Source organism: Mesorhizobium sp. M0563 (assembly GCF_040321065.1).
In the GTDB taxonomy this organism is placed as follows: domain Bacteria; phylum Pseudomonadota; class Alphaproteobacteria; order Rhizobiales; family Rhizobiaceae; genus Mesorhizobium.
Map to the genome: position 1 here is coordinate 57,672 of NZ_JAMYQV010000004.1, position 230,686 is coordinate 288,357.

Sequence of the window (230,686 nt, forward strand, 5' to 3'; positions counted from 1 at the left end):
GGATCAAGGCAGGCACGGTCTGGCTGAACTGCTGGCACAAGTACCATCCTAATGCGCCGTTCGGAGGCTTCAAGATGAGCGGCTATGGCCGCGAGCAGGGCCGCGAGGCGTGGGAAAGCTACACCCAATACAAGACGATTTGGGCGAATCTTGGCGAACCAGTCGAGATGGCGCGATGAGCGTGCGTGATCCCAACCCACTCGACCCGCTGCATCCAAAGCGGGTCGCGATGGTCCTTTCAAACCCGGCTGTATCAACCACCACAGGCTGGCCGGTCGGGTTTTGGTGGAGCGAGTTAACTCATCCCTGGCTCGCCTTCACGGAGCGCGGATACGAAGTCGCGATCTTCTCGCCTGAGGGCGGCAAATGCGAGGCGGATGCGTTGAGCGACCCGCGTGATCCGTCCGGCTATTCGGATACGGATCTGATCTCGCTCGGTTTCCTGTCGACGCCGAAACTGGCGGCGCTGGTGGAGACGACCCGGCCCATCGCAGAGCTGTCGTTCGACGCGTTCGACGCGATCGTCGTCGCTGGCGGCCAGGCGCCGATGTTCACCTTCCAAGGCGCGACTGAGTTGCAGCGGCTGTTCGTCGCCTTTTTTGCGGCCGGCAAGGTCGCGGCCGCCTTGTGTCATGGCGTCGCGCTGCTGCGCTACGCGCGCCTCTCAACCGGCGAGCTGCTGGCCAAAGGGCGCACTGTCACAGGTTTCGCCAATGTCGAGGAAGACTTCGCCGATAATGCCGTCTGGGAGATGGGCGCGCTGCCGCACGGTACGCATCTGATGCCATGGCGGATCGAGGATGAGATGCGTGCGCTCGGCGCGAACTATATTCAGGCCGGGCTGTGGCGCGATTTTGCCGTGCGCGACGGCAATTTGATCACCGGCCAGCAGAACTTCTCCGGAGCGGCGACCGCCCGTCTTGTCATCGAGGCGCTCGGTGGCTGAGGACCAAAGGCCGCTCCTGTGGGTGAACTTCGGGAGTCAAACTCGCGGTCAGGACAGCGATGCCAAACGACATCGGCCCAATAGATTCGGGGCCCGTCCAAGAACTCCACTTCAAACAACCACTATCAGCAGCGAGGATGACCCATGGCCGTAGTGACGACACTTGATATTGCCGGCCTGACGGCCGAAGATTATAGCCGCATCCTCGATCGGATCGGCGTGGAGAAACGGCCCGCTGGCGGCATCTACCAGCACATCGCGCATGCCACCGACGATGGCTATCGCATCATCGAGATATGGGACGACAAGGCAGGCCTGGAACTCTTCTTGCAGGACACATTGTTTCCCGCCGCACAGGAACTGCAAATTCAGCGTGAAATGACCATTATGACCCAGACACTGCACAACATCTTTGTGCCCCGGATCGGTGACCTGACTGCCCTGGCAAATGATGCCCCTGGTGGACCAGTCAAACGGGCAAAAGTGTAGGCGTCAAGGATCGAGGATGCGGCGATCGATCATCGAAGTCCTGGAGGAACTTGCGTCCGGACGCCCGGTACAACGATGGTGACCGCGGCAAGTGCAAAGAGGTTGTTCTTTCCTGCCGGCGACTATCGCCATGCACCGGCCGGAGTCGTCAGCTGCGTGTGATTCGCAGCGGTTCATCCTATGCAGAGATCGATCTTGGCCGCGGGCTGCGGCGCGTCTTCACGCGCCCCGGTGATCTGCTGCTCAGTCTTCCCGAGCGGGCCACGCGGTTCAAGATCGAGGAGCCGCGAGAGCTGACGATGATCACCGTTGACTCCGCGCTGGCGTCAAGGCTCCTGGTATCCGCAGCCGGACCCTTGAGGACCTGGTGATCCTGACCGATCGACCGATACGCGATTCGCTGGTGGCCGAGTTGTGCCGACGCCTCGAAGGCGACCCGCCAGCCAATGCCATCGTCCGTGAATGGACTCTGGGCCTGATTTTCGTGAACCTGCTCCGTCTCGGGCATGCACGCCAGCGGCGGCAGAAATCTCCGCTCCTGACCTCGCAGCGGTTTGACCGGATCCTCGCTGCGATTGACGGCGATCTGGAAAAGGGGGTCTCGATCGACCATCTTGCCGGAATCTCGGGAATGCCACGACGCGCCTTCACCGCCGCCTTTCGCGAGGCGACGCAATTGCCGGTACATCAATTCATTTTACGCCGCCGCGTTGATCGCGCGGTCGAGCTTTTGGAAAATAGCGATCTGCCGCTGGCCGAGATTGCTCAACATGCGGGTTTCACTCACCAGGCCCATATGAATCGCGTCGTGACCCGATTGAAAGGGCTGTCGCCAGGCCGGCTGCGGTCTCGCAGGCGCGAGGGCTGACTTGTGATCTATTCCATCATCAGAATTCGAATAGCGGAGACGTGATTTGCTGAAACGTCCGTTGGCTAAAATGCCCGACAGTTTGCGTGCAGAGCTCGAGGCCGCAAATCTGATGCCTGCTTTCAAGCAACGGCCTCCCTATCAGCGCAATGATTACTTGCACTGGATCGCGCGCGCCCGTCACCCGGAAACACGCCGAAAGCGCATAAATCAGATGATTGAAGAGCTTACGAAGGGAGGATCTACATGGGCATGCAATAAGAGCTGGCATCGCCACGAAGCTAGCAGGTCGGTCAACGATCATTTTCCAATCCGTCGCTTATCGAGATCTGATGCTTTCCGGATTGATCTTCACCGGTTTCCCCACGACTTTGCGTAGAGGGTGCAGAGAGCCAATAGTGACAATCGAACCTATCCTCCATTTTCGTTTGCGGCAGGTGGCCTTAATGATCGTGACATCGCAAAGCAGCAACGTGCTTGGCAGCACGTCGGGAAGGTGGCGCGTCTGGTCGCTCTCGGACGGTTACATCGAGATGCCGGCGGACCTTCTGCGGGATCCGCAGGATAATCCGGTGCCGCAAGCTGCGCAGGCAGGGGCGCTTCGCCTGTCTGTCAATTGCTTCGCCCTTGCAGGTCCAGGCGTTGACGGCGTTCTTATCGACAGCGGAGGAGGGGGCTGGGCCCCGACAGTGGGGCGTCTTGAGCAGGCCATGGCGGAAGCCAGGATTGACCCGGCTTCGATCACGGTCTTGGCGCTCACCCACGCCCATCAGGATCATGTGCACGGACTTTTGACCCCCGACGGCCGAGCGCTCTTTCCAAACTTGAAGGCGATCGTAATTCCCGAGGCGGCTGTGGAGAGCTTTTTCGCTTACGCGCACCTTGCGCAGTTCCGGCCCCTGCTGAAGCGCGTCCAGAATGGCGACCAGGTGGGTGAGCGATTGAGGGCGGTCGCCCTGCCCGGTCATGCTGCCGGCCATACCGGCTACGCGTTCGACGCGGACGAGGACCGTTTCCTATTCTTCGGGGACATCGTTCATGTGCCGGCCTTGCAGTTCGGCAATCCCGCGTTCAGTTGGGGCTATGACGACGATCAGCTGACCGCGCGCGCAACCCGCCTAAAGGTTTTCAGTGACGCGGCCGAGGCGGGGACGTGGATCGCCGGCGCGCACCTTGGCTGGCCGGGCATCGGTCGCGTGGCGCGTAAGGGCGAAGCATACGGCTATGAGCCGGCTCGAGCGATGCCGCCGCGTTCAAAGTGATACCGCATCTTTCCCGTCGCGCTGTGCCTTGGCTAAACCTCGATCCCTGGCCATGAAATGCTCTATCACGGAGGAATGCGCTTTATGGGACGGGAGACGTGTTTGCCTGGCTCCAGCGCAGGACTTCAGCATAAGTGACCAACGCCCGATGCACCGCCGCCGAAAGCTCTTGCGTCACCTTCATTTTGGCACACGAAAAGATCAATTGCATCAACGGCAGCGGCATCTCGTCCGGCCCACCAAAGTATTCTTGATCCACTGCGGCCGATCGACACCTGAGGCTTACCGGAACGGCGTCTCGCCACGAAACAGCGGCTGGTGCGCCCGCATCAAGGCGACAATCCGGTCGGCGACTTTTCGTACCGGCGGCGAGTGACGTTCCTCGTGATGGGTGACGATCCATTGGTCGGTTTCGAGTTCGGGGATAGGCTGAGCGACGCGAACCAGCCGCGGATCACTGTCACCGACGAAGCACGGAAAGATCGAAAGGCCGGCGCCGGCGGCTACCAGTTCGCGCACCGAATGGGTGTTGTTGCCGCGAACGGCGATGCGGTCGCCGTGGTGGGCTTGCAGCCAGCGCGCCGAGGCAATGTTTGCCCCTTCGCCGGTGACGCCGACGAACAATCCGGCGGCGATGCCGTTGATCAGGTGGCGTCCGGAATAAATGGCGTGGGCGACCTTGCCGCTCAGACGGCCGGCCAGCCACTGCTCGGTCGGGCGCTCGCTGCGGATGCCGATGTCGGCGGCGCGGCGGCCGATGTCGACCCGGTCGGTGGTGGTGACGAGTTCCACCCTTATGCCATCATCGACCGTCCAGATCTCGCCGATATGGGCGGAAACGAAGGCCGAGGTCCATGGCCCAGCCGAGACGCGGACAATGCGGTCGGGCAGGTTTCCCTCGCGCCAGCGGGTCAGCGACTGCATTGCTACCTCGACGTCTTCGGCGCGCCGCAGCAGTTCTTCCCCGACCGGGGTCAGCCGGTAGCCGGTCTGCTGGCGCACGAACAGCGGTTCGCCAATCTGCTTTTCGAGCGCGGTGACGCGTCGTCCAAGGGTGGCTGCGCTGAGGCGCGTGGTTCCCGTCGCTGCGCTCAAGCCACCCAGCCGCGCAACGTCGAGAAACAACCTCAGATCGTCCCAGCCAATATCCATTTTGCAGAAATGAAAAACTCCTTGCGACCGTGGCTGTAGCGCGAAGCGGGCATCGCGCGCAAGTATGCAGGAATTGGAGGCGTTGGATAATCTTGCCTGACGGGACAGGGATAAGCGCCTCGGCTGGCCAAGAAGCGAGCGCCATCTTTTCGATCGAGCATGCGATTCGCGCAGATGCTTTGCGCTTTCGATCAACCCAGGCGCGCGGGCATTCTGCGCGCCAAAGGAGACGACCATGTTGTATGAACTTCGATACCGTTTCACCCGCTGGATTGCCTATCGCCAGACGCTTGCGAGCTTGAAGCAGGCCCCGGACAGCACACTGGTGGATGCCGGCATTTCCCGCGATGAGATCCGCGAGCGTGCCCGCCACGCCAGCCTGCGCCGTTGAGGAAACGGGCATGGAGATGATGGAGCTTTGGGATGGCCGATCGGTGCCGCGCATCGGGATCGGCACCTGGGCGGCGGGTGGCGCCGCGCGCTGGCGCGACACGGCGACAATCTATGGCGAGGTCGACGATATCAGGTCGCAAGCCGCGCTGGCGATGGCCTATGACATCGGCGCGCGGGTGTTCGACACGGCTGCCGCCTATGGCGCCGGCAATGCCGAACTAATCCTCGGGCGGGCGTTGAAGGGCAGGGACGAAGCCGTCATCGTCACCAAGGTCGGCTATTTCGGCGATCCCGAAACGCGCAAGATCGCTCCCGAGGATGCCTCTGCCGCGGCGATCCGGACATCGATCGACAATTCGCGGCAGCGCCTGCAGCGCGATTTTATCGACGTCGTGCTGCTACACATCAACGAATATCCGATCGAACGCGCCGGTGAGGTGTTCGATACGCTCGACCTGTTGGGCCAGGAGGGCAAGATAGGCGGCTTCGGCTGGAGCACCGATCACTGCGAACGGCTTGCTGCCTACGCGCCGCGCGAGGGTTTCGTCGCCGTAGAGAACGACTTCAATGTGTTTACCCCGGCCAACGAGCTGATGGCCGTTGCGGCGCGCGAGCACCTCGTCTCGTTCAGCCGGCTGCCGCTGGCAATGGGACTGCTCACCGGCAAATACACGCCGGCCATGAGGCTGCCCACCGATGACGTGCGCGGCGGGAATGCCGATTGGATGGTGTTTTTCAGGGATGGCGCCGCCAACCCGCAGTATCTGTCAAGGCTCTCGGCAATCCGCGACCTGCTCACCTCGGGCGGACGCACGCTTGCGCAGGGTGCGCTCGGCTGGATCCTCGCCAAGTCGGCAATCGCCTTGCCGGTTCCCGGCTTCACGCGGCCCGAGCAGGTCGCGGACAATCTCGGTGCGCTGGAAAGAGGGCCGCTGCCGGCAGCGGTGATGGCCGAGATCGACGCCGTGCTGAAAATTGCCGAGACCGCTTAGTGTTGCGAATCCGAAATTCGCATTGGTGATGATGCCGACCAACTTCGATCTCTCCGATGTCCGCCGGTATCTTATCTTCCCTTGGCCAAGCTTCCGTGGCGCAATTGAACAAAGACGGAGCGGCGGACCCGACTCCATTTGAAGGTCCGCCACTCCGGGTTTTCAGATCACAAAGACTGATGCTGCCACGGGAAATGGGTAGCGAGCTGCGCTTGAGCTGCGCCGCCGACTTCATCGCTGTCGATAGAGAGCGATCCGGTTGTACTGTCAAAGATGATGTGGTGGGAACCATCATCGGCGGCCGTATCAGCAGAGGAAGCATGCAATGAAAGCCCGCCCGACTTAAGCTCGGTAAGAGCGGGTTGATCGAGGTGGAGCTTGTCCTGGAGCTTGCTGAAGTCGAAGGCGTCGTTGCCTCCGTGGCCGGACATGATCTCGGCGGCGCCATTTTTTGCCTGGGCGCCGACATTTTCATCGGGCTGGACGGTCTGCGCGAACCCGTGGCGAACCAGGCTGGTTGCCGTTGTGTCGGACGGGTCGTTGGTCGGGAGAAGCTCCGAGCCGGCCGAAAGAGAATGGTTCAACGCAGCCAATATGCGGTCAACGCTGCTGCCCTCGCTTACCTTGTCGCCGGCATTATCGTGGGTGGTGTCAGTCGAACTGCCGTCGCTGGCAAGGAGGTGCGAAAGCGCGGTCTTGCTATCACTGCCATCGCTTGTGGTGGCGCCGGAAGCGGCGGTATCAGTCGAACTGCCATTGCCAGCGAGGAGGTGCGAAAGCGCGGTCTTGCCATGACTGCTATCGCTGATGGTGGCGCCGGAAGCGGTGGTATCAGTCGAACTGCCATTGCCGGCGAGGAGGTGCGAAAGCGCGGTCTTGCCATGACTGCCATCGCTGGTGGTGGTGCCCGAAGCGGCGGTAGCAGTCGAACTGCCGTCGCTGGCGAGGAAGGGCGAAAGCGCGGTCTTGCCATGACTGCCATCGCTTGTGGTGGCGCTGGAAGCGGCGGTATCAGTCGAACGGCCATTGCCGGCGAGGAGATGCGAAAGCGCGGTCTTGCTATCACTACCATCGCTTGTGGAGGCGGCGGTGTCGGTCGAACTGCTATTGCCAGCGAGGAGGTGCGAAAGCGCGGTCTTGCTATGATTGCTATCGCCGGTAGTGGTCTCGGCAGGGGCAGTCGCAGTCGAGCTGCTATCGCCGGTGATGGCCCCGGAAGGGGCGGTGGCAGTCGAGGTGCTGTCGCTGGGGGTGGCCCCGGACGGGGCCGTGGCAGTCGAGGTGCTGTCGCTGGGGGTAGCCTCGGACGGGGCCGTGGCAGTCGGGGTGCCATCGCCGGTGGTGGCCTCGGCAGGGGCAGTCGAGGCGCTATCGCCGGTGGTGGCCTCGGACGGGGCCGTGGCAGTCGAGGCGCTATCGCTGGGGGTGGCCTCGGACGGGGCGGTGGCAGTCGAGGCGCTATCGTTGGGGGTGGCCTCGGACGGAGCCGTGGCAGTCGAGGCGCTATCGCCGGTGGTGGCTTCGGAAGGGATGCTCGCCGTAGAACTGGGATCAGTAGCCGCGGCTTCGGAAGGAGCAGTCCCTCCAGTGTTGAGATTGTGTTCCCGGAAAACGGCCTGCAGTTCCGAAGAGCTCTCCAACGCTGTGTCGCCTCGCTGCGAACCCCAGGCGTATGCGTAGTCGAAGGCGGGTGACGGAACCAGCTTGGCCCAGTGGTCCATCATGGTTTCCATCTGGGTGGCGGTGGGCACGACATATTTGCCACCCATGTCTGTGTTATAGTCGCCACCTCCAAACGTCTGGTAGCCTGGAATGATCTGGCTCGTCGGGATGCCCGATGCCTGAGCGGCGGCGACGAATTTGTCGATCATGTTGTAGTCGACCGCGCCATCCGTGCGGACAGGATAGACATCCACGCCGTAGTAATCGATACCCGTACTGGCGGGATTGTAGGTGTTCGAAAAATCTGGATTCGCCGACGTCCCCAGGCTCATCATCGTGATATAGGTCTTGGCATCCGGCACATTGGAATGAATCCAGTCGGATTCTGCCTTCAGATTTGCGGCAGAGGCGTAGGTACCCCATTGGCCGGTGGGATCCGGCTCGTCAACCAGGAAGAATCCGAACAGCTTTGGATTACCGATGAAGGGCGTGACCTTGTCGACAAAGGAGGAGGTTACTCCGTCGGTTTCGTTCAGATAGACCATGCCTTTCATACCGTCCGGCAGCGCATTGAGTTGGTCAACGGATGAAACGTCAGCCAGATTGAATCCGGCTTGAGCAATTTCCGTGCCCGATCCACCTGACGTGTAATGCAGAGTTGTCATCCAATATTCCTTTTTCTGTTTCGACAGCGCCCTACCTACAGACTGCGTATATTAGCGCCAAATCACATACCGGCACCCCGTGAGAGAAACTTTGATCGTAAGTTGATACACACAGTGCGACCTTCTCCCCGATAAGCCCTTCGATGCGGTGCCAGGTCGCAAGAGAGTCTTGCGCCATATGCCGGACCTGGCGTGCGCTATTTGGAGTGCGCTTCGCTGCTCTTGAAGCCTCGTCGTGCGGGGTGCTGGGGAATCGGCTGAGCCGTCAATGAAACCGGAAGCGGGACACATCCAGTGTGCCGTACAGCGTGCCAAGCCCGGATACCCCGGTGTTTCGCGATTAACGCGAATCTTTCTGGCACACCCGCCGAGCGCTTCTGATCACGATGTTCGTGCGGACGAGGTTGGCCGGATTGGCTGCGACGCTGGTGCAAGGCGATATATCCCAGACACCAGAGCGCGAACGAGCGGCTTGCGTACCGGCGTCTCGATGAAGCGCCAGACGAGAAAAGAGGCAAGAAGAATCCCGGCAAATACAACGAAGAATGCGGCGTTCTTTCCGACATGCGGCGCCAGCGCGTTAAGCGAGATGTAGCCAATATACTGATGCAAAAGATACAGTGGATAAGTCAATCCTCCGAGCATCATGACAACCTTGGATGGAGCAATCACGGAGCGGAGCAGTATCGCGCCAGAGAAGACTCCGTAGACCACTATATTGGCAGCGAGGAGAGCAGGATACGAAATGGCAGCGCCAAAGTGCTCATGCATCCAGTGGTGAGAGAAGATTATGGTCTGGCAAGACACCAGGAATGCGACGGCAAGAAGCAGGAACGCAGCCGGCGAACGGCCCCTTGCAACGATGTCTTCCGCGAGGATGCCGGCGGCAAACAAAGGCGCATAGTTTGTAATAAAGAGAATGCGTATCACCGCGTTCTCAAAGAAGAACTCGTTGCTTGCCGAAATTGCGAGCCAGATGGCAGCGATAGGTATTTTCCAGCGCTGAAAGGCACCCGCAAAGATCAGCACTGCAACCCAGCCGTAGAACAGGATCTCGAGCATGATCGACCAGTAGGCCCCATCCATGGATGGTCTGCCGAAGAGGCGGGCGAACATAGAGAGATTGGCTACATAGGTCGCAATATCGGTCGGAAAACGCTGGTCTTTGGCGACGACGAGAACAACAAAAGTTGCGGTCATGCAGACGAGGAATCCGGGATAAAGCCGGGCGAAGCGGGCGACCGCGAATTCCTGCCAGGTTCGACCTTCGGCCGACCACGCGATGACGAAACCGCTGATCAGGAAAAACAGATTGACGCCGAGATAGCCATAGATGGCGTAAGGTGCTGCGGCAGGATATTCCACATCGAGACTTCCGGCGATCGCGCCGCCAAAAAGATAATGATAGAGCACGACCGCGAGGGCTGCGGCCAAGCGCAGCAGGTCGAGTGATGCCATGCGCGCCGGAATGGCCTTGCCTGCCGGTTCCACAGCCACCTCCCGTCGCCGTTTCAGCTTTTGACACCCATCAGCGGCTTGATCCGCAATGCCAGTGCTAACGCAAAGGCTGCAAACCGGCGGCAGGCCACGCCTTTACCTTCTCAAGTACGAACAGCTGCTCGCAGGACAGGAACCGGAGGACGCTGAAAGAGCGTACCAGTTCGAGCCCCGCCTCTGCGAAATCCTGTCGTGCAACGTTAAGATTGACGGGATGAGGCGCCGACAGCCTTCCGGTGATTATCTTCCGCAGCCTTAGTCGCATTCTCTGGAGGCGGGTGCCAACGCCGTAGGATACGATCAGACGGCGGCTGGCAACGCGCGCGAGCTCCATGATAATGTCGCGCCTGAGATGTGGCGGGATAAGATGGATGAGGCGAAGACAGACCACCGTGTCAAAGCTTTCGTCGGCGAACGGCAGTTGCGTCACGTCACATCGGATGAATCCCCGAAATCCGGGCTGACCTTCATATGCTGACTTAGCCAGGGCCATCATTTCCATTGAAATGTCTGCAGCCAGCACCTGACAATCATGCCGGCCCAGCACGCCAGCCAGCTTCCCGGTTCCGCATGGGATATCGAGCACCTGAGATGGAGGCGGGCTGCACCTCTCCAGCGCCTTGGCGATGCAGCGCTGCTCCCGTCGCGCAATGACGTAGGATGCAATTGTAGACAGCTTCAAGCGGCCTGCATATCCGTCCAGGTACCAGCTCGCAAAGCTCGGATCCTGATATCTCTGCTTTGTTGGGAGATCATAGGCCGCGGCCGCGACTTCGGCGTCGTAACTAGTAGGCATAGCGGCTGTAGCCCCTGCTGACGGATATGACTTGAGGTCCTCGCTCATCTGCCCGCTTTCATACGATTTCTCCTGAGATGGAATCGAAGATTTTTTGTCCAACATATTCATTGGATGCCCCACCAAGCTGTTCTATTGGCGATAGAGGCGGCAAAAGATCAGTTCTGGGTGGGGCCATCGCAGAGGTAAGGTTTCCAGATGGCTGGGTATCTCGCATCCCCCGAACGGATGAGACATGCCGAACTTATGACTACTGAGCCCCGTGGAGGTGCGCTGGGGCATTGGGCTACTGCACAGCCCTGTCGGGGACGGAACGGCAAACGGATGGAAGGCAATCGGGAAGGATAGTGACCGAAACGCACTCCTTCCGTTCACGATTATGGCCTTCGTCGATATCCTAACGTGACCACACCGTCATTCATACGGATGGCGCGAATTCCTGGCTCGTCGGCTAGACATCCCGGGAAGAGATGGGCGTTCGCTTCAGCAAATGGACATAACATCACTGCCGGAAGGCTTCCCTCAGTCTGGATTGAAAGATGATCTTGGAGCTATTTGGGCCGTCCGGTGCTGGTAAGACGACGTTGGCGTGCGAGCTGGTGCACGTTCTGCGAGCTCAGGGCTACTCTGTGGTTTTGCAGACCGGCGACCGTCGACACCCGGTTAGAAGAGCCGCCTTCAAACTAGTCTCCGGCTTGCATTCAAAGTGGATTGGACAGCGTTCTCTCGGTGCAGAAGTGCTTAAGATCCTTCCACCCAAGAATGAGCTGTGGGCGGCTCGTCTGAACTGGCATCTTGAAGCTCTTCTACAAGCCTGGCGCGCGGCAATAGCGTCCAAGGACACGATCTCAATTTTTGACCAGGGTATGGTGCAATTCGTGTGCTCGCTGGTTTTGTTCAGCGGCATAACGGATCGTGAAAGGGTGTCGTGCGCCCTCGAGCTTCTACCCAAACCGGACCTGCTTGTCCGATTGCAGGCGCCACGAGAGATTCTAGAGGCGCGGTTGAGGGAACGCCGGCGTAATCTCGGCATCATTCAGAAGTTCCTCGAAGTTGATCTGCAGAGCAGTCTTGATCATATCGACCACGTTAATCTTATCGAGGAACAACTTGGATCGTTCCCGGTACCGACAACTTGCGTTGAAAGCTTAGATTCGGACGGGCTCGCTGCCGCCACCGAAATAATAGCGCGTGGAGTAATTGACAAGTTTGGCGCGGCGCGGGCGAAATTTAAAAGGGTTGAAGCTTAGAGAGATACGGTTTTGAAGCGTCGAGAAGAAGGTATCCAATAAAAACGGAAATCGAACTATTGAGACGGAACCGCGTGAGTTGACACGACATGCGCTTTTTTCGCTACCAAATTGTCTTGGCGTTGACGCTAGCTGCCAGCGCGACATCCATAGATCTGCGCGGAGCGGTGAGTGAAGAGGATGTGGCATCGACAAAGTTCGTCGCGCCGGTGGCCATGGACCTGCCTGATTACCTGCACCCGGCGAAGGATGCGGCATTTGGCACAACTTTCACGCGAATAACCAAACCCGGAATCCTCGGCGCCGGCGTCGCATGCGGGAGCAAATATTGCAGCCACCGCTATTCGAGCGCTCAGGCCTGGAATTCGGATCAGAGCCTTCTTGTCATCAGCAACGGCTGCGGCGGCTTATGCTTCCTGGATGGGCGCACCTACGCTCCGCTTTTTCGCCGTGTTCGATCGATCGAATGCGAATGGCACCCTCGCGATCCCGACCTGATGATCTGCGTCGGTGGTCGGAAAATCTCGACGTGGGCGCCACGCACCAATCATGAGGAGGTCCTGTTTGTTTCGACTGACAGTAGCGATCTCCAGTTCGGCCCTTATAAAGGGAATCCGAGCCGTGACGGCAGCCGTATAGCCGTGCGCGCGGTTCGCGGGGACGGCAAAGCGGTCGTCTTTGCCTACGATCTCAAACAGCGGCGGAAGTTTCCGGAAATCGATCTCGCACAGCTTGTCGGGACCAACAGCGCCTGCTCAATCTCGCCGCTAGGCGTCAACATCTTATGCATTCAGTACCTAAAAGACGAAACTGAACAGACGTTCATCTTTTCGGTTGACGGCGTTCTGCGCCAAAAATGGACCGAGCATCATCGGCCTGGCCATGGGGACATGACGGTCGATGCCGACGGCAGCGAAATCTATGTGGGGATCAGTAAATCCGATCCGGACATATTCCAGGTGATCAAGCGAAGGCTGTCAGATGGGAAAGTCACCTCGCTGATGAGATATGGCGAAGCACAGCATGCATCGCTCAGGTCACTGGACAGGCCGGGTTGGGTGTTCCTTAGCTATTCCGGCGACCCGGACGAAGTATCGAAATATCCGAATTGGGCGCCGTATGCGCGGGAAGTCATCGCGCTGCGCATCGACGGCAGCGGAGAGGTTCGACGTGTTGTGCAGACGAAGAACGCTCCATTCGACTACTGGAGTGAGACCCACGCCTCGCCGTCCCCAGACGGTTCACAGGTGGTCTGGTCAAGCAATTGGGGAGTACCCGGCGGTCCGGTTTACGATTTCGTCGCCCGTATTGACTGGCCGGAACGGTCAAACACTGGCTCGAGAGCATTAACCGCGAGCGGTCTTCAATAACGAAACCTTCCGGCCACCTATCACGGTTGTCTCCGATCGTGCTTACCCATTGTCCGTTCAACACCTCACCTCCAACTTCGCCGCCACGCAGCTCCGTCCAATGTCAATTCATTCAAACAGACGACGACAGGTGGCCAAGCCTGCACCTACCGTGAAAGTGCAGTTTGCAAGGCTTATGACACTTGCCGGAACTCTACGATTTACAGAAATGACTCGAACGTCGGGTGATGGCTTTTGTGCGAAAGACGCTCGCGTCGGAGCCGAGAAAGGAATAGCAGATGGATGCGGATAGGCGAGCCGAAGAGAATGCCTCTTTCAATCCTGAGTTGTTGAAACGGTTAGTATGCCCAGTGACCAAAGGCTCACTTGCCTGGGATGGGGATCGCGACGAACTCGTATCGAAGAGCGCAGGACTTGCCTACCCGGTACGCGACGGCATTCCGATCCTGCTAGCATCGGAGGCACGGGCGATCATCTCCCGCGTGGTCAAACTTCGCGCATCCAGAGGATGAGCTAGCCGCGCAAATTAGGCGGCATTCCGACGGCAACCAGCACCAAGACAGGAAAGTGCCGCGGAGCGCGAGCCGTTTGTCAACAGACCACTCCGTGCTCGGGCATCTGGGCAGTGCCGACCTTTTTGATGCAACGCGCGGCTACCTGAACCGGCTGGGCACGGCGATCCGTTTCCGGGACACGGTGTGTGTCATTCAAACAGACGAGGACAGTGGCAAGGCCTGCCCCTACCGTGACCTTGGGCGTGATGGGTAACGAAACCAACACTATGAAAGCAAATTCAACGGCCGGCCACTTCGCGCGATCGGGCTACGGCGAACGGTCAGGAGACGCAGGATGAATCCGCACCTCGTGTGTGTTGGAGGCGAGGATCACGCCCTGCGAATCCCCTTCCTGATGTCGCTGCGAGAGAAGGGATTCCAGGTTACTGCGGTTTCGAGCGGCGGTGAAGCCGCATTCCTGCGGCATGGCATTCCGCATCGCAGCTACGGTTTCGACCGCTTTTCCAGCAGCAGCGGGGAATGGGCCGCCATCAAAACCATTCGAAAGCTGATGGCAGAACTCCGGCCGGATATTATCCAAAGCTTCGACACCAAGCCCAACCTGGTGACGCCACTTGCGGTGCGCGGGAGCGTTCCAGTCGTGCGCACAATCAACGGTCTGGGCTGGACGTTCTCGTCCCTGGAACCGCGCGCCCTGGCCCTGCGCCCAATCTTTTGCGGACTGCAATGGCTTTCGTCCTTATGGACGGCCGCTACGGTGTTCCAAAATCGGGACGATCAGTCATTCTTTGAACGCTACCGACTGATCATACGTGGCAGCGGACGAGTGATCCGCAGTTCTGGAATCGATGTCGATGCGTTCGCCATGGCAAGGCATCTTGCCCCGTCGGCGATGAAAATGCGCGAGGAGCTTGGGCTCCAATCCGCCGAGATCGTAATTTTTGTCGGCCGGCTAACTCGCCAGAAAGGCATCCCGACACTCCTCAAGGCAGTCCCTCGCATTTTGGCTGAAAGGCCCGATGCCCGTTTCGTGCTTGTCGGGCCATTGGAATCCGAGGGCCCATTTGCGGTGGACAAGGCGGAGATTGATCGACATGCGCCCCATGTCATCGCCTTGGGCCCACGACGCGACGTTCCTGCCCTGCTTGGCATGGCCGATCTGTTCGCCTTTCCGACACAATATCGCGAAGGGATTCCGCGCGTCCTGCTGGAGGCAGGGCTTGCAGGATTGCCTATCGTCGCCTCAAGGATGCCTGGCTGCAATGAGGTGGTCGAAGACGGATGGAACGGCCATCTCGTCCCACCGCACGATCCGAACAGCCTTGCATCTCGAATTATAGACCTCTTGTCCGACCGCCGGAAAGGAAGGACCATGGGCGCTCGCTCTGTCGAGCTGGTCCGGACGCAGTTCTCGCTGCCCTGGGTGGTCGAGCAATATTGCGATCTCTACGACAATGTCCTTAGCGCCAAATCCCATGGCGGCTTCGCTCGACCGGCGTCGCCCGCGTTGCTTGAAGAGGCTGCTGCAAACCGCGCATTGGGTGGAGCGCGCCGATGATCCGCGACGCGTTGCTCGCCTGCGGCGTTGCGATGTCCTATGCGGCGCAGCTCACCATTCCGGGAGTGCCACTCGGCTATGGCGAGCTGTTTCTCGCGCTTTGGATCATGCTGTCGATCGGCCGAGTGCTCGCCGGCGGTCATTTGGTAGTCAGGCCCGCCCTGATCCGTGTCGCGGGCTTCTGGCTGATCATGACGCTTGCTCTGGGGATTGGCACCATCGTCGGCTATCTGACCACGGTGCTGTACCTGTCGGTGGTGATGCACGATATGATAGCCTACCTGCTGCTGATCTGCGTCACCTGCCTAGCCGCCGCGGAGCCCGAGGCTGATCGTCATCTGCGCAGTACTGCCTGGTGGGTGGTCGCGATCGCGAATGCAGGCTTTATTGTTCAGCTGGCACTTGGATGGGGTTGGATCCACCAATCCGGCGTCGATCCGTGGTACTGGGATCGCTTCCGCGGCTGGTCCGAGAACCCGAACCAGCTCGCGCTCTATTGTGCACTCTTTGGCCCATTCGCCTTGCATCTTGCGACGACCACAAGCAATCCGTGGGCGAGATTGGCCGGGCTCAGCAGCCTTATCCTGACCATCTATATCGGAAGGCTGACGAAGAGTGATACCTATCTGTACACGACGGTCCTGGCCTGCTTGATATTTCTTGGGCTGCGGGTTCGGACATGGCTCGCAACCGGTGACGGCAAGGCCAGCTTTTCCCGGCAAGTTACCCTCCTGTTGATGATTGGCTTCCTTCCGTTGGCCTTGTCGATGACGCCCTACATTCTCACGGAAGCGGGCAGCGTCGAACAGTTCGCCTTAAGTCTCACCAAGGACAAGGGCGGCGACGCAACCGCCGAAACCGCCGCACTTCGCCTCCATCTCTGGGGAGATGCATTGGGCAAGGGCCTGACGTCAGGATCCCTGGGCCTTGGTCCTGGGCCGCATCTGGAGCGCCCGCCCATTTCCTACAGCCAGTTTCTGCCCCGGCCTTTCGAGGCTCACAACACGATTCTCGATCTATACACTCAAGGTGGTTTGATTGCGGTCCTAGCCCTGGCCTGGATTGTCGGCGCGGCGGCTTTATGCGCATGGCGTGCAAAGCTCGATGCCCTGTTCGTGCTCGTCGTGTCGATCGTTATCTTCGGGATGCCACATCTGATCATCCGCCATCCAATCGTGTGGTTTGCGCTGACCATTTGCCTTGTTGCCGGAACGCCGCAAACGGTTTCGGCAACCTCGAGCGACCGGAGGTGATGGCATGTGTGGGATTGCCGGAATTCTCCTTGCACCCGATGCAGCCAGTGCCAGGCCGCTCACGGCCATAGGGCAGATGACGACGGGCCTTCGTCATCGCGGGCCTGATGGTGAAGGCTTCTGGGTCAACCGTGAAGCCGGCATCGCCTTCGGCCACAGGCGTTTGGCTATCGTCGATCTATCGGAGGCGGGACGCCAACCAATGCATTCGGCAAGTGGCCGATATGCCATTACGTTCAACGGCGAGATCTACAATTTCCGCGATCTGCGCCGCGAACTTGAAGGCGCTGGCCATCGGTTCCGTGGCGCCAGCGATACCGAAGTCATGCTGTGCGCAATCGAGAGTTGGGGTCTCGACACCGCACTGACGCGCCTCGCTGGCATGTTCGCATTTGGATTGTGGGATCTGAAGACCAGGACCCTCCATCTCGCCCGCGACCGAATGGGCAAAAAGCCGCTCTATGTTGCTGCAACACGCGATGCGCTTGTTTTTGCCTCCGAGTTGAAGGCGATCAATCGTTTTCCAGGGTTCTGTCAGGAGCTCGATCTCGACGCGGCTGCGACGATGCTTTCGAAGGGATGGGTGCCGGGTAACAGTTGCATCTGGCAAGGCGTATTCAAGTTACCTCCTAGCTCGGTTCTGTCTGTGACGGCGGCAGATTTTGCCGAGGCGCGCAGTGCCGCATCCCTTTCGCAACGCGTCCGACACTGGTGGTCGCTGCCTGAAGTCGCCGCGAACGGTCGACTGAATCCAATCGCCGGCACCGACGAAGAACTGACCGACGAACTCGACGACCTGCTGCGACTTGCCGTTCGGGAACGCATGGTAGCCGATGTGCCGCTGGGTGCCTTTCTGTCTGGTGGCATCGACAGCTCCGCCGTTGTGGCGCTGATGCAGGCTCAGTCGCCGAAGCCGGTGCGCACATTCACGATTGCTTTCGGAGAAGGCGGGTTTGATGAGGCTCCCCACGCCGCGGAGGTTGCGCGGCATCTGGGCACCAATCATACTGAACTACACCTTTCGGCCGCCGCTGCGCGCGAGGTCATTCCAGAATTGCCGCAGATCTGGGACGAGCCGTTCGCCGACGAATCGCAGATACCAACTTTGCTGGTGGCGCGGCTCGCCCGCCAGCATGTTACCGTGGCCCTGTCAGGCGACGGTGGCGATGAATGCTTCGCCGGTTACGCCCGCCACTTCATGGCGGCGCGGTTGAAACGACAGCATGCGCTGCCGTCGCCGCTGCGTCACACGCTTGCTGCAGGGGTCGAATTGCTGGCCCGTGCGGCGCGCTACGATCTCGTCAGCAAGCTGCCGCTTTCGGCGAGTGCACGGCTCGCGCTGCGGAGCGATCGGCTGCACCGCCTCGCTCGGCTGCTCGCCGCAGCAGATGAGGACGAATTGTATCAACGGCTGACCGGAGTATCGACCGAGAGCCTCACACTCCACAAGCCGTCCACATCAATTCAAGAGTCACCCCGGCTTGATGGCCTGCTGTCCCGTCTCTTGTACGACGACATGGCCGGCTACCTGCCCGACGATATACTGGTGAAGTTGGACCGTGCCAGCATGGCCAACAGCCTCGAGGGCCGGTGCCCGCTTCTCGACCATCGGGTTGTCGAATTCGCTTGGCGGCTGCCCGCACATGCGAAGGTTCGCAATGGCAAAGGCAAGTGGATACTTCGTCAGTTGCTGAGCCGCTATCTTCCGCAACGGCTGATCGACCGGCCGAAGCAGGGTTTCGATGTTCCCATAGCGGTCTGGCTGAGAGGCCCGTTGCGCGACTGGGCCAGCGATCTGGTCGCCGATATGCGCCTCTCCGGAGATGGGATCTTCGACTTTGCGAAGGTCGCGATGTGCTGGCGCGACCACCTTGACGGAAGACAGGACCATTCTCGTGATTTGTGGCCCGCATTGATGTTCCAGGCCTGGCGCAACGAGGCCGGGCGGCCCCCAGGGCCGGCAACGGGCATGTCTACAGTGCTCGAACTGACAGGAGTATAAGATGGAAGGTTCCATAGTCAGCCGCATTCACCTTCCGCGCGCCACTGAAATGCACGTGCCGACGCGCGAGATCAACCCGCGCATGAGGCCATTCCTGCGCGAACAGATCGACGCGCAGACCCCCTTCCATCAACTCCTTATTACCGTCGCGAGGAGAAAATGGTTCCTGCTTGCAATGGTGATTTTGGGCGGTGTGTTGGCTGGGCTTGCGGGTTTTGCGCGTCCCGTCCTGTTCGAGTCGACCGCACAGGTGATTGTCGATGCTCCTGGCAGGAATGCGGCTCCCGGAGGCGCAGATTCTGCGCAGGAGATGCTGGATGCGAGCATTGATGACCACTTAACCATGCTCTCTTCGCAGGGGCATCTGCGTCGCGTGGTGGCAGCCCTGCGCAAGACGGAGGTTGGTAACATTGCTGAGCAAGGGGATGTCGTAACCGGAAATTCACGCCCCGCTCCGGCCGGCGGCGACTTGCAGAACATACGCACCTTCGCAGCCGGTCTGCTGGAAAGCATTTGGCCGCAGGGCAAGCCGGCGGCCGCCGATGAAGACGAACTCAAGGCATTACGGAAGGGCATGAGGGTTGGACAGGAACTGCGATCAAGAGTGATCACGGTCGGCTTCACCGACAACGATCCGGCGCGAGCCGCCCTTGTGGCCAATACGTTCGTCCAAGTATACATCGACGATCTCGCACAGAAGCGCAGGGCGTCAGACAGACTGGAACTCGCCTCGATCGTCGCTAGCCTACCGGTCGTACAAAGCGACTTGGCGAAAGCAACCGACCGCCTGGAAAAGTATCGGCTGAGCCATGGCGCGGTCGATCAAGGTGCGGCGGACAACGCTGCCAAGGAGACAGCCGAGCTCAGCCAGCAGATATCTTTGTCGAAGGCGGATCTCTCCGCAACGGAATCTCGCCTTCAACACATCGAGGCTTTGCGAAAGGAAGGAGCATCGGTCGCGACGCTCGCCGAAGCGATCGGGTCACCGGTACTGGCCGACATGGCGGCTCGCCAAGCCAACGACAATGCGGATGCGAGCCTGAGTACTGCAATCAACCGCGAGATCGAACAAGGCACTGATCGCATTGCTGCGGAGGCGAACATCTACCGTGCCCAGATTGCGGCTCTGGAGGGGCGCAAGAATGTGCTTGATGCGGTGGTGGCCGACACAGCCGGCCGGCTTTCCGGCTTGCGTGCGCTCGAGCCGCAGGTCAGCATCTTGACGCAGCGATACAACCAGCTACTCACGCAACAACAGGATCTGGTGCAGCGTATCGCAACCCCCTTGCCCGGAGTCTCGATCCTTTCAGCGGCGTGGCCGCCGACGAATCCAAAAACCCTGCCGCCCATCTTCCTTATTCCGCCCGGCATGATCGTGTTTGGTCTCATTGGCGGGATCTTCGTGATGGTCCGCAGCCGCCTCAATCAGACCTTGTGCGGCGAGGCCGAAGCTGAAGCCGCGCTCAGGGTCCCATGCCTGGGGCTGATACCGGAAGCGCCCACAATACACGCGAAACGACTTCAGCAGCTGGTTCTTGGCCAACGAAAGTCCAGCTACAGCCGAGCCATCACTTCCCTCCTCGTCACCGTGACACTCAACAAGGCGAGGGGCCGCGCTTCGCACGTCATCCTCGTAACGTCCAGTATCCGGCATGATGGCAAGACCGAGCTTGCATGGAGCTTGGCGTTGGCAGCTACCCGACTTGGGGGACGAGTGCTTTTTCTCGATCTTGACAGCACGGGGGCCCGCCTCACGAACGAGTTCCTGAACGAATTCGGCGCGCTCCGGCCGCATAAATCCTTTGGAGACTATATGAACGACCGTTGTCCCCTGCACGACGCGGTCACGGGAATGCCTGAAATTGGAATCGACTTCATGGCGCTGGCACCATCAGAGGATCTGCTGCCGCAGCTGTCCATGATCGACGGATCCCTGGTCACAGATGAGCTGCGCTCAATCTACAGCGTCGTCATTATAAATGGACCGCTGGGACTTGGAGGACCTGAGGCCAGGCTACTGACGGGCTGGGCTGACGCGGTTCTGTTCGCCGTTCGCTGGGGCAGAACGCGTCGCAGCATCGCGCGCGGTGTTCTGCAGCTGCTGACGGAGGACGAGACGGCTCAGGTCCCCGTAGGCAGCGTTCTCACGCACGTCAATCTACAGAAACACGCTGGCTATCGGTTTGGGGACAGCGCAGATCTCTTGCTCGAGAGAACATCATGAGTGTCACATGCGGGCTTCCGCGTAACGACCGTCGCGGCAGTCAGTCTGTCGAGCGGAAGATAATATCGAAGAGTTCGCAGACCGGAGCTGGGCCCGCCGGCGCAAGAGACATCGACGATTGCAGCGATCCGAAGCTCGCCCGCTTCCCTGCGGCCTCCGTTGCTCCAGCAAATATGGTTTTGCCGCACGAGGAGGACACGGGCCGGGGTCTCGGCTATGCCAGCATCTTCGCTCTTTTGGTCTATATCGGGGGTGCGGGCTTGACCAGCTTGGCGCAGTTATTGATTGCGCGCATCGTTGGCTCCACCAGCTATGGCATCTACTCCTATGTTCTGGCCTGGACCTCGGTGCTTGCCTATCTTGCAACGCTTGGGTTCCATGTATCCTTGCTGCGTTTCGTCTCCGCCTACAGTGCCAAAGGGCGGCTTGACCTGGTACACGGGGTAATCAGGTTTGCTCTGCAAAGGTCGCTGGCGGCAGCGACACTATTCGGCATCATTGGCGCCGCCTTGGTCTTGTTCTTTTCGGATTCTTCTCACAAGGAGCTTCAAACCAGCCAGCTGCTAGGCATGGCAGCAGTGCCTTTGGTCACCGCCTACGCGTTGGGCGCAACACTTGTTCGTGCTTTCGGCGGCGGTGTCTCGGCCCTCATGCCGGAACGCATCGTGCGCGACGGCCTATTGTTGACGTTGCTGGGAATGGCGGTCTTATCCGGATCATGGACCCCCAACGCACCCCTGGTGATGCAGGCGGTGCTGGCAAGTTCAGCCATCACGGTCGGCCTGGTGTTCATCATGGCGGCAAAATTTCAGCCGCCCGGCTTGCGGCAGGTTCAGCCAGGCGACGAGTCGCGGGAATGGTGGTCCGCGGTTCCGCCAATGATGCTCATGGCCGGGCTCGATGTTTTCATCAGCCGGGCCGGGGTCATGGTGCTGGGCTGGACGCATCACATTCGCGAAGCGGGCATTTTCGCCTTGGGATTGAACGTCGCATTGCTTGTGAGCCTTTCCCTGGTCGCTGTCTCGACGATGTTTGCGCCGACAGCGGCCGCCCTTCATGCCCGAGGCGATCGGATGGCTCTGCAGCAGCTGTTTTCACGGGCCGCCCTACTTTCCTCTGGCGGCGCCATAGCGATGGCCATCCCGATGCTTGCGATTATTGAACCTCTGTTGAGCTGGTTCGGCGGAGATTTCAGTACAGCGGCACCCGTCGCGCGGATACTCATTCTCGGATATGTCTTTGTCGCGCTATGCGGACCCCAGATGCTCCTCTTGATGATGACTGGAAACGAATGGGCGGCAGCCGCAACCATGATCGCCGGCGCCGCGGCCAGCATCATGGGCTGTGCCGCAGGAATTGCGCTCTACGGCGCGCCGGGCGCCGCAGTGGGCCTCGCGCTTGCGTTGGCGATTTGGAATGTGGCGATGTCGATTTATATCAGCAAACGGCTGAAAATTATCCCTGGGCTGATCTTTGCGCTGGCGTCGCTCAGAACGCGCGCAGTCGAAGGCCAGCCGCCTCATTGGTTCCTGCGCTGATCTGATGTTATCGCGCCCGATACTCGACGGCATCAGCGTTCAGGAATTTCGAGTCCAAGATTGTGTCGGATAGAGGCTGGCGGGGGCGGCTTTGGGGCCGACACTCGCTTTATTCTCTGTCCGAAAAAAATGCGAAATCTCAAATTTGCCGAGTGGCAGATCGTTGCCCGACAAGGCGCGGCCTACACTGTGGCCTCATCATTCACCGACGTTTGTTGCCGTATGCTGACCGCGTCATCCGTTCCATGAAAGTCCCGGTACCATTCGACAAAGCGTTGCACTCCGTCCTCAAGCGGTGTCGCCGGGGCGAAGCCGACGGCCTTGCGGAGATCGCTGACGTCGGCGCGCGTCTCCAGAACGTCGCCAGGCGGCAACGGCACATCCACGCGAAGCGCCCGGCTGTCAAGGGCGGTCTCGATGATCGAAATCAGTCGGTTGATTTCCTCGGGCCGGTCGTTGCCGATATTGTAGACGCGACACGGCGCGGAACTTGTAGCAGGGTCGGCGGTGCAAGGGTCCCAATTCGGATCGGGCCGCGGCGGTGCAGCGAGTGCCCGAACCACGCCCTCAGCGATATCGTCGATATAGGTGAAGTCTCGCCAGACGCGGCCGGCATTGGCTACTTCGATTGGCTTGCCCTCGATGATCGCGCGCGTGAACAAATAGACTGCCATGTCGGGCCTGCCCCAGGGGCCATAAACGGTAAAGAAGCGCAGTCCCGTCACGGGCAGGTCGAACAAATGGCTGTAGGAATGCGCCATGAATTCATTCGAACGCTTGGTGGCGGCGTAGAAGCTGACGGGATGATCGGCGCCGTGGTGCTCGGAAAACGGTATGGTTCGATTTAAGCCGTAGACGGAGCTCGAGGAGGCGTAGACGAGATGACTGACGCCGTAATGCCGGCAGCCCTCAAGGACGTTTAGAAACCCCACTATGTTCGATTGCACGTAGGCGTGCGGGTCAACAATTGAATGACGCACGCCGGCCTGAGCCGCGAGATGGACAAAGTGTGAGGGGCGAACGTTTGAAAACAGCAACTGAACGCGCGCGGCATCCGCCAGATCCATTCGTATCGGCGTGAACTCCGCCTCGCTACAGAGGCGTGCAAACCGCGCTTCCTTGAGCCGCAGATCGTAATAGGGTGTGAAATTGTCGACGCCCACGACTTTGACACCCAGACGCAAAAGCCGCGAGGCCACGTGAAAACCAATGAAACCTGCTGCGCCGGTGACGACGATCGGTCCTGTCCGTGCAAGTCTCTTCACCGCTTGATCCGAACGCGATCGGGCGATTTCCACCTTCTCCGTTGCGGCAAGGACAGACTCGCTGCATAGATCGTTGTCCAACTTGTCGCCTTTCGAATTCCGTTCGACAGTACCGAATTGCCGGTCCGAGATTCCAGCTTCCGATATTTACGTCAGCGCATCGAACCTGGTGGAGTTCAGGCGACGTCGGTGCCACGAACCGCGCAACGCGATGCACGACCTGCCAAATCATGACACTCCAAATTGCGTCGTCTGGATCCCGGGCGGACGCCGACGTCCGGCGATTGCATTTAAGTGGCCGGCCCTTATGGCAGGACCGAAATACGCCCAAGAAGGGCCACCAGTTCCGCCTGGCGTTTCGTTTCGGTCTTGGCGAACAGCGAGGCAAGCTGGGAACGGATCGTGGTGCGGCTGAGACGCCAGCTGCGAGCGATCTCCAAAGGTGCGTCGCCCTGAGCCAAACGCAAGGCGAGGTGCGTTTCTGCGCTCGTCAAGCCAAACATTCTTTGCAACGTGCGAGGATTTGGCCCCGACCTGTTGTCCCGGTCCAGCAACGCCACGATGCTCGTTCCGTCGGGAGCAATAACTCCGTTCTCGTTCAATATCACCGGCCGGTCGCCCCTGCTGCGGATTACCACCCAGGATAACGAGCCCGGCAGGAATTGGCCCGGAACATTCGCGATCAGCCGCCTTAGTGCGGCCGTAAGCCCGCTCGCCGTGTCAGCCGCTTCGCCCTGGCGCTCAAGCGTGGTTTGGGCGGCTGCGTTCCACTCGACTACTTTTCTTTCGCGATTCAGCACGAGATAGCCACAGCCAATGCGATCAAGCACGCCGGTTATGGATTCCAGACTGCGGCCTTTTGGTTCCCCAAGCCGTGCGTCCAATGGATCCGATGCGCGATCGGGAAGGTGACCAGAAGAGGGTCGCGTATTCCGCGCGTCAAAATCGTACTTGGTCCTCGTAGCAATGTACCTACCGCCCGAAGAAGCATCAACATGTCTATCGATCAGATTCATTTTCTACCCCTAACCCAAAGTTTCACACACGCCCGAAAATAAGTATTCGGGATTCGGATAGCCTTTTATGTTTAGATGGATTCTAGTCTTCTATGCGCTGACGGATAACGTGTTCATCACCACCTTGAAAACTCAATATGATCTGACAGTTCTAAGGCAGCTCATAGCCCCTGCTGCATCCGATAAAATGCGCGCTATGATAGCGGTATGGCAATCCGGCAGTGGTACTAAGCTGTACGTTTTTTGCTCTAGTCTCGACGGGCTAGTCAGAAGGTTGTAGTCTGTGTCCATGAGCTCGCAGTCGCGCAGGTCGAATTCGAAACCGTCGGGCAGATTGCTAACTCATATTGCCTCTGCATCCGTACTAGCTGCCACACTGATATTTGAAATAAAATCGTCAGCCTATATTGGGCAAGGCGCCAGTTTTCTGGAATTTGTTCCGGCTATTATTATTATCGCTTATCTCGAAGATCGTGTGCCTGCGCTCGCTGCGACCATTCTGATGGTGGCGGTCGGCCTTTGGGCGCGAGGATACGATCAGATTTCAAATGGCGATTGGGCACGCGCAATCCTGCTTCTGGTTTCGGGTGGGGTGATTGCCATGACGTTCCATCGCCTGCGGCAGGACTTGCGTGAGCTGCTGGAAGTCGCGGAGGCCAGGCTCGCTGCCGTCGAGGCGACCGAAAGCCGCTATCGTTGGGCCTTCGAACGTGCTGCCATGGGATTCGCGAACACCAACGAGAAAGGTGAGTTGCTGCAATCCAACAGACGCCTTTGTGAGATGACCGGGTACAAGGAGGAGGAGCTTGCCCAATTGCAGCTCGATACGCTCGCCCACCCGAACGACCGGGACACCTTGGCGCAATTGTTGGCGGGCCTAGGCAACGACATTGCTTCGTTCGTTTCGGAGGTCCGTCTTTTAAGAAAGGACGGTACGGCATTCTGGGCCAGGCTAACGCTTTCTTCGTCCGTGCCCGAGGGGGGACTCTCGGAGAGCATCTTCGTGGTGGTCGACGATATTTCGGAACGACGAGCTGTTCACGAAGCGCTTCGGGCTCAGAAGGAATGGCTAGACCTCGCTCTGTCTGCTGGACGCTTGGCCACGTGGCGGATCGACCTTAAAGACGGGACAGTCACAGGCTCGGACACGTTCTGGGACGTTCTCGGCTTGGCCCAGGCCAATAGCCGCAGTTTGGAGGAACTATCAGCTGTCGTTCATCCGGCGGACTGGCCAAAGCTGGCGGCATCGAGAAAGTCCGCATCATCGGTCATGAATTACGATGTTGAGATACGCGTCCGTCGACCGGACGGGCATATCCGCTGGGTTGCCCTGCGCGGAAGGGAGGAAAGACAGGGTGATGGAGGACAGCGGCTTGGAGTGGCTGCCGACCTGAGCGAGAGACGACAAACCACGCTGCTGCGCGCCGCGGCAAAGAAGCGGGAGCGCATTATGCTCGAACAACGCCACAGGTTCGGCAACGTTTTCGCGGTGATCACGGCGCTCGTGAAAATGGTCGATGTTCCTGGAAACAATGTTGCCAAATACAAGGAAATGCTGATCGACCGGATACGCGCGCTCGAGGCAACCCATCTGCTTCTTTCACGCAACGGCAGCGTATCGGGGGCGCTAAACGATCTCGTTGCTCAAGAGTTGCAACCATATATGGGAACACGCGCCATATCGGTCAGCGGTCCTTCCGTGGTGATGTCGGGAGGCGCCGCCGAGAGTTTTGCAATGATCGTCCACGAGCTTGCCACCAATTCCATGAAATATGGAGCGCTTGGCGATCCAAAAGGCCGGATCGACGTAAGCTGGACATTTGCACCTGAAGACACAGGCAGTGAGATCGTGTTCGAGTGGGTGGAATCGGGACGGCGGCGGACCTCGAGCGTAGTCCGTCATGGCTTCGGTTCCATGATAATCGGAGTAGATGGAGCGCCGCTTGTCGGTCACTCTCCCAAACTGGAAATAACTGACCACGGGTTGCGGTATTCGCTGCGGCTATCACGCAAGGAAATCGGATCCTAGTGCAGTGCTCCGATCGAAAAGCAGATACCTAAAAGACGCGTCGCGCTGAATGGCCTTGGAGATGCGCTTAGGTTCTTTTCCAGGGATGTCGTTGGCCAAAGGCCGCAGCGCAGTTTCGGTATATGCAGTATATGCATGAAACCTTGGGCGCCGTTTGCATGTCCTAAAAGACGCGCGGCGCTCTAGCTGGCATGTCTCGAAAGCCATGTCTTCAGCATAACGGCAGCTTCTGTCCGATTGCGTACCCCCAACTCACGCAGGACCGCAGCAGCGTGGATTTTCGTGGTCGCCTCTGCGATTTCCAGGTCGCGAGCAATTTCCTTGTTTGAATAGCCTTCCGCCATCAGCTTGAGGACTTCCTTTTGCCTCGAGGTCAGCCTGCCAAGGTTGAGGCCTGTGGTACGTCGCTGTGGGCCTTTCTCGGAGTGTGTATGCGCGTGGGTTGTTTGCGTTGCACCCGGGCGTGACAGAAGTGCAGGAACATAGATGCGGCCGGAGAGGATTTCATTGACAGCCAAAACGACCTCTTCGTCCGTCTGCGACTTTACGATGTAGCCATGAAGCCCGATCGAAAGAGCCGTGAGTATTTCCGAGCGTGAATCGTTTCCGGAAACGATCGCAAATCGCGTGTCCGGATAGGCGGACAGGATCCCGCCGAGCACCTCCTGATTGAACAGGCCCGGCATATTCAGGTCCAGGATCGCAAGATCCACGAACGATTGCTCTGCCAGCAAACTGAGCACCGCGTCGAAACAAGACGCTTCAAATATCTCCACACCTGGAATGCCTGCGGTCAGTGCCAATCGCAAGCCACGACGATACAAGCCGTGATCGTCGGCGATGACGATTCGATACATTGAACTACCCCAACGCGTATCTGAATGGATTGAACGGTGATGGGCCTGAAAGTCGTAGCCATTCACTCGTCGATTCATCCAGCCGACGCCGCGGCACCCCAACGCCGCAAACGCCAGATTTCTAATATAATCTTAAATGACGGGAAACGCTCCTCTTTTTTTGCCCCTTGTGAGCGAAACCCGCCGAACGTCGTCGAACATGTGTTCTGACCTCTTGGAAAGCTGACAGACCGGCTGGTCGTTCAGCACTGCGATAGGTCTGTAGGTATAGAACAGCAAAACGGCTGAATTGTTACCATTCGAATGCACGACGACATCCACCCCGACGGCCACATACCATCCAGATGCAATGTCCGGATCAGGGATCGGTGGGGAAATCTCACCGGTCTTCTACGGGAAATCTCACCGGTTCTTCTGAGGGGACAAGAACGCGTTTCCCGGGTGCTGACCAGGGTAGGATAACCGGCCCGTGACGATGGCGTTCAGGCCGAATGAACAAGGGAGGACCAGGATGAAAGCGGTGATTCAATGTGGTGGAATGGGAACACGCCTCCGCCCCTTCACTTCGATCTTGCCGAAGCCGCTCATGCCGATTGGTGCACGGCCGGTTCTCGAGATGCTTCTGAAATGGTTGCGACGCAACGGTATTCAGGAAGTCTATATTACAACCGGGTATCTCGGCCACTTGATCCGCACCGTGTGTGGAGATGGCTCGCAGTGGAACCTGAAAATTCGATACACGCAGGAGATGGAGCCGCTGGGCACCATCGGGCCATTGTCTTTGATCAGGGACGAACTGACGGAGCCATTCATCGTTCTCAATGGCGATGTCCTTACGGATCTAAGCCTCAGTCGATTTGTAGCAGCGCACCGTAAGCACACCGATCCAGTGACGATCGCAACAGCCTGTCGCCTGATCAAGATGGATTTCGGCGTCATCGACGAAGTCGACAATACCGTGCAGACCTTTCGCGAGAAACCGACGCTGTCGCATCTGGTCAGCATGGGGATTTACTGCATGAATCCAGACGTTCTGCAGTTCATCCCGTCCGGCATACCCTTTGGGTTCGACGACCTGATGCTCCAGATGATGCAGAACGGCACAACCGTGCACGTGTACAAGCATGAAGGTCTCTGGCTCGATATCGGGCGCGTCGACGACTTTCAGAACGCACAGACCATTTCCTGGGAAGACCAGTCGGCCTCGATCGAGGTCACTGCGACGGCTGCATGATGAAGTCACCAGCGCGGTTCCCACAGTTATCAGTCTAGGAGGTTGTGATGCTCTTGGTCAGTGCCCCGATCTTGGGTGTGCCGGAGAAGACTGCTTTGACCAAGGTCATCGACAGCGGCTGGCTGACCATGGGGGAGCAGGTACGAGCCTTCGAACAAGCCTTTGCCGACGTGCATGGTGCGGAGGATTGCGTCGCGGTCAGTTCTTGTACCGCAGCGCTTCATCTCATTTTGCACGCACTTGGTATCGGCCCGGGCGACGAGGTGCTGGTCCCATCCTTGACTTTCGTGGCGACCGCAAATGCGGTCCTCTATGTTGGTGCGACCCCCGTTTTCGTCGACATCGAGTCGGTCGATGTGCCGCTGATGTCCATCGCGGAAGCCGAAGCGAAATGCACGGCCCGCACCAAGGCAGTCATTCTCGTCCATTTCGCCGGCTACCTCGCCGATCGGGAACAATGGCAGAAGTTCGCCCGTGCCCGTGGGCTGCATATCGTCGAGGACGCGGCGCATGCGCCCGGCCTGAAGGAGGTGGGGACATTTGGTGCCGCGGCCGCCTTCAGCTTCTACGGCAACAAGAACATGACCACGGCGGAAGGCGGGGCGGTGATTGCCAGGGATGCCGGTCTGCTCGAGACGATCCGCCAGGCGCGTGGACATGGGATGACCACCGGGACACGTCAAAGGCTGAACAGCCGCACCCCGCAGTATGATGTCACCATGCTCGGATTCAATTATCGCATGGATGAATTGCGGGCTGCGATCGGATTGGTCCAGCTGCAAAATCTGCAGGAGTGGAATGAGATCAGGCGTATCCTGGTGATGCTGTATCGCCGTCTCATCGCGAAGCATTGCCCGGCCGTGACCATCCCGTTCCACGAGCCGCGGACGTCGGCCTACCACATCATGCCTATCCTTTTGCCGCGTTACGCCGACAGGCAAGACGTCATCGACGCACTGCGCGCGCAAGGGATACAAACCACTATCCACTACCCGCCGGTGCACCAGATGACGCTCTATCGTGAGCTCATTCCCGGTACTCATTTACCGCGCACGGAAGATTTCGCCCAGCGCGAACTCACTGTACCGCTGCATCCGCAGATCACCGCACCTTTGGTCGAAACGGTAGTGGTCGCTCTTGCCGCGGCGGTCAATAACTGCGCTCAGACAGGAACAGCCGCATGAATGCCCTGGACCTAGCCATTCACCGGCCTAACGTCTCGAGCGCCGCCCATGGGGCTGTGAGACGAGCAATCGATCTCGTCATTGCTGCAGCCGCGGCGATCGTCTTCGCTCCGCTGATGCTGCTGATTGCCCTGGCGCTGCTGCTGGAAGGCGGTCGGCCAATCTTCTTTACGCAGACCCGCGTCGGGGCCGGTGCTCGCCCATTCCGCATGTACAAATTCCGCAAATTCAGAGTGCGATGCGATCCCGGTGGCCTGGCGCTGACCATGGCCGATGACAGCCGCATGACGCCAATCGGGCGGTTCCTCGCCGCCACCAAATTCGACGAGCTGCCGCAGCTATGGAATGTCTTCAGAGGCGAGATGGCAATCATCGGTCCACGCCCGGAGAGCCTTGCCTTTGCCGATTGTTTTCGTGGGGGCTTTGAGGACATTTTACAATACAAGCCAGGCTTGTTGGGTCCGGCCCAGGTTCTCTTCCGGAATGAAGCGCATTTTTATCCGCGATCCGTGGACCCGCTATTGTTCTACCGCCAGGTTCTGTTTCCTGCCAAGGCCAGGCTCGACCTTTCCTATTATCCGCAGCGCACGATCGTCTCTGATGTCGTCTGGATGGTGCGCGGCTTGCTGGCGGTGCTTGGCGTCGTTTCGCCGCCGCCGATCGGAACGTGAGAGCAGGTGGAATACCCGCGCTCTCGTGGATTTGCAAAGTCAGTGCCTCACGTCATAGGGGGAACGCTTGGGTCATGGCATACAAGGGCAGGAAAGTTCTGGTTACCGGTGCCGATGGGTTCATCGGGTCGCATCTCACCGAAGCACTCGTCCGTAGCGGCGCGGACGTCACTGCGCTGGCTCTCTACAATTCGTTCGACAGCCACGGCTGGCTGGACGATTTGCCGGACACCATTCGAAGCCAGCTGAACCTCATCCGCGGTGATGTTCGTGACAGCGCGTTCCTTAACCGGATCGTGCGTGGCCAGGCGGTGGTGTTTCATCTCGCCGCACTGATCGCGATCCCATATTCGTATGCCGCGGCCCAGTCCTATGTAGAAACCAACATCCTGGGCACGGTCAACGTCCTCGAAGCGGCGCGGCAATGGGAGACGGAGCGGGTGGTGCACACCTCGACAAGCGAGGTTTATGGCACCGCGCTGACAATGCCCATCAGCGAATCACACCCGTTGCAGGGACAGTCACCATATTCGGCATCCAAGATCGGTGCGGACATGATGGCGGAGTCGTACGCCAGATCGTTCGACGTCCCCGTGGTCATCATGCGGCCCTTCAATACGTATGGCCCACGCCAGAGCGAGCGGGCCATCGTACCGACCATCATACGTCAGGCTCTCGACAAGAAATGCTCGGCGATCATGGTGGGAGACACCAGCCCGATCCGCGATCTTACTTTCGTGGAAGACACTGCGGCGGCGTTTTTGAGCGCAGGTTCGGCCGAGCTCGAATTTGGCCATGCCTACAATGCCGGAAGCCAGCGCGCCGTGACGATCTCGGACATATTGGATCTGGTGGTCGAGTTGAGTGGCTGCAAGAAACCAATTCACCGCGACGAGCGCCGCCTGCGGCCGCAGAATTCAGAGGTGCGTGCCTTGCTGGCTGATTCTTCGCTCCTCGAAAGCAAGACTGGATGGCGCGCCCAGACCAGCCTGCGCGAAGGGTTGGAGCGGACCATCGGATGGTGGCAGGGACGCCTCAGCGAAGGCCGGGTGCGCCATGAGATGGGTTACATGACATGAGCTTTCGCCTGGGTGGATTGGCTCCGCAGTTGTCGCTGGATTCGAACCAGAAGGAGATTGTCACCAATGGTCCTTGTTAACCGAATCCTTCTTGTCGTGCTCGGCATGCTGGCTGCCATGGATACGGCCGCTGCAGCGGAAGCGCAGGTCGCCTATCGACTTTCCGCCGGCGACACCGTCGAGATAGGAATTGCCTCCATCCCGGAGCGAACGCAACGTGCCGTGGTCCAGATGGACGGCACGATCGCGCTTCCCGAAGTCGGGATGGTTTCGGTGGGCGGCCTAAGCCCGGCCGAACTGCAAACACGCATGCAGACGATCCTGCCAACCAAGATATTCCACCATCGTCTGCCTGACGGGCGGGAGCAAATGATCGTCATCAAGCCGACAGACGTGACCGCCGTGGTCGCAGAATATCGGCCGATCTATGTGACAGGGGATGTGCTCACTCCCGGACAGCAGGCCTACCGGCCGCTGATGACCGTGCGGCAGGCGATTGCCGTGTCAGGTGGTTTCAGCCTTTTGCGGTCCCGGGCAAACCAGGTTGGCCCCGATCCGGTGGATCTGCGGCGCGATTACGAATCGCTTTGGGGGGAATACACGAGAGACTACTATCACAGCGCCCGCATTCGCGCCGAACTTCAGGGCAAATCGAGCTTCGACATGCAGCCACCACAAGGATCGCCCTTGCCGGCAGTTTTTGCATCGGCGATCGCCCAGGCCGAAGCAGAAGGGCTGAAGCTCTCGTTGGACAACTTCCACCAAGAGCAGAGCTTTCTCGATAAAAGTGGCAAGGATGCCGCTGCACAAACCGAGACCTTGCTCAAACGCGAGCAGGCCGAAGCGGATGGCGTGAAGGCGGACGAAGACGAGCTGGCGCGCGTAAGGAAAGCGTTTGAGTCCGGAAATCTCACCAATAACCGGCTCGCCGACGTCCGGCGCGCTTTGGTACTCTCTTCCAGCCGGGCACTCGAAACGTCGGTTGAACTTATGAGAGCACGACGTCAGCAGGCTGATTTTGCCAGACAGCACGAACGCAATGACAACCAAAGAAGGATAGGTCTGCTGACTGAGTTGAAAGATACCAATGTGCGTCTTGCCGACATCAATGCAAGACTTCGCGCCGCCAGCCAGAAGTTGCAGCCCACGGGAGCTGCCGCCCTGCCGTTGCCGGTTGCCGGTGAGACGATCCAAGCCGAGGTCACGATCGTTCGCAGGGTCGGCGAAGAATGGCGGAAACAGCCGGCCCAAGAAGACACCGAGGTCATGCCGGGAGACACGATCGAGGTAAAGTTCAGCAGCGCTCTCGAGAGCGCGGCGATCCGATAGATCGGCTGCGCCTCGAGCCAAGCGGCCGCCACTGGGTTGGCAGCCGCTTACTGCCTGAAAGCTCTGGAAAATTGGTCGGTAAGAGGTTTCATCAAGTAGGACCAGACACTGCGCTCGTCGGTTCTTATATGGACTTCGGCGGGCATGCCCGGTTTGAGGATTTTCTCTCCTGTCAGGCAGGTCGCTTCGTTCTCGACATCGATGCGCGCCGAAAAATAGGAAAGCTGACGTTGCTGATCCTTGATCAGATCTGCGGAGACGCGGTTGACCGAGCCTTCGCAAGCCGGTGTAGTGCCGGCGTCGAACGCCGGAAAGCGGATCGACACCTGCTGTCCGGGATGGATCTCATCAATGCGCGACGGAGGAATGGAAGCGTCTACGACAAGGTTGTCGGAATCGGGCACAATCATCATGAGCACCTCTCCGGCGCCAATCACGCCTCCGACGGTGTGGACCGAGGATTCTTGTACCGTGCCTGATTGCGGGGCGCGAATGTCTGTCCTGCCGAGCTCGTCTTCGGCCACCACCTTGCGCTCACTGAGTTCGGTCTGCTTGGCTTCCGTTTCGCGAAGTTCGTTGGTCACGTCGCTCCGCATTTGTTCGTCGAGCTGAAGCACCTGCAGGTCCGTTTCACTGATGTGAGCTTGTACCTCTGCTATCGCTGCGACAAGGCGTCCCGATTCGCCGCGAGTCCGGGTCTTCTCCAGGCTGACAGTGCTCAACCTCTCCTTGGAGACCAACTTCTTTGCGTAGAGAGATTCGACGTCAGCAAGGTTCTTGGTCAGCAGATCCAGAGACTCATCCGTCGCAGACTGCTGCGATTTGAGGCCATCGATCTGACGTTCCAGCTGCTTAGCGCGGCTTTGCAATTGTGCCTTCTGGCCAGCCAGCGCCGCAGCACGGCTTTCGAACAAGGCACGTTCGCCACTGACAAGCGCCGCCACTTGCGGGTCACCCATTTGAACCCGAAGGCCAGGCGGGATCTGCATTTCCGGCAGACCCTGGCGCTCGGCTTCCAGCCGGGCCAGACGAATGGTGGCTCGATTGAGGTCCTCGGTGATTATCTGCAGGTTTGCTCGGGTCAATGTGTTGTCCAGCCTGACCAACACGTCGCCGGCCTTCACGTGATCGCCGTCCTGCGCGAAGATTCCGCCGATGGTGCCGCCGGTTTGATGCTGGACTTTTTTTATGTTGCTTTCGACCACCACAGTTGCAGGCGCAATCACCGCGCCGGCAATCTTGGTCAATCCCAACCACAGCCCTCCGCCAAAGATCAACAGCAAGCTGGTTGCCAAGCCCAAGAGCAGATTGGCCCGGATGCCATCCGGATCCGGCTTCGTTTCCAACGAACGGCTTTCGCCACCGGGCGCGGCGTATGGCGACACGGTAACAGTAGAGCGATACCTCACATATGCCCGGCTGCACCTCTGTGCAGCGGAACGAGAATGTTCTGCCAGGCTCCGGAGCAGATTGCCCCAGGGTAAATTGGCTCGAATGCCATCCGGCTCTGGCTTCGCCCCGGTCGGCTGGCCTTCGCCAGCGACCGCAGCATATGACGACATGGTCACGTTAGACACTAAGCAATACCTCACGCATGCCCGCTTGCACCGTGCTGCAGCGGAACGACAATGTTTGGCTTGTCCGGACGCGGGAAGGGCCGGATCACATTTGCCAGAACGTCTTCGCGCGAACCGAACGAATGGAGCATCCCGTTCGACAGGACGAGTACCTGATCGATGTTGACGAGAGCGGAGGGGCGATGCGCAACGACGATCACGATACCGCCGCGCTGACGCACTGCCAGGATCGCGCCGGCCAAAGCAGCATCGCCGTCTGCATCCAGATTGGAATTTGGTTCGTCAAGAACGACGAGGAATGGATCACCGTAAAGTGCCCTGGCAAGTCCGACGAGCTGCCTCTGCCCAGCCGACAGGGCTGCGCCGCCTTCTCCGATGCGTGTTTGAAAACCCTGCGGAAGACGCATGATCATCTTGTCCACGCCCGCAGCTTTGGCAGCTGCCAACACGCCCCTTGCGTCGCTTTTGCCGCCGAACCTTGAAATGTTGTCGGCGATCGTGCCGTCGAACAGCTCAACGTCCTGCGGCAGGTAGCCAATATGAATGCCGAGCAGCTCTGAATTCCACTGATCGAGCGAGGCGCCGTCCAATCTTACCGTTCCTCGAAGCGGCTTCCATGCCCCGACCAAAGCGCGCACGAGCGTGGTCTTGCCGGAGCCGCTCGGGCCGACGACCGCCAACCCTGCGCCCCTCGCCAAGCGGAAGCTTACATTGAAGATTGTTGGCTTCTGCAGACTTGGTGGCGCGACCGTCAATTCCTCGACCGCAAGCTCCGCCTTTGGGCGTGGCAGTTCCATTGGCTCTTGCTGGCTATCAAAAGCATCCAGCGCTGCCGCCAGCTCGGAATAGCTTTTGCGGGTTGCCAGAAACCCTCTCCAATTTGCGATCGCCACATCGACCGGCGCCAGTGAGCGGCCCAGCAATATGGACGACGCTATGATCACACCCGGCGAGGCCTCGCCCCCGATCACGAGGTAGGCACCAAGCCCCAGCACGCATGATTGCAAGGCCATTCGGAGCGTCTTCGACAGTGAGCTCGCTGCGCCAACGACGTCGGAGAGCCGTTCCTGGTTCTTCAGATAAAGATGACTGACCTCGTTCCAGCGCCGGCTAAGCGGGGCGGACAGGCCCATAGCCTGAACAACCTCTGCGTTGCGGCGGCCGGAATCGGCCAGAAGCCGCTGCGCAACGAGTGTTTCAGACGCACGAGCCGCAGGTTTGCGGCCGATGATCTCCGCAGCCACCGTCAAAAGCACAACGGCGCATGCGCCGAGCGTTGCCAGCACGCCAAGCGCAGGGTGCAGCAGATAGATGACCACCATATAAAATGGTATCCAGGGAGCGTCGAATAAGACTGTCGGCCCCAGTCCGGAAAGAAAGCCACGTAGCTGGTCCAGATCACGAAGCGGATGTACCCGGTTCGCATCCGGCCCGGCAACGAGGGGCAGGGAAAGCGAGGCTGCGAACGCCTTTTGCTGCAGATTTCTATGCAGGCGGCTGCCGATGCGGACCAACAGGCGAAGCCTCACGAAATCGAGGAGCCCGTAGGCCGCGTAAAGTCCCAGCATCCCGACTGTAAATCCGACAAGAGTCGGCACGCTCTGCGAAGGCAGCACGCGATCGTAGACCTGGAGCATGTAGACGGAGCCGGTCAAGGCGAGGATATTTATCAATGCGGAGAAAACGCCTACGCCAACGAGGCCGTGCACACAGCCGAACATCGCGGATCGTAGATCGAGCGAGCGCCCTTTGGTTGACTTCATGATATGCGCTCTTTGACGCGAAATTGCCGCGCAATCTCGTCGGTTCTTTCGATGAGGGACAAACTTTAACCTTCCGGGAAGCAGCAGCTCCGCCCTTCGCTGCTGGAACATTACGAATTGCTTACATATGTGCCTTCTTTGATTAAAATGTAGCAAAATCGTGACGCCAGGCTGAGAATTCGGCAACTGGCTCGCCAGGCTGGGGATAACCGGGTCTGGTAAGGAGATATTCCTAATCATGACACAGCGCAGAAGCTTATGGTCATCTTTGTAGCATCAAGGCGTCGAAGCGTCTGGGGACGGATGGGTTTTGATTTTGTCGATCGAGAGTTAAACGGTTTTGAGATACACTTCATCGGAACGCAATTGTCGGCCACCAACGCCGGCTAAAACGGGGAGGCGAGTGTCGTGAGCGAAGAGATCAATGTTGCCGACGCCTACGGCAGGGGCCGCAGCACCTTCATGGGATTGCAGCTGCTGGTCTCGCCCGGTGCGCTTGTTCCTCGGCCGGAAACGGAACTGCTCGGCAACGCCGCTCTCGATGTTCTGAGCCAACTGAACTTGCCGGTGCCTCGCGTTGTCGACATGTGCTGTGGGGCGGGCAATCTGGCGTGCGCCATCGCGCACCACGCTCCCACCGCGCGCGTGTGGGCAAGCGATCTTACCGACGGATGCGTGGAGGTCGCGCGCCGCAACGTCACCCATCTTGATATGGAGGAGCGGGTAACGGTGCTTCAGGGCGACTTGTTCGGCGCCTTCTCCGGCTTGGAGCTTGACGGCACGATCGACGTGATCGTTTGCAACCCGCCCTATATTTCGGAAAAACGGCTCGAGGGCGATCGTTCGCATTTGGTCGAGCTCGAGCCGCGTGAAGCGTTCGCAGCCGGACCCTACGGTCTGAGCATCCATATGCGAGTGCTCAAGGACGCGCCGCGTTATTTGCGGCGCGGAGGCATCCTGCTTTTCGAGGTTGGGCTTGGCCAGGACCGGCAGGTCATGAGTTTGCTCGAGCGTTCCAAGGCTTATGAGAGTATCCGGGCAGTCACCAACCAGGCCGGCGAGGGCAGGGTGGTTGTGGGGCATACGAAGGCGCAGGCGTAAGCACCGCCGTCGCGACAGGCCTAGACGCGCTGTCGCAACCGGAAACGGTCGGGGACTTGAAACAGAGTTGCGCGAGATGTCGGCAAATCAGTTTCTCTTGCGCATGACATATTGCGCAATTCCCTCGATGGAATCGAGATTCTCGGGCAGCAGCTCGCTGTCTTCGACCGTGATGCCGAAGGTCTCCTCGATGAAGCCGATAACCTCGAGCACCCCCGTCGAGTCCACGATGCCTTGGTCGAGAAGCGAGGTGTCGCTCTCCAGGCTCTCTGGATCGGCTATATAGAAATTCGACGCCAGGAAAGCGCGAATTTGATCGCTGCAGGTATCGGTTCTATCCTTGGTAGACAACATTGATTTCGCCTCCGGTACAAAAAATGAATGCTGATCAACTTCGCCCTGATACCGACTCATGACAGGGCGGTTTTTTTGAGTTTGCCCGTGTCGGTCATCGGCAGACTGGGTACGATGACGATCGACTTTGGAACCATGAAGTTTTCCAGTCGTCTCTGGCACTCTTTCTGCAACTGCTTTTCACCGATCATGCTTCCTTGCTCCATCACGACAAATGCCTTCACTGCTTGTCCAAGCAACTCGTCCGGAACGCCGATGACCGCGGCTTCCCGTACGCCCGCAATCTCCATCAACACGTTTTCCACCTCCTTCGGCGCTATCTTCTCGCCCCGCGATTTTATGATCTCGTCGCCGCGACCGACAAAGTAGAGGTAGCCCTCGGCGTCCATCCGGCAGTAATCGCCGGTGTACAGGACCTGCTCGCCCGACAGCGGTCCGGGCTTGAGCTTCCTGGCCGTCGCCTCCGGCTTGCCCCAGTAACCCTTCATCACCGTCGCTCCGCGGATGACGAGCTGGCCAACGACACCGTGGCCGACCCGCCTGTCATGCTCGTCGACAATCCACATTTCCGTATTGGGGATGGCGATCCCGACGCTCAACGGCTTTCGCTCGAGATCCTCCGGCGGCAGGTAGGTACAGCGCTTGCATTCGGTAAGGCCGTACATCGAATAGATACGGGCACGAGAAAATAGCTCCTGAAGCAGGAGAATGTGCTTGAGCGGCAGAGCGGCCGCAGTGTTCGTGACATAGCGAATACTCGAAAAATCCTGATCCCTGAGAGACTTGAGCTCCCCGAGTGCGGCGAAGATGGTCGGTACGCCGGGAAAGCCCGTCACCCTTTCTTGCTTGATCAGCCCAAGGATCTGCGCGGGGAAGGCGAACGAGCGTTCAAGCACCAGCCGGGCGCCCGCGCCGAATGCCATGATCATCTGGTACAGGCCGTAGTCGAAGGCGAGCGGCAGGACGTTGAGGATCACCTCGTCTTCAGCAAGCGCCAGGTATGAGGAAATCGAGGCGCACGCGGCAACCATGTTTCGGTGCGTCAGCATCACGCCCTTGGGCTCGCCCGTCGAGCCGGACGTATAAATGATTGCAGCAAGATCGATATCGATGCAGCGGCGCGCGGGCGGCGTGCTGCGGGCTGCCGCGACCGCAGTTTCCCAGCGCACAGCATGCGGCAGTTCTTGCAGGTCGTCGCGTTCGATCGGCCCGGAGACGATCATGCAGCGCAACGATGGGCAATTCCGCGCCGGCTCCCTGAAAATCGAATGCAGGTGGTTGTCGGTGATCAGTGCCGTCGGGCGGCAATCGTTGAGCAGATAACCAAGCTTGTCGCTTTTGGTGAGTGGATTGACGATGCACACCACGGCGTTGGCCTTGAGCACGGCCCAGAAAGCGACGACGGCCTCGACAGTGTTGTCGGCGAAGATCACCACCCGATCGCCGCGCGCGATTCCGGCCTGGCTCAAATGATGCGCTATGGCGTTCGACCGCATATCGAGATCGCCGTAGGTGACACGTTGATTACCGCACACCAGGGCCACCTTCCCGCCGAGCCGGCTGGCAGAGTGGATGAGATAGTCGTGCAGGAGCGGTACGGCGCCATGCATCATGCGAGCACCTCTGCGCGATGCTCGCGGTCGATATCGACGCTGAGCTTGAGCGTGCGAGCTCCACTTGGTCGGCTCGCGATAAATTGCTCATGAAGAAGCTGCGTCGACAGCACCCCGACCAGCGCCATATTGTCGGAGTTGGACAGGTCGGCGCCGCCGGCGCTGGCCTGGCACTTGCTCAGGAGACGGGCAACCGACTTAGGATCGAAGACGTTTGCCTCGCGCAGCGCCGCCTCCGAAAGTGCTTCGCGAATATAGGCCGGAGCGCCATCGGCGACGAAGCAAAGCGCGTTGGGGGCCCGGTAGGGCTGCTTCTTGCGAGTGACGATTTCCGACGGCACAATCGGTTGCGCCACACGCTTCAGAACATGCTTTTCATCGAGCACGCGCAGCTTGTAGGCGGCCGGAAGCGAATTCGCGAGCCTCACGAGTTCATGATCGAGGAATGGGAAGCGCCCCTCGACGGAATGGGCCAAGAGCATCCTGTCCCCTTGCGATGAAAGCAGGTATCCCGACATCAGCGTCTGGATCTCGATATGCTGGTCCTGCGCAAGGGAGTCCCATCGCGAAAACTCCGCCGGCAGGCGGGCAAGCAGCTCGGACACGGCGTTGCGGCGCTCCGTTTGGGCGCGCATGTCTGCCGAAAACAGCCGCTTGATGGCGCTCGTGGTACGCCAGCGCGTGCCATGCGCAAAACCAGGTGCGTCATGGGCGTGGATGTCGCGCCCGAAGAACTGGCGTGCCATCGCCTGCTGTTGCACCGGCGAGCGGCTGAGATAGGGATAGAGGCGCTCCAGCAGCCGGGAGCGTCGCGTCGAGGCGGGCTGGCGTCCCCAGAAACGGCGGACCTTGCCCTCGCGGAACAGATCGTAGCCGGCGAACATTTCGTCGGCCCCTTCGCCGGTCAGCACGACCTTGATGCCATGCTGACGCACCAGTCTCGATAGCAGGAACAGCGGCGCCGGCGCGGTCCTGAGGATTGGCCGCTCGGTGTGGTAGATCACCTCAGGGAAGATGCCAGCGATATCGCTGCGCGAAACAACCACCTCATGGTGCTCGCTTCCCGCCACGCCGGCAACCAGGCGCTGGAAATGAGTCTCGTCATACTCGGCGTCGGCAAAACGCAGGGAGAAAGTCTGGAAGCGCCCGCCGGCGAAGCGTCTTCCAAGCGCGGCGACCAGCGAGCTGTCGAGCCCGCCGGACAAATAGCAGCCGACCGGCACGTCGGCGCGTACTATCCTGAGCGCCGTAGCGGCTTCCAGGGCGCCGCGCACTTCCTCCACCGCGTCATCAAGTGAACCGGCGAATTCGTCATCGCCGGGTCCGTCAACCTCTGGATAGCTTGGCTTCCAAAAAGCCCGCTCGCGAACGATGCCACTGTCATAAATGCGAATGTGCCCTGGAGTGAGTTCGCTTACTCCTCCAAACACGCCTTGTGGCGGCACGACGGTCCAGAGCGTGAAAGTCTGATCGATGCCGGCTGGATCGAAGGCGCGGGGTATATCCGCATCGGCCGCGAAAATGGCCTTCACCTCGCTGGCAAAGTAAAGCCGTCCGCCATGCTCGCAAAAATGCAGCGGACAGATGCCGAACCGATCCCGCGACAAGACGAGTCGACCCGCCACGGAGTCCCAAATGGCGACTGCCCATTGCCCATTCATCCGCTCGAAGGCGGCCTCGCCCCAGGCATGATAGGCATGGACGATGACCTCCGTGTCGCTGCGTGTGCGGAAGCGATAACCGAGCGCGACCAGGTCTTGTCGCAGCTCGATGTAGTTGAAGATTTCGCCGTTAAAGACGATCCACATTGTGTCGCCCGCGCCAGCGAGTGGCTGCTGGCCACTGGCGAGATCGATGACGGACAGACGGGCATGCGCCAATCCCGCACGTTTGTCCCGGTAAAGACCGCGCTCGTCCGGGCCGCGATGCGCCAGTGTGCCTACCATGCGCATCAGCGCATCACGGGAAGGGGGCGCCGCGGCGGCGCTCAGCGACACAATTCCGGCGATGCCGCACATCGCCTAGCCCTCGCCCATTGAAGAGGACACCAACGGCCGCGCGTGAAGATAGCGTGCGGCGCGCCGTTTGCTGTCGATATCCTTGAAAACTTTCTGAACCTGCACCACGGTGAGACCGGTGGCCTCGGCGACGTCTTCGCTAGCGATCCCGTGGTTTAACCCGTAGAGGCACAAATCCATCAGATAATAAGGCAGTGCGAAGTAGAACTCCTCCTGGCTCTGCGCCATCGAGAAGGTGTCCGTGGTGGGCGGTCTGCGCCGGACCTCTTCCTCCACCCCAAGATATTCGGCCAACTGGTAGACCTGGGTCTTGTAGAGGTGAACGATTGGCATCAGGTCGGCGATTCCGTCGCCCTGCTTGACGAAGAAGCCCTGGTCGTATTCCAGGCGGTTCGGCGTGCCCGCTACCGCGTAGTTGAGGCGGTCGGCATGATAGTACTCGGTCATCTTGCGCAGGCGCTGCTTGTAATTGGTTGCGGCGACGATCTGCAGATAGGCTGCCGACGGCAGACGCACCGTGTCGGTCCTGCCCTCAGGGTCCTGAACCGTGAGGCGCGTGATGTTGAGACCATTGCTCTCGAGAACTGAGGCCAGCACCAGCTTGCATTTCCAGCCGTCCCCATAGTCGGGAACGACAGTCTGGATTGCCTCGGTCTGCCGACAATAGGCGCCGATCGCTTCGAGGGCCGGTGTTATGTCCTCTAGGATCGCATCGATGCCAAGCTGTGCGGCGACAGTGCGGCCAAGCCTTAGCGAGTCACCGGAGGAGTGGCGCTCCGGCATGAATATTCCGAGGACCTTGTCTTTCCCAAAGGCGCGAACACACAACGCCGCGACGACGGAGCTGTCGATGCCGCCTGAGAGGCCGACAACCGCGCCTCGACGTCGCAGCGTGCCAAGGACCTGCTGGCGCAGGATCTGGACGATGCGATCGACCTCCGCAGCAGCGTCGAGCACAAGCGCGTCCTTGCTGAATGTTGAGATCAGGTCGATAGCTTGTACTCCAGTTTGCGAGACTCGGTTGGCGAATAGGTTTGCGCCACCGCTTTCTCGATAAGCGGGCGGTTGGTGGCGAGGTGAGGTTCTACGACCAGATCGATGTGGCTGCCGACGATCGGAATCACGTCCAGATGTCCGAAAGCGCGATCCCAGCCGATGGCCAGAGGCATTCCGGGTCGAGCACAGCGGAACAGGGTGCCTGTGATCGGCAGCGCCGGCTTTGGCTCGGCCACCCACTGGAAGAAGGCTCGCGCGCGCAAAACCTCTTGCAGTTCCAGTTTGGTTCTAAAACTCGTCGCGTTGAACTGTCCCTGAGCGAAACGATCGAGAAACCGGACCAGTTGCGCCTCGCGCCGCATTGCCACGGCGACTTTCGCGAGGGCCCGGCAAGCCATCCGATAAGCGGATACGCGGTTGGTTCGGATTCGATTGAATGTGCGCGTAAACGTCTCCCAGCGAGCGCTTCGCTCGCCGACGAGACTGGTGTCGAGAATGCCAAGGAACCTTACGGTCCGCCCCGCGGCCAGCAGCCGCGCCGCAACTTCGAAAGCGACAGCACCGCCGAGCGAATGACCGAGAAGTCGTATATGACCCGCGGGTTGAGCGCGGCGGATCTGCTCGACGGCGGCATCGGCCATGTCGGAGAGGCTGTTTTGCCCGCGCAGGATCATGGTCAGGGCTGGGTACCTGATCGGGGCAACGCGGGTGATCTTGCCCATCGCTGCTGCAAAGGCAGCAAGGCTCGGGCCGTAGCCGACGGATCCCGGGAACAGAAAAAGAATTGGAGGATCATGCTTCTGGGCGCGCGCGCTTTGGTCGCCTGCCTGTGCAGACGCGACCGCCTTGACCATCTCGTCCAGGCTCATTCCAACGGTGAACGCCTCAAGGCCGAGTTCCTGCCCGATGGCGCTTTCGATTTCCATGACGCAGTGCAGCAGCTTCAGCGAGTCTCCTCCGGCGTCATCCCAGCGTCCCGCCGCTACGCGCGTATTGAGGATGCTGGTCCACGCCCGCTGGACGATCTGCTGCGCCGTCAGCTTGCCTCGCGGCTCGAGCGGACGCGCCGTCGCTGCCGTCCCTCTGGCTGAAAGATCCATCTCTGCAAGTGTCGAGATGTCCACCTTGCCGCTTGGCAGACGCGGGATCTCGGCGATCGTGTGTAACCGCAAGGGACGCAGCGGCGGTGGCAGATTGATCCTCACAAGCTGGCGAAGCTCGTCCGAAAAGCTCGCTTCGGCCGAGCGCCGAGGAACGGCAAAGGCGACAAGCTCATTGGCCGCAGTCACGATTGCCACGGCATCCGCAACAGCATGCGCGCAACGCAGCACCCGTTCGAGTTCGGCTGGCTCGACGCGTCGACCGTTGATCTTTACCTGCCGTCCCTTGCGACCGACGATGTGCAGTAAGCCTTGATTATCAAGTCGGACGAGGTCACCTGTCGCGAAAATCCGAAGGCCTGGATCGTCCGGGTCTGATGTCGCCGGCATAACCGCCCCGTCCTCCCAATGGCCAAGCAAGACATACGGGCTCCTGATCAGAAGCTCTCCGCTGCGGCCCGATTGAACGCAGCGGCCCGCTTCGTCGACAATTGCGAAGGTGATTCCAGGCAGCAGCCAACCAACTGGAACCGAATCTCCATGCTCCGGCCAGTCTCGCGGCAAGAACCATTGTGAGCCGGTGGTCTCGGTTGACGAGTAACCGATCTGGATGAGGCACGTATCGGAGACGGCCTTGCGCAGCAGTGCGATGTCGGTCCAGGGCACCTTCTCGCCACCGATCCGGGCGACTCTAAGCGAATGGAACGCTTCAGCAGGTCCGTCGGCCATGAGCGCGCGAAGCAGCGCTGGCACCAGATAGGTGATTGTCACGCCTTCGGATCGCACTAGGCGCTGAACGGCGCGCAAGCCGACCGCTTCGACTTCGACCAGATGCAAAGTGGCCCCGGTGAGAAGGGCTGCAAGAATCTCCCGGTACCCGGCGATTGTGGCGGGTCCGGTCAATGGCAGGAAAACATCATCCGAGTTGATGTGGCATGCATCGACATATTGCTGGACCCGGCACAGCAAGCTGCGCTGGCTGTTAACGATGCCTTTGGGGCGGCCTGTGCTCCCTGACGTATAAAGCACGATGGCGGGCGCATCGACCGAGACGGGGTAAGGCTGAGGCACTTGTACCGATTGCGAGGCCGCACTGGTGGGCACATCGATCCAACTGACTTGGTGAGGCAAACCGGCGGGTCGGACATTGCCCTCGCCCAGGATGGCCGAGAGCCGCGCCCCCGCCATGATTTCCAGGATCCGCGAGCTGGGATCTCGCGCGTTGAGTGGCACCGAAAGTCGCCCAGCCGTCATGCTTGCCAGCATGGCGATGGGATACCAGGCCGAGTTGGCCTGAAGAATCCCTATCGCCTGTCCGTCTGGGACGGCGGCAGCGATCTGGTAGGACAGCGTCTCAACTGACCGGAGAAGCTGGGAATAAGTCAGACGATTGGCGCCGTCGCTGATTGCAAGCTTGTCGGGGTACTGGCGGACCATATTTCTCAGGTGATCGAATACGGCAACGTTGGTAAAATCGGTGCCCAATCCTTGAAATGGGCGCAGTACCGGACCACCCTGATCCAGTGCGTATTGTGGAACACTTGACCATTTATTGGAGGTCGTTGTCTGACAATCCACCGCTAGATCCTGATCCGCGACTTCTGATCCCAAATATGCCGAAGACATGAGTTGCCCACGCTAAGATTAGGATCACTTATCGCCTCCCGCCCCAATCTTTTCATCGATCATTCTGATGATGCCCCGATCTTCGCCCAAGGACGCTTGGTTAGTCACTTCGCCTGTTTCGCAAGCCGCCGGCAGAGCCAATCATGCCGGGCTCGCGTGGTGCGCTTGACGCAGCGAGCACTGGCGTTCGTGCCAAGTTGGCAACGCCTGTTACACATCTGCCAAGGTGGGATCGAAGACGGAATCGCCGCTATTCAGGCACATTGCCTATTCTGTGGTTCTCCCGGGCGATACCGGCAATGGTTCAGTATCGGAGTAGCTGCCGGCGACAAAACAATATGCATAGATCTGTCCCCGATTTTCGTCAGTCACGCGGATCCAGTCTTTTTCCCACTTTCGGAAGGTAATATGTCCATCAGTCACCATGGCCGCAGCCTTGAACGGACTCGGCGCGTTGACGACGCGCACCGAGATCACATCGTCGCCGTCCATACGCTCGACGAGATACGTCTGCATGAAAGCCTCCCGCTAAACCACCCGCACTTTAACGCCGGCTAATAGATTCGGTTGCAACGTGCTTGGCGAAACTTGGGGTGGACACGTTCCATACCTGCAGGCACCTTCGCACTCGGCGTCGGCCGCGATGGTCTCGCCTGTCGGCAACGGTTCGCGCGCCCTGAGCGTCGAGACCAAAAGAAGCTCAAGACAGCTCAGCGGGCTGAGATATCGGCCGGATGGCTGAGCGCGCAGCCTGCGCGCCGCCCAGACCGGCACCATCGCCGCGCCGATTTCGGACGTCACCAACCCCTTTTTCGCCGAGTTCGTACGCGGACTGGAGACGCAGCCCACCAGCGCGCCGAGCGCTATAATATTCTGCTGTTCAACACCGAGGAGAAACACGGCACGCGAAGCGCGCGAGATCGACCGGGTGCTGGAGCGCCGCATCGACGGCATCGTCATGGCACCGGCGGCGGCAACGAGGAGTTGCTCGCCGACCTCGCCGAGAGCGGACTGTCACTCGTCTTCGGCCACCGCAGGCTGAAGCGCGTGCTGGAACGTCAGTCGTATTTGGCCAGGAAGCGCCCGACGGCGGCGAGGCAGTCGTGCTTTTCCTCGACATGCGGCATGTGGCTGGAATTCGGGAAGACCAAACCTTCGACGTGCGGGATAAGATCCAGAAAGGGCTGGACGCAGGCCTCGGTCGCTTCGTCGTAGAAGCCGCGGAAAACCAGGGTCGGCGCCTCGATCTGATGCAGGCGGTCGACGATGGTCCAGTTCCGCATCGTGCCGATGACGTGGAACTCATTGGGACCATTCATGGTGTGATAGACGGTCGGATCTTCCTCGATTGCCGCAAATGTCCGGGCGACCTCTGGCGGCATCGGAACGACGCGACAGACATGGCGGTCGTAGAAAGCCTTCGTCGCCGCAACATATTCCGGATGATCGGTGGTTCCTGCCGCTTCGTGCCGGTCGAGCGCGCTTTGCACATCGGCTGGCAGCCCGGCGCGCAATTGCCGGGCTCCTTTCACCCACAGCACCATCGAGGCCAGCGAATTGGCCAGGATCAATGCCTTGAGCCCCTCCGGGCGGCGCACCGCGTGCTCGGCCGAAAGTATGCCGCCCCAGGATTGGCCCAGCAGGGCGTAGCGGCTGGCAATGCCGAGATGGGCGAGCAGCGCATCGAGTTCGCCCAGGAAGAAATCGACGGTCCAGAAGTCACCGCCCTTATCCGGCAGATGGGTCGATTTGCCATTGCCGATCTGGTCGTAGTGGATGACGGCTCGTCCGGTTTCGGCAAGCTCCTTGAATGAATCCACATAGTCGTGCGTGCAGCCCGGTCCACCATGAGCGACGATCAGGGGCAGCTTGCCCGAGGTGAGGTCTCCGGTCACTCGGTACCAGGTGCGATAGCCCTGGTATTGGCTAAATCCTTCGGTGATCGCATGCGCCGTCACAATCAAAGCTCCGCATCATGGCGCGGCAGGGGCCGAAGTGTGGACCCCTCCCAAGCCTTGTTTTGCGGCCGACGGTACTAAGCGGCCCGGCGCATTTACAGCTAGCACTATTTATAGGTTTGCCGGTTATGGGTTTGCCCGAGGCAAGGCCGATCGTCCGCAGGTCGAGAGCCTCAATGCTCCGGTTCAAGCAGCCGGTAATGGGCGGCGAGCGCGATGGCATGGAAGCGGTTGCGCGCGCCAAGCTTTCGCGTCGCCGCGTTGAGGTGCAGCGTTGCGGTAGGCACCGCGCGGCCAATCTCGCGCGCGACCTGCTTGGCCGTCAGTCCGGCAGCGGCCAGGCGCAGGCACTGGCGTTCGCGCGACGTCAGATGGACATGTTGGCAGGTGCGGATTCCAGCATCGAAACCGGCATAGACGGAATCATGCAGCAGATGACCCAGATCGCCGATCTCGGCGATGAAGGGTCTGGCTTCGGCCTCGAACCCGGCCTCCGGATCGGCACGGATAGCGGTGAAGGTGGCGAGATCGCCGCCGGCAAGGCGAATGGGTACGGTGACGCCGCAGGTCATCCTCGTGTCAAGCAGATAGCTGACCACAGGATCGTGCCTGGACTGAAGCACGCGCTGCATGACGGTGCTCTGAACGCCGTTGTGCGACCAGAGAAACGGTCTCGATACGGCGAGCGCGGCCTCCTGCACCGGGTCGAGCTGATAATATCCGCCCTTGCACCAGAGATCCTGCATGTCGCGCGGCACGTTGCGCAGAGCCATCAGCGAGGGCGTGATAAGCTCGCCCTTGTGACTGACCGGCACCGGCGTATAGTCGTAGATGAATGCGGTGAAACCGATGGGCTCCAGCACCTCCGTCGCCATCGCCATGGCAGCGTCGATGCTCATTCCAGTTCGGAACCGGCTCTCTAGATCGCCTGGAAGACTTTGCATCTGGCAAGCTTACCCGCTGGTCATTGCTTGTCAAATAACCATGTCGGTCGGCTGCTCAACAAATAGGCGGAGATAAGCCTGTTCGACCCTATCTATCTTAATAGCTATCCCGTCTCGCTTAGCTCGACGTAGTCTTTTGCGATTGGGCGAAGTAGCGGACGCCGTTCGCAAACCCAGGACTGTTTTCAGCCGCGCGATGGTCGATCGACCGGGTTCAGCACGGCAAAAAGCGACACGCCTCCATGAGGGAACGACCCCAAAAAGCATTTGCAGCGTTGATACCTGGCCTGGCTCTGCTCGGCGTGACGATGATGTCGCCGGCAAGCAGTGCTTTGGCCGCCGAGGGCAAGCCAGGCGGCACGCTCCGATTGCTGGCCAATGCCGCGGCAGGTACCGCCGATCCGCACATCAATTACACTCTGCAGTATTTCCAGATCAATTACGTCCTCTACGATGGCCTGGTGACCTACAGGAAGGCCGGGGACAAGACCGGCTTCGAGGTCGTCGCGGACCTGGCGGAAAGCCTCCCGCAGATCGAGAACGGCGGCAAGACCTATGTCTTCAAGCTGCGCAAGGGCATCAAGTTCGCCGATGGCTCGGACGTCACGACGAAAGACGTGGTCGCTTCGTTCCAGCGCATCTTCAAGATCAGCGGGCCGACGGCCGGGACCTTCTACAAAGGCATCGTCGGCGCGGATGCATGCCTGAAGGCGCCGGCTGCATGCACCCTCGAAGGTGGCCTGGCGGTCGACGATACGGCCGGAACCATTACCTTCAACCTGGCCCAGCCGGACGCCGAGTTCCTGCAGAAGCTTGCTGTTCCACACGCGTCGATCCTGCCGGCGAGCGCGCCGCTCAAGGACGCCGGCACCGATCCGATCCCTGGTACCGGACCGTACATGATCGCCAGCTACGACCCCAACAAGCTGATGAAGATTGTGCGTAATCCTCATTTCAAGGAATGGAGCAAGGAAGCGCAGCCGGCCGGATATCCGGACGAGATCGACTATGAATTCGGCCTTACCGACGAGGCGGCGGTGACGGCGGTCGAGAATGGCCAGGCGGACTGGATGTTCGATCCGCCGCCGTCCGACCGTCTCGCCGAACTCGGCACCAAATATGCCAAGCAGGTCACGGTTCACCCGCTGACGGCGATGTGGTACGCGCCGATGAACACCAATCTGGCGCCGTTCAACGACATCCGCGTTCGCCAGGCGGTGAACTTCGCCATCGACCGCGCCGCGATCGTCAAGCTTTTCGGCGGCAGCAATCTGGCGCAGCCGGCCTGTCAGATCCTGCCGCCGGGCTTCCCGTCATTCGCAGCCTATTGCCCGTTCACCGCCAATCCGGGTGAGAAGTGGTCCGCGCCGGATATGGATAAGGCCAAGCAATTGGTTGCTGAATCGGGAACCGCAGGTCAGGAGGTGACGATCATCACCGAGGACACCACTGTCTCCAAGGCGATCGGCGTCTATCTGCAGGACGTGCTCAACCAGCTTGGCTACAAGACGTCGGTCAAGCCGATTTCGCAGAACATCCAGTTCACCTACATCCAGAACACCAACAACAAGGTGCAGATTTCGATCTCGCAATGGTTCCAGGATTGCCCGGCGCCATCGAATTTCCTGCAGGTCTTGTTCAGCTGTGCCTCGTTTACGCCAGGTTCCGACGCCTCGGTCAATATTTCGGGGTTCTGCGACAAGTCGATCGACGCATCGATGGACGAGGCAGAGGCAGCCACCATCGCCGATCCGGCCAAGGGCGCGACACTCTGGACCGCCATCGACAAGGCGGTGACGGACAAGGCGCCGGTCGCCGTCCTGTTCACGCCGAAGCGGGTCGATGTCATCTCGTCCAGGCTGAAGAACTTCACCTTCAGCCCACAATTCTACTGGATCGTCAGCCAGTCTTGGGTGGAATAACCTCCCGGAGCCAATGCGACGGAGCGCCGCCGGCTCTCCGTCGCATTTCCTTTTCCGGCGGATCAGCGCATCTTTCAGGCCGAGATTTTTCCTAGGCAATCCTGTTCATGGTCAATGTCATTGCGGATCAGCCCGCCATCCCGGTTCGCCGGGCCACCGATGGCCCGTGGCGCACGGCATGGCGCAAGCTGAAAGGCGATCGTTCGGCAATATCGGCATTCGCCGTGCTCGTCGTCGTCGTGATCGCCTCGCTCGCGGCGCCGCTTTATGCGCGGTACGTCTCCGGCACCGATCCATTTGTGACCAATCTCAATGGCGAGGTCGTCGTCGATGGGGTGACCCAGCCGGTGCTGCAGCCCTCCACAGAAGGCCTTGGCCTCGGCATGACGCCGATCGGGCCGACGTGGCGCATCGGTCCCTACCTGCTCGGAGCCGACAACCAGGGCCGCGACGTCGCGGCGCGGCTGCTTTGCGGCGGACAGGATTCGCTGTTGATCTCGGGTGCTGCAGTCGCGCTGTGCCTCGTCCTCGCGACGTTTCTGGGGGTCGTCTCCGGGTTCTTCGGTGGCATCGTCGACATCGGCCTGTCGCGCATTCTCGACGTGCTCTGGGCCTTCCCGATTTTCCTGCTGGCGATCTCGCTGTCGATCGTGCTGATTGCGCAGAGTATCCAGATCGGTCCATTCGAAATCCGCTCCGGCAGCCTGTGGCTACCGGTCTTCATCATCGGCATCGTCTATGTGCCCTATGTGGCGCGGCCGATCCGTGGCCATGTCCTGACCTTGATGCATGCCGAATTCGTGACCGCTGCGATCGGCCTGGGCGCGTCGCCCTGGCGCATCCTTTTGCGCGACATCATGCCCAATGTGGTGACCCGGATCATCGTTTTCGTGCCGTTGATCCTGGCGCTCAACATGATGACGGAATCCTCGCTGTCGTTCCTGTCGATCGGCGTGCAGCCGCCGGATGCCAGCTGGGGCACCATCATCCAGGACGGCCAGGGCCTGCTCTATTCGCGGCCGGTCGTTGCACTGGCGCCGGGGCTGGCCATCGTCATCACGGTCCTGGCCCTCAACATTCTGGGCGACAGCGTACGCGACGCGCTCGATCCGAAATCCTCGCCGAGGGGCGTCTAGTGGTTGCCGCGCTCGGCTTCCGGCTTGGCCAGATGGTGCTGGTCATGTTCGGCATAAGTGTCGTTGCTTTCCTGATTTTCTTTGCGACGCCGGGCGCCGATCCGTCGGCGCGCATTGCCGGCCGCAATGCCTCGCAAGAGACGTTGATCCAGGTGCGCCACGATTTCGGTCTCGACCGGCCATTGCCTGTGCAATATGGGCTGATGATGAACCGGCTTTTTGTCAGCCGTGATCTCACCTCCTTCGTCAATCGCGGGCAGCGCGTCATCCCGACCGTGATAAGCGCCATTCCGGTGACGCTGTCGCTGGTAGGCGGCGCGGCAGTGCTGTGGGTGCTGGGTGGACTGATTGTCGGGGTGATCGCAGGCGCAACGCGCGGTACATTCGTTGATCGGGCGCTGATGATCCTGAGCCTGGTCGGCGTGTCGATCCCGGTCTTCTGGCTGGGCGAGGTCGCCAACCTGCTGACACAAAGCCGCTGGCACGACAGCTGGCTGTTTTCCTGGGTTCCTCCGCTCGGCTACATCCCCCTGACCGAGAATCCCTGGGGCTGGTTCAAGGCGCTCGTCATTCCGTGGTTCACGCTGGCAACCCTCTACGTCGGCCTCTATGGACGGGTGCTGCGCGCAAGCCTGATCGAGATGATGCAGGAGGATTTCATCCGCACCGCCCGGGCCAACGGGATCGGCGAGCGCCGGGTGTTGCTGCATCATGGCCTCAGGACCTCGCTGGTCGCGTTCGTTACCATGTTCGGCCTCGATTTTGGTGCCCTGGTCGGCGGCGGCGCACTGTTGACCGAAGTGGTCTTCGGATTGCAGGGTGTCGGGAAACTGACCTATGAGGCACTGCAGACCCTCGATCTGCCGATGATCCTGGCCACGGTGATTTACGCCGCCTTCTTCGTGGTGATGGCAAACTTCATCGTCGACGTCGTCTTCGTCATCATCGACCCGAGGGCACGCAATGTCGGCTGATGCTCCTCTTCTGGTGGTCAAGGACCTCACCGTCTCCTTCCGCAGCGACGAGGGCCTGGTGCGGGCGGTGGGAGGCGTCTCGTTTGCCGTCGAGCAGCGCGAGATCGTCGGGGTGGTCGGCGAATCCGGTTCGGGCAAAAGCCAGACCTTGCTCGCCATCATGGGGTTGATCAACAGCCCCAACGCTATCGTCTCCGGTTCCATCTGTTTCATGGGACAGGAGCTGATCGGGCTCAGCCGGCGTGCGCTCGATGCCATTCGCGGCCGCCAGATCGCGATGATCTTCCAGGATCCGATGTCGGCGCTCACTCCTGTGCATACGATCGGCAACCAGATCGGCGAGCAGGTGCGCGCGCATGAAAAAGTGTCGGCGAAAGCCGCGCGGGCGCGGGCCGTGCAATTGCTGGATGCGGTCGGCATCGCAAATCCGGATCGGTTCGTCGACAGCTACCCGCACCAGCTTTCCGGCGGCATGCGCCAGCGCGCGGTGATTGCCATGGCACTCTCCTGCAACCCGGCGCTGCTCGTCGCGGATGAACCGACCACAGCCCTCGATGTTACCGTGCAGGCGCAGATCCTCGAACTGATCGGACGATTGCGCGACCAGTTCGGCTCGGCGGTGATCCTGGTCACGCATGATCTTGGCGTCGTTGCCGAAGTCGCGGACCGGGTGCTGGTGATGTATGGCGGACGCTTTGTCGAGGAGGGCGGCAAGAGCAGCGTGTTCCGGGCGCCGCTGCATCCCTACACATGGGGCTTGTTCGGCTCGATCCCGCCGATGGAGGGACCACGTCCGGCCCGGCTTGCCGCTATCCCGGGGATTCCGCCCTCGCTCTCCAACCTGCCGAAAGGCTGCGCCTTCGGCCCCCGGTGTGCCTTTCGCCACGACGCCTGTCTGGTCCAGCTGCCGATCATGCAAGGCGAGAGCCATCGCGCCGCCTGCGTGTTGCCGGAGTCCACGCGCAAACAATTCGCTGTCCAGAAGGCTGGCGGCGTGGAGATGCAACGATGAATGCCGTGCCGCGCCCGCTGCTTCGCGCCGGCGATCTGTCGAAACGTTATAGCGTCGGCCGCTCGATCTTCCCGGCACAGCGCCGGACCGTACATGCGGTCGATAAGGTGTCTCTCGACATCTGGCCCGGGGAAACGCTCGGCATCGTCGGTGAGTCCGGTTGCGGCAAATCCACGCTTGGCCGGTGTCTGGTGCGTCTGACCGAAATCAGCTCGGGGTCGCTGGAATTCGAGGGCCGCGACATCAGCGATGCCTCCCAGCGCCAGCTTCGTCCGTTGCGGCGGCAGATGCAGATGGTCTTTCAGGATCCCAGCGCTTCGCTCAATCCGCGCCGGCGGGTCGGCGATCTGCTGGCCGATCCATTCCGTATCCATGAACGCCTCTCGGCATCGGAAATGGCGGACCGCGTGGCCGACCTTCTGCGCCGGGTCGACTTGTCGCCCCAGCACGCATCGCGCTATCCGCACGAATTCTCCGGCGGCCAGCGCCAGCGTATCGGCATCGCCCGTGCGCTGGCGCTGCGGCCACGGCTGATCGTGGCCGACGAGCCGGTCTCGGCGCTCGACGTGTCGATCCAGGCGCAGATCGTCAATCTGCTCGCCGATCTGCGCGAGGAGTTCAACCTGACCTATGTGTTCATCGCTCACGACCTTTCCGTGGTGCGTCAGATCTCGAGCCGTGTGGCGGTAATGTATCTGGGATCGATCGTGGAGAGTGGGCCGACCGACGAGGTCTTTGCGGCGCCCAGACATCATTACACCGCGGCGCTGCGTTCCGCCGTTCCGATACCCAGCATCGACCGGGCGCGGCGCGGGCGGTTGGTACTCAAGGGCGACCTGCCCAGCCCGATGAACCCACCTTCGGGATGCCGGTTCCACACCCGCTGCCCAGCCGCCACCTCCCTCTGCCGCAGCGAGCGTCCGCTTCTTCAAAGCATCGGCGATGGCCGCCTGGTTGCATGCCATCATCCAGCCGGCGGTTGAGAACACACGTTTCTCGTTCAGCTGCATCATCTGATCACGACCGCTCGGGCCGGGATTTCATCACGGCACGTCGGCTTCAGAGAGATCAGACGCCATCTGGACCCTGCACGATCCGGCCCTATGTTGCGCTTCGACGTCCGCGGCATGGGCACCGCGAGCCTAATACTAAAGTAACTGTTCTCGCGTTGCCGCGCGATGCTACGATTTGAGGGACGGGCATAGGCGGCCGTACAGCGCTGCGATTTTCCGCCGGAGAGGACGGAATATGGGAGGCCACTCTTCGTGCCGCAGCAGGCAGCCGCCGACATGTTGCTCGGTTGTCGACCATAAGGGAGGAAGTCACCAATGAAGATATCGTACCTGGCCTCGGCCGCGCTTCTTGCAGCGACTGCGATGCCTGCCGCAGCCGCCGAGATTTCTGACGGCAAGGTCAAGATCGGCATTCTCAACGACCAGTCGGGCGTCTATGCCGATTTCGGCGGCAAGTGGTCGGTCGAGGCCGCCAAGATGGCGGTCGAGGATTTCGGCGGCAAGGTACAAGGCGCGCCGATCGAGATCGTCAGCGCCGACCACCAGAACAAGCCGGACATCGCCTCCAACATTGCGCGGCAGTGGTATGATACCGAACAGGTCGATTCCATCATGGAACTGACCACCTCCTCGGTGGCGCTGGCCGTCCAGGGGATTTCCAAGGAAAAGAAGAAAATCGACATCGTCACCGGCGCCGCGACCACCGAGCTGACCGGCAAACAATGCTCGCCCTATGGCTTCCACTGGGCCTATGACACGCATTCGCAGGCGGTAGGAACCGGTGGCGCTCTTGTCCAGCAAGGCGGCGACAGCTGGTTCTTCGTCACCGTCGATTATGCATTCGGCTATTCGCTCAAGGAGCAGACCGCCAACTTCGTCGAGAGCCATGGCGGCAAGGTGGTTGGCGAGGTGCGCTATCCGCTCGGCTCGACCGATTATTCATCCTTCCTGCTGCAGGCGCAATCGTCGGGCGCCAAGGTCGTCGGGCTGGCGAACGCCGGCCTCGACACCTCCAACTCGATCAAGCAGGCGGCCGAGTTCGGTATCGTGCAGGGCGGTCAGCGGCTTGCAGCGCTTCTGTTCACGCTGGCCGAGATGCATGGGCTCGGCCTCGAGGCAGCGCAAGGCGTGGTGCTGACCGAAGGCTTCTACTGGGATCGCGATGACAAGAGCCGCGAGTTCGCCCAGCAGTTTTTCAAGCGCACCAACCGCATGCCGAACATGATCCAGGTCGCCACCTACTCGGCAGTGACGCAGTATCTGAAGGCGATCGACAAGGCCGGCACCGACGCGACTGAAGCTGTCGCCAAGGAATTGCATTCGATGCCGGTGAACGACGTCTTTACGGCGAACGGCAAAGTGCAGTCCGACGGCAACATGGTCCACGATATGTATCTTTATCAGGTCAAGTCGCCGAGCGAGAGCACCAAGGAATGGGACTATTACAAACCCCTTGCCACGATCCCCGGTAACGAGGCGTTCCTGAGCCCCAAGGAAAGCGGCTGTCCTACGGCCAGCGAGTGATTGGCGGGCCGATGGCGCCGCCCGAACCGAATGGGCCGCGGGTGGTGCTTTCCGCCCGGGGCCTGCGGCGCGACTTCGCCGGTTTCGTCGCGGTCAGGAATGTCGATCTCGACCTCTACCATGGCAACATCCACGCGCTGATCGGGCCCAACGGCGCCGGCAAGACCACCGTCTTCAACCTGCTTACCAAGTTCCTGCCGCCGACGAGCGGCAGGATCGAACTGCTCGGCCACGACATCACCCGCACGTCGCCGGCCAAGGTCGCGCGGATGGGCCTGGTGCGCTCGTTCCAGATATCGGCGGTGTTTCCGCATCTCAGCGTGCTCGACAATGTGCGCGTTGCATTGCAGCGGCCGGGCGGGCTCAGCGTTCAGTTCTGGCGCTCGCTGGCAGCGCTCGATCGATTGACGCCGCGCGCCGAGGAGCTTTTGCGGTCTGTCGGCCTCGACGATGCCAAGAACAGGCCCGCCGCCGATCTCTCCTATGGCAGGAAACGCGTGCTCGAGATCGCCACGACGCTGGCCCTCGATCCGAAAGTGCTGCTGCTCGACGAGCCGATGGCCGGCATGGGGCATGAGGATGTGCGCACGGTTTCAGACATCATCCGCTCGGTCGCCAAGGATCGCGCCGTGCTGATGGTCGAGCACAATCTGACTGTTGTAGCCGATCTTTGCGACTGGATAACCGTCATGCAGCGCGGCGAAATCCTTGCCGCCGGCGACTATGCCACGGTCAGTCGCGACGAACGGGTGAGGATCGCCTATATGGGCACCGCCGATGAGTGACGCCGCGCCTCTTCTTGCAGTCCGCGGCCTCAACGCCTGGTATGGCGAAAGCCACGCGCTTCACGGCGTCGATCTGGAGGTCTTTCCAGGTGAAACGGTGACATTGCTGGGCCGCAACGGCGTCGGCAAGACCACGACATTGCGCGCCATCATCGGGCTGATCCGCCAGCGGACCGGCCAGATCGCTTTCGACGGCAAGGATCTGATGCGCCTGCCACTGCACCGGACGGCGCATCAAGGCCTTGGCCTGGTGCCGGAGGAACGCGGCATCTTCGCGACGCTGACGGTGGACGAGAATCTGGTCCTGCCGCCGATCGTAGCCGAGGGCGGCATGAGCGTGGAGGAAATATTCGATCTCTTCCCCAATCTGAAGGAGCGCCGCAACAGCCCCGGCACCAGGCTGTCGGGCGGCGAACAGCAGATGCTGGCGATCGCGCGCATGCTGCGGACCGGCGTGAAAATGCTGCTTCTCGATGAACCGACCGAGGGACTGGCTCCCGTTATCGTGCAGCGCATCGGCGATCTGCTGGCGACGATGAAAAAGCGCGGCATGACAATCCTGCTGGTCGAGCAGAATTTCCGCTTTGCCAGCCGTGTCACCGATCGTTTCTATCTGATGGAGCACGGCAAGGTGGTGTCGGGCTTTCCGGTCGGCGAACTGCCTGATCGCATGACGCTGCTGCATGAAGTGCTGGGTGTATGATGGCGCCATGACTATGATCTTCGGAATACCCGTTCAGGCATTCCTCGGCCAATTGCTGGTCGGCCTCATCAACGGCTCTTTCTACGCCATGTTGAGCCTGGGCCTAGCTGTCATATTCGGCCTGTTGCGCGTGATCAATTTCGCTCACGGCGCGCTCTATATGCTCGGCGCCTTCATCGGCTATCTGCTGCTCACCCGGTTCGGCATCGGCTATTGGCCGGCTCTGATCCTATCGCCGCTGATCGTCGGCGGCTTCGGTGTCGTGGTCGAGCGCCTGGCGCTGTCGCGGCTTTACGATATCGACCCGCTTTACGGTCTACTTTTCACCTTTGGCCTCGCGCTCGTGCTCGAAGGCGTGTTCCGGTACTACTATGGGGTATCGGGAAGTCCTTATTCCGTGCCGCCGCTGCTGTCCGGCGGCACCAATCTCGGCTTCATGTTCCTGCCAAATTACCGCGGCTGGGTGGTGGTCGCCTCGATGATCGTCTGTTTCGGCACCTGGGTGCTGATCGAGAAGACCAAGCTGGGCTCCTATCTGCGCGCGGCAACGGAGAACCCCCGCCTGGTCCAGGCTTTCGGCGTCAACGTGCCGTTGCTGCTGACCCTTACCTACGGCCTCGGCTGCGCTCTTGCCGGTCTCGCCGGCGTTCTCGCCGCGCCGATCTATCAGGTAAGCCCGCTGATGGGATCTGACCTCATCATCGTCGTGTTCGCCGTTGTCGTGGTCGGCGGCATGGGATCGATCCTCGGGGCGATCGTTACCGGTTACATGCTTGGGCTCGCCGAAGGCCTGACCAAGGTTTTCTATCCCGAAGCCTCCAATCTGGTGGTCTTCGTCATCATGGCGATCGTGCTTCTGGTCCGGCCCGCCGGTCTTTTCGGAAGGGACGTCTGAGATGGCCGAACTCTCACTTCGCGAGACGCGCGCCAAAAGTTCGGTATGGCTTGAATGGACGCTGGTGGGGCTCGGCATCCTGGCGCTGCTGGTGGCGCCTTTCTTCGTCTATCCGATCTTCCTGATGAAAATGCTGTGCTTTGCGCTGTTTGCCTGCGCGTTCAACCTTCTGCTCGGCTACACCGGGTTGTTGTCCTTCGGCCATGCGACGTTCTTCGGCGGGGCGGCCTACTTCAGCGCATATGCGGTCAAGGTCTGGGGCTGGCCGCCGGAAGCGGGCATCCTGCTCGGCGTCCTGGGTGCCGCGCTGCTTGGCCTTGTGATGGGCTTCTTTGCCATCCGCCGGCAAGGCATCTATTTCGCCATGATCACGCTGGCGCTGTCGCAGATGTTCTTCTTTTTCTGCGTGCAGGCGCCGTTCACCGGAGGTGAGGACGGCATCCAGGGCGTGCCGCGCGGCAGGCTGTTTGGAATGCTCGACCTGAACGTCTCGATGAACATCTACTATTTCGTTCTGGCGGTCTTCCTGATCGGCGTGTTCGCCATCTGGCGCATCATCAACTCGCCTTTCGGCATGATCCTGCGTTCCATCCGCGAAAACGAGAGCCGGGCGATTTCGCTTGGCTATTCCGTCGCCAACTACAAGCTGGCGGCTTTCGTCATGTCGGCAACATTGGCCGGGCTGGCCGGCGCGCTCAAGGCGATTGTTTTCCAGTTTGCCACGCTCACCGACGTCACCTGGCAGATGTCGGGCGAGGTGATCCTGATGACGCTCCTCGGCGGCATTGGCACCATGGTCGGGCCGATCATCGGCGCCAGTCTGGTCGTCGGCCTGGAAAACACGCTCGCCACCTCGAATTTTCCGGTGACCATCGCCACCGGCCTGACCTTCATGGTCTGTGTGCTGGTTTTCCGGCGCGGTATTGTCGGTGAGGTCTATGCGCGGTTTCTCGGGCCAAAAGGTGACGCGAAAGACTGAAATGGCTCAGCGCCGCCTCGCTACGCGATGCTTACGCCTTGCGCGTCGAGAAGCACGCAGCTCAGCGGGTCGAAGCAGACATCGACCGTTTCGCCCTCACGCAGCGGCTGGCCGTCGATCAGTGTGTTGGCGCGCACCGGCGTGCCAGCGCCGATGTCGATCTCGTAGACCGCATTGCCGCCGAGATAGGAGGTCGAGACTATCCGTCCCGCCAGCCTGTTGGCAGCACCGGCGGTGCCGACGGTAAGCTTCTGCGGGCGAACGACGACGGTGATCGCGCTGCCGGCCGTGAGCGCCTTCGGTGCGGCCGCCTTTACGACATGGCCGCTGGCCAGCGCGATCGTTGCCATGTTGCCGTCCATCGCCGTCACGCTGCCGGGCAGCATGTTGGCCTTACCCAGGAAATTGGCGACGAATGCGGTGGCCGGCTGGTCGTAGACCTGCGCCGGGGAACCGATCTGCTCGATCAGGCCGGCGTTCATCACGACGATGCGGTCGGACATCGACAAGGCTTCTTCCTGGTCGTGCGTCACAAAGATGGCGGTGATGCCCGTCTCCCGCTGGATTTTCTTGATCTCGACGCGCATGTCCTCGCGCATATTGGCGTCGAGCGCCGACAAGGGCTCGTCTAGCAGCAGCACTTCCGGTTCGAAGACGATGGCGCGGGCCAGTGCGATGCGTTGCTGCTGGCCGCCCGAGAGCTGTGACGGCAGCTTTGTCTCACTGCCGGGCAGCCGCACCATATCCAGCGCCTTCTTGACCCGGCGCACGATTTCCGGTTTCGGCACGTTCCGGTATTTCAGCCCGAATGCGACGTTGTCGAAGACGTTCTTGTGTGGAAAGAGCGCGTAGTTCTGGAACACCAGGCCGATGTTGCGCTTGTAGATCGGGATGTCGTCGACGCGCTTTCCGCCGATCGAGATCTGCCCGCTGGTGATATCCACCAGGCCGGCGATCGATCGCAGGATCGTGGTCTTGCCGCATCCGGACGGCCCCAGCAAGGTGACGAAACTGCCCTTGCGGATCGCCAGTGAAAAATCGCGCACGGCGGCGAACTTGCCGTAGAAAATATCGATGTCGCGAAACTCGACCGCAGGCTTTCCTGTCGGCTGGCTTTCGCCCCGAGCGAGCGGGTCGCGATCAGCCCCGGCCGATGCCGGCCGGGGCTGATCGTGGCTGTTATCGTCATGCACCTTTCGACACCCTGTCCCATTGCTTGGTCCAGGCGTCTTCGTTCTTCGCCCAGTAGAGCGGATCGGCGAAGGTCAGCGACTTCATCGATCCGGTCGGGTCGAAGGCCGGAAGCGCTGCGATCTTGTCGGTCAGCTTCACCTTGGTCGGATCAAGCGAGGGTGGATAATTCTGGCCTTCGGCGACAGCGATCGACGTGGCCGGATCCAGCATGAAGTTGATCAGTTCCTCGCATTCGGCCATCGGCGATCCCTTGAGCACCAGCATGTCCTCCATCCATGCGTATGAGCCGGCGGGGTCGAGATAGCCGATCGGTTGGCCCTGCTGCTGCAGGGCGGCGACGCGTCCGGACCAGGCATCGGTAACGACGATTTCGTTGCGCGACAGGAGGTCCATCAGTTCCGCGCCGGAACTCCAGAACTTCTTGGCCAGGTCGCGGGTCTCGCGAACCTTGGCCCAGACCGCATCCATGTCCTGGATGTTGTTGGGGTCCTGTTTCGTCTGCAGCGCCGCATACCAGACGCGCGTCGTCATATCGGCGTAGCCGCCGACCTTGCCGGCATATTTCTTGTCGGTAAGCAGGTTGGCGCCCTTTTCCTTGGCTTCCTCCGGCGAGATGACCTTGTTGTTGTAGGCGATGCCGGTGGTGCCGTAATCATATGGCACTGCCGACAGCTTCGGCGTGATCTTGCGGAACGGCTCGATCATGGCGGTCAGCACATTCGCCATGTTCGGAATGTTCGCCTCGTTGATCTCCGAGTTGAAGCCGCCATTGACGTATTTGATGTAGTAGTTGACGCCGGAAGAATGGACGATCTGGAAGTCGCCCGGCTTCGACGTCTTGATCTTGGTGATGATCTCGTTCTCGTCGCCAAAGGTGCCCTGGACGACCTTGACCTTGGACTTGGCGGTGTAGGGCTGGAACGCGTACTTATCGATCGCCTCCTGCACCACGCCGCCCCATCCGTCGAAGCGCACTTCCGAAACCGCGGCCAGCGCGCGTCCCATCCAGGGCATGGAAAGCCCGGTGGCGGCGGCAGCGGCGGCCGTCAGCGTCAGGAATGATCGCCGGCTGATGTCGCCATTGGCATAGCGTTCGTTGAGCCGTTCCAGTCGTTTGGTGGTTGTCAGTTTCATTTTCATTCTCCCATTTTCATTTTCACTTGCCTGCCTTGAACCAGGTGAGGCTTTGCAGGATGAGCCCACCAGCCAAGGGAATGCCGACCGTCAAAAGGATCATGACAGTGCCCAGCGCGTTCACCTCGGGGCTGATCGAGATCTTCAGCATCGAGAGGATTTGCGTCGGCATGGTCTCGACGCCCGCCGGTCGCCAGAACAGGCTGGCCGAGGTGTTGTCGAACGAGATGGTGAAGGCGAGCAGCACGCTGGCAAGCACTGCGGGAATGAGCAGCGGCAGCGTGATCTCGCGGAATGTCGACACACGCGGCGCCCCGAGCGACAGTGCCGCCTCCTCATAGGAACGTTTAATGCCGACCATGCGCGCCTGAACGATCAGCACCACGTAGGGGAGCGTGAGCAGAATGTGGCCGAGCACCAGAAGCGTCATGCTGCGCGGTTGGTCGACGGCTTTGATCATGACCAGCAGGCCGACGCCCAGTATCGTCTCGGGGACCAGCGCGGGAAGAATGACAAGCGTGTTGATCGCCTGCTTGCCACGGAACTCGAAGCGCACCAGCGCCAATGCCGCCATGATGCCGAGCAGCGTCGTCACCGTTGCCGTCACCAGGGCAATCCACATCGATGTCCGGAAGGCATCGAGGACCGGCCCGTTGGTGAGCAGCTTCTCGTACCAGCGCAGGCTGAAGCCGGTGAGGGGAAAGCCGCCAAACATCGAGGCGTTGAAGGAAAGCACGACCGTGGCGAGGATCGGGGCGAACATGAAGACATAGACGCACACCGTGATCGCGCCGGTTAGCCGCCACGCCCATCTGCCTTCGCGATCGGGATGCTCCGCTCTCATGCACTGAGACCCTTCATGATCTGCGACAGGCCCATATAGCGGCTGTAGGCGGCCGCGGCCGCACCGAGCAGAACGAACAGGACGATGGAAAGCGTGGCGCCCATCGGCCAGTTGAGCTGCCCCATGATGGTGTCGTAGATCAGGTTGCCGAACAGCGCGTCGCGGCTTCCCCCGAGCAATTGCGGCGTCACATAGGAGCCGGCCGCCAGCACGAAGCAGAGCAACAGTCCGGCGCCCAGCCCCGGAATCGACAGCGGCAGGGTCACTTCGCGGAACGCCTGTGCGCTGGTGCAGCCCATCGAGCGGGCGGCGGCGATCAAGGTGCGGTCGATGCCCTCCAGGCTGACATAGACGTTCAGGATCATGTAGGGCAGCAGAAAATGCAGCAGCCCCATGATGACGGCGCCCTCGGTGTAGAGCATCGGCAACGGCTCGTTGATGACCCCCAGCCGGATGAGCACGACGTTGATCAGCCCCTGTTCGCCGAGAATATGGATCCACGAGAATGTCCGGATGGTGAAGCTGATCCAGAACGGCACGATGAGCAGCAACAGCAGCAGCCATTTGTGCTTGAAAGTCGTGGCCCAGATGAAATAGGCGGGGAAATAGCCAAGGATCGCGCAGATCACAGCGGTGATGGCGCCGACGCGAACGGTCTTCCAAAGAAAGCCGTGATAGTAGCTGTCGGTGAGGAATTCCTTCCAGTTGTCGAAGGTCAGCACCGCCGACTCCACCCCAGCGGTAACGAAGGTGAAAAACGTGTAGACAGTCATCATCGCGATCGGCAGCAGCAGAAACAGGGTAAGCAGCAAAAGCACGGGCGCGACGAGGACCCAGGCCAGTCGCTGATCATATAATTTCCACCCTTTGGTCACGACCCGTCCAACCACTTCATGTCCAAGCCGCCATCACCGGGCTCGGCTCCGGACTAGATTGGGCGATCGGCGTTCAGGTGTCCACTCTGCATATGGCTCCTGCACAAATTCTGTGCAGGGCCACCGCGCGACCGTCGCCCTGCTGGATTTAACAAATTGCTCGGGTTCGCCTGCGCATTGATTAAATCAGATATCCCGATATACAGGATAATTTCGGATATAGATTTGGCATGGGCCCGGGCATTTCATGAGTCGCAATTTTCTGGTGATTGAACCTGAGGAAGGCATTGCCGTGCTCAAGGGGCTTGCCTCCTCGGCGCGTATCTCAATGCTGAAACTGCTGCATGAGAAGGGGCCGATGAATGTCAACGAAATCGCCGCCGTGCTGTCGCTGCCGCAGTCGACCGTCTCGACCAACATCCAGGTGCTGGAGGATGCGGGGCTGATCCGCACCGAGAACCTGAAAGCGAAGAAAGGCAGCCAGAAAATCTGTTATCCGACGGCCGAAGAAGTGCTCGTCGTGTTCAAGAGCGAATATCGTGCGGTCAAGAACGACGCGATCGAAGTGTCGATGCCGATCGGGCTTTACACCGGCTTCGAGGTTACCGCGCCCTGCGGCCTTTGTTCGCCGGACGGCATCATCGGCTTGCTCGATGTACCGAACACTTTCCTCGATCCGGATCGTATGAAAGCCGGGCTGTTGTGGTTCACCCGCGGTTTTGTCGAATACCAGTTTCCCAATAATGCCAAGCTCGCCAATGCCGAGATCACCGAGCTCGAAGTGGCGATAGAGCTGTCTTCGGAAGTGCCGGGCACCAGCGCCGATTGGCCCTCGGACATCACGCTGACGATCAATGGCGTCGATGTCGGCACCTGGACGTCGCCGGGGGATTTCGGCGACAAGCGCGGCGTCTTCACGCCGTCCTGGTGGAAACTCAAGGGTTCGCAATACGGCAAGCTCAAGAACTGGCGAATTGCCAATGACGGCACCTATGTCGACGGCCTCAGGATTTCCGAAACCGGCCTCGCCGCACTCGATCTGAAGAGCCATCATTCAATCCGCGTCCGTATCGGCGTCAAGGACGACGCCAAGCGCCCCGGCGGGATCAACATTTTCGGCAAGGGCTTTGGAAATTACGATCAGGACATCCTGCTCCGGATCAAAACTGGTTGATATCATGAAACCGGGTTCTGAAGATAACGCAGCAATTTCAATGAACTGGCTTTCTGCTGAGCCAAAACCTTCGTCTAATTGTCCTACTTTTGGCTATTTTGGCTTGACGAAGAGCTGCCAATTGCTCTTTGATATCGGGCAAGATGATTTAAATCATCATTTGTGATATCGATGGGAGGAATGCATGAAGGCAGCCGTTACGGCACATCCGCATTATGTTGTCTCGGAAATCGATCCGAGGCTCTACGGATCCTTCATCGAGCATCTCGGGCGGGCAGTTTATACCGGCATCTACGAGCCAGGCCATCCGACGGCGGATGCCAATGGCATGCGTCAGGACGTCATCGATCTCGTCAGAGAACTTAATGTTCCGATCGTCCGCTATCCCGGCGGCAATTTCGTCTCCGCCTACAATTGGGAAGACGGCATCGGCCCCAAGGAAGAGCGCCCGGTGCGGCTCGACCTCGCCTGGCATACGTCGGAAAGCAACGAAGTCGGCCTGCACGAATTTGCCGATTGGTGCACCTCCGCCAACACCGAGATGATGCTTGCCGTCAATCTCGGCTCGCGCGGCCTTGACGAAGCCCGCAACCTTCTGGAGTACGCCAACCATCCCGGCGGCAGTACATGGAGCGACAAGCGCATCGCCAATGGCCGCAAGGAGCCCTTCGACGTCAAGCTCTGGTGCCTCGGCAATGAAATGGACGGCCCCTGGCAGATCGGCCACAAGACCGCGGACGAGTATGGCCGCTTAGCGCATGAGACGGCCAAGGCAATGCGCGCCTTCTCCAAGTCGCTCGAGTTGGTGGTCTGCGGCTCTTCGAATGCCAAGATGCCGACCTACCCTGAATGGGAAGCGACGGTTCTCGACCATACCTACAACGAGGTCGACTACATCTCGCTGCACATGTATTTCGACAACGAAGCCAACGACGCTTCGAACTATCTCGCCATGAGCGAAAAGCTCGACGACTACATTGTCTCGGTCGCCGGCGTCATCGACTATATCAAGGCCAAGAAGCGCTCCAACAAGCAGGTCTACATCTCGTTCGACGAATGGAACGTCTGGTACCATTCCAAGGAGCAGGACAAGAAAATCCTCGGCGGCAGCGACGGCTGGCCATTCGCCCCGCCGTTGCTCGAAGACATCTATAATTTCGAGGATGTGCTGCAGGTCGGCCTGATCCTCAACACCTTCATCCGCCGTTCCGATGTCGTCAAGATCGCCTGCCTGGCACAACTGGTCAACGTCATCGCGCCGATCATGACCGTTCCGAATGGCCCGGCATGGCGGCAGACGATTTTTTATCCCTATCTGTTTGCTTCTAACTACGGCCGCGGCAATGCGCTGGATCTCAAGGTGGAAAGCCCGACCTATAAATCCACCGTTGCGGGCGACGTCGCCTACGTCGACATTGCCGGCGTGCACGACACGAAGACCGGCCACGTCACCTTCTTCGCCGTCAACCGCCATTCGAGCGAGGCAATCGAAACAGTGGTCGACCTCACCGGCTTCGGCGAAGCGGAAATCGTCGATCACCGGGTCGTGGCGCACGCCGATCTGAAAGCCGTCAATTCGGCCGAGAACCCAGGCAATGTCGGCCCAAGGAAGGGTGAGGGCGCCTCACTCGCCGGCGGCAAGCTGAGCCTGTCGCTGCCGGCCTATTCCTACCAGGTCATTCGCCTGAGGCTCTGAGTTCAGGCGGATCATCGAGACAAGCGCAAGCGCTGAGGAGGAGCGTCGACGTGACGGCCGATATCGAGATCAGAAACGTGAGCAAGCAGTTCGGTGCCATGACGGTGCTGGATCATCTGTCGCTCTCCATAAGGGCACGCGAATTCATCGTGTTCCTGGGGCCGTCCGGTTGCGGAAAATCGACGCTTCTTCGAATGATTGCCGGTCTCGAAGCTGTCGATAGCGGCGAGATTGCCATCAACAATGAGCGCATCGATCATCTGCCGCCGGGCAAGCGCGGCATTGCCATGGTGTTCCAGTCCTATGCGCTTTATCCGCATATGACGGTGCGCGCCAACATGGCCTTCGGGCTTGCGAATATCGGCGTTCCAGGCAAGGTCATCGAGGCGCGCATCAACGAAGCCGCCCGCATCCTCGAAATGCCGCATTTGCTCGATCGCAAGCCGGGCCAGCTCTCCGGCGGTCAGCGCCAGCGCGTCGCCATCGGCCGTGCGATCGTCAAGGAGCCGAAGGCGTTCCTGTTCGACGAGCCGCTCTCCAATCTCGATGCGGCGTTGCGCACCCGCACCCGCATCGAACTTGCCCAGCTTCATCAGCGCCTGCAGTCGACGATGATCTTCGTCACCCACGACCAGGTCGAGGCAATGACGCTCGCCGACCGCATCGTCGTCATGAACAATCGCAAGATCGATCAGATCGGCACTCCGATGGAGATCTACGAGCGTCCGGCGACCAAATTCGTCGCAGGGTTCGTCGGTGCGCCGGCGATGAACTTCGTTCATGCGACGCTCAACAAATCCGGCGAGAACGCCACGGCCAGGTTTGCGGACGGCATCTCGGTGCAGACCGAGATCGCCTCCAGCCAATTGACCGATGGCAAGTACACTTTCGGCATCCGTTCGGAAGACGTCCGTATCGTTGCCGCCGGACAGGGCAATGCCGATGGCGTGGTCGATGTGCTCGAGCGGCTCGGCGAACGCACCCTGATCTACGCGCGGCTGGGCGATGGCCAGCAGATAGTCGGTTCCGATGCCGGCAACAGTCGCGTCGCCGTCGGCGACAGGATCGGGCTCGCCTTCGACGGCCAGAAATCGCATCTGTTCAATGAGACCGGCCGCGCCTGGCATGCGAGGGAGGCCTGAGATGGTTGACCGGCTGGCGATGTCCCCGACCGCGACGCTTGCTGTCGGCGCCAGAACGCCGACCGCCGACATCTATGCGCCGCAATGGCGAAACTTCATTTTCGTTGCGCCATTCTTGTTCTTCTTCACGACGCTGCTGCTCTTCCCGCTGCTCTGGGGGATGTGGCTGAGTTTCCACAAGGCCGACACGTTCTCGTCCGGAAATTTTGTCGGTTTCGGCAATTACGTCAGGCTGTATCACGACAAGGTCTTCCTGCAATCGATCTGGAACACCTTCTACTTCGTGCTGCTGACGGTGCCGACGCTGGCGCTGATCGGTCTTTTCCTGGCGCTTTGCCTCAATCGCCGGACGCGCACTGCTGCGGTTTTGCGGACGCTGTTCTTTTCCTCGTCGGTGCTGTCGGTCACCATCGTCACGCTGATCTGGCGCATCGTCTTCATTCCGAATGTCGGCCTGTTGTCGACGATCTACGGATGGTTCGGCGCGACCGCGCCGGCTTTCATTTCCGATCCCAACCTGGCGATGGTCGGCATCGCCATTGCCACCATCTGGTGGTGCATCGGCCTGCCGATGATGCTCTTTCTCTCGGCGCTCCAGCAGATTCCGCAGGATATCTACGAGGCGGCGGCGCTGGACAATGCCAATCGCTGGCAGACGCTACGCTCGATCACGCTGCCGTCGATCAAGCGGACCTTCATCCTGGTGATCATTATCCAGATCGTGCTGCAATTCCAGCTGTTCGGCCAGGCTTGGCTGATGACGCGGGGCGGTCCGAACAACCTGACCAAGCCGATCGTGCTCTACATCTACGACACCGCATTCCGCCGCTGGGATCTCGGCCTGGGCGCCGCTGCATCGGAAATCCTGTTCATCCTCATCCTGATCGCGGCCATGGCCCAGTACCTGGTGACACGCAGCAGGGGAGACCAGGCATGAGCGCTCCAGCCGCTTCCATCAAGGGACGGGCATTTGGCGACCATTTGTTATTGGCCCTGGTCCTCCTGCTTTCGATCGTCATGATCGCGCCGGTTCTGTGGGTCATCGGCCTGTCACTCAAGGACAATGCGGAGCTGATGGCAGATCCGAATTCGGTGTTTCACGCGCCCTATACGCTGAAGAACTACATCAACACGGTCGGCACCTCGTCGGTGTTCATCTGGGTGCGCAACAGCATCATCGTCTCGGGCGGATTGACGCTCGGCACCTTGATCCTGTCGTCGCTCGCCGGCTACGGCTTTGCACGGCTGAATTTCCCCGGCCGAGACGTGCTGTTCGTGATCGTGCTGTTCGGCCTGGCGGTCCCGGAGCAGGCCGTGCTCGTCGCCCGTCACCAGATCTTCAGCATGCTGAAGTTCCACAACACCTATCAAGGGCTCATTCTGCCGGGCCTTTCGGCTCCGTTCGGCGTCTTCCTGATGACCCAGTATTTCAAAGCCATCCCGAAGGAGTTGGACGAAGCCGCCATGCTCGATAACGCCAGCCGGCTCAGGATTTTCTGGAAGGTGCTTCTGCCGCTCACGCTGCCTGCGCAGGCAACGCTCGGCATCTTTACCTTTCTCGGCGCGTGGAACGATTATTTCTGGCCGCTGATTTCGGCAACGAGGAAGGACATGTTCACGCTGACGGTCGGCATGGCCTCGACGCAGACCAACTTCGCCCAGTCCGAAGGCATCGGCTTCCTGATGGCGCAGGCGGTGTTTGCCGGTGCACCGATCCTGATCGTCTACCTGTTTTTCCAGAAATACATCGTCACGGCGGTCTCCGGCGCTGCGGTGAGATAACGAAGATTGCCTGACGGCCGGGGGGAATGCGCAGCGATTGAAGCACGAAGGCCAATCCAGGGTGGAGCGGCGGAAACTCAGTAGGAGGAACTGATATGAAACTGAAGAAAATGCTGTTTGCCGCAGTCTCTGCGGGCGCAATGATGCTCGCAAATCCAAGCTTCGCGGCCACGGAACTGAGCGTGCAGCGCTTTTTCGGCGCCTGCGATGCCGATTTCGGCACCAACACCGATCCCACCAAAGCCGTTGGCGAATGCGGAATCATCACCTCGCTGATCAACAAGTTCAACGCCGACAATCCCGATGTCCACGTCAACGTCACCACCGTGGAATGGCCCGGCTACGATCAGCTGACCGCGCAGTTCGCTTCAGGCGACGCTCCGGACATCGTCACGATCCATGAATCCGTACTGTCGGATTATCAGTCGAAGGGCCTGTTGATGCCGCTCGACGATCTCTTGAAGTCAGTCGGCGTGACACCCGACGCCTTCACCGACGCGGCGCGCAATGGCGCCACCAAAGACAGCAAGATCTATGGCCTGCCGATCGACAGCTGGACGATGCTCTATCATGTCAACATGGATCTTTTCAAACAAGCCGGCCTCGTCAGTGCCGACGGCACGCCGATTTTTCCAAAGTCGCCCGAGGAACTGCTCGCCCAGGCCGAACAGTTCAAGCAGAAGACGGGCAAGCCTTATTTCGTCCAGAACCTGACCAATGAGACTGCGCTCTACACACGCAATCTCTACACTTATCTTTTCCAGCAGGATTCCGATTTCTTTGCCGATCCGAAGCATGTGAAGTTGAATACGCCGGAAGCCAAGAAGGTCGTCGAGATGTACAAGGCGATCTTCGAGAAGGGCTACACCACCAAGGACCTCGATTATGGCGGCTCGATCAATGCCTTCCTTGCCGGCGAGGGTGGCGTCCACCTCAACGGCACCTGGGTGGTCGGCGATTACAACGCCCAGTCCGAAACCAAGGGTACGGCGCTCAACAAGGGCGGCTATGCGGTTTATCCGTATCCGCAGCTGTTTGGCGGCACCCACGCGCAATATGCCGACGGCCACACCTGGGCCGTGTCGCAGAAAGACCGCACGCCTGAACAGATCGCGGCCATCGGCAAATTCCTGAAGTTCTTCGCCGACAACGACTTTGAGTGGTCGCGCACCGGTCACCTGCCCGCCTACAAGGCCGTCATCACCTCGGACGCCTTCAAGGCCCTGCCGCATCGCAACACGATCTCTGCGGTCGCCGACCTCGGCAAGCCGCTGCCGTCGGCCGTACAGCGCCAGTTTGCGATCCAGGACATTATCGGCGAAGAGATGAGTGCAGCAATCAGTGGCCAGAAGGACGTCGACACCGCCCTTGCCGACATGGAAAGCCGCGTCAACGAATTGCTCGCCAACATTTGACCACGGGTTTCGAAAGGCCCTCCCAAGGCGCCCCCGCGGCTGGAAACGGCCGCGGGGTTTTGGTGAGGCGGTGGTTGCAGTGGTTATTGCGTGACTTGCCCGTGGCGACCGGGTCGAACACGCCAATCACGGCGCCGCAACCTCGGCAGCAGCCGACGCGAGCCCTGACTGGAGGATTCCGCTAGAACGCCGCGGCCATGGGCATTGCGATCTTGTTGGGGATCTGGATGTCGATCTCCAATCTCGACGTCGTTTCGCCGTGATCCATGCTCACCTGCAGGAAATCCTGGTCGACCTGAACATGCCGGGCGATCACCGCCATGATCTCCTCGCGCAACACGGAGACGAGATCGGGCTGGTTGCGGCTTCGACGCTCGTAAGCCAACAGCAGTTGCAAGCGCTCGCGCGCCACGGGCGCGCTGCCGCGGCGCTTGAAGATATCGAGCAGGTTCATGCTGCCCTCCTTCCCAACAGCCGGTCGAGGAGGCCCCTCCGCTCGAAAGGCAGAACGACCGGCAGGTCCTCGCCCTCGAGTCTTCTTGCCGCGTCGATATAGGCGCGTGCGGCGGGGTTGGTGTTTTCGCTGAGCGTAACCGGCGCGCCCACATTGGATGCGCGCAGCACGTCCTGGCTCTCGGGAATTATTCCCAGCAGAGGCGTGGACAGGATCTCGAGAACGTCATCAATGCTGAGCATCTCGCCGCGGGCAGCGCGGGCAGCGTCATAGCGCGTGACGAGGACGTGTTTGGCAATCGATTCACCTTGCTCGGCTTTCATCGTCCTGGAGTCGAGCAGGCCGATAATGCGATCGGAATCGCGGACCGAGCTCACTTCCGGGTTGGTCACGATTACCGCCTCGTCGGCAAAGCGCATGGCAAGTTGCGCGCCGCGCTCTATGCCGGCGGGGCTGTCGCAGAAGACGTAGTCGAAAACCGATCGCAGCTTGTCGATGACATCGGCGACGCCTTCCTCGGTGAGGGCATCCTTGTCGCGCGTTTGCGAGGCCGGCAGCAGGAACAGCGTGTCGAGCCGCTTGTCACGGATCAGCGCCTGCGAAAGCTTGGCAGTTCCCTGAATGACGTTGACGATATCGAAAACCACGCGCCGCTCGGCGCCCATGATCAGATCGAGATTGCGCAGGCCGACATCGAAGTCGACGAGGGCCACCCGCTTGCCGGTTTTCGCGACCGCCGCGCCGAGAGCGGCCGTCGAGGTCGTCTTGCCGACACCCCCTTTGCCGGATGTGACAACCACTACCTTGCCCATATTTGTGCCTCCAATGTTGTTAGTTGAGCGGTGCGACGCAAAGTGCGCCGTCCTCGAGAAAGGCCTGTACCGGCCTTCCTCGCGAGGAGGCGTCCATCTCCTCGGCGGTGCGGTACCAGCCGTCTACCGCCAGAAGTTCGGCTTCATTTTTCCGGCAAAAGATACGAGCCGCAGAATTTCCCGTGGCGCCGGCGAACGCACGCCCACGCAGCGTGCCGTAGACGTGGATCGACCCCCCGGCGATGATTTCGGAACCGGAACTGACGGAGCCGACAATGACCACATCGCCATCGGGGTGAAAGATCGACTGGCCGGAGCGGATCGGTGCCTTGATCATCAATGAGTTCGGCGCCTCCGGCTCTTCCGTCTTGGCCTCAGCGGCGGCTTTTGGGTCCGGCTGCACGTAAAGCGCGTCAGCGGTGGCCTCCTTGGCGCCAACGAGGAGCGGCGGCAGATCAGCATCGAGACCAACATTGCCGTCCGCCTCGATCGCGTAGATGCGAATCCCGCGCTCCGCGAGCTGTGAGACCAGATCTTCGATCTCGCCCGCCTCGGGCTTGAGCATATTCAGGTCGAGCACGACCGGGCGACCGGCAAAGAAGCCGGGAGAGTTTTCGGTCCAGTGATCCAGGCTTTGCAGCCATTCCCCCAACGGGGCCTCAGGGGTGAGGGTGAAGGCTACAAACGAGCGCGCTCGAAAGCGTATGGACTTGTTTTGGATGGGAGCGACGCAGGTCACAGAGGCGACTCCTTACTGATTGGTTAAGGCTAGCCCGGCATGGTTAACGAACAGTTAATGGCGGCCTTCCGAGGCTTCCATTCTTGCTGTTTCGGAGCGCACCGACGGTCGATCTGATTGGACCCTGGAGACCCTCGCCGTTGCCGAAGACCGGCCGATGGGCGGAAATGAGGCGTTGCGACGGTGCGGAGGTGCCATTCGACCTCCGCACCGCAATCGCCATGGCACTTTTGTCAGTTACCCATCATCTGCTTGGCGTTTTCCGGCGTGATCGCCGTCGTTGCAACTGTGACCGTCGGCTCGACGGATGTGGCGCAATCGAGAAGAACCGACTTTGCCATATCGATCGCCTCCTTGGCGCCCGTCGGATAAGTGAAGGTTGCAGCCCATTCGCCTTCGGCAACGGCCCGGATGCCGCCGGCAGGACCTGGCAATCCGTCGGTGCCGATGATCTTGATCTGCCCTTCCTTGCCGGCGCCCTTGGCGGCAAGGCGCGCTCCGGCGGCCATCATGTCGTTGCTGGCGTAGACCATCTTGATATCGGGATTGGCCTGAAGCATGGCTGCGAACGCCGTCTGTGCCTTGTCCGGCAGCCAGTCCGCCGCCTGCTCGGCGACGACCTTGATCTTGTCGTTCTCCTTGACGCCGTCCTTGAAGCCGTTGAGCCGTTCCACGGCAGGGGTCGAACTGGGCAGCCCTTCCAGAACGGCAACTTCACCGCCGTCAGGAAGCAGTTTCGTGGCGGTATATTTGCCGGCTTCGAAGGCGATCTTGTAATTGTCGCCGCCAATAAAAGCCGTGTAGTCCTTGCCCGGATCGCCAACCGTCTTGCGGTCGAGCTCGATGACGGGGATGCCGGCCTCCATGGCCCGCTTCACCGCCGGCGTCAGCGGCGATGCTTCGAAGGGCGATATCAGCAGCAGGTCGACCTTCTGGGTGATGAAATTGTCGACCTGTGAGGTCTGGGTGTTCACGCTGCCGGCGCCATCGGCGATCTGCAAGGTGAACTGGGACACTGCCTTGGCGGCGGCGGTGAGTTCGTCATTGACGTGCTGGCGATACGGCTCGGCATTGTTGGCCTGAGAAAAGCCGATTACGAATTCGCCGGTCTTGGAGCAAGCCTTGACCAATGGTTCCGCAGCTTGAGCCCCTCCGGCGGCTGCGAGAAAGGTCCCGGCAAGCAGACACGTTTGCCAGGCCCTTTGTCTGCTATTGCGTGTGCTCCTGATAACCATGGTTGTTTCCTTCCTGTCGATGCCCTTGGCTCGACTGTTGGTTTGCTGAGCTTCACTCTCCCGACGCCGGGTAAGCTGGCGTTCAGGGGTCTTCCAATGTCGCCCACTTAACGGACCAGACCTTCGCGGCGACGGACGAGGGACTGAAGAACCGCCGCCAGGATGATGATCGCGGCTGTCGCGAGCAATTGCAGGGCGGGTGTGATGTTGTTGAGTTGCAGGACGTTGGCGAGCGCGCCGAGCATGATCGTGCCGGCGACCGTGCCGACCATCGATCCGGCTCCACCGAACAGGCTGGTACCGCCGATGACGACCGCGGCGATGGCGGTAAGTTCGTAACCGGCGCCGTCATTGGCACTGCCGAAGTTGAACTGCCCTGCATGGACGATGCCGGCGAGAGCGGCCGCGAAGCCGGTGATCGCATAGACGGTGATCTTGACGGCGGACACCGGAACGCCCGAGAGGCGCGCCGCCCGCTCATTGCCGCCGACGGCAAAGACATAGCGGCCAAAGCGGGTCGTGTTGAGAACCACTGTGGCGATCGCCGCAAAAGCGATGAAGACGATGGTTGCCACCGGCACCACATTGTTGAACAAGCGCTCGCCCAGAATGGCAAATACCGGAGGGGCAAGCCCGGGTCCGTCGCCATAGGAGATGTTGATGTACTCGTTGCCCGAGACGACCAGGGCCAGACCGCGCGCGGCCTGAAGGCCCGCGAGGGTGACGATGAAGGGCTCAAGGCGGAAGCGCGTCGAGATCGAGCCCTGAACGGCACCGAAGACCACGCCGGCAAGAAGCACGGCAAGGATCGTCGGCACGAGGCCAACGCCACCATTGATCATCATCGTGGCCGTGACGACACTGGCCAGGCCAAGCAAAGCGCCAACCGAGAGGTCGATCCCCGCAGTGATGATGACGAAGGTCATGCCGATCGCGATGATGCCGGTCTCGGACACGGCGCGTACGATGTTGGCGATGTTGTCCGGGGCGATGAACAGTATCTGTCCGTGCCGGCGCGGCGAGAAGATGATGCCGCCGATCACGACGACCACCAAGCCGATCAGGCTCTGGAAGCGGACGATGAGTGCAAGCGGATCGCGCCGCTTCTGAGCTGTCTTGCCGCTCGGCAGTTCGGTATCCGCCGTGCTGGTGTCGGACATCAGGAGGCCTTTCCGGTTGCGGCGGCAAGCACCGTGTGTTCATCGACGCCGCGCTCGAATTCCGCCACGTTGCGGCCCTCCCGAAGAACCACGATGCGATCGCATAGGCCAATCAGCTCAGGCATTTCGCTCGAGGCGACGAGTATGCCGAGGCCTTGCGATGCCAGATCGCGAAGCCTGGCATAGATTTCCGCCTTCGCGCCGACGTCGACGCCACGCGTCGGTTCATCCAGCAACAGCAGCCGCGGATTGCCGAGGATCTCCTTGGCGAGCACCACCTTCTGCTGGTTGCCGCCCGACAGCGCGCCGACCGGGATGGCCGCATTGCGCGGTCGTATGTCGAATTGGCCGAACGAGCGCGCCACAGCGGCTGCTTCGCGTGCAATCGACATGAAGCCGCGCGGCGAGATTCGTCGCAGCACCGACATGACCAGGTTGCGGCCGACCGCTGTACGCAGCATCAGCCCGCTTCCTCGCCTGTCGTCGGTGACGAGGGCGACGCCGGCCCTGCGCGCAGCTCTGATGGACTCGAGGCGCACCGGGCGATCGTCGACCTCGACGGTGCCGGCCCAACGGCCGGCCAGGCCGGTGCCATAGAGCGCGCTGAGCAACTCGGTACGGCCGGCACCCATGACGCCCGCCAGGCCGACAATTTCGCCCTCATGCACGTCGAGCGAAACGTTTTGGGGAACCTGCCAGCCGGCGCTGGCTCGAGCGGGATGGAAACGGGCGTCCTTGAGATGAAGGAGCCGGCGACCTGCGGTGCGTGTGCGTTTCGGGTAAAGGTCCTCCAGAGGCCGGCCGACGAGAAGGCTGACCAGTTCGGCCTGTGGTGCGTCCGGGGCTGTCGTCCCGGCCACGCGGCCATCGCGCATCACCGTTACCCGGTCCGCAACTTGGGGAACCTCCTCAAGCCGATGCGAGATGTAGATGATGCCCACGCCGGTGGCACTGAGCTTGCGCATGATGGTGAAGAGCCTGTCCACCTCGCTGACCGTCAGGGCCGCCGTCGGCTCGTCCATGATCAGGACACGCGATGCATAGGACAGTGCCTTGACGATCGCCACGACCTGACGATGCCCGATCGACAGTTCGCCGACGGGCCGTTCGACATCGATGTCCAACTCGATGGCGGTCAGCCGGGTGCGGGCTTCTTCGCGCATCCTTGCGACATCGAGAAAACCGCCGGGCTTCACCAACTCGCGACCGAGGAAAAGATTGGCCGCGACATCGAGGCCAGGCACGAGATCGAGTTCCTGGAAGATCGTGGCGATGCCGGCGGCCTGCGCTTCGCGCGGATTGGCAAAATGCACCGGTGCGCCATCGATCGTGATCGTTCCTTCGTCAGGGGCGTGCACACCGGACAGGATGTTCATCAATGTCGACTTGCCAGCGCCGTTCTCGCCCAGCAGGGCATGGATCTCGCCCACGCGCAGTTCGAAATCGACGCCGCGCAAAGCGTGAACGCCACCGAAACGTTTAACGACGCCATTCATGGTCAGAAGCGGCGAAGTCATGCCGGTCTTCCGCAGGATGCGCGCAGGCGCAGCGTTGGCTCAAGGCGAACCGTGCGTCGTTGGCCATCTGGAAGTCCAATCCGCTCAATCAGCAACGCGGCTGCCTGCCGGCCCAAATCCTCGCAGGGCTGTTCGACCAGCGTCAGTCGCGGCTCGAAGTAATCGGCCCATTCGAAATCGTCGAAGCCGACCACCGATATGTCCCTGGGGACAGCGAGCCCTCGCTCACGGACCGCGCGCATCACGCCTATCGTCGACAGATTGTTGCCGGTCACCAGGGCAGTCGGAGGCACCAGCAGCGACAACAACGCATGGGCGGCGGTGCTCGCACTGGCGGTGGTCGCGTTTCCCGTCACGACGTAGTCCGGCACAAACTCCAGGCCGTTGGCCTCCAGTGCCGCGCGAAATCCGTTCATGCGCTCCAGCGTGGTGGCAAATCCCCGCTGTCCGGCAACAAAACCGATGCGGCGATGTCCGAAGGACACGACGTGGTCGATCAGCGCGCGGATGGCCTCGAAATTCTCGACACCGACCTGATCAAAGCGATCGTCAGGTAGTCGGTCGATCAAGACGCAGGGCAGGGACCGTTCCGAGAGATATCGCAATGCAGCTTGCGGCGCGGCAGAGGGCGCCAGGATGATCCCGTCGACGCGTCGCTGGTGCAGTGCCTGGACGACAGCCAGTTCCTTGTCGGAATCGTCCTGCGTATCCGACAGGAACACCATGAGGCCAAGGCGCGCGCACTCGGTCTCGACGGCGCAGATGATGTCGCTGAAATAGGGGTTTGAGATCGCCGAAATCGCCAGGCCGACACTGCTCGTCGAGGCCAGCTTTAGCGAGCGTGCGACACTGTTGGGCATATAGCCGAGAGCAGCGATCGCCTCGCTCACCGATCTGGCAGTGGCCGGGGAGACATAGCGGGTTTGATTGACGACGTGTGAAACGGTCGACACCGACACGCCTGCCCTGCGAGCGACCTCGACGATCGTCGTCATCGCGGAGCTGTCGCGCTCGACGTGGTGACGGGCAAGCGCACGCACGCTCCTCCTCGAATCTTGCGTTTCCCAGTCTCACAATCTTTGAATCCGCCTGGGCGGCCGTTGTGACTTTCCGAAAGCTAGCGCCATCGAAACGTTTGCGCAACCGGTTTTCTGGCTTGATGTGACTTGCTTGCGCCGAAATCAGCCAGGACTTCCGTGCCGGCCATCAGCTGCGGCTGGATGCCACCGCGATCTGTTGGCCGGGCGCGACAACTAGAGCAAGGCTTCGTACCGATCGCCAATCTTGTCGACTGTGAAATCCGCCGCCCGGCTTTTCAGGACGGCAGCAGGGGTGGGGTGGTCCAGCATCTCGGCCATCGCCTTCGCCAGGGCTGCGGCGTCACCGACCGGCACCAAGGTGCCGAAACGGCCGTCACCGAGTATCTCGCGCGGGCCATGCGGAGCATCGGTGGAGATTACCGGGACACCGGCAGCCATGGCCTCGACCAACACGTTGCCAAAGCCTTCGCTGGTGGATGTAAGGACGAACAGATCGGCTGCGGCATAACAGGCTGCCGGATCGTTGACGTAGCCGGCAAAGAGCACGTCAGGGCCGATGCCGGTCTCTTCGGCATAGGCGTGCAATTCGGCAGCCAGCGGACCTTCGCCGAAGATGACAAGCCGGGCACGGCGGCCGGCGCGCAGGGCAGCGAAGGCCCGCAGCAAAGTCCGGTGGTCCTTGACCGGCACCAGGCGCCCGGCGGTGGCGATGACCGGGCCATATCCCATCGCTGCCAATTTTGCCTGCCAGGCATAGGAAGTCCCCTGCGGTGCTTCAGCCGGCGGCAGCGGGTTGCTGATGACCACGACCTTGGATTCGGGGAAGCCGCGGGCGATGATGTCACGGCCGACACCCGCCGAAACGGCGATGGCTTTGGTCGCGCGCGCTGCAACCAGCGCGGAAAGCCAGATCGCCAGCCTCGCGCCGAGGCCGCTCGCAGGCAGCGAGGCGGCGGCGTGGAAGCTTGGAAAGAATTTTGCGCGGCTTCTGGCCAACATGAGTGACAGCGCCATGACCAGATTGGCGAATTCCGGGGCACTATAGACCGCATCAGGATCAAGGCGGCGGAACAAATTTGCGCTTCGCACGATGCCTTTTAGCGTCGCCGACTTGGCGTAACCCTCGCCGCGCAAGAGAAGGCCGAAGTCGACCAGATGCACGGCGGCGGAGCGCAGCGCCGCGTTAGGCCCTTGCGCGTTCCAGGTAAAAAGCGTGACCTCGTGGCCACGCGACGCCATTTCATTTGCCATCAGGACGAAGACACGCTCGGCGCCGCCGCCTCGCAGGCTGGCGATGTGGAAAACGATGCGCTTCGCCATGCCTTGCTTCAGGCTCGGCTGGCAGCAAGGTCTGATCTGTTCGGCGGCCGGCGCATGTCGCGGATAATGCCCATGCCAATGGCCAGCAGCATGCCCAGGGCAAAGCCTGCGAACGCTCCTGCGCCTGCCACCAGGGCAGTGCGCGGGGGCCATGAGCGCCCTGGCGGGGGCACCGCGGTCGAAATCACCTGTACGTTTGTGGTGTCGATCTGCTCGCGCTCGCTGATTTGGCGCGCACGTGACAGAAAGCTCTCATAGACCGCTCTCTTCGAGGCCGCATCGCGTTCAAGCTCACGCAGGGCGACTTCGGACTCGCTGTCGGTGAAAACGTTGCTCTTCAGATCGTTCATCCTGGCGTTGAGAGAGGCCAACGAGGCCCTGGCCTTGTCCAGGCTGGACTTTGCCGTTCCGACGGTGCGGGAGAACTCGGTTCGGAGTTGCGAGTTGACGGTCTCGAGCTCCGTCCTCAGCCTGACAATCGTCGGGTGGCGCGGACCGAAGGTCATCGACTGTGAGTCGATCTGCTGTCGCAGGCTGTTTGACCTGTCGCGCAGCGCCGCGAGCGCTTCCGAAACCGTGGGGTCGGGATTGGCCCCATTTATCCCGGAGGCAACCAGGGCGTCGTAACTTGCCTGCGCGGCGATGACGCGCGATTGCGCATCGACGATTTCGCCGTTGAGCTGCGTCATCGTCTGCGAACTGACGAGCTGGCCGTTGCTGGAGGACAGGTTGTGGCTGCGCCTGTAGCTCTCGACCTTCTCTTCGGCAGCCTGCACGTCGCTCTTGAGTTGGCCAAGTCGGCTATCGAGGGCAGCCGCGGCACGGCTGGCACCGGCAGCTTCGGCCTTGGCCAGTTCTTCCTGGAAGTTTTTGACTATGGCCTGCGAGATCAGGATCGCTTTGGCAGTGGTTTCCGCGGATACCGAGAGGGTTGTGACAAACGAGGTTGGGTCCGCAGCGGCGTTTACCCGGTCCGCCAGGTTCTTCAAGGCGATAAGCTTCGGGTCGGGCTTCGCCACCGCGCCAGACGTAGACGTGCTCCGGTCTGGATCGAAAAACTCTGGATCGTGAGTCAGATTCAGTTCGTCCACCACACGGGAAAGCACGTTGCCCGAGGTCAAGATGCGCTGCTTGCTGCGCGTGCTGAGCAACTGGCTATCGACCTGGCCCGGTTGCGAATAGAGGTCGTTTTCCACAACCTGCAAATTGGAGGGGTTGATGAGTACCTCTGTCGTGACGGTGTAACGCTGCTTGCTCAGCAATGCATAGGCGCCGCCGACAATGCCGCCGATTACCGCCAGCATGAACGCCAGGGCGAGACCGGCCCGCAGCCAGACGAACAGGCGTCGAAAATCGAGTTCGAGGAAATCGCCGATCTTGTCCAGGGTCACCGTCGCGACAGGCTCGGATGGTTGCGGCGTCACCGGTGCGGAGCTGCGCGCCGCGACTGGGTCGTGCTGTTGCAGCATCGCCCTGCGCCGCGCATTGGCGATACGCTCGAACGCACTGTTATTGGAAGCCGTCGCGGAGATCGGGGGTGTGCCGGAACCGGCAGACATGGTGACAACCCTTGTTAAATCGTTACGCTTGGCCTGCTCTACAGAAACATCGTTAATATCTTATTTTCCAAGCTGGCCCATTTTGCCGTTCATCCCCCCTTCCGTCCGGCGGACGTTGAAGGGATTCGTTGCCCAGAATTTGGCGCGCATTCTTGCCGTCGCCCGATTTGCGTCCGCAACCGGTGAGTGATTTTCATGAAATCGGTAACGCGCACTTAACGGCGCGGTTGTATTGAAAAGATGGCAATGCCTTTTGAATGACATCTGAAGCACTGACCGCGACCTGCAGGATGGCGTCAGTCGCCTGCAATTGCAGGAGAGGAACGTGACGAAATTCTATTCGGTCCAGTATCTTCGCGCCTGCGCCGCTTTGTTGGTTCTGTTCGCGCACGCTTTTTCCTACCAGATCGGCATAGATAATCCGATTATCGTGACTGCGGGCCGCCTTGGTGTCATTCTGTTCTTCGTCATTAGCGGATTCATAATGGTCTATATTACGGGGAGCGTTCCCTTCTCTGCTCCAACCTTCCTGAAACGCCGAGCGATCCGGATCATCCCCCTCTACTGGCTTTTCACAAGCGTCGCCGCACTTCTGGCAGCTCTTGCACCAAGTCTCTTCCAGAAGACCGTCTTTACGTGGCCCCATTATCTCCAGTCGCTGTTCTTCGTTGTCCACCAAGCGCCCGAACGAGATGGCGTCAGCCCAATTTTGTCACTCGGCTGGACGCTCAATTATGAGGCCTATTTCTATATCGCATTCGCGGTGCTCGCATTCCTATCGGTGACCGCGCGCGCATTTGTGTTGACGGTCTTTTTCATTGCGATGTGGCTGGCCGGGCTGTTGATAGCTCCCACCAACCCTGTTCTCCAGTTCTATCTGAACGCTTCGCCGGTGGCCTTCGTCGTCGGCATGTGGATAGGCCGGCGCTATCTGGACGGCGGCTTTGCTTCCGACACACGCCATGTCTGGCTACTCGGCCCTATGGCCGCTGCAGGCGTGTTGCTTGCATTCGTCGATGACGGCACGCCGCTGATGAGCCAGATCAGCTTCGCGGGGCAGGTAATGTGGGCCGCCAGCCTGCTTCACCTTGGCCTCATTCTGGAACCGAAACTGAAGCACTGGAGCCTGCTCGAAGAGCTCGGCAACGCCTCCTACGCGCTTTACCTGTCGCATATCTTCGTGATCGGCGCCGTAGCCTACCTGGCCAGGCGCACCATCGGCTACGACCATCCGGCAACAGTGTTGCTGGTCTCGGTGGTCAGCATCGTGACTGCCTGCATAGCCAGCCTGGTGATCCACCAGATGATCGAGAAGCCGATTCTTCTCATTCTGAACGGCAGAAGGAAGGTTAGAGCCACATCGCTTCCTTACGCTGCCACGGGGAACAAATAAGGAGACCGTGCAAACGTCATCGAACTTAACGGTTGTGGCAAACGCATGGCCCGGCATATTTTGACAACACACACGCCGCATCCGTTCGGCAGTCTCTTGAATGGATCTCGTGGCCGGAATGCCGTTTGAATACCTTCACTTGGAGGGGCCATGAGCTATCCTGCTGCCGCATCGGAACGATTGTTGTCCAGCCAGGCGCGCCGTCAAAACGCGTTGTCGCTGCTGTTTTTCCTATGCGCCGCATTCGCGTTCCTGCTGCGCTTTACGGTGTCGCCGCAGGTGATGAACATGGTCGTCGACTATACGGCCCAGGGAGGCTCGTTCTACGAGAAGCTGCATTTCGGCACTTACTCGATCTTCCTGCTGCTTGCTGTCGTTCTTTTCAGCCGACCGTTTCTGCTGCAGGGCGACGAAATTGGAATATTCAAGGCGTTGATGCGCTATTCGGTGCTGATGTTCGCGCTGGTGCCTTATCTGTTCATTACCGGCCGTGCGGGCTCCTCCGGGTTCATCATCGATACCTATCTGGTGGCCGGCGCCACAGGCCTGTTGATGCTGGCATTAAACGCGGAGTCGCGGCGGGCGCTGGGCGACGTAGTGCTTGGAATGGCCATCCTGAGCGCCGTGATCGGCACTATCGAAGCGGTGACTCAACATCGATTCCTGCCTTACGGCATCAACGAACTGCAGTTCAGGCCGATCGGCCTAGCGGCCCATCCGCTGTCACTAGGCGCGCTCTGCGCCACAGTCATCGGATTCGTACCGCTGACGCGCTGGCGCATATGGGTGCGGGTGGTGGCGATTTTCGTATTGGTCGTCGGTTGTGCTGCATCGGGCGCTCGCGCCGCGCTTCTGCTCGCTGCCGGAGAAATCCTCATTCTGCTGCTGTTCGTGCCTTGGCCGGGCCTGTCGCTCAAGTATGAGCGGCAGGCCAAATTTGTCGTGCTGATGTTCACTATGACAGGCGGCGCGGTGCTTGTTGCGATGCTGTTTGCTGGCGGTCTGCTGAACCGGTTCAGCAACACCATTTTCGACCAAAATTTTATGGCGCGGGTGACGATCTACCAGGTGTTCGGACTTGTCAGCTGGAAAGACATCCTGTTTGGCATGAACGGCGACGAACTCCTGGCGATCGTCAACGAGAAGCTGCATCTGCCGTTCATCGAGAGCGCGCCGGTGGTCATCGTCATGCTCTTCGGCCTGCCCATAGCCGTGCTCTTTACGGTGCTGATATTCTGGTTCGTTTTTCGGCTGCTGCGCGGGGCGCCGCTGCCCGCATGGATAGGCATCATCACCTTCCTGCTTGCTGCGCTGTCGAACAACGCGCTCTCATCAAAATCGCCTGAAATCGCGATTATTGTGGTGTTGCTGCTTGCCTATAGGAAGCAGCCCGATAGAGGCCAGCTCGAGAGCATGCCTTCGGCCGCTGCATCCCACCCAAACCCGGCCGGGTCTCGTTAAGCACGGACCTCGGATCCGGTCAGCCGGCGCTATCCACGACCTCGACATCGCCGGCGCGATTGAGCGTGTGGATACCCGCCCGCGCCCATGCCGGCCCCGGATCGATTGGGCGGGGCAGTTCAAAACGGACGTCGAAATCATTAAGCCGATCCAGCCGCATCAACCCCAGGCCACCGCCATAGGCTCTCGAGCCGTTTTGCACCGGCAGCAGCAAGGCGTCGCCCTGACGGATGAAAGCGCCGCCCGGCCGAGTGGCCGAGTGATCGACGGCGACGGGATTGAGCGCATGCGCTACCCAAGGCCCACGCAGCGCCGTGGCGGAATAGACGGTCATCGTGTCCGACGCGCTGCCGTGACCGAACCGCTCCGTCCCCAGCAACCAGAAGCGGCCGTCGGATTCTAGCAGCGTGGCGTCGTTGAAATCCCTGTCCGCGATCAGCACCGTATCGCGTACCCAGCGATCCGGAAACTGCACGGCACGGTAGAGCACCAGTTCGCGTGCCGTAGCGCTTTCAGGAATCATGAAAATTTCGCCGGAGTGGGCGAACACCTGCGGATATGACAGGTGATGCGCTTCCTCCAGCACCAACCTCGGCACGCCGAAAACGCCGTCGTCGCCAAGTTCAGCGACGGAAATCACGCCGCGGCCGGTGGCGTAGGGGAACTCCTCGACAAAAAGATAGTGGCGGCCGTCGCGTTCGAGAACGAACGGATCGGCGTAGAATCGCTGCCCGTCATCGGCAAGCACGGTGAACGGCTTGCCATCCAGCTGTCCGGTTTCGGCGACGCCTGGACCGTCGATCAGCCGGTAAGCAACCTGCCAATAGAAGGGGCGCCGGCCACGTCGCAGTTTTTGCACGGCACGGTCGACCAATCCCCTGCCGAAAAAGGGCAGATAGTGCCGGATAAATCCGCCTTTCTGCAGGGGTGGCGCCGGGCTCTCGGCAATCGGCGCAAGTTTGCCCGTGGAAAAGCGGGCGACACATTGGGCAATCAGGGAGATCGCGCCGGCGAGCAGCTCGTTGCTGCTGCGGGACAGCCAGAGCCGATCGCTGATCATCGGCCGCGCCCTGGCGATGGCAACGCCGTCGAGGCGGGCGGTGAGTTCGGGTAGCCGCCCGCTCGCCAGTATCTCGGTCATGCCCGCGGCAAAGCTGCTGCGGCCACAAAATTCGAGCGTCAGGACAGGCGTGCCCCGTCGTGCGGCGGTAGCGGTGAGATCGACTATAAGGTCGGCGGGGCCGGTATCGCCGGACGGCAACGGCTCGGAACGGCTTGCCAGTGAGGGGCCGAAGCGCCGGCCCTCGAGCGCCAGCACATTATCCATCCCGCGCGCGTTGGCTTCAGGCGTCGGCGCGCGGCAACTCGAGACAACGTGTCCAGCCGCGCTCAACCGCACCAGAAGCTCATTTTCCCAGCGCCGGGATGCGTCGGCGTGGCCGATGATTAAAATATTAGTCAATCCAATATATTCTTTTTCAAGACTACTACCATAGACTATTTGTCAGCCCGACCTTTCACAAGAGTTAACCCGGGAGAACGCGGCCTTGGTTGTTAATCATATATTAAGAATTGAGATCACGAAGGCGTTTTCCGGCGCTATTATGGCTGTTGCGGACAATAGTCGGCATGTTTCGAGTGCTGCAGGCGGCCAGGATCAGCAATGAACGTCCTTTCACGTCCAAAACTGCCGTCCAGGCGGAAACTGCTGATCGTGTTCGGCACGAGGCCGGAGGCGCTCAAATGCTTTCCGGTGGCGCGCGCCGCCCTTGCTCATCCAGGCTTCATCACCGAAATATGCATCACCGCCCAGCATCGCGAGATGGTCGACCAGGTTGTCGAACTGACCGGCCTGCCGGTGCATCACGATCTCAACATCATGCAACCCGGCCAGTCGCTGTTCGACGTGACCTCGCGCGTGCTCTTGGGCATGGCCGAGGTGCTGGACAAGGCGAAGCCCGATATCGTCATGGTACAGGGCGACACCACCACGGCGATGGCCGCGGCTCTGGCTGCCTTCTACAAGCGCATCCCGGTCGCTCATGTCGAAGCAGGATTGCGCAGCCACAACATCAACTCGCCGTTTCCTGAAGAACTGAATCGCAAGATTGCCGGCGACATCGCCACCTGGCATTTTGCGCCGACCGTTCAGGCGCGCGACAACCTCATCGCCGAAGGAAAAGCCGAAAGCACTATCTTCGTGACCGGTAACACCGTGATCGACACGCTGTTGCATTTTTCAAGCGCGATCGATGCCGACAGGTTGATGAACGCGAAGCTCGCCGCCCGTTTCCCCTTCCTCGACCCTACGAAGAAAATGATCCTCGTCACCGGCCATCGCCGCGAGAATTTCGACGGCGGCATCCAGCGCATCTGTACGGCGTTGAAAGGATTGGCGGCGCGCGGAGACGTGCAGATCGTCTACCCTGTCCATCCAAACCCCAGTGTGCGCTCGGTGGTCAACGCAGAGCTGGAAGGCGTGCCGAACATCCATCTGGTCGAGCCGCAGGACTATCTGCCGTTCCTGTATCTGCAGAAGCAGAGCTATCTGGTGCTTACCGATAGCGGCGGCGTGCAGGAAGAAGCGCCTTCGCTCGGCAAGCCGGTGCTGGTGATGCGCGAGAATACCGAGCGACCCGAGGGGATCGTGGCCGGCACCGCCCGCCTCGTCGGCACCGATGTCGAGAAAATCCTGTTCAACGCCAATCGCCTGCTCGACGATCAGGCTGCCTATCGCGGCATGGCGGAACGACACAACCCATATGGCGATGGCCGGGCCAGTAACCGGATTGTTGAGGAACTGCTGCATCATGGCTGAAATCAAAACCGTTTCCGTAATCGGCATGGGCTATATCGGCCTGCCGACCTGCGCCATTTTCGCCGGCCGAGGGCTCGACGTCATTGGCGTCGATGTGAACGGAGCGGTCGTCGAGAAAGTCAATCGCGGCGAAATCCACATCGTCGAGCCGGACCTTGACGGCCTGATCCAGAAGGTCGTGGCGAACGGCAAGCTCAAGGCCTACAGCACGCCGCAGCCGGCGGATGCGTATATCATCGCCGTGCCGACCCCGATGACCCACGACCATAGGCCGGACGTGACCTACGTGCTGGCGGCGGCACGAAGCATCGCCCCGGTGCTGAAGCGGGGAGACCTTGTTGTGTTGGAATCGACATCGCCGGTCGGCACGACACGCATCATGAACGGGCTGCTTGCCGAGTTGCGGCCTGACCTCAAATTTCCTGTCCTGCATGGCGAAGACGCCGATGTGCTGGTCGCCTATTCGCCCGAGCGCGTGCTGCCGGGAAAGGTGCTGACCGAGCTGATCAATAACGATCGCTCGATCGGCGGATTGTCCCGCAAATCGTCGGAACGGACCGCGGCACTCTATTCAACCTTCGTCACCGGCGACCTGTTCATGACGACGGCCGAAAGCGCTGAGCTGGTGAAACTTACCGAGAACGCGTTCCGCGACGTCAACATCGCCTTCGCCAATGAGCTTGCCGCAGTGTGTCAGGACCTGTCGCTCAATGTCTGGGAAGTGATCGATCTCGCCAATCGGCACCCTCGCGTGAACATCCTCCAGCCGAGCCCGGGCGTTGGCGGTCACTGCATTGCGGTCGATCCATATTTTATCATCGACGCCGCACCCAACAGCACGCGGCTGATGGCTTCCGCACGCCGGATCAATTCCGAGCGGCCCATGTCGGTGGTCAGGGATATCGAGGCCTTGCTCGACCCCTCCCGCAAGCAAACGATCGCCTGTCTTGGCCTCAGCTTCAAAGCCAATATCGACGATTTGCGCGAGAGCCCGGCCGTCGAGGTGGTGAAGCTTCTGTCCGATAACCCCAATGTGAAGATCATTGCGGCTGAACCCAACACAAATGCGCTGCCGCATGAACTCGAGGGCAGGGGCATCGTGTTCACCGACGCACTTTCGGCCATCGACAAGTCCGATATCGTCGTCCTCCTGGTCGACCATCGGCAGTTCAATCTGGTAGACCCCGAAGCGCTCAAGGACAAGAAGCTCGTCGATACAAGGGGCCTATGGACCTGGCGCAAGGCACGCAAGCCCGACGCCCGTATCGAAGGCAAGAAACCAGAAGTCGCACAAGTGACGCTCGCAAGGGAGCAGGCTGCATGAACGCGCACGACCCGGCTTGGGCGCAGCATTCCCTGTTGGCATCACGGCGCCGGGAGTTCCTTGGCGCACCGATCCATGCGCTGACCATGGCCGAGACGCTGGCCATCGCCGACGAGGCGATGACCGTGCGGCGGCCGCTGCATCATGTGGTCGTGAATGTCGCCAAGCTGGTGACCATGCGCCAGAATGCCGAACTGCGCGAGGATGTTGCAGGGGCGGACGTGGTCAATGTCGACGGGATCGGCGTGCTTTGGGGCGCACGTCTGTGTGGCGTCGCGCTGCCCGAGCGGGTGGCGGGCGTCGACATCATGATCAATCTGCTGAGCCTCTGCGCGAAGCGTGGGTTCAGGCCCTATCTGCTGGGGGCCGAACAGCACGTTCTCGACGCAGTTGTAGCGAGACTTGCCAAGGACCATCCGAGCCTGGTCATAGCGGGGATGCGCAACGGCTATTTCAAGCCGGAGGATGAGGCCGGGATCGTCGCGGCGATCAACGCGTCGGGCGCCGACTGCCTGCTGGTGGCCATGCCGACACCGCGTAAGGAGCGATTTCTCAAGCGCTACCGCGACGAACTCGCCGCAAGCTTCGTGATGGGCGTGGGCGGCAGTTTCGATGTCTATGGCGGCAAGGTTGCCCGTGCGCCGAGGCTGATACAAGCAGCCGGCCTGGAGTGGCTGTTCCGCGTGGTCCAGGAGCCGCGACGCTTGTGGCGCCGCTACTACGACACCAACACTGCCTATGCCGGGCTGCTGTGCCGGGAGTTCTGGGAGCGTCGCTGGCGCCGAAACGCCGGTTTATGAGATCCGGCTGCCTCGACCAAACTTTTGCCTGAGATTGAGTTTCGCGCTCACGAGCCTGGGGCGCTGATCCAGTGCTTGCCGCTGGTCAACTGATGCTTCACGATGGGACGACGCCCGTCTCGAACGCGATATGCATTTCCAAGGTAACCGAGCACGCCGAGTTGGGCGTTCTCAGGAGCGTTCCTGGCCTGTCGGCTGCGGTTGCATCATTCATCTCATGACCGACAAGCGTAGAACGAACGTCCGATGCGCAAAGAACCGATCCATGAGACGGATGTTCGCCAACCAATGGCGAAAACAGAAAGGATATCGGTCATGGTTTCAAAACTGCATGTTGTCCTTGTTCTCACAGGCCTCGGACTCACCACCTCAAACGTTCTTGATGCGCAAGCTGCGGGGGCGCCAGAGCCAGGCGGGCCAAGAAGGCACGACTGCATTGGTTATGAACACCGGGATTTCGGTGGCGCAACCATTACTCAAAACGCCGGGAGGGGTTGGAGGTATGTAGGTGGCGGCTGGAACGATAAGATCTCGTCTTTCAGAATGAGGAACGGTTGCGGCATTCGCGCCTATCAGCATCGGGACTATCAAGGAGACAGCAAAGTGTTTCGCGGCAGCTACCGTTATGTCGGCGACCTGTGGAACGATCAGATCTCGTCATGGAAGTGCCAGTGCGACTGAGTGAAACATCAGTCAGACTTACTTCGGGGATAACGGCCGGGGTCTTCCTCAGCCGTGCCCTTCGCCGCTCAGCAGGATGCTGACCAGCTCCGCCTGGCGGCGCACGCCGGTTTTCTCAAAAATGTGGGTGAGATGCGTCCGAACAGTCGTCACTGAGACACCAAGCTGGGCAGCCACTGCATCACGCCCGCCTCCCTTAAGAACTTCCGCGGCCACATCGGCCTCGGCTTTGGTCAATCCAAACTGGCGGCGCATGTTCTCTTTTGTTTCGCCAGGCGGCACGTCAAAGGCTGCCCGGATCGGCGCCCCAATGAATATAGCCGCCGCCGCCTGAGGCTGCAGCCTTGCACGCTGCTGGCTGCCATTCATCGGCAGAACATGGGCGAAGATTGGCCGCGCTTCGGGTTCGGTTAAGCGGACGGCAAGGCCGGCCTTGCCGAGCATGACTTCGTTGTTGGCTGCAACGCGGATCGCCTTGCGCAGCTCATGCGCTGCCGCCGACGATTTCGCGCTGAGGACACCTCGTGTGCCTTGCACCGCCGCTCCGGTGCCAAACATGTGCTCCGCCGCGCGATTCGCGTGCAGAATGGTGGCTTTGTCGTCGGTCAGCACTACACCACAGCGGAGCGTATCGAGCACTTCGGCCATGCGCGCGCTTTCGACAGTGCGGGCGTCCAGCACATTGCTGATGGTGATCGCACGACGCAGGTGCGGGAGGAGAAGTGCCCCAATCTCAATTTCCCGATCAGTGATCGCGCCGTGCTGTTTGTGGCGTCCAATAACGAGTTCCGAGAAATGCGATGGGGTACGCATCAGGAATTGATGCATGACGTCGACAATGCCGAGCGGCTTCAGGCAGCGTTGGACGTATGGCGACCTCCGCAGGTAGTCGGGCGAGAGCTGCCGCGAGGCCACGTAAGGCTCGTTCACCGAGCATCCCTTAGCGAACCATTCCTCTAGCCGCGCATGGATTTCGGGAATATGCTTTTGTCTTTCCTCGAGCCCAAACCTATCCCAGCCTACGCTCTTGTCGATCAAGAGCCGGTTATGGCGGAGATCGTTAAGGGAGAGGATTGCGGATTCGCTTGACAGTGCCGCTGTGATTTCCGCCAACGTCTGCTCCCAGCGTGAGGGATCGAGCGCGCAGTCGTAAATGGCGCCAATCAGCGCCGGAAAGTAATCCGGCAATATCTGGCAGTCCTGAACCAGAATTCCAGGCTCGTTCTCTGCCGAAACGATGGAACTGCGCACGTTTCGTCCACTCCGCGATGAACGGCCGGGCAAGCCTTGGAAGACCAAAAATTTCCATTTCCGCAAGCCGCGGGATGTTGTTTGCAGATTTAGGAAAGAGCCGCTTACAGATCGCTTATGCGCCTACGCGATCCGTAGCCGCGCCCGCAGCTGGGCGAGGAATTGCGTCGCTGCCACAGGGTGGAATAGCGAGGTCAGCCCGAAGAAAACCGCAGCTCCGGCGGTGCCGCCGGCGATAAGCGAGAAGATTGCCGGCACATCGCCGGCCACCATGCTGGCAAGCTTGGCGGCCACCCCTGTGCTGAGCGAGATGATTGCCGAAACGCCAATGTCGCGCCACGGCACCGGCACCGGCGTGAGCCGTTCGCTGATGATGATGCAGGTTATGGAGCCCACCACCGAGCCGCCCGCCAGCGCCAAAGCGGCGCCGATCTCCGCCATCGAAGGGATCAATAGCAGAGACAATGCGATTGTTGCCGCCGAGCCGAAGAGATTGGCGATGATCAGCAGCCACGGCCGTTTGTGCGCGTGCACCACGACGCCATAGACGAAGCTGGTGAGGTTGGCACACAGCACGCTGAAGGCGATGATCGGAAACAGCAGGCCGAAGCGGCCGTGATATTGCGAGGGCAGCATGAGCTCAGTGATATCGCTGCTGAGCGCGACCAGCATAGCTGCAATCGGCAGGCAAAGCCGCATCATCAAGGCCATCAACTGCGATAGCAACCGACCCGATGCGGCGGGCCCGTCCTCGTCGAACCGGCTGACCACCTCGGGAAAGGCGCCCATGTTGATGGCGTTAGCGACCATGTCGATCGGTTGGCGGGCCAGCGCATAGGCTGCGGCGAAGATCGCCACAGCGCTGGCATCGTAATAGAACTTGAGGAACAGACGCTCCGCGCTGTTGAGCCCGAAGCCAACCAGCGCCATGATGATCAGCGGCACACCGAGCGCAAAGAAGTCTCTGTGGGTGAAGCGCGGCGGACCGGTAACGACGCGTCGGGATGCCATGATGCCCGCCACGATGCCGGCAATCAAGGCGCCGAGGCTCGAGCCGAGCGATACCGTCAGAAAGCTATCCTGGAAGATAAGGATGGCGCCGATCGGCAGCGCGAGTTGCAGCAGGGCACGCAGGGCTTCGAGCATCGAATAGACCGAGTGGCGCTGCTGCATCTGCAGCACCGTCAACGCGAAGCGGCTGATGGATCCGGCGACGAGATAGCCGCAGACCGCGATCGCGAACTCGACCCAGCGTTCCGGCACGACCACCGCCGACGCGCCTACCGATATGACCAGCGCCAGTGCCGTGGTGGCAAGCAACACCTGCCCGGCCAGCATCAGGCTGCCGCGGCTGACTTCGCCCTTGCCGCCAAGCCTGAGCAACGCGATGCGCAGCCAGTTGGTGACGGCAATGTCGGTCATTTCGCCGACGGTCACCACCAGAGTGAGCAGGCCATACTCGGTCTGGTCGATCAAACGCGTCACGACGACCAGCAGGAGCAACGCCGAGATTCGCGTCAGCAGGATCGCCGGAGCATAAATGAGCGTGGAACGGAGCAGCAAAGGCGTGTCCCTGGAAAATTCACCTTCGACTAGCCGCCGATTGGCGGAAAATCCAGCGCGATGACGGCGAAGGGTGAACAGATTCAGTTTGAACTAAAAGATTTGCCGTAAACCTTATCGGGAACGTTTGCTTTGCAGTTACCCGGTCTGTGTTATTTAGAGTACCATCATGTTGCAGCGCCTCATATCCGATCGAAAAATACATGTCTTGGTCGCGACGCCGTCGGGCGTTTCGGGCCAGGGCGGCATCGACCGCATCATGGGGGCGCTGAAGCAGGAGTTCGAACGGCAAGAAGTCACCGACATCGATGTGCGCTTCCTTGCCAGTCGTGGCTCGGGGCATGTCGGACTTTCGATCTTCTATATGCTCGGCTTTTGCTTGCGGATGCTTAAAGCGCGTCTGGCTGGACGCGCCGATGTCGTTCATATCAACATCTCAGTCTCCGGCAGCACCTATCGCAAGATGGTGATCGCCGCCTGCGCACGGCTGCTGTCGATACCCTATGTCCTGCATTTGCACGGGGCGCAGTATCAGACATTCTGGAAAGACGATCACGGGTTCATAAGCCGCCGTATCAAAGCTCTGTTCGAGCATGCCGATCGGGTGATCGTTTTGGGCAGGCTTTGGCGCGATTTCGTCGCCAGCCGGGCGCCAGGCGCTGCCGGCAATATCGTGATCGTGCCCAATGCGACCGAAGTCCCGTCGCTGGCGCACGTCGGTGGCGGCGGCCACGTGCATATCCTGTTCCTGGGTCGTATCGGCGACCGCAAGGGCGTACCGCAATTGTTGGACGCGCTGCACCGCATGAACCCCGTCAAGAACTGGCGCGCCACGATTGCCGGCGATGGCGAAATCGATGCGGCACGGGCAAAATCGGCCGGGCTAGGGATCGCAGACCGGATCGCCTTTCCGGGTTGGGTGGGACCCGACGATGTCGCGTCGCTGATCTCTTTCGCGGATATTCTGGTTCTTCCCTCCTTCGCCGAAAACCTGCCTATGTCGGTGATCGAAGGCATGGCAGCCGGTTTGGCGGTGGTGGCAACCCCGGTTGGCGCGGTCGAAGACATAATTACCGACGGGCAATCCGGGCTGCTGGTGCCGCCAGGCGATGTTACTGCGTTGACCGATGCGCTGGGCCGCCTCGTGGAGAGCCCAGCACTGAGGGCGAGGCTTGGTGCCGGTGCCATGGCCGTGCATCGGGAACGGCTTGAACTCGCCCCGTTTGTCGGCGCAATCTGCGATGTCTGGCGGTCGGCGGCGTCAAGCCGTCAACCGGTCAAGCGCTGAGGCTGATGATCGCGGCGGCGCCTCAAGCCCGAATTCGCGGTGGAATATCTCCAAATTCAACAGCGCCCATATCAGCTTTTCGTGGTCTGCGGCACCTGTGGTGTGTTCCGAGACGATTTGATCAAGCTGTTTCGGGCTCAAATAGCTGCGAATGACGGAGTTAGGCGAGCAAAGGTGGTCGTGCACGTAGTTCCTCATCGACCCCCGAAACCATTCGGCGACGGGCACCTTGAATCCGATCTTGCGGCGGTTGAGAATTTCCTCCGGAAGTATGTTGGCCATGCTGCTGCGCAAGATCAGCTTACCCTTCCGCCAACCCACCTTGTAGCGATCGGGCAATTTGCTGACGAACGCAACCAGATCGCGATCGAGGAACGGCATTCTTCCTTCGATTGAACCGGCCATCATCATCCGGTCGCCTCGTTCCAGGAGATTGTCGGGCAACCACGATGTCTGATCGAAAAATAGCGCGCGGCGAAGATGGGATGCTGTCGCGCTTGAGGAAAACGGTAAGTTGTTGCGTCCATTGCGGCAATTGGCCGGCGCACCGATGAGGCGACTGTGTTCCTGCTCTGTCATGGCTCCAAACCAGGAGATCATCCGGGTGGCAAAGTCCCTTTCACCCGCGCTTCGGGCAAATGTATCGAACTTGGCCGATGCGCCAGGCATGGCACGTATCAAAGGGGCGAGGAGGTTGTTGTGGAGCAAGGCTGGAACGAGCGACCGGTAGATTCCAGCCAGTGACTCTGCGCGATGTTTGGGATACCCGCCGAGAACCTCGTCTGCCCCTTCACCTGTGAGCACCATCTTGACGTCCTGTGAGGCTCGCTCCGACATCAGGTAAATCGGAATGTCCGAACTTTGTGAAACGGGCGCCCCCAGATGGCGAATCAACTTCGGCAGGTGGTCAATCAGGTCGTCCGCTTCTATGACCAGTTCGCAATGATCGGTCTTGAAATGATCGGCGACGCGTCGGGCGAATGGAAGTTCACTATAGGCCGGTTCGCTGAAACCGACCGAAAATGTGCGGATGGGCTTGTCGCTGTGCTTGGTCATCAGGGCGACGATTGCTGACGAGTCGAGGCCTCCGGAGAGAAAGGCGCCGAAAGGTGCATCGCTGCGCATTCTGATCTCGACGGAATGGTCGAGCAGTTCCAGAAATCGTCGCTTGGCGGTTTCCTGGTCGATGTCCTCGGTCAGGTCCGTTTGATCTGGAGGCGTATAATAGCGCGTTTCCGTCACAGTCCCTTGCGACCAAACGGCATAGCTTCCGGGGTTGAGCTTGCGGATTTGTTTAAAAAGCGTGCGCGGTCCAGGCACGTAACGCCAGCGCAGGTACTCGTGCACAGCGTCCAAATCGAGTTGCTGCGCATTTGGCTGCGATGACAACAACGCGTTGATCTCTGAGGCAAAGGACAGCAGTTTTTCGCTCTGCATGAGGTAAAGGGGCTTTTTGCCGAACGGATCACGGGCGAGGATCAATTCGTGCCTCTGAGCATCCCAGAGCGCAAAAGCGAACATGCCGCTCAACCGTTCGAACATGGACAAGTGCCACTGATCATAAGCTCTGAGCAGCACCTCGGTATCGGAGCGCGTTCGAAAATGATGACCGAGGCCGATCAGTTCCTGGCGCAGCTCGATATAGTTGTATATTTCGCCGTTGAAAGTTATTCTGAGATGGCCGTCCTCGATATGCATCGGCTGATTTGACTCTGGCGCTAAGTCAATAATCGCCAGGCGGCGATGGACCAATGCCAATTGTTCCTCGCCAGTATTCAAGTCCAAGAACTCGATGCCTTCGGCATCGGGACCGCGATGCCGCAATGCATTTGACATTCTGGCGGCCCGCTCTTGTGGATTCTCGGCCCTTCGGCCGATCCACCCGGCAATTCCACACATTGTTCCCCCTAGGCGCGCGTATTCCTCACTCCAGTACAACAAATGTATTAAACACTTCGTGGCTAACAGATCGAGCCGCGAGGGAAAACTGCCACAGGCCGTTCTCGATCCAACCTGGCGTTGAGAGGATCGAAGTTGACGGCTGCTCATCCGCGACGAGAACTGACGGCAATTAGGGCAGGCCCAGTGCCTGCAGCATCTCCGGGTCGGGCACCGGGGGGCCATCGGGCCGGATGAGGCTCATCCCATAGCGATTGGAGAACTCCCAGACAGACCATGGGATCGCGAAGCGTTCGGCCTCTCGGCGCACCGCCTTGAGATAGCGCGAACGGTCGGCCTCGAAGGCGCCCATGCGGCCGTCCGCTGACATGAGGATAGCGCCGAATTCGCCCATGAAGAGCCGCCGGCTTGGAATGCCATGGCCTTCAGCCCAGTCGACGGCCTGACGAAAGCTCGTCTCGAGTTGGCTCTGCCCCCAGTTCTGCTCGAAATATTTCGCTACTGCTTCGCGCGCGGTGGCCATGTTCATCATCTGCTCGACCCTGCTCAAGCCGGCAGCTTCCATCCGCGCCCTAAGGGTTTCGGTCACCACTTCGGGTGTACTGCTGTCGGCAGGCCAGGGAAGTCCCGAAACAAAGCTGTTTGTGTCGTCGGGCCGCTGGTGGGTGAAGCTGTGCGGCTCATACATATGGAAGCTGTAATAGAGGTTTGGGTCATCAAAGCCGGGGCTGAGGTTGACCAGTCCGGCAATGCTGCCGCCGCAGGCGCCGGTCGCAACGATGGTGAGTTCGCTGCTGACCGCTCGAATGTCGTGGACGGTCCCCGCCATGATCCGCTGCCAGTCATCGCTGCCGCTTGGATCGCAAGGGTAATATGCTGGCTCGTTGTAAGGTTCGAGGGCGACTTTGTCGGTGCCTATCTTGACCAGCATGGCGGCGACCGCCACAACCATCTGGCGGTAGCCGGCGACGCCCTCGCTGTCGGCGCCGCCGTAGATCATCTCCATGCTGTAGTCCGGAACCTGAGTGACGCCATGCAGGTCGAAAACCACCATGAGGCCGGTCGACGTGATCCGCTCGACGGCGGCGGCAAGTATGTCCAGCGCCTGCTGCCGCCTGGCGCCCTCGCTGGCAAGCAGAGGGCCGGGATCGACGCTCAGCCGGACGAAGTCGAAGCCCATCGATCGGATGTGGGCAAACACCTCCCCGGCCGGCCAATCGGTGAACGGCCTGCTTCCCGCAAGCCACTCCTTTTCGCTGCGATAGGGCGGCCAAACGTAGGTTCCGTCTTTCTCCACCGGCGACCAGTTGAGCCACTCATGCACGCCAACGCCGCGCTTGAGAGGGATGGGCGCTGCCTCGGCCGCCATAACCAAGGCGAGCACCCAGGCAACAACACACACCGCTTTTCTCATCGCTCTCTCCGCATGGTCGCCGGAGATATTAACCGCAACGAACGGGAAAAAAGATTGCCGGCGCGCAGCTTTTCGACGGCATGGTATACAAGGACCGAAACGTTGACGGGGCGTGCATGAGAATCGGCTGGTACATCAACCGATTGCGCAGCATGGGACCGGCCGAGGTGTTGCACCGGCTGAGCGAGCAACGTCGAAGGATCGCGTCGCGCCGCCGCGATGATGGGTGGGAGCGCTATCCATCGCCGCAGTTGCACCCGGTGCTGCCGGGATTTCGCCACGCTGTGCTGGCAGCGACCGACGCTCAACGGCAAGCCATAGCGGCGGCCGCGCAAGAGACGCTTCAGGGCCGGTTTTCGGCACTCGGGCGGACATGGCCAAAGCGCGAGCCCGATGTTTTGTTTCCTGCTGAGCTTTGGCGTCTTGATCCGGTGACCGGCAGGCTTTGGCCTGGCTCCGAGGCTCATACTTTCGACATCGATTTTCGCCATGGCGGCGACCTTGGCGATATAAAATATGTCTGGGAAATCAACCGGCTGCAGCAATTGCCGCCACTAGCTGCACACCTGCTCCTCAGCGAGGACAATCGGTCCCGGAGGGCCATTGAGGTGGCAATCGGCAGTTGGCATTCCGCCAATCCGCCGTTCCGAGGCATTGGCTGGGCGTCCGGCATCGAGGTAGCGCTGCGAGCCATCAGCCTGATCGTCACCCTGGACCTCGTTGGCGACCGGCTTGACCCGACGACCCTGCGGAAAGCCGGTGAGATACTCGCGGCAAGCGCCTATTGGCTGCCGCGGTTTCCATCGCGATATTCCTCCGCCAACAACCATCTCGTCGCAGAATTGGCTGGCGAATATCTGGTCGGCCTGGCGCTCGGGGCCGAATCCGAAATCGCCCACGGCGCCCTCCTGAATGAGACGCACAAGCAGATACTCGCCGACGGCGCCGGTGCCGAGCAAACGCCGACCTACGCAGCCTTCAGCGCCGAACTCATCTTGCTGTGCGCCGCCGCGGCACGCCAGGCGGGAACGCCGTTTCCCCACGCTGTCGAAGCGCGTCTGGGTGCCTTCGCCAATTTCGTCGGCTGGCTGCCACTGAAAGCCGCCCGCTTCGGCGACGACGATGAGGGCCGCGTGCTGAAGCTGGGGGACGAGCCGAACTATATCCGATCCGTCGCGGCCGCCATCCAAAGCTTACTGGGGACGCCGGGCAACGCGCCGGGGCCCGACGACTTTCGTTCGCTTTTCTTTGGTGCGCCGTCGGGCCCGGCACCGGCGGTGCATGGCTTGCAGACATTCGCGCGAGGTGGGCTCTCCGTCTGGCGCGGAGCAATGAATGGCCGCGATGTCGAACTGACGTTCGACCATGGGCCGCTCGGCTATCTCTCGATAGCGGCGCACGGCCATGCCGACGCGCTGTCGCTCACCCTGTGCATCGACGGTGAGCCGGTGCTGGTCGATCCGGGCACCTGGCTCTACGGTTCGGGAGGCGCATGGCGCGACTGGTTCCGCTCCACGCCGGCGCACAACACGCTGAACATCGAGGGTAAAAACCAAAGCACCATCGCTGGGAATTTCAACTGGTCGCACAAGGCAGTTGCGACGCTGGTGGACAGCGAGCCTGGAACGCACTGGAGGCTGTGTGGCCGGCACGACGGGTATAGAAGCCGCTTCGGCGTCATGCATCAGCGCACTTTGGCGCGCCAGGCCGATGGCATCCTCATCACCGACCAACTGCTCAGCGGCAAGCATCAGTCCGAGATCGTCTTCCAACTGGCCGCCGGCCTCCATACCGACCGGCATGAAAACACGGTCACGGTGTTGCGCGGCGACGAGGCGCTATTGGCCATCCGCTTTCCTGATGCCGCGCTCGATATCCGCGCCGGCGGTGACATGCCGGGGCAAGGCGGTTGGGTTTCACTGCGTTTTGGCACCAGGCAGCAAGCCGAACGCCTCGCCTGGCACGGTGAAGTGGGCGAAGCTGGAATCCATATCCATCTTGCCCCAATTCACCCGCCGCAACGGCAAAAACCGGCGCCAACGTAGAGTTGCCGGGCGAGTTCCAGCCGTATTCGACATTAATTACGTTTGGACATTTAGCGGTTTCGTTACCGTTGATCTGCTAGTCTCGCATCATCCAGCCTGCTTTGCCCGCTGCGCCCGCAACAGCCACTGGTTGCAGGCGGCGTAGCAGGTGTGGCGGGGATTTCGTGCTTTGCAATTCGCCCCAGGAGCCGCTGCAACGATGTTTTCCGAATTTGCCAGAGCGATTGTGGAAAAGCTTTCGAACGTCAATCTGACCACGCTCGGCCTGCTTCTCCTCACCGCACTGGGCAGCGCGGTGATCGCCTACTGGCGAACTGCCGAACATAAGTCCCTCAGGGACTTTTTCGACTTCGCCTTCCCGGCGGAAGTCATCCTGCACCCGTCGGCGCGAGCCGACGCCCTGTTCTGGATCACGAAACGGGCGATGATGCCTTTCCTGCTCATTCCTGCCGGCGTCACCTTCGTCGTCGCGGTGGGCTACGGCACACGCGAGGCAATCGGCTGGCTCCTTAACATCCACGCGCCGCTTCTCGGCGGCCCGGCGGGACCGATGACGATCGTCATCTTCACCGCAACCATGCTGGTCGCCTATGATATTTCCTACTACCTCTACCACGTCGCCCAGCACCGCTTTCCGTTCCTGTGGGAATTGCACAAGGTGCATCATTCGGCCGAGGTGATGGTGGGGATCACCAAGGACCGGGTTCATCCGCTGGACGATCTGATGAACCGTATGTGGGATGGCGTCATCCCGGGCATCTGCTTCGGCATCTGGAGCCTCATTGCACTCGATCCGGTAGAGATCGCTATCTTCGGCATCAACGTCTACGTCATCCGCAACATCCTGATGATGGACTTTGTTCGCCATACGCATCTCAAGATATCGTTCGGCTCGTTGAACAACATCATCCTGTGTCCGCACTGGCACCAGGTGCATCACAGCATCGACCCGCGTCACTACGATAAGAATTTCGGCCTGCTTTTTTCGTTCTGGGATCGTCTGTTCGGAACGCAATTTGTCCCGGAGCCGGATGAAGACCTGAAATTTGGCCTGGTCGATCGCGATGTGCGCGATTACCAGTCGCTCTTTGGGCTCTACATCCTGCCGCTCAAGAAGATGGCAAGGCATGTCATGCGACTGTTTCACAGACGGCCCAATGTGGTCGCGCAGCCACAGGACAGTTCTCCTTCATGAACACCGCTGTTTCCATCGACGTCCTAGGCGCGGAGCGCCTGGAAATCGTCCGTTCGGCGGATCGCCTGGCTGCGGTCGAAGCCGCTTGGATGGAGCTTTGGCATCGTACCGACGGGCTGATCTTTCAAAGCCATGCCTGGATTTCGGCATGGTGGAGTACCGTACAACGCCGTGACCAGCGCGCGTTGCGGATCGGCCTGGTCTGGAAGGGCGAGAGACTCGTTGCTGTCGTTCCGCTGGCGATCGGCAGGCGCAGGGGGCTGCGGTTTCTCGAATGGGCGGCCGGCAGCTATACCGACTATGGGGATATTCTCGTTGCTCCGGAATGCTCGTTGTCGGCGTTGCAGGAGCTATGGAGCCAACTCTGCGATGCAGGCGGCTTCGATCTTGCCTTGATCAGTCGTCTCTCGCCGGATGCGGCGGCCCGCAAAATTTTCACGCCGGGAGCTTCCGGCGGCATCAGGCTTCGTCACTTTCACCGAACGGAAGTCAGCTATCGCGTTGCCGGACAATGGGAAAGCGGAGCGGCATGGTTGGCGGACCAGTCGAAAAAGACGCGCCAGAACTATCGGCGCGGCATCAAGGCGCTGGAAGAAACCGGAGAGGTGAGATTTCGCCTGCTTGCGCCCGACGAGCCGCTGCAACCGGTACTGGAGCGCCTCGCGGCCTTGAAGCGGAAATGGCTGACCGAGCGCATGCGTGAATCAGACCTCTTCGAAGAGGGCGTGCCGGTACTCGCCGCGCTCGTCGATGCGTTGGCGCGCGCCGGCGTGCTGCATATCTTCGTCCTCGAATGCAATGGCGTGATGGTCGCGGTGTCGATCAACTTCGTCCAGCACGACGTGATGATGGCCTTCGTGACGACGTTCGATCCGGATTTCGGCCGGGCGTCGCCGGGTGTGATCCTGTTGATGGATTACGTGCAGTGGTCGATCGATCACGGCTTGAGCACGGTCGATTTCCTCTGTGGCGCAGAGTCGTTCAAACACAAATTCTCAACGCAGGCGGTTACGCTGGAATCCGTCATCGGGACGCGCACGGCACAGGGCGCGCTTGCATCTCTTGCCGATCGTGTCCTCCAGACCGTCAGGCATATGCGCGAGCGGTCATCGGCACCACCAGAGGGACGCGATACGCCCGCTCAAGCCGAAGCAGCCTTGGACTAAAGCGCGTCGCATTCGATCGGCCTCATGCGACGCGCTTTAGATTCTTGTTTTATACATGTCGTTATCGCAAAATCGCTGCACACTTTTGCGCGACATGCTTTAGAACGGTTCATCGTTTCACGGAAACGCGGAACAGCTCCATCTTTTGTTTTGACGCAATTCCGGACGAAAACCGTTCACACTTTTCCTGGAATTGCTGTAGCGGCCCGCTCGCAAAAAGCTCAAATGAAGCGCGGTATCGGACCGTTTTGCGGCGTGGTGCGGTCGCCGAGGTCGAGGAAGATTTCGTCGATGTAGCACCATCCCCAACCTTCCGGCGGATCGTAGCCTTCGATGACAGGATGGCCGGTTGCCCGAAAATGCTTGGTGGCATGTCGGTTGGGCGAGTCGTCGCAGCAGCCGACATGGCCGCATGTGCGGCAGAGCCGCAGATGCACCCACTGCGAACCGCTCTTCAGGCATTCCTCGCAGCCGAGCGCGCTCGGTGTCACGTCGCGAATGTCCCCGGCGTGCCTGCATTCGTCTGCCATCATACGCTCCTGACCAGTTGTGGCGCCACGGCGAGACTGCCGTTTCGCGCGAGATATGCATGCAGCGCTGCAACCACCTGGGCGCCTTCGCCGACGGCAGCGGCGACGCGCTTGATCGAGCCGGAGCGCACGTCGCCGATGGCGAACACCCCGCCGCGGTTCGTCTCCAGCGCACCACGTTCCTGGCCAATGTCAGGCCCGGTGCGAACGAAGCCCTTCGCGTCCAACGCCACGCCGCATTGCGCCAGCCAGTCGGTGTTCGGATCGGCGCCGATGAACAGGAAGAGGTGGCGGATCGGACGTGCTGTCTCGGTGTCGCGGTTGCGCCAGCGCACTTTGCCAAGATTGCCGTCGTCGCCTTCCAGCGCCGTGATCTGGGTCTCAGCCAGCACCTCGATGTTCGGCTGTGCCCTGACGCGCTCCACCAGATAGCGCGACATGCTCGCATCCAGGCTGCTGCCGCGCGCCAGCAGCCATACCTTCTTCACATGCGCCGCCAGATAAACAGCAGCCTGGCCAGCCGAATTGCCGGCGCCGACCAGGGCCACCTCTTGCCCGGCGCAAAGCCGGGCTTCGATCGGCGAAGCCCAATAGTGCACGGAGGTTCCCTCGAATTGCGCCAGGTTTGCCATATCAAGGCGGCGATAGCGCGCTCCGCTGGCGATCACCACCGACCGTGCCCGCACGGTCTCCCCGCCGCCGACGGCGAGCGTGTAGTGGGCACCGGACGCGTCGCTTGCGCTGCCCAGCAGCTTCGCCTCGTCCGGTATCACCATTTCGACGCCGAATTTCTGCGCCTGATTGTAAGCGCGCGCCATCAGCGCCATTCCCGAAATGCCGGTCGGGAAGCCGAGATAGTTCTCGATGCGCGAGGAGGCGCCCGCCTGTCCACCAAAGGCACGGCAATCGAGCACGATCGTCGACAGCCCTTCGGAAGCCGCATAGACGGCCGCCGCGAGGCCGGCTGGTCCGGCGCCGACAATGGCCACGTCGTACAGCTTGTCGGCGTCGATCGGCCTCACCAGGCCGATGCAGCGGGCGAGCTCGTTCTCTCCGGGATTGAGCAGCAGCTTGCCGTTCGGGCAGAGCACGATCGGCAAATGGTGGATATCGACATGGAAGCGTTCGATCAGCGTCTTGGCGCAGGGATCGGTAGCGGAATCGAGAACCCGATGCGGCTGACCGCTGCGGGCTAGGAAACCTTGCAGCCGCAATACGTCACCGCTGTCGACCGGTCCGACAATGATCGGTCCGGCTGTGCCGCTCTCGAGCAGGCCGACACGGCGCAGGATCAGCGCCCGCATGATGCGCTCGCCGAGGTTTGCTTCCTGTACCATCAGGTCCCGCAGCCTTTGCGAGGCGATGACGAGCGCCTCGACCGGCTCGACCGCCTCCACATCCACCAGTGAGGGCCGGGCTGAAAGCTGCGCCAGCTCGCCGACGAAATTGCCCGCACCGTGCGTGACGATCGTTTCGCGCCGGCCGAAGCTGCCGCCCTGGATTATATCCACTTTGCCGGACAGGACCACGATCAGACCGGGCGCCAGCTCACCGGCTTTGACGATCTGTTCGCCTGCAGCATAGGACACGGCTTCGCCGAAACGGCCCATGCGGTCCAGGTCAGGTTCAGCCAGCGCGGGAAACATCTGATCGCGACGGGCAATGGAGATCGGATTGGCAGATTGAGACATGGTTCGAGCCTATCGCCGCTGTCCGACAGATTGAAGCGGTTTTTTGCGGCTTGCGGGCCGTAGGAACCTAACCCGCCTGTCGGTAAACGCTGCGCCCCTTCGCTTCGCATTTCACTGACAGCGGGCCGTGCGCCGGTGCCGTCGCGAGGTGCCTCACATTCCGTTGCATCTCCCTGATTTGTTTGATTTGCGTATTCCGGCAAACCCGACGCATGCTGCTTCGGCCGGCGCCTGTCTAAGCCGGCCAGGCCCGGCGCGCCGTCCTGTGTCAAACTCTCGGCCGCCGGGCTTCTGAACAGGAGAAACGGCCTGCGTCCGCTAGGCGGCTACCTGAAGCACGATCTTGCCGCGCGTATGCTGCTTCTCGAGCCGTTCCTCGGCTTTGGCGACGTCCTCGAGAGGATAGATTGCCTGCACGAACGGCCTGACCTTCCCGGCGTCGATGAGGCGGCTGATTTCGGCAAGCTGTGCTGCGTTCGGCTTGGTCAGATAGGAGACGCCGCGAGCCCGATGCTGGCGGGCCTTTTCCGCCGACGGTTCGGAAAGCGTTGAGACGAGCGTGCCGCCGGGTTTGAGCACGTCCCACGAGCGGTCCTGTGTTTCACCTGCTACTAGGTCGAAGACGAGGTTGACGTCCTCGACAACCTCCTCGAAGCGCTGGTTCTTGTAGTCGACCGCCTGGTCGGCGCCAAGCGCGCGGACGAAATTGAAATCCTGCGCGGAAACGGTCGTCGCGACGAAGGCGCCCGCAACCTTTGCAAACTGCACCGCCAGATGACCGACGCCGCCGGCGCCACCATGGATGAGGACCCGCTGCCCGGATTTGAGGCCGCCGTGATCGAAAAGGCCTTGCCACGCGGTAAGGCCCGCAAGCGGCACGGCGGCGGCTTCGGCGTGGTTTAAGCGTTGCGGCTTCGCCGCCGCCTCCGTTGCCTTGACGACGACATATTCGGCGTTGCCGCCGCGGTCGTTGCCGAGCATGGCATATAGCGGATCGCCCTTCTTCAGCGTATGGGCCCGCGTGCCGCACAATTCCACCACGCCGGATACGTCACGGCCGAGCGTGACGGGCAGATCCGCGCCCGAAGAGCCCTCGCGAACCTTGTAGTCGACGGGATTGACGCTTGCCGCGTAGACCTTGAGCGTGACCTCGTCGTCATGCGGCTGAGGCAACGGAACCGCGTCCAGCGAAAGAGCCTCCGGTCCACCAAAATCGTGGATACGGACGGCCTTCATGGTAATCATGGCTTGCTCCTCGTCGGTTTGCGGTCCAGTTCGCCTCTGAACAGTTTCACCGGCAGGCTGGCGTCTATCCGGCCGGCGGTTCGGTCGTGGCAAGGCCGGTCGACGGTGCGCCGTCAGTGTATCGTTTGCGAATGCTCGCCGCCGGGTTGCGAGATGCCGCTTAGCGCTTCACCGGCTGTCGCCGTCTCGCTGTTGGTGGCGAGGTCGCCCAGCGAAACGATGCCGACCAGGCGCTTGTCGCGATTAAGCACCGGCAACCGGCGCACTTTCAGATCAGCCATGTTGCGCAGAACATCCTCCGCGTCTTCGTCGTCGAAGCAATACCTGACCTCGGTGCTCATCACTTCCCGTACCTTGGCGTCAGGTGTCTTGCCTTGGGCGACGCCGCGGATTGCGATGTCGCGATCGGTTATCATGCCGACGAGCCGGTCGTTCTCGCCCACCGGCATCGCGCCGGCGTCGAGGCGACCCATCATTTCTGCCGCATCACGTAGGGTTTGCTGCGGACTGGCGATCTCGACGTCCTTTGTCATGCAGTTGCCAACTTTCATTTTAACCTCCGTTGGTTGCAGGCCCTGCCGCCAATTCCGTGATGGAAGGGTGAATGAGCGCCAGCGCAAAACGTTCCATGGCAAGACCCGTTTCGAGCGCTCCGCCAAATCACCCTTGCCATCCTCCACTCCGACCGCCCTTCAGGCGGTCGGCCCGGGAAAAGTCGGTTCCGAAGGAATTTCGGAAGGGGTGCCAGGAGGAATCCCGATTGGCTCCTGGTCCGGCATTGGAATTGGATCCGGCGAGGGTGGGGGTACGCCTGGAGGTTCTCCCGGCGGAGTCTCCGGCGGGGCAGGCGGCCGGGCCGGCTCGGGATTGGGATTGTCCGGCAGTGGATTCGGGTTGTTCGGATCGGGATTGTCCATCGATCACTCCCCTGACATCTGTGGCCTGATCTCCGCTCAGAGTGGGTTGTCGCAGCGGCGATCAGGCTCTCTTGTCCTAAACCAAGGGGAAGCAAAAGCGTTCCCGATTCCGACGCCAAGCGCGGTGCGAATCTATCGGGCGGTTCCCAGGCTGGCATACATTCCGTTGGTGCGGAATTGCGTCGGGTTGATGCCGTAGAGGCGGCGGAAGACCTTCGAAAAATAATTGGCATCCTCGAAGCCGCACATGATGGCGACTTCCTTGACCGGCAGGAAATCGGCCTTCGTCAGCAACTTCGCCGCGCGCTGCAGTCGCTGCTGCAGCACGAATTCGGCGGGCGGAAGACCTTCACTCTCGGCGAAGCAGCGCGAGAAATGCGCGCGGCTCAGGCCGCTGATCTCGGCGAGATCGGCAACGCGGAGCGGCCTGTCGAGATTAGCCTTGATGTGATCGATGACCGGTTGCATGGCGCTCTTGTCGTCGGTGACGGCATGCGAGCCGAAGACATCGTCGTAGAGCGCCATGGCGGCTTCATAGGCGACAGCCGAGGCGGCTCCGGGCGAGACCGCGCCTGTGATCAGGCGTACGCTGCAATCCGCGAGATGATCGATCGTCGAGGGCTTCAGCCGAAGCACCGGACCGACGGCGGCAAGGATCGACTTGTGAATGCGCAGTGCCTCCTCGCCGTTCATCGATATCCAGAAGAATTCCCAGCGTTCGCCCCTGGCCAGCCAGTAACGGTGGTTGTGCGGCACGAGAACCAGCAACGTATCGCCCCTTTGCAGACGGTAGTTCCGGTTCTCGTAGCGCAATCGGCCGATGCCGCTGATCGTGTGCTGGAGCACGGTAAACGGCGTCTGGCCGCGCCTGCGCCCATCCCAGTCGTAGACCTCGTTCTCGCGCACTTCATAGCCCGTGCTTGTCGGCATGGTGTGCAGGCGCTGGCGGCCGCGCGGCAGCGATACCGTCCTGCCCGCCGGCCCGGCGTCGATCAAGTTCCGCAGCACAAAATTACCCCTAAAAGCATAATCCTTCTCTGGTCGCGTGCTGAATTAGGCGCATAATCCCTCGAGAAAAGCAAAAGAAACCGCGGTCAAAGAGCGGACGGGAGGAAGCGCCGGAGTCCAGCCTGCACGCCATGGCAGGCGGGCCAGGCCTGTTTTCGCCGCCTTTGCCCTAACATTCGATCAGGTCGAGGTGAGACTGATGAGTTTCAAGATCGCTATCATCGGTGCGGGAAGCGTCGGCTTCACCAAGAAGCTCTTCACCGACATTTTGTGCGTTCCTGAATTCAGGGATGTCGAATTCGCGCTGACCGATCTCAGCGAGCGCAATCTCCAGATGATCAAGTCGATCCTCGACAGGGTCGTCGAATTCAACAGGCTGCCGACCAGGGTTACAGCAACGACCGACCGCCGTGCTGCCCTCGAGGGTGCCCGCTACGTCATCAGCTGCGTTCGCGTCGGCGGTCTCGAAGCCTATGCCGACGACATCCGCATTCCGCTGAAGTATGGCATCGACCAATGCGTCGGCGACACGATTTGCGCCGGCGGCATCCTCTACGGCCAGCGCAACATTCCGGTGATCCTCGATTTCTGCAAGGATATCCTCGAAGTCGCCGAGCCTGGGGCGAAATTCCTGAACTATGCCAACCCGATGGCCATGAACACCTGGGCGGCGATCGAATATGGCAAGGTCGATACCGTCGGCCTCTGCCACGGCGTCCAGCACGGCGCCGACCAGATCGCCGAAGTGCTCGGCGCCAAGTCGCGCACCGAACTCGATTACATCTGCTCCGGCATCAATCACCAGACCTGGTTCATCGACCTGCGTCTCAACGGCCGCAAGATCGGTAAGGACGAGCTGGTTGCCGCCTTCGAGGCGCATCCGGTCTATTCGCAACAGGAAAAGCTGCGCATCGACGTCCTGAAGCGGTTCGGCGTTTATTCGACCGAAAGCAACGGCCATCTTTCCGAATACCTGCCCTGGTACCGCAAGCGGCCGGACGAAATCACCCGCTGGATCGACATGTCCGACTGGATCCACGGCGAGACCGGCGGCTACCTTCGCTATTCGACCGAAACGCGCAACTGGTTCGAAACCGAATTCCCGCAATTTCTGGAATCCGCCGCGAGGCCGATCGATCCTGCCAAGCGCTCCAACGAGCATGCCAGCCATATTCTCGAGGCGCTGGAGACGAACCGCGTTTATCGCGGTCATTTCAACGTCAAGAACAATGGCATCATCGCCAACCTGCCGCAGGATGCGATCGTCGAGTCGCCCGGCTTCGTCGATCGCTTCGGTATCAACATGGTGGCCGGCATCACGCTGCCGGAGGGCTGCGCCGCCACTTGCATTTCCTCGATCAACGTCCAGCGCATGTCGGTTCATGCGGCAATCTCCGGCGATATCGACCTGCTGAAGCTCGCGGTCCTGCACGACCCACTGGTCGGCGCGGTTTCGACCCCGGAAGAGGTTTGGCAAATGGTGGACGAGATGGTCGTCGCTCAGGCCCGCTGGCTGCCGCAATATGCCGATGCGGTGCCGGCCGCGAAGGAACGGCTTTCGAAATCCAGGGTCAAGACCCGAGAATGGGCCGGTGCGGCACGGCGCGACGTCCGTTCGATCGAGGAATTGCGTGCGGAAAAAACGGCTCTCAAGCAGGCCGTCTGAATTTCATCGGGACGGATTGCGGTAAAGTTTCGGAGGGATTTTCGGCGCCGCACCGTCTGCATAGCGTTCGAGGAGAAATGGAGCGGCGTCAACGCGCTCCTGAACAACAGGGAGGAGAGACGATGAGGAATTTTCGAAACATTGGCATTCTCGCAGGGCTGGCGCTTGGCGTCTCGGCCTCGGCGCTGAGCGCATATGCATCCGAGCCGACCGTGCCGCCGGTGCCCGCGCAATTTCCCGCCGAGGGAAAGATCAAATATGTCGCGCGCGACTCCATCCTGGAGTTCAAGGCACTTCCAGAATACCACGAACCCGATTGGGTCACCGACAAATACGTCAAGCCAGGCAAGCTGCCGCCGGTCAAGGACCGGCTCCCGAAGGAGCCGCTGGTCTTCAAGACCGGCAACATGCCGGACGGCGTCGGCGTCTACGGTGACACGATGCGCCATGTCATCGGCGGCCGGCCGGAGGGCTGGAACTACGGCGCGGGGCAGACGCAAGGCTGGGGCGGCATCGACATCGGCCTCTCCGAATGCCTTACGCGAACGGCCCCGCTTTTCCAGGTCGAAGCCAAGGACACCGAGCCGCTGCCGAACCTCGCCAGGGGCTGGGACTGGTCGAAGGACGGCCACACGCTGACGATGCATCTGGTCGAGGGCGCGAAATGGTCGGACGGCGTTCAGTTCAACGCCGACGATGTGATGTTCTACTGGGACGACGAGGTGATCGACCCCAATGTCTCGCCGCTGAACGGCGCCACGCAGGAGACCTTCGGCGTCGGCACGACGCTGAAGAAAATCGACGACTACACCGTCGAGTGGACCTTCAAGGACGCCTTTCCGAAGCAACACCTCTACGCCATGGCTTACGGCAAGTTCTGCCCCGGACCGTCGCACATCCTCAAGCCGCAGCATCCGAAATACTCGAAGAACACTTACGAGCAGTTCAAGAACGCGTTCCCGCCGGAATATATGAACATGCCCGTGATGGGTGCCTGGGTGCCGGTGGCATACCGCCCCGACGACATCATCGTCATGCGCCGTAATCCGTACTATTGGAAGGTCGACGAGAAGGGCAACCAACTGCCGTATCTCAATGAACTGCACTACAAATTATCGACCTGGGCCGACCGCGACGTTCAGGCGGTGTCGGGGGCGGCCGACATCTCCAATCTGGAGCAGCCGGAGAATTTCGTCGCCTCGCTGAAGCGGGCGGCGCAAAAGGACGCGCCGGCCCGGCTTGCCTTCGGTCCGCGGCTGATCGGCTATAATCTGCGGATGAACTTCTCCGCCAACGGCTGGGGCAATCCCGACGAGCGTGGGCAGGCGGTTCGCGAGCTGAACCGCAACGAGGATTTCCGCAAGGGCGTTACCATGGCGCTCGACCGCAAGGCGCTCGGCGACTCGCTGGTCAAGGGTCCGTTCACCGCCATCTATCCGGGCGGCTTCTCCTCGGGTACGAGCTTCTACGACCGGAAGTCGACGGTCTACTACCCCTTCGATCTCGAAGGCGCCAAGGCGGAACTCGCCAAGGCAGGCCTGAAGGACAGCGACGGCGACGGCTTCGTCAATTTTCCTGCCGGCACCGCCGGCGGAAAGAATGTCGAGATCGTGATGCTCGTCAACAATGACTACACCACCGACAAGAGCCTCGCGGAGGGCGTCGTCGGCCAGATGGAGAGGCTAGGTCTTCGCGTTGTCCTGAACGGGTTGAACGGCGTCCAGCGCGACGCGTCCATGTATTCTGGCCGTTTCGATTGGATGGTCAGGCGCAATGATGAGGAGCTCACCTCGGTCGTACAGAACACCGAGCAACTGGCGCCGATCGGCCCACGCACAAGCTGGAACCATCGCGCTCCGGAAAACGGCCAGGTCGATCTGATGCCGTTCGAGAAGGACCTCGTCGACATCGTCAACAAGTTCGTCTCGGCGCAGGACAACGACGAGCGCGCCAGCCTGATGAAGCAGTTCCAGAAGATCTCGACGCAACACGTCTATACCGTCGGGCTGACCGAATATCCCGGCGCGCTGATCATCAACAACCGCTTCTCCAATATCCCGCAGGGAACGCCGATCTTCATGTTCAACTGGGCCGAAGATTCGATCATTCGTGAAAGGGTCTGGGTCGCTGTCGACAAGCAGCAGAAATATGAACTGTTCCCCGAACAGCTTCCCGGAAAGCCCGGCGACAAGGGTCCGACGAACTGAGTTTCCTCCCCTGACTTGAAAATTCCCGGCCGCGCTGCTGGCGCGGCCGGGACAAAGCCAGCGGCAAGGGGATAACTGAAACCGAGCGAGGAGAGAAACGGCCGATGCTGCGATTTCTGCTTATGCGCATAGCATCCGCATTACCGGTTCTCGCCATTTTGAGCGTGGTTACCTTCGCGATCATCCAGGCCCCGCCGGGCAACTATGCCGACTACATCCGCTTGCAGCTCATCAACCAGGGTGGAGCCTCCTTTGCCGAGGCCGATGCGCAGGCGAAGGCTTATAGCGTGGAGCATGGCCTCGATAAGCCGGTTCCGCTCCAATACCTGAACTGGATCGCCGGCATCGTCACCCGCGGCGACTTCGGCTACAGCCTGTATTACAACAAGCCCGTCGCCGACGTGGTGGGCGAGCGGCTGCCGCGCACGCTGCTGCTTGCGCTTGTCTGCCATCTCTTGGCTTCGGTGCTGGGCATCGGCTTTGGCATCTGGGCGGCGACCAGACAGTACAGCTGGATCGACAGTACGCTGTCAGCGATTTCCTTCCTCGGCATGACGGTGCCGCGCTTCCTGATGGCGCTGATCATCGTCTACCTGCTGGTCTTCCAGTTCAATGTGTCCGAGATCGGCAGCTTCTTTTCGCCGCAATTTGGCGGGGCGCCGTGGTCCTGGGCGAAGTTCGTCGATCTCGTCCGGCATGTCTGGCCGGTTGTCGCCATCGCCACCTTTGGCGGGCTCGCCTACAACATGCGGGTGATGCGCGGCAATTTGCTCGACACGCTGAACGCGCAATATGTCGAAACCGCTCGCGCCAAGGGTCTCAGCGGTGGTGCGGTCGTGATGCGCCATGCGGTGCCCAATGCGCTGCATCCGCTGGTCATGTATCAGGGCGTGGTGCTGCCCTATATGCTGACCGGCGAGATCGAGACTGCGATCATCTTTGCCCTGCCGACCGTCGGCCCGGCGATCGTCGGTTCGATGGCGGTTGGCGACGTCTATGTCACGGCGACCTTCATGATGGTGCTGTCGGCGACGCTGATCGTCGGCAACATCATCGCCGACATGCTGCTCGTCATGCTCGATCCGCGTGTGCGCCAATATGCAGGGTCCTGAGATGCTTGTGTTCGAGCCCTCGCTGCCGCCACTTGCCGAGGAGCCGGCCAAGATCAAGCCGCGCGGCAATGAGAGCTACATCGCACTCGTCTGGCGCCGCCTGAAACGGTCCTGGACCGGCATGGCCGGGCTCATCCTGGTCGCGTTTCTGGTGCTGCTGGCGGTGTTTGCCGACTTCTTCGCACCGATGGATCCCAAGGTGACCGATGTCGGCTTCGCCCCGCCGCAGATGATGAGCTTCCATGACAAGGACGGCAACTTCGTCTTCCAGCCACGCGTCTATGCCCTGGCGGATTCGGAAGACCTCGACCCGGTTACCTTCCAACCCGTCGTCGGGCCGGACTACGACCATCCGCGGCTGCTCGGCTTCTTCGTCAAGGGAGCGGAGTACAGACTGCTCGGCCTGCTTCCCGCGAACCGGCACTTCTTCGGCTCGACCGACGGCCAGCCGGTGCACTTCCTTGGCACCGACAAATTCGGCCGCGATGTGCTGGCTCGTGCGATTTATGGTTCGCGCATCTCGTTGATGATCGCATTGACCGTGGTTTTCATCGTCACCGTGATCGGCACGACGGTCGGCATGGTGTCGGGTTATTTCGGCGGCACATTCGATGTCTGGGTCCAGCGCTTCGTCGAACTGGTGCTCGCATTTCCGCAATTGCCGCTTTATCTGGCGCTAACGTCGCTGGTTCCGGTGACGGCGCCGACAAATGTCTTCCTGGCCTTCGTGATCGTCGTCATGTCGGCGCTTGGCTGGGCGCAGATGTCGCGCGAGGTGCGCGGCAAGACCCTGGCGCTGGCGCGAATCGACTACGTCCGTGCGGCGATGGCGGTCGGCGCCACGGATGGCCGCATCATCATGCAGCACATTTTCCCAAACGTGATGAGCCACGTGATCGTTGCCGTCACATTGGCGATCCCCAGTGTCGTCCTGCTCGAATCCTTCCTCGGTTTTCTCGGCTTCGCGGTGAAGCCGCCACTGATCTCCTGGGGGCTGATGCTGCAAGACACCGCCACCTATTCGGTCATTGGCACCTATCCCTGGATCCTCTCGCCGGTCGGCTTCGTGCTTGTCACCGTCTTCGCGTTCAACGCGCTTGGCGACGGACTGCGCGATGCAGTCGATCCTTATTGACGTGACATGATGCAACACGCGCTCGTCAAATCTTTCGCACCGCCTGTCCGGCTCGACCATGATGGACGTTCGGAAAACCCGGTCATCGATGCCCGCAACATCGCCGTCGATTTCAAGGTCGAGCACGGCATGGTGGAAGCGGTCAAGGACATCTCCTTCCAGCTCTATCGCGGCGAGACGATCGCCATTGTCGGCGAGTCCGGATCGGGCAAGTCGGTGACGGCGCGCACCGTCATGGGACTGTTGTCGAAGCGTGCGGTCGTGTCGCCGAAATCGACCGTCGAATACAATGGGGCGAACATCCTGAAATTTTCCGAGCGTGCCCGGCGCAAACTGCGCGGCGACCGCATCTCGATGATCTTCCAGGAACCGATGAGTTCGCTCAACCCGATCTACACGATCGGCAGCCAGATCGTCGAGGCGATACGGGTGCATCGCAAGATGAGCCGCAGGCAGGCCGAGGCAAGGGCGCTCGAGCTGCTGCAGCAGGTGCAAATTCCTGAGCCCCAGGCGCGGCTGAAGCAGTATCCGCACCAGCTTTCCGGCGGTCAGCGCCAGCGTGTGATGATCGCCATGGCGCTGGCCAACGATCCGGACGTGCTGATCGCCGATGAGCCGACGACGGCGCTCGACGTGACGGTTCAGGCGCAAATCCTCAATCTCATCCGCAACCTGCAGAAGAAACTGCGCATGGCGGTGATCCTGATCACGCACGACCTGACCGTGGTGCGGCAGTTCTCCGACTATGTCTACGTCATGCAGCATGGGGAGATGCGCGAGCACAATGTGACGGAGAAGCTGTTCGCCAATCCGCAGCATCCCTACACATGCCACCTGCTTGCCTCCGAGCCGCGCGGCCAGGCAAATCCGTTGCCGGAAGGCGCCGACGTCATTCTTGAGGCCAAGGGTGTGCGCGTCTCCTTCATGCTGCGGCACGGCACGTTCATGAAGCCGGATCTGCGCGAACTTGTCGCCGTCGACAGCCTCAGCCTGACCCTCCGGCGGCACGAGACGCTGGGCCTCGTCGGCGAATCCGGATCGGGCAAGACCACGTTCGGCGAGGCGTTGCTCAGGCTCAACACCACGGACAGCGGCGAGATCTATTTCGATGGCCAGCCGATCCATGGCTGTTCGCGGGCGCAGATGCGGCCGCTGCGGTCGCGCATGCAGGTCGTCTTCCAGGACCCGTTCTCGTCGCTCAACCCGCGCATGACGATCGGCCAGATCATCGAGGAAGGGCTTGTCGTCAACCGCATCGGCGCCACGAGGAACGATCGGATCGAGCGGGTGCGCGAGGCACTGATCAGCGCCGGCATGCCGGGCGATATCCTGTCGCGCTTCCCGCACGAGTTTTCCGGCGGCCAGCGCCAGCGTATTGCGATTGCCCGCGCCGTCGCGCTCGAACCGGAATTCATCGTACTCGACGAGCCGACATCGGCGCTGGATCTCTCGGTCCAGGCGCAGATCATCGAACTGCTGCGCAAGCTGCAGCGCGAACGGGGCCTGAGCTACATCTTCATCTCGCACGATCTCAAAGTCGTGCGGGCGCTGTGCCATCGCGTCATCGTCATGCAGCACGGCCGGATCGTCGAAGAGGGGCCTGTCGACGAAGTCCTGTCCCATCCCAAAACCGCTTACACCGAACGGCTGGTCAAAGCCGCTTTCGAGGTAGCCTGATTGTTATGCCGGAGGTTATTGTGGCAAGAAATCCCAAGGTCGCTTTCATCGGAGCTGGCTCGACGGTGTTCATGAGGAACATCGTTGGTGACATATTGCAGCGTCCGGCTTTATCCGGCGCGACGATCGCACTGATGGACATCAATCCGCAAAGACTTGAAGAAAGTGCAATCGTCGTTGGCAAGTTGATCTCGACGCTTGGCGTAAAGGCCAAAGCCGAAACCTATTCGGACCAGCGCAAGGCGCTGGCGGGCGCCGATTTCGTCGTCGTCGCCTTCCAGATCGGCGGCTACGAGCCCTGCACGGTCACCGACTTCGAAGTTCCGAAGAAATACGGGCTGCGCCAGACCATCGCCGATACGCTCGGCGTCGGCGGCATCATGCGAGGCTTGAGAACCGTGCCGCATCTGTGGAAGATCTGCGAAGACATGCTCGCGGTCTGCCCGCAGGCTATCATGCTGCAATATGTCAACCCGATGGCGATCAACACCTGGGCGATCGCGGAGAAATACCCCGACATCAAGCAGGTCGGCCTCTGCCATTCGGTGCAAGGCACGGCAATGGAGCTGGCGCATGATCTCGACATTCCCTACGAGGAGATTCGCTATCGCTCGGCCGGCATCAATCACATGGCCTTCTACCTGAAGTTCGAGCATCGCCAGCCGGACGGCTCCTATCGCAACCTCTATCCGGATCTGCTGCGCGCCTATAGCGAAGGGCGGGCGCCGAAGCCGGGGTGGAACCCGCGCTGCCCGAACAAGGTGCGCTACGAGATGCTGAAGCGCCTCGGTTACTTCGTCACTGAAAGCTCCGAACATTTCGCGGAATACACGCCCTATTTCATCAAGGACGGGCGCGAAGATCTGATCGAGAAATTCGGTATCCCGCTCGACGAGTATCCGAAGCGCTGCATCGAGCAGATCGAACGCTGGAAGGGGCAAGCGGAAGCCTATCGCTCGGCTGACAAGATCGAAGTGGAGCAGTCGAAGGAATATGCGTCCTCGATCATGAATTCGGTCTGGACCGGCGAGCCGTCGGTGATCTACGGCAATGTCCGCAACAATGGCTGCATCACGTCATTGCCATATAATTGCGCGGCCGAGGTGCCGTGCCTCGTCGACGCCTCCGGCATTCAACCCACCTTCATCGGCGACCTGCCGGTGCAGCTTACTGCGCTAATCCGCACCAATATCAACGTCCAGGAGCTGACGGTCCAGGCGCTGATGACCGAGAACCGCGAGCACATCTATCACGCGGCGATGATGGACCCGCACACGGCGGCTGAGCTCGACCTCGACCAGATATGGTCGCTGGTCGATGATTTGCTGGTTGCGCATGGCGATTGGCTGCCGGCCTGGGCGCGCGGAGCGCGCAGCGTTCGGGCGGCCTGAGGCGCAGGGCTGTCTATTTCACTCGCCTATGCCGACCATAAAGCCCGCTTTGAAAGCGGCGCGGCGTTGCCGGCCGATGTCTCGAAATCGAAGAGCTTCTGCGTCACCAGTGCAGCCGCCCCTCTTGCCCAGGAATTGTCCTCCCAGTCCAGCAGCATTGGCGGTGCTTGTCGAAAGGTGTTTTGCCCGAGCATCACCCGCATCGGGCCAAACAGCGCGTCGCCAAACGATACCGCTTCACCGCCGACAACAATGACCTCCGGGTCGGTGATGTTGACAAGATTGGCGAGATGCCGGCCGACGCCACGTCCGGCTTCTTCGAGAATGGCGACGGCTCGCGGTTCGCGGTCTGCCAAGGCTTCCATAAGGGTCGCTTTGCAATCCGCTTCGTCGTGCCCGGTGGCTTCGCGCCATGTGCGCAGGATCGCCGGCTCGGCGTAATAGGCCATCAGGCAGCCGCGTTTTCCGCACTCGCAAAGGCGGCCGTTCTCCTCATAGGAGGTGTGACCGAATTTGCCGGCAGCACCGTTCGCACCGCGATAGAGTTTGCCTTCGAAGACGAGCGCACAGCCGATCCCGACGCCGATCGCCAGCACCGCCATATTGCGGTGCTGGCGTCCGAGGCCGAAGAGTTGCTGGGCAATGGCGTAGGCATTGGTGTCGTCCTCAAGCCACACGGGGACGTCCACCCGTTCGGCCAGCATCGGGCCAAGGGGAACGTTGTCCCAGTTATAGCGATTGCTGCGGATACACACGGCCTTCTGGTTGTCTATGACGCCAGGCATTGAAACGCCGATCCCGGCAAGCTTGGCGCCGGGCCGATCGACAATCGCAATCAGCTCCGGCACCGCCTTGGCCAACGCCTTTGTAATACGGTCGGGATCGCTGTCCGAGAGCTTGACGCGCATGGAACCCAGCGGATTGGTCGCAAGATCGGTGACCACGCATTCGACCGACCCGACCATCAGCTTGAAACCTATGGCGAGGCCGTTTGCGTAGTTGATATCCACCGGGATAGGGCGGCGCCCGGCCGAGCCCACGACTGTCTTGCCCTCGATCAGCAGGCCATCCTCGATGAGGTCCGCCACGACGAAGGTGACGGCCGCCGGACTGAGGCCGGTAACGGACGCTATGTCGGCCCGGCTGCGCGGACCCTCCTGCCGCAAGAGATTGAGGATCAGTCTCCGGTTCATCGCCCGGGTCGTGCTCGGGTCACCCTTGAGCTTCACGGACTTATTCCTTAATTTTGTAAATTAATTATTGCCTCTCGATCAAACATATGCGTAAGTTTGCCCAACTGTTCAACACCCGAACCGGGGTTAACGAAAATAATCCGGTTCATACCGGCAGCCACCGCGCTCTGAAGGAGCGGGCAAGCATGTTGTCTTGCCCGGGAGATGCGTTGTCGGGTTCGCACAGCGCCGGTGAGGGGGACGACCGCGTCGGCCGCGATGCCGGGCAGAATTAACAACAAGGGAGGAGTGACAATGACGTTCAAGTGGATCGAAAAGCCGTCGACGCGGCGCAATTTCCTTAAGGGAGCCGGTGGCGTTTCCGCCGCGGTGCTCACGGGCTTTCCAATGCCGGCACTCAGCCAGTCGAGCGAAGTCACCATCATTTCAGATGAAAACAATGCCGATGCCCTGCAGATTTTGCGGCGCATCGCGGCCGATTTCGAGAAGCAGTCAGGCACCAAAGTTGTGATCAACAACATGGATCACGAGGCCCACAAGACCGCGATCCGCAACTACCTTGTGGCCGGCGCGCCGGATGTCTGCTTCTGGTTCTCCGGAAACCGCATGCGTGCCTTCGTCAACCGCGGCCTGTTCGACGACATTTCGGATCTGTTCGAGAAGGAAAAATACAAGGACGCGCTGGGTGCTACGACCGGTGCCGTCACGGTCGACGGCAAGCAGTATGGACTGCCGACCGGCGGCACGATGTGGGGCATGTTCTATCGCAAGGACGTCTTTGCCGAGCACGGACTTACGGTACCGGCGACCTGGGACGAATTCCTCGCTTACGGCCAGAAATCCAAGGCCGCCGGCCTAATCCCCGTCAGCATCGGCACCAAGGAACTCTGGCCGGCGGCCGGATGGTTCGATCAGATGAACCTGCGCATCAATGGTCTCGACAAGCACTTCGCCTTGATGAACGGCAAGATGGCCTATACCGACCCGGCGCTGAAGCCTGTTTTCGACCACTGGGAGGAGCTGATCAGGCAGGGTTTCTTCACGCCGGATCAAACCTCGTTCGGCTGGCAGGAGGCCGGCGCCTTCCTCGCCCAGAAGAAGGCCGGCATGATGAATCTCGGTGCCTTCGTGAAGGCTACTTTCCCTGAGCAGGATCTCGAGCAGCTGACATTCGCGCCTTTCCCGAAGATTGACGCCGCCCTCGACCGTTACGAAGAATTCTCGGTCAATTCGGTCCACATCCCGGCCAACGCCAAGAACAAGGCGGGTGCCCGCGAGTTCCTCGCCTTCTTTTACCAGCCGGAAAATTTCGGCCCCTATCTGGAACCTGGCGGCAACGTTCCGCCGCGCAACGACCTTCCAGCCAGCAAGGACCCGCTGGTCAACGCGGCTGTGGAAAGCCTCAAGACGGTGGCCGGCACGTCGCAATATTACGACCGCGACACCGATCCCGACATGGCCCAGGCGGGTCTGGTCGGTTTCCAGGAATTCATGGCCAAGCCGGAGCGCCGGGATGCCATTCTTCAGCGACTCGAGGGAACCCGTCGCCGGATCTTCAAGATCTAGCGCCTCCCAGCCGAGGGGAGCGGGGTCTTGCCCGCTCCCCGATGCGTTCCGGTGAATGAGGTCTCCCAAAATGACGAAGCTTTGGCGCCGCCATCGCTGGTGGCTGACACCGACACTTCTGATCCTGCCCGCTGCTGTGCTGTTTTCCGTCGTCATTCTGGCCTCTGCGGTCGAGAGCCTATGGATCAGCCTGCACGAATGGGACGGCTTCAGCCCGATGGTCTGGATCGGCCTTGGCAACTACCGCGAATTGTTCGCCGACCCGCAGTTCTATGTTTCGCTGAAGAACAATCTGATCTGGCTGGTGATGTTCATGCTGGCGCCGCCGCTCGGCCTCGCCATCGCGCTGCTCGTCAGCCAGAAAATCCGCGGCATGCGCCTGCTCAAGTCGCTGTTCTTCATTCCGCTGGTGCTGGCTTCGGTTGCCGTCGGCGTTGTCTTCACCTGGGTCTATACGCCGGAATTCGGACTTCTCGCCCTGATCTTCCGCACCTTCGGCGCGACCGCCCCGGCAGTGCTGTCGGATGAAAACTTCGTCACCTTCGCCGTCGTGATCGCAGCGTTGTGGCCGCAGATCGCCTTCTGCATGGTGCTCTATCTCGCCGGCCTCAACAATCTCAGCGAGGACCTGATCGGCGCCGGGCGGGTCGACGGCGCCAGGGGCTGGAACATGCTGCGCCACATCGTGTTGCCGCAACTGACACAGGTCACCTTTATCGCCATCGCTGTCACCGTCGTCGGCGCACTGCGTTCCTTCGACATGGTCTCGGTGATGACCAGCGGCGGCCCCTTCGGTTCGTCCGAGGTGCTTGCCTATCAGATGTTCGAGCAGTCCATCTTTTCCTACCGCTTCGGCTATGGCGCGGCCATTGCCTCGGTGCTGTTCGTGATCATGGCGGTCTTCATCGCCTGGTACCTGACGCGGATGATCCGCGCCGATGAAAGGGGCGGCTGATGTTTCCCCGCCCGATTCCCGAAACTGCTATTTGGCAGCGTCGCCTCTATGTCGTGCTGGTGGTCGGCATCCTGATTGTCTGGCTGGCGCCGCTCTTTGCCATCATTCTTACCTCGTTCCGCTCTACGCAGGATGTCATGGGCGGCAATCTGTGGGGCTGGCCGACCCAATTCGGCCTGGTCGACAACTACACGGCAGTCTTCACCCAGACGCCGATGGCCCGCTACTTCCTCAACAGCCTGACGATCACCATCCCCTCGGTGATCGGCGTTCTCATCTTGAGCACGCTCGCCGGGTTCGTGCTCGCCCGTTACCGATTTCGCGGCAACATGCTCGTCTTCGCCCTGTTCGTCGGCGGAAACTTCCTGCCGCACCAGATCATGATGATCCCCGTCCGCGATCTCATGGTGCGGCTCAACCTCTACGACACGATGTCGGCCCTGATCATCTTCCACATCGCCTTCCAGACCGGGTTTGCAACACTGTTCATGCGCAACTTCATCGCCGCCTTGCCGGGAGAACTGTTTCAGGCAGCCAGGGCCGAGGGCGCGACACCGTTTCAGACATTGGTACACGTCGTCGTCCCACTGGTACGGCCGGCTCTCGCGGCGCTTGCCATCCTGCTCTTCACCTTCATCTGGAACGATTATTTCTGGGCGGTCGTGCTCACCATCAGCGATACCGTAAAACCGGTCACCGCCGGCCTTGCCAATCTGCGCGGCGAATGGGTCTCGGCCTGGAACTTGATCTCGGCTGGAACCATCGTCGTGGCTTTGCCACCAGTCGCCATGTTCTTCCTTATGCAGAAGCACTTCATCACCGGCCTCACCATGGGAGCGGTCAAGGGATGAACGACCATGGCTTCAAGGCGTCGCCCATCCGATTCGAAACTGATTTTGCAAGCAGGGCTCCATGACCAGTCTTGAACTCCGGCAGATACAAAAGAATTATGGCACCTATCATGCACTGCGCGGCATTGATCTCAGCGTCGAACACGGCGAGTTCATTGTCACCGTCGGGCCGTCCGGTTGTGGCAAGTCAACGCTGTTGAAGATCATTGCCGGGCTTGAAACCGTTTCGACCGGTGAAATTCTCATCAACAACCGTGATGTCACCACCACCGAGCCGGGTGAGCGCGGCATTGCCATGGTTTTTCAGTCTTATGCGCTTTACCCGCATATGACCGTCGCCGAGAACATGGGTTTCGGCCTGCGCATGGCGCATCGCCCCAAGGCCGAGATCGATGCCGCCGTGCTGCGAGCCGCCAAGATCCTTCGCATTACCGACCAGCTCGACAAGCGGCCGAAACAGCTTTCCGGCGGCCAGCGTCAGCGTGTGGCGATTGGCCGTGCCATAACCCGCTCGCCCGACGTGTTCCTGTTCGACGAACCGCTATCCAACCTTGACGCAGCGCTGCGCACGCAGATGCGCGTCGAGCTTTCCGATCTGCACGCCAGGCTCGGCGCCACCATGGTCTATGTCACGCACGACCAGACCGAGGCGATGACAATGGCGAGCCGTATCGTCGTGCTCAATCGCGGCTCGGTCGAGCAGGTGGGCGCTCCGCTCGAACTCTACCGCAATCCGGCCAATCTCTTCGTCGCGGGCTTCCTCGGCGCACCCCGAATGAATTTTTTCGAAGTGACCGTCGCCGCTGTCTCCGGCGGCGCCGCCACGCTGTCGACCGCCGGTCTTTCTCCTTTGGCTGTCGAACTGACGGAAGCGGCATCCGTACAGGTCGGCGATAGGGTGACAATGGGGATTCGGCCGGAGAGCATCAGCCTGGCCGCGGAAGGGACAGCGAGTTTTGCAGGACGGGTGCGGCTGGTCGAGCATCTCGGCCGCGAGACCATCCTCTATGCCGACGCCGGCCCGCTGCAATGCGTCAGTTCTGAAAGCGGCAGCGGCAACGTCACCGTCCAGATCGGCCATGCGAGCGCTGTCTCTGCCGACGCGACCGTCGGCTTAAAGGTCGAGCCGCGTGACGTCTATCTCTTTTCCTCTGTCGATGAGCGGACCATCAGTGCCCGTAAACCCACCATCACCGACTGACCTGCAGGAGTATCCTTCGTGAACAAGACTTCAAACGGCCGCGCCCTGTCGGTCTGGCGGACGATCCAGACCGACCGCTTTCTGGTCGGCGCGCCGCATTACCCCGAGCATGTGGACGAGAGTTACTGGGACAATGACGCCAGGCGCATGGCCGAGGCCGGCTTCAACGTCGCCCGCCTCGGCGAATTCGCCTGGCACATTTTCGAACCGCGTGAAGGCACCTTCGATTTCGACCTGTTCGACCGGGCAATCGAGGGCCTCGCGCGTCGCGGCGTCAACACGATCCTGTGCACGCCGACCGCCACCCCGCCGCGCTGGCTGACCGCAAAGCATCCGGAAATCCTGCGGCTTGATGGAAATGGCCGGTCGATGGGCCACGGCTCGCGCCAGTATGCCGACACCAGCAGCCCGGTGTTTCGCGACTATAGCCGCAAGATTACCAGGGCGATGGCGGACCACTACCGCGACAATGCAAATGTCATAGGCTGGCAGACCGACAACGAACTCAACACCAGCATGCCGGAATCCTATTCGCCGTCGGCATTGAAGGAATTCCAGGCTTATCTCCAGGAAACCTACAAGACGATAGACAGGCTGAACTTCGCCTGGGGTGGCGATTTCTGGGCGACGGCTTACGGCGATTTCAGCGAAATTGTCTTCCCGCTGGATTTTTCCCCGTCCTTTCCCGGTCCCGGTCACCTCCAGGACTACCACCGTTTTCTCGCGTTTTCGACAGCACGGTTCCAGCACGACCAGGTCGAGATCCTGAGAGCCACGAATGCCGGTTGGTTCATCTTCCACAATCTCGGCGGATTGCGCGATATCGATTTTCGAGGCCAGTTCTCCACCGATCTCGACTTTGTCGGCTACGATATCTACCCGTTCCTCTATGACGAGTTCTTTCGCCTCGGCAACCACGCCAAGATCCAGGCACTGCATCTCGACATCTGCAGGGGATTTTCCGGCAACTACATAGTGCCGGAACAACAGTCAGGTTTTGGCGCCCAGCCGGGCTTCTGCACGCTGACGCCGGAGCCGGGCGAAATGCGACGCATGGCGATGTCGTCCGTTGCGCGTGGCGCCGATGGCATCATGTTCTTCCGCTGGCGTCCCGCGCATTTCGGCGCCGAGATATACTGGATGGGCATCATCGATCACGATGATGTCGCTCGCCGCCGCTACGACGAAGCGAGGCAGTTCGCCACCGAGATGACGGCGCTTAAAGACAAGATCCTAGGCACCCATGTGCGGATGGATGTCGGCATCGCCGGCTCGGACTTCGACAATCAGGAAGCCCACAAAACCTTCCCGATCGGCTTGCCGAGCCCGCAGGACGACGCAACCTTGCTGCATCAGTATTGCTATGACCGCGGCATCGCCTGCGGCTTCATCCACCCGGAAGACGATCTATCGAAGCTCAAGGTGTTCTACGTGCCGCATTGGGTGATCTGGAAGGACAACTGGACCGAGCGGCTGCAAGTCTTTGCCGAAAATGGCGGTATCATCATCATCGGCGCGCGCACGGGAACCCGCGACGAAAACAACCACGTCATCCGCGAGACAGCGCCGGGCCGGTCGCTGTCGAAGCTGACCGGTGTTCGCGTCGAGGATTTCGGGCGGCTGGCGGCACCTGGGGCTAATGGCCTGTTCAACACCATGTCGCGCTCCGGCGGGCTCGTCATTCCTCCCGACAGACCGGCCGAATCCAGCCGCCGCATCCGTCGTTATACCTTCGGCAACCACGAGTTCGATGCCGGTTATTTCTATGAGAACCTCGCAGTCGAACCGGAAGTCGAAATTATCGGGGTTTGGTCGAACCGCTACGCGGTGGGAGCGCCTGCAATCACTTCCCGCGCCGTCGGCAAGGGCCGTGTGCTCTATGTCGGCACCTACCTGACTCCGGAACTGACGGCTCAGCTCGCAACCCGCACTTTCGCCGACGCGAACGTGGAGCCTCTGGTTCCGGATCTGCCGGACGGCGTCGAGGTGACGATGCGCGAGAATGATGAACGCCAGCTTCTGTTCATGCAAAACATCAAGGACACGCCGGTTGCGGTAACCGGCGTTCCCGCCGGCAGCAACCTGCTCGACGGCAAAAGGCCTGTCTCCGGAGTGCTGACCCTGGACGGCTATGGCTGTGCTATCATCGAATTGATCTGATGCGATACGATATGCCGCCAGCAGGTTCAAGATAGAAGAAGAGGGAGGTCAGTTTCCAGTCCACAGAATATCGAAAATGGTGAGAGCGTTGATTTTTTGGTAATGTTCTACTGGGAGATTTGGTAGACTGTTGACAGAGGAGGAGAAATTCTGTGGACGAGATGCCGAAAACTACTCGGAATTTGCGTTTCTCCCTGGCGCTTGGAATCGTGTCCTGGCTGTTGCTCGGTTCGTCCGTTCCGGCCGCGGCTGCCAGAGGATTTTCTGAGAGCGCATTTTGGCGATGGCCAGATGTCGCTTGAGCGGATCGTCGGCGGCCAATCCAACCCGACCTATTTCGTCGACTACGGCGGCCGCCGCATGGTGCTGCGCAAGAAACCTCCGGGACCGATCCTGCGCGGCGCTCATGCCGTCGATCGCGAATACAGGGTGATCGAAGCGCTAGCGGCGACAGAGGTGCCGGTGCCGCGGCCGGTGCTCTTTCACGACGGCGACGAGCCGCTCGGCACGCCATTCTACCTGATGCAGCGGCTCGACGGCCGGGTGTTCCACGATGGCTCGTTGCCGGGACTGGCGCCGGACGAGCGGCGCGGCATCTATTTTGGCATGGCCGAGGCGCTGGCAAAACTGCACGCAGTCCGGCCGGAAGAGGTCGGGCTCGGCGATTATGGCCGTCCCGGGAACTATTTTGAACGACAGATCGCGCGCTGGACCAGACAGTTGCGGGAATCGCCGAGCGAGCGCATCACCGCGCTCGAAGCCGTCGCCGAATGGCTGCCGCGACATCTTCCGCCAGATGACGGCCACGTCTCGATCGCGCATGGCGACTTCCGTTTCGGCAACCTCATCTTCCATCCCGAGCGGCCCGAAGTGATCGGCATACTCGACTGGGAGTTATCGACCCTTGGCCATCCGCTTGCCGATCTCGGCTTCTGCTCGATGCCCTGGCATTCCTCGCCTGACGAATATGGCGGCATCCTCGGCCTCGATCAGGCAGCGCTCGGCATTCCGACACAGCGCGAATTCCTCGATCATTACTTTGCCTACGCAGTGCTGACGGCGCCGCTGCAGCACTTCCATCTGGTGTTTGCCATGTTCCGCTTTGCCGTGATTTTCGTCGGCATCGCCGACCGCGTGATGGCCGGCAGCGCGGTTGCGGCCGATGCGGCCGACGTGTCGCCGCTGGCCGGCCGTTTTGCTGCACGCGCCATGGAAGTCATCGATGGCACGCGGCCCTGGTGAGGAGAGGCTGGCAATCAGCTGAGCGAGCCGCACGCGATACGCGTTCAGTTCATTCGAACTTCCGGTTCCGCCAGCAGTGGAATCTCCAGGCCACGCCGCAAGCCGGTCGCGACGACCGACACCCTGAATTTTCCGGCGAGTGCCTTGTCGAAGATGGCGCCGACGATGATGTCGGCATCGTTGTCGACCTCCTCGCGGATGCGGGTAGCCGCTTCATCGACCTCGAACAGCGTCATGTCCATGCCGCCCGATATCGAGACAAGGACGCCCTTGGCGCCCATCATCGAAGCTTCGTCGAGCAGCGGGTTGGCGATTGCCGCTTCCGCCGCCTTCTTGGCACGGCCTTCTCCGGCGGCCTCGCCGGTTCCCATCATGGCGCGACCCATGTCGCGCATCACCGACTTCACATCGGCGAAGTCGAGATTGATCAGCCCTTCCTTGACGATCAGATCGGTGATGCAGCCGACACCTGCATAGAGAACCCGGTCGGCCATGGCGAATGCGTCGGCGAACGTGGTTCTGGCGTCGGCGATCCTGAACAGGTTCTGGTTGGGGATGACGATGACGGTATCGGCGCTTTCGCGCAGGCGCTCGATGCCGTCATCGGCAGCGTGCATGCGGCGCCTGCCTTCGAAGACGAATGGCTTGGTGACGACGGCGACGGTCAGTATTCCAGCTGCCCGCGCTGCCTGCGCTATAACAGGCGCGGCACCTGTTCCGGTTCCACCTCCCATGCCGGCGGTCACGAAGCACATATGCGTTCCAGCAAGGTGATCCATGATCTCGTCGATGGATTCCACGGCCGCGGCACGGCCGACCTCGGGCAGGGACCCGGCGCCCAGACCTTCGGTGATATGAGCGCCCAACTGGATCAGCCTCGTTGCCTTCGACATGGCAAGGGCCTGGGCATCGGTGTTGGCGACGATGAATTCCGCGCCCTGCAGGCCTTCGGCGATCATGTTGTTGACGGCGTTGCCGCCGCCGCCGCCGACCCCGACGACGGTGATCTTAGGCCTCATCTCCGAGATTACCGGCCTCGTCGCGGTGTTCATTGCCGTTCTCCCTGGATACGCCGAGTGGTCGCTGGAAGCTTGTCCCGGGCGCACTGCGAAAACTTTGAACCGGGCAGTGCGAATCAGAACAGCCCAGAATGCAGGGAATCAGAGCGCGGAGCGGGCTGCAAGTGCGCGATGTGCCTCTTAGGCGACTTGCGCCTGAAAGTTCACGCAATGCGCCTCAGATCGTGGCGCGGGCGCCGCACGCTACAACTTCGGCGCGAGGCGCTGCGCGACATGATCGGCAATCGCCAGGCAGGAGGTCAGGCCGGGGCTTTCGATGCCGAACAGGTTGAGCAGGCTGTCCACGCCATGCACCGCCACGTCCTGGATGACGAAGTCGGCATTGGCCTCACCGGGACTGGACAGTTTTGGCCGGATGCCGCTATAGGCGGGCTGCAGGCTGCCATCGGCCAGGTTCGGCCAGTATTTGCGGATCTCGCTGTAGAAGCGCTCGCCACGAGCTGGATCGACGCGATAGTCGAGTTGATCAGTCCATTCGACGTCCGGCCCGAAGCGGGTGACGCCGTCGAGATCGAGCGTCAGATGAACACCGAGTCCGCCTGGTTCGGGTACTGGATAGATCAGCCGCGAGAAGGGCGCCCGGCCGGCCACCGAAAAATAATTGCCTTTGGCGTAATGGAGCTTTGGCACGAACTGCTGATCTAGCCCTTCAAGCGAGCGGGCAAGCGCTGCGGCGCTAAGCCCGGCCGCATTGACGAAGCGTGTGGTAGCGGTCTCGAAGCGCTCGCCGCCGGTAGCGTCCACCGTGTCGAGCACGACGCGGCCCGCTTCGATGCGGCCGGCGGCGACGCGGGTGTTGAGGCTGAGTGCCGCCCCGTGCTCCTCGGCATCAGCCAGCAAGGCAAGCATCAGGGCATGGCTGTCGACGATCCCGGTGGCCGGCGACAGCAGCGCCGCCGTGCACTTGAGGCTGGGTTCCAGCGCATGTGCCTCGGCTTCGCTCAAGGGCGCCAGGTCGCCGGCGCCGCAAGCGCGCGCATTGGCCCGGATCGAGGCGAGCACCGGCTCCTGTTCGGCATTTGTGGCGACGATGAGCTTGCCGCAGCGCAAATGCGGGATCGCACACTCGTCGCAGTAGCGATAGAGCTTTTCCCGGCCCGCCACGCAGAACCGGGCTTTCAGCGATCCAAGTGGATAGTGGAGGCCGGCGTGGATGACCTCGGAATTGCGCGCACTTGTTCCGGTGCCGATGGCGCTCTCGGCTTCCAGCACCAGCGTGTCGATGCCGCGCTTCGCCATCTCTCGCGCGATCGCCAGGCCAACGACGCCGGCGCCGGCGACAATGCAGTCGATTTGGTCCACGATCAGGTCAAGCCGAAGTTCTGCATGCGTCCATCCATCCGCTGGCCCTGTCGAAAGCGCTTGACACTATATCGTTCGAGAAAGATGCATCAAACCGCATAATGCACGGGGACCTGCCGAGCCGGACCGGCGGCGGAACTGTTTCTGCGTGCAGCACAGGAGCCGTCATGGACGCACGACCGAATTCGCCCGAAGCCCGCGACATAAGCTATCACATGCATGGCTACACCAACGCCCGCAAGCATCAGGAGGCAGGGCCGCTCGTCATCGAGAAGGGCGACGGCATCTATGTCGAGGACCTCGCCGGCAACCGCTATATCGAGGCGATGGCCGGGCTTTGGAGCGTCGCGGTCGGTTTTTCGGAGAGGCGGCTGGTCGATGCGGCGGTACGGCAAATGTCGAAGCTGCCTTACTATCACGACTTCGGCTCCAAATCGCATTCGCCGCTGATCGATCTCGCCGAGAGACTGGTGCAGATGGCGCCGGTGCCGATGAGCAAGGCGTATTTCACCAATTCCGGCTCCGAGGCCAACGATACGGCCATGAAGATGATCTGGTACCGGTCGAATGCGCTCGGCCAGCCGGCGCGCAAGAAGATCATCAGCCGCAAGAAGGGCTATCACGGCGTCACCATTGCCTCGGCGAGCCTGACCGGACTGCCCAACAACCACATCTCGTTCGATCTGCCGATCGCCAATGTGCTGCATACCTCGACACCGCACCATTGGCGTGAGGCGATGCCGGGTGAGAGCGAAGAGCAGTTTTCGAGCCGGCTCGCCGACGAGCTGGAAAAGCTGATCCTGGCCGAAGGACCGGAAACCATCGCCGCCTTCTTCGGCGAACCGATCATGGGTGCTGGCGGCGTCATTGTTCCGCCTTCCGGCTACTGGGAAAAGATCCAGGCGGTGCTGTCGAGATACGACATCCTGCTGGTCGCCGACGAGGTGATCTGCGGCTTCGGCAGGACAGGTGAGATGTTCGGCTCGCAGACCTTCGGCATCAGGCCCGACATCATGGTGCTGTCGAAGCAGATCTCTTCGTCCTATCTGCCGATCTCGGCCTTGCTGATCAACGACAAGGTATTCCAGCCGATTGCCGACGAAAGCAATCGTATCGGCACCTTCGGCCATGGCTTCACCGGCGGCGGCCATCCTGTTGCGGCAGCGGTCGCGCTCGAGAACCTGAAGCTGATCGAGGAGCGCGACCTTGTCGGCAATGCGCGTGCGGTCGGCGCGCATATGCAGAAGCGGCTGCGCACGCTCGCTTCGCACCCGCTTGTCGGCGAGGTGCGCGGCATCGGCCTGATCGCGGCGGTCGAACTGGTCGGCGACAAGGCGAACAAGGCGCCGTGGGGGAAGACCGGTGAACTGGGCGGGCTCGTCAACGGCTTCATGCAGCAGAACGGCGTCATCTCGCGCAATATGGGCGATGCGCTGGCTTTCTGCCCGCCGCTGATCATCACCGAGCCGCAGGTCGACCAGGTGATCGACGCGTTTGAAGGATCGCTCGAGGCTGCCGTCAAGCAGGTCCGATCGCCAAGCTGATTGCGCTATTTAGCGATGCCGACCGCATCCGGCACGACGACCAGCTTGCCAACGAAATCCTTGGCGATGAAATCGGCTTGGGCGCGATGGAAATCGGACAGCTTGTAGACGCCGCCGACCAGCGGCCGGATCTTCTTCTCCTCGATGTAGCGCACGATGCGGCGGAAATCCGCCCGTGTGCCCTGGCTCGAGCCATGCAGTTGCAGCTGTTTCAGATACATGGTGCGCAGATCTAGCTGCACGACGGGGCCGGCAATTGCACCAGCCGTGGTGTAGCGGCCTTCCGGCCTCAAGATGCGCAGGAGGTCGTTGAAGATCGCGCCGCCGACCAGATCGGCGACGACGTCGATCGGCTGGCCCCCGGTCGCCGCGCTGACGGCGGCCGGCAGATCGGCAACGCCACGGGTGATCACCGCCTCGGCGCCGATGTCACGCACGGCCTGTTCCTTGCCCTTGCCGGCAATTGCATAGGGAATGGCGCCGCGCGCCCGCGCCAGCTGCACGATGCCGGAGCCGACGCCGCCCGAGGCGCCGGTGACCAGCACACGCTCGCCGGCTTTCAACGCGGCGCGTTCCAGCATCTGCTCGCCGGTGAGATAGGCGCAGCAGAAAGTGGCGAGCTCGACATCGCTAAGATCAGTGTCGACGACATGGGCGTTCTCGGCAGGCACTGTCTGGTATTCGGCATAGCCGCCGTCGCGGCCATGGCCCATATAGTCGATGTCGGCCAATGAATCGTCGTCGCGATTGTAGATAGAGAAATCGACCATCACCCGCTCGCCGATGCGGGCCCGCGACACGCCGTCGCCGACGGCAACGATGTTGCCGACCGTGTCGGTGCCCTGGATGCGCGGGAAGGTCAGCGTATTGCCCTGTCGACGCCAGGTCGACACAGCGGCGGCATCCTCCTCAGTGCCATACGCGCCCTGTCGCACCCAGACATCGGTGTTGTTCATACCGCAAGCGGTGACCTTGACCAGCACCTCACCCGGGGCGGGCGAGGGTACTTTGACGTCGGTGCGGTAGATGAGCTTTTCCGGTCCGCCGTGCCCGATCAACTGCACGGCGGCCATGGTGGCGGGGATGGTCTTGGTCATGGCATTCATGTCGGTTCTTCAGATGTTGGCATGTCGGTTCTTCAGATGTTGGCAAACACGCTCTTCACCGCATCGGCCGTCTTGGAGACGACGATGTCTGCCTCTTCCCGCGTCAGGCAGAGCGGCGGCGCAAAACCGAGAATGTCGCCCTGCGGCATGGCGCGGCCGATGACGCCGCTTGCCGCAAGCGCGGTCGCGATCTGCGGACCGATCTTCTGCGAGGCATCGAAGAACACGCGATCGTTCTTGTCGGCGACGAACTCGATTGCCGCCAGCATGCCGTCGCCGCGCACCTCGCCGACGTTTTTGTGGCCACCGACGGCTTTCGTCAGCTCGGCGCGGAAATAGGCGCCGGTCTCGCCGGCGTTCCGTACCAGGTCCATCTCGTCGATCAGTTCCAGGTTGGCGACGCCGGCGGCGACGCAGATCGGATGCGCCGAATAGGTCCAGCCATGGCCGAGCGAGCCGAGCTTGTCGGAACCCTGCACCAGCACCTGCCAGACCTTGTCGGAGACGATGACTCCGGAGAGCGGCGCATAGGCCGAGGTCAGGCCTTTGGCGATGGTAATCAGGTCGGGCTTGATGCCGTAATGGTCGGAGCCGAACATGGTGCCCAGCCGGCCGAAGCCGGTGACGACCTCGTCGGCAACCAGCAGCACGTCGTACTTCTTCAGCACCGCCTGGATCTTCTCCCAGTAGCCGGCCGGCGGCGGCACGATGCCGCCGGTGCCGAGGATCGGCTCGCCGATGAAGGCGGCGACCGTTTCCGGCCCTTCGGCCAGGATCATCTCCTCGAGCTTGTCGGCGCAGTATTGCGAAAACTGCTCCTCGCTCAGCGAGCGGTCGGCGCGGCGGAAATAGTAGGGCGCCTCGGTGTGCAGGACCGGCGCACGCGGCAGGTCGAAGGCGTTGTGGAAAAGGTCGAGGCCGGTCAGCGATCCGGTCATGATGCCGGAGCCGTGATAACCGCGCCAGCGCGAGATGATCTTCTTCTTCTCGGGCCGGCCGAGCACGTTGTTGTAGTACCAGATCAGCTTGATGTTGGTTTCGTTGGCGTCGGAACCGGAGAGCCCGAAATAGACCCTCGACATGCCTTGCGGCGCGCGGTCGATGATCATCTTGGAAAGCGTGATCGATGCCTCGGTGCCGTGGCCGACATAGGCATGGTAATAGGCGAGGTTCTTGGCCTGTGCGGCGATTGCGTCGGCGATCTTCTGGCGGCCATAGCCGACATTGACGCAGTAGAGCCCGGCGAAGGCGTCGATGCTCTTCTTACCGGTATTGTCCCAGATGGTGACGCCTTCGCCACCGGCAATCACACGCGTCGGGCTCTCGCCACGCGCATGGGTGCCCATATGGGTCGAGGGATGGAAGAAGTGATCGCGATCCCAGGCGGCGAGTTCGTTTGACTGGTCGAGCATTTTTTTACTCCTGAGAAAAATGTGTCGGGCGCGGCTCACGCAACGTCGAGGCAGAGATATTTGAGATCGGTAAAGGCTTCGAGCCCGTGACGCGAGCCCTCGCGGCCGATGCCGGACTGCTTGACGCCGCCGAACGGGACCGGCGCGCCGGTGATCTTGACCCGGTTGATGGCGACCATGCCATAGTCGAGCGTGCGACCCATGCGCAATTGCCTGCCGCCATTCTCAGTCACGACATAGGCAACCAGGCCGTATTCGGTGGCGTTGGCGCGGGCGATGACCTCGTCCTCGCTGTCGAAAGGCGTCACTGCCGCAACCGGACCGAAGGTCTCCTCGCGCATGATCAAAGCGTCGTCTCCAACGTCGGCAAGCACGGTCGGCTGGTAAAACAGCGGCCCGGCCGGATGGCGCTTGCCGCCGGTCAGGCAGCGCGCGCCTTTGGCCAGCGCATCGGCGACCTGCTCCTCGACCTTCTTGACGGCGCGTTCATGCATCAAGGGTCCGATTTCGGTGTCGTCAGCCAGGCCATTGCCGGCCCGCAATGCCTGGACGCGTTTGGCGAAAGCAGCGCAGAACCGATCGTATAGCGGACGCTGGACATAGATGCGGTTGGCGGCGAGGCAGTCCTGGCCGGAGGTGGCGAATTTGGCGTCGACCGCGATGGCCACAGCCTTGTCGAGATCGGCGTCGGCGAAGACGATCAGCGGCGCATGACCGCCGAGTTCCATCACCAGACGCTTCATCGTCGGCGCACTCTGCGCGGCGATCAACCTGCCGACCTCGGTCGAGCCGGTGAAGCTCATGGCGCGAACGCGCGGGTCTTCGCACATCCGCCCAACGATGGTCGAAGCCTTGCCGGTGAGGACGTTGAACACGCCAGCCGGCAGGCCGGCACGTTCGCCAAGCTCGGCCAGCGCCAGTGCGGACAGCGGCGTTTCCGAGGAAGGGTGCGCGGCGATGGTACAGCCGGCGGCAAGAGCGGCAGCCGCCTTGCGGGTCAGCATGGCCGCTGGAAAATTCCACGGCGTGACCACGCCGACGACGCCGAGCGGCTCGCGCCGCACCATCATCTCCGCGCCCGGCAGATGACTGGTGACGCTTTCGGCGTTGAGGCGTTTGGTCTCCTCGGCATACCATTCGACAAAAGAGGCGGCGTAGTCTATCTCGCCGAGCGATTCCTTCAGCGGCTTGCCTTGTTCTAGCGTCATCAGCAGCGCCAGATCATTTTTGGCGGCGACGATCAGATCGAACCATTTGCGCAAGATTTTCGAACGTTCCTGCGGCAGCAATGCGCGCCAGGCGGGAAAGGCGCGCGATGCCGCATCGATCGCCGACGTCGTCTGCCGGGCATCGAGCGCGGCAACGAAAGCGACGGTGGATCCGGTGGCCGGATCGGTCACCTCGAAACTCTCCGCGGTCTCGCTTGCCGTCCAGTGGCCATCGACATAGGCGAGTTCACGCAGCAGCCGTCGGTCGGCGAGGCGATCAAGCGCTTCATGGCGCTGCGAGCGGGCAAAATGTGCGGACATCATCGGGCTCCCGGTTCGGGTGACGCCGCAAGACTATCTCTGCCGCGCAAACAGAGAGGCTGTTTCGGTGCCTGCACGTAGAGGGGTTGTCTCTATTGCATCGCCCGGGCAGACGATCTCTCCTGTATCAGGAAGATGCGGGCAGCAGATCGGCCACTGGCAGCACACTCTCCTCCTTCACCGTCTTGGTGACGATGTAGGTGAAATAGCGGTCTATGCCGATCTCGCGTTCGAGCAGAGTGTCAACCAGCCGCTGATAGGCGTCGATGTCGCGCGCCATCACCTTCAGCAGGTAATCGACGCCGCCACCGACAGACCAGCAGGCGACGATCTCGGGGATGTCGCGGATGACGCGCTCGAAACGGTCGAAATCGGCCTGGCGGTGGCTGGCCAGCGTCACCTCCATCAGCACGGTGGCGACCGGCGCGATGGCACGCATGGCGATCCTGGCGTGATAGCCGGAGACGATGCCGGCCTTTTCCAGCTTGCGCAGCCGCATCCAGCACGGCGTCGGCGACAGGCCGACCTTCTCGGCCAGCGCCAGCTTGGTGATGCGGCCGTCGCGCTGGATGGCCTCGAGGATTTTCAGGTCGATCGGATCGAGTTTCGCTGCAGCCATGATCGTCCACTTCCAGTGCCGGACACCATGACGGCGCATTATTTCGATTGTCAATTGCACTGATTTCGATCTCTAATAAGTCATGACATTTTGGCGTCCAGATCCCGCTCTTATCCGGCGGCCGGCCTATCAATCGCTCGCCGACCAGTTCGCGCGCGCCATCCACGACGGGCGCCTGGCCAATGGCGCCCGGTTGCCGACGCACCGGCAGCTGGCCGACGATCTCAAACTTTCCGTGCAGACGGTCAGCCGCGCCTATGAGGAACTGATCCGCCGCGGGCTGGTGTCCGGCGAGGTCGGCCGCGGCAGCTTCGTGCAGACGCAGCGCCGCGAGCCGGAGCCGCCCTATTTGCCGGAGCGGCTGGGTGAGGTCATCGACCTCTCTATCCTGAAGCCGGTCTGCGAACCGATGCATCTGGAGCGGCTGAAGCAGGCGCTGGGCTGGCTCGCCGAAAACCTGCCGTCGAGCTCGGCGCTGTCGTTCAGGCCGAACATGGTGTTCCCGCGCCACCGCGCGGTGGGTGTCGAGTGGCTACGCTTCTGCGGCCTCGACGCGTCGCCGCAGAACATCAGCCTGACCAACGGCGCCACCGCAGGGATGACAGTGGCGCTGATGAGCGTGGCGCCGCCCGGTTCGACCGTCGCCACCGAGGCGATCGGCCATCACACACTGATCCCGCTGGCGCGTTATCTCGGTTTCAACCTCGAGGGTTTGCCGATCGACGACAATGGGCTGATCCCGGAAGCGCTGGACGAGGCCTGCCGGCTGTCGGACATCCGCGCGGTGTTCGTGCAGCCCTCGGTGATCAACCCTACGGCGACGCTGATGGACGCCGCCCGGCGCGAACAGATTGCCGCCGTTGCGCGCAGGCATGACATCGCCATTATCGAAAACGACGTCCTCGGCCCGCTGGTCGAGGACCGGCCGCCGCCGGTCGCGGCGTTTGCACCCGAGCGCACGCTCTACGTCACCTCCTTCACCAAGATCGTGGTGCCGGGCCTGCGCATCGGCTATCTCGCGGCACCCGATCGTTATGTCGCCGCGGTTGCCAACCGCCACCTCGTCTCGAACTGGATGGCGACGCCGCTGGTGGCCGAGATCGCCACCAAATGGGTGACCGACGGCACCGCGATGGAACTCGTTCGATGGCAGCGGATGGCTTTGCGGCGGCGTCTGGACATCGCCGCCGAGGCGCTCGCCGGAGTGGACTATCGGGCTCATCGCGACGGGCTGCATGTCTGGCTGCAACTGCCCGATGATCGCGGCGAGGAAGGCTTTGTTTCCCAGGCCCGCCTGCAGGGCGTGGCGATCGCGCCCGGCACGTCGTTTCGCATTTCGCAGATGCCTTGGCATCCAGCCGTGCGGATTTCGCTGGGCTCGACCACGGAGGGGGAACTGCGTGCCGGTCTCGGCGTTGTCACCAAGCTTCTGCTCGGCGATCCCGAGCATCTCCTGCTTGCGATCTAGGCAACAATTGGCGGGGAATTGTGCGGAGTCCGAAATATCGTCATGATATTATTTTCTTGATTGACATGATTTGCCGCGATCCGCATCGTTAAAGGCACAGCTTCTCCATCACGGGAAATTCATTGTCGGCGCCCATCATCAAGATCGACGGCATTTCGAAAAGCTTCGGCACCTTCAAGGTGCTGGATGGCCTCTCGATGCAGGTCATGCCCGGCGAGAAGCTGGCGCTGATCGGCCCGTCGGGTTCGGGAAAAACGACGATCCTGCGCATACTGATGACGCTAGAGCGTATCGACAGCGGCCATATTCAGGTCGACGGCGAGCAGCTGTACCACATGGAGCGTAACGGCCGGCTGCTGACGGCGGATGAACGGCATTTGGCAAAGATGCGCCAGAAGATCGGCATGGTCTTCCAACTGTTCAATCTGTTTCCGCACAAATGCGTCATCGACAATGTGACGCTGGCACCGATGCTGACCAAAGGCATGCCGCGGGCCGCCGCCGAAAAGCGGGCGATGGAGCTGCTCGACATGGTCGGCATGGTCGACAAGGCCAAAGCGATGCCGGCGCAGCTTTCCGGCGGACAGAAGCAGCGCGTCGCGATTGCCCGGGCGCTGGCGCTGTCGCCGAAGATCATGCTGTTCGACGAGGTCACCTCGGCGCTCGACCCGGAACTCGTCGACGAGGTGCTCAACGTCATGCGCAAGCTCGCCGCCGAGACCGACATGACCATGCTGCTGGTCACCCACGAGATGGGTTTCGCCCATGACTTCGCCGACCGGGTGCTGTTCTTCGATCGCGGCAGAATAGTCGAGGAAGGCAAGCCCGACGAGATTTTCCGCCATCCCAAACAGGAGCGTACGCAAGGTTTCCTGAAGAAGATCATTGCGGCCGGACATCGGGTCTGACTGCCATGCGAGGCGGCGACGCCTCAAGCAAGCCAAGAAGACAGACAAACAAGGAGTTGGGAACAATGAAGAAATTTGCCATTTTGGCCGGCGTCGCCGGTATTGCGCTGACGGCGGTGCTGGCCGCCTCGACGACCGGCTCGGCCGATGACAGCAAGCTCGAAGAGCTCAAGGCGCAAGGCTTTGCCCGCGTCGCCATCGCCAACGAGCCGCCCTATACGGCGGTCGCCGCCGACGGCAAGGTCTCGGGTGCGGCGCCTGACGTTGCCCGTGAAATCTTCAAACGCCTTGGCGTCAACGACATCGTCGCCTCTATCTCGGAATATGGTGCCATGATCCCCGGCTTGCAGGCCGGCCGTTTCGACGTCGTCACCGCCGGCCTGTTCATGAAGCCGGAACGTTGTGCTGCGGTCGCCTATTCGGAACCGGTGCTGTGCGACGCCGAGGCGATGCTGGTGAAGAAGGGCAACCCGAAGGGCTTCAAGAGCTACGAGGACGTCGCCAAGGACACCAGCGCGACGATCGGCGCACCCGGTGGCGGCACAGAGGAAAAGCTGGCGCTCACCGCAGGTGTGCCGCGCGAGCGCGTCATCGTCGTGCCGGACGGCCAGAGCGGCCTGAAGATGCTGCAGGACGGCCGCATCGATGCCTATTCACTGCCAGTGCTGTCGATCAACGACCTGGTCAAGAAAGCCAATGATCCGAACCTCGAAGTCATCGCGCCGGTGGTCGGTGCGCCGGTCTATTGCGATGGCGCGGCCTTCAAAAAGGGCGACGAAGCGCTACGTGATGCCTATGATGTCGAGCTGGCGAAACTGAAGAAGTCCGGCGAGTTCGCCAAGATCATCGAACCCTACGGCTTCTCGGCGGCGGCGGCGATGTCGACGAGCCGCGACAAGCTCTGCTCGGCGAAGTAGGCGCGTTCTTCCTTCTCCCCGTTGACGGGGAGAAGGTGGCCCGAAGGGCCGGATGAGGGGCGACGCCCAGCTTTTGACAGATTGGCTCTGCCCCTCATCTGCCTGCCGGCATCTTCTCCCCGTGAACGGGGAGAAGGACGCTGAAGTGATCGCCTCGCCAAATATTCAATGCGGAGCCCTTTCGACCAATGACCCAATGGTCCGGCTATTTCGGCCTGATTTTGCAAGGAGCGCTTGTCACCATCGAGCTGACGCTGATGGGGTCGGTGCTGGCCTTGATCATGGCCTTTCTTGCCGGGCTGGGGCGGCTGTCGCGGTTTTTTGTGCTACGCGCGCTGGCCACCGCCTATATCGAGTTCTTCCGCGGCACCTCGATCTTCGTGCAGCTGTTCTGGGCCTATTTCGTGCTGCCTTTCGCCGGCATCTCGCTGACGCCGCTGCAGGCCGGCGTGCTGGCGCTGGGCCTGAATGTCGGGGCCTATGCGGCGGAAGTGGTGCGCGGCGCCATCAAGTCGATCGGCCGCGAACAATACGAGGCCTGCACCGCGCTCAATCTCGGCCGCTGGCAAGCCATGCGCCATATCATCCTGCCACAGGCACTGCTGGTGATGCTGCCGACCTTCGGCAACAACGCCATTGAATTGCTCAAGGCCACCGCCGTCGTCTCGCTGATCTCGCTTGCCGACCTGACCTTCCAGGCGCAGGTGGTGCGCTCGCAGACCGGCAACACGCTGGTGCCGTTCAGCACCATTCTCGTCATCTATTTCGTGCTGGCGCTACTCATCTCATGGGGCGTGCGGTCGCTGGAACGCCGCATGGCGCGCGGCCTCGACGGGGTGCGCGTCTGATGGATCGGGCTCTGTAATGGAATGGGATTGGGATTTTGTCCGGCAGATCCTGCCGACGCTGATCCAGGGGGTGAAGATCACCATCCTGGCGACGCTGCTCGGCTCGGTGCTGGCGGCCATCGTTGGGCTGGGCATCGCGTTGGCGCGCCGTTCGCCGAACAGGGCTCTGTCGCGCACGATCGGCTTCCTTGCCGAGTTCATCCGCGGCACGCCGCTATTGGTGCAGCTCTATTTCATCTTCTACGTGCTGCCGGATTTCGGCGTCCTGTTGCCGCCGCTGGTGGCGGGCGTCATCGGTCTCGGGCTGCATTACGGCACCTACACAGCCGAGGTCTACCGCGCCGGCATCGATAATGTGCCGCGCGGCCAATGGGAAGCGGCCAAGGCCTGCAATCTGAACGCCACGCAGACCTGGACGCACATCATCATGCCGCAGGCGATCCCGCCGATGATCCCGGCGCTTGCCAATTATTTCATCGCCATGTTCAAAGAGACGCCGCTGCTGTCGGCGATCACCGTGCTGGAACTGATGAACCAGGCCAAGAGCGTCGCCAATACCTATTATCGGTATATCGAACCGATCACCTTGGTCGGCGCCTTCTTCCTCGCCATCAGCCTGTTCTCGGTGGTGCTGCTGCGCTGGCTGGAACACCGTTATGGGCGGATCGAACGATGAGCGCTGCACCCGATATCCGCCTGCGCTCGGCCCGTCCAGCGCTCGATGCACGTCCGCTGGAAAAGCGGGTCGGCCTGATTATCCTTGCCACCGACCATACGAGCGAACCGGATTTTCACCGCATGGTGGCAAGCGATCGTATCGGCGTCTATGTCGCGCGTATTCCCTACGCCAACCCGACGACGCCGGAGAATTTGCGCAAGATGCAGCCGTCACTGACGGCGGGCGCGGCCCTGATCCTTCCTGACGAACCGCTCGATGCGATCTGCTATTCCTGCACCTCGGCCTCCGTCGTGATCGGCGATGCCGAAATCGAGGCGGCGCTGAAGGCCGCGAAACCCGGCGCGCCGGTGGTGACGCCGCCGATGGCCGGAGTGCGCGGCCTGAAGGCGCTGGGCGCCAGGACAATCAGCATCCTCACCCCCTATACGGTCGAGACGAGCCGGCCAATGGCGGCCTATTTCGCGGCACACGGTTTCGAGATCGCCAGCTTCACTTGCCTCGGCTTCGAGGATGACCGCGAGATGGCGCGGATTGCGCCGAAATCCTTGGTCGATCTGGCCCGCGAGGCGACGGCCCCGCAGGCCGACGCGCTGTTCGTGTCCTGCACGGCGCTGCGGTCGGCGCTGGCAGTTGTCGGTATGGAAGAAGCCATCGGCCGTCCCGTCGTCACCAGCAACCAGGCGACAGCCTGGAATTGCCTGCGGCTTTGCGGCGACGACGAGCCACGCCCCGAATTCGGCCGCCTGATGACGCTGCCGTTGAACTGATTGCAGAGCCATGACCACGTCCAGGATAAGCCTCTCCGACATCCGCGCCGCACGCGAGCGCATCGCAGGCAAGGTCGAGCGCACGCCGACCGTCACTTCCCCGAGTCTTTCCCAACACTTGGACGCTCCTGTTTATCTCAAGCTCGAACATCGGCAGACCACCGGCGCCTTCAAGTTGCGCGGTGCCTCGAACGCTATCGCCTCGTTGACAGACGAGGAGAGCGCGCGCGGCGTCGTCGCGGCCTCGACTGGCAACCATGGCCGGGCGCTTGCCTATGCCGCTCGACTGCAAGGCATCCACGCGACGATCTGCATGTCGCGGCTGGTGCCTGAGAACAAGCTCGAGGAAATCCGTCGGCTCGGCGCCCAGATCCGCATCGTCGGCAACAGCCAGGACGATGCGCAGCGGGAGGTCGAACGGATGGTCGCGGAAGAGGGGCTGATCATGCTGCCGCCTTTCGATCATCCTGCGGTCGTTGCCGGGCAAGGAACACTTGGGCTGGAGATCATGGAACAAGTTGCGGACGCCGCGCTGGTGTTGGTGCCGCTTTCCGGCGGTGGGCTGGCGGCTGGCGTTGCCGCTGCCGTCAAGGGCGTCAGCCCAGCAACGAGGGTCATCGGCGTTTCGATGGCGCGCGGTGCGGCGATGAAGGCAAGCCTCGACGCCGGGCATCCGGTGTCGGTCGAGGAACTGCCGACGCTGGCCGACTCGCTCGGCGGCGGCATTGGGCTCGACAACCGGCTGACCTTCGCCATGTGCCGTGATCTGCTCGATGATGTGATCCTGCTCAGCGAGGACGAGATCGCCGCCGGCATCCGCCATGCTTATGAGCAGGAGCGCGAGATCGTCGAAGGCGCCGGCGCGGTCGGCATTGCGGCTGTGCTTGCCGGCAAGGTCGGGGCGAACGGCCCTACAGTGCTCGTGCTGTCCGGCCGCAACATCGACATGACACTGCACCGCAAGATCATTTGCGGCGAAGCAATTGCGGAGAGCGCAGCATGAGCCGGATGACGATCCTCACCGAAGCTGAATTGCGCAAGATCGTGAAGCTCGATCTCGATGCCGTCGCCTGTGTCGAGAACGCGTTTCGCGCGCTCGCCACCTTGCCGGTGGCGATGCCGCCGATCCTGCGGCTCGACATTCCCGAGCATCGCGGCGAGGTCGATGTCAAGACCGCCTATGTGCCGGGCATCGACGGTTTTGCGATCAAGATCAGCCCCGGCTTTTTCGATAATCCGAAGCTCGGCCTGCCTAGCGTCAACGGCATGATGGTGCTGCTGTCGGCGAAGACCGGGCTGGTCGAGGCGCTGCTGCTCGACAATGGCTATCTCACCGACATCCGCACGGCGGCGGCCGGCGCGGTCGCCGCCAAACATCTGTCGCGTCCGGACTCCTCCGTTGCCGCAATCTTCGGCGCCGGTGTTCAGGCCGGACTGCAGCTCGAGGCGCTGATGCTGGTGCGGTCGATCACCGAGGCTCGGATCTGGGCAAGGGATGCCGCCAAGGCCGAAGCCGCGGCGGACGCATTGTCCGAAAGACTGGGCATCGCCGTTCACGCCGAGCCGGACGCGGCAAAGGCTGCGGCCGATGCCGACATCATCGTCACCACGACGCCGTCGACCGAGCCGCTGATCAAGGCCGGCTTCGTCTCCGCCGGCCAGCACATCACCGCGATGGGCTCGGACGCGGAGCACAAGAACGAGATCGCGCCGGCGATCCTGCGCATGGCCGACCTCTACATCGCCGACAGTGCGAAACAGACGCGGCGCCTGGGCGAACTGCACCATGCCATCGTGGCGGGCGTGATGGCGGCCGATGCCGAGATCACCGAGCTTGGCCACATCATCGCCGGCGAAAGGCATGGCCGGCGTTCGGACAGCGACATCACCATTGCCGATCTGACCGGCACCGGCGTGCAGGACACGGCGATCGCCACGCTCGCCCGCGACCGTGCGCGTGCAGCCAAGACCGGTACGATTTTCGAAAGCTGATACCGGCCGCAAGGCCCAACAAACGAGGACCAAGAACAATGCAGCCTAATTTGAAATTCTCGCGCGGCGAATATGCGGAGCGCCTCGCCAAGACGCGGAAGGCGATGGAGGCCAAGGGCGTCGATCTGCTTGTTGTCAGCGATCCGTCCAACATGGCCTGGCTGACCGGCTATGACGGCTGGTCGTTCTACGTACACCAGGCGGTCGTCGTGCCACCGTCGGGCGAGCCGGTGTGGTACGGGCGCGGCCAGGACGCCAACGGCGCCAAGCGCACCGCCTATCTCGCGCACGACAACATCGTCGGCTATGCCGACAACTATGTGCAGTCGACCGAGCGCCATCCGATGGATTTTCTGTCCAGCGTGCTCGCCGATCGTGGCTGGGGCAAGCTCAGCATCGGTGTCGAGATGGACAATTACTGGTTCTCTGCCGCTGCCTTCGCATCGCTGCAGAAGCACTTGCCCAATGCCCGCTTCGTCGATGCCACGGCACTGGTCAACTGGCAGCGCGCGGTGAAGAGCCCGACCGAAATCGACTACATGCGCAAAGCCGCCCGCATCGTCGAAGCGATGCACCAGCGCATCGTCGACAAGATCGAAGTCGGCATGCGCAAATGCGACCTGGTCGCCGAGATCTATGATGCCGGCACGCGCGGCGTCGACGGCATTGGCGGCGACTATCCGGCGATCGTGCCGCTGCTGCCGTCAGGCGCCGACGCATCGGCACCGCATCTAACTTGGGACGACAGGCCGATGAAATCGGGCGAGGGCACTTTCTTCGAGATCGCCGGCTGCTACAACCGCTACCATTGTCCGCTGTCGCGCACCGTTTTCCTCGGCAAACCGACGCAGGAATTCCTCGATGCCGAAAAGGCGACGCTGGAAGGCATGGAGGCCGGGCTTGCCGCCGCCAAGCCCGGCAACACCTGCGAGGACATCGCCAACGCCTTCTTCGCGGTTCTGAAGAAATACGGCATCGTTAAGGACAACCGCACCGGCTATCCGATCGGGCTTTCCTATCCGCCGGACTGGGGCGAACGCACGATGAGCCTGCGCCCAGGCGACCGCACCGAGCTCAAGCCCGGCATGACCTTCCATTTCATGACCGGCCTGTGGCTGGAGACGATGGGCTTGGAAATCACCGAATCCATCCTGATTACCGAAACCGGGGTCGCGTGCCTGGCCAATGTGCCGCGCAAGCTGGTGGTGAAGAATTGAGCCCGATGTCCAGCCTTCGCCCATCACCGATCACGCCGAGCGTCGATTTCGAGCGCGACGGCGTGCAGCACGGTTTCTTGCGCCTGCCTTACAGCCGTGACGATTCCGCCTGGGGATCGGTGATGATCCCGATCTGCGTCATCCGCAACGGCAACGGGCCGAGTGCATTGCTCACCGGCGGTAACCATGGCGACGAATATGAGGGGCCGCTGGCGCTTTACGATCTCGCCCGCACGCTCGATCCGAGGCAGGTCAGCGGCACGGTCATCATCGTGCCGGCGATGAATTATCCGGCGTTCCGCGCCGGCACGCGCACCTCGCCGATCGACAAGGGCAATCTCAACCGCAGCTTTCCCGGCCGGCCCGACGGTACGGTGACCGAGAAGATCGCCGATTATTTCCAGCGCGAACTTCTGCCGCGCACCGACATCGCGCTCGATTTCCATTCCGGCGGCAAGACGCTCGACTTCGTGCCGTTCTGCGCCGCCCATATCCGGCCCGACAAGGTGCTGGAAGAGAAGGGGTTCGCTGCGGTTGAAGCTTTCTCGGCACCCTGGTCGATGAAGATGCTGGAGATCGACGCGGTCGGCATGTTCGACACTGCCGCCGAAGAGATGGGCAAGCTGTTCATCACCACCGAGCTCGGCGGCGGCGGAACTTCGCGCGCGGAAACGGTGCGGATCGCGCGTCGCGGCGTGCTCAATGTGCTGCGCCATGCCGGCATCGTCGCCGGCGCGGTCGAGATGCAGCCGACCCGCTGGCTCGACATGCCATCGGGAGATTGCTTCTCGTTCGCCGAGGACGACGGGATGATCGAAACCATGATCGATCTCGGCGAGCCGGTGGCAGAAAACCAGGTGCTGGCGCGCATCCATTCGATCGGCCGCACCGGCGGCGCTCCGCAGGAGATCCGGGCCAAGATGTCCGGTCTGTTGGCGGCGCGGCATTTCCCCGGATTGGTCAAGGCCGGCGACTGTGCTGCCGTGGTGGCCGTGCTGGTCGATTGAGGCTAGGAGGCCGATGTCGGAAACGGCTCGGCCTTGCCTTTAGGGCGGTCGCCGATGGCAAAGACGGCGCTCGCCTCGCTGACGATCGAGACATGGTCCTTGGCGGCTGTTCCGGCGGCCGTACTGTCGCCGCGCATGATTGCGGTAACGATGGCGTCATGCTCTTGCCACGACTGGGCCAGCCGGCCGGGCAGCATGAATTGCGCGCGCCGGAACGGCGCCAGACGGCTGCGGGTCATGACGGTCAGTTCATAAATGTGCTTGCTGTGGGCGCCGCGATAGAGCCGGGTGTGGAACCCGGTGTTGAAAAGCTCATACTCTTCTTCGGCCCCGAGCTGCACAAAGCGCGCGGAGGCTTGATGCTCAGCCTCCAGCGTGCGGCGCTCGCCGGCGGTCATGCGCTCGGCCGAGAACCGCGCGCAGATCGCTTCGAGCTCGGCCATGCTCTCGAACATCGAGGCGAGGTGCTCCTGCGTCATCACCGCGACGGTGGCGCCGCGGTTGGGCCGCCTTTCGACCAGTCCCATGGCACTGAGCCGGCTGAGCGCTTCCCGGATCGGCGTACGTGAGACGTCGAAGCGGGCGGCGAGCGAGGCTTCGTCGAGTTTTTCGCCGGGACGCAGGAAACCGGTGACGATCCGGTCGCTGATCGCCCTCACCATCTGATCGACGGTCGTGCCCGACCTGATCAAATTGCGCTTTGCCGACACGTCTCCTCCGTCCAGTCTCTTCGCGCAGCCATAAGCCACGCACCGGCTTCGATTCCTGCGCAGCTCTGTATGCCTATGTTTTAGCCTTCATGTCAAATTGGCCGTTTTAGAGGCAAAAAGTGTATGCAATTGCTCCGGCTTTGTGCAGGCCACATCGGCACACTCGTTGATATTGCTGAATAAATCCCATTTCTGAAACTGGCACGCTGATTGCATACACTTCTTTCATTGAGGTGTTAACCGGCCCCAAAGGCCCCATAGAGGGAGCATTCACATGACCGAGCGATTCATGCTTAGCCGCCGCGACCTGCTCAAGACTTCCGCCGCCGGAGCGGCGCTCGGTCTTGCGTCCGCATCGTTTCCGATCAGCAGGGCCTTCGCCGCGACCGCAACCGTCGGCTTCATCTATGTCGGGCCAAAGGACGATTACGGCTACAACCAGGCGCATGCCGAAGGCGCCGCCACGCTGAAGGGGATCGAAGGCATTTCCGTCGTCGAAGAGGAGAACGTGCCGGAGACGGTCGACGTGCAGAAGACGATGGAATCGATGATCAATCTCGACGGTGCGTCGCTGATCTTCCCGACCTCGTTCGGCTATTTCGATCCGCATATGCTGGCCATGTGCGCGAAATTCCCCGACGTGCAGTTCCGCCATTGCGGCGGCATGTGGAACAAGGACAAGCATCCGATGAATGCCGGTTCCTATTTCGGCTATATCGGCATGGGCCAGTATCTGAACGGCGTCGTCGCCGGCCACACCAGCAAAACCAAGAAGCTCGGCTTCGTCGCGGCAAAGCCGATCCCGCAGGTGCTGCTCAACATCAATTCCTTCCTGCTCGGCGCGCGCTCGGTCGACCCGACCATCACCTGCCAGGTGATCTTCACCGGCGAGTGGTCGCTGGCGGTCAAGGAGGCGGAGGCCACCAATGCGCTGGTCGACCAGGGCGCCGACGTCATCACCTGTCATGTCGACAGCCCCAAGGTGGTGGTCGAGACGGCGGCCGGGCGTGGCGCCTTCGTCTGCGGCTATCATGCCAACCAGAGCCCGCTGGCGCCGGAGAAATACCTGACCGGCGCGGAATGGAACTGGGCCAAGGTCTACAAGATGTTCGTCGACGATCTGGTGGCCGGCACGCCGCTGCCCAATTTCACACGCGGTGGCCTGGCAGACGGCTTCGTCAAGATGAGCCCGCTCGGCCCCGCCGTCGGCGATGCCGCCCGCAAGCAGTTCGACGGCACGCTGGCCGAAATGATGAAAGGCGGATTTTCCGTCATCAAGGGTCCGCTGAAGAGCAACAAGGGCGTCGTCGTCGCGACCGAGGGCCAGGCCTTCGTCGAGACCGCGCTCGAGCTCGAAAGCATGGACTACCTCGTCGAGGGCGTCGTCGGTTCGACCGCCTGAACCGGATCGGAGACGGGCCATGGCAGACACGGTCAGCACTGCGGGCGCACCGGCGCTGTTTGGCGCCAGGAATTATCGGGCGGCACTCGAATGGGTGGCACGGCGCGCCGAAGCCTTCGTCATCCCGCTCGCGGCGCTGATCGTCGGCATGGTGCTGTTCAGCCTATTCATCGCGCTGGTCGGCAAGTCGCCGGTCCAGCTCTACGAGACGATGTGGCGCGGCGGCTTCGGCTCGTGGTTCTCGATCCAGAACTCGCTGTCGCGGGCAGCACCGCTTCTGCTGGCAGCGCTCTGCGTGGCGCTGCCGGCTCGGCTCGGCCTCGTCGTCATCGGCGGCGAAGGCGCGATTGTGCTGGGCGGCGTTGCCGCCGCCGCCATCGGCGTCGCGGCGAATGGCGCGCCGGCTTTTGTGGTCATCCTGCTGATGGGCGTGGCGGGCATGGTCGCCGGCGGCATCTGGATAGGTGCCGTCGGCGCACTCCGCCACTACCGCGCCGTCAACGAAACCATATCCAGCCTGCTGATGGCCTATATCGCCATCGCGCTGATGAACCATCTGGTCGAAGGGCCGCTGCGCGATCCGGCCTCGCTCAACAAACCCTCGACCGAGCCGCTGGCGGATGCCTACCGCATCGGCAACATTCCAGGCATGGACGTGCACTGGGGCCTTGTCGTCGGCATCGTCGCCTGCGTCCTGTCCTGGCTGTTGATCGAAAAGACGCGCTGGGGGTTTGCCGCCCGCATTGCCGGCGGCAATGTCAGGGCGGCCCAGGTGCAAGGGCTTGCCGTCGGCCCGCTGATCGTCGGCTTTACCGGGCTCGCCGGCGGCTTTGCCGGGCTGGCCGGCATGCTGGAAGTCGGCGCCGTGCAAGGCAGCGCCAACGCCTCGCTCGCCGCCGGCTACGGCTATACCGGCATCCTCGTCGCCTTCCTCGCCCGCCACAATCCGCTCGCCATCATCCCGGTCGCTTTCCTGCTCGGCGGCATCGGCGCTTCCGGCGGGCTGATCCAGCGCCGCATGGACCTGCCCGACGCCACCGTGCTGGTGCTGCAAGGCATGCTCTTCGTGGTCATCCTGTTCAGCGAAACCTTTTACGGCCGCTTCAAGGTTTTCAATCCCGATCTGTGGAAGAGGGGCTCCTGATGGACGCGACCGAGATCGGCCTGTGGGGCGTGCCGCTCGCCATTCTCGGCGGCGCCATCCGCGTCTCGACGCCGTTCATCTTCGTGTCGCTCGGCGAAGCCATCACCGAGCGCTCCGGCCGCATCAATCTCGGCCTCGAAGGCACGCTGGTCTTCGGCGCAATGACCGCCTATGCGGTAGCAGTGGTGACCGGCTCGCCATGGCTCGGCGTGCTGGCTGCCGCCGGTGCCGGTCTTTGCTTCGGGCTGTTCCATGGCTGGATCTGCAAATTCCGCGGGGTTAACGACATCGCCATCGGCATCGCGCTGATGCTGTTCGGCTCGGGTCTCGCCTTCTTCTTCGGCAAGCCGTTCATCCAGCCCTCGGCGCCAGACCTGCCGGCCATTGCCTTCGGTGGCTGGTCGAATATTCCGCAGGTGCAGGCGGCGCTCAACGTCAACGTGCTGTTCCTGATCGGGGCCGCACTTGCGCTGTTCCTGTGGTGGGCCTTCCGTAACACCCGCGCCGGCCTGATCGTACGCGTCGTCGGCGACAGCTCCGATGCGGCGCGCGCCATGGGCCTCAATCCCAACACCGTGCGCCTGCTTGCGACAGGCGTCGGCGGCGCGCTCGCCGGCATCGGCGGCGCCTATCTGTCGCTCTATTACCCCGGCAGCTGGACCGAACGCATCTCGTCGGGGCAGGGGCTGATGGCGGTGGCGCTGGTCATCTTCGCACGCTGGAACCCGCTCGGCTGCTTTGCCGCGGCACTGTTGTTCGGCGGCGCCGGGGCGCTAGGCCCGGCGTTGCAATCGGTCGGGGTAACGCAGGGCTACTATCTCTTCTACGCCGCACCTTACATCCTCACGCTCATCATCATGATCGCCACCTCGTCGCCGAGCCGCTCGCTTGCCGGCGCGCCGGGCGAGTTGTCGATCACCAAATGACTGGAGTTTTCCCGATGAACGCCAGAGCCGAGATCACCCAGCGCTACATCGACGCCGACCCTTATCCATGGCCCTACAATGGCGAGCTGCGGTCGGACAATACGGCTCTGATCATCATCGATATGCAGACCGATTTCTGCGGGCCGGGCGGCTATGTCGATCATATGGGCTACGATCTTTCGCTGGTGCGGGCGCCGATCGAGCCGATCAAGTCGGTGCTTGCAGCCATGCGGGCCAAGGGCTACACCATCATCCACACGCGCGAGGGCCACCGGCCCGATCTCGCCGACCTGCCGGCCAACAAGCGCTGGCGCTCACGCCGCATCAATGCCGGCATTGGCGACCCCGGACCTTGCGGGCGCATCCTGGTGCGCGGCGAACCAGGCTGGGATATCATCCCCGACCTCTATCCGGCGGCGGGCGAACCGATCATCGACAAGCCGGGCAAGGGCTCGTTCTGCGCCACCGATCTGGAGCTGATCCTGCACCAGCGCGGCATCGAAAACATCGTGCTGACCGGCATCACCACCGATGTCTGCGTCCACACGACCATGCGCGAGGCCAATGATCGCGGCTTCGAATGCGTGATGCTTGAGGACTGCTGCGGCGCGACCGACTACGGCAACCATCTCGCCGCGATCAAGATGATCAAGATGCAGGGCGGCGTGTTCGGCGCGGTGTCGAGCTCGGCGTCCTTCGTCGCGCAGCTGCCGTGAGGGGGCGATCTTGAGCGGAACCATCGTCAAGAAAGCCGTCGGCGTCGAGACTATCGGCATGACCATGCGCTTCGGCGCCTTCACCGCGCTGGACGATGTCTCGATCAAGGTGCCAGCGGGATCATTCCATGCGCTGCTCGGCGAAAACGGTGCCGGCAAGTCGACGCTGGTCAAATGCATGATGGGTTTTTACCGCCCGACCGCCGGCGACATGCTGGTCGATGCCCGCGAGGTCGCGATAGCCAGCCCGAAGGATGCCTCGGCGCTCGGGCTAGGCATGGTCTATCAGCATTTTACCCTCGTCCCGTCGCTGACCGGTGCGGAAAACCTGGTCATTTCCCGCGAGAAAGTGCCGGGCGTCATCGACTGGCGCAAGGAGCGCGCCGCACTTGCGCAATTCATGCAGCGGATGCCGTTCAAGCTGCCGCTCGACGTCAAGGTGGCGGAACTTGCGGCCGGCGAGAAGCAGAAGCTCGAAATCGTCAAGCAGCTCTATCTCGGCCGCAGTTTCCTGGTGCTCGACGAGCCGACTTCGGTGCTCACCCCTGGCGAGGCACAGGAAGTGCTTGGCCTGGTGCGCGACATGACCAGGACAGGCGACCTCACCGTGCTGATGATCTCGCACAAATTCCACGAGGTGACGGCCTTTGCCGACGACATCACCGTGTTGCGCAAGGGCAGGCTGACCGGAACCGGAAAGGTCTCCGAACTTTCGCACAAGCAGATGGCGGCGATGATGATCGGCGACCAACCGATTGCAGCACTCGACAGTCGCGCTCCGGTGCCGGCCGGCGCCAGGCAGGTGCTGACGGTAAAGTCGCTGAAGGCGCCTGACCGCACCGGCTTGAAAAGCATCGACATCGGCGAGCTCGACGTGAAGTCCGGCGAGATCGTCGGCATCGCCGGCATCTCCGGCAACGGCCAGAAGGAGTTTCTCGAAGTCCTTGCCGGACAGCGGGCACGCAATGCGGGCGACGTTCTGGTGAAAGGCTCGCCCTATGGTGCCAGCCGCAGCGAGGCGCGCACGCTCAATGTCCGCTTCATTCCGGAGGAGCCATTGCGCAATGCCTGCGCACCGCGGATGACGGTGGCCGAAAACATGGCCTTCCGGACCTTCGACCTCAACGAGGCCGGCAAGCCGGTCAACTGGATCAGGATGAGCGCGATCAGGGACTACGCGGCCCGTCTTGTCGAACAGTTCAAGGTCAAGACGGCCTCGCTCGCTTCGCCGATTTCATCATTGTCGGGCGGCAATGTGCAGCGCGCGGTGCTGGCGCGGGAACTGACCGGCGAGGTCGATTTGCTCATCGTGTCGAACCCCTGCTTCGGCCTCGACTTCTCCGCCGTCGCCGAAATACGCGCCCGCATCATGAAGGCGCGCAATGCCGGTGCTGCAGTGCTTTTGATGTCGGAGGACCTCGACGAGCTGCTTGAGCTCTCGGACCGCATCTTCGTCATGTCGGATGGCGCGCTGGTCTACGAGACGCCGATCGCGCAGGCGAGCGTGCAGACGATCGGCGAGCACATGGCGGGACATCATTGATGGCGGAGATCGAGGCGCTGCCGTTCCCGTTTGCCTTCAAGCCTGAGGCGATGGCGCTGGTCGTCATCGACATGCAGCGCGATTTCGCCGAGCCCGGCGGCTTCGGCGCCAGCCTCGGCAACGACGTCAGCCGGATCACGGCGATCGTGCCCACGGTGAAAAGGCTGCTCGAAGGGTTTCGCGCCGCTGGCCTGCCGGTGATCCACACGATGGAGTGCCACAAGGCAGATTTTTCGGATCTGCCGCCGGCCAAGCGCAATCGCGGCAATCCGTCGATCCGCATCGGCGATATCGGTCCCATGGGTCGCGTGCTGATCGTCGGCGAACCGGGAACGGCGATCCTCGATGAACTTGCACCATTGCCTGGCGAGATCGTCATCGAAAAACCCGGCAAGGGCGCGTTCTATGCCACCAGCTTCGGCGATGACCTCAAGCGGCTCGGCGCACAGCAACTGGTCTTTGCCGGGGTGACGACGGAGGTCTGCGTGCAGACGACGATGCGCGAGGCCAACGACCGCGGCTATGAATGCCTGCTGGCGGAGGATGCGACGGAGAGCTATTTTCCGGAGTTCAAGACGGCAGCCCTTGCCATGATCAGGGCGCAGGGCGCGATCGTCGGCTGGACGGCGACAACGGACCAGGTGCTCGAGGGAATTTCCAATGCCTAACATTGCATACCAGGCCCTCATCCAAGGGGGCTGGCGTGATCTGCCATTCGAGCCTTTTCGCGAAGGCATCACGGTGCATTGGCTGCTCAAGGGGGGATCGACGGAACCGTCGGTCGCGATTCTCAACTACCGGGCGGGCGCCGGCGTGCCGCGTCACCGCCACGCCGGGCTGGAAACGATCATCGTGCTGGAAGGCTCGCAGAGCGACGAGAACGGCGACTATGCAGCGGGCAGTGTGATCCTGAACCCGGTTGGAACCGAGCATTCGGTGTGGACAAAAGACGGCTGCGTCGTACTCATCCAGTGGAACCTGCCGGTCGTCATTCAGGGCGAGGCCGAATGAGCGACATCCGCTTCGACATAGCGAGCCTGCACGCCGCCTATCAGGCCGGCCTCAGTATTGGCGATATGATCGATACGGTCCATGCGCGGCTCGCGGCGGCCGATGACCCGGGCATCTTCATCCATCTGGCGAGCAGGGCGGAGATGCTTGCCGAGGCGGAAAAGCTCGGCCCGTTCGATCCGTTGGCAAAGCCACTGTGGGGCGTTCCGTTCGCGGTCAAGGACAACATCGATGTTGCCGGCATGCCGACCACGGCGGCCTGCGCGGAATATGCCTACTTGCCGGCGAACGACGCCACCGTCGTCGCGCGGCTCAAGGCCGCCGGCGCGCTGGTCGTCGGCAAGACCAATCTCGACCAGTTCGCTACCGGCCTGGTCGGCGTGCGCACGCCCTATCCAATCCCGAGGAATGCGATCGACCCGACACTGGTGCCGGGCGGCTCCTCATGCGGCTCGGCCGTGGCGACGGCGCGTGGCATTGTCTCGTTCGCGCTCGGCACCGACACCGCCGGTTCGGGCCGCATACCCGCCGGCCTCAACAACATCGTCGGGCTGAAGCCGAGCGTCGGCGCGCTGTCGGCCGCCGGCGTCGTGCCGGCCTGCCGCACGCTCGACTGCGTCTCCGTCTTCGCACTCAACGTCGACGACGCCTACAGCGTGTTCGAGGTCGCGGCGGCGAAGGACGACGCCGATCCCTATTCACGTGACCTCGGCATCCAACCGCTTGCCGCGCGCCCACCGGTGCTGACGGTTGGCGTGCCGGCCAAGGCCGATCGGACGTTCTTCGGCGACCAGGCGATGCAGGCGGGCTTCGAGGCCGCTCTTGCCTCGCTGGAGACGCTGGGCTGCAGGCTGGTCGAAATCCCGTTCGGCGATTTCTACGCCACCGCCAATCTGCTTTACGAGGGCGCCTGGGTGGCCGAGCGTTACGCCGCGATCAGGGACTTCATGGATGCCAACGAGGCGGCCATGCATCCGGTGACGCGGCAGATCATCGGCGGTGCGCGAAAACTTTCCGCAGCGGACGCCTTCAACGGGCTCTATGCCTTGCAGGCCTACAAGGCCAAGCTTGCGCCGGTTATCGCCTCGGTCGATCTTTTCTGTGTGCCGACCGCGCCGACGCATTACACAGTCGAAGCGGTGTTGGCTGACCCTATCGTCACCAACAGCCGGCTCGGCACCTACACCAACTTCGTCAATCTGCTCGACATGTGCGGCATCGCCGTGCCGACCGGAACCCGTAGCGACGGTTTGCCGATGAGCGTCACCTTGCTTGCCGCGGCGGGCAAGGACCATCTGACGGCGTCGCTTGCGCGCGATGTCCATGCGGCAAGCGGCCTTGCGCTGGGCGCTACCGGCTGGCCGCTGCCGCCGCGTGGCGATATCCGCGTGGACGTGGATGAAGGCACGATCGAGCTGGCCGTGGTCGGCGCGCATCTATCGGGGATGGCGCTGAACGGCCAGTTGCAGCAGCTCGGCGCGATTTTCGCCCGGGGTGCGAGAACGGCGCCGCTCTACCGGCTTTACGCACTCGCCGGCCAGTCGGTGTCGAGACCGGGGCTCGAGCGCACCTGCAATGGCAAGGGCACAGCCATCGAGGTCGAAGTCTGGCGGCTGTCGCCGCAAGCCTTCGGTCGCTTCGTCGCGGCGATCCCGCCGCCGCTCGGCATCGGGACGCTTCTGCTCGACGACGGAACTTCGCCGAAAGGCTTCCTCGTTGAAAGTGCCGGCCTTACCGATGCAGAAGAGATTTCGCATTTCGGCGGCTGGCGCAATTTCATGGCGGATCAGCAGCTGCGGAGCTGACGCCATCACTCGACCTTTTGCCGGAACTTCGAGTGGCAGCTCGAGCAATCCTGCAAGATGAGATGCAGGAGGTGCTCCGCCGGCAATTTGGCGGGATCGGCTTCCGCCGTCCCCGGTCGCTTGCCAAGCAGGCTGCCACCGCCCATCGCCGGGCCGGAACCCATTCTCATGTCGTCGGTAATGCGCGGCGGCACCCGCTCGGCGTCGGAGGCCAGGGCGCTGGCCAGCGTCCCGATGTGGCGAGCCAGCCCTTCGAACTCCGCGCGGGCAGGGTCGATATCCAGCTTGGCGCCTGAAGGCGCACCCAATGTCGCGCTGGGGAATTCGGCAATGAGGGAAGGGCCGGTGCGGGCGCGGATGGCCTCGGCCGCCGCTTGGAAAGCCGCGGCGTCATACGCCCGCTTGCCGTCGAACATCCCGGCGATCGCCTTTGCCGCCGCAGCCATTTCCTTCATCGAGGCCTGGCGAGCCTCGATGACCGCATCACGGCTCGAATGGGCGGCAGCGAGCACGACAGAGACGCAGGCAAGCGACAGCACTGTTAGAGCGGCTGCGAGCCTCACTGGGCCACGCCTTGTCCCGCCAACTCGTCGATGATCGGGCACTCCGGCCGCTCGTCGCCGTGGCAGTGACTGACCAGATGGTGAAGCAAGCCGCGCAATCCGACCAGTTCGGCGATCTTCCTGTCGATCTCCACCAACTTGGCTTTCGCGATCGCCTTCACGTCAGCGCTGTCACGTTCCCTGTCTTGGTACAGCGAGAGCAACTGGCGGCATTCGTCGACCGAAAACCCCAGGCTTCGTGAGCGCTGCAGGAAGCGCAGCCGGTGAATATCGGCCGTCGAGTAATCGCGATAGCCATTGTCTGTCCGGGCCGGGTGCAAGAGCCCGATGTCCTCGTAGTAGCGGATCGTCTTGGCCGGCAGGCCGGATTTTTCGGATGCGACGCCGATGTTCATATCGGAAATCTCCTTTATCGGAGGAAATAGACCTTCCAGTAGATGGAAGGTCAACATGATGTGGCGATTTTGGATGCCCGACGCAACCGCCCGCCGGCTCCAACCGTTTGCCTGCCAACAGCGCATACTGAACCTTCGGGAAGAAATCAGTTTTCGGAAACGTTTATCGAACAGCGCTCAAACTCGGCGCCCGGCACCAGGTACCGATCAGCAAGGACCCTCCGGCGGCACGTTACGCCGTGCAGACGCCGAGGAGATAGAACATGCCCGTCAAGGCCTATATCAACCGGATCGCGACAGCGGTGCCGGAGCACGAGGTTCATCAATTCTACCTGCGTTTCGCGGCCTCGATGCTCGCGGCCGATCGCCGGAGGATCTTCGAACGCATGGCCGATCTTGCCGGCATCGAGCACCGCTATTCCTGCTTTGCGCCGGCGTCCGATCCCGAAGGACCATCCGCCGACCTGGCCGGGACCTTCATTCGGGGCGCGTTTCCCGGAACGGCCATGAGAATGGCGATGTTCGACGATGCCGCACCTGTTCTGGCGCAAAAGGGCATCGACGGATTGCAACTTGGCGACGACGCTTCCCGCATCACCCATCTTATCGTCACTACCTGCACCGGTTTTTCGGCGCCGGGCATCGATCTCGAGCTGGTTGCGCGTTGCGGGCTGCCGGACGGGGTCGAACGCACGATGATCGGTTTCATGGGTTGCTACGCGGCGATCAACGGCCTCAAGCTGGCGCGTCACATCGTCCGCTCCGACCCGCAGGCCAAGGTCCTGCTGGTCAATATCGAGCTCTGCACGATGCACCTGCGTCAAACCACCGAACTGGAAAAACTGCTGTCGTTCTGCCTCTGGGGCGATGGCTGTGCGGCTGCGCTCATCACTTCCGAGCCGCTCGGCATCGAGCTCGATAGCTTTCACTGCCTGGTGGCGAGGGAGCGGCGGGATCTGATGCGCTGGAATATTCGCGACCACGGATTCGAAATGGTTCTTTCCGGCCAAGTGCCGGCAGCGATTCATGAAGCGTTGCGGAGCAACCAGGCCGCCATCCTCGGTGGCCGGCCGACCGAGGCGATCGACCTTTGGGCCGTGCACCCGGGTGGGCGTTCGGTGCTCGATGCCGTCGAAAGGGCTCTGGAACTGGAGCCCACCGCGCTGGAACCATCGCGCGCGGTGTTGCGCCAATACGGGAACATGTCGTCGGCGACCGTCATGTTCGTGATGAAAGAGATGCTGAAGGCGCCTGCCGGCCTGCTCGGCTGCGGCATGTCGTTCGGACCCGGGCTGACGGCCGAAACCATGCTCTTTCGAACGGTGTCATGAGCGGCCTGGAGCATCGGCAGCTTGCGCCGGAAATCCTTGACGGCCTTGCGGCCGACGATCCACGAGCGCTGACCGCGCGCCGCGACCTTCGGCGCATCAATATGCTGATGTTTCAGGTGCCGATCATGACGTCGTTGCTCAGGAGGTTTGTGCCAAAGCCGCCACGCCGCATTCTGGAGATCGGCGCCGGCGATGGCTCCTTCATGCTGGCGGTGGCGCGGCGCATGGCCAGGCATTGGCCTGGGGTCGAACTGGTAATGCTCGACCGCGTCGACCTCGTCACTGCGCAATTGCGCGGTGATTTCGACAGGTTGGGATGGAAGGCCGAAGGGATCACCGCCGATGTCTTCGACTGGGCGGGAAAGATCGAGGGCGCGCCGTTCGACGCCGTCACGGTCAATCTGTTCCTGCACCATCTCGACGATGCGCAGCTCGTGCGCCTGTTTTCGCTGATCAGGCCAAAAGCCCCGTTGCTGCTGGCGACAGAGCCGCTGCGGGCGAAACTGGCGCTGGCCGCGACCCGTCTTCTGCCGGCAATCGGCGCCAATGACGTCACACGAAACGACGCGGCGCAAAGCGTGCGTGCCGGCTTTCGCGGCAGCGAGCTTTCCGGCCTCTGGCTTGCGGCCAACGGCAAACCGGTCGAGGAAAGGCGCGCCGGCCTGTTTTCCCACATCTTCGTCGGCGCCAGCGCCAGAGTCGAGCCATGACCGGATTGTCGACCCATGACGCGATCGTCATCGGCGCCGGCCCGGCGGGCACATCCCTCGCGCTCACGCTGGCCCGGTGCGGATGGGCCGTGGCCATTGTGGAAAAGACCGAGTTCCCGCGCCGCAAGGTCTGCGGCGAATACATCTCGGCAAGCAATCTTGCGCTTTTCGACCAGCTGGAGATCGGCGATGCCTGGCGTACCGATGCCGGCCCCGAAATCCGCCGCGTCGGTTTGTTTTCCGGCGAAACCTGCGTCGAGGCGGCAATGCCACGTGCAGGAGCTGGGCCTCCTGCAAAAGACGGCTTCGGCCGGGCACTCGGCCGGGACATTCTCGACTCTCTGCTTTTGCAGACGGCGCGATCGGCGGGTGTCGAAATCTTCCAGCCCTGCCGCGCCGTCGCAATCGACCGGGACGGCGAGATGCAAAGGGTACGAATTCAAGCCGGAGACGAAACGGCGATGTTGCGCGCGCCGGTGATTGTCGCCGCACACGGCTCGTGGGAACCCGGCCCATTGCCCAGCCAGCTCGCAAAGGCCAACCGGCCGTCGGACCTGCTCGGCTTCAAGGCGCATTTCACCGGGTCGTCGCTGGCGCCGGATTTGATGCCGCTGCTGGCCTTCCCCGGCGGCTATGGCGGCATGGTCTCGGCCGATCATGGCCGGTTGTCGATCTCGTGCTGCATTCGGCGCGATATGCTGGCGCGGTTGCGTAAACAACATGACCCGAAACACCGGAGCCATGTGCCGGCCGCCGATGCGGTCTCCCGCCACCTCATGGACTCATGCCGGGGCGTGAGGGACGCTCTGGAGCCGGCTCTCCTCGACGGTCCGTGGCTTGCCGCGGGTCCGATCCGGCCGGGAATTCGCTCGTGCTACGAAGGGGACATCTTCCGCGTCGGCAATGCAGCCGGAGAGTCTCATCCTGTTATCGCCGAGGGTATCTCGATGGCGCTGCAGTCCGGCTGGCTGCTGGCTTGCGAACTCGCATCCGCGCCAAGCGGCCAAGCGGGACGCGAGGCCGCTGCCAGACGCTATGAGGCGGCCTGGAAAAGACTGTTTTCGACACGGGTCTACGCTGCCGCGGCCCTCGCCGGAATTGCCCTCCGCCCCGGCAGCGCCACCTTGATGGCGGCGATCGTCCGGAATTTCCCGCAGACACTGACACTGGGCGCGCAACTGAGCGGCAAGACCAAGCGGGTTCCCGGCTTTGCCTGACGAGTGACGCGGCGTCGTGCTGCCCTGGTCGCCTTACATGCCACCGCCACAGTTGGCAGCAGCTGGCTCCTTCTCCCCGGAATTTGTCATCGCATAGTCGTATACCTGACTGCGTCCGCGGCTTCAGGTTCGCAGGTATTTGACCAAGGCTGCAATCGCGAGCAAGAGGGCGACGAACACAGGACCCAGACGAGTGCCATGCCGCCCATCATCCACGTATCCATTGGACCATTCATCATTGCAATCACCTTTACGGTCAGTGAAGGCCCGCCTTCGTCGGTAAGCATCGGCGACTGCGAAGGCAATTAGCTCGCCGGGGACTTCGGTCAAGACGACCAGGAAACCGATCGGCCGCCTGTCGCCTTGTCCCGCCAACCGGAAGTGTCCTGCCCTTTCCGTCTCACATACCTCCGCCGCAGCCGTCCGAGAGATCCCAGACGTCGACGACCTGCTTGCCGGTGAAACCTTGCTCGCGGATCAGGAACTTCGCCAATCCGCCATACACTTTCCAGCGCCAGCATTGGCAGCAGCAAGGGCCTTTCTCGTTGGAATTGGCCATCGCATAGTCATAGGCCTGCTGCTCGTCGCCGGAGAGTTTCACATCGTAGTAGGGCATCATCTTCTGTGCGATGCCGGCCGGAATATCGTACGGATCGTTCGGGATCATCGCGATCTCGCGGTACCTGGCCAAACCGTTCACCTGCTCGGCATAGCGCTTTGTCTCCATTGGGCTGCAGCACGAGCCCATGATCCGCGACATCGCCGGCATGGTCGCAATCGACTCCGTGAACTTGGCCGAACACGTGCTGTTGCCGTTCTGGCTGAGATATTTGAAGCGGCGCACCAGATCGGAATCCTCCGCGGCGATCGTCAAATCCGGCCCCTTGAGCAAGCCGACGACCGCAGCGACGCCAAAGGCGCTGCCCAGAACAACCGCCGTCGGGTTGGATGGCATATCCGGCTCATTTGCTGTTCCTCGCTTGCTCGATCAGTTTCTTCATCGTTGCGAGGTCGGTCGCGCCGGGGAAAATCTGCTCGCCAACGACGAAGCTTGGCGTTCCACTGATCTTCAGCGCCTGTGCCAGTTGCGTATTCCGGTCGATCGACGCCTGGATATCGGGCCGCTGCATGTCGGTCTTCAGCTTAGCCACATCGAGACCGACGTCGGCAGCAACCTTCAGCACGACCGCTTCGGTCACCCGCGTCTTCACCGCATACAAGGCCTTGTGGAATGCCATGTACTTGCCCTGGCGCATTGCGGCGAGAGCCGCCTTGGAAGCAAATACGGAATCCGTGCTGAGGATCGGGAATTCCTTGTAGACGATTTTGAGCTGCGGATCGTCGGCCACGGCTTGCGCCAGGATCGGCGCAACCTGGCGGCAATAGGGGCAGTTGTAGTCAAAGAACTCGACCATGATGACGTCGCCTTCGGCGTTGCCGCCGACCGGGCTCGCCGGGTCCCGGAAGATATCGTCGGCCTTGGCCGCCAGGGCAGCCTTCGCCTCTTTTGCCGCGGCCTCGCGCTGGCGGGCATCGAGGCTCTGCAGCGCCTCCATGACGACCTCGGGATGCGCGAGGATATAATCGTGGATGCGCTGGTCGAACTGGTCCTGGGACATCTCGCCCGCGGCGATCGCCTGACCGTGGATACCGAGCGCGAGCCAGGCCGTCGCACCGGCCAGGACGAAGGCACGGGCCATTTTGCCGATGGCTCCGCGCCATGAATTGGATTTGTGGATCACAGGGTTCTCCTTCCCTCTGTTTCGCCGGACCGCCGGCATGTGAATGGTGCCTCAGAACATGCCCTTGATCGTCGCCCACCATCCCGTTTCCGGCTCATGGTGCGGGCGCTCGACATTGTTGGTGAGCGCATTGACGAAGGTGACGAGATTGACCGCAGCGAAATTCAGGCCATGGAAATTCGCCCGCCAGCGGCCCTCCTTGTCGATCACATGGGTGACGGTGCCGTGCATCTGATAACCATCGTCCGTCAGTGTGAACTTGTGGCCGAAGGCCTCCGCCAGTCTGCGGGTCGCATCCTCCGGCTGATCCGCCGTCGTGGTCAGGAACAGCCAATTGACGGGATCGAGCCCGTGCGTCTGCCCGTAGCTGCGCAGCACGTCCGGCGTGTCCCTGGCGGGGTCGGTGGTGATGGTCACAAAGCTGACCTGGCCTCTCATCGGCGTGCCGTTCACCATTTTCTGGACCTCGGCGATCTTCTCGGCATGCAAGGGGCATACATCCGGGCACGATGTGTAGATGAAGTGGAGGACGACCACCTTGCCGCGCAGATCTGCCGTTCGCACGACACGCCCATCGGCGGTGCGCAGCGTGAATTCAAGCGCCGGCTTGTCGATCGTTTGGAAATATTTCTCGTCGCCCTCAAGCATGGTGTCGATTTCGTCGAGCGAGTGGGCTTGCGCCCGATACGAAAACCCCACGGTCAGCGCCGCAATGGCAATGGCGCCCAGCAGCAAACACCTCCACTCGTTCAAAGCCGATGCAAGGCAGCGAGCCTTCAACCCGGACATATCTGTTCCTTTCTCACTCGGCAGCGATGCGGCTGCCGATGAAGTCGACCATGTCGGGCGCGTCCCATTCGGCCGGCCCAATCAGCCGGCCGATCTCCTTGCCGTCGCGATTGATCAGCAGGGTTGCCGGAAGGCCGACGGAGCCGATGGCGAACATGGCCTTGCCCGAGGCATCGATGTTGAGGGCGAGGTGCTTGATGCCGATCTCGGCAAAGAACTTCTTCACAATCTCAGGACCGGCACGGTCCATGGACAGCGCGACGACCTCGAAATCCGGACCGCCCAGTTTGGCTTGCAGACGATCGAGCGTCGGCATCTCCTTGCGGCAGGGCGCGCACCATGTCGCCCAGATGTTGAGCAGCACGACCTTGCCGTGGAAATCCGCAAGCGTTTTCGGCTTGCCATTGCCATCCTCGAAGCTGATTTCCGGTACGGGGGCGGGCGCCTCGTGAACGACAAAGTTCTGCGTCGGCTCGGCGGCTGATACCGGCAGCGAAAATGCTAGCAGCATGCCAATCAGGACCATGGCCAGTTTGCTCACAATAGCCTCACTCGGTCGCGTAGACGGTGGGTGCCTTGCCGTCCTTGGTGAAGGCGTAGACGACGAAGGGGCCTTGCTTCTCACCACCCATGCCTGGAGCGCCCGTCGGCATGCCGGCCAGCGTTATGCCGGTGATGGCAGGGCGTTCGGTCAAAAGCTTCTTGACGATTTCGACCGGCACCAGGCCATCGACGACATAGCCGTCGACCATCAGCGTGTGGCAGCCTTCGAGGTCGGCCGGCACGCCGGCATCGCTGCTGATCTGAGAGAGATTGTTGACCGGCTTGATGTCGACCTTGAAGCCGTTGTGCTCGAGATAGTTGGCGTAGGATCCGCAGCAGCTGCATTGCGGGTTCTTGTACATGACGGCGTTGATCGTGGCGGCGAAGGCAGGCAGCGGCGTTGCGATCAGCAGGGACAGTGCGGCTAGGCGGTAGGTCAGTTTCATTGCAGTTCTCCTTGGTTGGACAAAACTTTCAGGTCACGCGGAACACTGTCATCAGGCCGGCCATCTGGTGATCGGCGACATGGCAGTGCAGCATCCAGTCACCGGGATTGTCGGCAACGAAGGCGCATTCGATCGTGTCCTTGGGGGCGAGCAGCACCGTGTCCTGCCATTGCCGGTGCGGTACCGGCGAGCCGTTGCGCGAAAGCACCGACAGGCTGAAGCCGTGAACGTGCATGGGGTGCCACCATGCGGTTTCGTTGCGCATGGTGAGACGGCAGGTGGCGCCGCGTTCCAGCGTGAACTGTGGCGCCATGCCCGCGTGGCCGTCGCCGGTCATCGACATGCCGTTGATTGCCCAGGCGGCGGCGCCGTTCATGCCGGGCATCGCCATGCTCATCATGCCGCCGACGCCGGCCAGCTTGCCGCCGCCCATCATGCCGCCCTGCAGGACGATCTCATGCCGTTCGGCCTTGGCCAGGTCGGGGGCCGGCAGCGGATTGGCCGGCAGGCGAAGCGGCGCATCGAGAGGATGATCGCGCAGCGGTGCTCCGGCGTCATAGGCGAGCGCGGTCAGGGAGTAGGCAAGGCCGTCGTAGAACTCATCGATCACCGCGTAGCGCTTGCCCGGGTCGCCCTGCATGTCGAGCACGACATCGATGCGCATGGCGGGCGCAAGCACCAAGCGTCCGCCCTCCGGCTCATGCGGGTCGCAGGGCTGGCCGTCGATGGCGACGATGACCGGACGGTGGCCTTCGAAACGCAAAGCCATGATGCGAGCGAGTGACGCATTGGCCAGCCGCAACCTGACGCGCTCGCCGGCCTTCACGGTCAGGTCGGCCGGCGGTGCACCGTTGACGGTGACGACATTGCCGACGCGGCCCGACATCGCCGCATCCATCATGTTGCCGAAGCCGGCAGCGATTTGCCCATCCTTGGTGAGCCGCCAGTCCTGCAGCAGCCATAGAAGCTCGCGGTCGACCGCGACCGGTTCGGCTTCCTCGACGATCAGTGCGCCTGCAAGGCCACGGCCAAGCTGAACCAGGCTGTCGGCATGCGGATGGTACCAGAAGGTGCCGGCATCGGGCGGGGTGAACTCGTACACGAAATTTTCGCCCGGCCTGATCGGCGGTTGGGTCAATCCCGGCACGCCGTCCATCGCGTTCGGCAGCCGGATGCCGTGCCAGTGAACCGTGGTGTCCTCGCCCAGTCCGTTCTCGACGATGATGCGAGCGGGCCGCCCCTGGCGCAAGCGCAGTGTCGGGCCGGGGACCGTGCCATCATAGGCCCATACCGGAGTGCGCGGACCATCGGGGCCGGTGAGCCGTGCCTGGCCTGGCGCCACCCTGATCCGGTGTTCGCCGGTAGCCAGCGCCAGTGCGGGGCGGATCGGCGCGGAGGCGGCAATGCTTGCCGCCGCAAGCAGGAATTTGCGGCGCGTTATGAACGGACTTGAAACGGAATTCACCCTTGTGACCCCTGCGGTAACCGACGGCGAACATCGCGACATCGATTGAATTGCTGCCGCGTCCGTTGCGCAGTACGCGCAACCGGACGATCAAACGCCGTCAATCAACCGCGGAAACGGCAGAAACGGCGTCAGACGAGAGCGCTGGGTCTTGGAGGGAATGGCTCGGGCAACAGACTTCGCCCGTGCAGGAACGCGGCGGGAAGCGCCGGCGGCAGCTCTACCCGCAGCAGTCCCGTCACGGGGAGAGCTTCCGGCAGCACCGCCAGAACCGGTGCGACGCAGGTCGGCGCACATTGCATCGGTTTGTCGTTGTCGGCCGAGCTCTTGAGGCAAGCGCTGCAGTCGCCGCCCTTGGCATCGGCCATCTTGGCCATGTCGGCGTCGGTGGTGCCGGCATCTGCGGCCATGATCATGCGGCTGTCGATCGCCATCCTCGCCGACATGACGGCAGCCTGGGCGGCTGACAGGCTGAACCCGGCGGTCACGACCATCGCGAGCAGCATAGTCAGGAGGTGTTTTGGTGACAGACGTGCCATCATCCGCTCAGGTTGACCGCAAAGCGCGGCTTTTGCAAGCTCGGCATGCTGCGACATCGGCGCTGGTGCGAGCTCTGGTCTGGCGAATCAATGATGAGGATGCTCACATTGATCGTGATCTGACAGCACCTCGATCACACGGCATTCGCAGACTTTCCCTTGCCGGCAGCCCTCAACCATCAGCTCCAGCTCGATCTTCAACGCGGCAAGGCTGCGTATTCGCTGGACGACCTCGGCCAGACGGGCTTGGGCGATGGCGTCGGCGGTTCCACAGGGCTGGTGGGGATTATCCTGCAACGTCAGCAGCGTCCTGATGGCCTCGATCTCGAACCCAAGCTCGCGCGCGTGCCTGATGAAGGCGAGCCGGCGCAAATCTGCCGCTTCATAATGCCGGCGATTGGCTTCGCTGCGGGCAGGGGCTGGAAGCAAATCGATCTGCTCATAGTAGCGGATGGTTGGAACCTTCACGCCGCTGCGTCGGGCTGCTTCACCGATGGTCACACCTGCTGGCATCTTTTCGCTTGTTCCTCTAGTCACTAGAGGATGTAGCGTCGCGATCGAAGATGCAAGAGGTTCACCTTGGCTGCGACCAAACAACAGACCCGCTACCGCGTTGAAGGCATGGATTGCGCGAGCTGTGCCAGCAAAATCGATACGGCTGTGCGGCGGATGCCTGGTGTGCAGGATGTTAACGTGTCCATTTCGGCGGGCACTCTGACGGTCCTTCATACTTCCGAAAGCAATCTTGACGCGATCGAGAGGAAAGTCACCGGTCTCGGCTACGCTGTTGCTCCGCTGACCGCCAAGTCTGGAGCGCCGGCCTCCGATCAATTGGCCGACCATGACCACAGAACGCACAGTCACGACAAGAAATTAGCGGGGTTGCACGGCAACGATGATGCGCCGATGTCGGGGCCGTGGTGGAACGGCGCCAAGGACCGCCTGACCATCGCCAGCGGCGTTGCCCTGGCGATGGCTTTCGCGGTTCATTACGCCTGGCCCGCGACTGGCCCATGGGCCTTCATCGCTGCCACGCTGCTCGGCTTGGTGCCGATCGCGCGCCGGGCGGTCATGGCCGCACTCGCCGGCATTCCGTTCACAATCGAAATGCTGATGACCGTGGCGGCCGCCGGCGCCGTCATTATCGGCGCCGGCGAGGAAGCGGCGACAGTGGTCTTCCTGTTCCTGATCGGCGAATTACTGGAAGGGGTGGCCGCTGGGAAGGCACGTTCTAGCATCCAGGCGCTCACCACACTGGTTCCCAAGACCGCGCTGGTCGAAGAGGATGGGAGGAGCCGCGAGGTGCCGGCCGAAAGCCTGGCCGTGGGGGACATCATTCTGGTGCGGCCCGGTGATCGGATTCCGGCTGATGGCGAGATCACCGAGGGTGACAGCGGCATTGATGAATCGCCTGTTTCGGGTGAAAGCATCCCGGTGGGCAAAAAGGTTGGCGACGAGGTTTTCGCCGGCACTATCAACGGCGACGGCGTGCTGCGCGTCAAGGTCACGGCGGCCGCCGCCGACAACACGATCGCACGAGTCGTCAAGCTGGTCGAGGAGGCGCAGGAAAGCAAGGCGCCCACCGAGCGTTTCATCGACCGGTTCTCACGCTGGTACATGCCCGGCGTGGTCGCCGTCGCGGCGCTCGTCGCGATCATGCCACCGCTGCTCCTTGGCGGCGATTGGAACGAATGGATTTACAAAGGTCTGGCGCTGCTGCTCATCGGCTGTCCGTGCGCGCTGGTCATTTCTGTGCCGGCGGCAATTGCGGCGTCGCTTTCGGCGGGCGCCCGGCGCGGCCTGCTGATGAAGGGCGGCGCGGTGCTGGAAGGGCTCGGCACCATCACTGCCGTGGCGCTCGACAAGACCGGCACGCTGACGCTCGGCAAGCCGCAGGTCACCGATGTCGTTGCAGTGAGCGTCCGTGAATGCGAGATTCTTTCCCTGGCGGCAGCGCTCGAGACCGGTTCCAGTCATCCGATGGCCCTGGCCATTCTGCAAAGGGCCAATGCTGACAAGGTTCCGGTGCCACCTGCTGCCGAGGCCAGGGCGATTGGCGGCAAGGGCGTCGTCGGTCGCGTCGGCGGCAAGAGCCTGTTTCTGGGCTCGCCGGCCGCTGCCGGCGAAAAGGCGCCGCTGCCGGCCGACCACGCTGCACGCATCGCGGCCTTCAACGATGAAGGAAAATCGGTGTCGGTGCTGGTCATCGACGACGCTCTTGGCGGCTTCATCGCCATGCGCGACGAACCACGGCCGGACGCATTGGCGGGTCTAAAGGCGCTGACCGATGCGGGCATCAAAACAGTTATGCTGACCGGTGACAACAAGCGCACCGCGGCTGCCATCGGCAAGCATCTCGGCATCGAGGCGCGCGCCGAATTGCTGCCCGAGGACAAGCAGCGCATTATCGGTGAGTTGAAGGGGCAGGGGTTCAGGATCGCCAAGGTCGGCGATGGCATCAACGATGCGCCGGCACTTGCCGCGGCCGATGTCGGCATCGCCATGGGCGGCGGCACGGACGTGGCTCTTGAAACGGCTGACGCAGCGGTGCTGCATGGGCGCGTCGGTGACGTCGCCGCCATGATCCGGCTGTCCCAAGCAACCATGGCCAACATCAAACAGAACATTACAATGGCATTGGGGCTGAAGGCAGTGTTCCTGGTGACGACGATCACCGGTATCACCGGCCTTTGGCCGGCCATTCTCGCCGACACCGGGGCGACGGTCCTGGTGACAGCCAATGCCATGCGGCTGTTGCGCTGGAAGAGCAGCTGGTAAGAGCATCAACACCATCACATCGGGACAGACCATGCAGCAAGCCATTACGTCGGACGGCCTTCGCCGGGTGGTGCTTGTCGTCGCGCTGCTGAACCTCGGTTATTTCGGCATTGAATTCGCCGTGGCGCTGGCGATCGGCTCGGTGTCGCTGTTCGCCGACAGCGTCGATTTTCTGGAAGATGCCTCGGTCAATCTCCTGATACTGCTCGCCATGGGATGGTCGCTGCGTGCCCGCTCGCGGGTCGGCATGGCGCTGGCACTTATCCTTTTGGTGCCGGGCCTGGCGACGCTGTGGACCGCGTGGGAAAAGTTCAACATGCCGGTGCCGCCGCAGCCAACGGCCCTGACGCTGGCGGGGTTGGGCGCCTTGGCGGTCAACCTGTCATGCGCCTACATGCTGGCGCGCTACCGCCACCACAGCGGCAGTCTTACCAGGGCGGCATTCCTCTCGGCCCGCAACGACGCCGTCGCCAACATCGCGATCATACTGGCCGGACTGGTGACGGCCTTCCTATGGCGCTCGGCATGGCCGGATCTGATCGTCGGGCTGGGAATCGCGGCACTGAATGCAGACGCGGCGCGCGAGGTCTGGGAGGCTGCCCGGGAAGAGCACCGAGCCGTTTCGTGAAGCCAAACGCTCAGCGCGCTGCCGGATTGCTAATCCGCCAATGCAGGCCGCATACCGGCCGGCAGTCATCCAGAAACTTGCGTGATCTCTAATATAAACGCACACTTGCAAAGCGGACCGAGAGAGAAACCGCCACGAACATCATCAAAAAGGCCCGCGTCCCGGACGAGGACGCGGGCCGGTTTTCGTTGGCATGCGCTAGGCAGGCATCAAGACGGCGATGCGGTGGATGCCGACCACCTTGCTGGTGTTGGCTGCCGCCTCGGTCTTGCCCTTGGAGCAGGTATACATGTCACCTTCCTTGAGCTTGAATTGCTTGTCGGCTTTCTTGACCGTGAATTCACCGGCGGCAATGGTGCATACCATGTCGTTGTCCATTACCATTGCGGGAGCGGCTGCTCCCGGCTGAAAGACCACATCGACAATTGAGATGCTCTTGTAGGCGGGGATATCGGAATTGCCGGTGCCGACCTCGACCACCCTGACGCCGGGGGCTATTTCCTTGCCTTCCTTCGGGCCGTATTTCTTGACCTTTGCAGCTGCCGCCAGCGTGAACAAAGGCGTTACCGCGGCCGCCGTCACGCCGAGCGCAATTGCAGACCTGCGATTTATGGTTTTCATCGCATCCTACCATTATGTTGGCGACGCACCAATGTGCATGGCCACTCTATGTTAGCACATTTGCAGATAACTGCAGAACGCCGTTTCGGAGGGTCCATGAGCGAACCGCCTCCCGGTCGAATGCGACCGAATAACAAACAATTCCATGCTATGCTGGCGAGCCATCAAACGGACGGCGGGGGATAGCAATGTTGGAAACGGACAAGGTGTTCGCTGGCTCGATTCCGGAAAACTACGACCGCTATATGGTGCCGTTGATTTTCGAGCCGTTCGCCGCAGATCTTGCACGACGGGCCGCGTCCTTGTCGCCCAAGGCCGTTCTGGAAACCGCCGCGGGCACCGGGGTTGTCACCCGCGCATTGGCGCCAAAACTGGCCCCCAGTGCAAGCTATGTCGTAACCGACCTCAACCAGCCGATGCTCGACTACGCCGCTTCGCGGCAAGCTCCCGATGATCGCATCGAATGGCGTCAGGCCGATGCTCTGGCGCTGCCGTTTGAAAATGCGACCTTCGATCTCGTTTGTTGTCAGTTCGGTGCGATGTTCTTTCCCAACCGCTCATCTGCCTACCGCGAAGCCCGGCGAGTTCTGAAGCCTGGCGGACATTTCCTATTCAGCGTATGGGATCGCATCGAGGAGAATGTATTTGCCGACGATGTGACGAATGCTCTCGCAAGGATTTTTCCGAACGATCCGCCGCGCTTTCTGGCCCGCACGCCGCATGGCTACCACGATACGGCACTGATCCGTCGCGAACTGGAGGACGCAGGTTTTTCCGGTGTGGTGATCGAGACGAGGGCCGAACAAAGCCGTGCCTCCTCGCCGCGTCTTCCGGCCGTTGCTTATTGCCAGGGCACTCTGCTTCGCAACGAAATCGAGGCCAGGGAGGCGGGAAAACTGGATGCTGCAACCGACTACGCCGCAGCCGCGATTGCAGACAGGCATGGCAGCGGCGAGGTTGCTGCCAAAATCCAGGCTCACATAATCATGGCTGTGGTCTGAACGGTTCATCGTTTTCCGGGCGGAAAACCGTTTCACACTTTTCCTGGAATTTGCTTGAGGTGCTGGATATTCCGTTCCAGCGCTGAGCAGTAAACGTCTTGCCGCTATCCTGAATTCCCAGACGTTAATCGTTCATTCGCCCAAGTGGCAGGTCGACAAGTGGCAGGTCGATAACCGCCAGTTCGACCGATCGCCGGGGCTTGATGGCGGCGGCTGCCGGCGGCGCGATTTCGGTCGGCCTGGCTTCACTTTGGCAGCCGTCGCCGACTCCGCCCAGCAAGGTCTAGTCATTTCGCTTTCTTGACTCGGCCGACAAAAACGGGCAGCAAAGTCATCATTGGAGGGCAGTTTTGCCAACTATGCAGGTTTTGGAGGGCGTTTTTCGGTGTGACCGTCGCCCAATCGGCGGTCGGTAGAGGGATTGGTTAACCAACTTTGTCCATCTTTTGAATCAATCGGCAACAGACGCGAAGTGTGCTGGGGGCACCAGGCGAACTGTGAATGTCACGGCTGCGAAATCCGCTAGCCGGCAACGGCCGATTGAGAGTGGTTGAATGGCGTTTGTAAGTGCGAAAACCCGGGGTGACAGTCCTGCAACTGGATTGACTTCGATGAGGCCCGGCCTGCGCTGGGTCGCGGTTCCGGCCGTCGGCGCAGCCATTGCTTTATGGTCGGTGGCGACCTTGGCCGGCCTTTATTCGATGGGAACCTCGCTCACCGCCGCTTCCAACGGTCTCCCGCAAAGCCTGCTCGCGCCGCGCACCATCGCGCTCGCCGATCCTCGCCGCAGCCTTGCAAAGGCGCAGGCCCCGACATGGGCCGCTGCAAACGCAGCGCTGTCGGCCCAGTTGCTGCAGCACGGATGCGATGCCAACTGCCTGCGGTCGGCGTCGAACTTCGTTCACCAGGGAAAATCGGCGCGTCTCAAGCGCAATACCGTGCCGCTTGTCGCCGATGCATCGCGGCAATCCAGCTTCGACGACGTGGTGGCCAAAGCCGCGCTGTCGCCGCAAAAGCTTGCCGCTGCCTTTGCCCGTGCCTCCTCCGGCTCACCCGTCATGCTCGCCAGCCTGCCGGCCGATGCCCGGTTCGCCGAGCCGGTACGCATACCCGACCCGAACGGCCCGGCATCGGTGCGCTTCGGGCCGGCGGTGGCGGAGATCGAACGCTCGTCGCGCCTGGCGCTGGCGCTGGCGAATACGTTGCCGGAGCAGATGATCGACGTGCTCCCGGCAGCCGTCATGGCAAGCGAGCCCGCGGCTTCACAAGAGCCGCAAGAACCTGAGGTCCAGTTGGCCTCGCTGCCGCCGCAGGACGACATGCCCGACAGCATTCCGCTGCCGACGCTGCGTCCGCGGGCGGTCATCGATCAGCCGGCGCCCCAGACTCAAGCCTCGAAAGACCGGGCGCCGAAAGACCGGACGCCAAAGGATCAGGCAGCAAAAACGGAGCCGCCCCAGGCATCCAAGGCCCAGGCATCGAAGACCCAGGCATCCAGGGCGAGCAAGGTCCAGACGGCCGATGCTCCGCCGGTCGAGACGCAACCCGGCAGCCTGTCGCCTCGCAATTCGTCACAAGCGGCAGTGCCGGCGGTGTCGGGCAAGCCGGGCAAACGGTCGAAGACGCAGGGCGGCGACATGCTGGCCTATGCCAAGCCCGACATGCCTTCCGGCGGACTCGGCGGGGCCTTCAGGAACCTGTTCACCACGCCTGGCATGGGCAGCGGCGTCGCCGTCTACGACATCTCGGCCAAGACCGTCTATATGCCCGACGGCTCGCGGCTGGAGGCACATTCGGGATACGGTTCGATGGTCGACCAGCCGCGCTACGTTCACAAGAAGAATGTCGGTCCGACGCCGCCCGACACCTACAATCTGACGCTGCGGGAATCGCGCTTCCACGGCGTCGAGGCACTGCGTCTCACCCCTGCCAGCGGCAGCAACAAATATGGCCGCGACGGCCTGCTCGCCCACACCTACATGCTGCGCGGCGGCCGCGCCGAATCCAATGGCTGCGTCGTCTTCAAGGACTATGCCCGCTTCCTCGCCGCCTACAAGAAAGGCAAGATCAAGCGCCTTGTCGTGGTGCCGCGGCTGTCGAAGCCGCTGACACGCGTCGCCCAAGAGGGCCGCGGCGCTTAGGTTATTCGCAGGCAGCGCAAACATGTGAGATGTCGGCGGGAACAGCGCCGGCATCGCTGGTTTTGCCGCGTGGACTTTCCCGCCCGATTTCCAACAGATTGTCAGCAGCCGGCCGCGAAACGGTTTTCATTCCCGGCCGGGGATATTATGACTGACCGGTCGGGCGGCTCCAGCTTCAAACAATCAAGAGGACATCATGACAATACGCGCTGTCGTTTGGGGCGAGAATATCCATGAGCGGACCAATGAGGTGGTCGCCGGCATCTATCCCGCGGGCATGCACGCGACGATTGCCAATGCGCTGAAGCTCGACCCCGAGATTTCGGTGTCGTGGGCAACCCTGGAGCAGCCGGAGCATGGGCTGCCGGCCGACCGTCTGGCCGAGACCGATGTCTTGCTGTGGTGGGGGCACAAGGACCATGGCGCCGTCGCCGACGAAGTGGTCGAGCGCGTGGCGCGCCGTGTCTGGGAGGGCATGGGGCTGATCGTTCTCCATTCCGGCCATTTCTCGAAGATTTTCAAGAAGCTGATGGGCACGCCCTGTACGCTGAAATGGCGCGAGGCGGGCGAGCGCGAGCGGCTTTGGGTGACCAGCCCCAACCACCCGATCGCAGCCGGGATCGGCGAGTATTTCGAGCTCGAGAACGAGGAGATGTATGGCGAGCAGTTCGCCGTGCCGGAGCCGCTCGAGACCGTGTTCATCTCGTGGTTCCAGGGCGGCGAAGTGTTCCGGTCGGGGCTGACCTATCGCCGCGGCGCCGGCAACATCTTCTATTTCAGGCCCGGCCACGAGACCTATCCGACCTATCACGATGCCAACGTCCACAAGGTGCTGCGCAATGCGGTGAAATGGGCGCACAACCCGCTCGGCTCCAATCCGGCCATCCTCGATGCGCCGAACGTGCCGGCGGAAAAGGCGCTCGAGCCGATCGTCGAGCGCGGCGGAAAACTTCATTCCGCCGGCGAAGCCGGCTTTCGCTAGACCACAAATCCATGGTCGAACAAGAAGATAAAGCCCTGTCCTAAGGATAAGAATCATGCGCCTCTTGATACTCGGCACCGGTTGGATGGCGGAGGAGCACGCCAGGCAGTTCGGCAAGATCGAGGGCGTCGAACTGATCGGCGCCGTCGATCTCGACCGTACGCGTGTCGACAAGTTTTCGGAGATCTACGGTATCCCCAACCGGTTCGCGTCGTTGGACGAGGCGCTGGCATGGGGCAAGTTCGACGCGGTGGCGAACGTGACGCCGGATCGCATCCACCATCCGACCACCATGATGCTGATCGCGGCAGGCAAGCCGGTGCTGTGCGAGAAACCGCTGGCCGAAAATTTCGAGAAGGCCAGTGAGATGGCCAATGCCGCCGAGCGGGCCGGCATCATCAACATGGTCAACCTGACCTATCGCAACGTCGCGCCGCTGCAGAGAGCGCGCGCCATGGTGCTGGCCGGCGAGATCGGCACGGTCAGGCATGTCGAGGCGTCCTATCTGCAGAGCTGGCTGGTGTCCAAGTTCTGGGGCGACTGGCGCACCGATCCGAAATGGTTGTGGCGGCTGTCGCGCGGCCACGGCTCCAATGGCGTGCTGGGCGACGTCGGCATCCATATCCTCGATTTCGCCAGCTATGGCGCGGCGCTCGACATCGACCATGTGTTCTGCCGGCTGAGATCCTTCGACAAGGCGCCCGGCAACCGGATCGGCGAGTACGGGCTCGACGCTAATGACAGTTTCACCATGTCGCTGGATTTCAGCAATGGCGCTTTCGGCGTCGTCCATGCCAGCCGCTGGGCAACCGGCCATTTGAACGAACTCCGCCTGCGCATCTACGGCGACAAGGGCGGCATCGAAGTCGTGCACAATCTGACCGGCTCAGAGCTGAAAGCCTGCATCGGCGAAGATGTCGAGAACGCCAAATGGCAGGTTCTGGACGCCGGAACGGTGCAGACCAACTACCAGCGCTTCGTCGATGCAGTGCGCAACGGCGTCCAGGCCGAACCGTCGTTCCGGCATGCTGCCGAATTGCAGAAGGTCCTCGACCTCGCCGTCGTCTCGGATGAGAAGCGGGCTGAATTGAGCACGCACGCGGATGCGCAATAGGCCTGGGTTCCTCGCGGCGGGGCGGGGGCGGTCAGGGTCAAAACAAAACCGAGTTTGCATCTCGGCCATTCACGGCAGGAAGTCACGACTCTGAAAGCAGAGTTCATTGTCTTGGAGAGAGGCCATCGAGCAGGAAGCCGAGGCCTTTCCGGAAAGCACCATCCCAATCGTTATCCAACAGCAGACGAGAGCGTTCGATCGTCGGATAGCGTTGGCTGAGCCCTGTAAGGCGCTGCTGCGTGTCGGCTCTGCCGTCGTACGAGAGGTCGAAGTTCGCCCGGCTGATGGTGGCGCCCATCACATAGTTCCACAGCGACCATATCGCGACGTTCAAATCTGCGTCCGCCACACCGGCCCTGGACAAGGTCTTGCTCAGCAGTTCAAGGCGACTGAGGATGTTCGCGCCGAGCGCCCGGCGCGGCAACAGCGATGCCGACCAAGGATGGCGCAGCATGCTGGCGCGCCAGTCTTCGAGCATATGGACGACTTCTCCGCGCCAGTCTCGAGGCTCAACCAGTTGCGGCGGTCCGCCATATTCGAGCACCGAATCGAGCGCCAGATCAAAGACATCCTCTTTGTTGTCGACGTGCCAATATAGGCTCATCACGCCCGAGCCGAGGCGATCGGCCAGCCGACGCATCGTCAATCCGTCGACCCCTTGAGCGTCCAGCAGTTCTACCGCGGTCGCCACGATACGTTCCCGCGAGAGAGGCGGTTCACTGCGCGGCTCCTGCACGGGCTGGAGCGACCCGCTTGTCCGCTGAGATCGCGTGCTCCGGGCGCCGCTACGTTTGGCTGCCATCCGTCTTCCTCGCTGTTCGGGCCGTCGATTTTGACCGGCAACGCGACGAATGTCGATCCTGAACGATTGACTCGTACGACGTACCATGCGACTGGCTCGTGCGGCGTACGAGTCGATCGCCGATATCAATCATGCCGGCCGCGAGGGTGTCTTGCTCGCAGTCGGCAGAGCCAAGAGAAAATCATGCCACGCGCCAGGCGCCTGCTTATCGGAGGGTTAATCGTGATGACCATGGGCGTTTCCACTGCCACAGCGAATGATCTCAAGCTGACCATCGTCAATCCACAAAACCTCTATGACCCATCGCCGAATGGCTACAGCACGGCGGTGATCCCGCCCCGCGGAGCCCGGCTGGCCTACATCTCCGGACAGGGCGGCCAGGACAGCACGGGAGCCTTGTCGCCCGACTTCGCTGTCCAGGTTGCGCAGGCCTACGCAAATTTGCGCACCGCCCTCGATGCGCTCGGTGCCAGGCCGGATCAGGTCGCCAAGCTCACGGTCTTTGTGGTCGATCACGATATGTCCAAGCTTGGGGTCTTGACCAAGAACGTCAAGGAGATGTTCGGCGAGGCGCTGCCGGCGCAGACTCTAATTCCCGTTCCCAAGCTTGCAATCGACCCGATGCTCTTCGAGGTGGAGGCCGTGGTCGTGCTTGACTAGGGGCGCGGCTATAGCTCCGATCGCCCAAATTGAAATGGGTCGAGCGCGCCTCCGACAGCCGCGCGCTCGCCATCACGAGGGCCGAGCAACAGGGCTTCGCTTGTTGCGTCTGCGGCGACAAGGGTGGCATCGAAGTCGTGCACAATCGGGTCGCACCACGCATTCGTCATCCCAGGGTCTGCGCCGCGTCGCTTCGCTCCTTGCTCCACCCCCGGGACGAAGTCATCATGGCTGAGGCCATTGCGGATGTCGGAGATCGGCGGAGCGTTTCCTGCTCCCACCCAACATAGCCTCACCTGGAGATGAAATGATGGAAACCAGCGTAAGGAAGCTATTCGAGAGATATGAGCGCTTTTTCAACCAGTCCCTCGGCGGCGACATGGACATGGATGAAGTCGCATCGCTGTATGCTTCGGACTTCATAGCGGCTTCGCCCGCCGGGGTCATGACTGGAAAGAACGATGGGCAACTCAAGCAGGTCATGGCGCAAGGCTATGCGCACTATCGCGCGATAGGTACGAAGGAAATGCGGATACGCAACCTCAGGCTCTCGCCGATAGACGAACATCATTGCGTGGCCCATGTCGCCTGGACGGCAACCTATGCCCGCAGGGATCAATCGAAGGTGGCGATAGATTTTGACGTCCACTACCTCGTGCAGAAATTGGACGCGGAGCCGAAGGTTTTCGGCTGGATATCAGACGACGAGCAGGCGCTGTTGAGAAAGCACGGCATCGTCTGAGGTCCGCTTTGTCCTAATGCCCTCCTAATGCCGCAGGATCTTGCTCAGGAAAGCGCGGCTGCGGTCGGTCTTCGGGTTGGAGAAGAACTCGTCCGGGGTGCCGCTCTCGACGATGGCGCCGGCGTCCATGAACACGACGCGCTGGGCGACCTTGCGGGCAAAGCCCATCCCGTGCGTCACCACCATCATGGTCATGCCTTCCTCGGCGAAGACGTCGAGAACGCTAAATGGCAAGTTCTGGACGCCGGAACGGTGCCCACCAACTACCAGCGCTTCATCGATGCAGTCCGCAACGGCGTCCAGGCCGAACCGTCGTTCCGGCATGCTGCCGAATTGCAGAAGGTCCTCGACCTCGCCGTCGTCTCGGATGAGAAGAGGGCCGAATTGAGCACCCACGCCGATATGCAATAGGTTTGGCTTCCTCGCCCCCGCCAAGCGGGGGGAGATGTGGCCGCAAAGCGGCCGGAGAGGGGTCTTTGGCAGCGAGGGCATTCGCAAGAATGAAATGTCTTTAATGTCGGGACAAGGTCGCACGCAATGACATGGTCAGCGCAATTCCCCCTCTCCGTCTCGGCGACCCGGGTGGTTTGTGAAACCTCGCTAGCCGCGAGCGAGACTGAACTAACTCGGAAGGTCAGTTGACTCTTCGCCGCAACGGCCCATCCTTGATTGTTGGCCTACCTTTCCGACCAACTTTTGAACAGGGAGGAAACAATGGAAGCCGTCAATCGTAGATCCACACTTGCACTCGGTCTTACACTGGCCGCAACGCCTCTGATCGCTTGGGGGACACCAGCATCCGCCCAGACTTACGGCCCCGATGAGGGCAAGGAGGTCTCACCCGGCGTCAGAGTTGTAGCGCTTGGTGAGCGCAAGTCGGTCATACCAGCCTATGCAACGGTGAAGCTGCGCGATGTTGTCATTCAGCCCGGAGCGAAGACGGCTGACAACATGATGAAGAACGACATGCTCTGCCACATGACTGAGGGAGAACTTTCGGTCGTTCACAACAAACAAAAGTTCACAGTCAAGAAGGGCGATGTTTGGGCCTGCGCTAATGGCGCTACGACAGAAGGCACCCAGAACACGAGCAGTGCGGTCGCGATCATGCGGGTCATCGATTTGATGCCCGCATAAGGGAAGCGGCCTGGTGGAAGTGCGGCAATGGCCGCCCTAAGAGGAAGCCCGGCGCGCATCTGTCGTATTAGGGAACGTCCAGCGAAGGGCCGCTTTCCATCCATCTCGGCCATCGACGACAGCCAGCTGAGTTGAGTTTGAACTCTAATGCCGCAGGATCTTGCTCAGAAAGGCGCGGCTGCGGTCGGTCTTCGGGTTGGAGAAGAACTCGTCCGGCGTGCCGCTCTCGACGATGGCGCCTGCGTCCATGAACACGACGCGCTGGGCGACCTTGCGGGCAAAGCCCATCTCGTGCGTCACCACCATCATGGTCATGCCTTCCTCGGCCACCGCAACCATGACGTCGAGGACTTCCGAGATCATCTCGGGGTCGAGCGCCGAGGTCGGCTCGTCGAACAGCATGATCTTGGGGCGCATGCCGAGGCAGCGCGCGATCGCCACGCGCTGCTGCTGGCCGCCTGAGAGCTGCGCCGGATAGGCATCGACCTTGTCGGCGAGGCCGACCTTGGCGAGCAGCTCGCGCCCGGCCTTCTCGGCCTCAGTCCGCGGGATCTTGCGGACATGGATCGGCGCCAGGGTGACGTTCTCGAGCGCCGTCTTGTGCGGATAGAGGTTGAACGACTGGAAGACGAAGCCGATCTCGGTGCGCAGTCGCGTCATGTTGGTGGCGGGGTCGCCGAGGCGCTGGCCGTCGACCGTCAGGTCGCCGTCGCGGATCGTCTCCAGGCCATTGATGCAGCGGATCAAGGTGCTCTTGCCCGAGCCGCTCGGGCCGCAGACGACGACCACTTCGCGCGGCTCGACGCTCAACGTGATATCCCTGAGCACGTTGAGCTGGCCGAACCATTTGTTGACGCCGCGAAATTCGATCATGCCGGCACCATTCTTGCTGCTGAGGTTCGTCATATCTGCACCTCGCCATGGGCCGCGCCCATGCGCTGTTCCAGCCGTCGGGCCAGCATGATCAGGGGGTAGCAGACGATGAAATAACCGAGGCCGACGAGGAAGAAGACGAGCAGGCCGTTCGGCACACGCTGCACCACCAGCCAGCCGACGCGGGTGAGATCGGTGAGCCCGATGGCCGAAACGACCGAGGAATCCTTGATCAGCAGCACATATTGCCCGACCAGCGGCGGCAGCACGATGCGCATCGCTTGCGGCAGCACCACCTGGCGCATGCGCTGCCAGCGCGACAGGCCGGACGCCAGCGCCGCCTCGACCTGGCCGGTCGGCACCGAGCGGATGCCGGCGACGACGATCTCGCAGATGAAGCAGGCGGCCAGATTGGTCAGCGCGATGATGCCGGCGGTGAAGGCGTCGAGCTCGATGCCGAGTTCCGGCAGGATGAAGAAGATCAGGAAAATCTGCACCAGGAACGGAGTGCCGCGGATCAGGTCGACCCAGCCGCCGATCGCGCTGCTGATCAGCCGGTTGCCGCCTGTGCGCAGGATGCCGAGGCCGAAGCCGAGCAAGGTGCCCAGCACCAGGCTGATCAACGACAGCACCACGGTCATGCCGAGGCCGCGCAAGGCGAGGGGATAGCTGCCGGCGATGCTTTGCAGTTGCTGCCAGATCATGTCCGTGCCCCCGCCAGGCCGAGCCAGCGCCCGGAGAGTGCCGCCAGTCCCTTCAGCCCGTAATAGAGCAGCAGGTAGAAGGCGGCGATGGTGATAAAACCTTCGGCCGGCATGAAGCGGTCGGAAGCGAGCAATTGTCCGGCGCGCGTCAGTTCGGCGACCGAGATCAGCGACAACAGCGCGGAATCCTTGACCAGCACGATCGCCTGGCCGAGCAGCGGCGGGATCGTCACCTTAAACGCCTGCGGCAGGATGACGAGGCGCATGCGCTGGACATAGGTCATGCCCGAAGCGACGCCGGCCTCCACCTGGCCGCGCGGGATCGACAGGATGCCGGCGCGGATGATCTCGGCGACATAGGCGCCGCTGTTCAGCGACAGGGCCAGGATGCCGACGACGAGCTCGGGCAGGACGAAGCCGAGCCGCGGCAGGCCGAAATAGAGGAAATAAAGCTGCGCCAGCAGCGGCGTGGCGCGCACCGCGTCGATATAGGCCTTAGCCGGGACGCGGAACAGCCGGCCACGCTGCAGGTTCATTGCGGCGAGCACGATGCCGACGGCGAGCGCGCCGGCAAAGGAGAGGACAGACAGCCACACCGTCATGACGAGGCCCTGCCCGAACAGGGGCAGATATTCGACGATGGTGCGGAAGCTGAAGTTTTCGAGCATGGTGGGGCGGTGACTGGTGACTGGTGAGTAGCGAGTAGCGAGTAGTGAGTAGTGAGTAGCGAGTAGCGAGTAGCGAGTAGCGAGTAGCGAGTAGCGAGTAGCGCTCCCTACTCCCTACTCCCTACTCCCTACTCCCTACTCCCTATTCCCTCTACTCAGTGATCCTTCTTCCAGGCGTCGGAATTGACCCAGTAATCGAGGTTCTTCTGCAGGCGGCCGTCGAGGCTGACCTGGTCGAGGAACAGGTTCATCCAGGTCAGCAGGTCCTGCTCGTCATAGCGCGTGGCGAAGGCCAGTGGCTCCTTCGACAGCATGTCCGGCATGATGATGAAGCTGCCGGCCGGATAAGCGGTTGACTGGCCCTTGACCGCCGAGACGTCGTTGACGCCGCAATCGGCCTGGCCGTTGTTGACGGCGTCGAGCAGCAGCGGGCCGCCGCCCTTGTAGCTCTTGATGTCGGCATCGGGGAAGGCGGCCTTGGCTTCCTTCTCGCCGGTGGCGCCGAGCAGCACCGCGATCTTGGTGCCCTTGGCCTTGCAGTCCTCGGTGGACTTGAAGGCGGTCCCAGCCTTGGTGAAGACGGTGCTGCCCGTGTACATGTAAGGCTTGGTGAAGGCGACCTTCATGCCACGCGCCAGTGTCGGCGTCATGTCGGCAACCAGAAGATCGGCCTTGCCCGACAGCAGCGCCGGGATCAGGCCGTCCCAGTCGAAGTCGAGGAAGGTGATCTTGACGCCCATTTCCTTGGCCATCAGTTCGGCGAGTTCGACCGAACTGCCGGTGCGTTCGCCGGCGGCGCCGACCAGCGAGAAGGGCGGTCCCTGCGTCTGCACGGCGACGCGCAACTCACCGCGCTTGGTAATCTCGTCGAGTGTTCCGGCACTGGCGGCAGCGGTGAGGCCGGCGAGCGCAAGTCCGGCGATGAAAAGCTTGGCAATCTTCATTTGGGCATTCCTCCTTGTTGTCGTTTGTTGTTCCACTTGTTGTTTCACCCCATCGGGGCGCCTTTTGAGCGGCGGCGCCGTTGCCGGCGGCAACCACCGTTCGAAAATCTTCAATCCCAGCTCACCGTTTCGGCGACCTTGATGCCGCGCCTGGCCAGCTCGTCGAGGAAGCGGCCATCGGGCACATGCAGCAGCGGGTTGAGCAGGCCGGGCGTGGCGATCTCGCGCCGTGCCAGCATCTGCGCCACGATACTGGCGGGATAGCCGACGCCAAGGCTCATGCCGAACAGGCCGGAGGCGAGGTCGCGTTCGATGACCAGCTCCGAGGTCACCGTCTTGCGGCGGCCGCCTTCGCTGCCGACAAAGACGTTGCGCATCACGCAAAGGTCCTTTTCGTCGGCGCCGTATTGCAGTTGCGGACCGAGCAGCCGGCCGAGGAATTCGCGTGGGCTGACGCCGGTGCCGGGTACCTTGTCCTCGGACAGGAGGCCAAGCTGCTTCAGCGGCGCCCAGAACGCCGACCAGCCGGGCCAGCGCAGCGAATAGCGGCCGGAGCGCTGCAGCCCCTTGGCGGCGGCGAGCATGCCGGCATAATGCGGCGCGTCACCATTGGGGAAGGCCTCGAGCCTGCCCAGCCCGGCGATCTCGATATCGTGGATGAAACGATTGTCGTGCTGGCGGGCGGCCGGCACATCGACCCGGTTGCCGTCCTCGACCAGCACGCTGTCGCGGTTCTGGCTGACCAGAACCATGTCGAAATTCCAGCTCACCTTGTAGCGGAGCGGCTCGACCACCGCCTTCGGTTCGGGAATGCCGCCGCAATAGGAATCGATCGCGGTGATGGTGTCGAACTGGCTTGCGGCGCGCGCGTAGAGCACAAGGTCGATGCCGGGATCGAGCCCGCATTCGGTGACGATCGAGACGCCGGCCTTTTCGGCCTCGGGAGCGAGATCGGCGATGGCCTTGCCGTAATTGGTGGTGACCAGCGGCGTGCGCGTCGCGATCGCCGCCTGCACCGCCTCGCGCATCAGCGGCTGCGGCAACAGGTCGATGACCGCGTCGACGTCCTTCATCACATCGGCCAGCACCGGACCGATCGCGCCCTCCGGCACGACAAAACGCACCCGGGCAAGGTCGGTCAGGCCGCCAAGCCGCGCCGCGCCGTCGGTTGCGGTGTCGAGGCAGACCACTTGCTCGACGCCGTCGCTGGCAACGAGATCGGCGATCGCCGCCCGGCCTTGCAGGCCGAGGCCGCCGAGAACCGCGATCTTCATGCCATTTCCTTTCGCGTCTCGTCCGACCAGCAGCCTTCAGGCAGGCTGACCCATTTGTTGCAGGACGCCATGACGACGAAGGTCTCGCTGCGCACGACTTCGCCCGGCTCACCGGCGCCGGGGATCAGCTCGCTGGTGACGCGGTAGAGATCGGCGACATCGCCGGCCACCGTTACGTCGACGATGATGTCGAAGCGTCCGGTGACGACGGCGGCCGAGTTCACGAAAGGCAGTTCGGAGATGCGCTGCGCCAGTTCACGCGCCCGGCCGCGCCCTTGCGCGTTGATGCCGACGATGGCCGAGATCAGCTCGGGGCGTTCGGTCAGGTTAAGCAGTCCGACGATCTTGAGCAGGTTGCGGTCGAGCAGGTTGCGCAGCCGCATGCGCACCGTCGGCACCGAGATCGCCATCTTCTCCGCGAGGCGGTTGACGCCAAGCTGCGCATCCTGCGACAGCAGCTTGACCAGTCGCCGGTCGGTCTGATCGAGATGTTCCCGCAAACGCTCAGGCTTTCATAAAAGGAAATAAACGGTCGGATTTTCTTGCTGATATGAAAATACCTTATGAGAGATTTTTAACAACGGCAAGAGCCACGTCATCCGCGGTGCCCCTGTGCCTGTCGGCAGTTTCGTCGCAGATGCCACATTTTGTTCTTGCTTTGTGCCGGCAGCTATGCTACTAATTTGGGTATGGTGCTAATCGCGCCGCCGACCCGCCCTCCCGAGGCGGGTTTTTTGTTTTCCGGATACCCTTTGAAGGTTCAGCGCCGCCGGCTTGAGTTGGCGGTACAGCGCCGTTCGGGACGCGCTGTGTTCGAGGGTGAAAGAAGCAAGTGGCGCAAGAGGTGCCTGGAATCCATAGCTTAGAAAGGAACGGTAGATCGACATGAAGAAGATTTCTCATCTGTTGGTGCTGACGGCAATCTGCACCATTACCGCCGCCATGGCGCCAGCTGGCGCCGCATATGCCCAGAATGCGCCCTACTGGCGAGCGGACTGGGAGGAGGGGCCTTGCACCGGAGCCTCGTGCTATACCGACTGGTCTTTCGTCCAGGCGGAGAATCCGGCGGAAGCCGATCCCAGCCTGAACGCAATTATCAGCGGCCTGGTCTCGACCGGCGCAGGGAATGTATCCTCGCACGGCGGCAACAGCTTCGGAAAGTTCGAAACGACGCTGGCTGCCATCAATGCCGGGAAGCCCCACTCCAAAGTCTACAAGGAGTGGCTCTTTGCAGGCGGCCTGGCCAAGAACGACGCTTTCGGACGTCCGCTCCAGGCGGTGTCGCCGTCAGGGATCGATGGAACTTATGTCGCGTGGTTTTTCATTTCCTCCGATTACCAATACGCGGGAAACGGCTGGACGAATATCTTCCAGTTCAAGGTGACCGAGCAATCGCCTTTCAAGCAGGACCCAACATGGTGGGTCAACCTGACCGACAATCCGACTGACGATGTGGTGATGCTGCATGTGGAGAATGCGGCGGCCGGAGTCCACAATCCGGCTAACGATGTTCCCGCCCCGAAGGGGCGCTGGTTTCAGCTGCGCGCGGATCTCTATGAAGGGGTAGGCATCGATTGGTATCTGGACGGGGTGTTTTGGCAATCGTCGTCGAACGCAACCTGGCCGGTCGGGCGGGATTCCGACGGATCAGGTACACCTCAGTCATTCGTGTTTGGCGTGGGCCACTATGGTGGAGTTGGCAAACTCTACACTGACGATGCCTACATGATTGCAAAGTAGCCACTGACACATTGTCGAAGTGCATAACAAGCTGCTTCGGGTCCAACCGGGCGGCTATTTTTGTACCTAGAGCGCGTCGCATTGAACGGATCCTGCGACGCGCTTTAAGTTTCTTGTTTTATGCATGTCGTTGTCGCAAAATCGTTGCGAGGCGCAACCGCAACTTATTGTGCCTTCACCTGATAGGCGGAGAGGCTCATCCGAGATATCGCCAAAAGCGGCTTCTCAATAAAACTATAGCTGGCCAGGGAGACGGCAATGCAGGCGGTGACAATAACCATGCCTGCGAGCCATGGTGATACATTGGCGCTTGCAACGACAGGAGCGGTCGCAAGCAGCACGATAGGATGTGTCAGATAGAGAGAGTAGGAAGCATCACCCAACCTTGCCAGCACGCGAGGAGCAAGAAGCCGGAAGTAGCTTTCCAGGCTTATGCAAGCCGCGACAAGGATCAACGCCGGGATTCCCTGAGCAAGGGTTCGCGGCAAGTTGAAGCCAAGGCCCATCACCAGCATGGACACGATGGCGAACACGAGTGCCGAGACACCCAGGACGGCAGGCGAACGCGCCAGCCTGCCGACCAGGTGGCCGAGAGCCATGCCGGCAAGGAACTCAAACAGGATTGGCATGGTATAGAAAAACAGCACAGTATCGGCGGCGGGTTTGAAGATGATGCGCGCCGCTACGGCGATTGCAAAGACAACGCCGACCATGGCCATTTGCGTCAAGGTGCCAAGACCCATAGTTGCCGCGAACAGAATGTAAAACAGGATTTCCAGATTGAGCGTCCAACCCACGCCAAGCACTGGTTGGACATAACCTGTAACAGTGTCGAGATAGGGAATGAAAAGCAGGCTATTGGTGAGCTGCTCAAGAGACACTGCACGACCGGCAAACAACCAAAGTGCGGCGACCATGACGAAGGTCATAACCCAATAGAATGGAACGACGCGCGTGAAGCGCTGCATCAAAAAAGCACGATGGTCGCGACGTCTGTTCTCCGTCGAGAGAACCATGACAAAACCGCTGATGACGAAAAACAGATCGACACCACTGTTTAGGATGGGAATACCCAGATCGAGCATGCCCAGTGCGGCCGGAAGATGATAGATAACAACCATGAGGGCTGCTAGCCCCCGCAGGATCTGTACCGATGTATACTGTTGAACCCGGCGCGGCGCAGCGTGATCATTCTCTGGAATGATGTTCATCGAAAAATGGTCCCCTGTGCGGGGAGCATTAACACACGGGGTCGTTGATGTGCTGATTAATTGCTGGTTTAATTAATGCGTAAAGTTTTAGATAAGTTTTACTGACACCAGCACGCGGCTATACTTTAGACCCGCCCGACTTTGGCCTGCCTCTCTGTCAAAACCTGGCATCTCCCCAGTGAAGAGGAGATTGGCTGTTTCCCCGCGCTAACGGCTGGTCTCGAAGATAGCGACGGCTGCCGCTGTCAGCGCGGCGTTACCGGGTGCTACTGTTCCATCAGGAAGCTCCTTGCCGTCTTCCAGCCCGACGCGCGTCGACCAACGGCGTTCCGCCGCCCGGTGCACGAAAGGCCAGACCGTGGCGTCGGCACCGTGCAGCAGGATCGCCCGGCGCATCCCGGCGCCGTCGAGCACGGCGGCGATATCGTCACTGACCTCCAGCGCCGCGTCCAAGGGCTGCTCGGAGATTTCGAGCAGGATGCGCAGCACCCGTTTGCCATGGTCGAGGCTCACCAGGCGTTCGGCGTCGGCGACGGAGGCAAGCCCCGCCTCGATGCCGATGCCGCGCTGGCGCAGACTCTCCATGACGGCGGGCGCGGCGTCTTCGCTCAGATTGACCGAGGCATAGTCGGGCAGCTCGCTCCAAGCGGCGATCGCGGCCAGCGTCCGCTCGTCGTCATTCTCGATCCAGGCGCCGGTCGACACGCCGATCAGCGTTCCAGGGCAGGCACGGCGGAGCGCCATCACAGTCCGGTCCATAGCCGCAGGCGCGATGCTTTCGCGGCCGTCGAGTCCGCGCGCATGGACATGCAGCTCGGCCGCACCGGCGGCAATCGAGGCCGCACCGTCGCGCGCCATGGCTTCGGGATCAAGCGGCAGTCGCGGGTGGAAATCGGCGCTGCGCGCGCCATTGATGCAGGTCTGGACAATCATTGAGATGGCGGTCCCGTTGAAGTGGAACAAGTTTAGCGCACGACAACGAAATCGGAAATCGGATGATATCCATCCCGCGAAGCTCACCCGGCAAGAAACGGGTGGTCTGCGCGCGCTGTCTCACCCATCTCTGGTCGTAGAGAAGGAGGCGAAGCCATGACCATCCATTCGATAGGCGCGAAAGCGGCGATCAAATCGGCGGAGGCGCGCGTCGCCGCCTATGATTGGCCGAAACTCGCCGGCGAGCTGAGCGGCTATGGCTGCGCGGTGATGGAAAAGCTGCTGACGCCGCAGGAGTGCCGGCAGATCGCCGGGCTCTATCCGGACGAGAGCCATTTCCGCAGCCATGTCCACATGGCGCGGCACGGCTTCGGCAAGGGCGAGTATCGCTATTTCCGCTATCCCTTGCCCGACTTGATCGGCGGCTTGCGCACCGCGCTCTATCCGCGCCTGGCTGCGGTCGCCAACGACTGGAACGAGCGCATGGGGATCGCCCAGCGCTATCCCGACGAACACGCCGCGTTCCTCGAGCAATGCCACGAGCAGGGCCAGACGCGGCCGACGCCGCTGCTGCTGCAATACGTTCCCGGCGACTTCAACTGCCTGCACCAGGATCTCTACGGCGATCTGGCCTTCCCATTGCAGGTGGCGATCCTGTTGTCCGAACCCGGCAAGGATTTCACCGGCGGCCAGTTCGTGCTGACCGAGCAGCGTCCGCGCATGCAAAGCCGCGTCGAGGTGGTGCCGCTGCGCCAGGGCGATGCGGTCGCCTTTGCGGTCCACAATCGACCGGTCCAGGGCACGCGGGGCAATTACCGCGTCAACCTCAGGCACGGCGTCAGCCGGCTTCGCTCCGGCATGCGCCACACCGTCGGTATCATCTTCCACGACGCCAAATAGCCGAGCCGCTCGGCCCGGCGACGAATTACCTGGAAAAATCGCTGCGCACGATGCCGTGGCGCTGGAGCTTGTCGTAGAAGGTCTTGCGCGGAATCCCCAACGCTTCGATCGTGCGCCTGACATCGCCCTCGTTGCGGCCAAGCGCCTCGCGGATGATGTCGGCCTCGTAGCGCTCCAGCCGCTCCGGCAGCTTCATGGCGGCGTTCGATTCGGTCGGGGCAGGGGGTTGTGCTTCGGCGCCTTGCTCCAATCCAAGCACGAACCGCTCGGCGAAATGCGCCAGTTCGCGCACATTGCCCGGCCAGTCATGGTCGCTCAGATGGCGATGTACCGTCGCCGGCACTGCCGGCACCGGACGATGGAAGCGGGCGGCGGCGCGCTCGGCGAAATAGAAGAACAGCAGGGCGACATCGTCGCGGCGCTCGCGCAGCGGCGGGATCGAGATCGTCACCACGTTGAGCCGGTAGTAAAGGTCCTCACGGAAAGCGCCGCGCTGGCGCGGATCGCCGAGGTCGACCTTGGCGGCGGCGACGACGCGCAGATCCACCGGCCGCACCTCATTGGTGCCGAGCGGAGTGACCTCGCGCATTTCCAAGACGCGCAGCATCTGCACCTGTGTCGAGACCGGCATGCTTTCGATCTCGTCGAGGAACAGCGTGCCGCCGCTGGCATGCTCGATGCGGCCGATCCGTTTCTTCTGCGCGCCGGTGAAGGCCCCGGCCTCATGGCCGAACAACTCGCTCTCGATGACGGTCTCCGGCAGCGTGCCGCAATTCAGCGCGACGAAATTGCCCTTGGCGCGGCGGCTCCAGCGATGCAGAAGGCTTGCCACCACCTCCTTGCCGGAGCCGGTCTCGCCGGTCACCAGCACGTCGACATCGGTGTCGGCGATCTGGCGCAGCGTGCGGCGCAGCCTTTCCATCGCCGGTGTCTGGCCGATCAGCGGCAGGCTGTCCTGCGCCTCTCCGGCCGCCTCGCGCAAGGCGCGGTTCTCCATCACCAGGCGGCGCTTTTCCGCCGCGCGACGCACGCTCTGCACCAGCCGGTCGGCGGCGAAAGGCTTTGTGATGAAGTCGTAGGCGCCGTCCTTGATCGCCTTGACGGCCATGGCGATGTCGCCATGCCCGGTGACGAGGATGACGGGAATGTCGGCATCCAGCCGCAGGATGCGGTTGAAAAGCTGCAAGCCGTCGATCTGAGGCATGCGGATATCCGACACCACGACGCCGGCAAAACCGGCGTCGAGCCGGGCCAGCGCCTCGGCCGCCACCGCAAAGGCCGAGACCGAGAAGCCGGCAAGCTCCAGCGTCTGCGCGGTGGCCTTGAGGAGATCGCGATCGTCGTCGATCAAGATGACCGGCGCGGCATTGTCGTTCGTCATGATGGCTTACGCTGCTTTCATGAGATGGATGGTGAAGCGGGTGCCGCTGTCGTTGCTTGAAACCTCGATGCGGCCGCCATAATCGGCGACGATGTCCTTCGAGATGACGAGGCCAAGGCCCAGGCCTTTTTCTTTGGAGGTGTTGAACGGCGTGAACAGCGACTTGAGAATCCCGGGCGGAATGCCAGGTCCGTTATCGGACACGCCGACCGTCACGCCGTCCGCGGTCTCCTCGACCGATACCTGCACATAAGCGTCGTCGCGGCCGTCGAGTGCTTCGAGCGCGTTCTGGAAGAGGTTGATCAGCACCTGTTCGAGCCGGACCCGATTGCCCATGACTTTGAGGCTCGGCGGCGGCAGGTCGATGGCCAATGCGTCGAGCCGACCGGCAAAGCGGCTTCTCAACAGCATGACCGCGCCCTCGACAACACCACGTAATTCAACAGGCTCGGCGGCGGTGCGGCCCTTGCGGGCAAATGCCTTCAACTCCTCGGTGATTGAGCCGATGCGTTCGGTAAGTGCTGCAATGGCGCCGAGGTTTTCCTCGGCCGGCCCGGTCTGCTTGCGGTCGAGGAAGGTGCGGGCATTGTCGGCATAGGCGCGGATGGTGGCGACCGGCTGGTTGATCTCATGGGCGACACCGGCGGCGACCTGGCCGAGGATGGCGAGGCGGTTGGCCTGGACCAGATCCTGCTGCACGATTTGGAGCTTGGCTTCGGTGCTGCGGTGGCCTGCTATCTCGGCCTGCAGCCGGTCGCGGGCTTGGCTCAGATCCTCGGTGCGTTCGACGACGCGGCGTTCGAGTTCGGTGCGCGCCGCCTGTTCGGCGGCAATCCGCATCTGCGCCGACTGCCGCCGCCACAACAGATACGCGGCCAGGCCGAGCAGCGGGACGACGGCACCCAGTGCCAGAAGCCGCATTTCGCGGACGGCAGCGGCGATCGGCGCTTCGGCCGGGATCAGATAGTCGAGCTGCCATGGGGTCGAAGGGACCGGCGTGGAAAGGCTGAGATACTCCGCCTCACTGCCGCCGGGCGTCACCGCGTGGACGATCGACACATCCGGGCTGAGCGCCTGCCGGCGCATGATCGGCAGCGGAACCAGCGGCGCGTCGCCGAACTGTTGGCTGTCGCGGATCGCGGCTTGCTCAGGTGCGGCCAGCGGCGCGGTTGTCATGAAGCGCCAGGACGGCACGCTGGTGATCAGCACGACGCCGTTCTCGTCGCTGACATAGGCCGGGCGGTTGGCCTCGCGCCAGTCGGCTTCGAGCTGGTCGAACTCCATCTTGACGACGACGACGCCGAGCGGTGCGGCGGCATCGCCGACGCGTCGCGAAATGTAGAGGCCGGGACGCTTGCTGACATTGCCGAGCGCAAAGTACTCGGCGGTTCCGGCCTGCATTGCGCCGGAGAAATAATCGCGAAAACGGTAGTCATTGCCGACGAAGCTGATCGGCTCGCGCCAGTTGCTGGAGGCGATCGCCAGTCCGTCGGTGCCGACGACATAGAGCACCGACGCCTTGGTGCCGGAGACCAGCCCCTCGAGCTTGCGGTTCAGAACATCGATTGCCGCGGCATTTTTCTGCGACAGCGCGTCGCCCACTTGCTGGTCCACGGACAGAAGCAGCGGCAGGGCGCGCGGGCTTTCGAGCACGGCGCGCAGCAGCGCGACCTTCAGATTGGCGTCGGTACGCCCCTGCGCCGCCAGGGTCCCGACCTCGGCGGTGCGGCCGTAGAGGCCGGCACCGTAGAGCGCTGCCGTGACGATCAGCAGGGCGACGGCCGCAAACAGCAGCCAGGCTCGGCGCGCCCGCCTGGCGAGTTGCTCGGGCGTCGAAGACAAGGCACCGGCGGGGCGTTGCAGCATCGCCCATTTGTGCATGAACTCGCACAAAACACAATTCGACCTATGCGGAGATTCGCACTTGTCTGTGTGTCCAGCAGTGCGGACGTTTGTGAATGCTCAACAAAATCAATGATGAAAGGCCCTTCTGCGTATCTGGCACGGCTGTTGCAAACACGAATTCAGCAGTCGCGAGGCTGCTGGTCAAAACAACTGCCCCGGGGAGTCGAGCTTTCGATCGGGGCGCCATGGAGGACGTCATGCAGACAGCAATCGCTGCCGCCGAGCCGCGCGGCAAACTTCCCTTATACCGGCATCTTTATGTGCAGGTGCTGGCGGCGATCGCCGCCGGTGTGCTGCTCGGCCACTTCTATCCGGAAACCGGCGAGGCGATGAAGCCGTTCGGCGATGCCTTCATCAAGCTGGTGAAGATGGTGATCGCGCCGGTGATCTTCCTGACGGTGGCGACCGGCATCGCCGGTGTTTCCGACCTGCAGAAGGTCGGCCGCGTCGCCGGCAAGGCGATGATCTATTTCCTGGTGTTCTCGACGCTGGCGCTTGTCGTCGGCCTGGTCGTCTCCAATGTCGTCCAGCCCGGCGCCGGCATGCACATCAATCCGGCCACGCTCGATACCACCAAGGTGACGGCCTATGCCGAGAAGGCGCACGACACAACCATCGTCGGCTTCCTGATGAACATCATCCCCGACACCATCACCGGCGCCTTCGCGCAGGGCGACATCCTGCAGGTGTTGTTCTTCTCGGTGCTGTTCGGTGTCGCCCTGGCACTGGTCGGCGATCGCGGCCGTCCGGTCGTCGATTTCCTGCAGGCACTGACCACGCCGATCTTCCGCCTCGTCGCCATCCTGATGAAGGCCGCACCGATCGGCGCCTTCGGCGCCATGGCCTTCACAATCGGCAAATACGGCATCGGCTCGATCGCCAACCTCGCCATGCTGATCGGCACATTCTACCTGACCGCGCTGCTGTTCGTGCTGGTGGTGCTCGGCGCGGTTGCCCGCTACAATGGCTTCTCGATCCTGGCGCTGATCCGCTACATCAAGGAAGAGCTGCTGCTGGTGCTCGGCACCTCGTCCTCGGAAGCGGCATTGCCGGGCCTCATGGCCAAGATGGAGCGCGCCGGCTGCAACCGCTCGGTGGTCGGCCTGGTCATCCCGACCGGCTATTCCTTCAATCTGGACGGCACCAACATCTACATGACGCTGGCGGCGCTGTTCATCGCGCAGGCGACCGACACGCCACTCACCTACGGCGACCAGATCCTGCTGCTCGCCGTCGCCATGCTGAGCTCCAAGGGTGCCGCCGGCATCACCGGCGCCGGCTTCATCACGCTGGCGGCAACGCTTTCGGTCGTCCCCACCGTGCCGGTCGCCGGCATGGCGCTGATCCTCGGCGTCGACCGCTTTATGTCGGAGTGCCGGGCGCTGACCAACTTCATCGGCAATGCGGTGGCGACAGTGGTGGTGGCACGCTGGGAGGGAGAACTCGACCAGACGAAGTTTGCCGCGGCCATGGCCGGCGACTTGCCCGAGGAAGTCGACCTGTCGCTGCCAGGGTTGCAGGCCGCCTGACTGTCTAGGCCACATGACTATAAGCCCCGGAGGCGGTTCGCCGGCTCCGGGGCAAAGCACCGGCGGTCGCGGCATGCCGCCTGAACGCAACCTGAAGTGGCCCTGTTTTCGACGCGGGGCTTGTTCCAGCCGCATTTGAAGGCCAGTATCCGCCATGCCTTCAGGGCACCCGTCCGCTTCGCTCCCGACCTGATCGCGAGGCGAGACATTTCCGTCGGGCTCGGTTGCGACATCACCTTGGCCGAACCGTCTGGGCTTTTGCTGCCGCCGACCCCTGACCATGGCAGCAGCCCTCGAAGGCAATGGCGGCCTCAGTACGAAGTCGCAAAGCGAAACGTGACCCGTCTCCTGATAGAAAGCGCAGGCTTTCTCCCAGGGAACTCGTTGCGCGCCAAGAGGGCGCTTGAAGAGGGGGGGCAGGCCCATGAGCGGGCCTTTGCCGAACCAAAGCAAGATGCGAGGTCAAACGCGATGCAGACTGTCCCGAGAATTCCGGTATCCATCATCATCCCGAACTACAACTACGCGCGGTTCCTCAAACGCAGCATCGACAGCGCCCTCGAGCAGGACTACGCGGATGTCGAAGTCATCGTCGTCGACGATGCATCGCAGGACAATTCCACGACAATCATGGAATCGTATCGCGACGAGATCCTCGCATGTCCGCGAGCGCAAAATGGCGGACACGCCGCGGCATTCAACACTGGCTTTGCAGCGAGCTCGGGCAAGATCGTCCTGTTCCTCGACGCCGACGATTATCTTTATCCGACCGCCGTCTCCACCATCGTCGACACCTGGGACGAGGCAACCGCCCAGGTCCAGTCCAGACTGCATATCGTCGACGAAGGGCAACGCATCAAGGATGTCTTTCCGCCGCCCGAACTGCCTTTCGACAGCGGCGATGTCATGCCGAAACTCCTGCACAAGGGCCGCTACCAGACCACCGTGACCAGCGGGCTGGCCTTTGACCGCGCAACGCTGGAGTCGATCATGCCCATACCGGAGCCGGAGTTCCGCCAGGGCGCTGACGGCTATCTTGCCACGCTGGCGCCGATGTACGGGCACGTCCAATCCATCGACGAATGCCTCGGCGCCTACCGGATCCACGGCGCCAACCATTCGGTCTTCGGCGAAAAGCTCGCCGAGCGGGCACGCTGGCGGGTAACCCACGATTTCCGCCGCATGCAGGCACTGTCGGACCAGGCCTCCGGGATCGGCCTGACCATCGTGCCGTCGGATGCCGTCCGCCACGATCCGGTCCACCTGGAAGAGCGGCTGGCGTCGCTCTGCGCCGACAGAGACCGACACCCCGTGGCCGACGATTCCCGGCTGGCGCTCGGGGCGGCCGGCGCCGTCGCCAGCCTCGAAATGACCGCATCCCTGCGGCGGCGCGCAATCCTTGCCGCCTGGTTCCTGTCGGTCGGGGTGTTGCCGCGGAAAATGGCAACGGCGGTGCTGTCGTGGAAGCTTGATGCGTCGTCGAGGCCGGCATTTTTGAGCCGCCTGTCGAAGAGAATCCGCCACGCCATGGGATAGCGGATGATGCCGTGACATGGGTCCGCCAGGTATTCGGTTGGCCCGGCCCAGCGTCCAGCGGGCGTAGTTATTGCCTCCGATGGGCTCGGACCATTCTGTAAATCATTTGCTTACACCTGCTTGACCCGAGTAAGCAATATGCTTACATGTTGCATGATCAAGTCGTTCAAGCACAAGGCGCTGGCGGACCTCTTTCAAACCGGAAAGACCGGAAAGATCGACGCCAAGATGCATAAGCGCATCCTTGTCCGGCTTGACCGCTTGGAAGTCTCGGAAAGGCCTGATGACATGGACCTGCCCGGCTTCGACTTCCACGCTTTGAAGGGCTTTAACCCGACCCGCTACACAGTGCATGTCAACGGGCCGTGGTGCATCACATTCGAATTCGAGGCCAATGATGCTGCCCGCGTCGATTTCGAACAGTACCATTGAGACGGCTTAGATTGGAGAAATCGATTATGAGCGTGTATGAGCCGATGCGTCCGATGGAGCGCTGCCCATCCCACCCTGGGGCGCTGCTCGACGACATTATCCCGGCAACCGGAAAGACCAAGGTGGAAATCGCCAATCTGCTCGGAATCTCGCGCCAGCAGCTTTACGACATCATCCGCGAAAAGAAGCCGGTCTCGCCGGCCGTCGCGGCGCGCCTTGGAAAGATGTTCGGCGACGGCGCCGCGATCTGGCTCAGGATGCAGGCCGCTTACGATGCGTGGCACGCGGAGCGCGAGGTTGACGTCAGTGCCATTCCAAGGCTGCATGCTGCCTGAGATGCAATAGATCGGCCGAACCACCGAGGCTCACAAATCGATCACGGTCCCGCCTGCCTGGACCGGTCCTGCGGTTCAACGGCTCGCTCGACCAGGACATGCGCTTCCCGCGCGGCCTCGATGAACGCGTCCCTGGCGGCTTCGGTCCAGCGGTCGTCGCTCATAGCGCGGCGGCATGTGCGCCGTGCCAAGCCGTGTTTGGCGCTGCCAGCGTCGCGCCAGTGGGCTTCCAGCAATTCGACAGCCTGCCGTGCGTTGGAAATGTTGCGGATATCTCCCACGATGCCGACCGCAATCGCAACCGGCTTGGAAAACCATCCTTGATTCATGGCGAAGCCTTCGACGTGTTGAACTACCTATAACGAAAATCGTGGCGCAAGGTTTCATTCGCGCCAGTCACCGCGGCAGTGAGGCGGCCCTCACTGCGCCGCGCGCAGCCTGACCACGACGCTGCGCGCCACAAGCACCAGCACCGTGATGACGATCAGGATCACCGAGAGTGCGGCGATCGCCGGGTCGATGTTGTCGCGCAGGCCCATCCACATCAAGCGCGGCAGCGTGATGGCGTTGACCGAGGTGATGAACAGGGTGACGCCGATCTCTTCCCAGGACAGCACGAAGGACAACAACGCCGCGGTGACGATGCCGAACTTGATGTTGGGCATGATGATGCGGGTGGCGCGCTCCCACACGGTGGCGCCGAGGCCGCGCGCGGCAAGATCGATGCGGCGGTCGAGCTGGCTGAGCGACACCAGGATCAGCACCGTGGCGAAGGGCACCGTCATCACCGCATGCGCCATGGCGACACCCAGCCAGGTGTCATAGCCGAAGAACGACGAGAAACCCGAGATCGAGGTCAGCAGGAAATAGAGCGTGATTGCCGAGACCACCGGCGGTACCACCATCGGCAGCAGCACGAAGCCGACCAATGCTGCGGTGAAGCGCGGCTGGAACATCCAGACGCCGAGGCCGAAGCAGAGCGCGAGCACGGTGGAAAAGGCGCTGCTGACGACGCCGATCCTGATCGAGAGCAGGATCGAGTTGATCCAGCGCGGATCCTCGATCAACGCCCGGTAATGGCGCAGCGACAATTCGCCCGACGGCATCGCCAGCATGCGGCTCGGCGTCAGCGACACCGGAATGACGGCGAGCAGCGGCAACAGCAGAAACAGCGCGACCAGGGCGGCGAGGACCAGCGAGACGGGACCGGGGCGATAGGTCGGCATCGCGCTACACCAACTGCTTTGGTCTGATATAGCGGAACAGCAGCGCCATCAGCGCGCCGACGAACAGCACCAGCACCACGCTGATCGCAGCGCCCAGGCCCCAGTCCGGGCTCTGGAAGATGCGGAGATAGATCAACTCGGCGATCATCACGCTACGACCGCCGCCGAGGATCGCCGGCGTGACGAAGAAGCCGAGCGAAAAGACGAAAACGATCAGCGCCGAGCCGATGATGCCGGAGCGGGTCATCGGCACGAACACCGACCAGAAGGTCCGCATGCGGCTGGAGCCGAGGCCGCGCGCCGCCAGCAGCACGCGGTCGTCGAGACTGCGCATCGAAGAGGCCAGCGGAAACACGGCGAAGGGGATGAGGAAATGCGTCATGCCGACGATGACGCCGAACTCGTTGCGCACCAGCGCCAGCGGCTCCGAGATGAAGCCGACCGCCTGCAGCCAGGTGTTAATCAGGCCGCGATTGGACAAAAGCGCCACCCAGCCGAAGGCGCGGGTCAGCACCGAGATCCAGAACGGCACCAGGATGCAGAATTCGGCCACGACGCGCTGCACCGGCGTGCCGCGCACCCAGACAACGGTGATGGCGTAGGCGGCGGCAACCGAAACGATCGTCACGATCGCCGCGATGCGCAGCGTGCGGATAAAGACCGACTGCACCAACTGATCCGTGAGCAGCGCATTGTACTGCCCCAGCCCCGGCGTGGGCAGCGTAAAACTCCATTTGACCACGCCGAGGAAAGGCCAGGCATAGGCCAGCACAAGAAAGAGGAGCAGCGGCGCCATCAACAGCGCCGCGCCCATCCTGTCGGAGAGGTATGCTCTCATCCGGTTATCCCGGCTTGTCAGGCGGAGATGATCTTCGTGTATTCGTCGAGTGCTGCCCCATAGTTCTTGGCGTACCAATCCATGTCGAGCGGGATCTGCTTTTTCATGTTCTCGGGATCGACCGGGTTGATGCGCTTCTTGTCGGCGGGGATCAGCGCATCGGTGGCCGGATTGGCCGGACCCTGGCCGAGCTTGTCGAACATGATGAGTTCCTTCTCCGGGTCCTGGGTGCTGGCGATGAACTTCATCGCCGCGTCCTTGCCGCCGGGATTGCCCTTGAGCACGGCGAGCGCGCCGGGCGAGATCAGGCCCTGGTCCCAGATGAACTTGATCTTGCCGCCGGAATCCTGCTCGATGAGCGAAGCCCGGGTCGACCAGACGATCGCCATCGAGGCCTCGCCATTGAGCAGCACGCTCTGGCTTTCGGCGCCGCCACCCCAATAGGCGACGACGTTTTCCTTGAAGGCGGCGATCTTGTCATGCGCGCGTTTGAGGTCGAGCGGGTAGAGCGAGGCCGGCGCGATGCCGTCAGCAAGCAGTGCCGCTTCCCAGCTCGACACGCCCCATTTGTAGAGCGAGCGCTTGCCGGGGAATTTTGCCACGTCGAAGAAGTCGGCCATGCCGGTCGGTGCCTGGCTGCCGTATTTCTCGGCATCGTAGGCGATGACATAGGAGAAGAAATAGGTCGAGGCGGCGTGTTCCCAACCGAAGCCCTCGCGCATCTTCTTCTTGTCGACGATCGTATAGTCGATCGGCTCAAGCATGCCCTGCGCGCCGAGCGTGATGGCCGAGAACGGATCGACGTCGACCAGGTCCCAGGTCGGGGCGCCGCTCTTGAACTGCGCCGCGATTGCGCCTTCGGTCGGGCCGGAGCCATCCATCTTAACGACGATGCCGGTCTCCTTGGTGAAGGCCTGGCCGTAAGCCGCGTCATAGGCGGTGATGGCGTCGCCGCCCCAGTTGACCAGCACCAGTTCCTTCGCCGCGGCAAAGGCGCCGGTCGAGCGCAGCAGCATCGGCGTGCCGGCCAGCACCAGCGCGGCCAGCTGCGTGAACTGCCGGCGCGAGATCTCTCCGCGCACGGCCCTGGCGGACAGCGCCTCGATGGAATGTTTCTTGGTTTGGTTTGTCATGTCAGTTCCCCTTTTTTGTCGTTGGTATTTCCTGAAAGTCAGCTTGGCGAATTCGCCACGCCGATCGTCATTGTCCTCCATCCGGAAGGAGGAAACCTTTCTCCGCCGGCCAGGTCAGCCAGACGGAATTGCCTTGGCTGAGCGCGGAAGCGGCAACCTCGTTCGGCACCGAGACCGTCATCTTGGCGCCTTGGCGCGTCGTCAGATCGAGCCGCGTTGCAGCGCCGAGATAGGTCGAGGCGACGGCAGTCGCGGCAATGCCGTTCTCGCCTGCGGCGGCTTCGCGGGCGATCGACATGTATTCGGGCCGGATCGCCAGGATGGCGTCGCCCCGGACCTTCTCGGCCTTGCAGCGCATGCTGATCGCGCGGTCTTCGCAGAGGCCCGTCGAGCCATTGTCGGCCGGGCGCACGCCCTTCAGCGGCAGCATGTTGATCTCGCCCAGGAACTCGGCGACGAAGCGGTTGTCCGGCCGATCATAGACCTCGTCCGGCGCGCCGACCTGCAGCAGTTTGCCATGGTTGAAGATGGCGACGCGAGACGACAACGCCAGCGCCTCGCTCTGATCATGGGTGACGAAGACGAAGGTGGTGCCGGTCTCCTGGTGCAACCGCTTCATCTCGGCCTGCATCTGGCCGCGCAGGCCCTTGTCGAGTGCCGAAAACGGCTCATCGAGCAAAAGTACGCCCGGCTCGAACACCAGCGCCCGCGCCAACGCCACGCGCTGCTGCTGGCCGCCGGACAATTGCGACGGCAGTTTCTTCTCGTGGCCCTTGAGCCCGACGCGCTCGATCATTTCGCCGACGCGGCGTTTGATCTCGGCCGCCGGTTTCTTGCGCACCTTGAGCGGGAAGGCGATGTTGGCCTCGACGCTCATATGCGGGAACAATGCGTAGCCCTGGAAAACCATGCCGGCGGCACGCTGCTCGGCCGGCCGCTCGGTGATGTCGACGCCGTCGCTGTAAAGGCGGCCGTCGGTCGGCTGAATGAAGCCGGCAAGGATCATCAGGAAGGTGGTCTTGCCGGAACCGGAGGGGCCGAGCAGGGTGAGGAACTCGCCACGGCCGATATCGAGCGTCAGATCATCCAGCGCACGGAACGAGCCGAAGCTCTTGCCGATCCCGATTGCCTTGATCTCTGCGGCCCGGCCGGGTTGCTGCATCCTGCCCTTTCCTTAGCGTAGGCGAAATCGTAGGCAGGGCGGCGGCTCACCGCAACCGAATAGTTTTCGCCTGATCGGCAAATTTGATTCATCTATGCGCCAATCTCCTCCTCAAGGGGGAGATTAGCGCTCCTTGTTCTCCGACAGCTTCGACCTCAGCCATCGCCCAAACGCCTCCAGCACCGGATGCGCTGCCTTGGCGTGCTCGGAAACCAGAAAATACGAGCGCGGCGAATTGATCGCGATGTCGAAGGGACGCACCAGCCGGCCTTCGCTCAGCGCCCGGCGACTGGTCAGCTCGTCGCCCATGGCGATGCCCTGGCCGGCAATCGCCGCCGAAAAGACCAGGTTCATGTCGGAAAAGAAGATGCCGCCTTCCGGGTCGGGGTTCTCGACCTTGGACAGGGCCAGCCAGCGCGCCCAGTCCTCGGTGTCACCGAGATGCAGGAGATTGGCGCGCAGCACGTCTGCCGGCTTGGAGAAGCCGCCGATCTTGTTGAGCAGCGTGGGGCTGCACAGCGGCGTGAAGGAGATTTCGCACAATGGTTCGACCACGCGGTTCGGCCAGTTGCCGACGCCGAAGGCGATGAAGGCGTCGGCCTCGGCATTGCTGACGTCGTCGAGGCGCCGCGGCGTCAGGATGCGCAGTGCGACATCGGGGTACATCTGCCGGAACTCGCCGATATGGGTGCACAGGAACAGCGAGGCGAAACCCGGCGTACAACTGACACTGAACGAGCCGCCGATGCCGGTGCCGGCATGGCGTGTCACCGCGTCGCCTAGCACCGTCAGCGCCTTGCGCACGTCGCTGGCATAGCGTTGGCCGCGTGGCGTCAGCGCCACGCCCTTGCCGATGCGCGCGAGCAGGTCGAAGCCGAGATCGCGTTCGAGCAGGCGCAATTGATGACTGACCGCACTGCGGGTCAGATGCAGTTCGTCAGCGGCGCGCCAGACGCTGCCGTGGCGGGCAAAACTGTCGAGCGCGCGCAGCGCCTGCGTCGAGGGAATTCTCAAGAGGTGAACCGAATTTGCATGAGCCGGGAAAACATATCACTTTTTGGCGAGGCGCTTCACTGCTTTCTTTCCGCCATGGAGAAACCGGTGACCTCGGCGCAAGCGACCGCGCTTGCCTGTCTGGACGACATCCAGCCGTCGCTGTCGGCGTGGACGCGGACCATCTTCGACTTCGGCGAGACCGCCTGGCGCGAATACCAGTCGGCCGCCTGGTATGTCGAGCGCCTGAAGCACGAAGGCTTTACCGTTGAAGAGGGCTCTGGCGGCATGCCGACCGCCTTCTGCGCCCACTGGACCAACGGGACCGGCCCGACAATCGGCATGTATGCCGAGTACGACGCGGTGCCTGGCAATTGCCAGGATGCGGCGACGGTGAAGCGACCGCGTCCGGGCCTCGGCGAACAGGCCGGCGGCCACACCGATCCGCATTCCGGGCTCGGCATTGCCAGCCTCGGCGGGCTGCTGGCGACCAAGGCGGCGATGCAGCGCCACGGCATATCGGGCACGCTGCGCTTCACCGGAGAGCCGGCGGAGAAGGTGAGGGGATCGAAGCCGATCCATGCCGCGAAGGGCTATTACGATGGGCTGGCGGGCATGATCTCCTTCCATCCTTTTTACATGCTGCCGCTGTGCAACACGGCGCGCTGGGACACGCATTGCGGTGCGGCCTATGCGATGATCTACCGCTTCATCTGCGACGAGCCGGAACATTGGGCGAGGGCGGCAGGCAACGCGGCGCCGATCCCGCAGGCGCATTCGGCGGTCCGGGCGCCGGGCGCCAACGACGCGCTCATGATGATGTACATGGCCTCGAAGGCGCTACGCGATTCCGTGCTGCCGCATCAGGGCGGCTGGTCGATCAGCGAGGCGATCCTGACGGCGGGGCAGGCGACCGCCGACAATCTGCCGGCCGGGCTGGCCGAGATCCAGTACATGATCCGCGTGCCGACGCTGGCGATGGCCGAGCAGGTCACCGCCGTGCTTGACCGCAATGCGGAAGCCGTCGCGGTGATGGGCGGCTGCCGCTATGAGCGGCACTGGGTGTCGAAGTCGCGGCCGGGGCTCGCCAATCACGTAATGGCTGGCATTGCCTTCGACGCGCTGGCGGCGGTCGGGCCGCCGCGCTGGGACGAGACGGCTAAGGCGATCGCCCGCGAAATCCAGGTCAATGCCGGCGGGGTGGCGAGCGAGGAGCCTTTCATCGAGGAACTGGAACTGCTGATCGAACCTCGCGAGGCAGAAGCGATCCTGCGCCGCGACCTGGCGCCGTCGCAGGTGAATTCGACGTCCGACGACTACACCGACATGTCATGGCATACGCCGACGGCGCGGTTCTATGTCGCTCGCCCGGCATTGCGCTCGGAGAACGGTCACGCCTTTCCGTCCTGGGCGATGAATGCGCTGGGCGGCATTTCTCCCACCATCGACCCGATGGTCATCTGCGCCGCAAAGACGGTCGCGCTGGCAGCACTTCGCCTGTTGGAAGACGAGGCCGCGCGCGACGCGGCGATGGACGAATTCGTCGCCCGCACCGGTGGCGGCATCGGCGGCTCGAACTGGATCGCGCCGCTCTGCGACTACGAGCCGCCAATTGGATTTCGCTGGCCGGAATACATCACCACCCCGCGCGGACGGGACTGGTGGATACCGAGCAACCAAGCCGCATGACTCAACCAAGCCGCCCCTTCACGAGGAGAACCCATGACCGTCCATGACCGCATCGTCACCGAGCCGTTTTCGCTGCAGCGCCGCAACCCGGCCGGCGGCACCAAGAAGCTGACCGCCTGGGGCTTCGCCAACGAGACCGACGTGCTGACCGACGTGCTGCTCGGCTCGCCCAATTTCCTGCGCCATCTCTCGACCAGCTCGCTATCGCGAAAACATCTGCGCGAGGCGCCTTGCAATGTCCAGATCGCGCAGGCGCAGCACAAGGACCTTGTCGCCGCCTATGAGCATTTCGGCGTCAACATCCACTGGCATGAGCCGACGCCGGAACTGCCGATGCAGGTCTATTCACGCGATTCCAGCGTGATGACGCCATATGGCGTCATCATCACCGCGATGGCCAACTGGTGGCGGCGCGGCGAGAACTACGCGGCGATCCGCACCTATGAGAAGCTCGGCATCCCGATCTATGACATGGTCACCGCCGGCACATTCGAAGGCGGCGACTTCAACGTCATCGAGGACGGCGTGGTGCTGATCGGGTGCGGCGGCGCCCGCACGCAGGAGGAGGGCGCCCGCCAGGTCCAGGCCTGGTTCGACAAGGAGGGCTGGGAGACCCGCATCGCGTTCATCGACGAATATTACGTCCATATCGACCTGATGGTGGTGCCGATCGCCGAGAAGCTGACCGCCGTCTGCCTCGCCTGCACGGAGCCGGGCATCGTCGACTGGCTGAAGGGCAAGGGCCACGAGATCATCGACGTGCCGTTCCAGGACACGATGGCGCTCGGCTGCAACTTCATGTCGCTGGGCAAGGACAGGGTGATCGCGCCGACGTCCAGCCAGGCGCTGATCGGCCAGCTCAAGGCACGCGGCTTCGAGGTCGCGGCCATCGATATGAGCGAGATCTCGAAGACCGGCGGCGGCATCCACTGCATGGCACAGGCGCTGAAGCGCGAGCCGGCCTGAGGGGCCGGCCTTTAGCCCCAACGCTCCCACGAAAGCGCCATTGTCAGCAACGTCGAACCCGCCTGGCTCGCGGCACGCGCCTACAGCACGATGAGCTTTCCCTTGCGCAGACGCTTGGCGCAACGATAGGCGAGGTCGGCGGCGACCATGTCTTCCATCGCAATGCCCATCGCCTTGTAGGTGGTGATCTGTTGATTCGAAACGCGACCCGGCGCGCGGTCGAGCAGCATGGCGCCAAGCTCGGTGCCGAAATCCGGGTCGAAGCCGGCAAGCTCGCAAGAACCGACCGGGGTCGGTTTGAACGCATCCTTGGTTTCGACAAAAAGACTGGATTTGCCGATGAGCTCGATCGGCATTTCTCCGCCGGGCGGCGCCACCCCGACCGACGAGACATGCGTGCCCGGCTGGACCCAGCCTGCGTCGATCACCGGCTGGTAGGAGTGGGTCGCCAGGCACACCACGTCCGAACTGCGCACTGCCGCCTCGAGGTCGGCGACCGCCACCACCGACGGATGCAGCCGGGCAAGCGCTACCGCATCGTCGAAGCTCTTCGAAGCGACCCGGATTTCGGCAAAGTCGCGCACCAGCGGCAACAGATGCAGGTGCTGGTTGGCCTGCACGCCGGCGCCGATCACTGTCGCTATCCTGGCATCCCGGCGGGCAAGCGCGCGCACCGACAGCACGGCGGAGCCGGAGGTTCGCACCGCGGTTATGAAGGTGCCGTCCATGATGCAGACCGGCAGGCCGGACAGCGGATCGAACAGGCTGATGGTGGCGAGATGGCTGGGCAGGTTCTTGGCCAGGTTGCCTTCGAAGACATTGACGATCTTGACGGTCAGGTTCATGTCCTCCATCCAGGCCGGCATGGCGAGGCTGTAGCCGGCTCCGGGGATGTCGAGCTGTGGTCGGGGTGGATTGACGACCTTACCTTGTGACAGCGCCTTGAAGCCGTCTTCCAGAACGTCGAGAAGCTGGCTGAGGTCGATGCACGCCATCACGTCGGCTTCGCTCAGCACCAGGATCTCGGTCGCTCCCTTGCTGATTTCCGCCGCACTCTTGCCGGCTGGGCTGCACGCTTCCTTGGTCATCCTGCACTCCTGTGTTCGTCGAAATCGGCTCACCACATCTGCTTTGAGTGGGTGAGGGAAGCGCAGGCTATTGCGAGGTTTTATGTGATGAAATACGTTGATTTTGGCATCTGTGCGTGAATTAAGCACACAAATCCCTGAGATAGAGTGGATTGTGAATGGACGATCTCGACCAGATAGACCGCAGCCTGCTCCGGCTGCTGCAGGAGGATGGGCGCCGGACGACGCTTGATCTTGCCGGGCGTGTCGGGCTGTCGCCGACCGGAACCAGCCAGCGGGTGAAGCGCCTGTTCCGCGACGGGTTCATCACCGCGGTCAGGGCTATGCTCGATCCGCGCAAGGTCGGCAGGGGAACGCTGGTGTTCATCGAGGTCAGGCTTGACCACACGGCGCCGCATGTCTTTGACCGCTTCGCCGAAGCCGTGGCGAAAGCTCCGGAGGTTCTGGAGTGCCATATGGTGGTTGGCGGTTTCGATTATCTGGTCAAGGCGCGGATCGCTGAAATGGCGGTGTTCCAGGATTTCCTGCAGCGGGTCATCCTGCCTCTGCCCGGCGTGCGCGAAACGCACACTTTCGCCTCCATCGCCGATGTCAAGCCGAACGCCCTCTTGCCGGTGTAATCAGATGGAGGAGGGGAATGCTGTTCAGGGCGACGTTGAACGCATCTTCGCCACCTTGTCGCTCCCCCTAGCGCGCCTCCTGGTGCAGAGATGCCGGAGACCGGCTCTAGCCTTGCAGGGTCAGCAGGTTAGCGTCGCGCGCGAGCCGCCACTCACCATCTGGCTCCTTACGCAGGAGCGTCAGCGCATATCCCGATCGATGGACCGGCTCGCCATTCGGCGGGGTCGCGGTCATGTCGATGCGGCTGCGGATGAAGGCCCAATTGCCGAGAAGCTGTAGTTCCACGATATCGCTCGTGCCGTCGATATGAACGCCGGCCGTCTCCTGCGCGGCCGCCGCGAAGATCTCCTTGTCGAAGGGTTCCCGGCCGGGAACCATGAAGATCGCATCGTCCGTCATCAAGCTGAGGACAGTCGCGATGTCTCCACGCTTACTCGCATCCATCCACGTCTCGACCAGCTTTCGGATTGCTGTTTCGTCGCCCGTCATCCGTTACCTCCCTGGCATCTCGCCGTCATCGATAGCGCACGGCGCTTCCCCCTCGCTGAAACATAGGGCTTAGATCGCTGTCGTCATCGATTGCGGTGGTCCTCGACGTCGCGCGGCGTGGGGCATGGTCCGTGAAACGGCAGGTCCGCGCCCCTCCATGCCTATCGCCAGCCGCCCGAGGCGGTGATGCGCTCGCCGGTCAGCCATGACGCCTCGTCGGAGGCGAGGAACACCGCGACGCGGGCGACGTCATCGGGCAGGCCGAAGCGACCGAGCGGGGTCATGGCGATAATCTGCTTCTCGAATTCGCTGCCGACGATGCCGATGCGCGCGAGGCCTTCGGTATCGATGCCGCCGGGCGCGATCGCGTTGACGCGGATGTTGCGTGCGCCGAGCTCCCGCGACATCGACAGCGTGATCGTGTCCACCGCTCCCTTGGTGGCGGCGTAGACGAGCGAGTTCGGCTGCGGATTGCGGCTGGCAACCGAGCTTATGTTGATGATGCTGCCGCCGCCCGGGCCAAAATGGCTCACTGCTGCTTGCGTGGTCAGAATGATGCCGAACACATTGGTGTCGAACTCACGGTGGAACTCGGCCTCGGTAACCGCTTCCAGCGGCTCGAACGCGAAGACGCCGGCATTGTTGACCAGGATGTCGAGCCCGCCAAACTCCGATTTCGCCGCCTCGAACAGGCGGCGCACGTCGGCCGCTTGCGACACGTCGCCCTGGACGGTGACGGCGCGGCCGCCACGGTCCTCGATCTCGGCGACGACGCGGTCGGCGCCTTCCTGTGACGAGGCGTAGTTGACGACCACCGCGGCGCCGGCCGTGGCAAGACCCTTGGCGATGGCAGCGCCGATACCCTTGGAGGCGCCGGTGACGATGGCGACCTTGCCGTTCAGCTTGCTCATCAAATCTCTCCTTTGTCGATGATGAGCGGTATTTAATGATGATCAGAAATCGTATTAGGATCATCATGATCCATTCTTTCGTGCCTGGAATTCCGGAATGACCACCATCCTCGAAAAGACCGCCGGTCTCGTCGCCTTCGTCCGCACGGTCGATGCCGGCTCGTTCCATGCCGCCAGCCGGCTGGTCGGCTCCAGCCCATCGGCGGTGTCGAAAAGCGTGGCGCGGCTCGAGCGGCGGCTGGGCGTCAGGCTGATCAAGCGCTCGACGCGCCGGCTCGGGCTGACCAGTGAAGGCATCGCTTATTACGAGCGCGTGGCGCCGCTGCTCAGGGCGCTGGACGATGCCGAAGACATCGTCCAGCTGGCCGATACAGCGCGCGGCCTGCTGCGCGTCACAGCGCCGGTCGAACTCGGCCGCGGCCTGATCGCGGCATGGGCGCAGGCGTTCCTTTCGCGGCATGGCGCAGTCAAACTAGAGCTCAGCGTCACCGACCGCCACGCCGACCTGATCCGCGAAGGCTATGACGTTGCAGTGCGCATGGGGCAGCTCTCGGACACCGGGCTCATCGCGCGCAAGATCGCCAATCTGCCGATCGTGCTGGTGGCCTCACCGGCCTATGTCGAGCGGCGCGGCCGTCCGGCATCGGTCGAGGATTTACCGAACCACGAATTCGTCCGCTACCAGATGGCCGGCCGGCCCTATCCCGTCACTTTTGCCGACGGTACGATGATCGTGCCGGACGGACGGCTCGATACCGATGATGGTGGTGCCATCCGCAATGCGGCACTTGCCGGCGCCGGCATCGCGCATCTGATGCGGTTTGCCGTGCAGGACGATCTCGACACGGGCCGCCTGGTCCGCATCCTGCCCGAGGTGGCGATGCCGACCATGCCGGTGTACATCGTCCATGCGTATGGGCGACAGCTACCCGTCCGGGCGCGGCTGTTCGTCGACTTCCTGGCGGGCCAGATGGCGGCGCTGATGCGATAGCGCAGGGCGGAATGACCTCCGCAGCCGATCCGACGCCGTCGCAAGCAAGATTCTTGCCCCATCACCCGATCTTCAGAACGCAATCTTCACTGACTCGGCGCTGCGGTTGGCCGGGCCGTGGTGGACGGCCTCGATATTGTTGCCGTCGGGATCGAGCAGGAAGGCGGCGTAGTAGCCGGGATGGTAGTGCTGCCGCTCGCCCGGTGCGCCATTGTCCGTGCCGCCGCCATCGAGGCCGCCCCTGTAGAAGGCGTCGACCATGGCGCGGTCCTTTGCCTGGAAGGCAAGGTGGTGGCGCCCCGTCAGCTTTCCCTGGGCTGCCGGGCTGTCGGGGCTGGAAATGAACAGCTCGTCGGCCCAGAAATAATCCTCGGCGCTGCCGCCGATCGGAATATCGAGCACCTTGAAAACCGCCTCGTAGAAGCGGCGGCTGGTCTTGAGATCCCTGACCACCAGCTGGACGTGGTCGATGAGACGGCCGCGATGAAGTTCCATGCCTGTCAGCTCCTGATCGCCAGGTTGAAAATCTAGCTCAGGACGGTGCACGGTCAATGCAATGGAGCAATTGAGCGGCGCAATTTCTTGACTGGATAAAAAATGCAACCAGATTGTCGGATTCAAAACGTCTCCAACGTCCTTCGGACGCAAGCGGCTCGGCGAAGCTCGAAAAGGTCGTGCCGTATCAACGCTTCCGGCATGGGAGAAAAGTGAAATGAGCCTTCCCTATCGTTGGGTTATCGTCGCGGCTGGCGCGCTGATGACCTGTGTCGCCCTCGGGGCGATGTTCTCGCTGGCGATCTTCCTCGAACCGATGGCGCTCGACACACAATGGTCGCGCGCCGGCATATCGAGTGCGATGACGCTGAACTTCCTGGTAATGGGCCTCGGCGGCTTCGCCTGGGGCGCCATTTACGACCGCTTCGGCGCTCGCATCGTCGTCATGACCGGCGCCGTATTGCTTGGCCTGGCGCTGGTCCTGGCCAGCTGCACCGGCTCGCTGCTCGTTTTCCAGCTGACCTATGGCGTGCTCGTCGGCCTCGCGGCAAGCGCCTTCTTCGCGCCGATGATCGCGCTGACCTCCGCCTGGTTCGACACGAACCGCAGCCTCGCGGTCTCGCTGGTCTCGGCCGGCATGGGCGTAGCGCCAATGACCATCTCGCCCTTCGCGCGCTGGCTGATTTCGGCCTATGACTGGCGCACGGCGATGTTCGATATCGGCATAACCGCGTGGATGCTGCTACTGCCGGCCGCGCTTCTGGTGCGCCAGCCGCCCCAGCCCGCTGCCGACGGCGCTGCCCCAACCGTTGCCGCCGAGGGTGCCGGCATGACGGTTCCGCAGGCGCTGCGCTCGCCGCAATTCATCGTGTTGGGACTGACCTTCTTTGCCTGCTGCGCAGCGCATTCGGGGCCGATCTTCCATATGGTGAGCTATGCGATGCTGTGCGGCATAGCGCCGATGGCGGCGGTCAGCATCTACAGCATCGAGGGCCTGGCAGGGCTGGGTGGCCGGCTGCTTTACGGCGTGCTTGCCGATCGGCTGGGCGTCAAGCCGGTGCTGATCACCGGGCTGGCCATACAGGCGGTGGTCATCGCCGCCTATCTGGCGGTCAGCGAGCTTGGTCAATTCTACACGCTCGCCGTCATCTTCGGCGCCACCTATGGCGGTGTCATGCCGCTCTATGCGGTGCTGGCGCGCGAATATTTCGGCCAGCGCATCCTCGGCACGGTGTTCGGTGCCGTAACCATGCTGTCCAGCCTCGGCATGGCTTTCGGCCCGCTCGCCGGCGGCATGGTGTTCGATGCCTATGCCAGCTATTCCTGGCTGTTCATCGGCTCGGCCCTTGTCGGGCTTGGCGCGATGGCGATTGCGATCGCCTTCCCGCCGCTGCCGCGCCGGGAGTTGCAACCGGCTTAAAGCCGGATCAGCAGAAAAGGGCGGCCGCTTGGATGGCAAGCGGCCGCGATCTGGCAGTGCTTGTTCGGCATTATGAAAAGCGAATTGCTATGGCCGCAGAGGCACCACCTCGGCGCCGTCAAGCGTGTAGCGCGCGTAGCGGAAATCGCGAATTCTCGCCAATCTGTCGCCCGCCCATTCCAGCAGGATAAAGTATCTTGGCCCTCCGGCCGAGTCGTCCGGATCGATCACCAGAATGGCTGGGTGCCGATCCACCAGGCCCGGAAGCAGCCGCCAGTCGTGGATACCCGCGTAATTGTGGAAGTACCGGCCCACTTTCGTGCGGCCGCTCGCCCGGAGCCGGTTGACGAGGTCAAGCCGCACGTCCTCGGCCAGCATGTCGCGGATCGCATCGAAGTCGCGGGCGTTGAACCGCTCTACATAGGCTGCCAGACGCGCCCGCTCGGGCTCGGCCAACACCGGCACAGGCCGATCGTCAGGCTCGCCGGCGACTTCGCGCAGGCGCAGACGGCCGCGATGCAGTGCGGCTTTCACCGCCGGAACACTGCTGTCGATAATGTTGCCGATCTCTTCGATCGTATAGCCGAGCACATCCATGAGAATGACGCTGCTACGCTGCGCCGCGGGCAGGCGCATGAAGGTCTGCAGGCTTGCGGCCGCAGTGTGCCGGCCCTCGGCCGACATGCCGGGGTCAGGTATCATATCGATATCCTCGACGACATGCGCGGCATCCAACCTGGTACGGCGGCGTAGGTGGTCGAGTGCTGCATTATGCGCGATGCGGAACAGCCAGCCCTCGACATTGGCTATCGGCCCGGTCCCGGGGAACGCCTCGAGCGCCTTCACCGTAGCTTCCTGGACGACATCCTCGGCATCGATCACCGAACCGGTCATGCGGGCACAATAGCGATGCAGTTTCGGCCGCAATTCGCCGAGCAGCCGGTCAAATGGCTCCCGTCCTTCTGGCGCACCGGATGCGGATCCGGTCATCGCACAAGGATCGATTTCATTGCGTATCTCCCAGGGCAGGCGCGCCCGCCATCAGGCGCAGCGTCTTATAGACGCTCGACGATGGCAAAAGGATTCGGTCGAAAAAAACTTTCTTTAGCTGGAATCCTTTGGTGGTGCCTCCGCGTCTCTGGATCATGGGACCGCGAGACTGGTGGGCCATCTGTTCAAGCCGGAGGCGCCATAATCATGAGCAAGCAAAGTGCGGGATCAACGAAGGTCTGGGTTCTCGCCCTCACGTCGATAGGCTCCTTGATGGTCGTTCTCGATGCGATGGTCGTGGCGACCGCATTGAGCACGATGCGGGTCGAACTCGATGCCTCGCTGGAGACGCTGCAATGGACGATGAACGCCTATAATTTGAGCTTTGCCGTCCTGCTCATGACCGGGGCTGCGCTCGGTGACCGGTTCGGCCGCCGCCGTACGCTCGTTGCCGGATTGGCGTTGTTCATCGCAGCGTCGGTTGCCTGCGCGCTCGCTGGAAATGCCGGATTGCTGATTGCGGCCCGTGCGGTTCAGGGCGCGGGTGCCGCAATGGTCATGCCGCTGGCCATGGCGCTGCTGAGCGTCGCTTTTCCCCCGGAGGAACGAGGCAAGGCGCTGGGCTTCTTTAGCAGCATCACCGGCCTGGCCCTGATCATCGGTCCGATGGCGGGCGGGGCGATCTCCGAAGGCCTCTCCTGGCACTGGATCTTCTGGCTCAATGTTCCGGTCGGCATCGTTCTCATCCCGCTGGTGATGCGTCGGATTCCGGAGAGTCACGGGCCGGGTACGGCAATCGATGTCCTCGGCGTCGCCCTGGTGACTGCGGCGGCATTTGGAGTGGTCTGGGGTCTGATGCGCGGCAACATCGTGGGCTGGAGCAGCTCTGAAGTGCTGTCGGCGCTGACGGCCGGGCTGCTTCTGGCCATCGCATTCGTCCTTTGGCAGCTGCGTACCCGTGAGCCCATGCTGCCTTTGCGGTTCTTTCAGGCGCGCGCATTCTCCTCGGGCGTCGGCGCGAATTTCCTGCTTTGCGCCGCCATGTACGGCCTCGTATTCCTGCTGCCGCAGTTTCTGCAGTTTGCCCAGAGCCGTGGGCCGCTCGGCGCCGGCATGGGTTTGCTGCCCTGGACCGCCACGCTTTTCGTGGTCGCACCGATCGCCGGCAGCCTGATCAACCGCGTCGGCGAGCGCTGGCTTGTCGTGGCCGGATTGATCCTGCAAGCGGCTGGAATGGCCTGGCTGGCGCAGATCGCAGCACCTGATCTGCCCTACATCCAGCTAGTCGCGCCCCTGATCATTACCGGTGCCGGCGTGTCGATGGCCATGCCTGCCGCGCAGAATGCGGTCCTCAATGCGGTCGCGCGGCCGGAGGTCGGCAAGGCTGCCGGCACGTTCAATACATTCCGCTTTCTGGGCGGCGTATCCGGGATCGCGATCGCCGGTGCGGTGTTCGCCGGCACTGGAAGCTTCTCGTCCACCGACGCGTTCAGCGATGGCTTCACCGCGGCAATCGACGTCTCCGCGCTGCTCTCGCTCGCCGGCGCGCTCGTCGGAATGGGGCTTCCGGAGCGTCGCACAGTGGCGCTCGCGAATGCCGGCAAGGAGGCGTAATTGTCGCTCGGAGGCGGGAAGCTCGCGCGAAGCGGGTCCCCGCTTCAAAACGCCTTCTACTGCCCGGCGGATGCGAGGGTGCCGCTCGCCATGAGGCCCCACAACTGGTCGGCGCTCAAGTGCCTGGCGGATCCGTCATAGGCCACGCGTCCGAGGCTGAGAACCACGATCCTGTCGGCCAGCGCCCGCACCGTGGCGAGATCGTGTGTGACGAGGCTGACGCCAGTGCCGCTGGCGGCGATCGAACGGATCAGCTTCACGCGTTCCGTGATGGCGGCGAACATGCTGCATCGCAGCACCCTGCCGCCGATATCGACGGGCCAAGGCAGCGCGCGAAAATCGTCAAAAATGGACAATTCGGGCTGGTTCCCGCTGTTTTTTGGCTTTTATTAGCCGCGCCTCACGTTCCTGTTTCAAATATGTCAACTTTTTGTGTTGCGTTGCACAATGGTGGCGCCTTATCCTGCGTGAGGGGGGCGCTTCCGATTGGAAATGCGCCGTGAACGACGCCGCTATGTTGACCGATTGGCAGTTTCGCCGTCCCGCCGGCGCACGCCGCTAATGGGAAATGCGCGCGACACCCAATTGGACGCGCTGAGGGCCATCGCCGTGACGATGGTGCTGTACGCACACTTCTTCGCGGCCGGAGGATCCTCGTTCTGGGGCCATATCGGCGTACGTCTGTTCTTCGTGCTGAGCGGCTTTCTGATTACCCGCCTGCTGCTCGAAGCCCGCTCGGCCGCCGAATTCGAAACCGGACCGGCGCTGAGATCCTTCTATATCAGGCGGGCGCTGCGGATATTCCCGCCCTATTTCGCCGTGCTGGGTTTCGTCTGGCTTACGGACATGGAGCAGTCGAGAGGATCGCTGGCCTGGCACGCGCTCTATCTGTCGAATTTCTGGTACGCAGCGCAGAATGAATGGACGCCCTGGCTGCTCTGCCATTTCTGGAGCCTGAGCATCGAGGAGCAGTTCTATATCGCCTGGCCGTTGATCGTGCTGCTGGCGCCGCGCCGGCGCCTCGAAGCGATCTGTATCGCCGTTATCGGGCTGTCGCTGGCCTACCGGTTTTATTGGCCGATCGCGGGAACACCCGGTTTGTCGCGCGACCTGCTGCCGCCGGCGTCGATGGACGCGCTGGCGTCAGGGGCGCTGCTTGCCGCTTACCGGTCAAGATCCGCTGGCCTGCCGCAATGGCTTCGAGCTGGCTGGCCGTGGCTCGCCGCGGCGTTTTTCGTTCTGCAGTGGTTTGCGCCGGCGCCGGCAAATCCGCTGCAGGAATGGGGCCTCTGGCTGCTGTTGCAGATCCTGCCTCTCGTGCCGCTGGTGGTCATCGTTGCAAGCTGTTCGACAGGCGTTGGTGGCTATATCGGAAAAGGTCTCGAACTGCCGCCGCTGCTTGGCCTTGGCCGCATCAGCTACGGCGTTTATCTCTACCATCCGATAGTGCTGTCGCTCGTCGTCAAATCGCAGCCCTGGATTCCGCTCAACGTCTCGGAACAAGGGCCGGGACGGTTCCTGGTGGCGGGAACGGTGACGCTCATGCTGGCGTCGGTTTCATGGCTGCTTTTCGAGAAGCCGCTCAACAGCCTAAAGCGCCACTTCCCCTATGTTGCCCGGAGAGGCCGAGCCGGCTTCCCGACAGGCATCGATACGACCAACAGCGGTTGGCTCGCGGCAGGAGCATATCCGAGCAGGCCGCTTGATGGCGCATCGCGCTTGCCACGCAAGTTGCAACGAAGCGGTCGGGGCTGACCAATGGCTGCTCCCTTAGTCTCCGTTCTGCTGCCGACCTACAATGCGGGACCTTATCTTGCCGCTGCGCTGGGTAGCATCCTGCGCCAGGATTACGATCGTCTGGAGGTCATCGCCATCGATGATGGCTCGACCGACAACTCACTGCAGATCCTACAGAAATACCGCCAGGCCGACAATCGCATCTCGATCATCTCACGCGAAAACCGTGGCCTGATTGCAACTTTGAACGAAGGCCTGGCCATGGCCCGCGGCGATCTGGTCGCCAGGATGGACGCCGACGATGTCGCCTATCCCCGGCGCCTGTCGCGACAGGTCGCGCTGTTCAACCAGCAGCCTGACCTCGCGCTGTGCGGCGCGGGTTTCGACACCTTGCTCGGCAACCGCATCGTCAGGGGTTCGCCCGATCCGATATTCCAGGACAATAGCCTGCGCATCTTGTCGATGTTCTTCACGATCTGCATGCATTCCACGGTCGTCTACAACAGGAAGGTCATCGAAGAGAGCGTTCTATTTTATAACGAAAGGTACAAGCACGCCGAAGACTTCGACCTGTTCAGGCGGCTGACCGACCGCTACCCGGCGGCCATGATCCCCGAAAGCCTGATCGCCTATCGTATCCATGACGACAGCGTGACCAACAGGCACAAGCGCGAAATGCGCAGGACGCATTTGAAGATCGTCGCCGAGAACCTCGAGCGCGAGGGGCTCGCGGAAGAGACGCAAGACCTCCGCGACATCGGTGAGGTCCTGTCGATGGGCACGGTTCGCCGTGCCGCCGAGTGGATCCTTGCGCTGGAAGAAAGGATTGCCGCGCTGCCGGCCGAGGCGAGGCCGAGCTACCAGGCCGGCACGCTGAACCTGTTCTACTTCCTCTATCAGCTCATATCGGGAGAAAGACAGCCGTTGCTGATGCACGAATTCCTGACGCGGACCGCGAAATGGAAGCTCATCCGGCGCCGCGAGCAGTACGTGTTTCGCACCGGTGCCTTCGCGCCGCGCTTCAGTCTCGCCTCGATGTCGGTCACCAGGCAGGTGGATGCCCTGTCGCGGTATCTGCAATCCGTGCCGGCCGCGGCGGTTTTGCCTTCGAACCAGTTGAGCTAGCAACGCATGTTCGTCAAATCGCACCAGCTCCAGCAGCGCGGCCACTCGACGGTGCCGGCGGCCATGTCGCCGCGGCCGCAGCATGGACCGGCGCCGGCGGTCAGCTTCATCGTCTGCACACGCGACCGCGTCGCCGTGCTCGAGCCCTGTATCAGGTCGATCCAGGCCGCGTGTCGTGCCCATGCCGACTTTGCCGCCGAGCTGGTGGTTGTCGACAACGGCTCGACCGACAGCACCGCCAAACGGCTGGCCAGCATCGCCGAACTGTCGGACATCCCGTTCACCGCTATTCGCGAACCACGACCTGGACTGGCGGCCGCGCGCAACGCCGGGCTGGAGCGGGCGCGGGGCCGCGTGCTCGTCTTCGTCGACGACGATTGCGCAGTCCACAAGGATTATCTGCACGATCTGCAACGGCACTATTCGGCCGGCGAACGGGTCATCCGTGGTGGCCGCGTCGAGATCGGCGATCCCCGCGACCTGCCGTTCACCATCAAGCGGTCGCCGGTGCGCGCGCGGCTTACGCCGGATGTCCATCCCGGTGGCTTCGTGCTTGGCTGCAACATGACGATGCACCGTGATGTTGCAGCCCGCATCGGCCGTTTCGACGAACGGTTCGGCGCCGGCGGCCCGCTGCGCTCCGCCGAGGATACGGACTATCTCGTGCGGGCGGTGCTGCTTGGGATTCCGGTCGAATATGTGCCCGACATGACCATCTATCACCATCACGGCCGACGCGACCGCAAAGCCATCGAAAAGCTGCATCGCGACTACAGCATGGGCAATGGCGGGCTTTGCCTGAAACATATCCGCCACGCGCCGTGGCTGCTTCGCCATTTCTACTGGTCGATGAGGGCGGCCTTGCGCGAACTGAGGAAAGGCCCTCTGTTCGACCGTGAACTCAAGCTGTCGCACTGGCCGATCATCGGCATGAATCTGCTCGGCGCGGCCAAGTTCGCGGTGCTTTCGCTGGTGAAATCGCCGCAGCCGGCGCAAATGCGACAGGAGCAACAGGCAAATGCCGAGGCGAGGTGATCCATCATCATGCGATTGATGCCGCCCAGCCTGCCGATGCTGCGCCGCGCGCTCGGGCAAAAGCAGTTGCGCCTGCTTCCGGCCGTGGTGGTGCTCGGGCTGCTCAGTGCGGCGCTTGAGGGGTTCGGCATCGGCCTGATCATCCCGTTGCTGAACATAATCATGGGGCAGGGGCAGACCGGCATGGCTGGCTTTTCCGCCGTCTTCCAGCATGTCGGATCCAGCCTGAGCGAGCGCGACCGGCTGATCGTCATATCCGTCGCCATCCTCGGCTCGATCGTGCTCAAGAACCTGTTCGCCTACGCCAACACGCTGCTGACCACCTTCATCTATGGCAAGGCCAGCCATTCGATCCGCAGCGCGCTGTCGGAGCAGTTGCTTAGGGTAGGCTACCCGTTCTTTCTGCAGCAAAGCCCCGGACGGCTGCTCAACATCATCTCCAACGAATCCTGGCGCGCCTCCGATGCCATCCAGATCACGCTCGGAGCAATCGTCAACGCATCGGCCGCGATCATCCTGCTGACCTTCCTGCTGCTCCTGTCGTGGCAGATGACGCTGCTGGTCACGCTGGGCCTGGCGCTGGTCCAGGTCGCGCACGCCATGCTGTCCGCCAATCTGAAGGCGCCGAGCCGCAGCGTCGCCTCCCGCAACAGCCAACTCGCATCGCAGATGCTGCATCTGGTGCATGCCGGGCGGCTGATCCGCATCTTCGGCCAGGAGCAACGAGAGAAGGCGGCATTCGACCAGGCATCGGATGCGGTGCGCCGGGCGGCGTTCGTGCTTTTGACACGTCAGGGAGCGTTGCCGCCGCTGACCGAGGTTCTGCACGCCATGCTGTTCCTGGCGGTGGTGATCGGCGCCTGGTTGGCGAATGTCAGCTTCCCGCTGATCGTCGCCTTCGTCATCCTGCTCTACAGGCTGCAGCCCTATATGCGGTCGCTGCAAATGGCCTGGAGCCAACTGCAGGGCCTGAGCGGATCGCTTGAAGAGGTGGCGTGGATGCTGGACTCGTCCGATAAGCCCCAGCCGCCGCAGGGAAATGCAGCGTTCCCCGGTCTCAGCCACGGCATCAAGTTCGAAGACGTCACCTTTACCTATTCCGGTTCGGAGCAGCGCGCGGTGGTGCTGCATGCGGCGAGTTTCGATATAAGCAGCGGCCGCTCGACCGCGCTGATCGGTCGCTCGGGCGCCGGCAAGACGACGATCGTCAATCTTTTGTGCCGCTTCGTCGAACCGGATAGCGGCAGAATCCTTGTCGATGGATCGCCGCTGGATCGCATCGACCCCAGCCAATGGCGAAAGCACATCGCGCTCGCCAGCCAGGAGCTGGAGCTGGTCGACGGCACGATTTTCGACAACATCATCTACGGCCAGGACGCCGCCTCGGCCGACGACGCCGAGCGCGCGGCAAAACTGGCCGAAGCGCATGGCTTCATCGAGCAACTGCCGCAAGGCTACAGGACCGTCGTCGGCTACCGCGGCGTTAACCTTTCAGCCGGACAGCGGCAGCGGATCGCGCTGGCCAGAGCCCTGGTGCGCGATCCCGATATCCTCATCCTCGACGAAGCCACCAATGCAGTGGACGGGCTGTCGGAAGCAGCAATCGTCGAGACGCTCAAGTCGCGCGCCGGCCGTCGCACCACCATCGTCATCAGCCATCACCGCAGCACCATCTCGTTCTGCGACGACGTCGTCATCCTGAGCCACGGCCGCGTGAAAAAGCAGGCGCCGTTCGCCGCGCTGGCGACGCTCAGCATGGATGAGCTTTACCAGCACGAGGTGCTGGAGGGCTGAGGGCGACCCCCGCTGCGTGCGCGCGCTGGGAGGTCGTCTCGGATGTCAAGCCAGGTCAAGCATCTCAGAGCGAGGAGCCCTCCGCCATGCCTCTCTGCAGAATTTCTGGGATGATGAGTGATCCCGAGCTTACCCGCTTTCGATCTGGAGCGTACAGAACCAAGGGTCCGCCTGCCAAATCCATCAATGGCAGGCGGACCCTAATCAGCGCATGAAGGGACTGATTCTGCGCCGATCTCTCCTCGAGGAGGTGACGCCATCAACTGAAGACGGCCGCAGTTGTTCCCGACGCCGGCCGTACACGAGACCATTGCGCAGGCAGGTCAGACTTAGGTCCTATAAACGCGCATCGCTGGCTGTGAGTGAACATCGGATCGGCTCGGCGGTAGCGAAGCTTCGGCCGGAGGTCGACGCAGTCATTGGTTCCGGGGGCATGACCGGCTCGGCGCTGATCATGGGCGGCGATCGATCCCGCACGACTGCTGCGGAGGGGTGCTTGCATTCCTGCGGAATACGCATCCACCGGCGCCAAGTGAAGTTCTCCAAGCGGTACGGGCTCAGCGGTCGTCAAGCTGTTGCTAATATGCAGCACAGGCAGCGCTCTATGAACAGCGTCGCTTGGAACCGCTACCTCCGACCAACCGTTAGTGTCACAATGACGAACCAAAAAGTGAGGCTGACGATGGACCCGCTGCAAAACAACACGTTGGAGATCTGGTGTCTTGCGGCTGTTCCGCTGTCACTGCTCCTTACGGTGTTATTAGCCGGATTTATTCTTTAGCTGACCCAACGAGGCCGGCTTTGCGGACCGGGCCAGGAAGATGAAAATGACGGCCATTAGGCAGGGTAGGGGTCGCGGACACCCCGTGGCACCAGGCCGTGGCTGCCTTTTCCAACGTGCCCCCATAATCGGCTCTTTCGAGCGGTCCGGCTCGCGGCGATTGCTCGCGGCGCCGTGGCGAGGGCGAGCATCCGAGCTCGTACGTTTTTTACACAATCTCTGATTGGTGGACTCGCCCGACGCCATCGACGTTAATTTTGCGTTAGGGACAGGAGGGGGGAAGATCGCTAACGGGAGGAAGAAAATGAAAGAAAACTACGATCTGACGATCGACTACGACGACGTGCCTTACGACAACAAGCCTTACGATCTAGCCACATTCGCAAGGAAGCACGGGCTCAACATTCGAGCCGCCGAGCTTCTTCTTTTCGCCAAGGGCCCGTCTCGAGCGGCCTGCGATGCCGCGGCGAGGGCTTTTCTGGCGGCAGTCGCCGCACAAGCTATGAGACAATCGGCGCGGTAGGTCTCACACAGCCATTGCTGACACGGCCTGCCGTGTCAGCAACCTAACGGACAGCGCTGGAAATTCCGGGCCGTTTCCAACAAGATGCGTGAGCATCCGGGAGCGGCCTGAAATGTGCAATCTCTACAACATCACGACCAGCCAGGAGGCCATCCGCCAGTGGACCCGCGCCTTCCGCGACATCCTCGGCAATCTCGAACCCTCCATCGACATCTATCCCAACCAGCCCGGCCCGGTGGTGCGCAACGCGCCGGACGGCGAACGCGAATTCAATTCGCCCTTGACATTTTTGTTCCCGTTTTGTTCAATTTGGCCAGAAACTAGTGGAGGCATCGCCCACATTGCAAGCGAACGCTTCGTCACTGAAAGGTTTATGCCGCTTGCGCGAGGTGCATCAGGTACGGTTCTGAACAATTTGCATACCGTGCTAAAATCCGCGGGCGACCGCGATGGGCGTCGTTACCTGCTTCTGGACGCACCATGTTCTCGTAAACTGTCCGGCGCAGAGATGCGTGGCCGCCGTCTTCGCAGGCTCAGGTTCCGTCAGGCATCCGGCGCGGCTGCCTGGCAAGCGACAACACGCCCAACGCCGCCTCAATGCTTCTTGAAATACTGCACCTCACGTTCGTGCTTCTCCGCAGCCTCGCGGCTGTCAAACGTCCCGAGATTGCGGCGCTTGCCGGTCTTTTCGTCCTTCTTGCGCGAATAGAGGCGGTATTTTCCGTCTTTGAGTTTTCTGATCATCTGTCACTCCCCGAGCCGCTGCTTCCCCTTGAGGTTGCGCGCGGCTTGTTCGATCGCCGCCCGGTCGTTGCCCAGCCTGTCGATCAGCTCCTGTGCCTGTTCGCCCGATATGCCGGTGCGCACCGCCAGGGCCTCCACCGTCAAGACGTCGGAACTCGCGAACTCGCGGGTTTCCGGCAGGGCATCGCCTGCCGTCAGCGGCAGGGCTGCCTCCCTGTCGATCTCGGCCTCAGCCCGGTGCCAGTGCCGCTCGGGATCGCCATGGATCCCGCCTTCGCGTTCCCAGATCTGGTATGCGCGCTCACGAATCTTGTCGTCCCGCTCGTCGCCCATCTTAATTCCTCCTTTGCCTGTCGGATGAACGCCGCGCCGATCCGAACGATCCAAAAAAATTTGCGTGATCGTTGGTTAGCCGCTCGAGGGTGGGATCGCACAAGACACCATGCCCTTCGGTCCGCTAGCCCGCCATCCGGCGCGCCAGCCTACTCGCACTGCCGACGTGGCCCGCCGGAATACGGTTGATAGCTGTTGTCCTCCGGCCGGTACGAGCGGTAGCGGCTGAAGCAGTATTGGACGTGGTCGGATGAGAACTCGGCGCCGCCGGGTTCATCCGGTGGCGGGTAGCCCTCCACTGACGACGTATCGCTCGCCTCGACGTAGCTGCCGTCATCGGCGGCGTCGAGATAGGGCGATATGCAGGGGCGCTGTTGGCCGCTGTAGGATGTGTAGCGGTTGTCGCCTGGCCTGTAGGAGCGGTAGCGGCTGGCGCACCATTCGACATGGGCGGCGGGCAGCGTCTGCTGCTCTTCCACCGCCGGCTTGATGGAGCCGGTGGTGTCGGGTGTCGAAGCTGCGGCGGTGTCGGCGGGTTTCGAGCTGCGATCAACTTCCGAGGTGCGAACGGGAACCGGGCGGGCCGGGAGGCGCTCGAGGCGCTGCGAGGCCGGGTTTACCGGGCGCGGATCCTTGGCCCACAGTTCGGCGACGCTGGAGACCGGGGCGGGCGGCCGCACCGGCTTGGCTATCAATAGCCAGGTGGCGAATGCGAGGCCGCTGGCGAATACGGCGAGCGTCAGGACGAAGCCGCCAAAGATTGCGAACAAAGCTTTCATGCCGCGCTCCTTCGCCTCCCGGTTAAGGAAATGCGGGGGCGGGGAATCCGGTTCCAGGAAAGAGCGCGGGGGGAGAGGATTTCAAAAAAGGAAGACCCCTCTCCGTCTCGGCATCGCCGAGCCACCTCTCCCCGCTTTGCGGGGCGAGGAACCCAAGATCGCGTAGGGGGCCTTTCAGTGCAGGCCGAATTCGCGCAGCAGTTCTTCGCGGTAGCGTACGAAGCGGCTTTCGCTGCGCTCGCGCGGGCGGGGCAGGTCGATGTCGATCAGCCGCGCCGCGCCGCCTTTCTCCTTGGGCAGGATCAGCACCCTGTCGGCCAGGTAGATCGCTTCCTCGAGGTCGTGCGTCACCATCACCATGGTGACGTTCTCCTCGCTCCAAATGCGCGCCAGTTCCTCCTGCATGCCGATCTTGGTCATCGCGTCAAGCGCGCCCAGCGGCTCGTCGAGCAGCAGGATTTCGGGCTGCACGGTCAAGGCGCGGGCGATGCCGACGCGCTGCGCCATGCCGCCCGACAGCTGCCTCGGGAAAGCATCGCCGAATTCGGCGAGGCCGACGAGCGCGATATAGAAGCGCGCCCGTTCCTCGGCCTCGGCCTTCGGCACGCCGCGCACTTCGAGGCCGAAGGCGACATTGCCGAGCACGGTCAGCCAGGGCAGCAGGCGCGGTTCCTGGAAGATCACCGCGCGCTCGGCGCCGACGCCGTGCACCGGCTTGCCGTCGATGGCGACGCCGCCGCTGTCGGCGGCCTCCAGCCCGGCAAGAATGCGCAGCAGCGTGGTCTTGCCAGATCCGCTGGCGCCGACGATGACCAGGCATTCGCCCGAGCGGATGTCGAGGTTGAGGGTCCTCAGCACGGCAAGCGAGCGCCCGCCGATGCTGAACGATTTGGACAGGTCGCGTATGCTGACCTCACCGCCGCTTGTGCTGCTCATCGCGCTCGTCTCCCAGCTGCCGGTTGGCCTTGTCAGTTGGTCTTGGTTTCGCCGGGCCGGTAGAGGATGTCTGTTGCCTTCAGCTTACCCTTTGGCAGGCGACCGTCGCGCTCGAGCACGCTGACCCAGAAGTCGATGTCGCGGTCCGTCGCCTTGGCCCCCTGGCGCAGCCCGAAGCCGGTCCAGTAGCGCGCCAGCTCGCCGTTTTCGCCGCGCTTGTCGAGGATTGTCGCGAGCACCTTGCGCGCTTCGTCGGGGTTCTGCAGCGACCAGTCGGAGGCGCGCGCCGATTGCTCGACGAAATTGCGGGCGGCGTCGGGATGCGCGGCGATGAAGTCGCGCCTGAGCACGACGAAGCCGCCGGCCAGTTCGCCCAGCACGTCGGTGTCGTTGAACACGCCACGCACGCCGCCATTGTCGACCAGCGCGCCGGCAAAGGTCGCCTGCCAGTAGCCGAGCGCCGCGATGTCGACCTGGCGGGAGCGCAAGGTCTGTTCGAGTTGCGGTCCGGGCACGACGACGAGATTGGCGGCGTCCGGCGACAGGCCGACGCTGTGCAGCGCCTCGCGCACGGTGTAGTCGAGATGGGCGCCGAGCGTGTTGACGGCGATTGTCTTGCCGGCAATGTCGGCGATCGATTTGATCGGGCTGTCGTCGAGCACGTAGAAGACGCTTCGCACCTTGCCGTTGATGCCGTTGCTCGGATAGGCGGCGACGAAGTCGTTGCCGCCGGAGATCGAATTGATCACGGCGGCGGTTGCGGCCGAGCCGATATCGACGCTCCCGGAGGCCAGCGCAAACAGCGATTCCGGGCCGCCGCCGGAATAGCCGACATTCTCGACCTCGATACCGAGGCCTTTGAAATAGCCGAGCTCGCCGGCAAGCTCATGCGGAGAGATGCTGCCGCGGCTGGCGAGGGAGCGGAACTTGACGGGTGCCGCTTCGGCAAAGGCGAGGCGCGGCAGGCCGGCGGCGAGAAGGCCGGCGGCAAAGGGCGCGCCGGCAAGCAGGGAACGGCGAGTGATTTTCATGGTCCGGTCTTCCTTGGTTCTGGCCTGGCTTGGCCTGGTTGGGAGATGGCGAAGGGGTGGTCAGTCGACGGCATTGCTCCAGCGGCAGAGCCGCCGCTGCAGGCTGACCAGCGCCTGGTTGGCGATCAGGCCGAGGCCGGCGAGGATGACGATTGCCGCAAACATCAGCGGGATCTGGAAATTGTACTGCGCGTTCATCACCTGGAAGCCGATGCCCTTATTGGCGCCGATCATTTCGGAGGCGATCAACAGCAGCAGCGCCGTGGTGGCGCTGAGCCTCAGCCCAACGAAGATCGAGGGCACGGCACCGGGCAGCACGACGCGGCGGAAGACGGTGAGCTGCCTGGCGCCATAGACGCGGGCCATCTCCAGCAGTTTCGGATCGACCTGCTTGACGCCGCCGATGGTGTTGAGCAGCAGCGGGAACAGCGTCGCCCAGAAGATGACGAACACCTTGGAGGCTTCGCCGAGCCCAAGCAGCAGGATGAATACGGGATAGAGCGCCAGCGCCGAGGTCTGGCGGAAGACCTGCAGGATGGGATCGAGCGCGGTCTCGACCGCGCGCACCTGGCCCATGAACAGGCCAAGCGGGATGGCGACCAGCACGGCGGCCGCGAAGGCGAGACCGGCGCGCTGCAGGCTGATGGCGATGTCACCGAGCAGAGTGCCGCCGGCCAACCCCTTCCAAAGTGCCGCGACAATCATGTCGATCGGCGGCAGCACGGCCGTGTTGACCCACCCGGCGCTGCTCGACACTTGCCAGATTGCGAGGAAAGCGATGAGGGCGCCGTAGCGCGACAGGAAGCGGATGCCTGCCCGGCCGCCGAGGCGCAGGAAGTCCGTGCCCAGGCTTGTCGTGCCGTCACGCGTGCCGAGGCTGGCGGCCTGTTCGATGTGCTGCAAGGTCATCGTCTTGCCTCTCGCTTCGAGGGTAGTGGGCTTCTCGGGATTATTCGGCGGCCAGCACGGCCGAGCGGGCGGCGGTCCACGGGTTTTCAGGCCGCCTGAGGCCGAGGTTCTCGCGCAGCGTCCTGCCTTCATAGGCGGTGCGGAACAGGCCGCGGCGCTGCAGTTCGGGGATCACCAGCTCGACGAAGTCGTCGAGCCCGCCGGGCAGCCAGGGCGGCAGGATGTTGAAGCCGTCGGCGGCTTCGTTGCCGAACCATTCCTCCAACTGGTCGGCGACCTGCACTGCGCTGCCGATGACGGTGTAATGGCCGCGGGCCGTCGCCACCCATTGGTAGAGCTGGCGGATGGTGAAGTTGTGCTCGTCGGCAATCTGGCGGATCAGCGCCTGGCGGCTCTTCATGCCTTCGGTTTCCTTGCTCGGCGGCAGCGGGCCGTCGAGCGGATAGCCCCTGATGTCGAGCGTCTGGCCTGCCAGCCCGTTGAGCAGGGCGACGCCGTCTTCGGGCAGGATGAGATCGTTCAGCTGCTGGTATTTGGCGCGCGCTTCTTCTTCGGTACGGCCGACGAAGGGTGCTACGCCGGGCATGATCAGCACCTGCTCGGGATCGCGGCCGACGGCCGCCACGCGGGCCTTGATGTCGCGGTAGAATTCCTGCGCCGACGCCAGGTTCTGATGGGCGGTGAAGATGACTTCCGCCGAGTGGGCGGCGAGCTTGCGGCCGTCCTCCGATTGCCCCGCCTGCACCACCACCGGGTGCCCCTGCACAGGGCGCGGCACGTTGAGCGGACCCTTGACGCTGAAATGCGCGCCCTTGTGGTCGATGTCGTGGAGCTTGTCCTTGTCGTAGAAGCGCCCCGATTTCTTGTCGCGGATGAAGGCATCGTCCTCCCAGCTGTCCCACAGCGCCTTGACCGTCTCGACATGCTCATGCGCGCGGGTATAGCGCTCGGCGTGGGCAGGCTGGGTATCACGATTGAAATTGCGCGCGGTTTCGTCGCCGGCCGAGGTGACGACGTTCCAGCCGGCGCGGCCATTCGACAGATGATCGAGCGAGGCGAATTTGCGGGCGAGCGTGTAGGGCTCCTCGTAGGTGGTCGAGGCGGTGGCGATGAAGCCGAGATGCGTGGTGAGCGGCGCCAGCGCTGCAAACAGCGTCACTGGCTCGAAGCCGGCGATCTTGGCATTGCCGCCTTCGCGGGCGCCGAGCCCGACCGTCAGATTGTCGGCGAGGAAATAGGCGTCGAACAGGCCGCGCTCGGCGGCCAGGGCAAGCTGCTTGTGGAACTCGAAATTGGTGGCACCGTCGGCCGGCGCCTCGGGGTGACGCCAGGCGGCGATATGCTGTCCGCCGCCGGGCAGGAAAGCGCCCAGTTTGATCTGCCTGGATTTCTTGGATCTGGTCATCGCGGCGTGCTCCTGGATTGGTCGGGGAGGGGATCTCGGGTCAGTAGTGCGTTCAGGCGGCAAGGCCGACGCGATAGGGCACTCCGGTTACCCGGCATGCCTCGGCGACCGCCTGCCGGGCGCGGGCATGGATCGCGTCCGACACCAGCACGCCATTGGCAAAGTCCTTGTCGGAGGCGTAGATCGCGGTCGGCACGGTCAGCGCCTCGAAGAAGCCGAACAGCGGCCGCAGCTGGTACTCGACGATCAGCGAATGGCGCTCGCCGCCGCCGGTCGCGGCGAGGATGACGGGCTTGCCCCTCAGCGATGACGGATCGAGCAGGTCGAAGAAATGCTTGAAAAGCCCGGTATAGCTGCCTTTGAAAGTCGGCGAGCCGGCCACCAGGATGTCGGCGCCTAGCAGCCGTTCGACGATGTTGCGCGCCGCCGGGTCGAGGTCGCCGAGGCGCCTCGCCTGCGGCAGGGACGCGCCGAGATCCTCGATGTCGAAGACGGCCGAGGCCGCGCCAATGCTTTCGGCGGCCTGTCCGACAATGTGGCTGACGAACGCCTTGGTCTTCGATGGCCGGGTCAAATTGCCCGACAGCCCCACCACGAGCTTTTTCGACATTCCTAGCTCCCTCTCAAGCGCTCCACTTCAAGCGATCTATGTTAAGTCTAGAGAGTTTGTAGAATTAAAAGAGCGAGAAAATTTCAAAAGCAGGACGGTGAGCGAACTGAGTTTGCGGCACATCGCCGGCAATTGGTTCATTCAACGCGCCGTACCGCGCTGAAAGATCGCTGCAGCGCCTGCAGCCGCGATAGCGCAGCGCGTCGGACAGAGCGCATGAACAGCTGGCCGGACATATCAGGCAAGTCGCCCTCGGGCGCTCCGGCGCGACGTCGGGGAACCATGTCCTGATGCCACGATCCTGGATGGCCTAGCGGCCCTCGGAGAGGACGCGGCGCGGGCACAGGCCAAGGTGCTGGCGTGGGGTCCGCGGCATGTGGCGAGTCAGGCCAATTTGATTCAAATCCGGCTGTGGATATTTGCTTTTGGGTAAATCGAGGCGGTCATCTTGCCGGCCGGCGGGCAACAGGGAGAAGCCTATGACAAGCGACTTTGCCGCCGCACACCTCCACCTCGAACGAGCCTGCCATTATTTGAGCGGCGAGGACGAGACGAGCCGCACGGCTCGTGCGGCTCTGGATCTCCTGATCGATGCAATTGTCGCGGCGCAATACAAGCGGCCCACGGGCGACGTTGTGGAATTTCCAAGACCGGCAAAGCTGGGACAATCCGCAAGCGGGAACGGGTAATCCAACCGGCGGCGTCGCTTTGCTTCCGCCGGATCACATGAACCAGGTTGCCACCAGGCCGATCGTCGCCGAGAAAATGGCGGAGGTCGTTGCCCAACCGAGTATGTTGGTGCTGCGGCTGTTCACCTGGTCGCCCATGATCCTGCGGTTGTTCGTCATCAGCATGATGAGCAGCAGCAAGGGCGGTGTCGAGAAGCCTTGAACGATGCCGGACCAGACCAGTGCCTTCATCGGATTGAAGCCGAGAAAGTTCAGGCCAGCGGCGATCGCGGTAAAAAATCCGATGGCGAGATAAAATTTGGGCGCCTCTCGAGCCCGGGCGTGCAGGCTGTTTTTCCAGCCGATGGCTTGCGCCACATCATAGGCAGCGCCGGTGGTCATGACAGGAACCGCGAGGAAACCGACGCCAATCACGCCTGCGGCGAACAGAACGCTTGCGGCCTGGCCGGCGAGCGGCCGCAGCGCCTCCGCCGCCTGCGCGGCCGTGTCGATATCGTGGTGGCCCGCCTTGTAGAGCGTAGCACCCGTCGACAGGATGATGAAATACATGATGAGATTTGAAAACATCATGCCGATGAGGATGTCCCGGCGAGAGCGACGGAGTTCGCTGTCGGTGGCGCCCTTCCTTTCCCTGAGCGTTGTCCGCCCCTGGGCAATCTCCTCCTCGACCTCCTCATTGGACTGCCACGTGTAGAGATAGGCGGACAGCGTCGTGCCGATGATGGCGACCAGGATCGACAGGAACTCACGGTTGAATTCGATCCTGGGGAGCGTCCCGCGCAGCACCGCCGCGGCGTCCGGCTTGGCCAGAATGGCGGCACCGACATAGGCGAGCAGCGCCAGCGCCAGCCAGCGAAAGATGTTGCGGATCAAAGTATAGGAGCCGAAGACCTGGAGGGCGAAGATGAGGGCGGCGACGAACAGCACGATCAGCGGAATGGGAAGCGGCACGAATATGTTGATCGCCGCGGCCATTCCACCGAGATCCGCCGCTGCCTCGATGGTGTTGCCGACGAGCACACCCAAGAGCACCGACCAGAGCAGCCACCGCGGGTAGAAGTCCTTGATGACGTGGAACAATCCGCGCCCGGATACCTGACCGAGCTTCGACGACAGGTAGACGACCGCGTACATCATCGGCAACGTCACCGGAGCCGTCCAAAGCAGGTCGGGTCCGAAACGGGCGCCGGCGCTGGCATAGGTGCCTATTGCGGAACAATCGTCGTCGGCCGCCCCTGTTATCAGGCCGAGGCCGAGCGCGCGGCCTATGCCGCCTTTACCCTCCTCCGGTGGGGTGGAACGATCGGAACCGGCCTGCCTCATTGCGATCGGACCGGGTGGGGAACGAAAGGCGCGGCCTGCCATGCAACAATGCTAAGGATCGGTCGGGGCGCTGGTCTCATTTTGCTTCCTTCAACAACTTGCCCAAACCCGGCGTGCCATGACTTGTTCCGCAACGACGGGGCAGGGTTTTGCCCCAGGCAAAAAAGTTCGGGTTGACCGCTTCCGAACGCGAAGCGACTATCCGGGCGAGGCGAAGATCGCAGGAGGAAGTGCAATGGACGAGCCCGATCAGTGGCGCCAAATGTCGAGCGCGCCAAGGGACGGCAGCAGAATCCTTGTCACAGTTCGGCCTTCCGAACAGGGGCCGGCCGAGGTCGACATGGCCTACTGGGCCCGCGCCGATCAGTTCGGCAGCGAAGGCTGGCGCGCTTCCGATTCGTCTCCAGGACGCATCGTCGAATATGCCGAACCCGAACTGAAGTGCTGGATGCCGCTGCCGTCGGCCAATCTCAGCAAGGGATCGATGCCGAGCCCGTGGGAAGGCGAAGATGTGCCGCTGGTGGATGGCTCGGGGATATGAAAGGGCCGAATGCCCAGGACCTCTAAGAGCCGATATCCACGGCTACCCGCATTCGCCAAAAGTGCGCGCAAGCTGACCGCGGCGGCCCGGAAATCGAACCCCTGGATCATTGACGCCCGGCGGGCCCGCTGGTTCTCAAGATAGCGCGCGAGCGCAATGTCGTGGCGCAGTGGCCCGCCGCGCGGCTGCGGGTCCTGCCTTGAATCATCATGCCAGATGGGCCATTCCGTCGGGGGTAGCACAGCGTCCTCCTGAGATACCAGTCTCCCGACACTTGTCTTCCCTGCGTCGTGAGAAACGCGGTGGAGCCAGCGTGAAGGATTCGTGAAAAACACCAGGCCGGGCGAAATGACGGTTGAAATAGAGGCAAGTACAGGAAAGGATCGCAAAGAAGCTGTGGCTGTGGCGGATCCGATGGCGCACCCTCATCTCTGTCTGTTAGGCGGCTTTGACTTTGCCGGAGGAGCGGTGGCCCCGGTTTTCAGCCGCAAGGCTCGCGCCATGCTGGCTTATCTCGCCCTGCAATCCGGACACTCCCAATCGCGCGAGAAGCTCGCCGCGCTTTTGTGGGGCGGCAACAGCCAAACCCAGGCCCGAATGAACCTTCGACAGGCCCTATCCGCCATAAGGAAAGGAATGGGCGCATCCGATGGCGAAAGGTTTCTGAGCGACGGCGACAGCATTACGCTCAATCTCGACGATCTTGATTTCGACGTCGCGCGGTTCGAGTCGCTGGCCGCCGGCTCCGACCCGGAGCAACTCGAGCAAGCGCTCGTCGTCTATCGTGGCGACCTCCTGGACGGGTTCGGCCTGAAGGAGGAGCCGTTCGAAGATTGGCTCAGAGTGGAGCGCGAGCGATTGAGGGCAATCGCAACCATCGTGCTGGAGAAGCTCGTCGCGCACTATTCGGCAACGAATGATCTTCCATCATGCCTGCGGGCGGCGGTGCGCCTGCTGGCTTTGGAGCCCTTACGGGAGGATATCCACCGAGCCCTGATGCGGACCTATGCCGCCCAGGGCCGCTTTAACCTCGCGCTGAAACAGTATGAGCGCTGCCGTGATGTGCTGCAACTGCAGCTCCGCTTGCAGCCCGAGCCGGAGACCCGGCAACTCTATGATGACCTGCGGACGCGCCGCGTGACGCCGCAAGCCGCTACCCGGATAGCCGCCTCGGTGTCGCCTTCCCAGACACCGCCAACGTCGGCAGCCCGAACAGGTGAGCGGCCGGCGTCCCGGGCCGAGCCGATGCGCCCCGCGACCCACTATGTCAAATCGGCCGGAATCAACATCGCCTATCAGGTAACCGGCGACGGGCCGGTCGACCTGATCTATGTGCCTGGGTGGGTCTCCAATCTCGACCTTGCCTGGTCATCGCCGCGGCTGGCGCATATGCTCCAGCGTCTCGGTTCCTTTGCCCGCCTGATCCGTATGGACAAGCGAGGCACCGGACTGTCCGATCGCAATGTTGGTTTGCCAACGCTGGAAGAGCGGATGGAAGACATGCGAGCGGTGTTGGATGCGGTCGGATCAAAGCGAACGGTTCTGTTCGGCAGCTCCGAAGGGGGGCCTATGTGCATGCTTTTCGCGGCGACCTATCCCGAACGAACAGCGGCTGTCGTGCTCAACGGAACCTATGCCAGCGGCCGATGGTCGCCGGATTATCCATGGGCAAGGACAAGCGAGCAGGTAGAAGAAGATCTGACCGCCGTCGAGAGACAGTGGGGGGAGCCGGCGGACATGAGCAACGCCGCGCCCAGCCTGATGAACGACAGTTTCGAGAGAGAATGGTTCGCCGCCTATCTTAGGAATTCAGCCTCGCCTGCCGACGCGGTCGCGCTCTGGCGCTGGGGCACTGAAATCGATGTTCGCGCCCTTCTCCCAACCGTTCACGTCCCGACACTGATCGTGCAGACGGCGGGCGACCGCTGGGTAAAACCGGAAGAGGGGCGCTACCTGGCAACGCATATCGAAGGCGCCAGATACATTGAGCTTGCCGGCCGTGATCACGTAATCTGGGGGGAGAATTCCGATCGTTTGGTCGACGAGATCCAGGCTTTTGTCACCGGCTCGCTGCCGGCAACGTCGAGCGAGCGCGTGCTTGTGACGGTGCTGCACATGGAAATCGTCGGGTTGCCGCCGGCTCCCGTCAACGCTAGCGACCGGGCGCGGCGCGATCTGATGCAGCGACACGACGACGAGATACGCAACGAATTGCATCTTGCTAACGGTCAGGAAATCAGCCGCACCGGAAACGGGTTTCTCGCGGTATTTCTGCGACCAACGCGGGCGATCCAATGTGCAATCGCGGTCCGTCGTCGAATGAAGAGGTTAGACCTTCAGGTTCGCGCGGCAGTCCATATTGGCGAATGCGAAAGGCGCGGAGACGACTTCACCGGTGTTGCAATTCAACTGGCATCACATCTGCTCGACGTTGCCGGACCGGGCGAGATCATCGCGTCGCGCACGGTTCGTGATCTCGTGGCCGGTTCCGGCCTGGCTTTTGAAGAGCATGGCGAGATGGAGCTTGCAGGTGTTCCCGGCAGCCTGCAGCTTTTTTCCGTCAGTGAACCGGCTGCCTGAGGTCCCGCTGGGTTGGGATATGAGCCGGAGAGTTCAATAGGCCGGCGGGACAGCGCCCCCCTCTGTCCTGCCGGACATCTCCCCCACCAGGGGGGAGATCGGCAGCTTCACTGTCGGCCCTCAGAACAGGAATGCGGCCGTAGCGGGGTTCGGGCCGGAGCGGCCGTCGGGCGAATCCATGCCCCGAATGAGCTCGAGGTCCTTCGCTTCCAGCTCGAAATCGAAGACATCGAAATTGGCGGCGATGCGGTCCTGGTGGATCGACTTTGGAATAACGATCAGCCCTTCCTGAAGATGCCACCTGACGATCGTCTGCGCCAGCGACTTGCCGTGTTTCCTGGCAATGCTTTCAAGCGTCGGATCGTTCAACAGCCGGCCGCTGCCCAGCGGGCTCCAGCTTTCGATGCGGATGTTGTGCCTGTCATGAAATTCGCGTTTGTCACGCTGCTGGAAGCGGGGGTGGAGCTCGATCTGGTTGACGGTCGGCGTGACACCGGTCTCGCCGATGATCCGTTCGAGATGGTCCTGGTTGAAGTTCGAAACGCCGATCGACTTGATCCGGCCTGATTGCCTGAGTTCGACCAGCGTCTTCCAGGCTTCGACATATCTGTCCTGGCTGGGCACCGGCCAGTGGATCAGGAACAGGTCGATCTGCTCGATGCCGAGCTTGCTCATCGTCTCGTCGAAGGCGCGCAAGGCGGCGTCGCGCTGATGCGCGCCGTTGCGCAGTTTCGAGGTGATGAACAACTCGCTTCTCGGCACGCCGGCCGAGCGGATTGCCTGCCCGACACCTTCCTCGTTCTGATAGCCTTCGGCGGTGTCGATCAGTCTGTAGCCGGCCTCGATTCCCCAGCGCACTACCTTGGCGGTGATGGCTGGATCGACCTGCCACACGCCGAGGCCGATTTGCGGAATGGCGGAGCCGTCGTTCAATCTGATCTGTTCAGGTCTATTCAGGGTAATCTGTTCAGGCATGTTCAGGTCCTTCTGCATCGTTCCGCCCGGCGCAGGCTCTATCTAGTCCGGATGGCCGGCAAAGCCAGTCGATATCAGGAGAATGTGAGGAGACGGACGTGAAGCGCTGATCTCGATGTCCGTTCGGGCCGACAGCGTTCCAGCTTTTGACCCATTGGACTCGAGTACAGGAGCCGCCACTATTGCCGATAATGTGGTATTCTGCCGACTATCCGAGGAGGCGACTGCGTTGACCAACAGCTTGGAAGCCGAAGGGGCCAGAGACTGGTCTCACCTGCTGATCGCGGCAGAAAAAGGCGATGCGGAGGCGGTTCGATCGGAATTGGCGGCTAGCGCCGATATCAATCAGTCGGACGACGGCGGCTGGTCTGCACTTCACCTTTCAGCCCTCAATGACCGCACAGCTGTGGTGGAGGCGCTGATCGAAGACCCGGAAATCGACGTGAATTCCAGAAACAAGTGGAAGAGCACGCCCTTGAGTCTTGCGTCGGCCAAGGGACATTACGCGTGTATCTCAGTCCTCGTGAGACACCCCCAAATAGAGATCAACGCGCGAGCTGACTACTACGGCAGAACGGCTCTTATCGAGGCGGCGAAGAACGGGCATCTGGAAGTCGTCAAGTTGCTCGTGCAGAATGGCGCGGAAGTAAATCTGACCGACAAGACGGGGAGAAACAACGCGCTCATCGAGGCGATCAAAGGGCGGCACTACGAGATCGCGGAATACCTGCTGGATTCTGGGAAGGTGAGCTTTATCAACAAGGAGATGAGGCTGAACGCCCTGATCTGGGCTGGCAGCTGCCACAACCCTCAGCTTATCGAAAAGCTGGAAACCGCGATCCACACTTTCTTCGACGGCAAGTAAGAGCCTGCGCTCCACTGCTCCCGAGCGCGCGTCCGCATCCCCTGTCACCTCGACGTCCTCGTGAGCGCAAACGGCCCGCAGCGCTTCACATAAATTATTCAACCAAACGGTTGACTATCTCAAAACGCGCGTCTATATTCAACTAAATGGTTGAATTAGAGACATCTCAGATGGACGCGGTTTTTCACGCCCTTGGCGACGCCACCCGCCGGCACATGCTTCGCGATCTCGCCGATGGCGAGAAAACGGTAAGCCAGCTGGCGGAACCCTTCGTGATGTCGCTTGCGGCCGCCTCCAAGCACATCAAGGCGCTGGAGAACGCAGGGCTTATTCGTCGAGAGGTGAGGGGCCGCACGCATCTGTGCCGACTAGCCCCTGGACCGCTGGCCAGCGCACATCAGTGGCTCGGCTTCTACGAGCGCTTCTGGACCGGTCGTCTCGATGTTCTCGAACGCCTTCTTCGCGAAGAGGACGCACGCAAAGCCCAGGATGAGCCCAGGAAATCGCCCAATCCGAAAGAAGGAGACGAGCAATGAACCAGATGAGAACCATCGGCGCCTATGGCGAGCTGACCGAGCCCGCCACGTTCACCATCCAGCGCCTTTTGCCCGGCCCCATCGAGCGCGTCTGGGCCTATCTCACCGAGAGTGACTTGCGACGGCAATGGATGGCCGCAGGCCAAATGGAAATGAAGGCCGGCAGCTCGTTCGAGTTCGTCTGGCGCAACGACGAGCTGACCGACCCGCCTGGCCAGCGCCCCGCGGGTTTCCCCGAAGAGCATCGGATGGAGGGCCGGATCACCGAACTCGATCCGCCGCGCAAGCTTTCGATCACCTGGGGAAACACCGGCGGCGTCTCCTTCTTGCTGGAGGCGAAGGGTAGCGATGTGCTGCTCACCGTCGTCCATCGGCGGCTGCCGGAACGTGCAATCCAGCTCAACATCACTGCCGGCTGGCACATACACCTCGACCTGCTGGCCGCCCGTCTGGCGGGCAAGACACCGACCTCGTTCTGGGACGGCTGGAGCCGCCTGCGGGAAGAATACGACCGCCGCTTGCCGGCCTGATGTAACTCGCGGCGGCCATCCCTGAGGTCGCCGCCAGCCATACGAAGCAACGATGAACCGATGAAACGTGCTTGCATCCCGCAAGCCTGATGGAGGAAGTCATGCGTAAATTGATCACTGGAATGAAAATTTCCGTGGACGGCAAGATGGAGGGACCCGAGGGATACGCCGATTGGGTCGATGCGTGGTCCGAGGAATACGGCCTGACGCCGCAAATCGATGCCTGCCTCCTTGGCAGCGTCATGTATGCTGGTTACGAGCGCTACTGGAGCGCCATCCAGAACGAGCCCGACAAGCCGCTGCCGATGACCGGCAAATTGCCGAAGCCGGCCGAGCTCGAATGGGCCCGCTTCGCCGCCCAGACCCCGCATTATGTGCTGTCGAACACAATGACTTCGGCGGCCTGGCCAAAGACGCGCTTCGTGCGGAATTTTGAGGACATCGCTGCCCTCAAGCAGCAGCCGGGCAAGGATATCTACCTTATGGGCGGCGCCCAAATTACCGCGAGCCTTATCGATGCCGGGCTGGTCGATGAACGCAGGCTGATCGTCTATCCCCTGCTCGCCGGTGAAGGAAAGGCGCTGTTTGGGACGGCGAAAAATCGTCGTGGGCTCGAACTGCGCAAGGTCGAGCAGCTGTCGGACGGCCGCGTCGGGCTGGTCTATGGGATTGGCTAAAGCCGTCGCGCTCGATCGGCCTCATGCGACGTGCTTTAGGTTCTTTTTTATGCATGTCGTTACGGCAAAACCGCTGCCCACTTTTGCGCGGCATGCATTAGCGCCAATGTCAGGCAACGACGCCGCGGCAGGCCCAGGCGACATTGGCAAAGGACCTCGGGCCGTCGGGCCGGCCGGCCTGATAGGCGTCGCGCATGGCGGCGTCGGTGCGCGCCCGCTCTTCTGGATAGAGCGTGGCCACATACTTGCCGAGCGGCCCTTCGCCGGCGGCAATAGGCGCCCAGTAGTCGTCGAAGTTTTGGTAGTCCATGCGGATCATCAGCTGCGTTTCCGTAACGTCCCGGACACCCTGTTCGACAAAGGTCCGTTGCATTTCGCCCGGCTGCATCATCGGCTGGGTGCAATAGCGGGCGCGCAGCTGGCGGCCGCCTTCGCTGAGCACTGCCACCGTGTCGATCATCATGCGCATTCCGGGCATGCCGCCGAGATGGTCCCATACGGTCGCCGCGACCACGCCGCCCGGCCGCACGACGCGGCGCATCTCAGCGACTGCCTTGCCGGTTTCGGGCACGAAATGGAGCACGAGCAGCGCCAGGGCGCGGTCAAACGCGCCGTCCTCAAAGGGCAGGGCGCAGGCATCCGCCTGGCGGATTTTTATCCGCGGGTCGGTGTTGCGCCGGATTGCCTCCTCGACGAAAACGGCCGAAAAATCGATCGCGGCGACCTCACGGAGTTCAGCGGCCTTGACGAGCGCGAAGGTCAGGCTGCCTGTGCCACAACCGACGTCGAGGATCTTTTCGCCGTCCTTAAGGCCCGCGAAGTCGATGAACAGCGGCGCGAGCTTTTGGCTCCACCGGCCCATGAGCTGCTCATAGCCGGCAGCATGGTGAACATTAAAACTTGAAGTCATCGAACCCTCGCTTAGCGTAAGCTAAACCTCGACACAGCGATTGCCAAGGCGGGCGAGCATTCTTCCCACCCTGGGGCGGCCGCTGGCGAAAGCCACCTCGACGC

The 230,686-nt window shown here is 61.9% G+C and carries 209 protein-coding genes and 3 pseudogenes (1 of these 212 running past the window's edge); 118 read left to right on the forward strand and 94 right to left on the reverse strand.

Annotated elements, in window-relative coordinates; genetic code table 11:
• The 6 genes from NKI50_RS07600 to NKI50_RS07625 all read left to right on the forward strand — a co-directional run.
• On the forward strand, positions 1–179 hold the final stretch of the coding sequence (locus tag NKI50_RS07600; RefSeq protein WP_352639349.1) for an aldehyde dehydrogenase family protein. It extends 1,321 nt beyond the left edge of the window; 179 of the gene's 1,500 nt are visible here — the last part of the coding sequence; its start codon lies off the left edge, out of view; the stop codon is at positions 177–179.
• On the forward strand, positions 176–946 hold the full coding sequence (locus tag NKI50_RS07605; protein ID WP_352639351.1) for a type 1 glutamine amidotransferase domain-containing protein: 771 nt from the start codon (positions 176–178) through the stop codon (positions 944–946). Before NKI50_RS07600 ends, NKI50_RS07605 begins: the two co-directional genes overlap by 4 nt.
• Positions 947–1,090: 144 nt before the next feature.
• Entirely contained in the window at positions 1,091–1,435 is a 345-nt protein-coding gene (locus tag NKI50_RS07610; RefSeq protein WP_023718579.1) for a hypothetical protein, read from the forward strand.
• Between the two features lie 367 nt (positions 1,436–1,802).
• The gene (locus NKI50_RS07615; protein ID WP_352716091.1) at positions 1,803–2,303 is read left to right on the forward strand and encodes a helix-turn-helix domain-containing protein; all 501 of its coding nucleotides are present in this window, start codon (positions 1,803–1,805) and stop codon (positions 2,301–2,303) included.
• Positions 2,304–2,373: 70 nt separating this feature from the next.
• The gene (locus tag NKI50_RS07620) at positions 2,374–2,682 is read left to right on the forward strand and encodes a YdeI/OmpD-associated family protein (protein ID WP_502900344.1); all 309 of its coding nucleotides are present in this window, start codon (positions 2,374–2,376) and stop codon (positions 2,680–2,682) included.
• A gap of 67 nt (positions 2,683–2,749) precedes the next feature.
• Positions 2,750–3,565 carry an MBL fold metallo-hydrolase gene (locus NKI50_RS07625; protein ID WP_352639353.1) on the forward strand — a complete coding sequence of 272 codons (816 nt, stop codon included), beginning with the start codon at positions 2,750–2,752 and terminating at the stop codon, positions 3,563–3,565.
• Between the two features lie 282 nt (positions 3,566–3,847).
• On the opposite strand, the gene NKI50_RS07630 is transcribed toward NKI50_RS07625, so the two are convergent.
• Positions 3,848–4,717, reverse strand: a complete 870-nt coding sequence (locus NKI50_RS07630; RefSeq protein WP_352716094.1) for a LysR family transcriptional regulator — start codon at positions 4,715–4,717, stop codon at positions 3,848–3,850.
• 235 nt (positions 4,718–4,952) lie between these two features.
• On the opposite strand from NKI50_RS07630, the gene NKI50_RS07635 reads away from it, so the two are divergent.
• Both NKI50_RS07635 and NKI50_RS07640 read left to right on the forward strand, forming a co-directional pair.
• The gene (locus NKI50_RS07635; RefSeq protein ID WP_352639356.1) at positions 4,953–5,108 is read left to right on the forward strand and encodes a YjiS-like domain-containing protein; all 156 of its coding nucleotides are present in this window, start codon (positions 4,953–4,955) and stop codon (positions 5,106–5,108) included.
• Between the two features lie 10 nt (positions 5,109–5,118).
• Positions 5,119–6,102 (forward strand): aldo/keto reductase, encoded by a 984-nt coding sequence (locus NKI50_RS07640; protein WP_352639357.1) that lies wholly within the window; start codon positions 5,119–5,121, stop codon positions 6,100–6,102.
• A 167-nt stretch (positions 6,103–6,269) separates the two neighbouring features.
• On the opposite strand, the gene NKI50_RS07645 is transcribed toward NKI50_RS07640, so the two are convergent.
• From NKI50_RS07645 to NKI50_RS07655, 3 genes are all read right to left on the reverse strand, one after another.
• Positions 6,270–8,429 (reverse strand): calcium-binding protein, encoded by a 2,160-nt coding sequence (locus NKI50_RS07645; RefSeq protein ID WP_352494506.1) that lies wholly within the window; start codon positions 8,427–8,429, stop codon positions 6,270–6,272.
• A gap of 381 nt (positions 8,430–8,810) precedes the next feature.
• On the reverse strand, positions 8,811–9,920 hold the full coding sequence (locus NKI50_RS07650) for an acyltransferase family protein (protein WP_352639361.1): 1,110 nt from the start codon (positions 9,918–9,920) through the stop codon (positions 8,811–8,813).
• Between the two features lie 64 nt (positions 9,921–9,984).
• On the reverse strand, positions 9,985–10,833 hold the full coding sequence (locus NKI50_RS07655) for a class I SAM-dependent methyltransferase (RefSeq protein ID WP_352484582.1): 849 nt from the start codon (positions 10,831–10,833) through the stop codon (positions 9,985–9,987).
• A 428-nt stretch (positions 10,834–11,261) separates the two neighbouring features.
• Here NKI50_RS07655 and NKI50_RS07660 point away from each other — a divergent pair, with 428 nt between their 5' ends.
• From NKI50_RS07660 to NKI50_RS07695, 8 genes are all read left to right on the forward strand, one after another.
• Complete coding sequence (locus NKI50_RS07660) at positions 11,262–11,972, forward strand: AAA family ATPase (RefSeq protein ID WP_023718570.1); 711 nt, start codon at positions 11,262–11,264, stop codon at positions 11,970–11,972.
• Between the two features lie 89 nt (positions 11,973–12,061).
• Entirely contained in the window at positions 12,062–13,342 is a 1,281-nt protein-coding gene (locus NKI50_RS07665; RefSeq protein ID WP_352639363.1) for a hypothetical protein, read from the forward strand.
• Between the two features lie 278 nt (positions 13,343–13,620).
• Positions 13,621–13,854: a Trm112 family protein gene (locus NKI50_RS07670; RefSeq protein WP_084642590.1), complete on the forward strand. Its 234-nt coding sequence runs from the start codon at positions 13,621–13,623 to the stop codon at positions 13,852–13,854.
• 337 nt (positions 13,855–14,191) lie between these two features.
• Positions 14,192–15,415 carry a glycosyltransferase family 4 protein gene (locus NKI50_RS07675; protein WP_352484586.1) on the forward strand — a complete coding sequence of 408 codons (1,224 nt, stop codon included), beginning with the start codon at positions 14,192–14,194 and terminating at the stop codon, positions 15,413–15,415.
• On the forward strand, positions 15,412–16,668 hold the full coding sequence (locus tag NKI50_RS07680) for an O-antigen ligase family protein (protein WP_023718567.1): 1,257 nt from the start codon (positions 15,412–15,414) through the stop codon (positions 16,666–16,668). Before NKI50_RS07675 ends, NKI50_RS07680 begins: the two co-directional genes overlap by 4 nt.
• 4 nt (positions 16,669–16,672) lie before the next feature.
• The gene (asnB, locus tag NKI50_RS07685; protein WP_352639484.1) at positions 16,673–18,670 is read left to right on the forward strand and encodes an asparagine synthase (glutamine-hydrolyzing); all 1,998 of its coding nucleotides are present in this window, start codon (positions 16,673–16,675) and stop codon (positions 18,668–18,670) included.
• Between the two features lies 1 nt (position 18,671).
• Positions 18,672–20,894, forward strand: coding sequence for a GumC family protein (locus NKI50_RS07690; RefSeq protein WP_352639366.1), 2,223 nt, complete (start codon positions 18,672–18,674; stop codon positions 20,892–20,894).
• On the forward strand, positions 20,891–22,432 hold the full coding sequence (locus NKI50_RS07695) for a lipopolysaccharide biosynthesis protein (RefSeq protein WP_352639368.1): 1,542 nt from the start codon (positions 20,891–20,893) through the stop codon (positions 22,430–22,432). Before NKI50_RS07690 ends, NKI50_RS07695 begins: the two co-directional genes overlap by 4 nt.
• 182 nt (positions 22,433–22,614) lie before the next feature.
• On the opposite strand, the gene NKI50_RS07700 is transcribed toward NKI50_RS07695, so the two are convergent.
• Both NKI50_RS07700 and NKI50_RS07705 read right to left on the reverse strand, forming a co-directional pair.
• The gene (locus tag NKI50_RS07700; RefSeq protein WP_352589636.1) at positions 22,615–23,697 is read right to left on the reverse strand and encodes an NAD-dependent epimerase; all 1,083 of its coding nucleotides are present in this window, start codon (positions 23,695–23,697) and stop codon (positions 22,615–22,617) included.
• A 305-nt stretch (positions 23,698–24,002) separates the two neighbouring features.
• Positions 24,003–24,713: a helix-turn-helix transcriptional regulator gene (locus tag NKI50_RS07705; RefSeq protein WP_031193850.1), complete on the reverse strand. Its 711-nt coding sequence runs from the start codon at positions 24,711–24,713 to the stop codon at positions 24,003–24,005.
• Between the two features lie 289 nt (positions 24,714–25,002).
• Between NKI50_RS07705 and NKI50_RS07710 the strand changes: the two genes are divergently transcribed.
• Complete coding sequence (locus NKI50_RS07710) at positions 25,003–26,742, forward strand: PAS domain S-box protein (protein ID WP_352589436.1); 1,740 nt, start codon at positions 25,003–25,005, stop codon at positions 26,740–26,742.
• Positions 26,743–26,924: 182 nt separating this feature from the next.
• Here NKI50_RS07710 and NKI50_RS07715 read toward each other — a convergent pair whose 3' ends face one another.
• The gene (locus NKI50_RS07715; protein WP_352484593.1) at positions 26,925–27,599 is read right to left on the reverse strand and encodes a LuxR C-terminal-related transcriptional regulator; all 675 of its coding nucleotides are present in this window, start codon (positions 27,597–27,599) and stop codon (positions 26,925–26,927) included.
• A gap of 511 nt (positions 27,600–28,110) precedes the next feature.
• On the opposite strand from NKI50_RS07715, the gene NKI50_RS07720 reads away from it, so the two are divergent.
• The 5 genes from NKI50_RS07720 to NKI50_RS07740 all read left to right on the forward strand — a co-directional run bounded on the left by NKI50_RS07720 (position 28,111) and on the right by NKI50_RS07740 (position 33,096).
• A complete protein-coding gene (locus NKI50_RS07720) occupies positions 28,111–28,833 on the forward strand; it encodes a nucleotidyltransferase family protein (protein WP_031193847.1) in 723 nt (240 codons plus the stop codon).
• Between the two features lie 47 nt (positions 28,834–28,880).
• The gene (locus NKI50_RS07725; protein WP_023718557.1) at positions 28,881–30,017 is read left to right on the forward strand and encodes a DegT/DnrJ/EryC1/StrS family aminotransferase; all 1,137 of its coding nucleotides are present in this window, start codon (positions 28,881–28,883) and stop codon (positions 30,015–30,017) included.
• Complete coding sequence (locus NKI50_RS07730; protein ID WP_031193846.1) at positions 30,014–30,688, forward strand: sugar transferase; 675 nt, start codon at positions 30,014–30,016, stop codon at positions 30,686–30,688. The genes NKI50_RS07725 and NKI50_RS07730 overlap by 4 nt, the downstream gene beginning before the upstream one ends.
• Before the next feature lie 74 nt (positions 30,689–30,762).
• A complete protein-coding gene (locus tag NKI50_RS07735; protein ID WP_352716102.1) occupies positions 30,763–31,767 on the forward strand; it encodes an SDR family NAD(P)-dependent oxidoreductase in 1,005 nt (334 codons plus the stop codon).
• A gap of 66 nt (positions 31,768–31,833) precedes the next feature.
• Entirely contained in the window at positions 31,834–33,096 is a 1,263-nt protein-coding gene (locus tag NKI50_RS07740; RefSeq protein ID WP_352639375.1) for a polysaccharide biosynthesis/export family protein, read from the forward strand.
• A gap of 47 nt (positions 33,097–33,143) precedes the next feature.
• Here the strand turns inward: NKI50_RS07740 and NKI50_RS07745 are convergent, their stop codons facing one another.
• Both NKI50_RS07745 and NKI50_RS07750 read right to left on the reverse strand, forming a co-directional pair.
• Entirely contained in the window at positions 33,144–34,442 is a 1,299-nt protein-coding gene (locus NKI50_RS07745; RefSeq protein WP_352589441.1) for an HlyD family type I secretion periplasmic adaptor subunit, read from the reverse strand.
• Positions 34,443–34,684: 242 nt separating this feature from the next.
• A complete protein-coding gene (locus tag NKI50_RS07750) occupies positions 34,685–36,436 on the reverse strand; it encodes a type I secretion system permease/ATPase (protein ID WP_023718552.1) in 1,752 nt (583 codons plus the stop codon).
• 408 nt (positions 36,437–36,844) lie between these two features.
• On the opposite strand from NKI50_RS07750, the gene NKI50_RS07755 reads away from it, so the two are divergent.
• On the forward strand, positions 36,845–37,537 hold the full coding sequence (locus NKI50_RS07755) for a N5-glutamine methyltransferase family protein (protein WP_023718551.1): 693 nt from the start codon (positions 36,845–36,847) through the stop codon (positions 37,535–37,537).
• A gap of 87 nt (positions 37,538–37,624) precedes the next feature.
• On the opposite strand, the gene NKI50_RS07760 is transcribed toward NKI50_RS07755, so the two are convergent.
• From NKI50_RS07760 to NKI50_RS07800, 9 genes are all read right to left on the reverse strand, one after another.
• Entirely contained in the window at positions 37,625–37,891 is a 267-nt protein-coding gene (locus tag NKI50_RS07760) for an acyl carrier protein (RefSeq protein ID WP_023718550.1), read from the reverse strand.
• 56 nt (positions 37,892–37,947) lie between these two features.
• A complete protein-coding gene (locus tag NKI50_RS07765) occupies positions 37,948–39,504 on the reverse strand; it encodes a class I adenylate-forming enzyme family protein (RefSeq protein ID WP_352639380.1) in 1,557 nt (518 codons plus the stop codon).
• Positions 39,501–41,522 carry an asparagine synthase (glutamine-hydrolyzing) gene (gene asnB / locus NKI50_RS07770; RefSeq protein WP_352494500.1) on the reverse strand — a complete coding sequence of 674 codons (2,022 nt, stop codon included), beginning with the start codon at positions 41,520–41,522 and terminating at the stop codon, positions 39,501–39,503. Before asnB (NKI50_RS07770) ends, NKI50_RS07765 begins: the two co-directional genes overlap by 4 nt.
• 3 nt (positions 41,523–41,525) lie before the next feature.
• Positions 41,526–42,509 (reverse strand): NAD(+) synthase, encoded by a 984-nt coding sequence (gene nadE, locus NKI50_RS07775; protein ID WP_031193946.1) that lies wholly within the window; start codon positions 42,507–42,509, stop codon positions 41,526–41,528.
• Entirely contained in the window at positions 42,506–45,244 is a 2,739-nt protein-coding gene (locus NKI50_RS07780) for an AMP-binding protein (RefSeq protein WP_502897709.1), read from the reverse strand. Before NKI50_RS07780 ends, nadE begins: the two co-directional genes overlap by 4 nt.
• A 267-nt stretch (positions 45,245–45,511) precedes the next feature.
• Positions 45,512–45,760 (reverse strand): hypothetical protein, encoded by a 249-nt coding sequence (locus tag NKI50_RS07785; RefSeq protein ID WP_023718545.1) that lies wholly within the window; start codon positions 45,758–45,760, stop codon positions 45,512–45,514.
• 12 nt (positions 45,761–45,772) lie between these two features.
• Positions 45,773–46,204, reverse strand: a complete 432-nt coding sequence (locus NKI50_RS07790; protein WP_352639384.1) for a hypothetical protein — start codon at positions 46,202–46,204, stop codon at positions 45,773–45,775.
• Positions 46,205–46,302: 98 nt separating this feature from the next.
• Positions 46,303–47,202, reverse strand: a complete 900-nt coding sequence (locus NKI50_RS07795; RefSeq protein WP_352639386.1) for a proline iminopeptidase-family hydrolase — start codon at positions 47,200–47,202, stop codon at positions 46,303–46,305.
• Between the two features lie 173 nt (positions 47,203–47,375).
• Positions 47,376–48,101 (reverse strand): LuxR family transcriptional regulator, encoded by a 726-nt coding sequence (locus tag NKI50_RS07800; RefSeq protein WP_352639388.1) that lies wholly within the window; start codon positions 48,099–48,101, stop codon positions 47,376–47,378.
• A 287-nt stretch (positions 48,102–48,388) separates the two neighbouring features.
• Between NKI50_RS07800 and NKI50_RS07805 the strand changes: the two genes are divergently transcribed.
• The 10 genes from NKI50_RS07805 to NKI50_RS07850 all read left to right on the forward strand — a co-directional run bounded on the left by NKI50_RS07805 (position 48,389) and on the right by NKI50_RS07850 (position 59,089).
• Positions 48,389–50,068, forward strand: a complete 1,680-nt coding sequence (locus tag NKI50_RS07805; RefSeq protein ID WP_352716109.1) for an ABC transporter substrate-binding protein — start codon at positions 48,389–48,391, stop codon at positions 50,066–50,068.
• A gap of 107 nt (positions 50,069–50,175) precedes the next feature.
• Entirely contained in the window at positions 50,176–51,204 is a 1,029-nt protein-coding gene (locus tag NKI50_RS07810) for an ABC transporter permease (protein ID WP_352639392.1), read from the forward strand.
• Entirely contained in the window at positions 51,204–52,178 is a 975-nt protein-coding gene (locus NKI50_RS07815) for an ABC transporter permease (protein WP_352639394.1), read from the forward strand. The genes NKI50_RS07810 and NKI50_RS07815 overlap by 1 nt, the downstream gene beginning before the upstream one ends.
• Positions 52,168–53,190 carry an ABC transporter ATP-binding protein gene (locus NKI50_RS07820; RefSeq protein WP_352716113.1) on the forward strand — a complete coding sequence of 341 codons (1,023 nt, stop codon included), beginning with the start codon at positions 52,168–52,170 and terminating at the stop codon, positions 53,188–53,190. Before NKI50_RS07815 ends, NKI50_RS07820 begins: the two co-directional genes overlap by 11 nt.
• The gene (locus NKI50_RS07825; RefSeq protein ID WP_352639398.1) at positions 53,187–54,173 is read left to right on the forward strand and encodes an ABC transporter ATP-binding protein; all 987 of its coding nucleotides are present in this window, start codon (positions 53,187–53,189) and stop codon (positions 54,171–54,173) included. Before NKI50_RS07820 ends, NKI50_RS07825 begins: the two co-directional genes overlap by 4 nt.
• Positions 54,174–54,518: 345 nt before the next feature.
• Complete coding sequence (locus NKI50_RS07830) at positions 54,519–55,727, forward strand: ABC transporter substrate-binding protein (RefSeq protein WP_352716115.1); 1,209 nt, start codon at positions 54,519–54,521, stop codon at positions 55,725–55,727.
• An 11-nt stretch (positions 55,728–55,738) separates the two neighbouring features.
• Complete coding sequence (locus NKI50_RS07835; protein ID WP_352524838.1) at positions 55,739–56,512, forward strand: ABC transporter ATP-binding protein; 774 nt, start codon at positions 55,739–55,741, stop codon at positions 56,510–56,512.
• Positions 56,505–57,215 carry an ABC transporter ATP-binding protein gene (locus NKI50_RS07840; RefSeq protein ID WP_352494493.1) on the forward strand — a complete coding sequence of 237 codons (711 nt, stop codon included), beginning with the start codon at positions 56,505–56,507 and terminating at the stop codon, positions 57,213–57,215. The genes NKI50_RS07835 and NKI50_RS07840 overlap by 8 nt, the downstream gene beginning before the upstream one ends.
• Before the next feature lie 7 nt (positions 57,216–57,222).
• A complete protein-coding gene (locus NKI50_RS07845; protein ID WP_031193840.1) occupies positions 57,223–58,110 on the forward strand; it encodes a branched-chain amino acid ABC transporter permease in 888 nt (295 codons plus the stop codon).
• A gap of 1 nt (position 58,111) precedes the next feature.
• Entirely contained in the window at positions 58,112–59,089 is a 978-nt protein-coding gene (locus NKI50_RS07850; protein ID WP_352639403.1) for a branched-chain amino acid ABC transporter permease, read from the forward strand.
• Between the two features lie 20 nt (positions 59,090–59,109).
• On the opposite strand, the gene NKI50_RS07855 is transcribed toward NKI50_RS07850, so the two are convergent.
• From NKI50_RS07855 to NKI50_RS07870, 4 genes are read right to left on the reverse strand one after another with little or no spacing between them, the layout of a single operon-like run.
• Positions 59,110–60,282, reverse strand: coding sequence for an ABC transporter ATP-binding protein (locus NKI50_RS07855; protein ID WP_352639405.1), 1,173 nt, complete (start codon positions 60,280–60,282; stop codon positions 59,110–59,112).
• Complete coding sequence (locus NKI50_RS07860; protein WP_352484610.1) at positions 60,275–61,417, reverse strand: extracellular solute-binding protein; 1,143 nt, start codon at positions 61,415–61,417, stop codon at positions 60,275–60,277. Before NKI50_RS07860 ends, NKI50_RS07855 begins: the two co-directional genes overlap by 8 nt.
• A 22-nt stretch (positions 61,418–61,439) precedes the next feature.
• Positions 61,440–62,261: an ABC transporter permease gene (locus NKI50_RS07865; RefSeq protein WP_023718529.1), complete on the reverse strand. Its 822-nt coding sequence runs from the start codon at positions 62,259–62,261 to the stop codon at positions 61,440–61,442.
• Positions 62,258–63,136, reverse strand: a complete 879-nt coding sequence (locus NKI50_RS07870; protein WP_352639407.1) for an ABC transporter permease — start codon at positions 63,134–63,136, stop codon at positions 62,258–62,260. Before NKI50_RS07870 ends, NKI50_RS07865 begins: the two co-directional genes overlap by 4 nt.
• A 247-nt stretch (positions 63,137–63,383) precedes the next feature.
• Here NKI50_RS07870 and NKI50_RS07875 point away from each other — a divergent pair, with 247 nt between their 5' ends.
• The 7 genes from NKI50_RS07875 (at position 63,384) to NKI50_RS07905 (ending at position 70,345) form a co-directional block, all read left to right on the forward strand.
• The gene (locus tag NKI50_RS07875; protein WP_352494491.1) at positions 63,384–64,310 is read left to right on the forward strand and encodes an ArsR/SmtB family transcription factor; all 927 of its coding nucleotides are present in this window, start codon (positions 63,384–63,386) and stop codon (positions 64,308–64,310) included.
• A 4-nt stretch (positions 64,311–64,314) separates the two neighbouring features.
• Positions 64,315–64,476: a hypothetical protein gene (locus NKI50_RS07880; protein ID WP_352716120.1), complete on the forward strand. Its 162-nt coding sequence runs from the start codon at positions 64,315–64,317 to the stop codon at positions 64,474–64,476.
• An 18-nt stretch (positions 64,477–64,494) separates the two neighbouring features.
• Positions 64,495–66,006, forward strand: a complete 1,512-nt coding sequence (arfA, locus tag NKI50_RS07885) for an arabinosylfuranosidase ArfA (RefSeq protein ID WP_352484061.1) — start codon at positions 64,495–64,497, stop codon at positions 66,004–66,006.
• Positions 66,007–66,056: 50 nt separating this feature from the next.
• The gene (locus NKI50_RS07890; protein ID WP_352484060.1) at positions 66,057–67,148 is read left to right on the forward strand and encodes an ABC transporter ATP-binding protein; all 1,092 of its coding nucleotides are present in this window, start codon (positions 66,057–66,059) and stop codon (positions 67,146–67,148) included.
• Positions 67,149–67,167: 19 nt separating this feature from the next.
• On the forward strand, positions 67,168–68,085 hold the full coding sequence (locus NKI50_RS07895; protein WP_051409714.1) for a carbohydrate ABC transporter permease: 918 nt from the start codon (positions 67,168–67,170) through the stop codon (positions 68,083–68,085).
• Entirely contained in the window at positions 68,082–68,930 is an 849-nt protein-coding gene (locus NKI50_RS07900) for a carbohydrate ABC transporter permease (protein WP_352484059.1), read from the forward strand. The genes NKI50_RS07895 and NKI50_RS07900 overlap by 4 nt, the downstream gene beginning before the upstream one ends.
• A 95-nt stretch (positions 68,931–69,025) precedes the next feature.
• The gene (locus tag NKI50_RS07905; RefSeq protein ID WP_023720710.1) at positions 69,026–70,345 is read left to right on the forward strand and encodes an ABC transporter substrate-binding protein; all 1,320 of its coding nucleotides are present in this window, start codon (positions 69,026–69,028) and stop codon (positions 70,343–70,345) included.
• 181 nt (positions 70,346–70,526) lie between these two features.
• Here the strand turns inward: NKI50_RS07905 and minE are convergent, their stop codons facing one another.
• The 9 genes from minE to NKI50_RS07950 form a co-directional block, all read right to left on the reverse strand.
• Positions 70,527–70,799: a cell division topological specificity factor MinE gene (gene minE / locus NKI50_RS07910; RefSeq protein ID WP_023720709.1), complete on the reverse strand. Its 273-nt coding sequence runs from the start codon at positions 70,797–70,799 to the stop codon at positions 70,527–70,529.
• Positions 70,796–71,611 carry a septum site-determining protein MinD gene (gene minD / locus NKI50_RS07915; protein WP_023720708.1) on the reverse strand — a complete coding sequence of 272 codons (816 nt, stop codon included), beginning with the start codon at positions 71,609–71,611 and terminating at the stop codon, positions 70,796–70,798. Before minD ends, minE begins: the two co-directional genes overlap by 4 nt.
• Before the next feature lie 19 nt (positions 71,612–71,630).
• Positions 71,631–72,350: a septum site-determining protein MinC gene (gene minC / locus NKI50_RS07920; RefSeq protein ID WP_031194495.1), complete on the reverse strand. Its 720-nt coding sequence runs from the start codon at positions 72,348–72,350 to the stop codon at positions 71,631–71,633.
• Between the two features lie 233 nt (positions 72,351–72,583).
• On the reverse strand, positions 72,584–73,585 hold the full coding sequence (locus NKI50_RS07925; protein ID WP_031194494.1) for a substrate-binding domain-containing protein: 1,002 nt from the start codon (positions 73,583–73,585) through the stop codon (positions 72,584–72,586).
• A 107-nt stretch (positions 73,586–73,692) separates the two neighbouring features.
• Entirely contained in the window at positions 73,693–74,745 is a 1,053-nt protein-coding gene (locus tag NKI50_RS07930; protein WP_352484056.1) for an ABC transporter permease, read from the reverse strand.
• Positions 74,745–76,262, reverse strand: a complete 1,518-nt coding sequence (locus NKI50_RS07935; protein WP_352494489.1) for a sugar ABC transporter ATP-binding protein — start codon at positions 76,260–76,262, stop codon at positions 74,745–74,747. The genes NKI50_RS07930 and NKI50_RS07935 overlap by 1 nt, the downstream gene beginning before the upstream one ends.
• A complete protein-coding gene (locus tag NKI50_RS07940; protein WP_352494544.1) occupies positions 76,259–77,257 on the reverse strand; it encodes a LacI family DNA-binding transcriptional regulator in 999 nt (332 codons plus the stop codon). The genes NKI50_RS07935 and NKI50_RS07940 overlap by 4 nt, the downstream gene beginning before the upstream one ends.
• A gap of 258 nt (positions 77,258–77,515) precedes the next feature.
• On the reverse strand, positions 77,516–78,622 hold the full coding sequence (locus tag NKI50_RS07945) for a glycosyltransferase (RefSeq protein WP_023720702.1): 1,107 nt from the start codon (positions 78,620–78,622) through the stop codon (positions 77,516–77,518).
• A gap of 8 nt (positions 78,623–78,630) precedes the next feature.
• Positions 78,631–80,181: a GumC family protein gene (locus tag NKI50_RS07950; protein ID WP_352716125.1), complete on the reverse strand. Its 1,551-nt coding sequence runs from the start codon at positions 80,179–80,181 to the stop codon at positions 78,631–78,633.
• 325 nt (positions 80,182–80,506) lie between these two features.
• Between NKI50_RS07950 and NKI50_RS07955 the strand changes: the two genes are divergently transcribed.
• Positions 80,507–81,574, forward strand: a complete 1,068-nt coding sequence (locus tag NKI50_RS07955; RefSeq protein WP_352639414.1) for an acyltransferase family protein — start codon at positions 80,507–80,509, stop codon at positions 81,572–81,574.
• 150 nt (positions 81,575–81,724) lie between these two features.
• Entirely contained in the window at positions 81,725–83,035 is a 1,311-nt protein-coding gene (locus tag NKI50_RS07960; protein WP_352716128.1) for a VpsF family polysaccharide biosynthesis protein, read from the forward strand.
• 19 nt (positions 83,036–83,054) lie between these two features.
• On the opposite strand, the gene NKI50_RS07965 is transcribed toward NKI50_RS07960, so the two are convergent.
• Positions 83,055–84,362 (reverse strand): glucosamine inositolphosphorylceramide transferase family protein, encoded by a 1,308-nt coding sequence (locus NKI50_RS07965; protein ID WP_352494486.1) that lies wholly within the window; start codon positions 84,360–84,362, stop codon positions 83,055–83,057.
• Between the two features lie 336 nt (positions 84,363–84,698).
• Between NKI50_RS07965 and wecB the strand changes: the two genes are divergently transcribed.
• From wecB to NKI50_RS07985, 4 genes are all read left to right on the forward strand, one after another.
• The gene (wecB, locus tag NKI50_RS07970) at positions 84,699–85,853 is read left to right on the forward strand and encodes a non-hydrolyzing UDP-N-acetylglucosamine 2-epimerase (RefSeq protein WP_352639415.1); all 1,155 of its coding nucleotides are present in this window, start codon (positions 84,699–84,701) and stop codon (positions 85,851–85,853) included.
• Positions 85,846–87,177 carry a UDP-N-acetyl-D-mannosamine dehydrogenase gene (wecC, locus tag NKI50_RS07975; protein ID WP_352716131.1) on the forward strand — a complete coding sequence of 444 codons (1,332 nt, stop codon included), beginning with the start codon at positions 85,846–85,848 and terminating at the stop codon, positions 87,175–87,177. Before wecB ends, wecC begins: the two co-directional genes overlap by 8 nt.
• Positions 87,174–87,977: a WecB/TagA/CpsF family glycosyltransferase gene (locus NKI50_RS07980; RefSeq protein ID WP_023720694.1), complete on the forward strand. Its 804-nt coding sequence runs from the start codon at positions 87,174–87,176 to the stop codon at positions 87,975–87,977. Before wecC ends, NKI50_RS07980 begins: the two co-directional genes overlap by 4 nt.
• 246 nt (positions 87,978–88,223) lie before the next feature.
• Positions 88,224–88,658 carry a peptidase inhibitor family I36 protein gene (locus NKI50_RS07985; RefSeq protein WP_156948150.1) on the forward strand — a complete coding sequence of 145 codons (435 nt, stop codon included), beginning with the start codon at positions 88,224–88,226 and terminating at the stop codon, positions 88,656–88,658.
• A gap of 48 nt (positions 88,659–88,706) precedes the next feature.
• On the opposite strand, the gene NKI50_RS07990 is transcribed toward NKI50_RS07985, so the two are convergent.
• The gene (locus tag NKI50_RS07990) at positions 88,707–89,909 is read right to left on the reverse strand and encodes a helix-turn-helix transcriptional regulator (protein WP_031194491.1); all 1,203 of its coding nucleotides are present in this window, start codon (positions 89,907–89,909) and stop codon (positions 88,707–88,709) included.
• A gap of 123 nt (positions 89,910–90,032) precedes the next feature.
• Complete coding sequence (locus tag NKI50_RS07995) at positions 90,033–91,472, reverse strand: lipopolysaccharide biosynthesis protein (protein ID WP_023720692.1); 1,440 nt, start codon at positions 91,470–91,472, stop codon at positions 90,033–90,035.
• Positions 91,473–91,641: 169 nt separating this feature from the next.
• On the opposite strand from NKI50_RS07995, the gene NKI50_RS08000 reads away from it, so the two are divergent.
• A complete protein-coding gene (locus NKI50_RS08000) occupies positions 91,642–92,760 on the forward strand; it encodes a glycosyltransferase family 4 protein (protein WP_023720691.1) in 1,119 nt (372 codons plus the stop codon).
• Here the strand turns inward: NKI50_RS08000 and asnB (NKI50_RS08005) are convergent.
• Positions 92,734–94,659 carry an asparagine synthase (glutamine-hydrolyzing) gene (gene asnB, locus NKI50_RS08005; protein ID WP_352716136.1) on the reverse strand — a complete coding sequence of 642 codons (1,926 nt, stop codon included), beginning with the start codon at positions 94,657–94,659 and terminating at the stop codon, positions 92,734–92,736. The two genes, NKI50_RS08000 and asnB (NKI50_RS08005), sit on opposite strands and share 27 nt — an antisense overlap.
• Before the next feature lie 172 nt (positions 94,660–94,831).
• Complete coding sequence (locus tag NKI50_RS08010; RefSeq protein WP_352639419.1) at positions 94,832–96,073, reverse strand: glycoside hydrolase family 5 protein; 1,242 nt, start codon at positions 96,071–96,073, stop codon at positions 94,832–94,834.
• 116 nt (positions 96,074–96,189) lie between these two features.
• Here NKI50_RS08010 and NKI50_RS08015 point away from each other — a divergent pair, with 116 nt between their 5' ends.
• The 3 genes from NKI50_RS08015 (at position 96,190) to NKI50_RS08025 (ending at position 100,479) form a co-directional block, all read left to right on the forward strand.
• Positions 96,190–98,118, forward strand: coding sequence for a heparinase II/III family protein (locus NKI50_RS08015; RefSeq protein WP_031194489.1), 1,929 nt, complete (start codon positions 96,190–96,192; stop codon positions 98,116–98,118).
• Positions 98,119–98,317: 199 nt separating this feature from the next.
• A complete protein-coding gene (locus NKI50_RS08020; protein ID WP_023720687.1) occupies positions 98,318–99,313 on the forward strand; it encodes a sterol desaturase family protein in 996 nt (331 codons plus the stop codon).
• Positions 99,310–100,479: a GNAT family N-acetyltransferase gene (locus tag NKI50_RS08025; protein ID WP_352484043.1), complete on the forward strand. Its 1,170-nt coding sequence runs from the start codon at positions 99,310–99,312 to the stop codon at positions 100,477–100,479. Before NKI50_RS08020 ends, NKI50_RS08025 begins: the two co-directional genes overlap by 4 nt.
• A gap of 221 nt (positions 100,480–100,700) precedes the next feature.
• On the opposite strand, the gene NKI50_RS08030 is transcribed toward NKI50_RS08025, so the two are convergent.
• From NKI50_RS08030 to NKI50_RS08050, 5 genes are all read right to left on the reverse strand, one after another.
• The gene (locus NKI50_RS08030) at positions 100,701–101,012 is read right to left on the reverse strand and encodes a UBP-type zinc finger domain-containing protein (RefSeq protein WP_036238601.1); all 312 of its coding nucleotides are present in this window, start codon (positions 101,010–101,012) and stop codon (positions 100,701–100,703) included.
• Positions 101,009–102,700 (reverse strand): FAD-dependent oxidoreductase, encoded by a 1,692-nt coding sequence (locus tag NKI50_RS08035; RefSeq protein WP_352548892.1) that lies wholly within the window; start codon positions 102,698–102,700, stop codon positions 101,009–101,011. Before NKI50_RS08035 ends, NKI50_RS08030 begins: the two co-directional genes overlap by 4 nt.
• A gap of 318 nt (positions 102,701–103,018) precedes the next feature.
• The gene (locus NKI50_RS08040; protein WP_245278648.1) at positions 103,019–103,945 is read right to left on the reverse strand and encodes an NADP-dependent oxidoreductase; all 927 of its coding nucleotides are present in this window, start codon (positions 103,943–103,945) and stop codon (positions 103,019–103,021) included.
• A 113-nt stretch (positions 103,946–104,058) separates the two neighbouring features.
• The gene (locus tag NKI50_RS08045; protein ID WP_023720681.1) at positions 104,059–104,496 is read right to left on the reverse strand and encodes a CBS domain-containing protein; all 438 of its coding nucleotides are present in this window, start codon (positions 104,494–104,496) and stop codon (positions 104,059–104,061) included.
• 498 nt (positions 104,497–104,994) lie between these two features.
• On the reverse strand, positions 104,995–105,792 hold the full coding sequence (locus NKI50_RS08050; protein WP_084642854.1) for a helix-turn-helix domain-containing protein: 798 nt from the start codon (positions 105,790–105,792) through the stop codon (positions 104,995–104,997).
• Positions 105,793–106,069: 277 nt separating this feature from the next.
• On the opposite strand from NKI50_RS08050, the gene NKI50_RS08055 reads away from it, so the two are divergent.
• The 6 genes from NKI50_RS08055 (at position 106,070) to NKI50_RS08080 (ending at position 115,058) form a co-directional block, all read left to right on the forward strand.
• Complete coding sequence (locus NKI50_RS08055) at positions 106,070–107,536, forward strand: alpha-glucosidase/alpha-galactosidase (RefSeq protein ID WP_023720679.1); 1,467 nt, start codon at positions 106,070–106,072, stop codon at positions 107,534–107,536.
• 122 nt (positions 107,537–107,658) lie between these two features.
• Positions 107,659–109,743 (forward strand): ABC transporter substrate-binding protein, encoded by a 2,085-nt coding sequence (locus tag NKI50_RS08060; RefSeq protein WP_352639421.1) that lies wholly within the window; start codon positions 107,659–107,661, stop codon positions 109,741–109,743.
• 104 nt (positions 109,744–109,847) lie between these two features.
• Positions 109,848–110,855 carry an ABC transporter permease gene (locus NKI50_RS08065; RefSeq protein WP_031194486.1) on the forward strand — a complete coding sequence of 336 codons (1,008 nt, stop codon included), beginning with the start codon at positions 109,848–109,850 and terminating at the stop codon, positions 110,853–110,855.
• A 1-nt stretch (position 110,856) separates the two neighbouring features.
• Complete coding sequence (locus NKI50_RS08070) at positions 110,857–111,990, forward strand: ABC transporter permease (protein WP_031194485.1); 1,134 nt, start codon at positions 110,857–110,859, stop codon at positions 111,988–111,990.
• 9 nt (positions 111,991–111,999) lie between these two features.
• Positions 112,000–113,667 carry an ABC transporter ATP-binding protein gene (locus NKI50_RS08075; RefSeq protein ID WP_352639489.1) on the forward strand — a complete coding sequence of 556 codons (1,668 nt, stop codon included), beginning with the start codon at positions 112,000–112,002 and terminating at the stop codon, positions 113,665–113,667.
• 20 nt (positions 113,668–113,687) lie between these two features.
• Positions 113,688–115,058: an alpha-glucosidase/alpha-galactosidase gene (locus NKI50_RS08080; protein ID WP_352639423.1), complete on the forward strand. Its 1,371-nt coding sequence runs from the start codon at positions 113,688–113,690 to the stop codon at positions 115,056–115,058.
• 26 nt (positions 115,059–115,084) lie between these two features.
• Here NKI50_RS08080 and NKI50_RS08085 read toward each other — a convergent pair whose 3' ends face one another.
• Complete coding sequence (locus tag NKI50_RS08085) at positions 115,085–116,287, reverse strand: ROK family transcriptional regulator (protein WP_352639425.1); 1,203 nt, start codon at positions 116,285–116,287, stop codon at positions 115,085–115,087.
• 258 nt (positions 116,288–116,545) lie between these two features.
• Between NKI50_RS08085 and NKI50_RS08090 the strand changes: the two genes are divergently transcribed.
• From NKI50_RS08090 to NKI50_RS08115, 6 genes are all read left to right on the forward strand, one after another.
• Positions 116,546–117,817: an ABC transporter substrate-binding protein gene (locus NKI50_RS08090; RefSeq protein ID WP_352639427.1), complete on the forward strand. Its 1,272-nt coding sequence runs from the start codon at positions 116,546–116,548 to the stop codon at positions 117,815–117,817.
• A 70-nt stretch (positions 117,818–117,887) separates the two neighbouring features.
• Positions 117,888–118,772 carry a carbohydrate ABC transporter permease gene (locus tag NKI50_RS08095; protein WP_023720671.1) on the forward strand — a complete coding sequence of 295 codons (885 nt, stop codon included), beginning with the start codon at positions 117,888–117,890 and terminating at the stop codon, positions 118,770–118,772.
• Entirely contained in the window at positions 118,772–119,623 is an 852-nt protein-coding gene (locus NKI50_RS08100; RefSeq protein WP_352484037.1) for a carbohydrate ABC transporter permease, read from the forward strand. Before NKI50_RS08095 ends, NKI50_RS08100 begins: the two co-directional genes overlap by 1 nt.
• 61 nt (positions 119,624–119,684) lie before the next feature.
• The gene (locus NKI50_RS08105; protein ID WP_352716146.1) at positions 119,685–120,824 is read left to right on the forward strand and encodes an ABC transporter ATP-binding protein; all 1,140 of its coding nucleotides are present in this window, start codon (positions 119,685–119,687) and stop codon (positions 120,822–120,824) included.
• An 18-nt stretch (positions 120,825–120,842) separates the two neighbouring features.
• Positions 120,843–122,984, forward strand: coding sequence for a beta-galactosidase (locus NKI50_RS08110; protein WP_352639428.1), 2,142 nt, complete (start codon positions 120,843–120,845; stop codon positions 122,982–122,984).
• A 291-nt stretch (positions 122,985–123,275) separates the two neighbouring features.
• Complete coding sequence (locus NKI50_RS08115; RefSeq protein ID WP_352716149.1) at positions 123,276–124,226, forward strand: phosphotransferase family protein; 951 nt, start codon at positions 123,276–123,278, stop codon at positions 124,224–124,226.
• Positions 124,227–124,270: 44 nt separating this feature from the next.
• On the opposite strand, the gene ftsZ is transcribed toward NKI50_RS08115, so the two are convergent.
• Both ftsZ and NKI50_RS08125 read right to left on the reverse strand, forming a co-directional pair.
• Positions 124,271–125,278 (reverse strand): cell division protein FtsZ, encoded by a 1,008-nt coding sequence (ftsZ, locus tag NKI50_RS08120; protein WP_023720665.1) that lies wholly within the window; start codon positions 125,276–125,278, stop codon positions 124,271–124,273.
• A 210-nt stretch (positions 125,279–125,488) separates the two neighbouring features.
• Positions 125,489–126,607, reverse strand: a complete 1,119-nt coding sequence (locus NKI50_RS08125; RefSeq protein ID WP_352716152.1) for an NAD(P)/FAD-dependent oxidoreductase — start codon at positions 126,605–126,607, stop codon at positions 125,489–125,491.
• A gap of 167 nt (positions 126,608–126,774) precedes the next feature.
• On the opposite strand from NKI50_RS08125, the gene NKI50_RS08130 reads away from it, so the two are divergent.
• Positions 126,775–128,151, forward strand: a complete 1,377-nt coding sequence (locus NKI50_RS08130) for an aspartate aminotransferase family protein (protein WP_352639431.1) — start codon at positions 126,775–126,777, stop codon at positions 128,149–128,151.
• Positions 128,152–128,156: 5 nt separating this feature from the next.
• On the opposite strand, the gene NKI50_RS08135 is transcribed toward NKI50_RS08130, so the two are convergent.
• From NKI50_RS08135 to NKI50_RS08150, 4 genes are all read right to left on the reverse strand, one after another.
• The gene (locus tag NKI50_RS08135; RefSeq protein ID WP_352639432.1) at positions 128,157–129,257 is read right to left on the reverse strand and encodes an alcohol dehydrogenase family protein; all 1,101 of its coding nucleotides are present in this window, start codon (positions 129,255–129,257) and stop codon (positions 128,157–128,159) included.
• Between the two features lie 32 nt (positions 129,258–129,289).
• Entirely contained in the window at positions 129,290–130,669 is a 1,380-nt protein-coding gene (locus NKI50_RS08140; protein WP_352494465.1) for an aspartate aminotransferase family protein, read from the reverse strand.
• A gap of 35 nt (positions 130,670–130,704) precedes the next feature.
• Positions 130,705–132,198: an NAD-dependent succinate-semialdehyde dehydrogenase gene (locus NKI50_RS08145; protein WP_352639433.1), complete on the reverse strand. Its 1,494-nt coding sequence runs from the start codon at positions 132,196–132,198 to the stop codon at positions 130,705–130,707.
• 127 nt (positions 132,199–132,325) lie between these two features.
• Positions 132,326–132,817 carry an Lrp/AsnC family transcriptional regulator gene (locus NKI50_RS08150; RefSeq protein ID WP_352548887.1) on the reverse strand — a complete coding sequence of 164 codons (492 nt, stop codon included), beginning with the start codon at positions 132,815–132,817 and terminating at the stop codon, positions 132,326–132,328.
• An 82-nt stretch (positions 132,818–132,899) separates the two neighbouring features.
• On the opposite strand from NKI50_RS08150, the gene ehuR reads away from it, so the two are divergent.
• From ehuR to doeB, 10 genes are all read left to right on the forward strand, one after another.
• The gene (gene ehuR, locus NKI50_RS08155; RefSeq protein ID WP_023720657.1) at positions 132,900–134,285 is read left to right on the forward strand and encodes a MocR-like ectoine utilization transcription factor EhuR; all 1,386 of its coding nucleotides are present in this window, start codon (positions 132,900–132,902) and stop codon (positions 134,283–134,285) included.
• A 122-nt stretch (positions 134,286–134,407) separates the two neighbouring features.
• On the forward strand, positions 134,408–135,193 hold the full coding sequence (gene ehuA / locus NKI50_RS08160; protein ID WP_352524912.1) for an ectoine/hydroxyectoine ABC transporter ATP-binding protein EhuA: 786 nt from the start codon (positions 134,408–134,410) through the stop codon (positions 135,191–135,193).
• A 65-nt stretch (positions 135,194–135,258) separates the two neighbouring features.
• Positions 135,259–136,110, forward strand: coding sequence for an ectoine/hydroxyectoine ABC transporter substrate-binding protein EhuB (ehuB, locus tag NKI50_RS08165; RefSeq protein WP_352484026.1), 852 nt, complete (start codon positions 135,259–135,261; stop codon positions 136,108–136,110).
• 188 nt (positions 136,111–136,298) lie between these two features.
• Entirely contained in the window at positions 136,299–136,958 is a 660-nt protein-coding gene (gene ehuC / locus NKI50_RS08170) for an ectoine/hydroxyectoine ABC transporter permease subunit EhuC (protein WP_023720654.1), read from the forward strand.
• Between the two features lie 16 nt (positions 136,959–136,974).
• A complete protein-coding gene (gene ehuD / locus NKI50_RS08175) occupies positions 136,975–137,634 on the forward strand; it encodes an ectoine/hydroxyectoine ABC transporter permease subunit EhuD (protein WP_023720653.1) in 660 nt (219 codons plus the stop codon).
• A complete protein-coding gene (gene eutA, locus NKI50_RS08180) occupies positions 137,631–138,404 on the forward strand; it encodes an ectoine utilization protein EutA (RefSeq protein WP_352639437.1) in 774 nt (257 codons plus the stop codon). The genes ehuD and eutA overlap by 4 nt, the downstream gene beginning before the upstream one ends.
• Before the next feature lie 10 nt (positions 138,405–138,414).
• A complete protein-coding gene (gene eutB, locus NKI50_RS08185) occupies positions 138,415–139,407 on the forward strand; it encodes a hydroxyectoine utilization dehydratase EutB (protein WP_352716158.1) in 993 nt (330 codons plus the stop codon).
• Positions 139,404–140,396 carry a cyclodeaminase gene (locus NKI50_RS08190; RefSeq protein ID WP_031194480.1) on the forward strand — a complete coding sequence of 331 codons (993 nt, stop codon included), beginning with the start codon at positions 139,404–139,406 and terminating at the stop codon, positions 140,394–140,396. The genes eutB and NKI50_RS08190 overlap by 4 nt, the downstream gene beginning before the upstream one ends.
• Before the next feature lie 38 nt (positions 140,397–140,434).
• Complete coding sequence (doeA, locus tag NKI50_RS08195) at positions 140,435–141,613, forward strand: ectoine hydrolase DoeA (protein WP_031194479.1); 1,179 nt, start codon at positions 140,435–140,437, stop codon at positions 141,611–141,613.
• Positions 141,614–141,618: 5 nt separating this feature from the next.
• Positions 141,619–142,620 (forward strand): N(2)-acetyl-L-2,4-diaminobutanoate deacetylase DoeB, encoded by a 1,002-nt coding sequence (gene doeB, locus NKI50_RS08200; RefSeq protein ID WP_352494460.1) that lies wholly within the window; start codon positions 141,619–141,621, stop codon positions 142,618–142,620.
• Between the two features lie 2 nt (positions 142,621–142,622).
• Here doeB and NKI50_RS08205 read toward each other — a convergent pair whose 3' ends face one another.
• The gene (locus NKI50_RS08205; RefSeq protein ID WP_502895821.1) at positions 142,623–143,312 is read right to left on the reverse strand and encodes a GntR family transcriptional regulator; all 690 of its coding nucleotides are present in this window, start codon (positions 143,310–143,312) and stop codon (positions 142,623–142,625) included.
• A 292-nt stretch (positions 143,313–143,604) separates the two neighbouring features.
• On the opposite strand from NKI50_RS08205, the gene NKI50_RS08210 reads away from it, so the two are divergent.
• The 8 genes from NKI50_RS08210 to atzF are packed head-to-tail and all read left to right on the forward strand — an operon-like array spanning position 143,605 to position 151,877.
• On the forward strand, positions 143,605–144,732 hold the full coding sequence (locus NKI50_RS08210) for a BMP family ABC transporter substrate-binding protein (RefSeq protein ID WP_023720646.1): 1,128 nt from the start codon (positions 143,605–143,607) through the stop codon (positions 144,730–144,732).
• 19 nt (positions 144,733–144,751) lie between these two features.
• Positions 144,752–145,876 carry an ABC transporter permease gene (locus tag NKI50_RS08215; RefSeq protein ID WP_352639440.1) on the forward strand — a complete coding sequence of 375 codons (1,125 nt, stop codon included), beginning with the start codon at positions 144,752–144,754 and terminating at the stop codon, positions 145,874–145,876.
• On the forward strand, positions 145,876–146,802 hold the full coding sequence (locus NKI50_RS08220) for an ABC transporter permease (RefSeq protein ID WP_023720644.1): 927 nt from the start codon (positions 145,876–145,878) through the stop codon (positions 146,800–146,802). The genes NKI50_RS08215 and NKI50_RS08220 overlap by 1 nt, the downstream gene beginning before the upstream one ends.
• Before the next feature lie 14 nt (positions 146,803–146,816).
• The gene (gene biuH, locus NKI50_RS08225; RefSeq protein WP_352639441.1) at positions 146,817–147,518 is read left to right on the forward strand and encodes a biuret amidohydrolase; all 702 of its coding nucleotides are present in this window, start codon (positions 146,817–146,819) and stop codon (positions 147,516–147,518) included.
• Between the two features lie 10 nt (positions 147,519–147,528).
• The gene (locus tag NKI50_RS08230) at positions 147,529–149,061 is read left to right on the forward strand and encodes an ABC transporter ATP-binding protein (protein WP_023720642.1); all 1,533 of its coding nucleotides are present in this window, start codon (positions 147,529–147,531) and stop codon (positions 149,059–149,061) included.
• Positions 149,061–149,729, forward strand: coding sequence for a cysteine hydrolase family protein (locus tag NKI50_RS08235; protein ID WP_023720641.1), 669 nt, complete (start codon positions 149,061–149,063; stop codon positions 149,727–149,729). The genes NKI50_RS08230 and NKI50_RS08235 overlap by 1 nt, the downstream gene beginning before the upstream one ends.
• On the forward strand, positions 149,722–150,072 hold the full coding sequence (locus tag NKI50_RS08240; RefSeq protein WP_023720640.1) for a cupin domain-containing protein: 351 nt from the start codon (positions 149,722–149,724) through the stop codon (positions 150,070–150,072). Before NKI50_RS08235 ends, NKI50_RS08240 begins: the two co-directional genes overlap by 8 nt.
• The gene (atzF, locus tag NKI50_RS08245; RefSeq protein WP_352639443.1) at positions 150,069–151,877 is read left to right on the forward strand and encodes an allophanate hydrolase; all 1,809 of its coding nucleotides are present in this window, start codon (positions 150,069–150,071) and stop codon (positions 151,875–151,877) included. The genes NKI50_RS08240 and atzF overlap by 4 nt, the downstream gene beginning before the upstream one ends.
• 5 nt (positions 151,878–151,882) lie before the next feature.
• On the opposite strand, the gene NKI50_RS08250 is transcribed toward atzF, so the two are convergent.
• Positions 151,883–152,440 carry a cytochrome c gene (locus tag NKI50_RS08250; RefSeq protein WP_023720638.1) on the reverse strand — a complete coding sequence of 186 codons (558 nt, stop codon included), beginning with the start codon at positions 152,438–152,440 and terminating at the stop codon, positions 151,883–151,885.
• The gene (gene cueR, locus NKI50_RS08255) at positions 152,437–152,835 is read right to left on the reverse strand and encodes a Cu(I)-responsive transcriptional regulator (protein WP_031194477.1); all 399 of its coding nucleotides are present in this window, start codon (positions 152,833–152,835) and stop codon (positions 152,437–152,439) included. The genes NKI50_RS08250 and cueR overlap by 4 nt, the downstream gene beginning before the upstream one ends.
• A gap of 263 nt (positions 152,836–153,098) precedes the next feature.
• Here cueR and NKI50_RS08260 point away from each other — a divergent pair, with 263 nt between their 5' ends.
• From NKI50_RS08260 to NKI50_RS08270, 3 genes are read left to right on the forward strand one after another with little or no spacing between them, the layout of a single operon-like run.
• Positions 153,099–154,166: a type III polyketide synthase gene (locus tag NKI50_RS08260; protein WP_352494454.1), complete on the forward strand. Its 1,068-nt coding sequence runs from the start codon at positions 153,099–153,101 to the stop codon at positions 154,164–154,166.
• Complete coding sequence (locus NKI50_RS08265; protein ID WP_352639446.1) at positions 154,163–154,876, forward strand: methyltransferase domain-containing protein; 714 nt, start codon at positions 154,163–154,165, stop codon at positions 154,874–154,876. Before NKI50_RS08260 ends, NKI50_RS08265 begins: the two co-directional genes overlap by 4 nt.
• Entirely contained in the window at positions 154,873–156,093 is a 1,221-nt protein-coding gene (locus NKI50_RS08270) for an NAD(P)/FAD-dependent oxidoreductase (RefSeq protein WP_352639447.1), read from the forward strand. Before NKI50_RS08265 ends, NKI50_RS08270 begins: the two co-directional genes overlap by 4 nt.
• Positions 156,094–156,493: 400 nt before the next feature.
• Here NKI50_RS08270 and NKI50_RS08275 read toward each other — a convergent pair whose 3' ends face one another.
• The 8 genes from NKI50_RS08275 to NKI50_RS08310 form a co-directional block, all read right to left on the reverse strand.
• Positions 156,494–157,048 carry a hypothetical protein gene (locus NKI50_RS08275; protein WP_352639449.1) on the reverse strand — a complete coding sequence of 185 codons (555 nt, stop codon included), beginning with the start codon at positions 157,046–157,048 and terminating at the stop codon, positions 156,494–156,496.
• A 7-nt stretch (positions 157,049–157,055) separates the two neighbouring features.
• Positions 157,056–157,835 carry a DsbA family protein gene (locus NKI50_RS08280; RefSeq protein ID WP_352484015.1) on the reverse strand — a complete coding sequence of 260 codons (780 nt, stop codon included), beginning with the start codon at positions 157,833–157,835 and terminating at the stop codon, positions 157,056–157,058.
• Positions 157,836–157,886: 51 nt separating this feature from the next.
• Positions 157,887–158,624, reverse strand: a complete 738-nt coding sequence (locus NKI50_RS08285; protein ID WP_352716169.1) for an SCO family protein — start codon at positions 158,622–158,624, stop codon at positions 157,887–157,889.
• Between the two features lie 13 nt (positions 158,625–158,637).
• On the reverse strand, positions 158,638–159,165 hold the full coding sequence (locus NKI50_RS08290; RefSeq protein WP_198030522.1) for a TlpA family protein disulfide reductase: 528 nt from the start codon (positions 159,163–159,165) through the stop codon (positions 158,638–158,640).
• A gap of 7 nt (positions 159,166–159,172) precedes the next feature.
• Positions 159,173–159,613 carry a DUF411 domain-containing protein gene (locus NKI50_RS08295; RefSeq protein WP_352639452.1) on the reverse strand — a complete coding sequence of 147 codons (441 nt, stop codon included), beginning with the start codon at positions 159,611–159,613 and terminating at the stop codon, positions 159,173–159,175.
• 28 nt (positions 159,614–159,641) lie between these two features.
• Positions 159,642–161,078, reverse strand: coding sequence for a multicopper oxidase family protein (locus tag NKI50_RS08300; RefSeq protein ID WP_352639453.1), 1,437 nt, complete (start codon positions 161,076–161,078; stop codon positions 159,642–159,644).
• A 131-nt stretch (positions 161,079–161,209) separates the two neighbouring features.
• Entirely contained in the window at positions 161,210–161,617 is a 408-nt protein-coding gene (locus NKI50_RS08305) for a hypothetical protein (RefSeq protein ID WP_352639455.1), read from the reverse strand.
• 87 nt (positions 161,618–161,704) lie between these two features.
• Complete coding sequence (locus tag NKI50_RS08310; RefSeq protein ID WP_352484062.1) at positions 161,705–162,130, reverse strand: MerR family transcriptional regulator; 426 nt, start codon at positions 162,128–162,130, stop codon at positions 161,705–161,707.
• A gap of 108 nt (positions 162,131–162,238) precedes the next feature.
• Here NKI50_RS08310 and NKI50_RS08315 point away from each other — a divergent pair, with 108 nt between their 5' ends.
• Positions 162,239–164,395: a heavy metal translocating P-type ATPase gene (locus NKI50_RS08315; protein ID WP_502900345.1), complete on the forward strand. Its 2,157-nt coding sequence runs from the start codon at positions 162,239–162,241 to the stop codon at positions 164,393–164,395.
• A 31-nt stretch (positions 164,396–164,426) separates the two neighbouring features.
• Positions 164,427–165,023: a cation efflux transmembrane domain-containing protein gene (locus tag NKI50_RS08320; protein ID WP_023720625.1), complete on the forward strand. Its 597-nt coding sequence runs from the start codon at positions 164,427–164,429 to the stop codon at positions 165,021–165,023.
• 198 nt (positions 165,024–165,221) lie between these two features.
• On the opposite strand, the gene NKI50_RS08325 is transcribed toward NKI50_RS08320, so the two are convergent.
• Complete coding sequence (locus tag NKI50_RS08325) at positions 165,222–165,644, reverse strand: hypothetical protein (RefSeq protein WP_352484009.1); 423 nt, start codon at positions 165,642–165,644, stop codon at positions 165,222–165,224.
• A gap of 188 nt (positions 165,645–165,832) precedes the next feature.
• Between NKI50_RS08325 and NKI50_RS08330 the strand changes: the two genes are divergently transcribed.
• The 4 genes from NKI50_RS08330 to NKI50_RS08345 all read left to right on the forward strand — a co-directional run bounded on the left by NKI50_RS08330 (position 165,833) and on the right by NKI50_RS08345 (position 170,882).
• Positions 165,833–166,645: a class I SAM-dependent methyltransferase gene (locus NKI50_RS08330; protein WP_352484008.1), complete on the forward strand. Its 813-nt coding sequence runs from the start codon at positions 165,833–165,835 to the stop codon at positions 166,643–166,645.
• A 611-nt stretch (positions 166,646–167,256) separates the two neighbouring features.
• A complete protein-coding gene (locus NKI50_RS08335) occupies positions 167,257–168,786 on the forward strand; it encodes a DUF2778 domain-containing protein (RefSeq protein WP_352484007.1) in 1,530 nt (509 codons plus the stop codon).
• 196 nt (positions 168,787–168,982) lie between these two features.
• Complete coding sequence (locus NKI50_RS08340) at positions 168,983–169,768, forward strand: ThuA domain-containing protein (RefSeq protein WP_352639462.1); 786 nt, start codon at positions 168,983–168,985, stop codon at positions 169,766–169,768.
• 55 nt (positions 169,769–169,823) lie between these two features.
• Positions 169,824–170,882, forward strand: coding sequence for a Gfo/Idh/MocA family protein (locus NKI50_RS08345; RefSeq protein ID WP_352639464.1), 1,059 nt, complete (start codon positions 169,824–169,826; stop codon positions 170,880–170,882).
• Positions 170,883–170,985: 103 nt separating this feature from the next.
• Here the strand turns inward: NKI50_RS08345 and NKI50_RS08350 are convergent, their stop codons facing one another.
• Entirely contained in the window at positions 170,986–171,684 is a 699-nt protein-coding gene (locus tag NKI50_RS08350; RefSeq protein ID WP_352639466.1) for a TetR/AcrR family transcriptional regulator, read from the reverse strand.
• A 183-nt stretch (positions 171,685–171,867) separates the two neighbouring features.
• Between NKI50_RS08350 and NKI50_RS08355 the strand changes: the two genes are divergently transcribed.
• Positions 171,868–172,344: a RidA family protein gene (locus NKI50_RS08355; RefSeq protein ID WP_352639468.1), complete on the forward strand. Its 477-nt coding sequence runs from the start codon at positions 171,868–171,870 to the stop codon at positions 172,342–172,344.
• Between the two features lie 310 nt (positions 172,345–172,654).
• A complete protein-coding gene (locus NKI50_RS08360; RefSeq protein WP_023720614.1) occupies positions 172,655–173,086 on the forward strand; it encodes a DUF6841 family protein in 432 nt (143 codons plus the stop codon).
• Between the two features lie 24 nt (positions 173,087–173,110).
• Here the strand turns inward: NKI50_RS08360 and NKI50_RS08365 are convergent.
• Positions 173,111–173,308: pseudogene (locus NKI50_RS08365) on the reverse strand (polar amino acid ABC transporter ATP-binding protein); the annotation flags it as partial.
• On the opposite strand from NKI50_RS08365, the pseudogene NKI50_RS08370 reads away from it, so the two are divergent.
• Together NKI50_RS08370 and NKI50_RS08375 are read left to right on the forward strand one after the other, a co-directional pair.
• Positions 173,282–173,497, forward strand: a pseudogene (locus tag NKI50_RS08370) (Gfo/Idh/MocA family protein); the annotation flags it as partial. The pseudogenes NKI50_RS08365 and NKI50_RS08370 sit on opposite strands and share 27 nt — an antisense overlap.
• A 303-nt stretch (positions 173,498–173,800) precedes the next feature.
• The gene (locus NKI50_RS08375) at positions 173,801–174,223 is read left to right on the forward strand and encodes a hypothetical protein (RefSeq protein ID WP_352641025.1); all 423 of its coding nucleotides are present in this window, start codon (positions 173,801–173,803) and stop codon (positions 174,221–174,223) included.
• Between the two features lie 144 nt (positions 174,224–174,367).
• Here the strand turns inward: NKI50_RS08375 and NKI50_RS08380 are convergent, their stop codons facing one another.
• The 6 genes from NKI50_RS08380 to NKI50_RS08405 all read right to left on the reverse strand — a co-directional run bounded on the left by NKI50_RS08380 (position 174,368) and on the right by NKI50_RS08405 (position 179,186).
• Entirely contained in the window at positions 174,368–175,096 is a 729-nt protein-coding gene (locus tag NKI50_RS08380) for an amino acid ABC transporter ATP-binding protein (protein ID WP_376703691.1), read from the reverse strand.
• Positions 175,097–175,125: 29 nt separating this feature from the next.
• Complete coding sequence (locus tag NKI50_RS08385; protein WP_352484003.1) at positions 175,126–175,800, reverse strand: amino acid ABC transporter permease; 675 nt, start codon at positions 175,798–175,800, stop codon at positions 175,126–175,128.
• The gene (locus NKI50_RS08390) at positions 175,797–176,468 is read right to left on the reverse strand and encodes an amino acid ABC transporter permease (RefSeq protein ID WP_352641022.1); all 672 of its coding nucleotides are present in this window, start codon (positions 176,466–176,468) and stop codon (positions 175,797–175,799) included. Before NKI50_RS08390 ends, NKI50_RS08385 begins: the two co-directional genes overlap by 4 nt.
• A 155-nt stretch (positions 176,469–176,623) precedes the next feature.
• Entirely contained in the window at positions 176,624–177,412 is a 789-nt protein-coding gene (locus tag NKI50_RS08395; protein WP_023720608.1) for an ABC transporter substrate-binding protein, read from the reverse strand.
• A 110-nt stretch (positions 177,413–177,522) separates the two neighbouring features.
• On the reverse strand, positions 177,523–178,686 hold the full coding sequence (locus tag NKI50_RS08400; RefSeq protein WP_352641020.1) for a saccharopine dehydrogenase family protein: 1,164 nt from the start codon (positions 178,684–178,686) through the stop codon (positions 177,523–177,525).
• Entirely contained in the window at positions 178,683–179,186 is a 504-nt protein-coding gene (locus tag NKI50_RS08405) for an Lrp/AsnC family transcriptional regulator (protein WP_023677254.1), read from the reverse strand. Before NKI50_RS08405 ends, NKI50_RS08400 begins: the two co-directional genes overlap by 4 nt.
• Before the next feature lie 385 nt (positions 179,187–179,571).
• Between NKI50_RS08405 and NKI50_RS08410 the strand changes: the two genes are divergently transcribed.
• Positions 179,572–180,426: a hypothetical protein gene (locus NKI50_RS08410; RefSeq protein ID WP_023720606.1), complete on the forward strand. Its 855-nt coding sequence runs from the start codon at positions 179,572–179,574 to the stop codon at positions 180,424–180,426.
• Positions 180,427–180,590: 164 nt separating this feature from the next.
• On the opposite strand, the gene NKI50_RS08415 is transcribed toward NKI50_RS08410, so the two are convergent.
• The gene (locus NKI50_RS08415; RefSeq protein ID WP_352641018.1) at positions 180,591–181,637 is read right to left on the reverse strand and encodes an acyltransferase family protein; all 1,047 of its coding nucleotides are present in this window, start codon (positions 181,635–181,637) and stop codon (positions 180,591–180,593) included.
• 207 nt (positions 181,638–181,844) lie between these two features.
• Positions 181,845–182,570 (reverse strand): 3-keto-5-aminohexanoate cleavage protein, encoded by a 726-nt coding sequence (locus tag NKI50_RS08420; protein WP_352641017.1) that lies wholly within the window; start codon positions 182,568–182,570, stop codon positions 181,845–181,847.
• Between the two features lie 156 nt (positions 182,571–182,726).
• Between NKI50_RS08420 and NKI50_RS08425 the strand changes: the two genes are divergently transcribed.
• Positions 182,727–183,470, forward strand: coding sequence for a 2OG-Fe(II) oxygenase (locus NKI50_RS08425; RefSeq protein WP_352641015.1), 744 nt, complete (start codon positions 182,727–182,729; stop codon positions 183,468–183,470).
• A gap of 25 nt (positions 183,471–183,495) precedes the next feature.
• On the opposite strand, the gene NKI50_RS08430 is transcribed toward NKI50_RS08425, so the two are convergent.
• The gene (locus tag NKI50_RS08430; protein ID WP_352641013.1) at positions 183,496–184,851 is read right to left on the reverse strand and encodes a sigma-54-dependent transcriptional regulator; all 1,356 of its coding nucleotides are present in this window, start codon (positions 184,849–184,851) and stop codon (positions 183,496–183,498) included.
• Between the two features lie 6 nt (positions 184,852–184,857).
• Positions 184,858–186,717 (reverse strand): sensor histidine kinase, encoded by a 1,860-nt coding sequence (locus NKI50_RS08435; protein ID WP_352716185.1) that lies wholly within the window; start codon positions 186,715–186,717, stop codon positions 184,858–184,860.
• Between the two features lie 236 nt (positions 186,718–186,953).
• Here NKI50_RS08435 and NKI50_RS08440 point away from each other — a divergent pair, with 236 nt between their 5' ends.
• The 4 genes from NKI50_RS08440 (at position 186,954) to NKI50_RS08455 (ending at position 190,588) form a co-directional block, all read left to right on the forward strand.
• Entirely contained in the window at positions 186,954–188,285 is a 1,332-nt protein-coding gene (locus NKI50_RS08440; RefSeq protein WP_292659748.1) for a dicarboxylate/amino acid:cation symporter, read from the forward strand.
• A 471-nt stretch (positions 188,286–188,756) separates the two neighbouring features.
• Positions 188,757–189,821 carry a glycosyltransferase family 2 protein gene (locus tag NKI50_RS08445; RefSeq protein ID WP_352494435.1) on the forward strand — a complete coding sequence of 355 codons (1,065 nt, stop codon included), beginning with the start codon at positions 188,757–188,759 and terminating at the stop codon, positions 189,819–189,821.
• Between the two features lie 153 nt (positions 189,822–189,974).
• Complete coding sequence (locus NKI50_RS08450; RefSeq protein ID WP_352641009.1) at positions 189,975–190,253, forward strand: type II toxin-antitoxin system RelE/ParE family toxin; 279 nt, start codon at positions 189,975–189,977, stop codon at positions 190,251–190,253.
• A gap of 26 nt (positions 190,254–190,279) precedes the next feature.
• Complete coding sequence (locus tag NKI50_RS08455) at positions 190,280–190,588, forward strand: HigA family addiction module antitoxin (protein WP_352455430.1); 309 nt, start codon at positions 190,280–190,282, stop codon at positions 190,586–190,588.
• A gap of 41 nt (positions 190,589–190,629) precedes the next feature.
• Here NKI50_RS08455 and NKI50_RS08460 read toward each other — a convergent pair whose 3' ends face one another.
• The 6 genes from NKI50_RS08460 to NKI50_RS08485 all read right to left on the reverse strand — a co-directional run bounded on the left by NKI50_RS08460 (position 190,630) and on the right by NKI50_RS08485 (position 195,961).
• The gene (locus NKI50_RS08460; protein WP_023720593.1) at positions 190,630–190,917 is read right to left on the reverse strand and encodes a DUF982 domain-containing protein; all 288 of its coding nucleotides are present in this window, start codon (positions 190,915–190,917) and stop codon (positions 190,630–190,632) included.
• Between the two features lie 90 nt (positions 190,918–191,007).
• On the reverse strand, positions 191,008–191,814 hold the full coding sequence (locus NKI50_RS08465; RefSeq protein WP_023720592.1) for an ABC transporter permease: 807 nt from the start codon (positions 191,812–191,814) through the stop codon (positions 191,008–191,010).
• A gap of 4 nt (positions 191,815–191,818) precedes the next feature.
• Complete coding sequence (locus tag NKI50_RS08470; RefSeq protein WP_031194462.1) at positions 191,819–192,652, reverse strand: ABC transporter permease; 834 nt, start codon at positions 192,650–192,652, stop codon at positions 191,819–191,821.
• Positions 192,653–192,669: 17 nt separating this feature from the next.
• Entirely contained in the window at positions 192,670–193,785 is a 1,116-nt protein-coding gene (locus tag NKI50_RS08475; protein WP_031194461.1) for an ABC transporter substrate-binding protein, read from the reverse strand.
• Between the two features lie 67 nt (positions 193,786–193,852).
• Positions 193,853–194,947, reverse strand: a complete 1,095-nt coding sequence (locus tag NKI50_RS08480; protein WP_352494433.1) for an ABC transporter ATP-binding protein — start codon at positions 194,945–194,947, stop codon at positions 193,853–193,855.
• A gap of 123 nt (positions 194,948–195,070) precedes the next feature.
• Positions 195,071–195,961, reverse strand: a complete 891-nt coding sequence (locus NKI50_RS08485; RefSeq protein ID WP_352641004.1) for a LysR substrate-binding domain-containing protein — start codon at positions 195,959–195,961, stop codon at positions 195,071–195,073.
• A 75-nt stretch (positions 195,962–196,036) separates the two neighbouring features.
• Here NKI50_RS08485 and NKI50_RS08490 point away from each other — a divergent pair, with 75 nt between their 5' ends.
• Positions 196,037–197,629, forward strand: a complete 1,593-nt coding sequence (locus NKI50_RS08490) for a zinc-binding metallopeptidase family protein (protein ID WP_352641033.1) — start codon at positions 196,037–196,039, stop codon at positions 197,627–197,629.
• 33 nt (positions 197,630–197,662) lie between these two features.
• On the forward strand, positions 197,663–198,595 hold the full coding sequence (locus tag NKI50_RS08495; RefSeq protein ID WP_023720586.1) for a dimethylarginine dimethylaminohydrolase family protein: 933 nt from the start codon (positions 197,663–197,665) through the stop codon (positions 198,593–198,595).
• A gap of 80 nt (positions 198,596–198,675) precedes the next feature.
• On the opposite strand, the gene NKI50_RS08500 is transcribed toward NKI50_RS08495, so the two are convergent.
• Positions 198,676–199,683, reverse strand: coding sequence for an ornithine cyclodeaminase family protein (locus NKI50_RS08500; RefSeq protein ID WP_352716190.1), 1,008 nt, complete (start codon positions 199,681–199,683; stop codon positions 198,676–198,678).
• Between the two features lie 158 nt (positions 199,684–199,841).
• Between NKI50_RS08500 and NKI50_RS08505 the strand changes: the two genes are divergently transcribed.
• Positions 199,842–200,303, forward strand: coding sequence for an Lrp/AsnC family transcriptional regulator (locus NKI50_RS08505; protein ID WP_023720584.1), 462 nt, complete (start codon positions 199,842–199,844; stop codon positions 200,301–200,303).
• Between the two features lie 106 nt (positions 200,304–200,409).
• Here the strand turns inward: NKI50_RS08505 and NKI50_RS08510 are convergent, their stop codons facing one another.
• Entirely contained in the window at positions 200,410–200,793 is a 384-nt protein-coding gene (locus tag NKI50_RS08510; protein ID WP_023722391.1) for a YybH family protein, read from the reverse strand.
• A 161-nt stretch (positions 200,794–200,954) separates the two neighbouring features.
• Complete coding sequence (locus NKI50_RS08515; RefSeq protein ID WP_352716193.1) at positions 200,955–201,704, reverse strand: SDR family NAD(P)-dependent oxidoreductase; 750 nt, start codon at positions 201,702–201,704, stop codon at positions 200,955–200,957.
• 97 nt (positions 201,705–201,801) lie between these two features.
• Between NKI50_RS08515 and NKI50_RS08520 the strand changes: the two genes are divergently transcribed.
• Positions 201,802–202,695: a LysR family transcriptional regulator gene (locus NKI50_RS08520; RefSeq protein WP_023722389.1), complete on the forward strand. Its 894-nt coding sequence runs from the start codon at positions 201,802–201,804 to the stop codon at positions 202,693–202,695.
• Positions 202,696–202,767: 72 nt separating this feature from the next.
• On the opposite strand, the gene NKI50_RS08525 is transcribed toward NKI50_RS08520, so the two are convergent.
• A complete protein-coding gene (locus NKI50_RS08525; protein WP_352481717.1) occupies positions 202,768–203,199 on the reverse strand; it encodes a VOC family protein in 432 nt (143 codons plus the stop codon).
• Positions 203,200–203,407: 208 nt separating this feature from the next.
• Here NKI50_RS08525 and NKI50_RS08530 point away from each other — a divergent pair, with 208 nt between their 5' ends.
• Positions 203,408–204,610, forward strand: coding sequence for an MFS transporter (locus tag NKI50_RS08530; RefSeq protein WP_352641000.1), 1,203 nt, complete (start codon positions 203,408–203,410; stop codon positions 204,608–204,610).
• 87 nt (positions 204,611–204,697) lie between these two features.
• Here the strand turns inward: NKI50_RS08530 and NKI50_RS08535 are convergent, their stop codons facing one another.
• Complete coding sequence (locus tag NKI50_RS08535; protein ID WP_352494429.1) at positions 204,698–205,600, reverse strand: sigma-70 family RNA polymerase sigma factor; 903 nt, start codon at positions 205,598–205,600, stop codon at positions 204,698–204,700.
• 207 nt (positions 205,601–205,807) lie between these two features.
• On the opposite strand from NKI50_RS08535, the gene NKI50_RS08540 reads away from it, so the two are divergent.
• The gene (locus NKI50_RS08540; RefSeq protein ID WP_352716197.1) at positions 205,808–207,214 is read left to right on the forward strand and encodes an MFS transporter; all 1,407 of its coding nucleotides are present in this window, start codon (positions 205,808–205,810) and stop codon (positions 207,212–207,214) included.
• 56 nt (positions 207,215–207,270) lie between these two features.
• Here the strand turns inward: NKI50_RS08540 and NKI50_RS08545 are convergent, their stop codons facing one another.
• Positions 207,271–207,570: a P-loop NTPase family protein gene (locus NKI50_RS08545; RefSeq protein ID WP_352716200.1), complete on the reverse strand. Its 300-nt coding sequence runs from the start codon at positions 207,568–207,570 to the stop codon at positions 207,271–207,273.
• A 205-nt stretch (positions 207,571–207,775) separates the two neighbouring features.
• Between NKI50_RS08545 and NKI50_RS08550 the strand changes: the two genes are divergently transcribed.
• From NKI50_RS08550 to NKI50_RS08575, 6 genes and pseudogenes are all read left to right on the forward strand, one after another.
• Positions 207,776–208,969, forward strand: coding sequence for an acyltransferase family protein (locus NKI50_RS08550; protein WP_352481688.1), 1,194 nt, complete (start codon positions 207,776–207,778; stop codon positions 208,967–208,969).
• A gap of 3 nt (positions 208,970–208,972) precedes the next feature.
• Positions 208,973–210,076, forward strand: coding sequence for a glycosyltransferase family 2 protein (locus tag NKI50_RS08555; protein WP_023722381.1), 1,104 nt, complete (start codon positions 208,973–208,975; stop codon positions 210,074–210,076).
• A gap of 63 nt (positions 210,077–210,139) precedes the next feature.
• Positions 210,140–211,111 (forward strand): glycosyltransferase family 2 protein, encoded by a 972-nt coding sequence (locus NKI50_RS08560; RefSeq protein WP_031195092.1) that lies wholly within the window; start codon positions 210,140–210,142, stop codon positions 211,109–211,111.
• 9 nt (positions 211,112–211,120) lie between these two features.
• Complete coding sequence (locus NKI50_RS08565) at positions 211,121–212,905, forward strand: ABC transporter ATP-binding protein (RefSeq protein WP_502897778.1); 1,785 nt, start codon at positions 211,121–211,123, stop codon at positions 212,903–212,905.
• Positions 212,906–213,990: 1,085 nt separating this feature from the next.
• Positions 213,991–214,209 (forward strand): hypothetical protein, encoded by a 219-nt coding sequence (locus NKI50_RS08570; RefSeq protein ID WP_051409764.1) that lies wholly within the window; start codon positions 213,991–213,993, stop codon positions 214,207–214,209.
• Positions 214,210–214,321: 112 nt separating this feature from the next.
• A pseudogene (locus NKI50_RS08575) lies at positions 214,322–214,477 on the forward strand (SOS response-associated peptidase); the annotation flags it as partial.
• Between the two features lie 479 nt (positions 214,478–214,956).
• Here NKI50_RS08575 and NKI50_RS08580 read toward each other — a convergent pair.
• The 8 genes from NKI50_RS08580 to NKI50_RS08615 all read right to left on the reverse strand — a co-directional run bounded on the left by NKI50_RS08580 (position 214,957) and on the right by NKI50_RS08615 (position 222,968).
• The gene (locus NKI50_RS08580; protein ID WP_023722375.1) at positions 214,957–215,286 is read right to left on the reverse strand and encodes a DUF2934 domain-containing protein; all 330 of its coding nucleotides are present in this window, start codon (positions 215,284–215,286) and stop codon (positions 214,957–214,959) included.
• A 149-nt stretch (positions 215,287–215,435) separates the two neighbouring features.
• On the reverse strand, positions 215,436–216,065 hold the full coding sequence (locus tag NKI50_RS08585; protein WP_023722374.1) for a BA14K family protein: 630 nt from the start codon (positions 216,063–216,065) through the stop codon (positions 215,436–215,438).
• A 174-nt stretch (positions 216,066–216,239) separates the two neighbouring features.
• Positions 216,240–217,001 carry an ABC transporter ATP-binding protein gene (locus tag NKI50_RS08590; protein ID WP_023722373.1) on the reverse strand — a complete coding sequence of 254 codons (762 nt, stop codon included), beginning with the start codon at positions 216,999–217,001 and terminating at the stop codon, positions 216,240–216,242.
• A 32-nt stretch (positions 217,002–217,033) separates the two neighbouring features.
• Positions 217,034–218,032 (reverse strand): ABC transporter substrate-binding protein, encoded by a 999-nt coding sequence (locus NKI50_RS08595; protein ID WP_023722372.1) that lies wholly within the window; start codon positions 218,030–218,032, stop codon positions 217,034–217,036.
• 60 nt (positions 218,033–218,092) lie between these two features.
• Positions 218,093–218,941 carry an ABC transporter permease gene (locus NKI50_RS08600; protein ID WP_023722371.1) on the reverse strand — a complete coding sequence of 283 codons (849 nt, stop codon included), beginning with the start codon at positions 218,939–218,941 and terminating at the stop codon, positions 218,093–218,095.
• 40 nt (positions 218,942–218,981) lie between these two features.
• Positions 218,982–220,346, reverse strand: coding sequence for an LLM class flavin-dependent oxidoreductase (locus NKI50_RS08605; protein ID WP_352716205.1), 1,365 nt, complete (start codon positions 220,344–220,346; stop codon positions 218,982–218,984).
• A gap of 52 nt (positions 220,347–220,398) precedes the next feature.
• On the reverse strand, positions 220,399–220,956 hold the full coding sequence (gene msuE, locus NKI50_RS08610) for an FMN reductase (protein WP_352640992.1): 558 nt from the start codon (positions 220,954–220,956) through the stop codon (positions 220,399–220,401).
• Between the two features lie 722 nt (positions 220,957–221,678).
• Positions 221,679–222,968 (reverse strand): Nramp family divalent metal transporter, encoded by a 1,290-nt coding sequence (locus tag NKI50_RS08615; RefSeq protein ID WP_352640990.1) that lies wholly within the window; start codon positions 222,966–222,968, stop codon positions 221,679–221,681.
• Between the two features lie 235 nt (positions 222,969–223,203).
• Here NKI50_RS08615 and NKI50_RS08620 point away from each other — a divergent pair, with 235 nt between their 5' ends.
• Both NKI50_RS08620 and NKI50_RS08625 read left to right on the forward strand, forming a co-directional pair.
• Complete coding sequence (locus tag NKI50_RS08620; RefSeq protein WP_352640988.1) at positions 223,204–223,509, forward strand: hypothetical protein; 306 nt, start codon at positions 223,204–223,206, stop codon at positions 223,507–223,509.
• A 324-nt stretch (positions 223,510–223,833) separates the two neighbouring features.
• Positions 223,834–226,089, forward strand: a complete 2,256-nt coding sequence (locus tag NKI50_RS08625) for an alpha/beta fold hydrolase (protein WP_352481681.1) — start codon at positions 223,834–223,836, stop codon at positions 226,087–226,089.
• Between the two features lie 120 nt (positions 226,090–226,209).
• On the opposite strand, the gene NKI50_RS08630 is transcribed toward NKI50_RS08625, so the two are convergent.
• The gene (locus NKI50_RS08630) at positions 226,210–227,064 is read right to left on the reverse strand and encodes an aldo/keto reductase (protein WP_031195088.1); all 855 of its coding nucleotides are present in this window, start codon (positions 227,062–227,064) and stop codon (positions 226,210–226,212) included.
• Positions 227,065–227,293: 229 nt separating this feature from the next.
• Between NKI50_RS08630 and NKI50_RS08635 the strand changes: the two genes are divergently transcribed.
• The 4 genes from NKI50_RS08635 to NKI50_RS08650 all read left to right on the forward strand — a co-directional run bounded on the left by NKI50_RS08635 (position 227,294) and on the right by NKI50_RS08650 (position 229,672).
• Positions 227,294–227,929: an ankyrin repeat domain-containing protein gene (locus tag NKI50_RS08635; RefSeq protein ID WP_352640986.1), complete on the forward strand. Its 636-nt coding sequence runs from the start codon at positions 227,294–227,296 to the stop codon at positions 227,927–227,929.
• A gap of 146 nt (positions 227,930–228,075) precedes the next feature.
• Positions 228,076–228,465, forward strand: a complete 390-nt coding sequence (locus NKI50_RS08640; protein WP_352640984.1) for an ArsR/SmtB family transcription factor — start codon at positions 228,076–228,078, stop codon at positions 228,463–228,465.
• Positions 228,462–228,995 (forward strand): SRPBCC family protein, encoded by a 534-nt coding sequence (locus NKI50_RS08645; protein ID WP_352592691.1) that lies wholly within the window; start codon positions 228,462–228,464, stop codon positions 228,993–228,995. The genes NKI50_RS08640 and NKI50_RS08645 overlap by 4 nt, the downstream gene beginning before the upstream one ends.
• Positions 228,996–229,096: 101 nt before the next feature.
• Positions 229,097–229,672 (forward strand): dihydrofolate reductase family protein, encoded by a 576-nt coding sequence (locus NKI50_RS08650; RefSeq protein WP_352716212.1) that lies wholly within the window; start codon positions 229,097–229,099, stop codon positions 229,670–229,672.
• Positions 229,673–229,781: 109 nt separating this feature from the next.
• Here the strand turns inward: NKI50_RS08650 and NKI50_RS08655 are convergent, their stop codons facing one another.
• A complete protein-coding gene (locus tag NKI50_RS08655; protein ID WP_352716215.1) occupies positions 229,782–230,582 on the reverse strand; it encodes a class I SAM-dependent methyltransferase in 801 nt (266 codons plus the stop codon).
• Positions 230,583–230,686 lie beyond the last annotated feature (104 nt).

Bases quoted from the DNA above. Each gene is read 5' to 3' on its own strand.
- NKI50_RS07605 (WP_352639351.1), top strand. From the start codon at position 176: ATGAGCGTGCGTGATCCCAACCCACTCGACCCGCTGCATCCAAAGCGG.
- NKI50_RS07610 (WP_023718579.1), top strand. From the start codon at position 1,091: ATGGCCGTAGTGACGACACTTGATATTGCCGGCCTGACGGCCGAAGAT.
- NKI50_RS07620 (WP_502900344.1), top strand. From the start codon at position 2,374: ATGCCCGACAGTTTGCGTGCAGAGCTCGAGGCCGCAAATCTGATGCCT.
- NKI50_RS07625 (WP_352639353.1), top strand. From the start codon at position 2,750: ATGATCGTGACATCGCAAAGCAGCAACGTGCTTGGCAGCACGTCGGGA.
- NKI50_RS07630 (WP_352716094.1), bottom strand. From the start codon at position 4,717: ATGGATATTGGCTGGGACGATCTGAGGTTGTTTCTCGACGTTGCGCGG.
- NKI50_RS07635 (WP_352639356.1), top strand. From the start codon at position 4,953: ATGTTGTATGAACTTCGATACCGTTTCACCCGCTGGATTGCCTATCGC.
- NKI50_RS07640 (WP_352639357.1), top strand. From the start codon at position 5,119: ATGGAGATGATGGAGCTTTGGGATGGCCGATCGGTGCCGCGCATCGGG.
- NKI50_RS07645 (WP_352494506.1), bottom strand. From the start codon at position 8,429: ATGACAACTCTGCATTACACGTCAGGTGGATCGGGCACGGAAATTGCT.
- NKI50_RS07655 (WP_352484582.1), bottom strand. From the start codon at position 10,833: ATGAATATGTTGGACAAAAAATCTTCGATTCCATCTCAGGAGAAATCG.
- NKI50_RS07660 (WP_023718570.1), top strand. From the start codon at position 11,262: ATGATCTTGGAGCTATTTGGGCCGTCCGGTGCTGGTAAGACGACGTTG.
- NKI50_RS07665 (WP_352639363.1), top strand. From the start codon at position 12,062: ATGCGCTTTTTTCGCTACCAAATTGTCTTGGCGTTGACGCTAGCTGCC.
- NKI50_RS07670 (WP_084642590.1), top strand. From the start codon at position 13,621: ATGGATGCGGATAGGCGAGCCGAAGAGAATGCCTCTTTCAATCCTGAG.
- NKI50_RS07675 (WP_352484586.1), top strand. From the start codon at position 14,192: ATGAATCCGCACCTCGTGTGTGTTGGAGGCGAGGATCACGCCCTGCGA.
- NKI50_RS07680 (WP_023718567.1), top strand. From the start codon at position 15,412: ATGATCCGCGACGCGTTGCTCGCCTGCGGCGTTGCGATGTCCTATGCG.
- asnB (WP_352639484.1), top strand. From the start codon at position 16,673: ATGTGTGGGATTGCCGGAATTCTCCTTGCACCCGATGCAGCCAGTGCC.
- NKI50_RS07690 (WP_352639366.1), top strand. From the start codon at position 18,672: ATGGAAGGTTCCATAGTCAGCCGCATTCACCTTCCGCGCGCCACTGAA.
- NKI50_RS07695 (WP_352639368.1), top strand. From the start codon at position 20,891: ATGAGTGTCACATGCGGGCTTCCGCGTAACGACCGTCGCGGCAGTCAG.
- NKI50_RS07705 (WP_031193850.1), bottom strand. From the start codon at position 24,713: ATGAATCTGATCGATAGACATGTTGATGCTTCTTCGGGCGGTAGGTAC.
- NKI50_RS07710 (WP_352589436.1), top strand. From the start codon at position 25,003: ATGAGCTCGCAGTCGCGCAGGTCGAATTCGAAACCGTCGGGCAGATTG.
- NKI50_RS07715 (WP_352484593.1), bottom strand. From the start codon at position 27,599: ATGTATCGAATCGTCATCGCCGACGATCACGGCTTGTATCGTCGTGGC.
- NKI50_RS07720 (WP_031193847.1), top strand. From the start codon at position 28,111: ATGAAAGCGGTGATTCAATGTGGTGGAATGGGAACACGCCTCCGCCCC.
- NKI50_RS07725 (WP_023718557.1), top strand. From the start codon at position 28,881: ATGCTCTTGGTCAGTGCCCCGATCTTGGGTGTGCCGGAGAAGACTGCT.
- NKI50_RS07730 (WP_031193846.1), top strand. From the start codon at position 30,014: ATGAATGCCCTGGACCTAGCCATTCACCGGCCTAACGTCTCGAGCGCC.
- NKI50_RS07735 (WP_352716102.1), top strand. From the start codon at position 30,763: ATGGCATACAAGGGCAGGAAAGTTCTGGTTACCGGTGCCGATGGGTTC.
- NKI50_RS07740 (WP_352639375.1), top strand. From the start codon at position 31,834: ATGGTCCTTGTTAACCGAATCCTTCTTGTCGTGCTCGGCATGCTGGCT.
- NKI50_RS07750 (WP_023718552.1), bottom strand. From the start codon at position 36,436: ATGAAGTCAACCAAAGGGCGCTCGCTCGATCTACGATCCGCGATGTTC.
- NKI50_RS07760 (WP_023718550.1), bottom strand. From the start codon at position 37,891: ATGTTGTCTACCAAGGATAGAACCGATACCTGCAGCGATCAAATTCGC.
- NKI50_RS07765 (WP_352639380.1), bottom strand. From the start codon at position 39,504: ATGATGCATGGCGCCGTACCGCTCCTGCACGACTATCTCATCCACTCT.
- asnB (WP_352494500.1), bottom strand. From the start codon at position 41,522: ATGTGCGGCATCGCCGGAATTGTGTCGCTGAGCGCCGCCGCGGCGCCC.
- NKI50_RS07780 (WP_502897709.1), bottom strand. From the start codon at position 45,244: ATGTCTTCGGCATATTTGGGATCAGAAGTCGCGGATCAGGATCTAGCG.
- NKI50_RS07785 (WP_023718545.1), bottom strand. From the start codon at position 45,760: ATGCAGACGTATCTCGTCGAGCGTATGGACGGCGACGATGTGATCTCG.
- NKI50_RS07790 (WP_352639384.1), bottom strand. From the start codon at position 46,204: ATGACGATGCCGTCGATGCGGCGCTCCAGCACCCGGTCGATCTCGCGC.
- NKI50_RS07800 (WP_352639388.1), bottom strand. From the start codon at position 48,101: ATGAGCATCGACGCTGCCATGGCGATGGCGACGGAGGTGCTGGAGCCC.
- NKI50_RS07805 (WP_352716109.1), top strand. From the start codon at position 48,389: ATGAGGGAACGACCCCAAAAAGCATTTGCAGCGTTGATACCTGGCCTG.
- NKI50_RS07810 (WP_352639392.1), top strand. From the start codon at position 50,176: ATGGTCAATGTCATTGCGGATCAGCCCGCCATCCCGGTTCGCCGGGCC.
- NKI50_RS07820 (WP_352716113.1), top strand. From the start codon at position 52,168: ATGTCGGCTGATGCTCCTCTTCTGGTGGTCAAGGACCTCACCGTCTCC.
- NKI50_RS07825 (WP_352639398.1), top strand. From the start codon at position 53,187: ATGAATGCCGTGCCGCGCCCGCTGCTTCGCGCCGGCGATCTGTCGAAA.
- NKI50_RS07830 (WP_352716115.1), top strand. From the start codon at position 54,519: ATGAAGATATCGTACCTGGCCTCGGCCGCGCTTCTTGCAGCGACTGCG.
- NKI50_RS07835 (WP_352524838.1), top strand. From the start codon at position 55,739: ATGGCGCCGCCCGAACCGAATGGGCCGCGGGTGGTGCTTTCCGCCCGG.
- NKI50_RS07840 (WP_352494493.1), top strand. From the start codon at position 56,505: ATGAGTGACGCCGCGCCTCTTCTTGCAGTCCGCGGCCTCAACGCCTGG.
- NKI50_RS07845 (WP_031193840.1), top strand. From the start codon at position 57,223: ATGACTATGATCTTCGGAATACCCGTTCAGGCATTCCTCGGCCAATTG.
- NKI50_RS07850 (WP_352639403.1), top strand. From the start codon at position 58,112: ATGGCCGAACTCTCACTTCGCGAGACGCGCGCCAAAAGTTCGGTATGG.
- NKI50_RS07860 (WP_352484610.1), bottom strand. From the start codon at position 61,417: ATGAAACTGACAACCACCAAACGACTGGAACGGCTCAACGAACGCTAT.
- NKI50_RS07865 (WP_023718529.1), bottom strand. From the start codon at position 62,261: ATGAGAGCGGAGCATCCCGATCGCGAAGGCAGATGGGCGTGGCGGCTA.
- NKI50_RS07875 (WP_352494491.1), top strand. From the start codon at position 63,384: ATGAGTCGCAATTTTCTGGTGATTGAACCTGAGGAAGGCATTGCCGTG.
- NKI50_RS07880 (WP_352716120.1), top strand. From the start codon at position 64,315: ATGAAACCGGGTTCTGAAGATAACGCAGCAATTTCAATGAACTGGCTT.
- arfA (WP_352484061.1), top strand. From the start codon at position 64,495: ATGAAGGCAGCCGTTACGGCACATCCGCATTATGTTGTCTCGGAAATC.
- NKI50_RS07895 (WP_051409714.1), top strand. From the start codon at position 67,168: ATGTCCCCGACCGCGACGCTTGCTGTCGGCGCCAGAACGCCGACCGCC.
- NKI50_RS07900 (WP_352484059.1), top strand. From the start codon at position 68,082: ATGAGCGCTCCAGCCGCTTCCATCAAGGGACGGGCATTTGGCGACCAT.
- NKI50_RS07905 (WP_023720710.1), top strand. From the start codon at position 69,026: ATGAAACTGAAGAAAATGCTGTTTGCCGCAGTCTCTGCGGGCGCAATG.
- minE (WP_023720709.1), bottom strand. From the start codon at position 70,799: ATGAACCTGCTCGATATCTTCAAGCGCCGCGGCAGCGCGCCCGTGGCG.
- minD (WP_023720708.1), bottom strand. From the start codon at position 71,611: ATGGGCAAGGTAGTGGTTGTCACATCCGGCAAAGGGGGTGTCGGCAAG.
- NKI50_RS07925 (WP_031194494.1), bottom strand. From the start codon at position 73,585: ATGGTTATCAGGAGCACACGCAATAGCAGACAAAGGGCCTGGCAAACG.
- NKI50_RS07930 (WP_352484056.1), bottom strand. From the start codon at position 74,745: ATGTCCGACACCAGCACGGCGGATACCGAACTGCCGAGCGGCAAGACA.
- NKI50_RS07935 (WP_352494489.1), bottom strand. From the start codon at position 76,262: ATGACTTCGCCGCTTCTGACCATGAATGGCGTCGTTAAACGTTTCGGT.
- NKI50_RS07940 (WP_352494544.1), bottom strand. From the start codon at position 77,257: ATGACGACGATCGTCGAGGTCGCTCGCAGGGCAGGCGTGTCGGTGTCG.
- NKI50_RS07945 (WP_023720702.1), bottom strand. From the start codon at position 78,622: ATGGCGAAGCGCATCGTTTTCCACATCGCCAGCCTGCGAGGCGGCGGC.
- NKI50_RS07950 (WP_352716125.1), bottom strand. From the start codon at position 80,181: ATGTCTGCCGGTTCCGGCACACCCCCGATCTCCGCGACGGCTTCCAAT.
- NKI50_RS07960 (WP_352716128.1), top strand. From the start codon at position 81,725: ATGAGCTATCCTGCTGCCGCATCGGAACGATTGTTGTCCAGCCAGGCG.
- NKI50_RS07965 (WP_352494486.1), bottom strand. From the start codon at position 84,362: ATGGATAATGTGCTGGCGCTCGAGGGCCGGCGCTTCGGCCCCTCACTG.
- wecB (WP_352639415.1), top strand. From the start codon at position 84,699: ATGAACGTCCTTTCACGTCCAAAACTGCCGTCCAGGCGGAAACTGCTG.
- wecC (WP_352716131.1), top strand. From the start codon at position 85,846: ATGGCTGAAATCAAAACCGTTTCCGTAATCGGCATGGGCTATATCGGC.
- NKI50_RS07980 (WP_023720694.1), top strand. From the start codon at position 87,174: ATGAACGCGCACGACCCGGCTTGGGCGCAGCATTCCCTGTTGGCATCA.
- NKI50_RS07985 (WP_156948150.1), top strand. From the start codon at position 88,224: ATGCGCAAAGAACCGATCCATGAGACGGATGTTCGCCAACCAATGGCG.
- NKI50_RS08000 (WP_023720691.1), top strand. From the start codon at position 91,642: ATGTTGCAGCGCCTCATATCCGATCGAAAAATACATGTCTTGGTCGCG.
- asnB (WP_352716136.1), bottom strand. From the start codon at position 94,659: ATGTGTGGAATTGCCGGGTGGATCGGCCGAAGGGCCGAGAATCCACAA.
- NKI50_RS08010 (WP_352639419.1), bottom strand. From the start codon at position 96,073: ATGAGAAAAGCGGTGTGTGTTGTTGCCTGGGTGCTCGCCTTGGTTATG.
- NKI50_RS08015 (WP_031194489.1), top strand. From the start codon at position 96,190: ATGAGAATCGGCTGGTACATCAACCGATTGCGCAGCATGGGACCGGCC.
- NKI50_RS08020 (WP_023720687.1), top strand. From the start codon at position 98,318: ATGTTTTCCGAATTTGCCAGAGCGATTGTGGAAAAGCTTTCGAACGTC.
- NKI50_RS08025 (WP_352484043.1), top strand. From the start codon at position 99,310: ATGAACACCGCTGTTTCCATCGACGTCCTAGGCGCGGAGCGCCTGGAA.
- NKI50_RS08030 (WP_036238601.1), bottom strand. From the start codon at position 101,012: ATGATGGCAGACGAATGCAGGCACGCCGGGGACATTCGCGACGTGACA.
- NKI50_RS08035 (WP_352548892.1), bottom strand. From the start codon at position 102,700: ATGTCTCAATCTGCCAATCCGATCTCCATTGCCCGTCGCGATCAGATG.
- NKI50_RS08040 (WP_245278648.1), bottom strand. From the start codon at position 103,945: ATGATTACCATGAAGGCCGTCCGTATCCACGATTTTGGTGGACCGGAG.
- NKI50_RS08045 (WP_023720681.1), bottom strand. From the start codon at position 104,496: ATGAAAGTTGGCAACTGCATGACAAAGGACGTCGAGATCGCCAGTCCG.
- NKI50_RS08050 (WP_084642854.1), bottom strand. From the start codon at position 105,792: ATGCCGACAAGCACGGGCTATGAAGTGCGCGAGAACGAGGTCTACGAC.
- NKI50_RS08055 (WP_023720679.1), top strand. From the start codon at position 106,070: ATGAGTTTCAAGATCGCTATCATCGGTGCGGGAAGCGTCGGCTTCACC.
- NKI50_RS08060 (WP_352639421.1), top strand. From the start codon at position 107,659: ATGAGGAATTTTCGAAACATTGGCATTCTCGCAGGGCTGGCGCTTGGC.
- NKI50_RS08065 (WP_031194486.1), top strand. From the start codon at position 109,848: ATGCTGCGATTTCTGCTTATGCGCATAGCATCCGCATTACCGGTTCTC.
- NKI50_RS08070 (WP_031194485.1), top strand. From the start codon at position 110,857: ATGCTTGTGTTCGAGCCCTCGCTGCCGCCACTTGCCGAGGAGCCGGCC.
- NKI50_RS08075 (WP_352639489.1), top strand. From the start codon at position 112,000: ATGCAACACGCGCTCGTCAAATCTTTCGCACCGCCTGTCCGGCTCGAC.
- NKI50_RS08090 (WP_352639427.1), top strand. From the start codon at position 116,546: ATGACGTTCAAGTGGATCGAAAAGCCGTCGACGCGGCGCAATTTCCTT.
- NKI50_RS08095 (WP_023720671.1), top strand. From the start codon at position 117,888: ATGACGAAGCTTTGGCGCCGCCATCGCTGGTGGCTGACACCGACACTT.
- NKI50_RS08100 (WP_352484037.1), top strand. From the start codon at position 118,772: ATGTTTCCCCGCCCGATTCCCGAAACTGCTATTTGGCAGCGTCGCCTC.
- NKI50_RS08105 (WP_352716146.1), top strand. From the start codon at position 119,685: ATGACCAGTCTTGAACTCCGGCAGATACAAAAGAATTATGGCACCTAT.
- NKI50_RS08115 (WP_352716149.1), top strand. From the start codon at position 123,276: ATGTCGCTTGAGCGGATCGTCGGCGGCCAATCCAACCCGACCTATTTC.
- ftsZ (WP_023720665.1), bottom strand. From the start codon at position 125,278: ATGAACACCGCGACGAGGCCGGTAATCTCGGAGATGAGGCCTAAGATC.
- NKI50_RS08130 (WP_352639431.1), top strand. From the start codon at position 126,775: ATGGACGCACGACCGAATTCGCCCGAAGCCCGCGACATAAGCTATCAC.
- NKI50_RS08135 (WP_352639432.1), bottom strand. From the start codon at position 129,257: ATGAATGCCATGACCAAGACCATCCCCGCCACCATGGCCGCCGTGCAG.
- NKI50_RS08140 (WP_352494465.1), bottom strand. From the start codon at position 130,669: ATGCTCGACCAGTCAAACGAACTCGCCGCCTGGGATCGCGATCACTTC.
- NKI50_RS08145 (WP_352639433.1), bottom strand. From the start codon at position 132,198: ATGTCCGCACATTTTGCCCGCTCGCAGCGCCATGAAGCGCTTGATCGC.
- NKI50_RS08150 (WP_352548887.1), bottom strand. From the start codon at position 132,817: ATGGCTGCAGCGAAACTCGATCCGATCGACCTGAAAATCCTCGAGGCC.
- ehuR (WP_023720657.1), top strand. From the start codon at position 132,900: ATGACATTTTGGCGTCCAGATCCCGCTCTTATCCGGCGGCCGGCCTAT.
- ehuB (WP_352484026.1), top strand. From the start codon at position 135,259: ATGAAGAAATTTGCCATTTTGGCCGGCGTCGCCGGTATTGCGCTGACG.
- ehuC (WP_023720654.1), top strand. From the start codon at position 136,299: ATGACCCAATGGTCCGGCTATTTCGGCCTGATTTTGCAAGGAGCGCTT.
- ehuD (WP_023720653.1), top strand. From the start codon at position 136,975: ATGGAATGGGATTGGGATTTTGTCCGGCAGATCCTGCCGACGCTGATC.
- eutA (WP_352639437.1), top strand. From the start codon at position 137,631: ATGAGCGCTGCACCCGATATCCGCCTGCGCTCGGCCCGTCCAGCGCTC.
- eutB (WP_352716158.1), top strand. From the start codon at position 138,415: ATGACCACGTCCAGGATAAGCCTCTCCGACATCCGCGCCGCACGCGAG.
- NKI50_RS08190 (WP_031194480.1), top strand. From the start codon at position 139,404: ATGAGCCGGATGACGATCCTCACCGAAGCTGAATTGCGCAAGATCGTG.
- doeA (WP_031194479.1), top strand. From the start codon at position 140,435: ATGCAGCCTAATTTGAAATTCTCGCGCGGCGAATATGCGGAGCGCCTC.
- doeB (WP_352494460.1), top strand. From the start codon at position 141,619: ATGTCCAGCCTTCGCCCATCACCGATCACGCCGAGCGTCGATTTCGAG.
- NKI50_RS08210 (WP_023720646.1), top strand. From the start codon at position 143,605: ATGACCGAGCGATTCATGCTTAGCCGCCGCGACCTGCTCAAGACTTCC.
- NKI50_RS08215 (WP_352639440.1), top strand. From the start codon at position 144,752: ATGGCAGACACGGTCAGCACTGCGGGCGCACCGGCGCTGTTTGGCGCC.
- NKI50_RS08220 (WP_023720644.1), top strand. From the start codon at position 145,876: ATGGACGCGACCGAGATCGGCCTGTGGGGCGTGCCGCTCGCCATTCTC.
- biuH (WP_352639441.1), top strand. From the start codon at position 146,817: ATGAACGCCAGAGCCGAGATCACCCAGCGCTACATCGACGCCGACCCT.
- NKI50_RS08235 (WP_023720641.1), top strand. From the start codon at position 149,061: ATGGCGGAGATCGAGGCGCTGCCGTTCCCGTTTGCCTTCAAGCCTGAG.
- NKI50_RS08240 (WP_023720640.1), top strand. From the start codon at position 149,722: ATGCCTAACATTGCATACCAGGCCCTCATCCAAGGGGGCTGGCGTGAT.
- atzF (WP_352639443.1), top strand. From the start codon at position 150,069: ATGAGCGACATCCGCTTCGACATAGCGAGCCTGCACGCCGCCTATCAG.
- cueR (WP_031194477.1), bottom strand. From the start codon at position 152,835: ATGAACATCGGCGTCGCATCCGAAAAATCCGGCCTGCCGGCCAAGACG.
- NKI50_RS08260 (WP_352494454.1), top strand. From the start codon at position 153,099: ATGCCCGTCAAGGCCTATATCAACCGGATCGCGACAGCGGTGCCGGAG.
- NKI50_RS08265 (WP_352639446.1), top strand. From the start codon at position 154,163: ATGAGCGGCCTGGAGCATCGGCAGCTTGCGCCGGAAATCCTTGACGGC.
- NKI50_RS08270 (WP_352639447.1), top strand. From the start codon at position 154,873: ATGACCGGATTGTCGACCCATGACGCGATCGTCATCGGCGCCGGCCCG.
- NKI50_RS08275 (WP_352639449.1), bottom strand. From the start codon at position 157,048: ATGCCATCCAACCCGACGGCGGTTGTTCTGGGCAGCGCCTTTGGCGTC.
- NKI50_RS08285 (WP_352716169.1), bottom strand. From the start codon at position 158,624: ATGTCCGGGTTGAAGGCTCGCTGCCTTGCATCGGCTTTGAACGAGTGG.
- NKI50_RS08295 (WP_352639452.1), bottom strand. From the start codon at position 159,613: ATGAAACTGACCTACCGCCTAGCCGCACTGTCCCTGCTGATCGCAACG.
- NKI50_RS08305 (WP_352639455.1), bottom strand. From the start codon at position 161,617: ATGGCACGTCTGTCACCAAAACACCTCCTGACTATGCTGCTCGCGATG.
- NKI50_RS08310 (WP_352484062.1), bottom strand. From the start codon at position 162,130: ATGCCAGCAGGTGTGACCATCGGTGAAGCAGCCCGACGCAGCGGCGTG.
- NKI50_RS08315 (WP_502900345.1), top strand. From the start codon at position 162,239: ATGGATTGCGCGAGCTGTGCCAGCAAAATCGATACGGCTGTGCGGCGG.
- NKI50_RS08320 (WP_023720625.1), top strand. From the start codon at position 164,427: ATGCAGCAAGCCATTACGTCGGACGGCCTTCGCCGGGTGGTGCTTGTC.
- NKI50_RS08325 (WP_352484009.1), bottom strand. From the start codon at position 165,644: ATGAAAACCATAAATCGCAGGTCTGCAATTGCGCTCGGCGTGACGGCG.
- NKI50_RS08330 (WP_352484008.1), top strand. From the start codon at position 165,833: ATGTTGGAAACGGACAAGGTGTTCGCTGGCTCGATTCCGGAAAACTAC.
- NKI50_RS08335 (WP_352484007.1), top strand. From the start codon at position 167,257: ATGAGGCCCGGCCTGCGCTGGGTCGCGGTTCCGGCCGTCGGCGCAGCC.
- NKI50_RS08340 (WP_352639462.1), top strand. From the start codon at position 168,983: ATGACAATACGCGCTGTCGTTTGGGGCGAGAATATCCATGAGCGGACC.
- NKI50_RS08345 (WP_352639464.1), top strand. From the start codon at position 169,824: ATGCGCCTCTTGATACTCGGCACCGGTTGGATGGCGGAGGAGCACGCC.
- NKI50_RS08350 (WP_352639466.1), bottom strand. From the start codon at position 171,684: ATGGCAGCCAAACGTAGCGGCGCCCGGAGCACGCGATCTCAGCGGACA.
- NKI50_RS08355 (WP_352639468.1), top strand. From the start codon at position 171,868: ATGCCACGCGCCAGGCGCCTGCTTATCGGAGGGTTAATCGTGATGACC.
- NKI50_RS08360 (WP_023720614.1), top strand. From the start codon at position 172,655: ATGGAAACCAGCGTAAGGAAGCTATTCGAGAGATATGAGCGCTTTTTC.
- NKI50_RS08375 (WP_352641025.1), top strand. From the start codon at position 173,801: ATGGAAGCCGTCAATCGTAGATCCACACTTGCACTCGGTCTTACACTG.
- NKI50_RS08380 (WP_376703691.1), bottom strand. From the start codon at position 175,096: ATGATCGAATTTCGCGGCGTCAACAAATGGTTCGGCCAGCTCAACGTG.
- NKI50_RS08385 (WP_352484003.1), bottom strand. From the start codon at position 175,800: ATGATCTGGCAGCAACTGCAAAGCATCGCCGGCAGCTATCCCCTCGCC.
- NKI50_RS08390 (WP_352641022.1), bottom strand. From the start codon at position 176,468: ATGCTCGAAAACTTCAGCTTCCGCACCATCGTCGAATATCTGCCCCTG.
- NKI50_RS08395 (WP_023720608.1), bottom strand. From the start codon at position 177,412: ATGAAGATTGCCAAGCTTTTCATCGCCGGACTTGCGCTCGCCGGCCTC.
- NKI50_RS08400 (WP_352641020.1), bottom strand. From the start codon at position 178,686: ATGAAGATCGCGGTTCTCGGCGGCCTCGGCCTGCAAGGCCGGGCGGCG.
- NKI50_RS08410 (WP_023720606.1), top strand. From the start codon at position 179,572: ATGAAGAAGATTTCTCATCTGTTGGTGCTGACGGCAATCTGCACCATT.
- NKI50_RS08415 (WP_352641018.1), bottom strand. From the start codon at position 181,637: ATGAACATCATTCCAGAGAATGATCACGCTGCGCCGCGCCGGGTTCAA.
- NKI50_RS08420 (WP_352641017.1), bottom strand. From the start codon at position 182,570: ATGATTGTCCAGACCTGCATCAATGGCGCGCGCAGCGCCGATTTCCAC.
- NKI50_RS08425 (WP_352641015.1), top strand. From the start codon at position 182,727: ATGACCATCCATTCGATAGGCGCGAAAGCGGCGATCAAATCGGCGGAG.
- NKI50_RS08430 (WP_352641013.1), bottom strand. From the start codon at position 184,851: ATGACGAACGACAATGCCGCGCCGGTCATCTTGATCGACGACGATCGC.
- NKI50_RS08435 (WP_352716185.1), bottom strand. From the start codon at position 186,717: ATGCTGCAACGCCCCGCCGGTGCCTTGTCTTCGACGCCCGAGCAACTC.
- NKI50_RS08440 (WP_292659748.1), top strand. From the start codon at position 186,954: ATGCAGACAGCAATCGCTGCCGCCGAGCCGCGCGGCAAACTTCCCTTA.
- NKI50_RS08445 (WP_352494435.1), top strand. From the start codon at position 188,757: ATGCAGACTGTCCCGAGAATTCCGGTATCCATCATCATCCCGAACTAC.
- NKI50_RS08450 (WP_352641009.1), top strand. From the start codon at position 189,975: ATGATCAAGTCGTTCAAGCACAAGGCGCTGGCGGACCTCTTTCAAACC.
- NKI50_RS08455 (WP_352455430.1), top strand. From the start codon at position 190,280: ATGAGCGTGTATGAGCCGATGCGTCCGATGGAGCGCTGCCCATCCCAC.
- NKI50_RS08460 (WP_023720593.1), bottom strand. From the start codon at position 190,917: ATGAATCAAGGATGGTTTTCCAAGCCGGTTGCGATTGCGGTCGGCATC.
- NKI50_RS08465 (WP_023720592.1), bottom strand. From the start codon at position 191,814: ATGCCGACCTATCGCCCCGGTCCCGTCTCGCTGGTCCTCGCCGCCCTG.
- NKI50_RS08470 (WP_031194462.1), bottom strand. From the start codon at position 192,652: ATGAGAGCATACCTCTCCGACAGGATGGGCGCGGCGCTGTTGATGGCG.
- NKI50_RS08475 (WP_031194461.1), bottom strand. From the start codon at position 193,785: ATGACAAACCAAACCAAGAAACATTCCATCGAGGCGCTGTCCGCCAGG.
- NKI50_RS08480 (WP_352494433.1), bottom strand. From the start codon at position 194,947: ATGCAGCAACCCGGCCGGGCCGCAGAGATCAAGGCAATCGGGATCGGC.
- NKI50_RS08490 (WP_352641033.1), top strand. From the start codon at position 196,037: ATGGAGAAACCGGTGACCTCGGCGCAAGCGACCGCGCTTGCCTGTCTG.
- NKI50_RS08495 (WP_023720586.1), top strand. From the start codon at position 197,663: ATGACCGTCCATGACCGCATCGTCACCGAGCCGTTTTCGCTGCAGCGC.
- NKI50_RS08500 (WP_352716190.1), bottom strand. From the start codon at position 199,683: ATGACCAAGGAAGCGTGCAGCCCAGCCGGCAAGAGTGCGGCGGAAATC.
- NKI50_RS08505 (WP_023720584.1), top strand. From the start codon at position 199,842: ATGGACGATCTCGACCAGATAGACCGCAGCCTGCTCCGGCTGCTGCAG.
- NKI50_RS08510 (WP_023722391.1), bottom strand. From the start codon at position 200,793: ATGACGGGCGACGAAACAGCAATCCGAAAGCTGGTCGAGACGTGGATG.
- NKI50_RS08515 (WP_352716193.1), bottom strand. From the start codon at position 201,704: ATGAGCAAGCTGAACGGCAAGGTCGCCATCGTCACCGGCGCCTCCAAG.
- NKI50_RS08520 (WP_023722389.1), top strand. From the start codon at position 201,802: ATGACCACCATCCTCGAAAAGACCGCCGGTCTCGTCGCCTTCGTCCGC.
- NKI50_RS08530 (WP_352641000.1), top strand. From the start codon at position 203,408: ATGAGCCTTCCCTATCGTTGGGTTATCGTCGCGGCTGGCGCGCTGATG.
- NKI50_RS08535 (WP_352494429.1), bottom strand. From the start codon at position 205,600: ATGACCGGATCCGCATCCGGTGCGCCAGAAGGACGGGAGCCATTTGAC.
- NKI50_RS08540 (WP_352716197.1), top strand. From the start codon at position 205,808: ATGAGCAAGCAAAGTGCGGGATCAACGAAGGTCTGGGTTCTCGCCCTC.
- NKI50_RS08550 (WP_352481688.1), top strand. From the start codon at position 207,776: ATGGGAAATGCGCGCGACACCCAATTGGACGCGCTGAGGGCCATCGCC.
- NKI50_RS08555 (WP_023722381.1), top strand. From the start codon at position 208,973: ATGGCTGCTCCCTTAGTCTCCGTTCTGCTGCCGACCTACAATGCGGGA.
- NKI50_RS08560 (WP_031195092.1), top strand. From the start codon at position 210,140: ATGTCGCCGCGGCCGCAGCATGGACCGGCGCCGGCGGTCAGCTTCATC.
- NKI50_RS08565 (WP_502897778.1), top strand. From the start codon at position 211,121: ATGCGATTGATGCCGCCCAGCCTGCCGATGCTGCGCCGCGCGCTCGGG.
- NKI50_RS08570 (WP_051409764.1), top strand. From the start codon at position 213,991: ATGAAAGAAAACTACGATCTGACGATCGACTACGACGACGTGCCTTAC.
- NKI50_RS08580 (WP_023722375.1), bottom strand. From the start codon at position 215,286: ATGGGCGACGAGCGGGACGACAAGATTCGTGAGCGCGCATACCAGATC.
- NKI50_RS08585 (WP_023722374.1), bottom strand. From the start codon at position 216,065: ATGAAAGCTTTGTTCGCAATCTTTGGCGGCTTCGTCCTGACGCTCGCC.
- NKI50_RS08590 (WP_023722373.1), bottom strand. From the start codon at position 217,001: ATGAGCAGCACAAGCGGCGGTGAGGTCAGCATACGCGACCTGTCCAAA.
- NKI50_RS08595 (WP_023722372.1), bottom strand. From the start codon at position 218,032: ATGAAAATCACTCGCCGTTCCCTGCTTGCCGGCGCGCCCTTTGCCGCC.
- NKI50_RS08600 (WP_023722371.1), bottom strand. From the start codon at position 218,941: ATGACCTTGCAGCACATCGAACAGGCCGCCAGCCTCGGCACGCGTGAC.
- NKI50_RS08605 (WP_352716205.1), bottom strand. From the start codon at position 220,346: ATGACCAGATCCAAGAAATCCAGGCAGATCAAACTGGGCGCTTTCCTG.
- msuE (WP_352640992.1), bottom strand. From the start codon at position 220,956: ATGTCGAAAAAGCTCGTGGTGGGGCTGTCGGGCAATTTGACCCGGCCA.
- NKI50_RS08615 (WP_352640990.1), bottom strand. From the start codon at position 222,968: ATGAGGCAGGCCGGTTCCGATCGTTCCACCCCACCGGAGGAGGGTAAA.
- NKI50_RS08620 (WP_352640988.1), top strand. From the start codon at position 223,204: ATGGACGAGCCCGATCAGTGGCGCCAAATGTCGAGCGCGCCAAGGGAC.
- NKI50_RS08630 (WP_031195088.1), bottom strand. From the start codon at position 227,064: ATGCCTGAACAGATTACCCTGAATAGACCTGAACAGATCAGATTGAAC.
- NKI50_RS08640 (WP_352640984.1), top strand. From the start codon at position 228,076: ATGGTTGAATTAGAGACATCTCAGATGGACGCGGTTTTTCACGCCCTT.
- NKI50_RS08645 (WP_352592691.1), top strand. From the start codon at position 228,462: ATGAACCAGATGAGAACCATCGGCGCCTATGGCGAGCTGACCGAGCCC.
- NKI50_RS08650 (WP_352716212.1), top strand. From the start codon at position 229,097: ATGCGTAAATTGATCACTGGAATGAAAATTTCCGTGGACGGCAAGATG.
- NKI50_RS08655 (WP_352716215.1), bottom strand. From the start codon at position 230,582: ATGACTTCAAGTTTTAATGTTCACCATGCTGCCGGCTATGAGCAGCTC.